The sequence below is a fragment of the Streptomyces sp. NBC_01013 genome, assembly GCF_045162765.1.
In the GTDB taxonomy this organism is placed as follows: domain Bacteria; phylum Actinomycetota; class Actinomycetes; order Streptomycetales; family Streptomycetaceae; genus Streptomyces.
In genome coordinates, this window is the sequence record NZ_CP108687.1 from 6,251,092 (window position 1) to 6,481,777 (window position 230,686).

General features: G+C 70.8%; 197 protein-coding genes and 2 tRNA genes (2 of these 199 running past the window's edge). 117 read left to right on the forward strand and 82 right to left on the reverse strand.

Annotation, left to right across the window (positions count from 1 at the left end; all coding sequences use genetic code 11):
* The 6 genes from trpC to lgt all read left to right on the forward strand — a co-directional run.
* Positions 1-407: the 3' portion of an indole-3-glycerol phosphate synthase TrpC gene (gene trpC, locus OG538_RS27230; RefSeq protein WP_406097906.1), read on the forward strand. It extends 403 nt beyond the left edge of the window; the window shows 407 of its 810 coding nt (coding positions 404-810); the start codon falls outside the window, past its left edge; it ends in the stop codon at positions 405-407.
* Between the two features lie 140 nt (positions 408-547).
* Positions 548-634: a tryptophan biosynthesis modulator TrpM gene (trpM, locus tag OG538_RS27235; RefSeq protein ID WP_406100326.1), complete on the forward strand. Its 87-nt coding sequence runs from the start codon at positions 548-550 to the stop codon at positions 632-634.
* Between the two features lie 139 nt (positions 635-773).
* Positions 774-2,060, forward strand: coding sequence for a tryptophan synthase subunit beta (gene trpB / locus OG538_RS27240; protein ID WP_406097907.1), 1,287 nt, complete (start codon positions 774-776; stop codon positions 2,058-2,060).
* Positions 2,057-2,869, forward strand: a complete 813-nt coding sequence (gene trpA / locus OG538_RS27245) for a tryptophan synthase subunit alpha (RefSeq protein WP_406097909.1) — start codon at positions 2,057-2,059, stop codon at positions 2,867-2,869. The genes trpB and trpA overlap by 4 nt, the downstream gene beginning before the upstream one ends.
* A 76-nt stretch (positions 2,870-2,945) precedes the next feature.
* Entirely contained in the window at positions 2,946-3,773 is an 828-nt protein-coding gene (locus tag OG538_RS27250; protein WP_406097911.1) for a thioredoxin domain-containing protein, read from the forward strand.
* Positions 3,774-3,872: 99 nt separating this feature from the next.
* Positions 3,873-4,844, forward strand: coding sequence for a prolipoprotein diacylglyceryl transferase (lgt, locus tag OG538_RS27255; protein WP_406097913.1), 972 nt, complete (start codon positions 3,873-3,875; stop codon positions 4,842-4,844).
* 273 nt (positions 4,845-5,117) lie between these two features.
* On the opposite strand, the gene OG538_RS27260 is transcribed toward lgt, so the two are convergent.
* The 7 genes from OG538_RS27260 to OG538_RS27290 are packed head-to-tail and all read right to left on the reverse strand — an operon-like array spanning position 5,118 to position 13,036.
* Positions 5,118-5,930 carry an HpcH/HpaI aldolase/citrate lyase family protein gene (locus OG538_RS27260; protein ID WP_406097915.1) on the reverse strand — a complete coding sequence of 271 codons (813 nt, stop codon included), beginning with the start codon at positions 5,928-5,930 and terminating at the stop codon, positions 5,118-5,120.
* Positions 5,927-7,126, reverse strand: a complete 1,200-nt coding sequence (locus tag OG538_RS27265; RefSeq protein ID WP_406097917.1) for a CaiB/BaiF CoA transferase family protein — start codon at positions 7,124-7,126, stop codon at positions 5,927-5,929. Before OG538_RS27265 ends, OG538_RS27260 begins: the two co-directional genes overlap by 4 nt.
* Complete coding sequence (gene rbsK, locus OG538_RS27270) at positions 7,123-8,007, reverse strand: ribokinase (RefSeq protein ID WP_406097919.1); 885 nt, start codon at positions 8,005-8,007, stop codon at positions 7,123-7,125. Before rbsK ends, OG538_RS27265 begins: the two co-directional genes overlap by 4 nt.
* Positions 8,004-9,386, reverse strand: a complete 1,383-nt coding sequence (locus OG538_RS27275) for an ADP-ribosylglycohydrolase family protein (RefSeq protein ID WP_406097921.1) — start codon at positions 9,384-9,386, stop codon at positions 8,004-8,006. The genes rbsK and OG538_RS27275 overlap by 4 nt, the downstream gene beginning before the upstream one ends.
* A complete protein-coding gene (locus OG538_RS27280; protein WP_406097923.1) occupies positions 9,383-10,585 on the reverse strand; it encodes an ADP-ribosylglycohydrolase family protein in 1,203 nt (400 codons plus the stop codon). The genes OG538_RS27275 and OG538_RS27280 overlap by 4 nt, the downstream gene beginning before the upstream one ends.
* Positions 10,512-11,882, reverse strand: coding sequence for an ADP-ribosylglycohydrolase family protein (locus OG538_RS27285; RefSeq protein WP_406097925.1), 1,371 nt, complete (start codon positions 11,880-11,882; stop codon positions 10,512-10,514). Before OG538_RS27285 ends, OG538_RS27280 begins: the two co-directional genes overlap by 74 nt.
* Positions 11,879-13,036 (reverse strand): ADP-ribosylglycohydrolase family protein, encoded by a 1,158-nt coding sequence (locus OG538_RS27290; RefSeq protein WP_406100328.1) that lies wholly within the window; start codon positions 13,034-13,036, stop codon positions 11,879-11,881. Before OG538_RS27290 ends, OG538_RS27285 begins: the two co-directional genes overlap by 4 nt.
* A 262-nt stretch (positions 13,037-13,298) precedes the next feature.
* Between OG538_RS27290 and OG538_RS27295 the strand changes: the two genes are divergently transcribed.
* The 3 genes from OG538_RS27295 to OG538_RS27305 all read left to right on the forward strand — a co-directional run bounded on the left by OG538_RS27295 (position 13,299) and on the right by OG538_RS27305 (position 20,460).
* Positions 13,299-14,033: a VIT1/CCC1 transporter family protein gene (locus OG538_RS27295; protein WP_406097926.1), complete on the forward strand. Its 735-nt coding sequence runs from the start codon at positions 13,299-13,301 to the stop codon at positions 14,031-14,033.
* Between the two features lie 414 nt (positions 14,034-14,447).
* A complete protein-coding gene (gene gltB / locus OG538_RS27300; protein WP_406097928.1) occupies positions 14,448-19,007 on the forward strand; it encodes a glutamate synthase large subunit in 4,560 nt (1,519 codons plus the stop codon).
* Complete coding sequence (locus OG538_RS27305; protein WP_406097930.1) at positions 19,000-20,460, forward strand: glutamate synthase subunit beta; 1,461 nt, start codon at positions 19,000-19,002, stop codon at positions 20,458-20,460. The genes gltB and OG538_RS27305 overlap by 8 nt, the downstream gene beginning before the upstream one ends.
* A 123-nt stretch (positions 20,461-20,583) precedes the next feature.
* Here the strand turns inward: OG538_RS27305 and OG538_RS27310 are convergent, their stop codons facing one another.
* On the reverse strand, positions 20,584-21,819 hold the full coding sequence (locus OG538_RS27310; protein ID WP_406097932.1) for an SLC13 family permease: 1,236 nt from the start codon (positions 21,817-21,819) through the stop codon (positions 20,584-20,586).
* A gap of 36 nt (positions 21,820-21,855) precedes the next feature.
* Positions 21,856-22,779, reverse strand: coding sequence for a rhomboid family intramembrane serine protease (locus tag OG538_RS27315; RefSeq protein WP_406097934.1), 924 nt, complete (start codon positions 22,777-22,779; stop codon positions 21,856-21,858).
* Between the two features lie 120 nt (positions 22,780-22,899).
* Between OG538_RS27315 and OG538_RS27320 the strand changes: the two genes are divergently transcribed.
* The gene (locus tag OG538_RS27320; protein WP_406097936.1) at positions 22,900-23,484 is read left to right on the forward strand and encodes a HutD family protein; all 585 of its coding nucleotides are present in this window, start codon (positions 22,900-22,902) and stop codon (positions 23,482-23,484) included.
* On the opposite strand, the gene OG538_RS27325 is transcribed toward OG538_RS27320, so the two are convergent.
* Positions 23,463-23,750, reverse strand: coding sequence for a hypothetical protein (locus OG538_RS27325; RefSeq protein WP_406097938.1), 288 nt, complete (start codon positions 23,748-23,750; stop codon positions 23,463-23,465). The two genes, OG538_RS27320 and OG538_RS27325, sit on opposite strands and share 22 nt — an antisense overlap.
* Before the next feature lie 169 nt (positions 23,751-23,919).
* Between OG538_RS27325 and OG538_RS27330 the strand changes: the two genes are divergently transcribed.
* The 4 genes from OG538_RS27330 (at position 23,920) to OG538_RS27345 (ending at position 27,561) form a co-directional block, all read left to right on the forward strand.
* Positions 23,920-24,426, forward strand: coding sequence for a pyridoxamine 5'-phosphate oxidase family protein (locus OG538_RS27330; RefSeq protein WP_406097939.1), 507 nt, complete (start codon positions 23,920-23,922; stop codon positions 24,424-24,426).
* 88 nt (positions 24,427-24,514) lie between these two features.
* Positions 24,515-25,126 (forward strand): TetR/AcrR family transcriptional regulator, encoded by a 612-nt coding sequence (locus OG538_RS27335; protein WP_406097941.1) that lies wholly within the window; start codon positions 24,515-24,517, stop codon positions 25,124-25,126.
* Between the two features lie 292 nt (positions 25,127-25,418).
* Positions 25,419-25,622, forward strand: a complete 204-nt coding sequence (locus tag OG538_RS27340) for a cold-shock protein (protein WP_015607926.1) — start codon at positions 25,419-25,421, stop codon at positions 25,620-25,622.
* A 259-nt stretch (positions 25,623-25,881) separates the two neighbouring features.
* Complete coding sequence (locus OG538_RS27345; protein ID WP_406097943.1) at positions 25,882-27,561, forward strand: DEAD/DEAH box helicase; 1,680 nt, start codon at positions 25,882-25,884, stop codon at positions 27,559-27,561.
* Between the two features lie 66 nt (positions 27,562-27,627).
* On the opposite strand, the gene OG538_RS27350 is transcribed toward OG538_RS27345, so the two are convergent.
* From OG538_RS27350 to OG538_RS27360, 3 genes are all read right to left on the reverse strand, one after another.
* Positions 27,628-28,626 (reverse strand): ankyrin repeat domain-containing protein, encoded by a 999-nt coding sequence (locus tag OG538_RS27350; RefSeq protein WP_406097945.1) that lies wholly within the window; start codon positions 28,624-28,626, stop codon positions 27,628-27,630.
* 51 nt (positions 28,627-28,677) lie between these two features.
* Positions 28,678-29,586, reverse strand: coding sequence for a hypothetical protein (locus OG538_RS27355; protein ID WP_406097947.1), 909 nt, complete (start codon positions 29,584-29,586; stop codon positions 28,678-28,680).
* Positions 29,587-29,650: 64 nt separating this feature from the next.
* On the reverse strand, positions 29,651-31,465 hold the full coding sequence (locus tag OG538_RS27360) for a glycoside hydrolase family 35 protein (RefSeq protein WP_406097949.1): 1,815 nt from the start codon (positions 31,463-31,465) through the stop codon (positions 29,651-29,653).
* Between the two features lie 269 nt (positions 31,466-31,734).
* Here OG538_RS27360 and OG538_RS27365 point away from each other — a divergent pair, with 269 nt between their 5' ends.
* On the forward strand, positions 31,735-32,613 hold the full coding sequence (locus tag OG538_RS27365) for a helix-turn-helix domain-containing protein (RefSeq protein ID WP_406097951.1): 879 nt from the start codon (positions 31,735-31,737) through the stop codon (positions 32,611-32,613).
* A 25-nt stretch (positions 32,614-32,638) separates the two neighbouring features.
* Positions 32,639-32,974: a chorismate mutase gene (locus tag OG538_RS27370; protein WP_406097953.1), complete on the forward strand. Its 336-nt coding sequence runs from the start codon at positions 32,639-32,641 to the stop codon at positions 32,972-32,974.
* A 398-nt stretch (positions 32,975-33,372) separates the two neighbouring features.
* Here OG538_RS27370 and OG538_RS27375 read toward each other — a convergent pair whose 3' ends face one another.
* Entirely contained in the window at positions 33,373-34,803 is a 1,431-nt protein-coding gene (locus tag OG538_RS27375; RefSeq protein ID WP_406097955.1) for an MFS transporter, read from the reverse strand.
* Positions 34,804-35,129: 326 nt separating this feature from the next.
* Here OG538_RS27375 and OG538_RS27380 point away from each other — a divergent pair, with 326 nt between their 5' ends.
* The 11 genes from OG538_RS27380 (at position 35,130) to OG538_RS27430 (ending at position 45,472) form a co-directional block, all read left to right on the forward strand.
* Complete coding sequence (locus OG538_RS27380) at positions 35,130-36,611, forward strand: aldehyde dehydrogenase (RefSeq protein ID WP_406097957.1); 1,482 nt, start codon at positions 35,130-35,132, stop codon at positions 36,609-36,611.
* Positions 36,612-36,640: 29 nt separating this feature from the next.
* The gene (locus OG538_RS27385) at positions 36,641-37,612 is read left to right on the forward strand and encodes a VOC family protein (protein WP_406097959.1); all 972 of its coding nucleotides are present in this window, start codon (positions 36,641-36,643) and stop codon (positions 37,610-37,612) included.
* Positions 37,609-38,448: an aspartate dehydrogenase domain-containing protein gene (locus OG538_RS27390; RefSeq protein ID WP_406097961.1), complete on the forward strand. Its 840-nt coding sequence runs from the start codon at positions 37,609-37,611 to the stop codon at positions 38,446-38,448. Before OG538_RS27385 ends, OG538_RS27390 begins: the two co-directional genes overlap by 4 nt.
* The gene (locus OG538_RS27395; RefSeq protein WP_406097963.1) at positions 38,445-39,248 is read left to right on the forward strand and encodes an alpha/beta fold hydrolase; all 804 of its coding nucleotides are present in this window, start codon (positions 38,445-38,447) and stop codon (positions 39,246-39,248) included. Before OG538_RS27390 ends, OG538_RS27395 begins: the two co-directional genes overlap by 4 nt.
* Before the next feature lie 40 nt (positions 39,249-39,288).
* Positions 39,289-39,810 (forward strand): cupin domain-containing protein, encoded by a 522-nt coding sequence (locus OG538_RS27400; protein ID WP_389134295.1) that lies wholly within the window; start codon positions 39,289-39,291, stop codon positions 39,808-39,810.
* Positions 39,810-40,568: an SDR family NAD(P)-dependent oxidoreductase gene (locus OG538_RS27405; RefSeq protein ID WP_406097965.1), complete on the forward strand. Its 759-nt coding sequence runs from the start codon at positions 39,810-39,812 to the stop codon at positions 40,566-40,568. The genes OG538_RS27400 and OG538_RS27405 overlap by 1 nt, the downstream gene beginning before the upstream one ends.
* 120 nt (positions 40,569-40,688) lie before the next feature.
* Positions 40,689-41,474, forward strand: a complete 786-nt coding sequence (locus OG538_RS27410; protein WP_406097967.1) for an SDR family oxidoreductase — start codon at positions 40,689-40,691, stop codon at positions 41,472-41,474.
* A gap of 37 nt (positions 41,475-41,511) precedes the next feature.
* Complete coding sequence (locus OG538_RS27415; RefSeq protein ID WP_406097969.1) at positions 41,512-43,182, forward strand: thiamine pyrophosphate-binding protein; 1,671 nt, start codon at positions 41,512-41,514, stop codon at positions 43,180-43,182.
* Positions 43,179-44,141, forward strand: coding sequence for a PDR/VanB family oxidoreductase (locus OG538_RS27420; protein WP_406097971.1), 963 nt, complete (start codon positions 43,179-43,181; stop codon positions 44,139-44,141). The genes OG538_RS27415 and OG538_RS27420 overlap by 4 nt, the downstream gene beginning before the upstream one ends.
* A gap of 22 nt (positions 44,142-44,163) precedes the next feature.
* Positions 44,164-44,394 carry a recombinase-like helix-turn-helix domain-containing protein gene (locus OG538_RS27425; protein ID WP_359083304.1) on the forward strand — a complete coding sequence of 77 codons (231 nt, stop codon included), beginning with the start codon at positions 44,164-44,166 and terminating at the stop codon, positions 44,392-44,394.
* A 7-nt stretch (positions 44,395-44,401) separates the two neighbouring features.
* A complete protein-coding gene (locus OG538_RS27430) occupies positions 44,402-45,472 on the forward strand; it encodes a Rieske 2Fe-2S domain-containing protein (RefSeq protein WP_406097973.1) in 1,071 nt (356 codons plus the stop codon).
* Between the two features lie 275 nt (positions 45,473-45,747).
* Here OG538_RS27430 and OG538_RS27435 read toward each other — a convergent pair whose 3' ends face one another.
* Complete coding sequence (locus OG538_RS27435) at positions 45,748-46,341, reverse strand: MarR family winged helix-turn-helix transcriptional regulator (protein ID WP_406097975.1); 594 nt, start codon at positions 46,339-46,341, stop codon at positions 45,748-45,750.
* 127 nt (positions 46,342-46,468) lie between these two features.
* Between OG538_RS27435 and pepN the strand changes: the two genes are divergently transcribed.
* The 3 genes from pepN to OG538_RS27450 all read left to right on the forward strand — a co-directional run bounded on the left by pepN (position 46,469) and on the right by OG538_RS27450 (position 52,062).
* Positions 46,469-49,003, forward strand: a complete 2,535-nt coding sequence (gene pepN, locus OG538_RS27440; protein WP_406097977.1) for an aminopeptidase N — start codon at positions 46,469-46,471, stop codon at positions 49,001-49,003.
* A 240-nt stretch (positions 49,004-49,243) separates the two neighbouring features.
* A complete protein-coding gene (locus OG538_RS27445) occupies positions 49,244-50,647 on the forward strand; it encodes a pyridoxal phosphate-dependent decarboxylase family protein (RefSeq protein WP_406097979.1) in 1,404 nt (467 codons plus the stop codon).
* Positions 50,644-52,062 carry a lysine N(6)-hydroxylase/L-ornithine N(5)-oxygenase family protein gene (locus tag OG538_RS27450; protein WP_406097981.1) on the forward strand — a complete coding sequence of 473 codons (1,419 nt, stop codon included), beginning with the start codon at positions 50,644-50,646 and terminating at the stop codon, positions 52,060-52,062. The genes OG538_RS27445 and OG538_RS27450 overlap by 4 nt, the downstream gene beginning before the upstream one ends.
* 74 nt (positions 52,063-52,136) lie before the next feature.
* Here the strand turns inward: OG538_RS27450 and OG538_RS27455 are convergent, their stop codons facing one another.
* Positions 52,137-53,936, reverse strand: coding sequence for a bifunctional metallophosphatase/5'-nucleotidase (locus tag OG538_RS27455; RefSeq protein ID WP_406100330.1), 1,800 nt, complete (start codon positions 53,934-53,936; stop codon positions 52,137-52,139).
* A gap of 358 nt (positions 53,937-54,294) precedes the next feature.
* Between OG538_RS27455 and pyk the strand changes: the two genes are divergently transcribed.
* Complete coding sequence (gene pyk / locus OG538_RS27460) at positions 54,295-55,728, forward strand: pyruvate kinase (protein ID WP_406097983.1); 1,434 nt, start codon at positions 54,295-54,297, stop codon at positions 55,726-55,728.
* A gap of 8 nt (positions 55,729-55,736) precedes the next feature.
* On the opposite strand, the gene OG538_RS27465 is transcribed toward pyk, so the two are convergent.
* The gene (locus OG538_RS27465; protein ID WP_406097985.1) at positions 55,737-56,516 is read right to left on the reverse strand and encodes a helix-turn-helix domain-containing protein; all 780 of its coding nucleotides are present in this window, start codon (positions 56,514-56,516) and stop codon (positions 55,737-55,739) included.
* A gap of 111 nt (positions 56,517-56,627) precedes the next feature.
* A tRNA-Leu gene (locus OG538_RS27470) sits at positions 56,628-56,700 on the reverse strand.
* Between the two features lie 100 nt (positions 56,701-56,800).
* Between OG538_RS27470 and OG538_RS27475 the strand changes: the two genes are divergently transcribed.
* Complete coding sequence (locus OG538_RS27475) at positions 56,801-57,451, forward strand: ANTAR domain-containing response regulator (RefSeq protein WP_148015825.1); 651 nt, start codon at positions 56,801-56,803, stop codon at positions 57,449-57,451.
* 84 nt (positions 57,452-57,535) lie between these two features.
* Here the strand turns inward: OG538_RS27475 and OG538_RS27480 are convergent, their stop codons facing one another.
* From OG538_RS27480 to OG538_RS27510, 7 genes are all read right to left on the reverse strand, one after another.
* Entirely contained in the window at positions 57,536-58,252 is a 717-nt protein-coding gene (locus OG538_RS27480; RefSeq protein WP_406097987.1) for an ABC transporter ATP-binding protein, read from the reverse strand.
* Complete coding sequence (locus OG538_RS27485; RefSeq protein WP_406097989.1) at positions 58,249-59,151, reverse strand: ABC transporter ATP-binding protein; 903 nt, start codon at positions 59,149-59,151, stop codon at positions 58,249-58,251. Before OG538_RS27485 ends, OG538_RS27480 begins: the two co-directional genes overlap by 4 nt.
* A gap of 5 nt (positions 59,152-59,156) precedes the next feature.
* Positions 59,157-60,944, reverse strand: coding sequence for a branched-chain amino acid ABC transporter permease (locus OG538_RS27490; RefSeq protein WP_406097991.1), 1,788 nt, complete (start codon positions 60,942-60,944; stop codon positions 59,157-59,159).
* 5 nt (positions 60,945-60,949) lie between these two features.
* Positions 60,950-61,879, reverse strand: a complete 930-nt coding sequence (locus OG538_RS27495) for a branched-chain amino acid ABC transporter permease (RefSeq protein ID WP_406097993.1) — start codon at positions 61,877-61,879, stop codon at positions 60,950-60,952.
* Between the two features lie 101 nt (positions 61,880-61,980).
* Positions 61,981-63,192, reverse strand: a complete 1,212-nt coding sequence (locus tag OG538_RS27500) for a branched-chain amino acid ABC transporter substrate-binding protein (protein ID WP_406100332.1) — start codon at positions 63,190-63,192, stop codon at positions 61,981-61,983.
* Positions 63,193-63,839: 647 nt separating this feature from the next.
* The gene (locus tag OG538_RS27505; protein WP_406097995.1) at positions 63,840-64,310 is read right to left on the reverse strand and encodes a PaaI family thioesterase; all 471 of its coding nucleotides are present in this window, start codon (positions 64,308-64,310) and stop codon (positions 63,840-63,842) included.
* A gap of 112 nt (positions 64,311-64,422) precedes the next feature.
* Entirely contained in the window at positions 64,423-66,696 is a 2,274-nt protein-coding gene (locus tag OG538_RS27510; RefSeq protein WP_406097997.1) for an FdhF/YdeP family oxidoreductase, read from the reverse strand.
* Positions 66,697-66,862: 166 nt separating this feature from the next.
* Between OG538_RS27510 and polA the strand changes: the two genes are divergently transcribed.
* The gene (polA, locus tag OG538_RS27515) at positions 66,863-69,574 is read left to right on the forward strand and encodes a DNA polymerase I (RefSeq protein WP_406097999.1); all 2,712 of its coding nucleotides are present in this window, start codon (positions 66,863-66,865) and stop codon (positions 69,572-69,574) included.
* A 138-nt stretch (positions 69,575-69,712) separates the two neighbouring features.
* On the opposite strand, the gene OG538_RS27520 is transcribed toward polA, so the two are convergent.
* Positions 69,713-70,582: a DUF4184 family protein gene (locus OG538_RS27520; protein ID WP_406098000.1), complete on the reverse strand. Its 870-nt coding sequence runs from the start codon at positions 70,580-70,582 to the stop codon at positions 69,713-69,715.
* Positions 70,583-70,768: 186 nt separating this feature from the next.
* On the opposite strand from OG538_RS27520, the gene OG538_RS27525 reads away from it, so the two are divergent.
* From OG538_RS27525 to OG538_RS27535, 3 genes are all read left to right on the forward strand, one after another.
* Positions 70,769-72,469, forward strand: a complete 1,701-nt coding sequence (locus tag OG538_RS27525) for a lytic transglycosylase domain-containing protein (RefSeq protein WP_406098002.1) — start codon at positions 70,769-70,771, stop codon at positions 72,467-72,469.
* A 151-nt stretch (positions 72,470-72,620) separates the two neighbouring features.
* The gene (locus OG538_RS27530; RefSeq protein ID WP_406098004.1) at positions 72,621-72,758 is read left to right on the forward strand and encodes an SPW_0924 family protein; all 138 of its coding nucleotides are present in this window, start codon (positions 72,621-72,623) and stop codon (positions 72,756-72,758) included.
* 67 nt (positions 72,759-72,825) lie between these two features.
* On the forward strand, positions 72,826-73,833 hold the full coding sequence (locus OG538_RS27535) for a DUF3068 domain-containing protein (protein ID WP_406098006.1): 1,008 nt from the start codon (positions 72,826-72,828) through the stop codon (positions 73,831-73,833).
* Here OG538_RS27535 and hrpB read toward each other — a convergent pair.
* Positions 73,820-76,321 (reverse strand): ATP-dependent helicase HrpB, encoded by a 2,502-nt coding sequence (gene hrpB / locus OG538_RS27540; RefSeq protein WP_406098008.1) that lies wholly within the window; start codon positions 76,319-76,321, stop codon positions 73,820-73,822. The genes OG538_RS27535 and hrpB overlap by 14 nt on opposite strands.
* Positions 76,322-76,369: 48 nt before the next feature.
* Positions 76,370-77,182, reverse strand: coding sequence for a class I SAM-dependent methyltransferase (locus OG538_RS27545; RefSeq protein WP_406098010.1), 813 nt, complete (start codon positions 77,180-77,182; stop codon positions 76,370-76,372).
* A 399-nt stretch (positions 77,183-77,581) separates the two neighbouring features.
* On the opposite strand from OG538_RS27545, the gene rpsA reads away from it, so the two are divergent.
* On the forward strand, positions 77,582-79,093 hold the full coding sequence (gene rpsA, locus OG538_RS27550; protein WP_406098012.1) for a 30S ribosomal protein S1: 1,512 nt from the start codon (positions 77,582-77,584) through the stop codon (positions 79,091-79,093).
* 100 nt (positions 79,094-79,193) lie between these two features.
* On the opposite strand, the gene OG538_RS27555 is transcribed toward rpsA, so the two are convergent.
* On the reverse strand, positions 79,194-80,156 hold the full coding sequence (locus OG538_RS27555; protein WP_406098014.1) for a right-handed parallel beta-helix repeat-containing protein: 963 nt from the start codon (positions 80,154-80,156) through the stop codon (positions 79,194-79,196).
* 336 nt (positions 80,157-80,492) lie between these two features.
* On the opposite strand from OG538_RS27555, the gene OG538_RS27560 reads away from it, so the two are divergent.
* The 4 genes from OG538_RS27560 (at position 80,493) to OG538_RS27575 (ending at position 84,129) form a co-directional block, all read left to right on the forward strand.
* The gene (locus OG538_RS27560) at positions 80,493-82,016 is read left to right on the forward strand and encodes a flavin monoamine oxidase family protein (RefSeq protein WP_406100334.1); all 1,524 of its coding nucleotides are present in this window, start codon (positions 80,493-80,495) and stop codon (positions 82,014-82,016) included.
* Positions 82,017-82,098: 82 nt separating this feature from the next.
* Positions 82,099-83,037: a PAC2 family protein gene (locus tag OG538_RS27565; protein ID WP_406098016.1), complete on the forward strand. Its 939-nt coding sequence runs from the start codon at positions 82,099-82,101 to the stop codon at positions 83,035-83,037.
* A 54-nt stretch (positions 83,038-83,091) separates the two neighbouring features.
* On the forward strand, positions 83,092-83,694 hold the full coding sequence (coaE, locus tag OG538_RS27570; RefSeq protein WP_406098018.1) for a dephospho-CoA kinase: 603 nt from the start codon (positions 83,092-83,094) through the stop codon (positions 83,692-83,694).
* A gap of 66 nt (positions 83,695-83,760) precedes the next feature.
* Positions 83,761-84,129 (forward strand): tetratricopeptide repeat protein, encoded by a 369-nt coding sequence (locus OG538_RS27575; RefSeq protein ID WP_406098020.1) that lies wholly within the window; start codon positions 83,761-83,763, stop codon positions 84,127-84,129.
* A 14-nt stretch (positions 84,130-84,143) separates the two neighbouring features.
* On the opposite strand, the gene OG538_RS27580 is transcribed toward OG538_RS27575, so the two are convergent.
* On the reverse strand, positions 84,144-84,422 hold the full coding sequence (locus OG538_RS27580) for a DUF6343 family protein (RefSeq protein ID WP_406098021.1): 279 nt from the start codon (positions 84,420-84,422) through the stop codon (positions 84,144-84,146).
* Between the two features lie 78 nt (positions 84,423-84,500).
* Here OG538_RS27580 and OG538_RS27585 point away from each other — a divergent pair, with 78 nt between their 5' ends.
* Complete coding sequence (locus OG538_RS27585; protein ID WP_406098023.1) at positions 84,501-85,619, forward strand: ADP-ribosylglycohydrolase family protein; 1,119 nt, start codon at positions 84,501-84,503, stop codon at positions 85,617-85,619.
* A gap of 12 nt (positions 85,620-85,631) precedes the next feature.
* On the opposite strand, the gene OG538_RS27590 is transcribed toward OG538_RS27585, so the two are convergent.
* The 3 genes from OG538_RS27590 to OG538_RS27600 are packed head-to-tail and all read right to left on the reverse strand — an operon-like array spanning position 85,632 to position 89,649.
* Positions 85,632-86,708: a tyrosine-protein phosphatase gene (locus OG538_RS27590; protein WP_406098025.1), complete on the reverse strand. Its 1,077-nt coding sequence runs from the start codon at positions 86,706-86,708 to the stop codon at positions 85,632-85,634.
* A 46-nt stretch (positions 86,709-86,754) separates the two neighbouring features.
* Positions 86,755-88,746: a hypothetical protein gene (locus tag OG538_RS27595; protein WP_406098026.1), complete on the reverse strand. Its 1,992-nt coding sequence runs from the start codon at positions 88,744-88,746 to the stop codon at positions 86,755-86,757.
* A 3-nt stretch (positions 88,747-88,749) separates the two neighbouring features.
* Positions 88,750-89,649, reverse strand: a complete 900-nt coding sequence (locus OG538_RS27600) for an SGNH/GDSL hydrolase family protein (RefSeq protein ID WP_406098028.1) — start codon at positions 89,647-89,649, stop codon at positions 88,750-88,752.
* Positions 89,650-89,834: 185 nt separating this feature from the next.
* Between OG538_RS27600 and OG538_RS27605 the strand changes: the two genes are divergently transcribed.
* The 3 genes from OG538_RS27605 (at position 89,835) to OG538_RS27615 (ending at position 92,337) form a co-directional block, all read left to right on the forward strand.
* Positions 89,835-91,046, forward strand: coding sequence for a PucR family transcriptional regulator (locus OG538_RS27605; protein WP_406100335.1), 1,212 nt, complete (start codon positions 89,835-89,837; stop codon positions 91,044-91,046).
* A 41-nt stretch (positions 91,047-91,087) separates the two neighbouring features.
* Complete coding sequence (locus OG538_RS27610; protein WP_406098030.1) at positions 91,088-91,783, forward strand: class I SAM-dependent methyltransferase; 696 nt, start codon at positions 91,088-91,090, stop codon at positions 91,781-91,783.
* A gap of 107 nt (positions 91,784-91,890) precedes the next feature.
* Positions 91,891-92,337 (forward strand): DoxX family protein, encoded by a 447-nt coding sequence (locus OG538_RS27615; RefSeq protein ID WP_406098032.1) that lies wholly within the window; start codon positions 91,891-91,893, stop codon positions 92,335-92,337.
* A gap of 73 nt (positions 92,338-92,410) precedes the next feature.
* On the opposite strand, the gene OG538_RS27620 is transcribed toward OG538_RS27615, so the two are convergent.
* Positions 92,411-92,758: a hypothetical protein gene (locus OG538_RS27620; protein ID WP_406098034.1), complete on the reverse strand. Its 348-nt coding sequence runs from the start codon at positions 92,756-92,758 to the stop codon at positions 92,411-92,413.
* Positions 92,759-93,013: 255 nt separating this feature from the next.
* Between OG538_RS27620 and OG538_RS27625 the strand changes: the two genes are divergently transcribed.
* The 3 genes from OG538_RS27625 (at position 93,014) to OG538_RS27635 (ending at position 98,488) form a co-directional block, all read left to right on the forward strand.
* The gene (locus OG538_RS27625) at positions 93,014-94,006 is read left to right on the forward strand and encodes a slipin family protein (protein ID WP_406098036.1); all 993 of its coding nucleotides are present in this window, start codon (positions 93,014-93,016) and stop codon (positions 94,004-94,006) included.
* Positions 94,007-94,214: 208 nt separating this feature from the next.
* Positions 94,215-97,172 (forward strand): DEAD/DEAH box helicase, encoded by a 2,958-nt coding sequence (locus OG538_RS27630; RefSeq protein WP_406098038.1) that lies wholly within the window; start codon positions 94,215-94,217, stop codon positions 97,170-97,172.
* On the forward strand, positions 97,169-98,488 hold the full coding sequence (locus OG538_RS27635) for an SWIM zinc finger family protein (protein WP_406098040.1): 1,320 nt from the start codon (positions 97,169-97,171) through the stop codon (positions 98,486-98,488). Before OG538_RS27630 ends, OG538_RS27635 begins: the two co-directional genes overlap by 4 nt.
* Positions 98,489-98,529: 41 nt before the next feature.
* Here OG538_RS27635 and OG538_RS27640 read toward each other — a convergent pair whose 3' ends face one another.
* Together OG538_RS27640 and OG538_RS27645 are read right to left on the reverse strand one after the other, a co-directional pair.
* Complete coding sequence (locus tag OG538_RS27640) at positions 98,530-99,087, reverse strand: hypothetical protein (protein WP_406098042.1); 558 nt, start codon at positions 99,085-99,087, stop codon at positions 98,530-98,532.
* Positions 99,088-99,182: 95 nt separating this feature from the next.
* Positions 99,183-99,731 (reverse strand): DUF3574 domain-containing protein, encoded by a 549-nt coding sequence (locus tag OG538_RS27645; protein ID WP_406098044.1) that lies wholly within the window; start codon positions 99,729-99,731, stop codon positions 99,183-99,185.
* A 213-nt stretch (positions 99,732-99,944) separates the two neighbouring features.
* Between OG538_RS27645 and OG538_RS27650 the strand changes: the two genes are divergently transcribed.
* Together OG538_RS27650 and OG538_RS27655 are read left to right on the forward strand one after the other, a co-directional pair.
* Positions 99,945-100,676: a hypothetical protein gene (locus OG538_RS27650; RefSeq protein ID WP_148015852.1), complete on the forward strand. Its 732-nt coding sequence runs from the start codon at positions 99,945-99,947 to the stop codon at positions 100,674-100,676.
* A 33-nt stretch (positions 100,677-100,709) separates the two neighbouring features.
* Positions 100,710-100,796, forward strand: a tRNA-OTHER gene (locus OG538_RS27655).
* A gap of 315 nt (positions 100,797-101,111) precedes the next feature.
* Here the strand turns inward: OG538_RS27655 and OG538_RS27660 are convergent.
* Positions 101,112-101,729: a peptidase gene (locus tag OG538_RS27660; protein WP_406098046.1), complete on the reverse strand. Its 618-nt coding sequence runs from the start codon at positions 101,727-101,729 to the stop codon at positions 101,112-101,114.
* Positions 101,730-101,759: 30 nt separating this feature from the next.
* Entirely contained in the window at positions 101,760-102,971 is a 1,212-nt protein-coding gene (locus OG538_RS27665) for a pyridoxal phosphate-dependent aminotransferase (protein WP_406098047.1), read from the reverse strand.
* An 85-nt stretch (positions 102,972-103,056) separates the two neighbouring features.
* Here OG538_RS27665 and OG538_RS27670 point away from each other — a divergent pair, with 85 nt between their 5' ends.
* Together OG538_RS27670 and OG538_RS27675 are read left to right on the forward strand one after the other, a co-directional pair.
* The gene (locus OG538_RS27670; protein ID WP_406098049.1) at positions 103,057-103,734 is read left to right on the forward strand and encodes a winged helix-turn-helix transcriptional regulator; all 678 of its coding nucleotides are present in this window, start codon (positions 103,057-103,059) and stop codon (positions 103,732-103,734) included.
* Positions 103,735-103,817: 83 nt separating this feature from the next.
* Positions 103,818-104,339: a cupin domain-containing protein gene (locus OG538_RS27675; RefSeq protein ID WP_406100336.1), complete on the forward strand. Its 522-nt coding sequence runs from the start codon at positions 103,818-103,820 to the stop codon at positions 104,337-104,339.
* Positions 104,340-104,399: 60 nt separating this feature from the next.
* On the opposite strand, the gene OG538_RS27680 is transcribed toward OG538_RS27675, so the two are convergent.
* On the reverse strand, positions 104,400-104,765 hold the full coding sequence (locus tag OG538_RS27680; protein ID WP_406098051.1) for a nuclear transport factor 2 family protein: 366 nt from the start codon (positions 104,763-104,765) through the stop codon (positions 104,400-104,402).
* Between the two features lie 70 nt (positions 104,766-104,835).
* Here OG538_RS27680 and OG538_RS27685 point away from each other — a divergent pair, with 70 nt between their 5' ends.
* Positions 104,836-105,483 carry a uridine kinase gene (locus tag OG538_RS27685; protein ID WP_406098053.1) on the forward strand — a complete coding sequence of 216 codons (648 nt, stop codon included), beginning with the start codon at positions 104,836-104,838 and terminating at the stop codon, positions 105,481-105,483.
* Positions 105,484-105,579: 96 nt separating this feature from the next.
* On the opposite strand, the gene OG538_RS27690 is transcribed toward OG538_RS27685, so the two are convergent.
* Both OG538_RS27690 and OG538_RS27695 read right to left on the reverse strand, forming a co-directional pair.
* Positions 105,580-106,524: a carbohydrate kinase family protein gene (locus OG538_RS27690; RefSeq protein WP_406098055.1), complete on the reverse strand. Its 945-nt coding sequence runs from the start codon at positions 106,522-106,524 to the stop codon at positions 105,580-105,582.
* On the reverse strand, positions 106,521-107,462 hold the full coding sequence (locus tag OG538_RS27695; RefSeq protein ID WP_406098057.1) for a pseudouridine-5'-phosphate glycosidase: 942 nt from the start codon (positions 107,460-107,462) through the stop codon (positions 106,521-106,523). Before OG538_RS27695 ends, OG538_RS27690 begins: the two co-directional genes overlap by 4 nt.
* Before the next feature lie 316 nt (positions 107,463-107,778).
* Between OG538_RS27695 and OG538_RS27700 the strand changes: the two genes are divergently transcribed.
* Entirely contained in the window at positions 107,779-108,141 is a 363-nt protein-coding gene (locus tag OG538_RS27700; protein WP_406098059.1) for a cupin domain-containing protein, read from the forward strand.
* Positions 108,142-108,186: 45 nt separating this feature from the next.
* Here the strand turns inward: OG538_RS27700 and OG538_RS27705 are convergent, their stop codons facing one another.
* The 3 genes from OG538_RS27705 to OG538_RS27715 all read right to left on the reverse strand — a co-directional run bounded on the left by OG538_RS27705 (position 108,187) and on the right by OG538_RS27715 (position 111,116).
* Positions 108,187-109,485, reverse strand: coding sequence for an MFS transporter (locus OG538_RS27705; protein ID WP_406098061.1), 1,299 nt, complete (start codon positions 109,483-109,485; stop codon positions 108,187-108,189).
* 54 nt (positions 109,486-109,539) lie between these two features.
* Positions 109,540-110,082, reverse strand: a complete 543-nt coding sequence (locus OG538_RS27710) for a methylated-DNA--[protein]-cysteine S-methyltransferase (protein ID WP_406098063.1) — start codon at positions 110,080-110,082, stop codon at positions 109,540-109,542.
* Positions 110,083-110,150: 68 nt separating this feature from the next.
* The gene (locus OG538_RS27715; protein ID WP_406098065.1) at positions 110,151-111,116 is read right to left on the reverse strand and encodes a glycerophosphodiester phosphodiesterase; all 966 of its coding nucleotides are present in this window, start codon (positions 111,114-111,116) and stop codon (positions 110,151-110,153) included.
* Between the two features lie 214 nt (positions 111,117-111,330).
* Between OG538_RS27715 and OG538_RS27720 the strand changes: the two genes are divergently transcribed.
* From OG538_RS27720 to OG538_RS27740, 5 genes are all read left to right on the forward strand, one after another.
* Positions 111,331-112,221: an MHYT domain-containing protein gene (locus OG538_RS27720; RefSeq protein WP_406098067.1), complete on the forward strand. Its 891-nt coding sequence runs from the start codon at positions 111,331-111,333 to the stop codon at positions 112,219-112,221.
* A gap of 62 nt (positions 112,222-112,283) precedes the next feature.
* Positions 112,284-114,407 carry an excinuclease ABC subunit UvrB gene (gene uvrB, locus OG538_RS27725; RefSeq protein ID WP_406098069.1) on the forward strand — a complete coding sequence of 708 codons (2,124 nt, stop codon included), beginning with the start codon at positions 112,284-112,286 and terminating at the stop codon, positions 114,405-114,407.
* 131 nt (positions 114,408-114,538) lie between these two features.
* Entirely contained in the window at positions 114,539-115,117 is a 579-nt protein-coding gene (locus OG538_RS27730) for a TerD family protein (RefSeq protein ID WP_266777464.1), read from the forward strand.
* Positions 115,118-115,362: 245 nt separating this feature from the next.
* Positions 115,363-117,354 carry a TerD family protein gene (locus tag OG538_RS27735; protein ID WP_406098071.1) on the forward strand — a complete coding sequence of 664 codons (1,992 nt, stop codon included), beginning with the start codon at positions 115,363-115,365 and terminating at the stop codon, positions 117,352-117,354.
* Positions 117,355-117,615: 261 nt separating this feature from the next.
* Complete coding sequence (locus OG538_RS27740) at positions 117,616-118,629, forward strand: TerC family protein (protein WP_406098073.1); 1,014 nt, start codon at positions 117,616-117,618, stop codon at positions 118,627-118,629.
* A gap of 54 nt (positions 118,630-118,683) precedes the next feature.
* On the opposite strand, the gene OG538_RS27745 is transcribed toward OG538_RS27740, so the two are convergent.
* Together OG538_RS27745 and OG538_RS27750 are read right to left on the reverse strand one after the other, a co-directional pair.
* The gene (locus tag OG538_RS27745; RefSeq protein ID WP_406098075.1) at positions 118,684-119,340 is read right to left on the reverse strand and encodes an MBL fold metallo-hydrolase; all 657 of its coding nucleotides are present in this window, start codon (positions 119,338-119,340) and stop codon (positions 118,684-118,686) included.
* Between the two features lie 10 nt (positions 119,341-119,350).
* A complete protein-coding gene (locus OG538_RS27750; protein WP_406098077.1) occupies positions 119,351-120,040 on the reverse strand; it encodes a maleylpyruvate isomerase family mycothiol-dependent enzyme in 690 nt (229 codons plus the stop codon).
* Positions 120,041-120,215: 175 nt separating this feature from the next.
* Here OG538_RS27750 and uvrA point away from each other — a divergent pair, with 175 nt between their 5' ends.
* Together uvrA and OG538_RS27760 are read left to right on the forward strand one after the other, a co-directional pair.
* Positions 120,216-123,263, forward strand: coding sequence for an excinuclease ABC subunit UvrA (gene uvrA, locus OG538_RS27755; protein WP_406098078.1), 3,048 nt, complete (start codon positions 120,216-120,218; stop codon positions 123,261-123,263).
* A 245-nt stretch (positions 123,264-123,508) separates the two neighbouring features.
* Positions 123,509-123,937: a Rieske (2Fe-2S) protein gene (locus OG538_RS27760; RefSeq protein WP_366797241.1), complete on the forward strand. Its 429-nt coding sequence runs from the start codon at positions 123,509-123,511 to the stop codon at positions 123,935-123,937.
* A gap of 157 nt (positions 123,938-124,094) precedes the next feature.
* On the opposite strand, the gene OG538_RS27765 is transcribed toward OG538_RS27760, so the two are convergent.
* Together OG538_RS27765 and OG538_RS27770 are read right to left on the reverse strand one after the other, a co-directional pair.
* Positions 124,095-125,111: a helix-turn-helix domain-containing protein gene (locus OG538_RS27765; RefSeq protein ID WP_406098081.1), complete on the reverse strand. Its 1,017-nt coding sequence runs from the start codon at positions 125,109-125,111 to the stop codon at positions 124,095-124,097.
* A gap of 230 nt (positions 125,112-125,341) precedes the next feature.
* Positions 125,342-129,202, reverse strand: a complete 3,861-nt coding sequence (locus OG538_RS27770; RefSeq protein WP_406098083.1) for a S8 family serine peptidase — start codon at positions 129,200-129,202, stop codon at positions 125,342-125,344.
* A 699-nt stretch (positions 129,203-129,901) separates the two neighbouring features.
* Between OG538_RS27770 and uvrC the strand changes: the two genes are divergently transcribed.
* The 12 genes from uvrC to OG538_RS27830 all read left to right on the forward strand — a co-directional run bounded on the left by uvrC (position 129,902) and on the right by OG538_RS27830 (position 143,092).
* Complete coding sequence (gene uvrC / locus OG538_RS27775) at positions 129,902-132,070, forward strand: excinuclease ABC subunit UvrC (RefSeq protein ID WP_406098085.1); 2,169 nt, start codon at positions 129,902-129,904, stop codon at positions 132,068-132,070.
* Entirely contained in the window at positions 132,067-133,032 is a 966-nt protein-coding gene (gene rapZ, locus OG538_RS27780; protein WP_406098087.1) for an RNase adapter RapZ, read from the forward strand. The genes uvrC and rapZ overlap by 4 nt, the downstream gene beginning before the upstream one ends.
* Entirely contained in the window at positions 133,029-134,060 is a 1,032-nt protein-coding gene (yvcK, locus tag OG538_RS27785) for a uridine diphosphate-N-acetylglucosamine-binding protein YvcK (protein ID WP_406098089.1), read from the forward strand. The genes rapZ and yvcK overlap by 4 nt, the downstream gene beginning before the upstream one ends.
* Positions 134,051-135,040, forward strand: coding sequence for a DNA-binding protein WhiA (gene whiA, locus OG538_RS27790; protein WP_024494235.1), 990 nt, complete (start codon positions 134,051-134,053; stop codon positions 135,038-135,040). The genes yvcK and whiA overlap by 10 nt, the downstream gene beginning before the upstream one ends.
* Before the next feature lie 257 nt (positions 135,041-135,297).
* Positions 135,298-136,308: a type I glyceraldehyde-3-phosphate dehydrogenase gene (gene gap / locus OG538_RS27795; RefSeq protein ID WP_136328654.1), complete on the forward strand. Its 1,011-nt coding sequence runs from the start codon at positions 135,298-135,300 to the stop codon at positions 136,306-136,308.
* Between the two features lie 108 nt (positions 136,309-136,416).
* Positions 136,417-137,628 carry a phosphoglycerate kinase gene (locus OG538_RS27800; RefSeq protein WP_406098092.1) on the forward strand — a complete coding sequence of 404 codons (1,212 nt, stop codon included), beginning with the start codon at positions 136,417-136,419 and terminating at the stop codon, positions 137,626-137,628.
* A 6-nt stretch (positions 137,629-137,634) separates the two neighbouring features.
* The gene (gene tpiA, locus OG538_RS27805) at positions 137,635-138,411 is read left to right on the forward strand and encodes a triose-phosphate isomerase (protein WP_406098093.1); all 777 of its coding nucleotides are present in this window, start codon (positions 137,635-137,637) and stop codon (positions 138,409-138,411) included.
* Between the two features lie 111 nt (positions 138,412-138,522).
* Positions 138,523-138,759: a preprotein translocase subunit SecG gene (secG, locus tag OG538_RS27810; protein WP_018104607.1), complete on the forward strand. Its 237-nt coding sequence runs from the start codon at positions 138,523-138,525 to the stop codon at positions 138,757-138,759.
* 108 nt (positions 138,760-138,867) lie between these two features.
* Positions 138,868-139,203 (forward strand): RNA polymerase-binding protein RbpA, encoded by a 336-nt coding sequence (locus OG538_RS27815; protein ID WP_078622699.1) that lies wholly within the window; start codon positions 138,868-138,870, stop codon positions 139,201-139,203.
* Between the two features lie 172 nt (positions 139,204-139,375).
* Positions 139,376-141,028, forward strand: coding sequence for a glucose-6-phosphate isomerase (gene pgi, locus OG538_RS27820; RefSeq protein WP_406100338.1), 1,653 nt, complete (start codon positions 139,376-139,378; stop codon positions 141,026-141,028).
* Positions 141,029-141,032: 4 nt separating this feature from the next.
* The gene (locus OG538_RS27825) at positions 141,033-141,536 is read left to right on the forward strand and encodes a PH domain-containing protein (RefSeq protein WP_406098096.1); all 504 of its coding nucleotides are present in this window, start codon (positions 141,033-141,035) and stop codon (positions 141,534-141,536) included.
* Positions 141,533-143,092 carry a PH domain-containing protein gene (locus OG538_RS27830; protein ID WP_406098098.1) on the forward strand — a complete coding sequence of 520 codons (1,560 nt, stop codon included), beginning with the start codon at positions 141,533-141,535 and terminating at the stop codon, positions 143,090-143,092. The genes OG538_RS27825 and OG538_RS27830 overlap by 4 nt, the downstream gene beginning before the upstream one ends.
* 81 nt (positions 143,093-143,173) lie before the next feature.
* Here the strand turns inward: OG538_RS27830 and pgl are convergent, their stop codons facing one another.
* The 5 genes from pgl to tkt are packed head-to-tail and all read right to left on the reverse strand — an operon-like array spanning position 143,174 to position 149,747.
* On the reverse strand, positions 143,174-143,959 hold the full coding sequence (pgl, locus tag OG538_RS27835) for a 6-phosphogluconolactonase (protein WP_406098100.1): 786 nt from the start codon (positions 143,957-143,959) through the stop codon (positions 143,174-143,176).
* Positions 143,956-144,972 (reverse strand): glucose-6-phosphate dehydrogenase assembly protein OpcA, encoded by a 1,017-nt coding sequence (gene opcA, locus OG538_RS27840; RefSeq protein ID WP_406098102.1) that lies wholly within the window; start codon positions 144,970-144,972, stop codon positions 143,956-143,958. The genes pgl and opcA overlap by 4 nt, the downstream gene beginning before the upstream one ends.
* Positions 144,969-146,501: a glucose-6-phosphate dehydrogenase gene (gene zwf / locus OG538_RS27845; protein ID WP_327711677.1), complete on the reverse strand. Its 1,533-nt coding sequence runs from the start codon at positions 146,499-146,501 to the stop codon at positions 144,969-144,971. The genes opcA and zwf overlap by 4 nt, the downstream gene beginning before the upstream one ends.
* A 5-nt stretch (positions 146,502-146,506) precedes the next feature.
* Positions 146,507-147,625 (reverse strand): transaldolase, encoded by a 1,119-nt coding sequence (gene tal / locus OG538_RS27850; RefSeq protein ID WP_406098105.1) that lies wholly within the window; start codon positions 147,623-147,625, stop codon positions 146,507-146,509.
* 34 nt (positions 147,626-147,659) lie between these two features.
* Complete coding sequence (tkt, locus tag OG538_RS27855; protein WP_406098107.1) at positions 147,660-149,747, reverse strand: transketolase; 2,088 nt, start codon at positions 149,745-149,747, stop codon at positions 147,660-147,662.
* Positions 149,748-150,220: 473 nt separating this feature from the next.
* On the opposite strand from tkt, the gene OG538_RS27860 reads away from it, so the two are divergent.
* Both OG538_RS27860 and OG538_RS27865 read left to right on the forward strand, forming a co-directional pair.
* Positions 150,221-151,168, forward strand: a complete 948-nt coding sequence (locus tag OG538_RS27860) for a heme o synthase (RefSeq protein ID WP_406098109.1) — start codon at positions 150,221-150,223, stop codon at positions 151,166-151,168.
* A 98-nt stretch (positions 151,169-151,266) separates the two neighbouring features.
* A complete protein-coding gene (locus tag OG538_RS27865; protein WP_219570174.1) occupies positions 151,267-151,623 on the forward strand; it encodes a hypothetical protein in 357 nt (118 codons plus the stop codon).
* A gap of 89 nt (positions 151,624-151,712) precedes the next feature.
* Here the strand turns inward: OG538_RS27865 and OG538_RS27870 are convergent, their stop codons facing one another.
* The 3 genes from OG538_RS27870 to OG538_RS27880 all read right to left on the reverse strand — a co-directional run bounded on the left by OG538_RS27870 (position 151,713) and on the right by OG538_RS27880 (position 154,514).
* Positions 151,713-152,726, reverse strand: coding sequence for a COX15/CtaA family protein (locus tag OG538_RS27870; RefSeq protein WP_406098111.1), 1,014 nt, complete (start codon positions 152,724-152,726; stop codon positions 151,713-151,715).
* Between the two features lie 76 nt (positions 152,727-152,802).
* A complete protein-coding gene (locus OG538_RS27875; protein WP_406098113.1) occupies positions 152,803-153,570 on the reverse strand; it encodes an ABC transporter permease in 768 nt (255 codons plus the stop codon).
* Positions 153,567-154,514 (reverse strand): ABC transporter ATP-binding protein, encoded by a 948-nt coding sequence (locus tag OG538_RS27880; protein ID WP_406098115.1) that lies wholly within the window; start codon positions 154,512-154,514, stop codon positions 153,567-153,569. Before OG538_RS27880 ends, OG538_RS27875 begins: the two co-directional genes overlap by 4 nt.
* Before the next feature lie 136 nt (positions 154,515-154,650).
* On the opposite strand from OG538_RS27880, the gene OG538_RS27885 reads away from it, so the two are divergent.
* The 9 genes from OG538_RS27885 (at position 154,651) to OG538_RS27925 (ending at position 162,739) form a co-directional block, all read left to right on the forward strand.
* The gene (locus tag OG538_RS27885; RefSeq protein WP_406098117.1) at positions 154,651-155,385 is read left to right on the forward strand and encodes a helix-turn-helix transcriptional regulator; all 735 of its coding nucleotides are present in this window, start codon (positions 154,651-154,653) and stop codon (positions 155,383-155,385) included.
* On the forward strand, positions 155,382-156,803 hold the full coding sequence (gene sufB, locus OG538_RS27890; protein ID WP_136328638.1) for a Fe-S cluster assembly protein SufB: 1,422 nt from the start codon (positions 155,382-155,384) through the stop codon (positions 156,801-156,803). Before OG538_RS27885 ends, sufB begins: the two co-directional genes overlap by 4 nt.
* A gap of 62 nt (positions 156,804-156,865) precedes the next feature.
* A complete protein-coding gene (sufD, locus tag OG538_RS27895; RefSeq protein ID WP_406098119.1) occupies positions 156,866-158,047 on the forward strand; it encodes a Fe-S cluster assembly protein SufD in 1,182 nt (393 codons plus the stop codon).
* Positions 158,047-158,364, forward strand: a complete 318-nt coding sequence (locus OG538_RS27900; protein ID WP_073720274.1) for a bifunctional 3-phenylpropionate/cinnamic acid dioxygenase ferredoxin subunit — start codon at positions 158,047-158,049, stop codon at positions 158,362-158,364. The genes sufD and OG538_RS27900 overlap by 1 nt, the downstream gene beginning before the upstream one ends.
* Positions 158,365-158,371: 7 nt before the next feature.
* A complete protein-coding gene (gene sufC, locus OG538_RS27905) occupies positions 158,372-159,136 on the forward strand; it encodes a Fe-S cluster assembly ATPase SufC (protein WP_406098121.1) in 765 nt (254 codons plus the stop codon).
* Positions 159,133-160,389: a cysteine desulfurase gene (locus OG538_RS27910; RefSeq protein WP_406098123.1), complete on the forward strand. Its 1,257-nt coding sequence runs from the start codon at positions 159,133-159,135 to the stop codon at positions 160,387-160,389. The genes sufC and OG538_RS27910 overlap by 4 nt, the downstream gene beginning before the upstream one ends.
* A 21-nt stretch (positions 160,390-160,410) precedes the next feature.
* Positions 160,411-160,866 carry a Fe-S cluster assembly sulfur transfer protein SufU gene (gene sufU / locus OG538_RS27915; protein WP_024492621.1) on the forward strand — a complete coding sequence of 152 codons (456 nt, stop codon included), beginning with the start codon at positions 160,411-160,413 and terminating at the stop codon, positions 160,864-160,866.
* Positions 160,863-161,201 (forward strand): metal-sulfur cluster assembly factor, encoded by a 339-nt coding sequence (locus OG538_RS27920; RefSeq protein ID WP_014156915.1) that lies wholly within the window; start codon positions 160,863-160,865, stop codon positions 161,199-161,201. Before sufU ends, OG538_RS27920 begins: the two co-directional genes overlap by 4 nt.
* Positions 161,202-161,344: 143 nt before the next feature.
* A complete protein-coding gene (locus OG538_RS27925; protein ID WP_406098124.1) occupies positions 161,345-162,739 on the forward strand; it encodes a hypothetical protein in 1,395 nt (464 codons plus the stop codon).
* Positions 162,740-162,943: 204 nt separating this feature from the next.
* Here the strand turns inward: OG538_RS27925 and OG538_RS27930 are convergent, their stop codons facing one another.
* A complete protein-coding gene (locus tag OG538_RS27930; protein WP_406098126.1) occupies positions 162,944-164,062 on the reverse strand; it encodes a hypothetical protein in 1,119 nt (372 codons plus the stop codon).
* Between the two features lie 117 nt (positions 164,063-164,179).
* On the opposite strand from OG538_RS27930, the gene OG538_RS27935 reads away from it, so the two are divergent.
* From OG538_RS27935 to dapD, 3 genes are all read left to right on the forward strand, one after another.
* Positions 164,180-164,500, forward strand: a complete 321-nt coding sequence (locus tag OG538_RS27935; RefSeq protein WP_406098128.1) for a DMT family transporter — start codon at positions 164,180-164,182, stop codon at positions 164,498-164,500.
* A complete protein-coding gene (locus OG538_RS27940; protein WP_406098130.1) occupies positions 164,500-165,036 on the forward strand; it encodes a TetR/AcrR family transcriptional regulator in 537 nt (178 codons plus the stop codon). Before OG538_RS27935 ends, OG538_RS27940 begins: the two co-directional genes overlap by 1 nt.
* A 72-nt stretch (positions 165,037-165,108) precedes the next feature.
* Complete coding sequence (gene dapD, locus OG538_RS27945; protein ID WP_406098131.1) at positions 165,109-166,098, forward strand: 2,3,4,5-tetrahydropyridine-2,6-dicarboxylate N-succinyltransferase; 990 nt, start codon at positions 165,109-165,111, stop codon at positions 166,096-166,098.
* Here dapD and dapA read toward each other — a convergent pair.
* From dapA to OG538_RS27965, 4 genes are all read right to left on the reverse strand, one after another.
* Complete coding sequence (gene dapA / locus OG538_RS27950) at positions 166,095-166,991, reverse strand: 4-hydroxy-tetrahydrodipicolinate synthase (protein WP_406098133.1); 897 nt, start codon at positions 166,989-166,991, stop codon at positions 166,095-166,097. The two genes, dapD and dapA, sit on opposite strands and share 4 nt — an antisense overlap.
* 346 nt (positions 166,992-167,337) lie before the next feature.
* Positions 167,338-167,778 carry a GNAT family N-acetyltransferase gene (locus tag OG538_RS27955; protein ID WP_406100339.1) on the reverse strand — a complete coding sequence of 147 codons (441 nt, stop codon included), beginning with the start codon at positions 167,776-167,778 and terminating at the stop codon, positions 167,338-167,340.
* A gap of 96 nt (positions 167,779-167,874) precedes the next feature.
* Positions 167,875-168,657 (reverse strand): phosphodiesterase, encoded by a 783-nt coding sequence (locus OG538_RS27960; protein ID WP_406098135.1) that lies wholly within the window; start codon positions 168,655-168,657, stop codon positions 167,875-167,877.
* A gap of 61 nt (positions 168,658-168,718) precedes the next feature.
* Positions 168,719-169,837, reverse strand: coding sequence for a lipid II:glycine glycyltransferase FemX (locus tag OG538_RS27965; RefSeq protein ID WP_406098137.1), 1,119 nt, complete (start codon positions 169,835-169,837; stop codon positions 168,719-168,721).
* Positions 169,838-170,012: 175 nt separating this feature from the next.
* Here OG538_RS27965 and OG538_RS27970 point away from each other — a divergent pair, with 175 nt between their 5' ends.
* The 4 genes from OG538_RS27970 (at position 170,013) to OG538_RS27985 (ending at position 174,324) form a co-directional block, all read left to right on the forward strand.
* Positions 170,013-170,651 (forward strand): antibiotic biosynthesis monooxygenase, encoded by a 639-nt coding sequence (locus OG538_RS27970; protein WP_406098139.1) that lies wholly within the window; start codon positions 170,013-170,015, stop codon positions 170,649-170,651.
* Between the two features lie 84 nt (positions 170,652-170,735).
* Positions 170,736-172,226 (forward strand): hypothetical protein, encoded by a 1,491-nt coding sequence (locus tag OG538_RS27975; protein WP_406098141.1) that lies wholly within the window; start codon positions 170,736-170,738, stop codon positions 172,224-172,226.
* Between the two features lie 156 nt (positions 172,227-172,382).
* Positions 172,383-173,861, forward strand: coding sequence for an alkaline phosphatase PhoX (locus OG538_RS27980; RefSeq protein WP_406100340.1), 1,479 nt, complete (start codon positions 172,383-172,385; stop codon positions 173,859-173,861).
* 232 nt (positions 173,862-174,093) lie between these two features.
* Positions 174,094-174,324 carry a hypothetical protein gene (locus OG538_RS27985; protein ID WP_037711258.1) on the forward strand — a complete coding sequence of 77 codons (231 nt, stop codon included), beginning with the start codon at positions 174,094-174,096 and terminating at the stop codon, positions 174,322-174,324.
* Positions 174,325-174,446: 122 nt separating this feature from the next.
* On the opposite strand, the gene OG538_RS27990 is transcribed toward OG538_RS27985, so the two are convergent.
* On the reverse strand, positions 174,447-175,670 hold the full coding sequence (locus OG538_RS27990) for a TerD family protein (protein WP_406098143.1): 1,224 nt from the start codon (positions 175,668-175,670) through the stop codon (positions 174,447-174,449).
* 126 nt (positions 175,671-175,796) lie between these two features.
* Positions 175,797-176,606 carry an NAD-dependent epimerase/dehydratase family protein gene (locus tag OG538_RS27995; RefSeq protein WP_406098145.1) on the reverse strand — a complete coding sequence of 270 codons (810 nt, stop codon included), beginning with the start codon at positions 176,604-176,606 and terminating at the stop codon, positions 175,797-175,799.
* 872 nt (positions 176,607-177,478) lie between these two features.
* On the opposite strand from OG538_RS27995, the gene OG538_RS28000 reads away from it, so the two are divergent.
* Positions 177,479-178,438 (forward strand): 5-dehydro-4-deoxyglucarate dehydratase, encoded by a 960-nt coding sequence (locus tag OG538_RS28000; RefSeq protein WP_406098147.1) that lies wholly within the window; start codon positions 177,479-177,481, stop codon positions 178,436-178,438.
* Positions 178,435-179,613, forward strand: a complete 1,179-nt coding sequence (locus OG538_RS28005; RefSeq protein ID WP_406098149.1) for a hypothetical protein — start codon at positions 178,435-178,437, stop codon at positions 179,611-179,613. The genes OG538_RS28000 and OG538_RS28005 overlap by 4 nt, the downstream gene beginning before the upstream one ends.
* Here the strand turns inward: OG538_RS28005 and OG538_RS28010 are convergent.
* Positions 179,596-180,822, reverse strand: a complete 1,227-nt coding sequence (locus tag OG538_RS28010; RefSeq protein ID WP_406098152.1) for an MFS transporter — start codon at positions 180,820-180,822, stop codon at positions 179,596-179,598. The genes OG538_RS28005 and OG538_RS28010 overlap by 18 nt on opposite strands.
* Before the next feature lie 257 nt (positions 180,823-181,079).
* Here OG538_RS28010 and OG538_RS28015 point away from each other — a divergent pair, with 257 nt between their 5' ends.
* From OG538_RS28015 to OG538_RS28070, 12 genes are all read left to right on the forward strand, one after another.
* On the forward strand, positions 181,080-181,736 hold the full coding sequence (locus OG538_RS28015; RefSeq protein ID WP_406098154.1) for a GntR family transcriptional regulator: 657 nt from the start codon (positions 181,080-181,082) through the stop codon (positions 181,734-181,736).
* Positions 181,737-181,768: 32 nt separating this feature from the next.
* On the forward strand, positions 181,769-182,671 hold the full coding sequence (locus OG538_RS28020) for a dihydrodipicolinate synthase family protein (RefSeq protein ID WP_406098156.1): 903 nt from the start codon (positions 181,769-181,771) through the stop codon (positions 182,669-182,671).
* On the forward strand, positions 182,668-184,401 hold the full coding sequence (gene araD, locus OG538_RS28025) for an L-arabinonate dehydratase (RefSeq protein WP_406098158.1): 1,734 nt from the start codon (positions 182,668-182,670) through the stop codon (positions 184,399-184,401). Before OG538_RS28020 ends, araD begins: the two co-directional genes overlap by 4 nt.
* A 167-nt stretch (positions 184,402-184,568) precedes the next feature.
* A complete protein-coding gene (locus OG538_RS28030; RefSeq protein ID WP_406098160.1) occupies positions 184,569-185,498 on the forward strand; it encodes a carbohydrate ABC transporter permease in 930 nt (309 codons plus the stop codon).
* Complete coding sequence (locus tag OG538_RS28035) at positions 185,495-186,415, forward strand: carbohydrate ABC transporter permease (protein WP_406098163.1); 921 nt, start codon at positions 185,495-185,497, stop codon at positions 186,413-186,415. The genes OG538_RS28030 and OG538_RS28035 overlap by 4 nt, the downstream gene beginning before the upstream one ends.
* 5 nt (positions 186,416-186,420) lie before the next feature.
* Positions 186,421-187,707: a Gfo/Idh/MocA family protein gene (locus OG538_RS28040; protein WP_406098165.1), complete on the forward strand. Its 1,287-nt coding sequence runs from the start codon at positions 186,421-186,423 to the stop codon at positions 187,705-187,707.
* Complete coding sequence (locus OG538_RS28045) at positions 187,704-188,531, forward strand: PmoA family protein (RefSeq protein WP_406098167.1); 828 nt, start codon at positions 187,704-187,706, stop codon at positions 188,529-188,531. The genes OG538_RS28040 and OG538_RS28045 overlap by 4 nt, the downstream gene beginning before the upstream one ends.
* Positions 188,528-190,081 (forward strand): family 43 glycosylhydrolase, encoded by a 1,554-nt coding sequence (locus OG538_RS28050; protein ID WP_406098169.1) that lies wholly within the window; start codon positions 188,528-188,530, stop codon positions 190,079-190,081. The genes OG538_RS28045 and OG538_RS28050 overlap by 4 nt, the downstream gene beginning before the upstream one ends.
* A 105-nt stretch (positions 190,082-190,186) precedes the next feature.
* Complete coding sequence (locus OG538_RS28055) at positions 190,187-191,521, forward strand: ABC transporter substrate-binding protein (protein ID WP_406098171.1); 1,335 nt, start codon at positions 190,187-190,189, stop codon at positions 191,519-191,521.
* A gap of 139 nt (positions 191,522-191,660) precedes the next feature.
* Positions 191,661-192,488, forward strand: a complete 828-nt coding sequence (locus OG538_RS28060; protein WP_406098173.1) for a rhamnogalacturonan acetylesterase — start codon at positions 191,661-191,663, stop codon at positions 192,486-192,488.
* A 75-nt stretch (positions 192,489-192,563) separates the two neighbouring features.
* Complete coding sequence (locus tag OG538_RS28065; protein WP_406098175.1) at positions 192,564-193,907, forward strand: polysaccharide lyase family 1 protein; 1,344 nt, start codon at positions 192,564-192,566, stop codon at positions 193,905-193,907.
* Between the two features lie 109 nt (positions 193,908-194,016).
* Positions 194,017-195,129, forward strand: a complete 1,113-nt coding sequence (locus OG538_RS28070) for a pectinesterase family protein (protein ID WP_406098177.1) — start codon at positions 194,017-194,019, stop codon at positions 195,127-195,129.
* Positions 195,130-195,201: 72 nt separating this feature from the next.
* Here OG538_RS28070 and OG538_RS28075 read toward each other — a convergent pair whose 3' ends face one another.
* From OG538_RS28075 to OG538_RS28120, 10 genes are all read right to left on the reverse strand, one after another.
* The gene (locus OG538_RS28075; protein WP_406098179.1) at positions 195,202-196,050 is read right to left on the reverse strand and encodes a pectate lyase; all 849 of its coding nucleotides are present in this window, start codon (positions 196,048-196,050) and stop codon (positions 195,202-195,204) included.
* 107 nt (positions 196,051-196,157) lie between these two features.
* Positions 196,158-196,877: a hypothetical protein gene (locus OG538_RS28080; RefSeq protein ID WP_406098181.1), complete on the reverse strand. Its 720-nt coding sequence runs from the start codon at positions 196,875-196,877 to the stop codon at positions 196,158-196,160.
* A complete protein-coding gene (locus OG538_RS28085) occupies positions 196,874-197,449 on the reverse strand; it encodes a SigE family RNA polymerase sigma factor (protein ID WP_406098183.1) in 576 nt (191 codons plus the stop codon). The genes OG538_RS28080 and OG538_RS28085 overlap by 4 nt, the downstream gene beginning before the upstream one ends.
* A gap of 235 nt (positions 197,450-197,684) precedes the next feature.
* Positions 197,685-199,136 carry a peptidoglycan D,D-transpeptidase FtsI family protein gene (locus OG538_RS28090; protein WP_406098185.1) on the reverse strand — a complete coding sequence of 484 codons (1,452 nt, stop codon included), beginning with the start codon at positions 199,134-199,136 and terminating at the stop codon, positions 197,685-197,687.
* A 90-nt stretch (positions 199,137-199,226) separates the two neighbouring features.
* Positions 199,227-199,886, reverse strand: a complete 660-nt coding sequence (locus OG538_RS28095) for a response regulator (RefSeq protein WP_406098187.1) — start codon at positions 199,884-199,886, stop codon at positions 199,227-199,229.
* Positions 199,883-201,136 (reverse strand): sensor histidine kinase, encoded by a 1,254-nt coding sequence (locus OG538_RS28100; RefSeq protein ID WP_406098191.1) that lies wholly within the window; start codon positions 201,134-201,136, stop codon positions 199,883-199,885. Before OG538_RS28100 ends, OG538_RS28095 begins: the two co-directional genes overlap by 4 nt.
* Complete coding sequence (locus OG538_RS28105; protein WP_406098193.1) at positions 201,133-202,155, reverse strand: hypothetical protein; 1,023 nt, start codon at positions 202,153-202,155, stop codon at positions 201,133-201,135. The genes OG538_RS28100 and OG538_RS28105 overlap by 4 nt, the downstream gene beginning before the upstream one ends.
* 92 nt (positions 202,156-202,247) lie before the next feature.
* Positions 202,248-203,564 (reverse strand): phosphatase PAP2 family protein, encoded by a 1,317-nt coding sequence (locus tag OG538_RS28110; protein ID WP_406100342.1) that lies wholly within the window; start codon positions 203,562-203,564, stop codon positions 202,248-202,250.
* Between the two features lie 255 nt (positions 203,565-203,819).
* The gene (locus OG538_RS28115; RefSeq protein WP_406098195.1) at positions 203,820-204,293 is read right to left on the reverse strand and encodes a GNAT family N-acetyltransferase; all 474 of its coding nucleotides are present in this window, start codon (positions 204,291-204,293) and stop codon (positions 203,820-203,822) included.
* A 2-nt stretch (positions 204,294-204,295) separates the two neighbouring features.
* Positions 204,296-205,066 carry an IclR family transcriptional regulator gene (locus OG538_RS28120; protein WP_219569419.1) on the reverse strand — a complete coding sequence of 257 codons (771 nt, stop codon included), beginning with the start codon at positions 205,064-205,066 and terminating at the stop codon, positions 204,296-204,298.
* A gap of 155 nt (positions 205,067-205,221) precedes the next feature.
* Between OG538_RS28120 and OG538_RS28125 the strand changes: the two genes are divergently transcribed.
* The 9 genes from OG538_RS28125 (at position 205,222) to OG538_RS28165 (ending at position 214,618) form a co-directional block, all read left to right on the forward strand.
* Positions 205,222-206,742 carry an aldehyde dehydrogenase (NADP(+)) gene (locus OG538_RS28125; RefSeq protein WP_406098197.1) on the forward strand — a complete coding sequence of 507 codons (1,521 nt, stop codon included), beginning with the start codon at positions 205,222-205,224 and terminating at the stop codon, positions 206,740-206,742.
* Positions 206,739-207,350 (forward strand): DUF1349 domain-containing protein, encoded by a 612-nt coding sequence (locus OG538_RS28130; RefSeq protein ID WP_406098199.1) that lies wholly within the window; start codon positions 206,739-206,741, stop codon positions 207,348-207,350. Before OG538_RS28125 ends, OG538_RS28130 begins: the two co-directional genes overlap by 4 nt.
* 250 nt (positions 207,351-207,600) lie before the next feature.
* The gene (locus OG538_RS28135) at positions 207,601-208,329 is read left to right on the forward strand and encodes a hypothetical protein (RefSeq protein ID WP_406098201.1); all 729 of its coding nucleotides are present in this window, start codon (positions 207,601-207,603) and stop codon (positions 208,327-208,329) included.
* Between the two features lie 225 nt (positions 208,330-208,554).
* Positions 208,555-209,040, forward strand: coding sequence for a GNAT family N-acetyltransferase (locus OG538_RS28140; protein ID WP_406098203.1), 486 nt, complete (start codon positions 208,555-208,557; stop codon positions 209,038-209,040).
* 150 nt (positions 209,041-209,190) lie between these two features.
* Entirely contained in the window at positions 209,191-210,498 is a 1,308-nt protein-coding gene (locus OG538_RS28145) for a hypothetical protein (RefSeq protein ID WP_406098205.1), read from the forward strand.
* A complete protein-coding gene (locus OG538_RS28150) occupies positions 210,495-211,790 on the forward strand; it encodes a Tox-REase-5 domain-containing protein (protein WP_406098207.1) in 1,296 nt (431 codons plus the stop codon). The genes OG538_RS28145 and OG538_RS28150 overlap by 4 nt, the downstream gene beginning before the upstream one ends.
* Before the next feature lie 71 nt (positions 211,791-211,861).
* Entirely contained in the window at positions 211,862-212,581 is a 720-nt protein-coding gene (locus OG538_RS28155) for a hypothetical protein (protein ID WP_406098209.1), read from the forward strand.
* Between the two features lie 165 nt (positions 212,582-212,746).
* The gene (locus OG538_RS28160) at positions 212,747-213,466 is read left to right on the forward strand and encodes a DsbA family oxidoreductase (protein ID WP_406098211.1); all 720 of its coding nucleotides are present in this window, start codon (positions 212,747-212,749) and stop codon (positions 213,464-213,466) included.
* 90 nt (positions 213,467-213,556) lie between these two features.
* A complete protein-coding gene (locus OG538_RS28165; protein WP_406098213.1) occupies positions 213,557-214,618 on the forward strand; it encodes an aminotransferase class V-fold PLP-dependent enzyme in 1,062 nt (353 codons plus the stop codon).
* 5 nt (positions 214,619-214,623) lie between these two features.
* On the opposite strand, the gene OG538_RS28170 is transcribed toward OG538_RS28165, so the two are convergent.
* Positions 214,624-215,109, reverse strand: a complete 486-nt coding sequence (locus OG538_RS28170) for a MarR family winged helix-turn-helix transcriptional regulator (protein ID WP_406098215.1) — start codon at positions 215,107-215,109, stop codon at positions 214,624-214,626.
* A 169-nt stretch (positions 215,110-215,278) separates the two neighbouring features.
* On the opposite strand from OG538_RS28170, the gene OG538_RS28175 reads away from it, so the two are divergent.
* Positions 215,279-216,349 (forward strand): alkene reductase, encoded by a 1,071-nt coding sequence (locus tag OG538_RS28175; RefSeq protein ID WP_406098217.1) that lies wholly within the window; start codon positions 215,279-215,281, stop codon positions 216,347-216,349.
* Between the two features lie 324 nt (positions 216,350-216,673).
* On the opposite strand, the gene OG538_RS28180 is transcribed toward OG538_RS28175, so the two are convergent.
* The 7 genes from OG538_RS28180 to OG538_RS28210 form a co-directional block, all read right to left on the reverse strand.
* Complete coding sequence (locus OG538_RS28180; RefSeq protein WP_406093517.1) at positions 216,674-218,131, reverse strand: NF041680 family putative transposase; 1,458 nt, start codon at positions 218,129-218,131, stop codon at positions 216,674-216,676.
* A gap of 140 nt (positions 218,132-218,271) precedes the next feature.
* Positions 218,272-222,354: a carboxypeptidase regulatory-like domain-containing protein gene (locus tag OG538_RS28185; RefSeq protein ID WP_406098218.1), complete on the reverse strand. Its 4,083-nt coding sequence runs from the start codon at positions 222,352-222,354 to the stop codon at positions 218,272-218,274.
* Between the two features lie 519 nt (positions 222,355-222,873).
* The gene (locus tag OG538_RS28190) at positions 222,874-223,044 is read right to left on the reverse strand and encodes a hypothetical protein (RefSeq protein WP_406098220.1); all 171 of its coding nucleotides are present in this window, start codon (positions 223,042-223,044) and stop codon (positions 222,874-222,876) included.
* 427 nt (positions 223,045-223,471) lie between these two features.
* Positions 223,472-224,506, reverse strand: a complete 1,035-nt coding sequence (locus tag OG538_RS28195) for a LacI family DNA-binding transcriptional regulator (RefSeq protein ID WP_406098222.1) — start codon at positions 224,504-224,506, stop codon at positions 223,472-223,474.
* A gap of 41 nt (positions 224,507-224,547) precedes the next feature.
* A complete protein-coding gene (locus OG538_RS28200) occupies positions 224,548-225,414 on the reverse strand; it encodes a carbohydrate ABC transporter permease (protein ID WP_406098224.1) in 867 nt (288 codons plus the stop codon).
* Positions 225,411-226,337 carry a carbohydrate ABC transporter permease gene (locus OG538_RS28205; RefSeq protein ID WP_406098226.1) on the reverse strand — a complete coding sequence of 309 codons (927 nt, stop codon included), beginning with the start codon at positions 226,335-226,337 and terminating at the stop codon, positions 225,411-225,413. Before OG538_RS28205 ends, OG538_RS28200 begins: the two co-directional genes overlap by 4 nt.
* Entirely contained in the window at positions 226,334-227,656 is a 1,323-nt protein-coding gene (locus OG538_RS28210; RefSeq protein WP_406098228.1) for an extracellular solute-binding protein, read from the reverse strand. The genes OG538_RS28205 and OG538_RS28210 overlap by 4 nt, the downstream gene beginning before the upstream one ends.
* A 180-nt stretch (positions 227,657-227,836) precedes the next feature.
* On the opposite strand from OG538_RS28210, the gene OG538_RS28215 reads away from it, so the two are divergent.
* Positions 227,837-229,882, forward strand: coding sequence for a beta-galactosidase (locus tag OG538_RS28215; RefSeq protein WP_406098230.1), 2,046 nt, complete (start codon positions 227,837-227,839; stop codon positions 229,880-229,882).
* A gap of 59 nt (positions 229,883-229,941) precedes the next feature.
* Positions 229,942-230,686: the beginning of an arabinogalactan endo-beta-1,4-galactanase gene (locus tag OG538_RS28220; RefSeq protein ID WP_406098232.1), read on the forward strand. It continues 824 nt past the right edge of the window; only the first 745 of its 1,569 coding nucleotides appear in the window; the start codon lies at positions 229,942-229,944; its stop codon lies off the right edge, out of view.

The window sequence follows — 230,686 nt, forward strand, 5'->3', positions numbered from 1 at the left end:
TCGCCCTGCTGATCGTCGCAGCCCTCGACCAGCAGGCCCTCGTCTCCCTGATCGAGCGCGCCGAGTCCATCGGCCTCACGCCGCTGGTCGAGGTGCACGACGAGGAGGAGGCGGAGCGCGCGGTGGAGGCCGGTGCGAAGATCATCGGCGTCAACGCGCGCAACCTGAAGGACCTCAAGGTCGACCGCTCCACCTTCGAGCGCGTCGCCCCCGAGATCCCCGACCACATCGTCAAGGTCGCCGAGTCCGGCGTCCGCGGCCCGCACGACCTCATCGCCTACGCCAACGCCGGCGCGGACGCCGTACTGGTCGGCGAGTCCCTGGTCACCGGCCGCGAGCCGCGGGCGGCCGTCGCCGACCTGGTCGCCGCCGGCGCCCACCCGGCGCTCCGGCACGGACGGAGCTGACCGCACCCGTGTCCGCCGACCGTTCCGCGCTCCGCCCCCGGGCGGGCCTTCGCCCCGCCGGGGCGCGGCAGTTGCGGGACCCGCACGCGCCGCTGGCGCGCGGCTGCCGCCCCCGCGGCTGCCGCGCACCCGCCCGCCGTGTGCACGGACGGCGGGTGCGGTACGTGATCGGCGACGAACCCGGTCAGGTCAACGGCATGCGATGGCGCACGGGGTCCGCGCAGTAGAGCGAGCCCCGGCCGTCACCCCCCGCCCCACCCGGCGGATCCGCACGACCGCACCGCCCGGCCGTCATGGCCGCGGCGGGGCCCGCTCACGGCGCCCTACGGTGAACCCACCCACTGCCATGCCGAGGAGCACGTCGAGATGTCGTCCGACTTCTTCATTCCGGACCCGGAGGGTCTGATCCCCAGCGCCGAGGGGTACTTCGGTGCCTACGGCGGAAAGTTCATCCCGGAGGCGCTCGTCGCCGCCGTGGACGAGGTCGCCGTCGAGTACGACAAGGCCAAGGCCGACCCTGCCTTCGCCGCCGAACTCAACGAACTGATGGTGAACTACACCGGCCGGCCCAGCGCCCTGACCGAGGTCGGGCGCTTCGCCGAGCACGCCGGCGGAGCACGGATCTTCCTCAAGCGCGAGGACCTCAACCACACCGGTTCGCACAAGATCAACAACGTGCTGGGCCAGGCGCTGCTCACCAAGCGCATGGGCAAGACCCGCGTCATCGCGGAGACCGGAGCAGGCCAGCACGGGGTCGCCACCGCGACCGCCTGTGCGCTCTTCGGCCTCGAATGCACCATCTACATGGGCGAGATCGACACCGAGCGCCAGGCGCTGAACGTGGCGCGCATGCGGATGCTGGGCGCCGAGGTCATCGCCGTGAAGTCCGGCTCCCGCACGCTCAAGGACGCCATCAACGAGGCGTTCCGCGACTGGGTCGCCAACGTGGACCGCACCCACTACCTCTTCGGTACGGTCGCGGGCCCGCACCCCTTCCCGGCGATGGTCCGGGACTTCCACCGGGTGATCGGCGTCGAGGCCAGGCGGCAGATCCTGGAGCGGGCCGGCCGGCTGCCGGACGCCGCGATCGCCTGCGTCGGCGGCGGCTCCAACGCCATCGGCCTCTTCCACGCCCTCATTCCGGATGCCGGAGTGCGTCTCATCGGCTGCGAGCCCGCCGGGCACGGAGTGGAGACCGGCGAGCACGCCGCGACCCTGACCGCGGGCGAACCGGGCATCCTGCACGGCTCGCGCAGCTACGTCCTCCAGGACGACGAGGGCCAGATCACCGAGCCCTACTCCATCTCGGCCGGTCTGGACTACCCGGGCATCGGCCCGGAGCACGCGTACCTGAAGGACACCGGCCGGGGCGAGTACCGCGCGGTCACGGACGACGCGGCCATGCAGGCGCTGCGCCTGCTCTCCCGCACCGAGGGGATCATCCCGGCCATCGAGAGCGCGCACGCGCTGGCCGGCGCCCTGGAGGTCGGCAAGGAGCTCGGCAAGGACGGCCTGATCCTGGTCAACCTGTCCGGCCGCGGCGACAAGGACATGGACACCGCAGCGCGCTACTTCGGGCTGTACGAGGCCGACGCGGCCGTCGAGGCCGACGCGGACAGCGATGGCGCCGAGATCGAGGGGGACGTCAAGTGAGCGGCAACATCGAACTGCTGAACACCAGGCTCGCCGCCGCCGGCGCCGAGAACCGGGCCGCGCTGATCGCGTACCTGCCCGCCGGCTTCCCGACCGTTGACGGCGCCATCGAGGCCATCAAGGCCGTGGCCGCCGGCGGCGCCGACATCATCGAGGTGGGGCTGCCCCACAGCGACCCCGTGCTCGACGGCCCCGTCATCCAGACCGCCGACGACATCGCACTGCGCGGCGGCGTACGGATCGCCGACGTGATGCGTACGGTCCGCGAGGCGTACGAGGCGACCGGCATCCCGATCCTCGTCATGACCTACTGGAACCCGATCGACCGGTACGGCGTCGAGCGCTTCACCGCCGAGCTCGCCGAGGCCGGCGGCGCCGGGTGCATCCTGCCCGACCTCCCGGTCCAGGAGTCCGTGCTGTGGCGGGAGCACGCCGGCAAGCACGGTCTGGCGACCGTGTTCGTCGTCGCGCCCAGCAGCAAGGACGAGCGCCTCGCCACCATCACGGCGGCCGGCTCCGGTTTCGTCTACGCGGCGTCCCTGATGGGAGTCACCGGCACCCGGGCCTCGGTCGGCGAACAGGCCGAGGACCTGGTGCGGCGCACCCGCGCCACCACCGGCATCCCGGTCTGCGTCGGTCTCGGCGTCTCCAACGCCGACCAGGCCGCCGAGGTCGCCGCGTTCGCCGACGGCGTCATCGTCGGCACCGCCTTCGTCAAGCGGATGCTCGACGCCCCGGACGAGGCGGCAGGCCTCGCCGCCGTCCGTTCGCTGGCGGCCGATCTGGCCCTGGGTGTTCGAAAGCGCTGACACCCGTCGTCATCCGAATGGGTGGATATGGGACCGGGGAGGCACGCGAGTGCCTCCCCGGTTCGTTGCTGCGGGTGTGAGCGAGAAGAACCAAGAGGGAAAAAGGGCCGCGCGTGACCGGCTGATCCAGCAGCGGGAGCAGGCGAGGGCGCTTGAGCGCCGCCGTCGCACGCTGATCGTCTCCGCGGCCGTCGTGGGGGTCCTGGGACTGGCCGCCGTCGTCGGCGTGATCGCGGCGAACACCGGCGGCAAGGGCGACAAGGGCAAGGCGTCCGGCCCCGCCGTCGCGCCGTCCGGTGCCACCGGCAAGGACAGCCTGGCCATTCCGGTGGGAGCGGACGACGCCCCGTCCACGCTCACGATCTGGGAGGACTTCCGCTGTCCGGTCTGCGCCCAGTTCGAGACCGCGTTCCGCGACACGATCCACCAGATGGAGCAGAGCGGCCAGATCAAGGTCGAGTACCACTTCGCCACGCTGATCGACGGCAACATGGGGGGCAGCGGCTCGCTCAGGGCGGCCAACGCGGCAGCCTGCGCCCAGGACGCCGGCAAGTTCCCCGCGTACCACGACGTCCTCTACAGCAACCAGCCGCAGGAGGCCGACGACGCCTTCGCCGACAACGGCAAGCTGATCGAGCTGTCCAAGAAGGTGGAGGGGCTCGACACGCCCACGTTCCGCAGTTGCGTGGAGGACGGTGCGCACGACGCCTGGGTCCAGAAGTCCAACACCGCGTTCCAGAACGGCGGATTCCAGGGGACACCGACGGCGCTCCTCAACGGCGAGTCGATCTTCCCCAAGAAGGGGGACGAGCCCATCACCGTGGCCAACCTGAAGAAGTGGGTCGCCGAGGCCAACAAGGGCAAGAAGCCGGGCACGGCCACACCTGCCCCCTCGGGCTCCTGAGCGGCGCGCAACCAGGGGAATCGATGACCTGCTCGTTACCCAGACGTTGTCGGGCGGGTTGCCGTACGTCCCGCCCGGCAGGGTAGCGTCGACGATGCCATGAACCTTGCCTACATTCCCAGCCCGTCGACCGGCGTGATCGATCTCGGACCGATCCCGCTCCGCGGCTACGCGTTCTGCATCATCATCGGTGTCTTCGTCGCCGTCTGGTTCGGCAACAAGCGCTGGGTCGCCCGAGGGGGCAGAGCCGGCACCGTTGCCGACATCGCCGTCTGGGCCGTGCCCTTCGGCCTCGTCGGAGGGAGGCTCTACCACGTCATCACCGACTACCAGCTGTACTTCAGCGACGGTGAGGACTGGGTCGACGCCTTCAAGATCTGGCAGGGCGGCCTCGGCATCTGGGGTGCGATCGCGCTCGGCGCGGTCGGTGCCTGGATCGGCTGCCGCCGCCGCGGCATCCCGCTGCCGGCCTGGGCCGACGCGCTCGCCCCCGGCATCGCCCTGGCCCAGGCCTGCGGCCGCTGGGGCAACTGGTTCAACCAGGAGCTGTACGGCCGGGCCACCGACGTCCCGTGGGCGCTGAAGATCAGCGAGGGCCCCAACCGGGTCGCCGGCACCTACCACCCGACCTTCCTGTACGAGTCGCTGTGGTGCATCGGTGTGGCGCTCCTGGTGATCTGGGCCGACCGCCGCTTCAAGCTCGGACACGGGCGGGCCTTCGCGCTGTACGTGGCCGCGTACTGCGCGGGCCGTGCCTGGATCGAGTACATGCGCGTCGACGAGGCCCACCACATCCTGGGCCTGCGCCTGAACGTGTGGACCGCGCTGATCGTGTTCGTGCTGGCCGTGACGTACATCGTGATCTCGGCGAAGGTACGGCCGGGGCGCGAGGAGATCGTCGAGCCGGAGGCGGTCGACGCCGCAGGCGTCGAGGACACGGAGTCCGGTGACACGGAGCCTTCCGCCGGTGCGACGCCGGCCGATGCCGGCGCGAAGCCGGCCGACGTCGAGGCCGAGCCCGAAGCGGACGCGCCGAAGACGAACGGTGAGGCGGAGACGGCCAAGGGCTGACGCCCACACACACGAGGACGAGGGGCCGCCGAACCATTCGGCGGCCCCTCGTCATGTGGTGCGCACGTCCACCGGGACCAGGTGCGTCCTCGATGACCGCCGGACGGGCGTGCCCCCGCTGCCCGCACGGAATCTCTGCGGGTCGTGGCGCCCCCCGGTAGCCGGCGGTTCCGGTTCCGCCGGGCAGCGCGGCATCAGGCCCGTCCGGCGACTGAGGACAAGCCGGTCAGCGGGACTCCTCCCGCTCCCCGACGCCCGGCCGCCGCGAACCGCTCACCGGCCCCGACCGGCCAGGGCCAGTGTGCGGTGGGCCTGGGCCACCACCGCCGCGTCGACGAAACGTCCGTCCGGCAGGGCCAGTGCACCCGCCTGCACCCGGGCCGCCTCGACGATCTCCTGTGCTGCTTCGACCTCCTGCGCCGTCGGCCGGAACGCCCGCTCGATCACCGGAAGCTGCCGGGGGTGGATCGCCGCCCGCCCGAGGAAGCCCAGTGCCCGCCCATGGGCGCAGGAAGCCCACAGCCCGTCCAGGTCCCGGACGTCCGGGAACACCGACTGGGTGGGCGGGGCAAGCCCGGCCGCCCGGGCCGCGACCACCACCCGGCTGCGCGACCAGTCGAGCCCCGCATCGCTCCGTACCCCCAGATCCGCCCGCAGGTCCGCCTCCCCGAGTGCGACGGAACGCACCTGCGGATGGGCGGCGGCCACCGAGTACGCGTGCTCGATGCCGAGCGCCGACTCCAGCAGCGGACAGAGCGCGACGCCCGGGGCCAGCGCCGCGATGTGATGGACGGACGCCGCGTGCGTGATCTTCGGCAGCCGTAGCTCGGCGAGGCCCGGCAGCCCGGCCAGGGCCAGGACGTCCGCCTCCGTGTGGACCCGGACATGGACGGGGGCCGCCATGGGGGAGGCCGGTTCGCGCAGCAGCTCGGCGGTTGCCGAGCGTGCGTACTCCTTGCGGTCGGGGGCGACCGCGTCCTCCAGGTCGACGATCACCACGTCCGCCCCCGAGTCACGCGCCTTGCGCACCACGTCCGGCCGGTCGCCGGGGACGTACAACCAGGTCAGCGGGGTCTGCGTGGTCACAGGACACGCTCCGTCCGGAGCGCGGCGATCTCCGCGCCGCTCAGACCGAGCCCGGTGAGGATCTCGTCCGTGTCCGCCCCGTGCGGCCGCCCGGCCCAGCGGATCGATCCCGGCGTCCCGGACAGTCGGAAGAGGACGTTCTGCATCCGCAGCGGGCCCAGCTCCGGGTCGTCGACCTCCGTGATGGAGTCCAGGGCCCGGTACTGCGGGTCCTCCATCACGTCACGGATGTCATGGATGGGCGCGATGGCCGCCTCCGCCTTCTCGAACGCCGAGAGCACCTCGTCCCGGGTGCGCCGCGCGATCCAGTGGCCGACCGCCTCGTCGAGCTCGTCGCTGTGCTCGGCCCTCGTGGTGCCGGCGGCGAACCACGGCTCGTCGATCAGTTCCGCCCGGCCCACCAGACGCATCACTCGCTCCGCGACGGACTGCGCCGAGGTGGAGACGGCCACCCACTGCCCGTCCGAGGTGCGGTAGGTGTTGCGCGGCGCGTTGTTGCGCGAACGGTTGCCGGTGCGCGGCTGGACGTACCCCAGCTGGTCGTACCAGAGCGGCTGCGGACCGAGCACCGTCAGGATCGGCTCGATGATCGCCATGTCGACGACCTGGCCCACGCCCGTGCGGTCCCGGCCGGCCAGCGCCGCCATCACGGCGAACGACGTGGCGAGCGCCGCGATCGAGTCGGCGAGACCGAACGGCGGCAGCGTCGGAGGACCGTCCGGCTCCCCGGTGATCGCCGCGAAACCACTCATCGCCTCCGCCAGCGTGCCGAAGCCGGGCCGGTGCGCGTACGGGCCGGACTGACCGAAGCCCGTGACCCGGACCAGCACCAGCCGCGGGTTGACGGCATGCAGCTCCGCGGGTCCGAGCCCCCAACGCTCCAAGGTGCCCGGCCGGAAGTTCTCGATGATCACGTCGGTGTCGGCGGCGAGCCGCAGCAACAGGTCACGGCCGCCCGGGCAGGACAGGTCGAGCGTGAGATTGCGCTTGTTGCGGCCGAGCAGTTTCCACCACAGTCCGACCCCGTCCTTCGTCGGCCCGTGCCCCCGGGACGGATCGGGCCTGCTCGGATGCTCGACCTTGATCACCTCGGCACCGAAGTCGCCCAGCACGGTGGCGCAGAGAGGGCCGGCGAAGAGGGTGGCGAGATCGATGACCCGCAGCCCGGTCAGGGGTGGTGCTCCGGGCGCGCTCACGCGGCGTCGATTTCGCTGCGGTACGGCATCGAGATCGAGGCGCCGGCCTTCTGCACACACAGCGCGGCCGCCGACGAGGCCCAGGCGACGGCCTGCGGCACCGGCCGTCCCTCCCCGAGTGCCACCACGAGCGTGCCGACGAAGGTGTCCCCGGCGCCCGTGGTGTCGACGGCGGTCACCTCGGGCGCGGGGAAGTGAACGGTCTGACCTCCCCGTGCCGCGTACAGGCAGCCCTTCGAACCGAGCGTGATGACGACCGAGGGAACCTGGCTGAGCAGGATCTCGGCCGCCGCGTGCGGTTCGGCGTGCCCCGAAAGTTCGGCCGCCTCGTGCTCATTGGCGATCAGCAGGTCGACGCAGTCCAGGAGTTCGGCGGGCAGTGGCTGTACGGGGGACGGGGTCAGGACCGTCCTCACCCCCTGGGCGTGCCCCGCCCGGGCCCCTTCGATCACGGCGGACAGCGGCAGTTCCAGCTGGAGCAGCAGCAGATCGGCCTCGGCGATGGCGGCGATCTCGCCAGGGCCGAGCGCGGTGACGGTGCCGTTGGCGCCGGGGATGACGACGATGGCGTTGGAGCCCTTGCCGTCGACCACGATGTGCGCGGTGCCGCTCGGCCCTTCCGCGGTGTGCAGGAGATCGGTGTCGACCCCCGAGTGCTCCAGGTTCTCCCGCATCCGCAGGCCGTACTCGTCGTCGCCGACCGCGCCGATCATCATCACGTCACCGCCCGCGCGGGCGGCGGCGACGGCCTGGTTGGCGCCCTTGCCGCCGGGAATGGTGCGGAACTCCCGCCCGGTGACGGTCTCCCCGAGCCCCGGGGCCCGGTCGACGTAGGCCACAAGATCCATATTGGTGCTGCCGAGCACCGCGACTTTGGTCATGGGCGGAGTGCCTCCTCGTGGGTGAGCCGGTGGGTCAGGTCGGCGAGGGTGTCGAAGCCGACCGAGTCGAAACCGGGGACGGACGTGGCGAGCCGGTTCTTCAGCGGGGTGGTCCACCGGTCGGGCAGCGCGTCCGGCCGCCCGGCCAGCAGACCGGCGAGCGAACCGGCGGTCGCCCCGTTGGAGTCGGTGTCCCAGCCGCCGGACACCGCACGGCAGACAGAGCCGGTGAAGTCACCGCCGGCATGGGTGAGGGCGGCGGAGAGCAGAGCCGCGTTGGGCAGGACATGCACCCAGTGATACCTGCCGTACGCCGCGTGCAGCCGGTCGACGACCGTATCGAAACTCTTCTCCTCAGCAGCCGTGGCGATGCCGTCCCGCACGGCCTGCGCGAACCTGGAGCGCGGGGGCACCACGCGCAGACCGGCGGCGAGGCACCCGTGCACGTCGGCCTCGCCGCCGGCCGCCTCGGCGAGCGCGGCGGCGGTGAACATCGAGCCGTACACCCCGTTCCCGGTGTGGGTGAGGACGGCGTCGCGGTGGGCCTGTTCCGCCGCCGCGGCCGGGTCGCCGGGGTGCGTCCAGCCGTGCACGTCCGCGCGGATCTGCGCCCCGATCCACTCCCGGAAGGGATTGCGGTGGCGAGCGGTGTCCGGCGGTTCGAGACCGTCGAGCAGATTGCGGTACGCGACCCGCTCTGCGGTGAACGTCCGGCCCGCCGGGAGCTCCTCCAGCCAGAGCCTGGCCAGGTCGGCGGTGGTGAAGGACCTGCCGTACCGCTGAAGCAACAGCACTGTCAGCAGCGGATAGTTGAGGTCGTCGTCCTCGGGCATCCCGTCGATGTTCTCGGCCAGCGAGGTGGACTTGGAGCGCCGGTTCCAGGGATATGTGGCCGCCAGTGCCGGGGGCAGGCCGCGGCCGGTGAACCAGGTGCTCAGCGGCCAGTTTCCGGTGGCGCGGGCCAGGGCGCGGATGCCCTCCAGCGGCAGCTTCTCGACCGGCTTGCCGAGCAGACAGCCGGCGGCGCGCCCCAGCCAGGCCGCGTGCAGCCGCTCGCGGTCCACGGCGAACCGCTCCGTGCGGGGGTGCGGCCAGTGCGGACAGGCGTCCCGGATCTCGGCGAGGCCGGTTGGTTCGTCGTCGGCCAGCGGCGAGTCCAGCAGGGTGAGTTCGTCCAGCAGGTGCCCGGCGACCGCGCGCAGCCCGGGAGGGGCCGGGGGCACCGAGGCGCCTGCTCGGTCCGGGGCGGGCGACCCGCCGGCCTCGTACCACCGGCGCGCGATGTCCCGGACGTCCCGTCCGTCCTCGGCCGCCTGCCGCAGTTCGTGCCCCACCAGGTCCTCGGGCTGGACCCAGGTGGCCCGCACCGTGTCGGTCATGGCCGGTCCGCCAGCGTGGCGAAGGCGGCCTCGTGGGCGCGGCGGCGGGCCGTGTCGTGGGCGAACACCTCGCGGGCGACCTCGGCCAGGGTGCGGGCCGGGGCGTGCAGATCGAGCCGGCTGGCCTCGCCGACCGTGCGCACCCATTCGGCCGGGATCGCCCGCTCGCCGTGCAGGGCGCCCGCGACCGCGCCGCCCATCGTGGCGATCGAGTCGCAGTCCCGCCCGTAGTTGACCGAACCGAGCACGGTCCGACGGAAGTCGCCGTCCGCCACCAGCAGCATCCCGAGGGCGACCGGGAGCTCCTCGATGGCGTGCAGCCGGGATGGGCGGCGGGCGCCGAGCGAGGGGGCACGGTAGTCGGGGCCGACCGTGTCGAAGGGGGCGACGGCCTCCCGCAGCGGGACGAGCGCCGACTCGAAGTCCCGGTGGGCGACGGCCGTTTCGCACACTGCTTCGATCGCGGCCCGGGTGCCGTCCTTGGCCAGCGACAGACACGTCTCGACGACGCTCGCGGGCGTCGCCCCCGGAGCGCAGGCCGCGGCGACGGCGGCCGCGAAGACGCCGGCCGCCTCCCTGCCGTACGAGGACTGATGGGCGCCCGCGACATCCAGCGCCTCGGCGTACGCGGCCTGCGGATGGGCTGCGTTCACCAGGCCGACCGGCGCCATGTACATCGCCGCACCGCAGTTGACGATGTTTCCGCTGCCCGCCTCGCGCGGATCGACATGGCCGTAGTGCAGCCGGGCGACGATCCACTTCTCGGCGAGGAAGATCCGCTGCACAGGCAGCGCCTCCGCCTCCAGCTCCGGAATCCAGCGCGGGTTCGAGATCAGCTCCGGTACGAGGTGGTCGGCGACGGAGTACGCGTCGAGGTGGCCGCGGACCTTCCCGTACACACGGACCAGCGCATGGGTCATCAACGTGTCGTCGGTGACGTGCCCGTCGCCCTTGTGGTACGGCGCGATGGGGCGGGCGGTGCGCCAGTCGTCGCCGTCCCACGGGCCGACGACGCCGGTGATCCGCCCGCCGTGGCGGGCCACGATCTGCTCCGGGGGCCGGCCCTCGACCGGCCCGCCGAGCGCGTCGCCGACGGCTGCGCCGACGAGCGCGCCCGCGATCCGTTCATCGAGGGTGGGCTCCGCGGGCGTCGTGGGGGGTGCGGACCTCGTGGGCGCCGTCGGCGCGGTGGATGTCATGTCCGAATTGTCCACCCAGTGGCACCGGTTCCGTGTCTGCCAGCAGCCCGGCGAGTTCGATCAGATCCGTACCCGCCAAACGGGGCAGCGCACACCCGGCCAGGGTGCGGCATGCCTCGCGCCAGCCGTCGGGCACGGCGGTGATCGAGCCGAGTGCCCCGGTGAGCGCCCCGGCCAGCGCGGGTGCCGAGTCGGCGACACGGGAGAGACAGGCCGCCGCCGGCACGGCCTGCGCGATGTCGCCGCGGGCCGCGGTGGCCAGGGCCAGGGCGACGGGAACGGTCTCGGCCGCGGCGATCCCGTAGCTGTAGACGTGGTCGACGATCTGATGCTCCAGCACCGGTACGAGGGCGAACGCTCCGGCCCGCTCACCGGCGAAGTCCCGGGCGATGCGGACCGCGTGGGCCGCGTTGCGGGCGATCTCGGTGCCCTCGGGGAGCTGGGTGAGCGCGGCGTTCACCGCGGCGTCGACGTCCGCCCCGCCGAGCGCTTCGGCGATCGCGGCGGCCATCGCCCGTGCCCCGTGCACCCCGTCACCGTCCTGGGTGTAGCGCGCGTCGAACTCCGCGAGGTCGGCCGCGGCCCCGGGGTCGCCGGGGTGCACGACGGCCAGCACGGCGGCGCGCACGCACGCGGCGTCGTCGAAGTAGTGCGGGTTGTCATGACCGGTGGCGGGCGGGCGGAGGCCGGCGGCGAGGTTGCCGAGCCCGGCCCGCACCGAGATCCGGGCGCGCAGCGGCAGGACGGCGGACTCGACCTCGGGCGCCCGGGCGGCGGCGGCGGCCACCTCGGCGGCCAGCGCGTTCCAGGCGGTGTCCACGGCGGCCCGCATCCGCCGCCCGGGGGCCAGACCCTGCAGCGCACCCGCCGCCGAGGTGAGTACGGTCCCGGCGGCGAAGGCCGCCCATTCGGCGTCGTCGGACGGGCCTAGCCGCAAGGGCTCGGGCGGCTGATTGAGCGCGATGGGGACGGGCAGCGTGGTGGTCGCGTTCTGCTCGGCGAAGGTGTCGAGCTCACGGGTCAGGCGCCTGGTCCACTCCGGCATCCGGGCCGCCCGGTGCCGCGCCGCCGGCCATCCGGCGGCGTCCCCGGCAGCCAGGCCGAGCAGCAGGCCCTCGATGCGGGCCCGGCGCGGTGCTGCCGGCCGGGCGGCTCCCGGGCCGGCTCCGCTCCGTGCGGTCTCCCGCGGCCGCTCGTCGCCGCGCTGCTCACGGGCGGCGTCGGGACGCGTCGCGGTGTCCGGGTGGCCGGCGGCCTCCGGCCGCGCGGTGCGGGAGGTGTCCCTGGCCGTCGTCATCGCCCCACCACCGCTCCGGGGGCGGTGTCCTGGCGACCCTCGCGTCCGGGCGCACCGCCCCGGCCTCGCTCGCCCGCACCCCGCTCGTCCGTCTCGTCCGGGGTGAGCAGCTCCGCGATGTCCAGGACGTGGTAGCCGCGCATCGACGGGAGGCAGCTGCCACGGACCGGGCCGATCGCCTCCGCCCAGGGGCGCGGGATGGCGGACGCGCCGTGCAGCGCTCCGGCCAGGGCGCCCGCCACCGCGGCCGTCGTGTCGGCGTCGCGGCCCATGTTGACCGCCGTCAGCACCGCCGTACGGAAGTCACCGCGCGCCGCCGCGAACGCGCCGAAGGCCAGGCCCACCGCCTCCGGCGCCAGGTCCGTCCACGGGTACCCCCCGATGACGACGGCCGAGCGCACCGCCCGCTCCCGCGTGAGGCGGTCGGGATACGGGTGCTGCGCGGCCGTCACCGCCCGCCGCAGGGAGCGTGCCGTCCACGAGTCCATCGGTACGACGGAGAGCGCGGCGGCGATCACCGAGGTGACCCCGGCCCCCGTCATCGCGGCCGCCACCCCGGCGGCCACCGCCTGACCGCCGTAGATGCCCTCGCCGTCATGGCTGACCCGGCCGTCCACCGCGACCAGCCGTGCCGCCTCCGTGGGCCGGCCCGCCGCGAAGACACCGAAGGGCGCCGCCCGCATCGCCAGACCGTCGCTCCACGCATGCCGGTGCTGCGCGGAGATCGGGGCGGCCAGGCCCCGGCGCAGGTTCTCCAGCGTGCCCCGCTCGCTGAAGCCGGCGCCGCGGAACGGCCCCTCGTCCAGGTCGGCGATCCACAGGTGCCAGGCCCGCTCGACATGGGTGACGGTGAGTGCCGATCCGTGCCGGGCCAGCAGGAGTCCGGAGAAGATCGCGTACTCCGTGTCGTCCGTGCCCGCCGGGTCGTCGCTCACGAAGCCCTCGATCCGGCCCCAGCGGCGGCGGATCTCGGAGGGCCGCATGTTCTCCGCGGGTGCGCCCAGCGCGTCGCCCACCGCGAGGCCCAGCAGCGCACCCCTGGCCCGGTCGCCGAGGCCGCCGTGGGCGGGACCGGCCGGGCCCGGGGCCCCGCGTACCGCCGCCCGCGCGCCGTTCGTCCGTGGCCCTGCCGGATTTCCTGCGGTCAGCTCCATCGCGTCGACCCTTCGCTCGTACCGAGCCAGTTCTCGCCCCTGTGGGATCTGTGCCACGCGGAGCCGAGACAGAGGCCGATTATCACCACAAAAGGGCCACTCGGATGACGGCCTTCGGACAGCAAGGCAAGGCGTACCTACCTGGTTACGGAGGGTGGTAAGTACGGCCTGCCTTGCTGGCGGGAGCCATTTTTCGTGCGTACTTTCGATGATGTCGAGCGGGCGGAGCGCACGAAATCCGCTGCCGGAGAAGGGGAGAGCTGTGTCCATCATCGAGACCGACGCCGTACTGCACGAGGCGCACCGGGACAACCACACCCACCGTGATGTCAACGGCGGATGGCTGCGGCCGGCGGTGTTCGGTGCCATGGACGGGCTCGTCTCGAACCTCGCCCTGATGACCGGTGTCGCGGGCGGTGCGGTCTCGCACCGCACGATCGTGATCACGGGCCTGGCCGGTCTCGCCGCGGGCGCCTTCTCGATGGCGGCCGGCGAATACACCTCCGTCGCCTCGCAGCGCGAGCTCGTCGAGGCGGAACTCGACATCGAGCGGCGTGAGCTGCGCAAGCACCCCAAGGACGAGGAGCGGGAGCTCGCCTCACTCTACGAGTCGCGCGGGGTCGAGGCCGGACTGGCCCGTGAGGTCGCCCGTCAGCTGTCGCGCGACCCCGAGCAGGCCCTGGAGATCCACGCCCGCGAGGAGCTGGGCATCGACCCGGGCGATCTGCCGTCGCCCCTCGTCGCCGCCGTGTCCTCGTTCGGCGCGTTCGCGCTGGGCGCGCTGCTGCCCGTGCTGCCGTTCCTGCTCGGCGCGGACGCGATGTGGCCCGCCGTGCTGCTGGCCCTGGCCGGACTCTTCGGCTGCGGCGCGGTGGTGGCCCGGGTCACGGCCCGCAGCTGGTGGTTCAGCGGGCTGCGCCAGCTGGTGCTCGGCGGTGCTGCGGCCGCGATCACCTACGGCCTGGGCGCCCTCTTCGGCGTCGCCGTCGGAGGCTGAGCCTCCGCATCCGTCCGTAAGGCCTCGCTCACCTCCCGGTGCGCGAGGCCGTAACGTATCCGCCATACGTGTGACGTACGTCCTGATCACCGCCCCTGGGCGGATCGGGCGTACGCGCCGTAAAATGAGACTCTATGCAGGACTACACATAAGTAGTCGTTACCCGGCGGTTTCGTTTCCTTTGCCGCCGGGCATGAGCCGTAGACACCGCAGGCAACGACGCCTGCTCTCTGCGGTCTCCCGGGCGCCGATCCTCCGACTGCGACCCCCTCCACCGTCACGGCGGTGTCCGTATGTTGGAACAAGCTATCCGCTTTTTGAGAAGCGTCCCATCATGTAATCTGCACGAAATTTCGCAGAGGGCCAACGTCGTCCCTCGGCACTGCATATGCCACGACGACGACGGGAGAGCCGATGCGCACCGACGCCTGGTCGCCCATGGACGGTCGCCCCGCCCAGCAGGGGATGTACGACCCCCGCAACGAGCACGACGCCTGCGGTGTCGGATTCGTAGCCACTCTGACCGGTGTGGCCGGCCACGAGCTGGTCGAGCAGGCGCTGACCGTACTGCGCAACCTCGAACACCGCGGAGCCACCGGATCCGAGCCCGACTCCGGTGACGGCGCCGGAATCCTGCTCCAGGTCCCGGACGCCTTCCTCCGCGAAGAGGTCCCCTTCGAGCTTCCCGAAGCCGGTGCCTACGCCGTCGGCATCGCGTTCCTGCCCGCGGACGACTCCACCGAGGCCGTCCGCAACCTCGAGAAGATCGCCGCCGAAGAAGGCCTCAAGGTCCTCGGCTGGCGCGAGGTCCCGGTCACCCCCGGCATCCTCGGCAACGGCGCCCGCGCCACCATGCCCGAGTTCCGCCAGCTCTTCGTCGCGGACGGCGAGAGCACCGGCATCGTCCTCGACCGCAAGGCCTTCGTGCTGCGCAAGCGCGCCGAGCGCGAGACCGGGGTCTACTTCCCGTCGCTCTCCGCCCGCACGATCGTCTACAAGGGGATGCTCACCACCGGGCAGCTGGAGCCGTTCTTCCCGGACCTCTCCGACGGCCGTTTCGCCACCACGGTCGCGCTGGTCCACTCCCGCTTCTCCACCAACACCTTCCCGAGCTGGCCGCTCGCACACCCGTACCGTTTCGTCGCGCACAACGGCGAGATCAACACGGTCAAGGGCAACCGCAACTGGATGAAGGCCCGCGAGTCCCAGCTCGCCTCCAGCCTCTTCGGTGAAGCGCAGCTCGACCGGATCTTCCCCGTCTGCACCCCGGACGCCTCCGACTCGGCCTCCTTCGACGAGGTCCTGGAGCTCCTCCACCTCGGCGGCCGCTCGCTGCCGCACTCGGTCCTGATGATGGTCCCCGAGGCGTGGGAGAACCACGACTCCATGGACCCGGCCCGGCGCGCCTTCTACCAGTACCACTCCACGATGATGGAGCCCTGGGACGGCCCGGCCTGCGTCACCTTCACCGACGGCACCCAGGTCGGCGCGGTCCTCGACCGCAACGGTCTGCGCCCCGGCCGCTACTGGGTCACCGACGACGGCCTCGTCGTGCTCTCCTCCGAGGTCGGCGTCCTGGACATCGATCCCGCCAAGGTCGTCCGCAAGGGCCGCCTCCAGCCCGGCAAGATGTTCCTCGTCGACACCGCCGAGCACCGCATCATCGAGGACGACGAGATCAAGGCGTCCCTGGCCGCCGAGAACCCGTACGAGGAGTGGCTGGAAACCGGCGAGATCGAGCTCGAGGACCTCCCCGAGCGCGAGCACATCGTCCACACCCACGCCTCCGTCACCCGCCGCCAGCAGACCTTCGGCTACACCGAGGAAGAGCTCCGCGTCCTCCTCGCCCCGATGGCCCGCACCGCCGGCGAACCGCTGGGCTCCATGGGCACGGACTCTCCGATCGCCGCGCTCTCCGAGCGCCCCCGGCTGCTCTTCGACTACTTCACCCAGCTGTTCGCCCAGGTCACCAACCCGCCCCTGGACGCCATCCGCGAGGAGCTCGTCACCTCGCTGCGCTCCACGCTCGGCCCCCAGGGGAACATCCTGGAGCCGACCGCCGCAGCGTGCCGCGCAGTCACGCTGCCCTTCCCGGTGATCGACAACGACGAGCTGGCCAAGCTCATACACATCAACGCCGACGGCGACATGCCGGGCATGAAGGCCGCGACGCTTTCCGGCCTCTACCGGGTCAGCGGCGGCGGCGAGGCACTGGCCGCGCGGATCGAGCAGATCTGCACCGAGGTCGACGCCGCCATAGAGGACGGCGCCCGCCTGATCGTCCTGTCCGACCGGCACTCCGACGCCGAGCACGCGCCGATCCCCTCGCTGCTGCTCACCTCGGCCGTCCACCACCACCTCATCCGCACCAAGCAGCGCACCCAGGTGGGCCTGCTGGTCGAGGCCGGTGACGTCCGCGAGGTCCACCACGTCGCGCTGCTGATCGGCTACGGCGCCGCCGCGGTCAACCCGTACCTGGCCATGGAGTCCGTGGAGGACCTCGTCCGGGCCGGCACCTTCATCGAGGGCATCGACGCCGAACAGGCCATCCGCAACCTCATCTACGCGCTGGGCAAGGGCGTCCTGAAGGTCATGTCCAAGATGGGCATCTCCACCGTCGCCTCCTACCGCGGCGCCCAGGTCTTCGAGGCCGTCGGCCTCGACGAGGACTTCGTCGCGCAGTACTTCAACGGCACCGCCACCAAGATCGGCGGCGCCGGACTCGACGTCGTCGCCAAGGAGGTCGCCGCCCGGCACGCCAAGGGCTACCCCGCCTCCGGCATCTCCGCCTCGCACCGCGCGCTGGAGATCGGCGGCGAGTACCAGTGGCGCCGCGAGGGCGAGCCGCACCTGTTCGACCCGGAGACGGTCTTCCGCCTCCAGCACGCCACCCGCAACCGCCGGTACGACATCTTCAAGAAGTACACGGACCGGGTGAACGAGCAGTCCGAGCGCCTGATGACGCTCCGCGGCCTCTTCGGCTTCACCTCGGACCGCGAGGCCATCGACATCGACGAGGTCGAGTCCGTCTCCGACATCGTCAAGCGCTTCTCCACCGGCGCCATGTCGTACGGCTCGATCTCCCGCGAGGCGCACGAGACCCTCGCCATCGCCATGAACCAGCTGGGCGGCAAGTCCAACACCGGTGAGGGCGGCGAGGACGCCGACCGGCTCTACGACCCGGCCCGCCGCTCGTCCATCAAGCAGGTCGCCTCCGGCCGCTTCGGTGTCACCAGCGAGTACCTGGTCAACGCGGACGACATCCAGATCAAGATGGCGCAGGGCGCCAAGCCCGGCGAGGGCGGCCAGCTGCCCGGCCACAAGGTCTACCCGTGGGTCGCCAAGACCCGGCACTCCACCCCGGGTGTCGGTCTGATCTCCCCGCCGCCGCACCACGACATCTACTCCATCGAGGACCTGGCTCAGCTGATCCACGACCTCAAGAACGCCAACCCGGCGGCCCGCATCCACGTGAAGCTGGTCTCCGAGGTCGGTGTCGGCACGGTTGCCGCCGGTGTCTCCAAGGCCCACGCGGACGTCGTCCTCATCTCCGGCCACGACGGCGGAACGGGCGCCTCCCCGCTCACCTCCCTGAAGCACGCGGGCGGCCCCTGGGAGCTCGGCCTCGCCGAGACCCAGCAGACCCTGCTGCTCAACGGCCTGCGCGACCGCATCGTCGTGCAGACCGACGGCCAGCTCAAGACCGGCCGCGACGTCGTCATCGCCGCGCTGCTGGGCGCCGAGGAGTTCGGTTTCGCGACCGCGCCGCTCGTCGTCTCCGGCTGCGTCATGATGCGTGTCTGCCACCTCGACACCTGCCCGGTCGGCATCGCCACCCAGAACCCGGTCCTGCGCGACCGGTTCTCCGGCAAGGCCGAGTACATCGTCAACTTCTTCGAGTTCATCGCCCAGGAAGTCCGCGAGATCCTCGCCGAGCTCGGCTTCCGTACGATCGAAGAGGCAGTCGGCCACGCCGAGCTCCTGGACACCGACCGTGCGATCACGCACTGGAAGGCACAGGGCCTCGACCTCAAGCCGCTGTTCCACGTCCCGGAGCTGCCCGAGGGCGCCGTCCGCCACCGGATCAACGAGCAGGACCACGGTCTCGCCAAGGCCCTCGACAACGAGCTCATCAAGCTCGCCGCCGACGCCCTGAACGCCGACAGCGCCGAGTCCGCCCTGCCGGTCCGCGCGCAGATCGCGATCCGCAACATCAACCGGACCGTCGGCACGATGCTCGGTCACGAGGTCACGAAGAAGTTCGGCGGTGCGGGCCTGCCCGAGGACACCATCGACATCACCTTCACCGGCTCCGCGGGCCAGTCCTTCGGCGCCTTCCTCCCCAGCGGCGTGACGCTGCGCCTGGAGGGCGACGCCAACGACTACGTCGGCAAGGGCCTCTCCGGCGGCCGCGTCGTCGTCCGCCCGGACCGCGGCGCCGACCACCTCGCCGAGTACTCCACCATCGCGGGCAACACCATCGCCTACGGCGCCACCGGCGGCGAACTGTTCCTGCGCGGCCGCACCGGCGAGCGGTTCTGCGTCCGCAACTCCGGCGCCACGGTCGTCTCGGAGGGCGTGGGCGACCACGGCTGCGAGTACATGACCGGCGGACACGCCGTCGTCCTCGGCGAGACCGGACGCAACTTCGCGGCCGGCATGTCGGGCGGTGTCGCGTACGTCATCGACCTGAACCGCGACAACGTCAACGTCGGGAACCTCGGCGCGGTCGAGGAGCTCTCCGACACCGACGAGCAGTGGCTGCACGACGTCGTGCGCCGCCACCACGAGGAGACCGCCTCCACGGTCGCCGAGAAGCTCCTCGCCGAGTGGGACACCGCGGTGACCCGCTTCAGCAAGATCATCCCGTCCACCTACAAGGCAGTGCTCGCCGCCAAGGACGCCGCTGAGCTCGCCGGTCTCTCCGAGCAGGAGACCACCGAGAAGATGATGGAGGCGGCGACCAATGGCTGACCCCAAGGGCTTCCTGACCACCGGCCGCGAGGTCGCCAAGACCCGCCCCGTCGGTGAGCGCGTCAAGGACTGGAACGAGGTCTACGTTCCGGGCTCGCTGCTGCCGATCATCAGCAAGCAGGCCGGCCGCTGCATGGACTGCGGCATCCCGTTCTGCCACAACGGCTGTCCCCTCGGAAACCTCATCCCCGAGTGGAACGACTACGCCTACCGCGAGGACTGGACCGCCGCGTCCGAGCGTCTGCACGCCACGAACAACTTCCCGGAGTTCACCGGGCGGCTCTGCCCGGCCCCGTGCGAGTCGGCGTGTGTGCTCGGCATCAACCAGCCGGCCGTCACCATCAAGAACGTCGAAGTCTCCATCATCGACCAGGCGTGGGACCGCGGCGACGTCACCCCGCAGCCGCCCGAGCGCCTCTCCGGCAAGACCGTGGCCGTCATCGGCTCCGGCCCGGCCGGACTCGCCGCCGCCCAGCAGCTGACCCGGGCCGGCCACACGGTCGCCGTCTACGAGCGCGCGGACCGCATCGGGGGACTCCTCCGGTACGGCATCCCCGAGTTCAAGATGGAGAAGTCGCACATCAACCGCCGCATCGAGCAGATGCGCGCGGAGGGAACCAAGTTCCGCACCGAGGTCGAGGTCGGCAAGGACGTCGACGCCGCGAAGCTGCGGCGCCGCTACGACGCCGTCGTCATCGCCGCCGGCGCCACCGTCTCCCGCGATCTGCCCGTCCCGGGCCGTGAGCTGAACGGCGTGCACTTCGCGATGGAGTACCTGCCGCTCGCCAACAAGGTGCAGGAGGGCGACCTGACGGTCTCCCCGATCACCGCCGAGGGCAAGCACGTCGTCGTCATCGGCGGCGGCGACACGGGCGCCGACTGCGTCGGCACCGCCCACCGCCAGGGCGCGCTCTCCGTCACCCAGCTGGAGATCATGCCGCAGCCGGGCGAGGACCGGAACGCCAACCAGCCCTGGCCGACCTTCCCCATGCTCTACAAGGTCACCTCCGCGCACGAGGAGGGCGGCGAGCGCGTCTACTCCGTCTCGACGACCCACTTCGAGGGCGACGACGAGGGCAACGTCCAGGCCCTCCACCTCGTCGAGGTGGAGTTCAAGGACGGTAAGCTGGAGCAGAAGCCCGGCACCGAGCGGAAGATCCCCGCACAGCTGGTCACCCTCGCGATGGGCTTCACCGGCACGGACCAGGCCAACGGGCTGGTCCAGCAGTTCGGTCTGGAGCTCGACGCGCGGGGCAACGTGGCCCGTGACGACGACTACGCGACCAACGTCGACGGCGTGTTCGTCGCCGGAGACGCCGGCCGCGGCCAGTCCCTCATCGTGTGGGCCATCGCCGAGGGCCGCTCCGCGGCACGCGGCGTGGACCGCTTCCTGACCGGAGCCAGCGCACTGCCGGCCCCGATCCGCCCGACGGACCGTTCCCTGACGGTCTGACCACGGCACACAGACGTCCCGTACAACGGCGTACGGAACTGAACGCGGCGCCTGCCCGTCCCCGACCGGACGATTCGGCAGGCGCCGTGGCGCATCCCGGGGCAGATCGCCGAACGCGGTGACTCAGGTGACCAGAGCCAGCGCGCAGGTGGCGGCGGCCACCGCCGTCACCGACAGCACCAGACCGGTCAGCATGAAGCGCCGCACGGCGATCCGCGTCCCCTGCCAACGGCACCGCTCGAACCACAGCAGCGTCGCCAGCGACCCCCACGGTGTGACGACGGATCCCGCGTTGACCCCGATCAGCAGGGCCAGCAGCTGGTTGTGGTTGCCCGCCGGGATCACCGCCTCGCCCGCCACGTACGCCGGCAGGTTGTTCAACACGTTGGACAGCCCCGCGCCCACCCCGGCCGACCGCAGCATGCCCACGAAGCCGTTGTCCGAGCCGAGTGCGCGCACCAGCAGCTCATGCAGTCCGTGCGCGTTGACGGTCTCCACGACCAGGAACATCCCGGGGACCAGCACCAGCAGCCGCCACGGGACCAGCGACACCCGCAGCTCCTCCCGGCGGCGCACCGCGTAGGCCGTCACCACGACCAGCATCGCGACCAGCGAGGCGGACCACAGCGGGACGTCCACCAGCAGGATCGCCAGCAGGAAGCCGCCGCACGCCACCGAACAGATCCGCAGCAGCACCGGATCACCGGGCACCGGCACCGCGGGCGGGGTGTAGCGGTCGGCCCCGCGACGACCGCGGCGCCAGTAGAACACCCACAGACACAGGGCCGTCACCCCGATCGCGGCCAGCTGGGGCAGCCACATCACGGCGGCCAGACCGGCCGGGGACAGCGCCACCCGGTCCGCCGCCAGCAGATTGGTCAGATTCGACACCGGCAGCAGCAGACTCGCCGTGTTGGCCAGCCACACCGTCGTCATCGCCAACGGCAGGGCGGCGATGCCCACCCGGGTACCGAGCGCCAGCATCACCGGGGTCAACAGGACCGCGGTGGTGTCCAGATTCAAAGTGATCGTGGTCAGCGACGCGAACACCACGCACAGCCCGAAGAGCAGGGGATAGCGGCCTCTCCCCGCCCGCGCCACCCAGGCCGCCACCACATCGAACACCTGGGCCCGGCCCGCCAGCTCCGCCAGCACGATCACGGTGGCCAGGAACACCAGCAGCGGCCCGATGCGCCGCATCTGATCCGCCGCGGGATCCGCCGGCAGCAGCCCGGTCACCACCGCCGCGAGCCCCAGGACGAGCAGTCCGCCCGCCAGCCAGTCCAGTGGATGCAGTCGACGCATCAGGGAGACCGCACCGGAACGCACGGCTCCCGGCGCGGAGTGATCATTGGGCATGCGGTCATCGTGTCAGACCGGCCACCCGGCAGCCTCTCACCCCGTCAGCGCCGAGGTCTTCAGGACCACCAGCAGCACCAGCACGGCGAGCAGCACCACACACCCTGCCGCCTGGACCGGCGTACGCCGCTGCGCCGGGGCGTACGCGTAGACGACCGTGACCAACGCGCCGGTCAGCAGCCCGCCCAGATGAGCCTCCCACGAGGTGAATGCCGCCGAGATCACCATCCAGATCAGGAAGCCGGCCAGGAACCGGTTCACCGCCTGCATGTCCCGGCCCAGTCGTCGGTTGATCACGTAGAACGACGCCGCGAGACCGAAGACCGCACCCGAGGCGCCCACCGTGGAGTCGAGCGGCGCGATCAGATAGACCAGCACCGAACCGCCCAGCGCGGACAGCAGGTACAGCGCGAGATACCGGACCCGCCCCAACTGCTCCTCGACGACCCGGCCCAGATTCCACAGCGCGTACATGTTGAAGACGATGTGCAGGACCCCGAACGGCAGCGCGCCGAAGGAGGACTCGCCCGGCGGCAGGTGCAGGAAGGCCCCGGTCAGCAGGCGGTACCACTCACCGTCCAGCACGCCCGTCACGTCGAAGCCGGGAAGGCCCCCGTCCACGTAGAGGTACTGGCCGCCGTCCGGGCCGACCAGCCCGCCACCCAGCATGGCGAACCGGTCGACGACCCCCGGGCGGACCAGCTCGGCCAGGTAGGCCAGGACGTTGAGGCCCATCAGCACGTAGGTGACGACCGGCACCGCACTGCGGGGCACCGCACCGCCGAACACCGTCCGCGCCTGCCGTATCGAGCGCTGTCCCTCCTTCACGCAGTCCACGCAGTGATGGCCGACGGCTGCCTCGCGCATGCACGTGGGGCAGATGAAGCGCTCGCACCGGGTGCAGCTCACATAGGTCTCGTACGAGGGATGGCGGTAGCAGGTGGTGACGGCGGCCTCCATGGCCGGCTCCTTCATCGGTGTGTGGACACGAGGCCGGTGGGGCGGCGGCGATCAAGATAGCGAACCGTGGGTGCCGGTTTAGGCTCGGGGCCCCTCACCACCGACGATCGGAGCCCGCTGATGACCGCCGAGGCGTTCAGGATCCTGCGTGCGGCCGGCCGCACCCAGGTGGCATGGAAGAACGGCGCGGGCACCACCCGCGAGATCGCCGCGTCCCCCGCCGCCACCACGGAGGACTTCGACTGGCGGGTCAGCCTGGCGGCCGTGGCCGAGGACGGGCCGTTCTCCGTGTTCCCGGGCGTCGACCGCACCCTGACCGTGGTGGAGGGAGCCGGGATGGACCTGATGGTCGGCGGCGAGCACCACATCGTCGACGAGCCGTACTGGCCCCACGACTTCCCGGGCGACGTGGAGACCGACGGACGGCTGCTGGGGGGCCCGGTCGTGAATCTCAACGTGATGTACCGCCGGGACCGCACCCGGGCCGAGACGGCGGTGGTACGCGGCACCCTCCGGCTGATGGCTCCGGAGGGCGGGGCGGTGCTGGCCGTGGCGCTGGAGGACGGTGCCGTCATCGACGGCACGGACACCGGGCTCGGGTGCTACGACGCGGTGCTGCTGCGCGGCGCGGCGTCCTGCGTGCTGCGGACGCAGGGATACGCGGCGCTGGTCACGCTGTCGCGCTACGAGCCCGGCAGCCAGTAACGGTGCACCTGCGAGACGGCCGGGCGCCCGCCCGCGGCCGACAGGCCCTGCTTCTCGGCGACGGGCATCATCACCGCGCCGAACTTGTCCATGGCCTCCTCGGACTCCCAGAGGTCGTACACCTCGATGCCGGCGTCAGTGGGGACGCAGACGTGCGCCAGGCAGCCGGCGAACGTGTCGCCCGGCATGGACTGGAGTTCCGCGTTGAGCGCCTCGTACTGGTCCGTCGTCACACCCGGCAGCGACGCCTTCATGAAGATCGCCATCTGAACTCACCTCGGAGCGGGGAGTGGCCCTCCCCGCCGCCCGGACGGCGGCCTCCACCTCTTCCAGCACACCACGGAGGCGCCCGTACGGCATCCGTCCGGGTGGTCCGCGTGGTGTGCTCGGAGAAACCGGACAGAGGATGTCGGGATTCCCGGGTTCGATGGAGCGATGACCTCACATTCCTGGGCAGATTTCCGGTCGGCTGAGCCGGACTTCGCCGACACCGTGCGACAGCGCTTCGAGCAGTACAAGCACCACGTCCTGGCGACGGTCCGCAAGGACGGCTCCCCCCGGGTGACCGGACTCGAAGTGGAGTTCCGGCTGGACGAGCCGCTCCTCGGCATGATGCCGAACTCACGCAAGGCGCTGGACCTGCGCCGCGACCCCCGCTTCGCGGTGCAGGCCAATCCGGGCCCCGACGCCGAGATGGCCGACGGGGACGTACGGATCTCGGGACGCGCGGTGGAGGTGACCGACCCCGGCCTGCTGGCCCGCTTCATCGGCGAGGTGAAGCCGCCGGAACCCTTCCACCTCTTCCGGGTGGAGCTGACCGAGGTGGTACGCACCGGCCTCGAGGGTGGCGACACCCTGGTCATCCAGGTCTGGCGCCCCGGCCACCCGCTGCACACGGTCCGCAGGGGCAACGACGACGGCTCGGCGGCCGGCACGCCCTGACCGCTCCGGCCGGGCGGGTGGCGGCCCGTCGGCGGGCCGTGGGCGACGGGGCGTCCGCGGCCGCTCCCGCGGAGCGGAGAATGGGGGGGTGCCTACCAAGAAGAAGCCCCAGGGGACCCCCTCGCCCGAGCGCCGCGGCGAGTTGCTCGCCACCGCCGCCGAGGTGTTCGCGGCCCAGGGATACAACGCCACGACCGTCCGCAGGATCGCGGACGAGGCCGGCATGCTCGCGGGCAGCCTCTACTACCACTTCGATTCCAAGGAATCGATGCTCGACGAGATCCTCTCCACCTTCCTGGGCGAGCTCTGGGAGGGGTACGACGCCGTCCTCGACGCCCGGCTCGGCCCCCGCGAGACCATCGAGGCACTCGTGACCGAGTCCTTCCGCGAGATCGACCGGCACCGCGCCGCCGTCGCCATCTACCAGAAGGAGGCCCGGCACCTGGCGGCCCAGCCCCGGTTCCAGTACCTCGTCGACTCGCAGGAGAAGTTCGAGAAGGCCTGGCTCGGCACCCTGGAACGCGGCGTCGCCGGGGGGACGTTCCGCGCCGATCTGGACATCCGCCTCACCTACCGGTTCGTCCGCGACACCGTCTGGGTCGCCGCCTCCTGGTACCGGCCGGGCGGACAGCACAGCCCGGAGGAGATCGCCCGCCAGTACCTCTCGATGGTCCTGGACGGCATCGCCCTGCGTGGCTGAACCCGCCGGGGGACCGGTTCCAGCGATTTCGACACGGCTCCAGGCCGGACGCCCCAAGGGTTCGCCCGAAAATTCGCCGCTCGCGGCGCGGCGTGTCCCACCGCTGGTCGGCAGATCGTGCTACGGTGATCCGGTTGCAGTTTTGGTACCCATGAACTTTATGTGCGCCTGACGGGAATGCTTCCTCAGGCGCTTTAATGTTTTCCGGCTTTCTCCGGGTGGGGCTCAATGCGGCGACTTGGAATTCGTAAAGTGCGGATTTCCGGCACTGCACCTGTTTTAGGAGAATGACATGGCTACTGGAACCGTGAAGTGGTTCAACTCGGAAAAGGGCTTCGGCTTCATCGAGCAGGACGGCGGCGGCGCCGACGTCTTCGCCCACTACTCCAACATCGCCACCCAGGGCTTCCGTGAGCTCCAGGAGGGCCAGAAGGTCTCCTTCGACGTCACGCAGGGCCAGAAGGGCCCGCAGGCGGAGAACATCGTCCCGGCCTAATTGCCGGACGCGTACCTCGCAGCCGGGGCCCGCACCGTGAAGGTGCGGGTCCCGGCTTGTGCTGTCCCTGGGAAGTGACGCAAAGACCGGGCGCCGTTCGGCGCCCAGCACCGGGTGCGACGAAGCACCCCGGGTGTCCAGAGAGTTCCACGCGCCGCGCACAGCGGTTCATCCGCATGCCCATGCGGCCCCCGGAACCCTCCGCAGTCCCCAGCAGTCCCACGTAGTTCCCAGGAATCCCCCAGGAGGGCAATTCCGTATGACCCGCTCCGAACGTCAGGACCGTCCCGCCCGCAATCGCCCGTCGAGGGGGCGTGGCACGGCCCAGGCACAGGCAACCGCACAGGGTTCCGGCAAGGGATCCGGCAAGGCGTCACCCCGTCGCAGGGCCACGCCGCCGCAGGGTGAGTTCGCCCTGCCCGAAACCATGACCCCCGCACTGCCCGCCGTCGACGCGTTCGCCGAGCTGGACATGCCCGCCGCCCTGCTGAAAACCCTTGCCGCGCAGGGCGTCACCGACCCGTTCCCGATCCAGGGCGCCACCCTGCCGAACTCGCTCGCCGGCCGGGACATCCTCGGCCGCGGCCGCACCGGCTCCGGCAAGACCCTGGCCTTCGGCCTCGCGCTGCTGGCCCGCACCGCCGGACGCCGCTCCGAGCCGAAGGCGCCGCTGGCGCTCGTCCTCGTCCCGACCCGCGAGCTCGCCCAGCAGGTCACCGACGCGCTGACGCCGTACGCCACCGCCGTCAACCTGCGGATGGCCACCGTCGTCGGCGGCATGTCGATCAGCAAGCAGTCCGGCACCCTGCGCCGCGGCGCCGAGGTGGTCGTGGCCACGCCGGGCCGGCTCAAGGACCTCATCGAGCGCGGCGACTGCCGTCTGGACGAGGTCGCCATCACCGTCCTCGACGAGGCCGACCAGATGGCCGACATGGGCTTCATGCCGCAGGTCGTCGCCCTGCTCAAGCAGGTCGAGGAAGGCGGACAGCGCATGCTGTTCTCCGCGACCCTGGACAAGAACATCGACCGGCTGGTCAAGATGTTCCTGACCGACCCCGTCGTGCACTCGGTCGACCCCTCCGCCGGTGCCGTCACCACCATGGAGCACCACGTGCTCCACGTGCTCGACGAGACCGACAAGAAGGTCGTCGCCACGAAGATCGCCGCCCGCGAGGGCCGGGTGATCATGTTCGTCGACACCAAGCGTGCTGCCGACCGCTTCGCCAAGCGGCTGCTCGCCAGCGGTGTACGGGCTGCCGCTCTGCACGGCGGGCGTTCCCAGCCGCAGCGCAACCGGACCCTGGACCAGTTCAAGAACGGCCAGGTCACCGCCCTGGTCGCGACGAACGTGGCGGCCCGTGGCATCCACGTCGACGACCTCGATCTGGTCGTCAACGTGGACCCGCCCACCGACCACAAGGACTACCTGCACCGCGGCGGACGCACGGCACGCGCCGGGGAGTCCGGCAGCGTCGTCACGCTGGTGCTGCCCGAGGAGAAGCGGGAGATGACCCGGCTGATGCAGGACGCGGGCATCGCGCCCCGCACCACCCGGATCAAGTCCAGCGACGAGGAGCTCACCCGGATCACCGGGGCGCGCGAACCGTCCGGTGTCGCGATCGTGGTCGAGGTTCCGCAGCCCACCCAGCCGAAGCCGCGCACGCGGTCCGGCGGGGGCACGGGCACCGGCTCCGGCACGGGCGGCGGATTCCGCTCCGGCAGCCGGGGCCGGGGCCGACGCGGCGGCGCGGGTGGCGCGGCTGCTGCCGGAGGCAGCGGAGCGCAGGGCTCGGGCGCGTCCCGTGGCTCAGGGGCCGGGAGCTCCTCGCGCGGCTCCTCCGCCGGCACGGGCGGCGCCTCGCGCGGTACCGGTGGCGCGGGTCGCTCCGGCGGCTCCGGCCGGGGTGGCGCCCCGGCACGCGGTCGTCGCGCGGCCTGACTGAGACGGAGGGGCCCACGTCGTGCTCGGCACGACGTGGGCCCCTCCGTCGATTCAGCAGCGCGGTCACGGGGGCAGCGCCCCCGTACCGGGCGGCGCCGGCGTTCCCAGCCGCGCCAGCACCTCCGCGCCGAACGCCCGCAGCAGCGGGTCATCCGCCGCGCACCACGCGGCGGCCGCCTGCCGGGTCTCCTCGTCGCCGCGCGCGCACAGCGCCTCGGCCGAAGCCCGCCAGTTGTCCAGCTCCGGACTCGCGGTCCGCAGAGCCCGTCGCGCCAGTTCCTCGAAGGGGGCGACGAGTCCCAGCTCCCTCTCCAGGACCGTGGCGATCGCACCGTGCCCCGTCTGCTGGTCCCGGCCCGCGGCCGGCCGGCCGTCGCGGACGAGTTCGGCGGTCAGCGTCTCCCCGCCGTCGACAACGGTCCGGCGCACCACGATCTCGTGTGCCCCCGTGTCCCCGTACAACTCCCGCAGACCAGAGCGCAACTCCTGCTCCAGGTCGGTGTCCAGCATGCGCCGCGCCTCGCCCAGCGCCTCCTCGACCGCGCCCTCCGGCGCCCCCGCACCGTGCCGCAGCAGCGCGCGCACGGTCGGCGAGGAGCCCCTGCGGGCCGCGAGCAGCAGGGGCGACTCGCCCTCCGGTCCCGGCAGACACGGGTCGGCGCCGTACGCCAGCAGCACCTCCGCGGTCCGCGCGTGACCGAGCCCCACCGCCCACCGCAGCGCCGTGAACCCGAACTGCTCGCGCAGATCCGGCCGTGCCCCGGCCGCCAGCAGCGCCTCGACCACCTCCGTGTGCCCGCCGCACGCCGCGCCGCACAGCGGAAGGTCACCGGACTCCGGACCACAGGCCCGGTCGGGGTCGGCGCCCGCCGCGAGCAGCAGCCGTACCACCCCCGGCCGGTCCGACACCGCGGCCAGATACAGCGCGCTCGCACCGTCCTCGTCCACCGACTCCGCGGACACGCCGGCGCGGAGCATCCGTACGACGGCGTTCTCGCCCTCGTACAACGCATCGAACAGGCTCGGCCCGCCCGCAGCCGCCGCCCTCGGATCATCTGTCACATTTCGACTGTAATACGCCGCGTGCCAGGGCCACTTGCCCGCAGCGGCGCCTCAGGTGGTGCAGTCCAGCACCGTCCGGCAGAGCGCGCACCGCGCCCGCACCCGGCCGCGGACCGGAACCCTGTTGCGCTGATGACAGGTCGGGCACGGGAACGCGACCCGCAGCCCGTCCCCTCCCGCCTCGAACGCGTACGGGACCTCGGGGCCCTGGACCGAAGCCGCGCCGGGGTGGTCCTGGGCGTAGCGCCGGTCCTTGGCGTACCGGCGCCGGCCCGCCCAGCCCGCGGCCGTCAGCGGTGGCTGCGCGCTCTCGCGCAGGGCCTGCGCCCGGCCCTTGGTGTACGCGGTGTACGCCTGCGGGCTGGTGAACCACGGCGAGGGATCCTCGCCGAACGCGAGCGCCCGCTTGGCCAGCACGTACCCGAACTCCTCCGGGGTGAGGTAGCCGAGCTTCTGGCTGGAGGTGGCGTCCTCCCGGAACGCGTCCAGCAGCAGCCAGCCCGCCCCCAGATAGGCCGCCGCGGTGTCGGTGAGGATCTCGTTGTCGCGGGTCCCCGTGAACTCCAGGCCGAGCCGGTGCAGCAGCACATGCATGACCTCGTGCGACAACGCGGCGCCGATGTCCCTGCGATGCGTACGGAAGCGGTCGTTCAGCTCGACGAAGTACTCCGGGCCCGCCGCGAGTTCGACACTGCCCGCGTGCTCCATCGCCCGGAACGCCACGATCACCCGGGCGTCCGGCAGCCGCAGATGCTGCACCATCGCCCGCGCCACCCGCTGCGCACCCAGATGCAGGTCGTCCGCATCGGCGAACGCCGCGTCGCCGGGGGCGAGGCTGGGGGCGAAGCGGTGGACCCCGTCGTACGACAGCCGCCGGTAGAGCGCGGTGATCGCCGAGCGGACGGTGGCCAGATGAGGGAAACCGTGCACCACCGGGCTGCCGTGGGGACTGTCCGACACGTGCTCACCCCCACGTCGCGACGCTCAACTCCTCACCACTGTAGACCGCGGCGGCCGCGGACCGTCAGGCATCCGCATCCGCATCCGCGTCCGCCGGCCCGCCCGCCCGCACGGGCACGCCCGGCCCCAGCAGCGCGTACGGCGCCGCCGCACCCTCCAGCTCCAGCACCCATACCTCGTTCACCCCGTCCCGCAGCACCGGGCCCGGCACGTACAGCGTCCGCTGCGGGCCCGCAGCCCAGTACCGGCCGAGGCAGAACCCGTTCACCCAGACGAATCCACGCGTCCAGCCCGGCAGTTCGAACCCCGCATGCCCGGTGCCGGACACGTCCCCGACCTCGAACGTGCCCCGGTACAGGCCGCTGCGCCCCGATCCGTCGACCGGTACGAACGGGACGTCCGCCACCGCGGCCGGCCCGTCGAACGCATCGAGCCGGAGCGCCCGCGCCCGTACGCCGTGCAGGAACTGGCGCTCGTGCAGCACACCACCGGTGATTCCCTTCGGCTCGCCCAGCCGCGGCCCGTAGTTGACCCGGCCCAGCGACTCGACCCACAGCTCCACCTCGGCGGGCCCGCCCACCGGCTCCGCGAGACAGTCGTCCTCCTCGCTCAACACGCCCTTGCGGACCCCGTCCACGTACACCACCGCCCGGTCCCGAAGGCCCGAAACCCCCAGGGTGTACGGGCCGCGCGGACCCGGCACCGCGACGCGGTACCGCACCAGGCCACGATCCACCCCCAACTCCTCGAACGTGGGCGGCACACCGGATTCCGGCGCCTCCGCATCACCCAGCGCCTCCATGACGTCGGGCAGCGGCGCCCACCGGGTCAGTTCGGCCCGCACCGGCGCCAGGCCGGTGGGCTCGGGCGGCAGCGGAGGGATCGGCCCGTCCGCGTACGGGGCGAGGGCCTCCCGGAACAGGTGGAACTTCTCCGTGGGCCGCCCGTACTCGTCGACCGGCGCGTCGTAGTCGTACGACGTCACCGTCGGCAGCAGATCCTGGTCCTGGAGCGGCCCGGAACGGTTGGCGCCCGCCCAGCCGGCGAAGTTCGTCCCCCCGTGCGCCATGTAGATGTTCACCGAAGCCCCGCACTCCAGGATCTCCCGCAACGCGTCGGCGGCCTGCGCCGGATCCCGCTGGACCGGCGGCGCACCCCAGTGCTCGAACCAGCCGCACCAGAACTCCATGCACATCAGCGGACCACCGGGCTGATGGCGCCGCAGCACGCGGAACGCCTCACGCGCCCCCGAACCGAAGTTCGCCGTGGCGAGCAGGCCGGGCACCGAACCGCCGGTGAGCATGTGGTCCTCGGGCCCGTCGGAGGTGAACAGCGGAACGCTCACCCCGCACTCACGGAGCATCGCCGCGAGCCGCCGGAGATGGACCGCGTCGGTGCCGTAACTGCCGTACTCGTTCTCCGCCTGCACCATGATCACCGGACCGCCGCGGTCGGTCTGCCGTGCCGCCACCTGAGGCAGCAACTCGGCGAACCATCGCTCCACCGCCTCCAGATACTCCGCGTCCCGGGTCCGCACCCGCCGGCCGAACCGCCCGGTCACCCAGGCGGGCAGCCCGCCGTTCTCCCACTCCGCGCAGATGTACGGCCCAGGGCGGACGATCGCCCACAGGCCGGCCCGCTGCGCGGCGTCCAGGAAGCGGCCGAGCGCCCCGACGTCGCGGAACTCGCCCGGACGCGGCTCGTGGAGGTTCCACGGCACATACGTCTCGACACAGTTCAGGCCCATCGCCCGCAGCATCGACAGCCGGTGCTCCCACTGCGCCTCGTGCACCCGGAAGTAGTGCAGGGCCCCCGACAGCAGCCGTACGGGCTTCCCGTCGAGCCGGAAGTGGCCGTCCGCCACGGTGAAGTCAGCCATCGTGCTCGTTCTCTCCTGTGCGCGCGGTCCCGTGAACGCCGCGCTGCGCGGCCCCGTACGAGCGGAACGCGGTACGTGTGACGGAGCGGGCGAACCCGGGAGGAATGTCACGGCCCAGCCTCACCCTCTGGCGTGCGGCCGGTCCATGGACAAAGATCACTGCTGATTGGACGCAGCACGCATTGCCGCGGCACCCACGGCTTCAGCAGACATCGCCGCAGCCCACAGGCCCGCGGGGCACGACACAGGAACCGGAGGAGCGAAGGCCGATGTACCACACCTGGATGCGCTTCTTCACGCCGAGCCCGCTCCACCATCGCCTCGGTCTGGTCTGTCTGGGGGTGGGCCTGCAACACGGCACGCTGCCGACCGTCGGCCCCCGCACCCTGGACCACCACGTGGCCGTGGTCATCAACGGGGGCAGCGGGTGGTTCGCGGGACCGGACGGGCGGCGGATCCCCGTCACCGCGCCCAGCTTGATCTGGCTGACCCCGGGCACCCCGCACCACTACGGCGCGGACCCGGTCACCGGCTGGGACGAGAGCTTCGTCGACTTCACCGGACCCGCCACCACCACGTACACCGAGCTCGGCTACATCGAACCCGAACGCCCCCTCGTCCCGCTCGCCGACACCGCGGCGCCGCGTGCGGCCGTGGGCCGGATGGTCCGGGCGGCCCGGCGCGGCAATCCGCTGCTGGAGGTGGAGACGGGGGCGGCCGTCCACGAACTCCTCGTCGCGCTCCGCCGGGCCCGCGCGGACGTCAGCCCGGACGGCGACCCCGTGCTGCAGGCCCTGGCCCGGGACGCCTTCCAGCCGCTGTCCGTCGCCGAGCACGCCGCCCGGCACGGCATGACACCGGCCGAACTGCGCACGGCGGTGCGGCGGGGGGCCGGCTGCAGCCCGAAGGACTACCTCCTCGGGATCCGGCTCGGCCGCGCCAAGGAGCTCCTGGCCACCGGCGACCTGCCCGTCGCCGCAGTCGCCCGGCGCGTGGGGTACGACGACCCGGCGTACTTCTCCCGCTTGTTCGCCCGCCGAGTGGGTATGGCCCCGGTCCGCTTCCGCGAACAGCAGGGACGCAGCGTGCCGGGCGGCTGGAGCGACCGGGTCCCGGACCCGGAACACCCTCCGACGATCATCCCGTAGCCGGGTCCCTCTAAGCTCACTGACCATGACCACGAGCGACATCGACGATTCCGTAGGCGCCGAGCTGAACCGGCTGCGCGAGAGCATCGACAACATCGACGCGGCTGTTGTCCACATGCTCGCCGAGCGCTTCAAGTGCACCCAGCAGGTGGGCCACCTCAAGGCCGCCCATCACCTTCCCCCGGCCGACCCGGCCCGCGAGTCCCGCCAGATCGCCCGGCTGCGCCAGCTGGCGGAGAGTGCCCACCTGGACCCGGCGTTCGCCGAGAAGCTGCTGAACTTCATCGTGGCCGAGGTCATCCGGCACCATGAGCGCATCGCTGACGAATCCGCGAACGCGGGAAGCGGTCCGGCCGTCTGAGAGGGCGCGGACCGGGTCTGCCCGGGCGACCCCGCCGGGTGCCCGGGCAGACCTGAGAGTGATCGGTTCAGTGGTACGGCGTGCAGGTCGTGGCGCCGTTCGACTTCACGATGCAGGCCCGGGCCCTGGAGGTCGACGGGTTGTAGTACATCGGGGTGCGGGTCACGTACGTGTGGGAAGTGCCGGCGACCTTGGCGGTCCAGCCGGAGGCGCCCGCCTTCGTGTAACCGAGATATGTGGTGCACGGGGTCCGCTCGAGTTACAGCGCTCAATCATGATGTGGCAATCCGGTGCAAGGCTGAAGTATGCGAGGCGGGCCCAGCTGTACGGGTCGCCGTCAGTCCTTCCCCAGCGCAGTTCCAGGAATTCGGAGCCCCCGACCTGGACAGCCCGGCCCGTCAGGGCGAGATCTCCTCCAGCGAGCGGTTCGCGGTCTCCTCCGCCAGGGTGCCCGCCACCGCCGCGCCCGCCAGGGCCACCGCTCCCAGCATCACGAACACGGCGGTGACGCTGTCGTTCGCCGCGTAGACCACGCCCACCAGGATCGGGCCGAGGATCACGCCCAGCCTGTTGACGGCTCCGCCGACGCTGCAGCCCAGGGCGCGCATCCGGGTCGGGTAGAGCTCGGGCGTGTACAGGTACAGGCAGATGTTGGAGCCGAAGAAGCCGACCGCCGAGAGCGAGGTCCAGATCAGGACCTGTACGGGGGTGCCGGCGCCCAGCGAGGCCAGGGTGAGCAGGAGCGCGGCCGAGGCGCCGAGGCCGAGGGCGAAGATCCGGCGGCGCCCCAGGACGTCGACCGTGAGGGCGGCGATCAGACAGCCGAGCAGACCGGCGACCGAGGTCACCGTGGAGTAGAGCAGGGCGTCGGAGAGGGGGAGGCCGTACTCGTCCCTGTAGATGCTGGGCAGCCAGGACGTCACGCCGTAGTTGACGAAGTAGCCGGTGAACCAGATCGCGCCGACGACGAGGGTGCGGCGCCGGTAGCGGCCGGTGAACAGGCCGCGCAGGCCGGTCGCGGCGCGTTCCGCCGGGGTGGCGGCCGCTGCCGTGGGTTCCGGGGTGGAGGTGGGGGCGGCCGGCCGGGGGAGTGGTTCGCCCGTCGCCGCCGACACCTTCGCCTCGATGGCGGTCATCACCGCTTCGGCCTCCGCCGTCCGGCCCCGCTCCGCGAGCCAGCGCGGAGACTCGGGGACCTTGCGCTGGACCAGGAAGGCCAGCAGGCCGGGCACGGCGGCGACCGCGAACATCACACGCCAGCCGGCCGCCGGGACCACCCAGGCCGCGACCAGTGCGCCGATGGTGAGACCGGCCGGGAAGACGAGCTCGTACAGCAGGACGAAGCGGCCCCGCTTGAAGCTCCGGGTGATCTCGCTGATGAAGGCCGCGGCCACCGGCACCTCGCCCCCGATCGCGAGCCCCTGGAGGAAACGCAGCGCCATGAAGGGGGTGAGCGAGGTGCAGGCGGTCAGGGCCAGGCTTGCTACACCGGACGCGGCCACGCAGTACGCGATCACCTTCACCCGGCCGTAGCGGTCGGCGAGTCGTCCCGACAGCAGGGCGCCGACGAGCATGCCGGCCGAACCGACCGTGAGGACCGCTGTGGCGTCGCCCGTGGACAGCTGCCACTCGTCGCGGAGCTCCGGCAGCGCGTAGGCGATCAGCAGCTGGTCGAAGGCCTCGAAGAAGGTGACGACACCCACGATCAGGCGGACGGTGACATGCCAGCGGGAGAGCGGCAGTCGCTCGAAGCGGGCGGCGATGGTGGCGCGGGTGGTGCCGGCCGGCGACGAGCCCGGTGCGGCGTCCTTCGAGATGTCGGTGCTCATCCAGGGTTCCTCCTGCTCCGCGTGGGGGCGGAGCGGTTGGGGAGCCAGGTGTGTACGAGGTTGCAGAGGGGAGGTGTGAGTCAGCCGAGCGTACGTGTGGGGAGCCGTCGCGCGGCGCTCGTGAGCTTGTGAAATCTCCCACTGCCCTCGGAGAACTTCTGTAGGTGCCTAGCTTCTAAGTGCTTAAGTTTTACCCGCCCGGGGGTGGTGGCCGTCAAGACCTCCGGAGGCAAAGGGAGATTTTGCCGAGGGGGCTTGCGCCCAATTACTTAAGCCCTTAGATTTTTAGCTCTGAGGTAACCGATTCGATCGCAGGAGGCCAACTGATGCTTGCCGACGAGGTGTTGGTAGCGGGGCAGTGGCGGCAGGGCCGTGGCGCCCTCATCGAGACGGTCGACCCGGCCACCGGCCAGGTCATCGCCGGAGTGCACGCCGCATCCCTCGACGACGTCGAGGAGGCCGCCGAAGCCGCCGCCCGGGCCGCGCACGACCCCGCCTGGCGCGAGCTCCCCGCCCACCTCCGCAGCCGGCTGCTCCACCGCATCGCCGACCTCGTCGAGCAGAGCGCCGACCGGCTCTCCGCCCTGCAGACCGCCGACACCGGCAAATGCCGCACCGAGACCCGCGCCCTCGTCCTCAGCGCCGCCGGCACCTTCCGCTACACCGCCGCCGCCCTGGAGACCGCCGAGGACGCCCTCACCCCCTCCCGCGGCCCGTACGTCACGATGAGCGTCCACGAACCCGTCGGCGTCGTCGCCGCGATCACCCCCTGGAACTCGCCGATCGCCAGCGACGCCCAGAAGCTCGCCCCCGCACTCGCCGCGGGCAACGCCGTTCTCCTCAAGCCCGCCGAGTGGACCCCCCTCGTCGCACTCGCCCTGGGCCGCCTCGTCCACCAGGCACTCACCGAGGCCGGACTGCCCACCGCCCTGCTCTCCGTCCTGCCCGGCCGCGGCAGCGTCATCGGCGACGCGATCGTCCGCCACCGGGCCGTGGAGAAGATCACCTTCACCGGCGGCACGGCCACCGGCCGCGCCCTCGCCCACGCCGCCGCCGACAAGCTCATCCCCATATCGCTCGAACTCGGCGGCAAGTCCCCGACGATCGTGCTGGAGGACGCCGACCTGGAGCAGGCCCTCGCCGGCGTCATGTACGGCGTCTTCTCCTCCAGCGGACAGAGCTGCATCGCGGGCTCCCGCCTCTTCATCGCCCGCTCACGCTACGAGGAGTTCCTCGGCGAACTCGTCTCCCGTACCGAGAAGCTCCGCGTCGGACCCGGCACCGACCCCGACACCCAGGTCGCCCCGCTCGTCCACCACCGCCACCGCGACAGCGTGGCCGCCTACGTCGACCTGGCCCGCGAGGAGGGCGCCACCGTCCGGTGCGGGGGAGCGGCACCCGAGGGCGACCACTACCGCGACGGCGCCTACTACCTCCCCACCGTCCTGGACGGCCTGCCCAACACCGCCCGCGTCTGCCAGGAGGAGATCTTCGGCCCGGTCCTCGTCGCCCTGCCCTTCGACGACGAGGACGACCTCGTCGCCCAGGCCAACGACAGCGTGTACGGACTGGCCTGCGGCATCTGGACCCGCGACCACGCCCGAGCCTGGCGCCTCGCCCGCCGCATCGACGCGGGCACCGTCTGGATCAACACGTACAAGCAGTTCAGCATCTCCACCCCGTTCGGCGGGCTGAAGGACAGCGGCATCGGCACCGAGAAGGGCCGCGACCTCATCCGCGGCTACCAGCGGCAGAAGTCCCTCTACTGGGCCACCGACACCACCCCCCTGCCCTGGGCCACCCAGTGAAGCCGAGCGAAAAGAAGCCGGAGCCCCCCATGCCGCACGAAAACCTGCACACCCGACGCCCGAACGAACCCGTCGCCCGGCTGCGCGCCCTGCGCTCCGTCGAGCTCCGCACCCCCGCCTTCACCGAGTCCGCCGACTTCTACCGTGAGGTCTGGGGCCTGGAACCCGTCGAACGGGAAGCGGACGCCACCTGGCTGCGCGGCACCGGCGAGGAACACCACGTCCTCCACCTCAGCCGCGGCGAACGCAACGGCCTCGGCCGCATCACGTTCGCCGTCGCCACCCCCGCCGAGATCGACGACGCCGCCCGCCGGCTCCTCGCCCGCGGCATCACCCCCGTGGCCGGCCCCGGCCCCCTCGACCAGGTCGGCGGCGGCTACGGGCTCCGCTTCACCGACCCCGAGGGCCGGCTGATCGAACTCAGCGCCCAGACCCACGCCGTCACCCCCCGCGGCCGGGACGCCGCCGTCCCCGTCGGCGTCACCCACACCGTCCTCAACACCACGGACATCGACGCCGCCGTCGCCTTTTACACCTCGGTCCTCGGCCTGCGCGTCTCCGACTGGTCCGAGCACCAGATGGCGTTCCTGCGCTGCAACGCCGACCACCACTGCATCGCGTTCAACCAGGCCGAGTGGACCTCCCTCAACCACGTCGCCTACGAGATGACCGACGTCGACCACTTCATGCGCGGCCTCGGCCGGCTCCGCCACCACGGCACCAACCCCCAGTGGGGACCCGGCCGGCACGGCCCCGGCAACAACACCTTCTCGTACTTCACCGACCCCGCCGGACTCGTCTGCGAATACACCTCCGAGGTCGCCCAGATCGTCGAGGACGCCTGGATCGCCAAGGTCTGGCGCCGCACCCCCGACCTCTCCGACCTCTGGGGAACCGCAGGCCCGCCCTCACCCGCAATCCGCAGCCACATGGCCGGCACACCCGACCCCGGCCCCCTCGCCACCACCCCCTCCGACACCACCGAAGAGGTGACCGCATGACCGCCACCCTCACTCCCCGGCCGGACACCACCGCCCGCCCCGCCCGCCCCGTGCGCCGCATCGGCCTCGTCGGCTGGGGAGCCATCGGACGCGTCGTCGGCACCGCACTCGCCGAAGGCCACATCCCCGGCGCCGAACTCACCTGCATCATCGACAACCGCCCCCTCGTCGACGCCCCCGCACCCCAGCTGTCCTTCGAGGACGCCCTCGCCGTCTGCGACCTCATCGTCGAAGCAGCGGGCCAGGCAGTCGTACGGGAATGGGCCGAGCGCGTCCTCGACAGCGGCGCCGACCTGCTGATCGCCTCCACCGGCGCCCTCGTCGACCCCGCCCTCACCGACCGGCTGCGCGCCGCCGGACCCGGCCGCGTCTACTTCACCGGCGGAGCCGTCGGCGGCCTCGACCTCCTCCAGGCCGTCCGCGGGCTCGGGCCCCTCACCTCCGTCACCCTCACCACCACCAAACTCCCCACCACCCTCCACCAGCCCTGGATGGACGCGGAACTGACCGAACGCCTGCGCACCACCACCGAACCCGTCGAGGTGATGCGCGGCACCGCGATCGACGTCCCGGTCAAGTTCCCCAAGTCGACCAACGTCGCCGCATCCGTCGCGCTGGCCACCGGCGACCCCGCCCTCGTCGAAGTCGTCGTCGTCGCCGACCCGGCCGCCACCCTCACCCGGCACGTCATCGAGGCAGCCGGACCGCACGGCACCTACCGCTTCGAGGTCGCCCACCGCCCCGACGAAGCGAACCCCGCCACCAGCCAGGTCGTCCCGCACGCCGTGCTCCGCAGCCTCGGCGCAGTTGTCGGCCGGGCGGGACAGATCCTGTGACCGCCCCCACCCTCGACGCCGGGGCCGTCCACACCCAGGAGGCAGGCGACCCCGACGCCCCGCTGCTGCTCTGCCTCCACGGCATCGGCTCCTCCTCCGCCGCGTTCGCCCCACAGCTCGACCAACTCGCCGACCAGGTGCGAGTCGTGGCCTGGGACGCCCCCGGCTACGCGGCCTCCGCCGACCCCGAACACGCCCCCGGCCTCGACGGCTACGCGGACACCGCCGCCGCCCTCATCCGCGAACACGGCGGCCCCGCCCACGTCCTCGGCGTCTCCTGGGGCGGCGTCATCGCGCTGCGCCTCGCCACCCGCCACCCGGACCTCGTCGCCTCCCTGATCGTCGCCGACTCCAGCCGCGGCTCCGGCACCCACCCCGACAAGGCCCGCGCCATGCGCGAACGCGCCGGACAACTCGCGGACCAGGGACCCGAAGCCTTCGCCGCCACCCGCGGACCACGCCTCGTCTCCGCCGCCGCACCCCCCGCCCTCGTCGAACGCGTCGTCGCCACCATGGCCTCCTCCGTCCGCAACCCCGGGTACGGATACGCAGCCGCGTCCATGGCCGAAGCCGACCTCACCGACGACCTCGCAGCCATCACCGCACCCGCCCTCGTCCTGTGCGGCGAACAGGACACCGTCACCGGCACCGACGAGTCACAGGCCATCGCCGGCGGACTCACCAAGTCCGTCTACGTCACCCTCTCCGGCGCCGGACACCTCTCCAACCAGGAACGCCCCGAGGCCTTCAACGCCTGGGTCCGCGCCCACCTCCACGTCGTCGCCCGCGTCCCCGCGTAACGACGCACCCCACCCCCACCACCGCACCGAGGAGCATCCCGTGCCCATCGACAACACCCCCTACGAGACCGACGGCGACCTCGCCAAGTTCACCGACTCCCTCATCGCCACCAAGGACTCCCGCGAACCCGACTGGAACACCCTCTCCTTCCAGGAGAAGGCCGGCGCCCAGTACCGCCGCGCCCAGATCCGCTACGTCGGCTCCGGTGCCACCGGCAACCACGAGAACGACAACCGCATCCTGCCCTCCGGCGGCTTCACCCTCTCCAACATGCTGCTCCCGCCGGGCGCCGAAGGCCCCGAGCACACCCACCACGACGTCGAGGAAGCCTTCTTCGTCCTGGAGGGCCAGGTCAAGGTCGGCATCCACCGCGGCGCCGACGAGGCCGAATACCGCACCCTCGGCTACCGCGACATGATCGTCGTCCCGGCCGGAGTCGCCCGCTCGCTGAAGAACGAGGGCGACACCGACGCCCTGTTCTGCGTCATCATCGGCACCCAGAAGCCGCAGGTCCCCACCTACCCCGAGCACTCCCCGATGCACGGCATCACCCGCGACTGATGACCACCGACCACACCCCCCGCACGGTCGTCGTCACCGGCGCCGGCCGCGGCCTCGGACTGGCCGCGGCCCGCCGGATCGGCAACGACGGCCACCGCGTGGTCATCGCCGAACTCGACGAGACCACCGGCCGGCACGCCGCCGACGAACTGCGCGCCGACGGCATCACCGCCGACTACCACCCGCTCGACGTCGCCGACCCCGGCTCCGTCGCCGCCCTCGCCACCACCCTCGCCGATGACGGCAGCCGGCTGTACGGACTGGTCAACAACGCCGGACTCGCCAACGCCGTGGGCGGCAAACCCTTCCACGAGATCGACGTCGAGGCCTGGGACCGCATCATGACGGTCAACGCCCGCGGCCCCTGGCTCGTCGCCCGCGCCCTCCTCCCGCTCATGCGGGCCCACGGCAGCGGACGCATCGTCAACCTCGCCTCCGACGCCGCCCTGTACGGCTCGCCCCGCCTCGCCCACTACATCGCATCCAAAGGCGCGGTCATCTCCCTGACCCGGGCCATGGCACGCGAGACCGGCGACTTCGGCATCACCGTCAACGCCGTCGCACCCGGCCTCACCGAAGGGGAGTCCGCAGTGGACATCCCCGCCGAACGCCACGAGCTGTACCGGCTCAACCGGGCGATCTCCCGGCCCCAGCAGCCCGCCGACCTCGTCGGACTGATCGCCTTCCTCATCGGCGACGAATCCGGCTACATCACCGGCCAGACCTTCGCCGTCAACGGCGGCTTCACGATGAACTGACCCGCCCGGGCCGACCGCGGGCCAAGGCCGCCCGGGCGGCCGCTCAGGCCCGCCGGCGAGCGAGGACAGCCGCCTCCCCGCACCACCCACCCGCACCCCCGACCCGCAAGGAACCCCCCCATGGACCTCCGCCTGAAAGGCCGCCGCATCCTCGTCACCGGCGGCAGCTCCGGCGTCGGCCTCGCCACGGTCCGCATGCTGCTCGCCGAAGGCGCCCTCGTCGCCACCTGCGGTCGCCGCGCAGACGCCCTCACCAAGGCGCTGGACGGACTCGCCGACCCGGACACGCTGTACCACGCACCCTGCGACGTACGCGACGAAGCCGCAGTACAGGCCTTCACCGAGAACGCGGCCACCCGCCTCGGCGGCCTCGACGGCCTCGTCAACAACGCCGGCGCCTCCCGGATGAAACCCTTCGCCGAGACCACCGCCGACGACTGGCGCGACGAACTCGAACTCAAATTCTTCGGCGTCCTCAACCCCCTCAACGCCGCACTGCCCCACCTGCGCGCCTGTGGCAACGCCTCCGTCGTCAACATCAACGCCGTCCTCGCCAAACAGCCCGAGACCGCACTGATGACCACCAGCGCCGCCCGCGCCGGCATCCTCAACCTCTCCACCTCCCTGTCCAAAGAACTCGCCCCCGACGGCATCCGCGTCAACTCCGTCTGCCTGGGCCTCGTCGACACCGGACAGTGGGAACGCCGCTACGCCGCCTCCGGCAGCCCCCTCGACTACACCGCCTGGCAGAGCGAACTCGCCGCCGACCGCGGCATCGCACTCGGCCGCCTCGGCAACGCCGACGAAGTCGCGTACGCCGTCACCGCACTCCTGTCACCCAGGGCCTCGTACATCACCGGCACCACCGTCGACGTCTGCGGCGGAGTCAACCGCGCCATCGCATAACCCCTCACACCCCCACCACCCCTCAGGAGCACCCGACATGACCCGACCCAACGGCGGCGACCTGCTCGTCGAGACGCTGCGCGGACTCGGCGTCGACACGGTGTTCGGCATCGTCAGCGTGCACAACCTGCCGCTCGTCGAAGCCGTCGACCGCGACCTCCGCTTCGTCCCCGTCCGCCACGAAGCCGCCGCCGTCAACGCCGCCGACGGCTACGCCCGCGCCACCGGCAACCTCGGCTGCGCCCTCACCAGCACCGGTACCGGAGCGGGCAACGCGGCAGGCTCCCTCATCGAGTCCCTCAGCTCCGGCACCCCCGTCCTCCACATCACCGGACAGATCGACAGCGCATACCTCGGCTCCGGACGCGGCTTCATCCACGAGACCAAGGACCAGCTCGGCATGCTCCGCGCGGTCTCCACCCACGCCGTCACCGTCACCGACGCCGAAAGCGCCGGCGACATCCTCCGCGACGCCGCAGCCCGCGCACTCACCGCCCCGCACGGCCCCGTCAGCGTCGAATGGCCCATCGACCTGCAGTTCGCCCCCCAGCAACTCACCGCCACCCCCGTGCCGAAGCCGGCCACCCCCGCCCTGCCCGACCCGGCACTCCTCGACGAAGCGGCCGCCCTGCTCTCCGCAGCCCGCCGCCCCCTCGTGTGGGCAGGCGGCGGAGCCAACGACGCACGCCCCGAACTCGCCGCACTCCTCGACGCCCTGAACGCCGGACTCGTCACCTCCAACTCCGGCCGCGGCTCCGTCCCCGAGTCCGACGACCGCGTCCTCGGCAACTACGCCACCGCACCCGCGGGCCGCGCCCTGCTCGCCGAAGCCGACGTCCTGCTCTCCATCGGCACCCACTTCCGCTCCAACGAGACCGCCGACTACAGCCTCGAACTCCCGGCCGTCCACATCCAACTGGACCTGGACCCGGCCGCCCCCGGCCGCGTGTACCCCGCCACCGTCGCCCTCCACGGCGACGCGACCGCGGTCCTCGCCGCACTCCTGGGACGCGTCACCAGCGGAGTCACCGAAACGACCTGGCCCGCGCGCGTACACAAGGCCCGCACCGACGCCCGCAGCGCACAACGCCACGCCATCGGACCCCAGGCCGCGATCAACGACGCCATCCGCGACGCCTGCCCGCCCCGGTCCGTCATCGCCCGCGACGTCACCATCCCCTCCTCCACCTGGGGAAACCGACTCCTGGAGATCACCGACCCGGCCACCAACGTCTTCCCCCGCGGCGGCGGAATCGGACAGGGCCTCGCCATGGGCATCGGCGCCGCACTCGGCCGCCCCGACACCCCGACCGTCGTCATCGCCGGCGACGGAGGCCTCGCCGTCCACCTCGGCGAACTCCTCACCCTCGCCCAGGAGAAGCCCGACCTCACCCTCCTCGTCTTCAACGACGGCGGCTACGGCGTCCTGCGCAACATGCAGGACACCCACTTCCCCCGCCGCTCCGGAGTCGACCTCACCACCCCCGACTTCGGGCTCCTCGCCGCAGCCATCGGCCTCCCCTACGCGAGGATCGCCGCCGAAGCCGACGCCGGACCCGTCATCAAGGAGGCCATCACCTCCCCGGGCCCCACCCTCGTCGAGATCGACCTCACCGCACTCGGCCCGATGAACACCCCGTTCACCCCGCCGGTCAAGCTCCCCGCCACCGCGACCGATACCCCTGGACAGGGAGGCAACCCGTCATGACCACCGCCGAAGAACCCCGGTTCGACCTGCTCGTCCACCGCATGACGTGGGAGGCCGACGGCGTCCTGAGCATCGAACTCACCCACCCCGCGGGCGACCCCCTCCCCGCCTGGCAGCCCGGGGCCCACATCGACGTACACACCGGCGGGCACATCCGCCAGTACTCCCTGTGCTCCGACCCCGCCGACACCACCCGCTGGCGCATCGGCGTGCTGCGCGAACCCGCCTCCCGCGGCGGCTCCGCCCACCTCCACACCCAGATCCGCCCCGGCCAGACCCTCCACGTCCAGGGCCCCCGCAACCACTTCGAACTCGACACCACGGGCGACGCCGCCGGCTACCTCCTCATCGCGGGCGGCATCGGCATCACCCCGCTCCTCGCCATGGCCCGCGAGGCCACCCGCACCGGCACGCCATGGCGCCTCGTCCACGGCGGCCGCACCCGTACCTCCATGGCCTTCGGCACCGAACTCACCGCACTCGCCGAACACTCCGGCGGAACCGTCGAATTCGTTCCCCAGGACGAACACGGCCACATCGACCTCGACACCCTCCTCCGCGACCTGACACCAGGCACCCAGGTCTACTGCTGCGGCCCCGAACCCCTCCTCACCGCCGTCGAGGAACGCCACCCCGACGCCCGTACGGAACGCTTCGCCGCCCCCGCCGCCGCACCCCGGGACGGCGAGGACACCGGCTTCGACATCGTCTGCTCCCGCACCGGACGCACCGTCGAGGTCGGCCCCACCACCTCCGCACTCGACGCGCTGGAGAACGCCGGCATCCCCGTCACCTCCTCCTGCCGCGACGGCATCTGCGGCACCTGCGAGACCAAAGTCCTCGAAGGCACCCCCGACCACCGCGACTTCCTCCTCACCGAGACCGAACGCGAAGCCGCCGCCTCGATGATGCTCTGCGTCTCCCGCTCCCGCACCCCACGCCTCGTACTCGACCTCTGACACGCCTCCGAAAGGAGCCGACATGACCAGCCCGACCACCCCGCAGTACCTCGAACCCCACCAGGCACGCACCGCCGAGCCCACCCCGTACGAGAAGAAGCTCGCCGCAGTGATCGAAGAGGTCTTCGGCAGCGGAGCCCACGACCTGCCCGGCCTCGTCGCCGGACTCAACGCCCGCGACCTGCCCGCCCCCGACGGCAGCCCGTGGACCGAGGACACCTTCCGCAACGAGATGCGACGCCTGGGAGCGTGAGACAACCATGACCACCGACACCCCCACCCCCGTACAGCCGGGCACCCCCACCCGCCCCTCCGAAGTCGCCCGCCCCGGCAACCGCACCGCCCAGCAGCTCTTCGACACCGGCATCCGCAACCAGTGGTACGCCGTCTGCCCCTCCGACTTCGTCCCCGCCGGCGGCATGAAGCGCCTCACCCTCCTCGGCGAGGAATGGCTCCTCTTCCGCCGCGCCGACGGCACCCTCCACATGCTCGAGGACCGCTGCCCCCACCGCGGCGCCCGCCTCTCCCTCGGCAAACACCTCGGCGACCGCATCGCCTGCTGGTACCACGGCGTCCAGGTCGACGGCACCGGCACCGTCGCCGCCGTACCCGGCCTCCCTGGCTGCAACCTCGAAGGCAAACAACTCGTCGCAGCCCCCCACGTCATCGAGACCGCCGGCGGCATCCTCGCCTACTTCGGCGACAACGAACACCCCGAACCGGCACCACTCGTACTCCCCGAACACCTCACCGACCCCGGCACCTCCGCGTTCCTCTGCTACGCCGAGTGGAACGTCAACTGGCGCTACGCCGTCGAGAACCTCCTCGACCCCATGCACGGCTCGTTCCTCCACCGCGACTCGCACAGCATGGCCGAAGGACAGACCACCGCCCGCTTCCGCATCCGCGAAACAGAGCGCGGCTTCTTCTTCGAGAAGACCGACCAGAGCGGCATCAACTTCGACTGGGTCGAACTCTGCCGCACCGGCATCGACTGGGTCGACCTCACCATCCCCTACCCGCCGACCGCCGGCCCCGGCGGACCCTTCGGCATCGTCGGCATGGCCACCCCCATCGACGAGAACCGCTGCGCCGTCTTCTTCTGGCGCTACCGCAAGGTCACCGACTGGCAGCGCGACACCTGGCGCTTCCTCTACAAGACACTCCTGGAGGACCGCCACTGGGACGTCCTCGAACAGGACCGCATCATGCTCGAGGACCTGCGCAGCGACGCAGACCAGGCGGAAAACCTCTACCAGCACGACCTGGGAGTGGTCCGCGTCCGCCGCATGTACCGCACGGAAGCGGAAGCCCAGGCAGCGGCGAACTGAACGACGTCCTCAATCGCCGGCACCGGCAACCAGCCACCAGCGCCACCAATCCGACCCCCGGCACCAGGACCCGGCCCGGCGACCGAGAACGTGCCACGCCACGGAAGCCGACGCCACCCACTCCGCGCCGCCACCGGCGGACCCGAGCGGTACGGCGATTGAGGACATCCCCACCCCTGGGCGACGGCGCCCCACGCCACGCCCGCCGGGCAATCGAGGACACCCACGCCGGAGCGACCCCGCGCCCGCGCAGCCGCCCCCGCACCAGCGAACCGCTACGCGCCCGCCTCCGCCGCCAACACCGAGCGCTCCAGCTTCTCCAGCAGCCCCGCCAACTGCGCACACTCCTCAGCCGACAACCCGGCCAGCATCCGCCGCTCATTGTCCAGATGCTCCGAGAACAACTCGTCGATCACCGACAGACCCTCGTCCGTCAACCGCGAATGCACCACCCGACGGTCCTGCGGATCCCGCTCCCGCCGAATCAGCCCGTCCTTCTCCAGACGGTCTATCCGCAACGTCACACCCGCCGAACTGATCAGCCCCGAATCAGCCAGCTCACCCGCCGTACGCCGAAACGGCGCCCCCGCCCGCCGCAGCGCCGTCAGCACATCGAAGCCCGCCATCGAGAGCCCCTTGCGCTCCACCGGCCGCGAGATCGCCGCGCTGTACCGCAGGAACGCCCGGTGCAGCCGGCCGAACACCTCCAACGGAGCCGTATCCAGCTCGGGCCGCTCCCGCCGCCAGTCCGCCACGATCGACGCCACCGCGTCCGGACGCCTCACGGAACCGGCAGCAGCGCCCGAATCCCCGGACCCCCCGGAGCCTGCCCCCACGCCGGAACTCGCGGAAGCCTGGTTCTTCGCCATCCCGGGCACTCCTCCGTACAGGTACACGTCATCAAGAATCTTAGCCCTCAAAGGACCCCGACGGACCTCGTCAGCCCTGCGAGAACCCACCTGCACACCGCCCACCGCGTACGGCAGCATGGCATCCATGTCCGTACTGACGCGCGATGAAGCGCAGGCCCGAGCCCAGTTCCTCGACGTACAGCAGTACACGATCGACCTCGATCTGACCGCGGGGGAGGAGACCTTCGACTCCCGTACCGTCATCCAGTTCACCGCCCTCGCCGCCGGTGACACCTTCGTCGAGCTCAAGCCCGCCACCTTGCGCTCCATCAGCCTCGACGGACACCCCCTGAACCCCTCGGACCTCACCGAGAACCGCTTCCCCCTCACCTCCCTCACCGCAGGCCCCCACGAACTACGCGTCGACGCCGCCATGCGCTACTCCCGCACCGGCGAAGGCATGCACCGCTTCACCGACCCCACCGACAACGAGACCTACGTCTACACCCAGCTCTTCATGGAAGACGTCCAGCGCGTCTTCGCCGCGTTCGACCAGCCCGACCTCAAATCCGTCTTCGCCCTCACCGTCACCGCCCCCGAAGACTGGACCGTCCTCGGCAACGGCATCGCCCAGCACACCGGCGACGGCCACTGGACCATCGCCCCCACACCCCCCGTCTCCACCTACCTCGTCGCCGTCGCCGCAGGCCCCTGGCACTCCATGACCACCGAACACGCCGGACTGCCCTTCGGCATCCACTGCCGACGCTCGCTGGCCCCCCACCTCGACGCCGACGCCGACGAAATCCTCGGCATCACCCGCGCCTGCTTCGACCGGTTCCAGGAAAAGTTCGACGAGCCCTACCCCTTCGACTCCTACGACCAGGCCTTCGTCCCCGAATTCAACGCGGGCGCCATGGAGAACCCCGGCCTCGTCACCTTCCGCGACGAATTCATCTACCGCTCCGCCGTCACCGACACCGAACGCCAGACCCGCGGCATGGTCATCGCCCACGAAATGGCCCACATGTGGTTCGGCGACCTCGTCACCCTCGCCTGGTGGGACGACATCTGGCTCAACGAGTCCTTCGCCGAATACATGGGCTACCAGACCCTCGCCGAAGCCACCCGCTTCACCGACACCTGGGTCGACTTCGGCGTCTCCCGCAAGGGCTGGGGGTACGACGCCGACCAGCGCCCGTCCACCCACCCCGTCGCCCCCGACCCCGCAGCCGTCCCCGACACCGCCTCCGCGATGCTCAACTTCGACGGCATCTCCTACGCCAAGGGCGCATCCGCGCTCCGCCAACTCGTCGCCTGGCTCGGCGAGAAGGACTTCCTGGCCGGCATCAACACCCACTTCGCCCGCCACAAATTCGGCAACGCCACCCTCGCCGACTTCATCGACAACCTCGCCTCCGCCACCGACCGCGACGTCCACGCCTGGGCCGACCAGTGGCTGCGCACCACCGGGGTCGACACCCTCACCCCCCACCTCACCGAAGCCGACACCACCTGGTCCCTCACCGTCGACCACCACGGCACCCGCCCCCACCGCATCACCGTCGGCGCCTACGACCACGCCATCGACACCCAGGGCGGCCCCGACCGGCTCGTCCTGCGCGAGCGCTTCGAGATCGGCATCCCCCAGGAACGCACCACCCAGGACGGCCCCCGCGAAGGCGACGGCACCACCACCCGCCCCGGCCGCCGCCCCGCCCTCGTCGTCCTCAACGACAACGACCTCACCTACGCCAAGGTCCGCCTCGACCCCGACTCCTGGCACACCGCCCAGGACAGCCTCTCCGGCATCCCCGACGCCCTCACCCGCGCCGTCATCTGGAACGCCGCCCGCGACATGGTCCGCGACGGCGAACTCGCCCCCACCACCTACCTCGAAGCCGCCCGCAACCACCTCCCGCACGAAACCGACCTGGCCCTCCTCCGAGGCGTCCTCACCTTCGCCGACACCCAGATCGCCGCCCGCTACATCACCCCCCAGGACCGGCCCGCCGCCCTCGCCACCCTCACCGCCCTCACCCGCGACCTCATCCGCCGCACCGAGGACAGCACCAACCCCGGCCTCCGCCTCACCGCCGTACGCCACTTCATCGACGCCGCCACCCAGCCCGACACCATCCACGGCTGGCTCACCGACGGCACCGTCCCCGGCGGCCCCGAACTCGACCCCGAACTGCGCTGGCGCATCCTCACCCGCCTCGCCGTCCTCGGCGCCACCGACGAAACAGCCATCGCAGCCGAACTCGAAGCCGACCCCAGCGCCACCGGCCAGGAAGGCGCCGCCCGCTGCCGGGCCGCCCTGCCCACCCCCGAAGCCAAGGCCGCCGCCTGGCACGCCATGTTCACCGACGACACCCTCTCCAACTACCTGTTCATCGCCACCGCCCAAGGCTTCTGGCAACCCGAACAGACCGACCTCGTCAGCGCATACGTGCCCCGCTACTACCCCGACGCCACCGCACTCGCCGTCCGCCGCGGCCCCGCCATCGCCGAAGCGGCCGGACGCCACGCCTTCCCCGTCTGCGCCATCGACGCCGACAGCGTCCACCTCGGCGAACAAGCCCTCACCGACCAGGCCCTCATCCCCGCCCTGCGCCGCAAACTCACCGACCAGATCGACGACCTGCGCCGCGCCCTCGCCGTCCGCAACGCCCACTGACCCCCACCCCGCACCCCGCACCACCCGTGCCCGGCCCGCCCTCACCCCGAGGACAGGCCGGGCACACCCACATCCGGACCCACAACCCCACGCACCACTACCACCCGAAGCCCACCCCAACGCCCCCAAGCCCCCACCCCTCCCCCTTTCGAGTTCACATCACCAGGCTCCCCGGCAACGCCCACCGAAACCCGGACAAGCTGGCATGTCCAAACGTGCGCACCCGAAGGGCCACCACCCATGCCCACCCCACCCCTCGCCGGATCCACCAACGGCCCCACCGCCCTACGCCCCCTCATCGACACCGTCCTCACCGCCCTCCAAGAAGGCGCCCGCCGCCGCGACGGCCCCCTCCCCGCCGGCGGACCCCACACCGTCACCACCCACACCCGCAACGCCCTCGACCCCCTCATCCCCGAACACGGAACCGGCCCCCACCACGCCCTCGCCACCCTCATCGGCGCCCTCACCGAAGGAGCCGCCGACCCCGCAGACCCCCTCTGCGCAGCCCACCTCCACACCCCACCCCTCGCCCTCGCCACCGCCGCCGACCTCGCCGCCTCCGCCCTCAACCCCTCCATGGACTCCTGGGACCAAGCCCCCGCCGCCTCCACCCTCGAAGCCGACACCACCGCAGCACTCGCCGCCGAGATCTACCCCCGACACCCCCACCCCGACGCCCTCATCACCACCGGCGGCACGGAAGCAAACCAACTCGCCCTCCTCCTCGCCCGCGAACGCCACGGCACCATCCAGACCATCTGCGGCACCAACGCCCACCACAGCATCACCCGCGCCGCCTGGCTCCTCGGCCTCCCCACACCCCTCACCGTCCCCGCCCCCGACGGCACCATCGACCTCACCGCACTCAACGACACCCTCACCCACCACCACGGACCCCACCCCCTCCTCGTCACCGCCACCGCAGGCACGACCGACACCGGCCAGATCGACCCCCTCACCGCCATCGCCGACCTCTGCCACACCCACAACGCCGAACTCCACATCGACGCCGCCTACGGCGGCCCCCTCCTCCTCAGCCCCACCCACCGCCACAAAGTCAACGGCCTCGACCGTGCCCACAGCGTCACCCTCGACCTGCACAAACTCGGCTGGCAACCCGCATCAGCCGGCATCCTCGCCGTCCCCGACCACCACCACCTCCACCCACTCCACCACCACGCCCCCTACCTCAACGCCGACGACGACACCCAAGCCGGAATCCCCGACCTCCTCGGCCGCTCCCTGCGCACCACCCGCCGCCCCGACGCACTCAAAATCGCCGTCACCCTCCAAGCACTCGGCCGCACCGGCCTCGCCGACCTCATCGACCGCACCTGCACCGCCGCCCACCACCTCGCCGACCTCATCACCAAAACCCCCACCCTCGACCTCTACGACCGCCCCACCATCACCACCGTCCTCTTCCGCCCCACCAACGCCGACGACCACACCGTCGCCACCATCCGCCGCGCCCTCCTCACCCGAGGCCACGCCGTACTCGGCCGCACCCGCACCCACGGCCACCTCTGGCTCAAAGCCACCCTGCTCAACCCCCACACCACCCCCCACGACCTCCAAAAACTCATCGACCTCGTCACCCACCTCACCACCGAGCTCACAGAAAGCAACACAAACCGATGACAGCCCGGACCGACCGGCCCACCCCCCAGACCAACCAGCCCCACGACCTCGTCGGCATCGGCATCGGCCCCTTCAACCTCTCCCTCGCCGCCCTCGCCCACGGCCTCCCCACCCCCCTCACCACCACCTTCTACGACCAACGCCCCGCCTTCCACTGGCACCCCGGCCTCCTCATCGACGGCGCCAGCCTCCAAGTCCCCTTCCTCGCCGACCTCGTCACCCTCGCCGACCCCACCAGCCCCTGGACCCTCCTCAACTACCTACGCACCCGCGACCGGCTCTTCCCCTTCTACTTCGCCGAGCGCTTCCACATCCAACGCGCCGAATACGACGCCTACTGCCGCTGGGTCAGCCAACAACTCCCCGCACTCCACTTCAGCCACCACATCGACGCCATCCGCTGGAACCCCCAACACGAACTCTTCGAAGTCGACTTCACCCAACTCGACCCCCACGGCGAAGCCGAAGCCCTCGGCCGCACCCACACCCGCCACATCGCCCTCGGCATCGGCACCGAACCCCACATCCCCGAACCCCTCAAACCCCTCACCCACGCCGGAACCGCCCCCGTCATCCACTCCGCCGACTACCTCCACCACCGCCAACAACTCCTCGAAGCCGAACACATCACCGTCATCGGCTCAGGACAATCAGGCGCCGAAATCTTCCTCGACCTCCTCCGCGCCCGCCCCACCGGCCACGAAAAACTCCACTGGCTCGCCCGCACCCCCGCCTTCGCACCCATGGAGTACTCCAAACTCGGCCTCGAACACTTCACCCCCGACTACACCCGCTACTTCCACGCCCTCCCCGAACCCGTACGCGACCAACTCGTCCCCCACCAATGGCAACTCCACAAAGGCATCGACCACGACACCATCACCGCCATCCACGACGAGCTCTACCGCCGCACCCTCCACGGCGGCTGGCCCGACGCCACCCTCACCCCCGGCGTCTTCGTACGCACCGCAGGCCGCGTCGCCACCACCCGCATCGAACTCCACCTCGAACACACCCAACAAGGCACCCGCACCCGCCTCACCACCGACGCCGTCGTCCTCGCCACCGGCTACCGCGAACGCCCCCTCGACCACATCCTCGGCAACCTCACCACCCACCTACGCCGCGACACAGCCGGACGCCCCCGCATCGACGCCCACTACCGCCTCGACCTCGACCCCACCATCACCGGCAACATCTACGTACAGAACGCCGAACGCCACACCCACGGAGTCGGCGCCCCCGACCTCGGCCTCGCCGCCTGGCGCAGCGCCACCATCCTCAACAACCTCACCGGCACCACCCCCTACCCCCTCCCACAACGCACCGCCTTCACCACCTTCGGCCTCACCCCCCACACCACCGAGATCCCCGCACAACCCCCCACCCTCGTCCCCCTCGCCCAAGGGAACTGACCACGCACCGACACAACAAAGGCGGCCGCCCACTCCCCGCAAAGGGAAAAGAGCGGCCGCCCCGACCACAGCCCTCAGAACACCGGAGAACCATCCCGCGTCAGACGCCAGTCCACCGAAGCGAACTCCGCACCATCCACCGAACCCTTCGCCTGCACCCACGAAATAATCGTGTTCCGGATCTCCTCCGAATTCGCCCACAACTGCTTAGCAGCCGGCACATGCGGGAAGTTACCCCCACCACTCGCCCGGTAGTTGTTCACCGCCAGAACAAACTGCGCCGCCGGATCGATCGCCTTCCCCTCGAACGACAGACCCACGATCCGCGAACCATTCGGCTTAGCAATGTCGATGTCATACGTCAGGCCGGACACCGCATCGTAGTTGTAATCAGGAATACTGTCCGCATTCGTCAGCTTCGCCGTATCCACCGGCGCACCCGCCGCCGTCTGCACGTAATACCGCGCCGAGAACTCCAGATAATCCTTGATCTGCGCCCCCGTCAGCAACCGCGCCTCAAGCGTGTTCTCGAACGGATAAAGACCCGCCGCATCCTTGATCGTCACATTGCCCGCAGGAATCTGCGCCGTACGCGAGAAACACGACGCCTGAGACAACACCGGCAGCGCCGCATACTCGCCGCCCGCCAGCGCCGCCTTCACCGTCTCCGCCTGGACGACATTGATCAGATCAATGATCGGCTCGTCCTTCCACGCCGCCTCGGCCGTCGTCATCGCCGCAGTCGACGTACCGATCACCTGATTGACGTACGCAACCACCTTCGTGTGCTCATCCGCCAGCATCTTCGTGATCTTCGGATCCTCAGCCACCGTGTTCGAGTTCAACACCTGCGAACCGGCCCTCTCGACCACCCAGCGACCCTTCTCCCACACCAGGTCGAAGTCGAACAACGTCAACCGCTGCCCCCACTTCAACGGCTCCGACAACACGACCTTCTTGCCCGTCTCCTTGTTCTCCACGAAGTACTCGGGGACCTCCGCATGCGCATGACCCACCAGAATCGCATCGATCCCCGGAACCTGCTCCGCCACCAGACCCGCAGCATTCTCCACATACGGAATCTGATCACCGTACGAAGACGTCCCACTGCTCCCTGAATGCGCCGACACGATCACCACATCCGCACCCATCGAACGAAGCCGCGGCACATACTTCGCCGCCTGCTCCTCAAGACCCGGGAACACCATCTTCCCGCCGACATTCGCCTTGTCCCAGATCGCGATCCCCGGATTCGTCAACCCCAGGATCGCCACCTTCACGTCCCGGCCGTGCGGCGTACGCAACTTCTTGATCACATACGGGGCAAACGCCGGCCGCAACGTCTTCGCATCCAGCGCGTTCGCACCCAGCAGCGGGAAATCACACTGCTCCTCGAACTTCCGCAGCACCGGAATACCGTAATTGAACTCGTGGTTGCCCAGCGCCGCCGCGTCATACCCGATCGCGTTCATCGCCTGCGCCATCGGATGCACCGGCCCGCGCTTCGCCGTGATCGGATCGATCTTCGCGTAGTAGTACGACAACTGCGTACCCTGAATCGTGTCACCCGCATCGATCATCAGGGTGTTGTGGCGGCCCTTCTCCCGGCGCACCTGATCCACCAGCGTCGAGATCTTCGCCAGACCGACGTCGTTGTGCGCCTTGTCGTCGAACTCCTTGTCCGTGAAGTAGTCCCAGTTGAAGACGTTCCCGTGCAGGTCCGTCGTCCCCATCACGGTGAACGAGTACCGCTTCGGCGGACGCCCGTGCCCCCGGCCATGCGCCTCGGCCGGCACCGCGGTACCACCCGCGATCGCCACACCGGCACCGGCCGCGGCCGATGTGCCCAGGAACGTCCTTCGGTTCAGCGGCATCTCGTCTCCCACATCTCTGTTCTCTCCGTGCACAGTTCTGTCCGTACACAACGCGCGTAGACCCCACGCACGCGTGGACAACGCGCGTAGATAATCACCCACACACCACCCCCGGCAACACCCCCGGCAGGTTGCTGTTCGATGACCATCCACCACCCCATCCACCACCACACCCCGTTGCCACAGCGAACTCGGAGCCCACACCGCCCGATCCCACACCACCCGAACCCCCCACCGAATGCTCATCCGAGCACCCCGCCGCACAATTCAACACTTGTCAAAAACCCTTCACCCAAAGGACGTTGACCAGTCATACGCAGCCAATTAACTACCCGTAGGTAAGGTTTAGGCTCGCCCTATGCGCCGAGCCAAAATCGTTTGCACCCTGGGACCCGCCACCGACACATACGACCAGATCAAAGCCCTGGTCGACGCGGGAATGGACATCGCCCGCCTCAACCTCAGCCACGGCACCTACGCCGAACACGAAGACCGCTACCACCACGTACGCAAGGCATCCGACGAATCCGGCCGCAGCGTCGGCATCCTCGCCGACCTTCAAGGCCCGAAGATCCGCCTCGGACGCTTTCGCGAAGGCCCCGTACTCCTTGAACGCGGCGACGACTTCACCATCACCGTCGAACCCATGGAAGGCGACCGCCACACCTGCGGCACCACCTACACCGGCCTCAACGCCGACGTCACCGCCGGCGAACGCATCCTCATCGACGACGGCCGCGTCACCCTCGAAGTCACCCAAGTCGACGGCCCCCGCGTCCACACCACCGTCATCGAAGGCGGCATGGTCTCCGACCACAAAGGCCTCAACCTCCCCGGCGTCGCCGTCTCCGTACCCGCCCTCTCCGAAAAAGACATCGAAGACCTCCGCTGGGCCCTGCGCACCGGCGCCGACGTCATCGCCCTCTCCTTCGTCCGCAGCGGACGCGACATCGAAGACGTCCACCGCATCATGGACGAGGAAGGCCGCCGCCTCCCCGTCATCGCCAAGGTCGAAAAACCCCAGGCCGTCGACAACATCGACGACATCGTCGCCGCCTTCGACGGCATCATGGTCGCCCGCGGCGACCTCGGCGTCGAAATGCCCCTGGAACAGGTCCCGATCGTCCAGAAGCGCGCCATCAAACTCGCCAGGCGCAACGCCAAGCCGGTCATCGTCGCCACCCAGATGCTCGACTCGATGATCGACAACTCCCGCCCCACCCGCGCCGAAGCCTCCGACGTCGCCAACGCCGTCATCGACGGCACGGACGCCGTGATGCTCTCCGGCGAGACCAGCGTCGGCAAGTACCCCATCGAGACGGTCCGCACGATGTCCCGCATCGTGGAGGCCGCCGAGGAGGACGTCCTCGCCAAGGGCCTGCCCCCACTCACCGACCGCAACAAGCCCCGCACCCAGGGCGGTGCGGTCGCCCGGGCGGCGGCGGAGATGGGCGACTTCCTCGGCGCGAAGTTCCTGGTCGCCTTCACCCAGAGCGGCGACACGGTCAAGCGCCTCTCCCGCTACCGCTCACCCATCCCGCTCCTGGCCTTCACGCCGGACCCGGCCACCCGCTCCCAACTGAACCTCACGTGGGGCGTGGAGACGTTCCTGGGGCCGCACGTGGACTCGACCGACGCGATGATGGCACAGGTCGACGAGGAGCTCCTGAGGATCGGCCGCTGCCGGAAGGGCGACGTCGTGGTCATCACGGCCGGCTCGCCTCCGGGCGTCGCGGGCTCGACGAACCTGGTGCGCGTGCACCACATCGGCGAGGACGACAGCCCGAAGTAGGGGCTCGCTCAGTATTTCGGCCCGACGTGTGCATCCATGAGCGCTACGGACGCGCGTCGGGCTACGGAGACGTTGTACTCCTTGCCCGCGCGGGTGCAGTGCGTCCACTCGATGCCGAGCTTGTCGAGAGTGTCGGTGTAGAGCCGCCGGATGTCGTCCGAGACATTGGTGAACCAGTACCGCGGATACTCGTACCGTTTCCGCACACCGCCCACCATCCTGGTGGTCCAGTTGATGTTCCGGCAACCGTCGGAGTGGATGAGGCCGCGGACAAAGTCCCAGGGGTGGACGTCGATGATTTCCTGCTGCCATGGCTCGAGGGCGATGGAGCGGTCGTGCTTCTTGCCGGGACCGTGCTGGGGGAAGAGGCACGTCCAGTGCTTGCTGAAGGACTTGACCTCGACGCAGCCGTTTCTCTCGCGTCGGCCCGTGCGTGGCATTGGCATTACTTGGAGGATCGCCCACTCGGCTTCATCGATCAGGCCTGGGTATACCTCACCACAGAAGATCGACAGGTGATGTTGCTTCCGCTTGGAGGTGATGTGGCCGTCGCCCAGATAGAGGCCCAGCAAGTAGGCGTAGGCGCTGCGATCGAAGTCACGGCCAGTGCAGATCGGGCAGTCAGTTGGTTGCACGTATGGAATTCCGCGCCGCTTGCGGTCCTCGTGCAGCCACCACCCGATGGTTCCGCGGGGCACATTGAGGAGCTCTGCAACCGCTCGGTTTGTTCTTCCGCTCCTCAGGAGGGCAAGCGCTTCGTCACGTATCGACGGATTGTGCTGTTCCATGCACTGGAGTCTTGTGCGACTCTCGCTGGCGTGTGCCCATCAGCGGGGTGCGTTCACCAGCAAGGGTGAAGATCGCCAAAATGTGCATCGGCCTTGGAATCGAAGGAGAAGTGCCCCGAGTCGGATTCGAACCGACGCTGGATGGGTTTTGAATCCATGGCCTCTACCGCTGGGCTACCGGGGCCCCTTCGAAACGAAGGATGTGTGAGACCCTCCGTGCCTCAAACATACCGTAACTAGGTAGGCTCTTGGGAGCAGCACCCCTGTCTTGATCAAGGAGCCCCGTGACCACCCCCGAGTCGCCCCAGCCCGTCGCCGACGACGACAAGTCGCACGTCCCGCCGCTGACGACCCGCGTCGTCATCGCCGAGGACGAGGCACTCATCCGTCTCGACCTCAAAGAGATGCTCGAAGAAGAGGGGTACTCGGTCGTCGGTGAGGCCGGGGACGGGCAGCAGGCTGTCGAGCTCGCCCGGGAGCACAAGCCGGACCTGGTCATCCTCGATGTGAAGATGCCGGTCCTCGACGGCATCTCCGCCGCCGAGAAGATCGCCGAGGAGTCCATCGCGCCCGTCCTGATGCTCACCGCGTTCTCGCAGCGCGACCTCGTGGAGCGGGCCCGGGACGCGGGGGCGATGGCGTACCTGGTGAAGCCGTTCAGCAAGAGCGACGTGGTGCCGGCCATCGAGATGGCGGTGTCGCGGTTCGCGGAGCTGAAGGCGCTGGAGGGCGAGGTCGCGGACCTGTCGCAGCGGCTGGAGACGCGGAAGCTCGTGGACCGGGCGAAGAGCATCCTGCAGACGGACTACGGGCTCTCGGAGCCGGCCGCGTTCCGGTGGATCCAGAAGACGTCGATGGACCGGCGGCTGTCGATGCAGCAGCTGGCGGAGGCGTTGATCGAGGACGCCGAGGAGAAGAAGCGGGCGGCCGAGTAGGCGTACCCGACGCGTACGCGTACACGAAGAAGGCCCGCGTCCCGGAGCAGATCGTCCGGGGCGCGGGCCTTCTTCGTGTGAACGTCAGTCCTCGCCGAGGTACGCCTTGCGGACGGACTCGTCGTGGAGGAGGTCTGCTCCGGTGCCGGAGAGGACGATCTTGCCGATCTCCATGACGTGGCCCTGGTCCGCGAGGGAGAGGGCGGCCTGGGCGTTCTGCTCGACGAGCAGGATCGTGGTGCCCGAGGCCTTGAGTTCGACGATGGTCTCCATGATCTTCTGCATCATGATCGGGGAGAGGCCCATGGAGGGCTCGTCGAGCATGAGCAGTTTGGGCTGGGACATGAGGGCGCGTCCCATGGCGAGCATCTGCTGTTCGCCGCCCGAGAGGGTTCCGGCGGCCTGTTTCCGGCGTTCCCCGAGGATGGGGAAGAGGTCGTAGGCGCGCTGGATGTCCTTCTCGATGCCTGCCTTGTCGTTGCGGAGGTAGGCGCCGAGGAGGAGGTTCTCGGTGATCGTCAGCCGGGGGAAGATGTGGCGGCCTTCGGGGGAGTGGGCGAGGCCCAGGGAGACGATCTTGTGTGCGGGGATGTTGGCGAGTGGTTTGCCCTCGAAGAGGACGCGTCCGCCGATGGGCTTGAGCAGTCCGGAGAGGGTGCGCAAGGTGGTGGTTTTGCCGGCGCCGTTGGTGCCGATGAGGGTGACCACCTGGCCGGCGTCGACGGTGAAGGAGATGCCTTTGACGGCTTCGATCTTGCCGTAGGCGACGCGGAGGTCCTCGACCTCGAGCAGTGCGGTCATCGGGTGTCCTCCTCCTCGGTGGTGGTGTTCTTGGTGCTGGTGGGTGCTGAGGCTTCTGCCTCCGCCACTGCCTCCGCCGCTTCGACTTCGGCGACTTCTTCGGCGCCGGGGGCGCCTTCGAAGGGGGTGCCGAGGTAGGCGGCGATGACGCGTTCGTCGCTCTGGACGACTTCGGCGGTGCCTTCGACGAGTTTTTCGCCCTGGACGAGGCAGGCGACGCGGTCGCTGAGGTTGAAGATGAAGCGCATGTCGTGCTCGATGACGAGGACGGCGATGCCTTGGTCCCGGATGGCGAAGATGAGTTCTTCGGTGACGCGGGTTTCCTGGGGGTTCATGCCGGCGGTGGGCTCGTCCAGGAGGAGGAGTCCGGGGTCGCTGGCGAGTGCGCGGGCGATTTCCAGCTTGCGCTGGTCTCCGTAGGGGAGGTTGCGCGCGAGGTGGTCGGCCTTGTCCTGGAGGCCGATGAACTCCAGGAGTTCCATGGCGCGCTCGTGGCTGGCCTGTTCGGCTTTGGTGAAGCCGGGGAGGCGCAGGAGTGCGGACCAGAGGCCTTCTTTGGTCCTGGTGTGGCGTCCGACGAGGACGTTTTCCAGGACGGTCATGTTGGCGAAGAGTCTGATGTTCTGGAAGGTGCGGGCGATGCCTGCCTTGGTGACGAGGTGGGGCTTGGGGGGCAGGATGGTGCCTTTGTAGCTGACCTTGCCCTCGGTGGGGACGTAGAGGCCGGTGAGGCAGTTGAAGAAGGTGGTTTTGCCGGCGCCGTTGGGGCCGATGAGTCCGACGATTTCGCCCGCGTTGACGGTGAGGTCGACGTTGCGTACGGCGGTGAGGCCGCCGAAGCGCATGGTGACGCCGCTGGCGTCGAGGACGGTGGTTGCGGTTTTTGTGGTGGTGGTCATGGTGTTCACGCCCCCGCCTTGGTGATGCCGGCGTCGGCTTCTTCGGGTTGCCGTGGTTCGGGTACGACGATGGTTTCGTCGTTTTCGTGGAATTCGAGTTGTTTCCGGCGGTCGGCGACCAGGCCTTCGGGGCGGAAGCGCATCAGGAGGATGAGTGCGATGCCGAAGAGGAAGAGCTGGTAGTCCTGCATGAACTGCAGTTTGGCCGGGATGAGGTAGAGCAGTGCGGCGCCGACGAAGGGTCCGCTGAGGGTTCCCATGCCGCCGAGGATGACGGCGGCGAGGAGGAAGGCGGAGTTCGGGGGTACGGAGCCGGCGAACTGGTACTGCTCGGGTGTCACGGTGTAGTTGACGTGGGCCTGGACGGTTCCGGCGAGTCCGGCGAGTGTGGCGCCGAGGGCGAAGGCGAGGAGCTTGAGCCGGAAGGCGTTGATGCCCATGGCGGTGGCTGCGGTTTCGTCTTCGCGGATGGCGACCCAGGCGCGGCCGATGCGGGAGTCTCCGGAGCGGCGGAAGACGAGGACGACGACGGCGGTGACGACGAGCATCAGCAGGTAGTAGTTGGCCGGCCTGCTGAGGGTGAAGGGGCCGATGCCGTGGCTGAGTCCGAAGTCGAATCCGAAGAGGTCGAGGTCGGGGATGCTGGGGATGCCTTGGGAGCCGTTGGTGAGGTCGGGTCCGCTGTTGCCGTTGAGGTTGTTGACGGTGACGCGGAAGATCTCTCCGAAGCCGAGGGTGACGATGGCGAGGTAGTCGCCGCGCAGCCGCAGGGTCGGGGCGCCGATGAGGACGCCGAAGATCAGTGAGACGAGGGCTCCGGTGAGGACGGCGGCCCAGAAGGGGAACTGGACGCCGATGGCGGAGAGTGGTGCGCCGGAGACGAGGGCGGCGGTGTAGGCGCCGACGCCGAGGAAGGCGACGTAGCCGAGGTCGAGGAGGCCTGCGAGGCCGACGACGACGTTGAGGCCGAGTGCGACGGTGGCGAAGATGAGGATGTTCGCACCGATGAGGGCGTATTCCGCGGTGTCCTGGGTGAAGGGGAAGCAGAAGGCTGCGGCCAGGGCTGCGGTGAGGGTGACGTTGCGGTGTTTCGTGGTCAGCGCGGTGAGGCGGGCGATGAGTCCGGCCCGGGTGAGTGCGGTGAACGCGAAGCCTGCGGTGATGAGGAAGCCGATGAACTGTTCGGATTCTTCGGTGGGGATGTCGACGCCGAAGGTGAAGATGTACAGCGCGATGCCGAAGGCGCCGGTGATGATCAGGATTTCGGCCCAGGAGGGGAGGGCTTTGGCGCGGCCGACGGAGGATGCGGCGAGGCTGTTGCGGAAGAGTTTCCAGGCGCCGGGCCGGGGTTCGTCGGCGGGGAGTGGCTGGTCGCTGGGGAGTCCGAGTGCGGCGAGGAGGGCGATGAGTGCGCCGATGCCGCTGACCCAGGCTCCGGGTTCGAGGTTGACCACGCCGCCGAGTTCGTAGGCGATGGCGCCGATGGTGTAGCCGGTGGTGCCGAGGGTGGCGAGGGCGAGGAGGCGGACGGGGCTGTTGGTGCCGCCGGGGGTGAGCCAGCGCAGGCCTCGGATGCCGTATCCGCAGAGGGTGAAGAGGAGGGTGAGGATCGCGGCGGTGAGGGTGAGGATCTGGAGGCCGCCGGGGTAGCCGGTGACGGTGAGGTCGCCGGGGAATTCGGAGGTCCAGGTCCAGGGGAGGAAGGTGCCGGCGAGGGCGATGGCCGCGCCTGTGGCGGTGGCGATGCGGGCGAGCGGTGCGGGCAGGGGGATGAGTGCGTTCTGGGTGGTCATCCGTATCACGCCCTGTCCGCGACGCGTTCGCCGAGCAGGCCTTGTGGCCGGAGCAGCAGGACGACGATGAGGAGGACGAAGGCCCATACGTCCTTCCAGGCGCCGCCGCCGAAGAGGTCCATGCCGGGGACGTCGCTCATGTAGCCGGTGGCGAGGGATTCGGCGACGCCGAGTACGACGCCGCCGAGCATGGCGCCGTAGATGTTGCCGATGCCGCCGAGTACGGCTGCGGTGAAGGCCTTGAGGCCCATGATGAAGCCCATTTTGAAGCCGATCTGGCCGTTCTTGAGCCCGTAGGCGACGGCGGCGACGGCTGCGAACGCGGCACCGATGGCGAAGGCCATGACGATGATGCGGTCGGTGTTGATGCCCATGAGCTTGGCGGTGTCGGGGTCCTGGCTGGTGGCTTGCATGCCGCGGCCGGAGCGGGTCTTGGAGACGAAGAGCCCGAGGGCGATCATGCAGATGGGGGCGGCGATGAGGACGAAGAGGTCACCGCGCTGGATGTGGGCGCCGAGGATGTCGAACGCTTCGCCCTTGAACTGGGGGAAGGGGCGGTCCTTCGTGGCGTTGGGGTACCACTTCCAGATGGCCTGCTGGAGTGCGAGGGAGAGTCCGATCGCGGTGATCAGCGGGGCGAGCCGGGGGGCGGTGCGCAGCGGCCGGTAGGCGAAGCGTTCGGCTGCGACGCTGATGGCGACGGAGCATATGACGCCGCCGATGATCATGAGGGGGACGATTGCGAGGAGGTTGGAGCCGGCCGGCATCCAGAGGTACACGGTGAGAGCTCCGAAGCCTCCGATCATGAAGATCTCGCCGTGGGCGAAGTTGATGAGCTGGATGATTCCGTAGACCATCGTGTAACCGATCGCGATGAGTCCGTACATCGCGCCGAGGATGAGTCCGTTGGCCAGCTGTTGCGGCAGTTCGTGCACCGCAGGGCCTCCGTGGAGTGGTTCGGATATGGCACCGCGCGGGAGCGCTCGTAGCGCTCCCGCGCGGTCTGGTGTCAGTCGTTACGTGACCGGGGAGCTTGTTACGGCTTGTAGGCCTCGCTGAGCTTGGACGCCCACTTGCCGCCGTCGACCTGGTAGGCGGTCATCATGGTGTTGGTGGTGTCGCCGAACTCGTCGAAGGCGACGGGGCCGGTGACGCCTTCGAAGCTGACCTTGCTGACGGCTTCGAGGACCTTGGCGCGGGCGTCGTCGGGGAGCTTGCCGTCGTTGGCTGCGACGACGGCCTTGACGGCCTCGATGATCGCCCAGGTGGCGTCGTAGGTGCCGCCGCCGTAGGCCTCGTAGGCGTCCTTGTATCCGGCGGTCTTGTAGTCCGCGATGAACTTCTTGGCGGATTCGAGTTCCTCGACGGGCTTGCCGACGGAGGTGGCGATGTCGCCCTGGGCCTTCTTGTTGAGCTTGATGAAGTCGGCGCTGTACATGCCGTCGCCGCCCATGAGGGGGATCTGGACGCTGTCCTTGAGCTGCTGGCTCAGGGGTGCGCCGGCGGGGTACTCACCGCCGTAGTAGACGGCCTTGGCGCCGGACTTCTTGACCTTGGTGACGACGGCGTTGAAGTCGCGGTCGTCGGGGTTGACGTGGTCGGAGCCGGCGATCTTGCCGCCGAGGCCGGTGAACGTCGCCTTGAAGGAGGCTGCGAGACCGGCGCCGTAGGGCTTCTGGTCGTCGATGAGGTAGACCTGCTTGATCTTCGCGTTGTTGTACAGGTACTTCGCGGCGAAGGCGCCCTGGATCTGGTCCGTGGTGGCGGTGCGGAAGTAGGTCTTGAAGGGGCGCTTCTTGTCGCCGGTCTTCCAGTTGTCGCCCTGGGTGAGCTCGGTGCCCGTGTTGGCGGGGGAGATCTGGGTGAGGCCGGCGTCGTTGAGCGGCTTCTGCATCGACTGGGAGACGCCGGAGTTCAGCGGGCCGACGACGCCGACGACCTTTTTGTTGTCGATGAACTTGGTGGCGTTCTGCTGGCCGACGGAGGGCTGGGCCTGGTCGTCGAGGGGCTGGACCTCGAAGGTGATGCCCGGGACCGTCTTGTTCTTGTTGGCCGTTTTGGCGGCGAGGTCGGCGCTGTTCTTGATGCCGAGGCCGAGGGCGGAGAGGTCGCCGGTCAGGGGCGCGTCGACGCCGATGACGACGGTCTGGGTGCCGCTGCTGTCGCTGCTCTTCTTGTCGTCGTCGCGCGACCCGCAGGCGGTGAGTGTCAGTGCTCCTGTGGTGAGCACTGTGGTGAGGATGAGCAAAGAACGGTGTCGCACGAAAGGTCCTTTCCCTGGCGCGGCCTCCTCTGCTTGAGGTGCCGTGTCGTTCGCCGGGCCGTACTGGTTGGTACAGGGGCCGTGCTGCAGACGCGCCCGGCGGCGCGGTGACTGGCGGTGACTCTAAGGGCAGGGGCGGGGGTCGGGGATGGGGGTGGAGCAGGATGTGACTGTCTTGTTATGCCCTTGAGCAAGGCTTGAGGTGGCTGTGTGGACATGTACGGCTTTTTACCGGACGGCGAAGTGACCGCATGCTGAGAACGCGCAGCTCTGTTAAGGGGCTTGGATGGATCTTGGTGCTGTCGCGTGAAGGGGGTGTGTGAGGGCGGGGGAGGGCGCGCCTGAGTGCCCGGTGCCTGCGGGGCCGGGTTCTTTGTGTGGCGTCGGGCGGGCGCACATTGCGTGTTTGTTACGCAGTGTTACGTCCGGGGTGGTGTGGTCGACGCGGTGTGGTGGGGGCGCAGGCGGGGTGTGGCAGATGAGTGGGCCATGGAACGGGGTGGGTGGTCAAGGGCGTTGGCTGTCGGTGTTGTGCAAGTTCGGTGTGTGCGGCTGTGGTTGTGTCCGGGTATGGGACTGCCCGGCCGGATTCGGGATCCGGCCGGGCAGGGGTGGTGCGGGGTGGTGGGGGGTCAGGGGGCTTCGGGCTTGGGGAGGTCGCGCAGGAGGCAGGTGAGGCGGGCGGTGCAGACCCGCTTGTCCTGTTCGTCGGTGATGACGATCTCGTACGTGGCGGTGGTGCGGCCGCGGTGTACGGGGGTGGCGACGCCGGTGACGAGGCCGCTTCGTGCCCCTCGGTGATGGGTGCAGTTCAGGTCGACGCCGACGGCGAGCTTGGTGGTGCCGCCGTGCAGCATGGAGCCGACGGAGCCGAGGGTTTCGGCGAGGACGGCGGAGGCGCCGCCGTGGAGGAGTCCGTAGGGCTGGGTGTTGCCTTCGACGGGCATGGTGCCGACGACGCGGTCCGCGGAGGCTTCGGTGATCCGGACGCCCATGCGTTCGCCGAGGTGGCCTGCGGAGAAGAGGGCGGGGAGGTCGACGCCGAGGGTGGCGTATTCGTCGATGATCTCCTGGGGGAACTTGGGTGTGGTGTGCTCGCCCATGGGTCCGGCTCCGATCGTCTGCGGTGGCTGGTTGCTGTGTGCACGTTGTCGCGTGTGTGCACTGTTCTTATCAGACGACTGAGCGGGCGCTTAGTGCGCCCGCCCCGGGGTGTCAGCGCGCGTTCTCGAAGCGCACCACGACGGACTTGCTGGCCGGGGTGTTGCTGGTGTCGGCGGTGGAGTCCAGGGGGACCAGGACGTTGGTCTCGGGGTAGTACGCGGCGGCGCAGCCGCGGGCGGTGGGGTAGTGGACGACGCGGAAGCCGGGGGCGCGTCGTTCCGTTCCGTCCTTCCATTCGCTGACGAGGTCGGTGTAGGTGCCGTCGGGGAGGCCGAGTGCGGTGGCGTCGTCGGGGTTGACGAGGACGACGCGGCGGCCGCCCTTGATGCCGCGGTAGCGGTCGTCGAGGCCGTAGATGGTGGTGTTGTACTGGTCGTGGGAGCGCAGTGTCTGCAACAGGAGGCGGCCTTCGGGGAGTTCGGGGTACTCGACGGGTGCGGCGGTGAAGTTCGCCTTTCCGGTGGCGGTGGGGAAGCGGCGGGAGTCGCGGGGGCCGTGCGGGAGGGTGAATCCGCCGGGGTGGGCGACGCGTTGGTTGAAGTTCTCGAAGCCGGGGACGACGCGGGAGATGCGGTCGCGGATCGTCGCGTAGTCCTTCTCGAACTCCTCCCAGGGGGTGGTGGAGGCGGGTCCGAGTACGGCGCGGGCGAGGCGGGCGACGATGGCGGGTTCGGAGAGCAGGTGGGGGCTCGCGGGGGTGAGGTTGCCGCGGGAGGCGTGGACCATGCTCATGGAGTCCTCGACGGTGACGAACTGCTTGCCGCCGGCCTGGACGTCCTTGTCGGTGCGGCCCAGGGTGGGCAGGATGAGGGCGCGGGTGCCGGTGACGGCGTGGGAGCGGTTGAGCTTGGTCGAGACGTGGACGGTGAGGCGTGCGGTGCGCATCGCGGCCTCGGTGACGTCGGTGTCGGGGGAGGCGGAGACGAAGTTGCCGCCCATGGCGAAGAAGACCTTGGCGTCGCCGTCGCGCAGGGCCTGGATGGAGCGGACGACGTCGTAGCCGTGGTGCCGCGGTGAGGTGATGGAGAATTCCTTGTCGAGGGCGTCGAGGAATGCGGGTGCGGGCCGCTCGAAGATGCCCATGGTGCGGTCGCCCTGGACGTTGGAGTGGCCGCGGACGGGGCAGACTCCGGCGCCGGGCCGGCCGATGTTGCCGCGCAGCAGGAGGAAGTTGACGACTTCGCGGATGGTCGGCACCGAGTGCTTGTGCTGGGTGAGGCCCATGGCCCAGCACACGATGGTGCGCTTCGACGCGAGAACCATGGTGAGGGCCTCTTCGATGGCGCCGCGGTCGAGGCCGGTCGCGGCGAGGGTCTGTTCCCAGTCGGCTTCGGCGGCCGCGGCGGCGAAATCCTCGTAGCCGTGGGTGTGTCCGGCGACGAAGGTCTCGTCGACGGCGCCCTCGGTCTCGAGGATCATCTTGTTGAGCAGCCGGAAGAGGGCCTGGTCGCCGCCGATGCGGATCTGGAGGAACAGGTCGTTGAGCGCGGCGCCCTTGACCATGCCGAGGGGGGTCTGCGGGTTCTTGAAGCGTTCGAGTCCGGCCTCGGGCAGCGGGTTGACCGAGATGATCTTCGCCCCGGCGGACTTGGCCTTCTCCAGGGCGGAGAGCATCCGGGGGTGGTTGGTGCCGGGGTTCTGTCCGGCGACGATGATCAGGTCGGCGTGGTGCAGGTCCTCCAGGGAGACGGAGCCCTTGCCGACGCCGATGGTCTCGGTGAGTGCCGAGCCGGAGGACTCGTGGCACATGTTGGAGCAGTCGGGCAGGTTGTTGGTGCCGAATTCGCGGGCGAACAGCTGGAGGAGGAACGCGGCCTCGTTGCTGGTGCGGCCCGAGGTGTAGAAGAGCGCTTCGTCGGGGGAGGCGAGCGCGCCGAGCTCCTCGGCGATGACGGCGAAGGCGCGCTCCCAGGTCACGGCCTCGTACCGGTCGGCGCCCTCGGGCAGATACATGGGTTGCGTGATGCGTCCCTGCTGGCCGAGCCAGTAGCCGCTGCGGGTGGCGAGGTCGGCGAGCGGGTGCGCGGCGAAGAAGTCCGGGGTGACGCGGCGCAGGGTCGCTTCTTCGGCGACGGCCTTGGCGCCGTTCTCGCAGAATTCGGCGGTGTGCCGCTTGTCGCCCTCGGGCCAGGCGCAGCCGGGGCAGTCGAAGCCGTCCTTCTGGTTGACCTTGAGGAGGGTCTGCGCGGTGCGGCGGAGTCCCATCTGCTGCTGGGCGACGCGCAGGCTGTGGGCGACGGCGGGCAGCCCGGCGGCGGCGTGCTGGGCCGGTTCGACCCGGGGGGCGTCCTGGACCGGGTCTCCTGCGGGCGGCTTGGTGGCCATCGTGCTCCCCTTCGAGCCTGCTGCGGGCCCCGTGCGGTCCGCTGCGTGTGATTCCTTCTCCTCGATCCTGGCACGCGGTGCGGGCGGGCCGCCCGGCGAGCGGCCCCCGGACGGCGGCGGGCGGTCGCCGGTCCGGATTGTCAGTGGTACGTGGCAGGATCGGGGTGTGGCTGAGACGGCATCGAAGAAGACGGCAGACAACCGACCGCGCCTGCTCCTGATGGACGGGCACTCCCTGGCGTACCGGGCGTTCTTTGCGCTGCCTGCGGAGAATTTCACGACGGGGGCGGGACAGCCGACGAACGCGGTGTACGGCTTCGCGTCGATGCTCGCGAACACGTTGCGTGACGAGGCGCCGACGCATTTCGCGGTGGCGTTCGACGTGTCGCGCAAGACGTGGCGCTCGCAGGAGTTCCCCGAGTACAAGGCGAACCGTTCGAAGACGCCGGACGAGTTCAGGGGCCAGGTCGAGCTGATCGGTGAGCTGCTGGACGCGATGCACGCCGACCGTTTCGCGGTCGACGGCTTCGAGGCGGACGACGTCATCGCGACGCTGGCGACCCAGGCGGAGGCGGCCGGGTTCGAGGTGCTGATCGTCACCGGTGACCGGGACTCGTTCCAGCTGATCACGGACAATGTGACGGTGCTCTACCCGACCAAGGGCGTTTCGGAGCTGACGCGCTTCACCCCCGCGAAGGTCGAGGAGAAGTACGGGCTCACTCCGCAGCAGTACCCGGACTTCGCGGCGCTGCGCGGTGACCCGTCGGACAATCTTCCGGGCATTCCGGGAGTGGGCGAGAAGACGGCCGCGAAGTGGATCAACCAGTTCGGTTCGTTCGACGAGCTGGTGGCGCGGGCCGAGGAGGTCAAGGGGAAGGCCGGGCAGAATTTCCGCGACCACTTGGACGCGGTGCGGCTGAACCGGCGGCTGACCGAGATGGTCCGCGACGTGGAGCTGCCCAAGACCCCGTCCGACCTGGAGCGCGCTCCGTACGACCGCACGGCGGTCACCGGGGTGCTCGATGTGCTGGAGATCCGTAACCCGAGCCTGCGTGAGCGGCTGCTCGCGGTGGACCCGGGCAAGGCCGAGGACGAGGCACCTGCGCCCGCCGCGGGCATCGCGCTGGACGGTTCGGTGCTGGGCGCGGGCGAGCTCGCCCCGTGGCTGGCCGAGCACGGCGCGCAGCCGCTCGGCGTCGCCACGGTCGACACGTGGGCGCTCGGCAGCGGCACGGTCACGGAGATCGCGCTCGCCGCGGCCGGCGGGGCGGCGGCCTGGTTCGACCCGGCGCTGCTCGACGCGGCGGACGAGCAGGCGTTCGCGGCGTGGATCGCGGACGCGGACCGGCCGAAGGTCATGCACAACGCGAAGAGCGTGATGCGGGTCTTCCCGGAGCACGGCTGGCGGACCGAAGGCGTCTCGATGGACACGGCGCTCGCCGCCTACCTGGTCAAGCCGGGCCGGCGCTCCTTCGCGCTGGACGCCCTCGCCGTGGAGTACCTGGGCCGTGAGCTGGCTCCGGCCGCGTCGTCCGACGGGCAGCTGGCGTTCGGTGCGGACGACCAGGCGGAGGCCGACGCCCTGATGGCGCAGGCCCGTGCGGTCCTCGATCTCGGTGACGCGTTCACGACGCGGCTGAAGGAGGTCGGCGCGGCCGAGCTGCTGCACGACATGGAGCTGCCGACGTCGATCCTGCTGGCCCGGCTGGAGCGGCACGGCATCGCGGCGGACCGGGCCCATCTGGAGGGCATGGAGCAGCAGTTCGCGGGCGCCGTGCAGCAGGCGGTGAAGGAGGCGCACGCAGCGGTGGGCCGTGAGTTCAACCTCGGTTCGCCCAAGCAGCTCCAGGAGGTCCTGTTCGGCGAGCTGGGCCTGCCGAAGACGAAGAAGACGAAGACCGGGTTCACCACGGACGCGGACGCGCTGGCGTGGCTGGCCGCGCAGACCGAGCACGAGCTGCCGGTCATCATGCTGCGCCACCGCGAGCAGGCGAAGCTGCGGGTCACGGTCGAGGGCCTGGTCAAGACGATCGCGGCGGACGGCCGTATCCACACCACGTTCAACCAGACCGTGGCGGCGACCGGCCGGCTGTCCTCCACCGATCCCAATCTGCAGAACATCCCCGTCCGTACGGACGAGGGCCGGGCGATCCGCCGGGGCTTCGTCGTCGGCGAGGGCTTCGAGACGCTGATGACCGCGGACTACAGCCAGATCGAGCTGCGCGTGATGGCCCACCTCTCCGAGGACGCGGGCCTGATCGAGGCGTTCACATCCGGTGAGGACCTGCACACCACGGTCGCCTCGCAGGTCTTCGGCGTCGACAAGTCCGCGGTCGACCCGGAGATGCGGCGCAAGATCAAGGCCATGAGCTACGGGCTGGCGTACGGGCTGTCCGCGTTCGGTCTGTCCCAGCAGCTGAACATCGAGGCGGGCGAGGCCCGGGGCTTGATGGACACCTACTTCGAGCGGTTCGGCGGGGTGCGTGACTATCTCCACCGGGTGGTGGAGGAGGCCAGGTCCACCGGTTACACGGAGACGATCTACGGCCGCCGCCGCTACCTCCCCGACCTCAACAGCGACAACCGCCAGCGCCGCGAGACGGCCGAGCGGATGGCGCTCAACGCACCGATCCAGGGCACGGCCGCGGACATCGTCAAGGTCGCCATGCTGCACGTCGACCGGGCGCTGACCGAGGCGAAGCTGACGTCACGGATGCTGCTCCAGGTGCATGACGAAATCGTGCTGGAGATCGCCGCGGGCGAGCGGGAGCAGGTGGAGAAGATCCTGCGCCACGAGATGGCGACGGCGGTGCAGCTGCGGGCGCCGCTGGACGTGTCGGTCGGGGTGGGCCGGGACTGGGAATCCGCAGCGCACTGACGCGGGTTCCCGCCGGAAGCCGGAAGCCGGAAGCCGGAAGCCGGAAGCCGGAAGCCGGAAGCCGGAAGCCGGAAGCCGGAAGCCGGAAGCCGGAAGCAGGAAGCCGGAAGCCGCCGCGCCCACCGGGGCGCTGTGCCCTCAGTCGCCGGTCCGGGTCGTGTCCCGGGCCGGACCGGCGGCGGGGAACCCCGGTGTGCCGGTGTCCCGGCCCCGCAGCCGCATCCACGTCCCGTACAGCACGAGCCCGACCGCGAGCCCGGCGCCGGCGCCGAAGCAGGCGGTCGGGATGATGTCGAGCGGTGTGTCGATGTGTCCGAAGTAGGCGTACCAGCGCGCACAGCGGTGCACGATGCCCAGCAGTACGCACAGTCCGATGGCTGCCCCGGCCCACCACCGCGCCCGGCGGTCCAGGGCCGGTACGGACGCCGGCGCCGGCCGGGCTCCGGCACGGCGCAGCCCCGACACGGTGAACCACCCGAGCACCGCCAGCGCCAGGGCCGAACTGCCGTACTGCACCAGCTGGAACACCGGATACCCGGCCGTGTCCCGCCCGAGCACCGGTACCAGCCGGACTCCCCACCGGTCGTGGTGGGTGAAGGCGTCCCAGACGACATGCGTAGCGGCCCCGATGACGGCCGACAGCACGAACCACGCACCGTCCCGCAGGCCCCGCGGCCCCTGTTCCGGTGCGCGCCCAGGTCCGCGGACCCACGCGTGCACGCGCCCCTGCCAGGGCGTGGGCAGCAGCGCCACGAGGGGTTCGCGCAGCAGCAGCCACACCGCCACGGTCGCCGCGGTGATCAGGACATCGACGGTGAACACTCCCCACCACGCGTGGGTGACCTGCCCGAACTCCATGGCGCCGGGGATCGCGGTGTCCGCGTAGTACGTCATGTCGGGGGCGAACGAGCCGGCGACGAGAGCCGAGGCGAGGAGCGGTCCGCGGCCTGTTCCGTCGCGGCGGACCCCGGGGAGGACGGCTGCGGCGTGGCTGAGCGTGAACGGCATGGAGGAAGTATGCGGGAGGCGCCGTCACGGACTTTTCACGGACCGGACAACGTGCAGACCGGAAGGTGAGAAACCGGTAAGAAGCGGTCCGGCGGCTGTGTTGGGACGGCACAAGTTGCCGTAGGGTCGCCTGAGTCCAGGCGCAGGGGAGCGCGGACGGTCGACGAGGGGGAGGGCCCACACGTTATGGCAGCGCAATTCGGACGCCGGCTGCGCAGAGGTGCGACCACGACTGCCGTGGCCGCCGCGGCTGTGGCGGCACTCACGGCTTCGCAGGGCCCCGGCGGGTCGCCCCTGGTGGCGTCCGGCACCGGCCGACCCGCCGCGGGTTCGACGACGCCCCCGGGTGACAGCGGCGCCTCCGGCGACTCGCCCTACTTCACGGACCTGCCACCACTGAACACGCCCAACAAGCCGGGCACTTCGGTCAATCTGCCGGTGACGGGCAGCGCGGAATCGGGCATTCCGGCGTCGATCCTGGCGGCGTACACGAAAGCCCAGCAGGCCATCGCGAGCACGGACGCGGCCTGCCGGCTGCCGTGGCAGCTCCTGGCCGCGATCGGCAAGGTCGAGTCGGGTCAGGCCCGCGGCGGGCGCGTCGACGCGCAGGGCACCACGTTCTCCCCGATTCTGGGCCCGGCCCTCAACGGCCAGGGCTTCGCCCTGATCAAGGACACCGACAACGGTGCCTATGACGGGGACCGGGAGCACGACCGGGCGGTCGGCCCGATGCAGTTCATTCCGTCGACCTGGGCGACCTGGGGTCAGGACGGCAACGCCGACGGCCGCAAGGACCCCAACAACATCTACGACGCGGCGCTCGCGGCCGGGCACTACCTCTGCGCCGGCTCCCGCAACCTGTCGCTGACCGCCGACCTGGACCGGGCGGTCCTGAGCTACAACCACTCGGACGAGTACCTGCGTACCGTCCGCACCTGGTTCGAGTACTACAACCGCGGCACCCACGAGGTGCCGGACGGCACCGGCGTCCTGCCGGTCGATACGAGTACGGGAACGCACCACGACGCCGGCCCCCGCACTCCGGGCACCACCACCCCGTCGACGTCGCCGACACCCCGGCCGACGCCCACGCCGACGCCGACCCCGACTCCGACCCCGAAGCCTCCGGTGAAGCCCAGCCCCGGGCCCACGGATCCGGGCACACCGACGACGCCGCCCCCGACGCCCGACCCCACCCCGTCCCCGGTTCTGGCCGGCGTGCAGAACGCGGGTACCGGCAGGCTGACCGCCACGGCGGGCGACGCCTTCGCCGAGCCGGTCAAGGTCCTCGCCAAGAGCAACCTCGGTACTCCGCTCGCCAAGGTGTCCGTGACGTTCACCGTCGTCGGTGACACGGACGCCGTGTTCGACGGAGCGAAGAGCACCGTCACCGTCGTCACCGGGGCCGACGGCACGGCCACCGCACCGGTGTTGAGGGCCGGTGAGAAGACGGGCGGGTTCAGTGTGCGCGCGACGGCCACCGGCACGTCGCTGCCCCCTGTCACGTACCCGGCGACCGTCACCGCCCGGCAGGCCGACGCCATCGCCAGGACGGGCACCGCCGAGCTGACCGCCGTGGCCGGCCAGACGTTCGCCGACGTGACGGCCAAGGCCACGTACAAGGGCGCCGCAGCTGCCCGCGTCGCCGTCACCGCCACCATGATCACCGACGGTGACGAGCCGGTCGAGAGCGACAAGGGCCCGTACTTCACGGACGACGAAGGCGACCCGGTCCGCACGCTCGTGTTCACCACGGAGGCCGACGGCACGCTCACCCTGCCGAAGATCTACGCCGACGGCGCCGCGGGCACGTACAAGCTGCGCCTGACCACCGAGGGCGGCGCCACCGTCGTCATCGAGCTCACGGTCGAGGCCCCTGCCGCCTGACCCACGCACCCCAGGGCCGGTACCGGCCCCCGACAGCCCCTTGGCCGGACCCGGCCAAGGGGCTGTTGTACGTGTTCTCATCTCGCCCCCCGGTTGCTACGGTGCCCCAGCCCTGACGACCCATCAGTTGACTGCTCCCGGGAGGCCGACCATGCGTGCCCTAGCCGCCGCTGCCATCGGACTGGCCGTCGCCCTCGCCCTCGTGCTCACCGTCAGCGCGATCGGCGCGCCACCGGGCGGGACTTCGCCCAAACCCCTGCTGACCACCGTCCCGGGCCCCAAGAAGTAGCCGTCCGCACCGAGAAGTCACCGTCCGCACCACGGAACCCGGACGGAATGCAGAGGGAGGACACCCCATGCGCCGCCGAGCCAGCCTCGTACTCCTGGCCTTCGCCGTCTTCTTCGCCGCGCTGTCACCGCTGTTGCGCTGGTACGCGTTCCCGCGGCTCGCGAAGATCCCGCCGAACCAGTACCAGGAGACGGTGCTGGAGGCGAAGCCCGCGACCCTGCTCGACTACAGCACCCTCACGGCCAGGAAGGTCGACAGGATCACCATCGTGCAGACCCTCAAGGGCAACGTCGAGGAGTCCGAGAAGATCGAGCGCAGCGCCGGCCGCGACGTCGTCGTGTGGGACGCCCTCTCCTATGTGCAGGGCCCCGACGGCAAGATGGTCTCCAAGATCCCCGAGCGCTACATCTTCGACGCGCACAGTCAGGACCCGGTCCACGCCACCGGGGAAATGGTCGACGGCGACCCGGTGAACCGCGAGGGCATCGAGTTCAAGTGGCCCTTCCTCACCGAGAAGCGTGACTACGAGTACTTCGACGCCCAGACCCGCACCAGCTCGCCCATCCATTACGGGGGCACCCGGAACTTCCGGGGCATGGAGGTCTACTACTTCGAGCAGACCATCCCGTGGACCAAGGTCCCCATGCCGAAGACCATGCCGATCAAGGGCATCACCCCGCAGCAGATCGCCAGGACCGGCATGACCCGCTGGTACACCACCAAGCGGATGTTCTGGGTCGACCCCGTCACCGGGGCGCCGGTCAACGGCGAGGAGATCCACAAGGAGGAGATGCGGAACGCGAAGGCGATGGGCATGCCCCAGGACACCGTCACCGTGTTCGCCGGGCACGTGAAGATGCGCGAGGACTACATCGTCTCGATCGTCGGCCTGGTCAAGTCCCAGCGGATGCTGGTCCTGCTGCTGACCTCGTACCTGCCGTGGGGCTTCCTCGTCCTGGGCGGTGTGCTGCTGACGCTGTCGCTGTGGCTGGAGGCCCGTTCCCGGCGGCCGGGCGAGGCGCAGTCGCCGCCCTCGCCCGACCGGCTTCCGGACCCGGCGCCTACTCCCGCCTGAGCCGCGCCTTCGTGAACCGGGTCGCCTCCACCGTCGTCGGGTCCTCGGGCCACGGGTGCCTCGGATAGCGGCCGCGCAGCTCCGCGCGCACCGCCCTGTAGCCCTCCCGCCAGAACGACGCCAGATCCGCTGTCACGGCCGCGGGACGCCCCGCGGGGGAGAGCAGGTGCACCAGAACCGGTACACCGGCCACCCGCGGCGTCTCCAGGAGACCGAACAGTTCCTGGAGCTTCACCGCCAGCACGGGCTGGGCCCCGCCGTACTCCACCCTGATCCGTGAACCGCTCGGCACCTCGATCCGCTCCGGGGCCAGCTCGTCGAGCCGGGCGGCCTCACCCGTCGCCCACGGCAGCAGCCTGCGCAGCGCCTGACCTGCGTCGATCCCGGCCAGGTCCGCGCGGCGCCGGGCCCGCGACAGCTCGGGCTCCAGCCACTGCTCGGTACGGTCCAGCAGTGCCCCGTCCGACACGTCCGGCCACGGTGTGCCGAGTTCCCGGTGGAGAAAGGCCAGCCGTTCCCGCAGTTGCCCGGTGTCGCGGCTCCAGCGCAGCAGGCCCAGGCCCTCCCGCCGCAGACCCTCCACCAGGGCCTCACGGACCAGCGTGGGGTCCGGCCGCTTCAGGGGGTGCGCCGCCAGCTCGATGGCGCCCAGGCGCTCCACCCGGCGGGCCACCACGTCCCGGCCGTCCCAGCGGACCTCCTCGCCCGCGAACCGCAGATGCCCGGCCGCGACGCGGGCCGTGTCCTCGTCGATGACCGCGGCGAGCCGGACCTGCGCCGACGCCGCGTGTGCCGGACGGTCCGCGACCGCGACCGCCAGCCACGGCGCACTGCGCAGCCGCGAACCGTCCCGCAGCTCGGCGCCCGTGCCGGACGCCATCAGGAACGCCCCCTCGCCCCGGGCCCGCGCCACCCGTTCGGGGAAGGCCAGGGCGGCGACCAGGCCGACGGCTGCGTCGTCCGTGCCGCCACTCCCGGCCGCGGTACTCGGGGCGGCGGAGGACAGCCGCCGCACCTCCTGGCGCCAGCGGGCCGCGTAGCCGTCCTTGCCCTGCCGCGCGGTGCGCAACGCGGCGGCCAGATCGTCCCCGTAGTCCCTCGGTGGTTCCTCGCTGAGCAGGGCCACCACCTCCGCGGCCCGGCGCCCGCCGACCTCGGCCGCCCCGTCCAGCAGTGCTCTGGCCAGCCGTGGATGCAGCCCCAGCCGGGACATCCGTACACCGCGGTCGCTCACCCGCCCGTCGGCCTCCACCGCTCCGACCGCCGTCAGCACCTCGCGGGCCGCGGCCATCGCCCCGGCCGGCGGCGGATCCAGCAACGCCAGTCCCGCGGCGTCCGGATCGCCCCAGCAGGCCGCCTGGAGGGCGAAGGCCGCCAGATCGGCCACCTTGATCTCGGGGGAGGGGAACCGGGCGAGCCGCCCGTCCTCGGCCTGTTCCCAGCAGCGGTAGACGGTCCCGGGAGCCTCACGGCCGGCCCGGCCCGCCCGCTGGCGACCCGCCGCCTGCGAGGCCCGCACCGTCGTCAGGGCGCTCAGTCCCCGGGCATGGTCGGTGCGCGGTTCCCGGGCGAGCCCCGAGTCGACGACGGTCCGCACCCCCGGGACGGTCAGGGACGACTCCGCCACCGACGTCGCCAGCACCACCCGCCGCCCCTCGGGCGAACCCGCCAGCACCGCGTCCTGCACCGCGGCCGGAGCCCGCCCGTGCACCTGGAGCACCTCCGCGGCCACGCCGGACAGCTGCCCCGCCACCCGGGCGATCTCGCCGACGCCGGGCAGGAAGCACAGCACGTCGCCGTCCCGCTCGGCCAGTGCCCGCCGCACCACGGCGGCGACGTGGGTCAGCAGCGCCGGATCGACCCGCATCCCGTGCGGCGGACGTACCGGCCGGGCGGGCGGGGCCCACACCACCTCCACCGGGTACGACACCCCCTGTGCCTCGATGACCGGTGCGTCGCCGAGCAGCCGGGCCCAGCCCTGCGCGTCCGTGGTCGCCGATGCGGCGAGCAGGCGCAGGTCGGGGCGGATCGCCTCCCGTACGTCCAGCAGGAACGCGGCCACCGTGTCGGCGTCCAGATGCCGCTCATGGCACTCGTCGATGATCACCGCGTCGACGCCCGCGAGTTCCTGGTCGCGCTGGAGCCGCTGGAGCAGCACGCCGGTGGTGACGACCTCCACCACGGTGTCCGGCCCCATCACCCGCTCCCCGCGCACGGTGAACCCGACCCGTTCGCCCGCCCGCTCGCCCAGCAGCCACGCCATGCGCCGGGCCGCCGCCCGCGCGGCGATCCGCCGCGGTTCGGCGACCACGACCCTGCGCACCGGTCCGTAGCCGGTCAGTCCGGCCAGGACCAGGGGAACGAGAGTCGTCTTGCCCGTGCCGGGTGGTGCGCACAGCACCGCGACCCCGCGGTCGTCGAGCGCCTGCCGCAGCGCGGGCACGGCGGAGCGGACGGGCAGCTGGTCCAGGGCGTCGGTACGGATCACGCCCCCAGTCTCGTACGGAGGGCGCGCCAGGTGGTCACCGGACGGTGATCAGTCCCGTACGCAGACGAAGATCGCGGTCCCCGGGATCAGGTTGCCCCGAAGCGGCGACCAGCCGCCCCACTCCTGGTTGTTCCACGCCGGCCACTCCGGCTCGACCAGGTCGACGAGGCGGAAGCCGCCCGCCACCACGTCCCGGACCCGGTCGCCGAGCGTGCGGTGGTGCTCCACGTACACCGCGTCGCCCCGCTCGTCCTGCTCGACGTAGGGGGTCCGGTCGAAGTACGAGGCGGCGACGGACAGGCCCTCGGGCCCCGGCTCGTCCGGGAAGGCCCAGCGGACCGGGTGCGTGACGGAGAAGACCCAGCGGCCGCCGGGCCGCAGCACCCGGTGGACCTCGCGGAACACCTGGACCGGGTCGGCGACGAAGGGCACCGCGCCGTACGCGGAGCAGGCCAGATCGAAGGAGCCGTCGCGAAAGGGCAGCACCCCGGCGTCCGCCTCGACCAGGGGGATGCCCCCGCCGATCCGCAACGCGTGCTGGAGCTGGCGGTGGGAGAGGTCCAGGGCGACCGGCCGGGCACCCTGCACGGCGAGCCAGCGCGAACACTGTGCGGCGCCCGCGCCGATCTCCAGGATGTCGAGGCCCTTCAACGCCTCGGCGGGGCCGAGCAGGCCCGCCTCGGCTTCGTCGAGCCCCTCCGGGCCCCAGACGAAGCGGTCGTCACCGAGGAAGCCGCCGTGGTCGTTCTGGTACTCGTCCGCGTTGCGGTCCCACCAGCCGCGGCTGGCCCGGCTGCTCTCGGCCTCGCCGGCGGTGCGGCGTGTCGCCTCGGGTTCGACCGCGTAGATCTCTTGGCTCATCGTGTCCGTCGTTGTAGTTTGCCTTCACCCCGTCGTACGCGGTACGTACCAGGGGGACTGTGAGTGCGGAACCCGCGTGTCCGGAACATCTCCGGGGCCGATGTGGCCTCGGTGAACCCGAGTTGTGCCGGGTATGGGCCGTTCCGCCCCTGGTGTGCGCCTTCGCGCATTGACCGTGCCCTGCTGCCCCCGTATGCTACAAGTTGCGCTGCGAGCCTGCGCGCCTCAGACCTAGCAGGCCGCGCTCGCATCTGTATGTATGTCCCCTCGGTTCACGAGAGGCGCCTCCCGGTTCACGGGATCGGCGCTTCCCAGGCTGTCCGGCTTCTGCAGAGGCGATACGGGCTCACGGCGTAGCAGTAACTTCGACTCACTGTCCGTACCGGAGCCCTTTCCCACATGACGAGCAGCACCGAGACCACCGCCACCACTCCGCAGGTTGCGGTCAACGACATCGGCGACGCGGACGCGTTCCTCGCGGCGATCGACGAGACGATCAAGTACTTCAACGACGGCGACATCGTTGACGGTGTCATCGTCAAGGTTGACCGGGACGAGGTTCTCCTCGACATCGGTTACAAGACCGAAGGCGTCATCCCGAGCCGCGAGCTCTCGATCAAGCACGACGTCGACCCGAACGAGGTCGTCAAGGTCGGCGACGAGATCGAGGCCCTGGTCCTCCAGAAGGAGGACAAGGAAGGCCGCCTGATCCTCTCGAAGAAGCGCGCTCAGTACGAGCGTGCCTGGGGCACCATCGAGAAGATCAAGGAAGAAGACGGCATCGTCACCGGTACCGTCATCGAGGTCGTCAAGGGTGGTCTCATCCTCGACATCGGCCTCCGTGGCTTCCTGCCGGCGTCGCTCGTCGAGATGCGCCGCGTCCGCGACCTCCAGCCTTACGTGGGCAAGGAGCTCGAGGCCAAGATCATCGAGCTGGACAAGAACCGCAACAACGTGGTCCTGTCCCGCCGTGCCTGGCTCGAGCAGACCCAGTCCGAGGTCCGCCAGACGTTCCTCACGACCCTCCAGAAGGGTCAGGTCCGCTCCGGCGTCGTCTCCTCGATCGTCAACTTCGGTGCCTTCGTGGACCTGGGTGGCGTCGACGGTCTCGTGCACGTCTCCGAGCTGTCCTGGAAGCACATCGACCACCCCTCCGAGGTTGTCGAGGTCGGCCAGGAAGTCACCGTCGAGGTTCTCGACGTGGACATGGACCGCGAGCGCGTGTCCCTGTCGCTCAAGGCGACGCAGGAAGACCCGTGGCAGCAGTTCGCCCGTACGCACCAGATCGGGCAGGTTGTTCCCGGTAAGGTCACCAAGCTCGTTCCGTTCGGTGCGTTCGTGCGCGTCGACGAGGGCATCGAGGGCCTGGTCCACATCTCCGAGCTGGCCGAGCGCCACGTGGAGATCCCGGAGCAGGTCGTCCAGGTCAACGACGAGATCTTCGTCAAGGTCATCGACATCGACCTCGAGCGTCGTCGCATCAGCCTCTCGCTGAAGCAGGCCAACGAGTCCTTCGGTGGCGACCCGGCCTCGGTCGAGTTCGACCCGACGCTGTACGGCATGGCCGCGTCGTACGACGACCAGGGCAACTACATCTACCCCGAGGGCTTCGACCCCGAGACCAACGACTGGCTCGAGGGCTTCGAGGCTCAGCGCGAGGTCTGGGAGACCCAGTACGCCGAGGCGCAGACGCGCTTCGAGCAGCACCAGGCCCAGGTCATCAAGTCCCGCGAGGCCGACGAGGCCGCTGCTGCCGAGGGCGCTGCTGCCCCGGCCGGCAGCGCTCCGGCTGCCTCGGGCGGCAGCGGTGGCGGCTCGTACTCCTCGGAGTCCGCGGACAACTCCGGCGCCCTGGCGTCGGACGAGGCCCTGGCTGCCCTGCGCGAGAAGCTGGCGGGCGGCCAGAGCTGACGCTCCGACCTTCCGGCCGGTCATCGGCTGAGCTGAGTAGATGACGGTGAGGCCCGCTCCCTTCGGGGGGCGGGCCTCACTCGTTCTCCGCGTCGGGCTGTTACGGAGTGACGGTGATGTTGGTCAGCCCCTTGCCGCCCGTCACGGTGTTGCTCGCGCGGACGGTCGTGGGGCAGCTCGCGCTGTAGTTCGTGACGTTGACGGCCAGTTGCTTGTCGCCCGTCGAGCCGGACAGGTCCGAGGCGTTGTCCTTGAAGACGGTCCCGCAGCCCCATCCGGTCTGCTGGGTATGGGTCTCGTAGCCGTTGTTGGTCGTCCGGGAGCCGTGGTTGCCCTCGACCAGGACGCCGTTGCCCTTCACGTCGACCCAGGAGTCGTCGTAGTTGGCGCCCGTCAGTCCACTGCCGTCGAAGGTGTTCCCGATGACGCGCGCCCCGGTGGTGCCCTCCTTGATGTCGACGTTCTCGCCGCCGACGCCCGGCCCGATGGTGTTGTCCAGGATCTGCACCCGGTCGCTCCGGTCGGAGAGATCACCGGCCGTGCCCACGTAGACGCCCTCGCCCATGCCGCGGCCGTCGTGCCCCGTGTCGTAGATCCGTGAGTTGCGGATGACGCCGTCGCTGCTGGACTTGCGGAAGTGGACGCCCTCCATGTCCAGGTCGTGCACGGTCACCGAGTCGATGACCACGCCGATGGCGGCGTCGGTCATGATGCCTTTCTGGCCGCCCATGACGGTGATGCCCTGCACCGTCCAGTACGAGGCGCCGTTGAGGTGCAGCCCGTAGCCGCCGCCGGCCGTGAGCACCGCCCCCGCCGAGCCGGTCAGGGTGATGCGTGCGGAGACCGTGCCGGGCACGAGTGCCTTGAAGTTGCCGGTGTACGTGCCGTCCGCGAGGTGGATCGTGTCGCCGGGGGCGGCCGCGGTGAGTGCCGACTTGAGCTGGGCGGCGGTGCTCACCTCGATGACCGTCGCGGCCCCTGCCGTACCGGCGCAGGCGAGGGCGAGCGTGCCGGTGGTGAGAGCGGTGGCCAGCAGGGCGGGGAGCAGCGTGCGGGTGCGCATGGGGGTGCCTTCCCGTGAAGGGTTCAGGACGTTCTCGTATATGAATGGGGGGCGAGTGTCTGAACTTGCTGCCCAGTGACGGTAGGGATGGCGTGGCGGCATGTCAAGGTCTGGACCATTGATCGCGACTGCGGTGAACGGGGTGAACACAGAGAAACGTGCGGGATACACGAGTACCTGACGGCCCGAAACACCCCCTTGCCAGGATCCCGGCAACCTCAAGATCCGAAAGCGAGCCGGGACATGACACACACTTCGCAGCAGTCGTCCGCGACGCCGGGCGCGAGCCGCCGCACCTTTCTCCGCAACGTCGGGCTGTCCGGCGGGGCGGGCGCCATGTTCGCCACCATGGGGGCGCTCGGCCTCGCCCCCACCGCCCGGGCGGAAGGCCGCGAACCCGCCTTCCGCGCTCCCAGCAAGGGCGACTTCAACCTGAAGGGGAAGGCCGCCGCCAAGGTGGTCGTCGTGGGCGGCGGCATCGCGGGTCTCGCCACCGCCTACGAACTCGGCAAGGCGGGCTACGACTGCACGGTCCTGGAGGCCCGCGGCCGTACGGGCGGCCGCAACTTCACCGTACGCGGCGGGGATTCCACCACCGACATCCACGGCGTCACGCAGACCGCGCGGTTCTCCGACGGGCAGTACATGAATGCCGGGCCGGGCCGGATCCCGCAGTGGATGGTCACCCTGGACTACTGCCGTGAACTCGGCGTTCCCATCGAGGTGTTCACCAACGTGAACGCCAACGCCTACCTCTTCAACGAGCGCTCGGGCATGAAGGCGCCGGTGCGCTACCGCACCGCCAAGGCCGATGTGTACGGCTACGTGGCCGAACTGCTCTCCAAGGCAACCGACAAGGGCGCGCTCGACCGGCAGATCACCGCCGACGACCAGGAGCGCTTGCTCGACTTCCTCAAGGACTTCGGCGACATCGGCGACAGCCTCGACTACACCGGCAGCCCCCGGCGCGGCTACCGCGTCGACCCCGCTGCCGCCGGCACCCCGGGAGAGGAACTCGGTTCCGTTCCCACCGCGTCCGAGGTCTTCGCCAGCGGTGTGGGACGCTACTTCGCCTTCGAATTCGAGTACGACCAGGCGATGCTGATGTTCCAGCCGGTCGGGGGCATGGACCGGATACCCGCCGCGCTCACCCGGGCCATAGGGGAGCGCAGGATCCGCACCGGCGCGGCCGTCACGGAGATCACCGACACCGCCCACGGTGTCACCGTCACCTATACGCAGTCCGGGCACACCCGCCGGATCGAGGCGGACTACTGCGTAGCGGCCCTGCCCCCCAACATCCTCGCCAGGACCACCCACAACCTGGGCCCGGCCGTCCAGACCGCCCTGGAGTCCTGCAAGCCGTCGTCGGCCGGCAAGATCGGGCTGGAGTACCGGAGCCGCTGGTGGGAGAGCGACCACCAGATCTACGGCGGCATCACGGAGACGGACATGGACCTGTCCCACATCTGGTACCCGTCGTACGGCCACCAGGGCCGGCGCGGCACCCTCATCGGGTACTACAACACCGGCTCCAACGCCGACTCGTACGCGGCCCTGAGCCCGCGCGAGCGGGAGGCGCGGGCCGTCGCGCAGGGCGTGAAGATCCACGGGGAGAAGTACCGTACGGAACTCGCCACGTCCTTCTCCCACCACTGGCGTCAGACCCCGTACCTGGAGGCCTCGTGGCACTCCCTGGCCGGCGGCCCCGACGCCCCGGTCTTCGCACCGCTCAACCAGGCGGCGGGGCGGGTGTACTTCGCCGGTGACTACCTGAGCTACGCGGACGCCTGGCAGCACGGAGCCTTCACTTCCGCCCGGAAGGCGGTCACGGCACTGCACTCGCGGGTACTTGGGTAAACACCGTGTGAAAGGGCACGGGTGGGAATGCCCGTGCCCTCCGGGGCGTTCTTCTTCAGGAACACAAGGAGGAGCGGTAACCGTGCTTGATCCGCAGAGTTTGTACGAATGGGAGCCGAAGGGCCTGGCTGTCGTCGACATGGCGCTCGCCCAGGAGTCGGCCGGCCTGGTCATGCTCTACCACTTCGAGGGATACATCGACGCGGGTGAGACCGGTGAGCAGATCGTCGACGGACTGCTCGAATCGCTGCCCCATCAGGTCGTGGCCCGCTTCGACCACGACCGCCTCGTCGACTACCGCGCACGGCGGCCCCTGCTGACGTTCAAGCGTGACCGCTGGGCGGCCTACGAGACCCCGACGCTCGACCTCCGGGTGGTCCAGGACGCGACCGGCGCCCCCTTCCTCCTGCTGTCCGGCCCGGAGCCCGACGTGGAGTGGGAGCGCTTCGCCGCCGCGGTCGAGCAGATCGTCGAGCGGCTCGGCGTCCGTCTCGCCGTCACCTTCCACGGCATTCCGATGGGCGTTCCGCACACCCGCCCGGTCGGCGTCACCCCGCACGGCAACCGCACCGACCTCATGCCCGGCCACCGCAGCCCCTTCGACGAGGCGCAGGTGCCCGGCTCGGCCGCGGCCCTCGTCGAGTACCGGCTGATGGAGGCGGGCCACGACGTCCTCGGTGTCGCCGCACACGTGCCGCACTATGTCGCCCGCTCCGCCTACCCCGACGCCGCGCTCACCGCGCTGGAGTCGATCACGGCCGCGACCGGGCTCGTCCTGCCCGCCGTCGCCCACTCCCTGCGCACCGAGGCGCACCGCACCCAGACGGAGATCGACCGCCAGATCGACCAGGGAGACGAGGAGCTCGTCTCGCTCGTCGAGGGCCTTGAGCATCAGTACGACGCGGTCGCGGGTTCCGAGACCCGCGGCAATCTGGTCGCCGAGCCGGTGGACCTGCCCTCCGCCGACGAGATCGGCCTCGAATTCGAGCGCTTCCTGGCCGAGCGCGAAGGCGACGGCTGACCCCGGCCGGGCCCACCCCGGCAATGGCGGAGACGGGGCACTAGGCTGCCGCCCATGCTGAAAGTGGGCCTGACCGGTGGTATCGGCGCCGGCAAGAGCGAAGTCTCCCGGATGCTCGCCGGCTACGGAGCCGTCCTCATCGACGCCGACAGGATCGCCCGAGAGGTCGTCGAACCCGGCACCCCCGGGCTCGCAGCCGTCGTCGAGGAGTTCGGCACCGGCATCCTCACTCCCGAGGGGACTCTGGACCGGCCGAAGCTCGGCTCGATCGTCTTCGGCGACAGCGAACGCCTCGCCGTCCTCAACACGATCGTCCACCCGCTGGTCGGCGCCCGCTCCGCCGAGCTGGAACGCGCCGCGGGCCCCGACTCCGTGGTCATCCACGACGTGCCCCTCCTCACCGAGAACGGCCTCGCCCCGCTCTACGACCTGGTCATCGTCATCGACGCCGCGCCGGAGACCCAGCTGGACCGCCTCGTACGCCTGCGCGGGATGAGGGAAGAGGAGGCGCGCGCCAGGATGGCCGCTCAGGCCACCCGGGAGCAGCGGCGCGCGGTGGCCGATCTGATCATCGACAACGACGGGCCGCTCGCGGCCCTGGAACCGCAGGTCCGCTCGGTCTGGGCGGAGCTGACCCGGCGGGCCGCGGCCGGCTGACCCGGGCCGGAACACCGGCAGCCGGGCGGACGTTCACCTGACGGTGGACAAGGGAAGGATGCGACTGTGCCCGAGAGGAACCCCGAAACAGACGTCATCGACTTCCGCGCGGCCGAGCAGCTGCTGGCGGCCCGCGACCCCCGGGGCGCGGTCCAGCTGCTCGACTCGGTGATCGCCTCCCACCCGGAGAACACCGCGGCCCGGCTGCTGCGCGCCCGCGCCTTCTTCGCCGCGGCTCAACTGCGTCCGGCCGAGCTTGAGTTCGAGCTGGTTCTGGAGCGGGAGCCGGACAACGCGTTCGCGCACTTCGCCCTCGCCCGTACCTTCGAGCGCTCCGGCCATCCGGAGCGGGCCACGCGCCACTTCAGGCTGGCGGCGGCGCTCGACCCGAACCCGGAGTACCTGAGGGCGGCCCGCTTCGAAGCGGAGGGATGAGGCGGGTTCCGCGCTCAGTGCCCGTACCGCCGGTGTCCCCCGTGATCGGGTTCGTACGGTGGGACGGTGCGGCCCGGCTGGTAGTGCGGACCCTGATGCAGGCGGTGGACGACCACGACCAGGTCGATCAGCACCAGCACGAGGAGCACCCCGCAGGCCGCCGCCCACCCGGCTCTGCCGGTGAGCGTGAATGCCGTCAGGCCGAAGACGGCCCAGGCCAGGCCCCATAGACTCAGCCAGAGCCGCATCCGCAGAGGACTGCGGGCAGTCGTCGGTTCATTACCGGTACGCATGGCGATCGCCTCACCTACCAGCATGGACCCTCGACGGCGCTCGTGCGGTGACCGGACGGAGAGGAGTGGGGGCGGCCCGTGAACGGCACAGCATGGGGGGACACCGCAGTCCGCAGGGCCCGGGTCCGCGGGTGTCTGCTGGGCGGGGCGATCGGGGACGCACTGGGAAACCCGGTGGAGTTCCTGTCGCTCGCCGGGATCCGCCGGGCGCACGGGGAACAGGGTGTGCGGGGGCTGACCCCCGACGAGGACGGGGTCGTCGGCCGCGTCACGGACGACACCCAGATGACCCTCTTCACGGCCGAGGGTCTGATCCGGGCGAGCTCCCGGGCAGCGGCCGAGGGCAACGGCGGGGCCGAGACGGCGATCATCAAGCACGCCTATCTGCGCTGGCTGGACACCCAGAACCACCCCGCGCCCCCGGCCCGTGGCGGGGACGACCTGATCCGGACCGGATGGCTCAGGCAGCAGCCCTGGCTGTACGCACGCCGGGCCCCGGGAAATGCCTGCCTGACGGGCTTGGCTGCCGGATACACCCCCGATCCGAGGGGTGCGGTCGGCGAGCCGGGCCCCGTCAATACCGGCTCCAAGGGCTGCGGAACGGTCATGCGCTCCGCGCCCTTCGGTCTTACCGGCCCGTCCGCGGCCGACTGCTTCGCACTGGCCGCCCGGTGCGCGCAGATCACCCACGGTCACCCCACCGGCGCCTACGCCGCCGGTGCGCTCGCGGCGATCGTCGCCCATCTGCTGGAGGGCGACTCCCTGCCGGGATCCGTCCTGCGGGCCATGGACCTGCTGGCTCGCCACCCCGGGCACGCGGAGACAACCGCCGCCCTGCGCGGCGCCGTCGAGCTGGCCGCGCAAGGCGCGCCGAGCGCCGGGAAGGTCGAGTCGCTCGGCGCCGGGTGGGTGGCCGAGGAGGCCCTGGCCATCGCCGTGTACTGCGCCCTGGTCCTGCCGGAAGCCGGCCAGGTCGGCGAGTCGCTGCTGCTCTCGGTCAACCACTCGGGCGACAGCGACTCCACCGGAGCGGTCTGCGGCAATCTGCTCGGGGCCCGTCACGGCGACATGCACCTCCCGCCCTCCTGGCTGGTACTCACCGAGGGCCGCGCGGTGATCACCGAGGTGGCCGACGACCTGTCCCTGGAGTTCGAGCACCCGGTCGCGTGGCCAAAGGGCCGCTACCCGCGCTGCTGACCGGGCGGCCGGTCAGCCGGTCAGCAGCCTGGTGCGCAGCGTCTCCACGGTCGCCGCGTCGAGCTTCAGCCCTTCGCGCACGTACGTGTCGAAGTCGCCGTAGATGTGGTCGACCTCGGCGAAGGCCGCGCGCAGCCAGCCGAGTTCGACGGCCTCCGGATCACCGGTGTACTGGTTGCTGGCGAGGAAGTCGGCCTCGACCGTGGCCCGCGGGACGCCGAGCAAGGTGAGCAGGACGGCGGTGCCCCAGCCCGTGCGGTCCTTGCCGGCGCTGCAGTGGAAGACCGTGGCACCCGAGGTGTTCGTGGCGACGGCGGTGACCAGGTCGTGGAACGCGTAGTCGGCGCCGACGAAGTTGACCATGAACGGGTAGCCGATGGACTGGCCCAGGTCGGACGAGCCGGAGAAGAGGCCGGCCGCGATCGCCTGGGTCAGTGTCATCAGGGCCGAGTCGTGGAAAAGGATGCCGTGGCTGAGCGAGACGACGTCGGCGACCTGGTACGCGACGCCGGCGGGCAGCCGGTCCGGGGCGTCGTGGCGCTCCTGGACGTTGCGCAGGTCCACGTCGAGGGTGAGGCGCTGGGAGACCAGCCGCTGCTGCTCGGCGTCGGTGAGGCCGCTCAGCTTGTTGGACCGGTAGACCAGGCCGGAGCGTACCCATCGCCCGTCCGTGGTGCGGTAGCCGCCGATGTCGCGGAAGTTGCGCGCGGAGGCCAGAGACAGGGAGCGGTCGGCGACGACCAGAGGACTGCCGCCGTCCGGGACCAGGCGGAAATACCAGCGCCCGGCGTCCGGGAGAGTCCCGGCGGGGACGGCCAGCGAGCCGCTGCCGGGGGCCGTGCCGAGGGCGATGCCGGTGGTGGCGTCGGGGGAGGTGACGGCGGTGACGGTCACGGTGGTGGAGGGCGAGGTCCAGGAGAGGGTGTGACCGCCGTCGGCCGCGCGGACGGCCCCGGCTGAGGTGAACGGGACGGCGGACTGCGCGGTGGCCACGGCGGCGGGCGGTGCGGCGAGGGCGGACGGGGCCAGGGCCGTACCGGCGAGGAGGGCGGCCGCTACGGCGGCTCCGGCGATGCGGTGTGTACGCATGGTGCTCCTTGTCTGTTCCCTGTCTGTTCCCCGAGGGGAAGGGGTGTCAGGAGGTGGGCGTTGCGGTACACGCAGTGGTGCCGCAGACATCGATGACACGGCCGGTGGTCAGGAAGGTGGCCTTCTGCTGACGGGCGGCGGGCGAGTTGCGGGGATCCTCGTGCGGGTCGTGCCCGTACTGGGGTCCTGCGGGCGGGGTGTTGGTGAGCGGAGGCGTGGGGGTGCCGCTGTCCCAGACGGTCATGGCCGAGCCGCGGTAGGGGAGTTGACCGGCATGGATGCGGCGGATGCCCCAGTACGGGACGGTGTCGGGGCTCCGGCCTGTGGCGAGTGCAGGGGACAGCAGGCGGGCACCGATCGTGCGCGCCTCCACATCGGCCGCCGCGTTCGCGACCTGATGGTCTCCGTACGCGATGTGCATGAGCACCCGGTGGTGGTCGGTGAGGTGTTCCGCGTACGCGTTCGTCTCGCCGCGGTCCCACACCATCTGGAACAGCTGGAGGACGAGTTGCTGGCGCAGTTTGTCCGGGTAGGCGGCGTCCAGGACCTGCTGGAACGGTGCGAAGTCGGCGCTGCGGTTGAGGAGCAGCCCGTAGTTCATGGCGGTGACGCCCAGCACCCCACGCCGGATGTCGGGCGAGGCGGCGATCAGGGCGCCGCCGAGGATGCCGCCCTGGCTGTTCCCGTCGTACGCGAGACCGTGGCGGATGTCGACGAGCGGACGGCCGTCGGCGGTGCGGAACGCCGCGTTTCTGCTCAGCCCCTCGGGGTGCATCAGCGCGCGGCCGAGGAACAGGGCGTTCAGCATGCCCTGTTCGCTGCGTTCGGGGATGGCCGGGAAGAGGTTCGGGTCGGTGAGCGCGCCGAGGACGACGGGGATGTCCTCCGCGGCCATTCCGGCCCAGTCCGTCGCGCAGAAGGTGAAGCCGTGCTCGGCCGCCATGTCCTTGACGTTGCCCGCGCCGACCTCGGAGCGGGAGCCCAGCAGCCCGTGCCCGTACAGGGACGGACGGGAGGGGGCGCGGAAGGCCGAGCGGGGGATCTCACAGCGGAAGGCGGCGAGCTGGGTGCGGTCGGGGAGTCGGCGCGGGACCCCGTCGTGGTCGCGGTTCAAGGCGGAGCCGGGCGGGCCGCCCGGCAGGTTGAGATAGCTCGGTACGGTGATCTCCCCGGTGACCTCGCGGGCGATACGGGGGTCCTGGCCGGCGGTGAAGTCGGTGACGCCGGTGACGGCGAAGCCGGGCGAGCGGTTGCCGAGACGTCGGAACGCGTCGTCGCGGATGGTGAAGAGGTCTCCGGTGAGGCTGCGGGTGGACGCGATGGTGAAGTCCCAGGCCAGATTCAGCCCTTCGTCGGTGACCCCCGCTCCGCGCAGGGCGGCGAGGGACGGGTGGAGCTGGTCCTGGCGGGCGCGCAGCGGGTCGTGGGCGGGCAGCCGCTCGCCGGCGACGGCGGCGAACGGGGCGCCCGCCGGGATCGTACGACCGGCGGTGTCCTTCAGACGGCGCAGGGCCACGGCGTAGTGGTGGCCGTCCCGGAAGTTGCGGGCGGGGTGGATCAGCAGCGCCCGGCGTGCGGGGTCCGTGGCGTTGGCGTCGAGCTCGGCCCAGTACGGCCACCGCTGACCGGTGGTGGTGTCCAGGAGGACGACCGGGGCGTCCCGGTCGAGGGAGCGGCCGATGTCGGTGAGGGGGGCCGCGCCGGTCGACGTCAGGTCCAGGCCGGGCACCTGGGCGATCAGGGCGGAGCCGGGGGAGAAGCCGTCGGACCGGTTCCAGGCGGCCGGGTCGACGGGCAGGCCGGTCATGGCGCGGGGCAGCAGGGCGGAACCGAAGTCCACCCGGCGGCCCGTGTCGGTGTCCGGGGCCGGCCGGGTGTACCAGTCGTTGGGGAACGGCAGCAGACACTCGACGGGTGCCAACGGGTCGCAGCCCCCCTCCGCCGGGTGGTTCGCCGACTCCGCGTGCGCGGGCGGGGCGAGGAGGGCCGCGGCGCCGAGCGTCGCCGCGAGCAGTCCGTGGAGCAGCCGCTGCCGCACGGGTCAGCTCCCCTGGAGGTGTGCGCCGATGATGCGGGCGTAGTTCGCCTCGCCCTGCCGGTTGGGGTGCAGGGGGGCGGCCGCGGCCGTCGGCACGTACCCCTCGACCCACTTGTCCGACGGGGCCCGGCACGAGTCGTGGCCCTGGCTCGGGGTGGCGAGGTCGATGTACTCGGCGCCGTGCGCGGCGCTCTGCTCGGCGATCACCGTGTTCATCCGGTCGACGCTGCCCTGGAGGAAGTCGGCGTCCACCGGGAGCACGGGCTGCAGCGGCCAGCAGCCGCCGGGCTTGATGTAGAGCCCGTAGCCCGTGACGATCACCCGGGCCTGCGGCGACCGCTGGTGGATGCCGTCCAGCACGGCTGCCAGCCGGGGCGCGAACTCCGCGATGCGCTGGGCCACCTGGTCCACCCCGCCGGCCGTCAGCTTGTCCTTGCACGGAGTGGCGGTCGGATCCAGTGTCATGCAGTCCTGGGCGATGCCGACCAGCCCGGCGTCGTTTCCGCCGATCGTCAGGGTTACCAGGTCGGTGTCCGGACGCAGGGCGTCGAACTGGGGTGCCGCCGAGCCCATCGGGATGTCGAGCAGGGACAGTGACTGCTTCTCCGTCATGTGCTGGGACTTGGCCCCGCTGCAGGTGACGTCGCGCAGCGAGGCGCCGATGCTCGCGGCCAGCTCGTGCGGGTAGTTGTGTGTGGAGCGGCCGCAGGCGACCGGGCCCGTGATGTCCGGGATGAGGGGGCCGGAGGCCATCGAGTCATCGAGCGCGACGTAGGACGGCGTGTCGTCGTCTGCCGCCCAGGCACCGGACGCGCCGGTACCGACGGCCAGTCCGGCCAGGGCGAGTGCGGCGACCGATGTCCTGACGGTCCGACAGAATGCTTTGTGGCGCGATGAGTTCACGACGACCTCCAGCGGTGGGGCGAGGCGGGGCATGGTGGGTGACGCCGGTCATCATGCAGACTCGGACGCCGTCGTTTAACTGGTGGGTAACGCAGACTTCCGCGGGGGCTTTTGTGACGTATGACAAAGAGCGGACCGCTCCGAGGGCCGGGCACGGGGGCCGGAACGCCGGTGGGCGGCGGCCGCTGTGCATCGGCGAACGCCCCGTGGCGGCCCAGCTGAGGGCCCGCGCCCCGGCCCTGACCGCCCGCGTCGTCGCCCGGCTGCTCAGCGATCTGCCGGTCTACGCGGAGCTGCCGCACGAGGAGATCGCGGGCGACATCGCGGACATCGTCCAGCACAATCTGCGGCTCTTCGCCGATGTCGTCGAACACCGCAGACCCGCCACCGATGCCGAACTGGCCCAGCAGCGCGACTCCGCGGCCCAGCGCGCCGAGGAGGGCGTGCCCCTGGACGCCATCCTCACCGCGTACCAGGTGGGGATCGCGATGTGCTGGGAGGAGACCGCCCAGGACGCCGGCCCCGGTGACCTGCCCGCCGTCCTGGAGATCATGGACCGCATCATGGTCCTCCAGCAGCAGTTGACCTCCGCGGTGAGCGGGGCGTATCTGGAGGCCCGGCAGATCCTGGACAGCCAGGAACACGGCGGCCGGCACGCCCTGATGGCGGCCCTGCTGACGGGCGAGGACCTGGAACGCTTCACCCGGCGCACCGGACTGCGCCCGGCCGCCCGGTATCTGACGATGACGCTCGCTCTCGGCCCGCACGACGACGAGGTGAGCCAGGCCCCGGGCCCCGGCACAGGGGTGGCTGCCCGCCGCAAGATCCGCCGGATCCGCACGGCCCTGGACCGGTTCGCGGGTACGCCCGCGCTGACCGCCCTCGACGAGACCGGCGGCACGGTCCTGCTGCCCGTGACCGAGCCGCCGCCGTGGAGCGGGCCGCGCGGGCTGTGCGATCTGATCGCCGAAGCCGCCCGGGCCGCGGGGGTTCCGGTCATCGCGGCGGCGGAGACCACGGAACCGGCTACGGTGCCGGCCGCTGTGGCCCGCAACGCCGAGATCGTCGACCTCGTCACCCGGACCGGGCGGCCCGCCGGGCTGTACCGGCTGGCCGATGTCCTGCTGGAGTACCAGCTGAGCAGGCCGAGCGAGGCACTGAACGGGCTCGCGCGGCTCCTGCACCCGCTGGAGGCGAAACCGGAGCTGCTGCACACGCTGGAGACGTACCTGGCGCACGGACTGGACCGCAGGGCTGCCGCGGCCGCCCTGCACGTTCATCCGAACACCGTCGACTACCGCATCCGCCGCATCGGCCGGCTGACCGGCCTCTCCCCGGCCCGCCCCACGGACCTCCAGCACCTCAGCGCGGCGCTGGTCGCCCGCCGTTCGGTGTGAGGCAGGGGAACGCCGGAAGCCGACCGTTCGTTCGGCCGAGTATGAGTGAACGAGTGGTGCGTGAGGGGTATTCAGGGACGGGTCCCGGCGCGATCACCCCGGACGGCTGCGCGGTCGAGCTGTACACGCGACTGGCCGTCGGTGACGAACCGGACGTGATCGCCGCCGCCGTCCCTGCCGGATCGAGCATTCTGGAACTGGGCAGCGGGGCCGGGCGGGTGACGCATCCGCTGGTCGCGCGCGGCTTCGACGTCACGGCGGTCGACGAGTCGCCGCAGATGCTTGAGCAGGTGCGCGGCGCGCGCACGGTGTGCAGTCCCATCGAGACGCTGGACCTCGGTGACGAGACCTTCGACGTGGTCATGCTCGCGTCCTTCCTGGTGCACTCGGGGGACCACCGGGTGCGGGACGGGCTGCTGCGCACCTGTCGGAAGCACGTGCGCGACGGCGGGGTCGTCCTCATCCAGCGCGAGGGGGAGGGGTACCACACGGAACTGCCGCGCGAGCGCGTCCATCCGGCCGGATACACGATCCGGATCGTCTCCTCCGAGCCGGTCGGCGACGGCGTGCACTCGGTGCGCGCCGAGTACGACTTCGAGGACGCGCGGTGGTCGCAGACGTTCCTCGCGCGCCCGCTGTCGAAGGACCAGTTCGAGGGCTACCTGGAGTCGGCCGGACTGCGGGTGGACCGCTACCTCACGGACGACGGTGTCTGGGTGCGGGCCGTGCCCGCGTAACGTGGAAGCCCGGCGAATTCATGGGCCGTGGAGCGATGAGTGGGAGGCGGGAAACCGGTCTGACCTTGTGTGAGCGACACCGCGCACGCTTCCCCGAGGAGACCCTCATGTCCGAGATCACGACGGCCGCGTCCACTTCCACCACCCCCGCTCCCGGCTCCGCCGCAGGCCGCCGAAGCCGAGGTGCCGTCGCGCTGAACGTGGCGCGGTACGTCCTGGCCCTGTTCCTGGGCTTCAGCGGAATCGCCAAGCTGATCGCCCATGAGTCCGCCGTCGAGTCCTTCGACCGGATGGGCTGGAGCCACGGTGCGATGTACGCCATCGGCGGGCTGGAGACGGCCGGGGCGATCGCGCTGCTGATTCCGCTGCTCGCGGGGGTGGCGGCCCTCGCCTTCTGCGGGCTGCTGGCAGGGGCGTCGGTCGTTCAGCTGACGCTGCTCGACCCGCCGAACGCGGTCATGCCCGCCGTGCTCATCGGGGTGATGGCCCTCATCGCCCGGGACCGCCGGGCCGCGACCGCGGCACTGATCGCCCTGGCCCGCCGCCGCGCGTGAGAGCGCACGCGGGCCCGCGCCGGGCGGGTGGCCCGTCGGGGCCACCCGCCCGGCGCCCGTGCGCACGGGCGGATCAGTGGACGGTGGTGAAGCTCCGCCACGGCAGCGCGCTCGCCGCGTTGACGTCGGTGAGCGTGGTCGCGACGTACGTCGTGCCCCGGCCGGTGCAGTTCGGCGTGGTGTACAGGATGATGTCGATCAGCGTCTCGTTGGACACTTCCTTCGCTCCCGCGGGGGCGAGCCGGTGGCACCCCTTCACCGAGGGACTGTTCACCATGATCACGGCGTCCCGCTCGGTCGTGTAGATCACGGGGCCGACAGCGGTCCGGCCCAGGCCCGAACAGCCCGCGACGGTGAGGGTCAGGAGCGCGGTCCCGGCGGCGATGCCGAGACGGCGGCGTCGGTGGTCGATCACGGGCATGGGCAGGTCCTCGTCTGTCTCGTCCGGCTCATCCGTACGCACTCCGTCACGCCACCCCCGTACACCACGGAGGGACGTGCTGACGCTGGTCACCCTGCCCGGTCCCGACAGGCCCGGCATCCGGGAGGCGGCCGGGCGGGGGACAGGGGCGACGGCGGAGGTTCGCCCACTGTCCAAAGGGGGCATACCGTGGTAATAGCGCATGTTTCGGCGTGAAGTCGATGTTCCGGTGCTTCCGGATGGCAGGGGGCCGTCATGGTCCAGGAGTTGTTGATCGCAGCGGTTGCGGCAGTATCCGCAGGTGCCGTCTACACGGCGGCGGCCGCCCGAGTCGTCAAGCAGTACGAGCGGGGCGTGGTGCTCAGGCTCGGCCGGCTCCGCAACGATGTGCGCGGACCGGGATTCACGATGGTGCTCCCCGGTGTCGAGCGGCTGCGCAAGGTCAACATGCAGATCGTGACCATGCCCGTGCCGGCGCAGGACGGCATCACCCGGGACAACGTCACGGTGCGCGTGGACGCGGTCATCTATTTCAAGGTGGTCGACGCGGCGAGCGCGGTCGTCGAGGTGGAGGACTACCGGTTCGCCGTCTCGCAGATGGCGCAGACGTCGTTGCGTTCGATCATCGGCAAGAGCGATCTGGACGATCTGCTCTCCAACCGGGAGAAACTCAATCAGGGTCTGGAGCTGATGATCGACAGCCCCGCGGTCGGGTGGGGCGTGCAGATCGACCGGGTCGAGATCAAGGACGTCTCGCTGCCGGAGACGATGAAACGCTCCATGGCCCGGCAGGCGGAGGCCGACCGTGAGCGGCGTGCCCGGGTCATCAACGCGGACGCGGAACTCCAGGCGTCCAAGAAGCTGGCCGAGGCGGCCTCGGAAATGTCCGCCCAGCCTGCCGCGTTGCAGCTCAGGCTGCTGCAGACCGTGGTGGCGGTGGCGGCGGAGAAGAACTCCACCCTGGTGCTGCCGTTCCCGGTGGAGCTCCTCCGCTTCCTGGAACGGGCCCAGCAGGGGCCGCCGCAGCAGCCGGCCGTGCAGCAGCCGGCGCCGCAGCAGACCGCTCAGCCGGCGCCGCCGTCCGCGGACGACCCTGCGCCGCAGGCGCGGAGCGGATCCGCGGAGCCCGCCCCCTTCGATCCCTCACCGTCGGACCCCGGGCGCCTGCGTCCCGCCACGCCGAAGACCGCCACCCCGGCCTCCGGGCAGCCGCGCCCCACCGGCCCCAAGCCGCTCGCCAGGCACTGACCGGGCGGTCTGCCGGACAGTGTCCCGGTCCCGCTCCGGCCGCCGCCGGACCCCGTACGAGCTGCGGGAACGGCGGCGGCCGGTCCGTTGTCGGACCCCCCGCCTAGACTCGCGAGTCGAAGGGTTTCCGCGCCCGGCCAGGCTGACCAGGCACGGAGGACCGAGGACACACGGCTCATGCGCGGGCCCGGACGGGAAGGGGAGGCCGGTGGGTATCGCACCGCCACCGCAGGACGCGGCCGTCGGCCGCCTGCTGCGCTGCGCTGCGGTCTTCCTGCCCGCCGCGCTCCCCCGCGAGGGGCGGATCGCGTTCTGGGACCCGGAAGGGCTCCCGTTGCCCGGCCCGGGCGACCTGTGGGGACCCGGGGCCGGCGCCCCGGCGAGCCCCGGCGGACCCGCCGAGGCGGACGGCTCCGGCGTGCGCACCTGCGAGATCACCGTCGTCCGGCGCCCCGACGGACGGGGGGACGTCCGCCCGGGCACCGTGCCCGCCCTGCTGCTCCCGTTGACCGAAGCCGTACCCCTGCTGGCCCGCGCCCGCCACCTGCGCTCCGCCCACCCCGCCACCCGCTGCTGGGGCGCCGCCACCCTGCACGCGCTCCACCTCGTCTCCCGCGGCCGGATGCTCCCCGGGCTGACCGCCGACGACCATGACGCCTGGCGGGCCGGCCCGCGTGACGCCGGGGACATCGCCCACCTGCGCGCCGTCGCCGCGGCCATGCCCGCCGAGGGGTACGCGATCCCCTTCCCCGACCGCACGCCCCTCCAGGTTCCCGACCCCGGGCCGCTCATCAGCTCCTTCCTCGACGCGGTGGCCGACACCCTGCCCCGGACCCCCGCGGCCGCCTTCGCCATGGGCGCGCCCTTCGCGGCCCGCGAGGGCCGGCACCTGCCCGGCGCCCGGGAGTGGGCCGTGGAGGTCGCGGCCGGACTGGACGCGGGCGTACGGGTGTCGCTGCGCCTGGACCTCTCGGCGTACGAGCTCTTCGACGCGGCCGGCACCACCGGAGACGTGGCGGACGACGACCCGGGAGACGGCTACGAACCGGCCGCCGCACGGCACGCCGGCGCCGCCGTCGCCCAGGTGCACAGCCTCGCCGACCCCACCTACGTCGTCGACGCGGCCGCCCTGTGGGACGGCACGGCGGGCGAGCCCTTCGGCCCGCGGTCCCGGATCGACGCCGTGCTCGCCCTGCGCCGCGCAGCCCGGGTCTGGCCCCCACTGGAACGACTGCTCGACCAGCCCGTCCCCGACGTGCTGGCTCTCGGCGAGGACGAGCTGTACGAGCTGCTGGGTGCCGGAGGAGCACGGCTGGCGGCCGCCGGGGTCAGCGTGCACTGGCCCAGAGAGCTCGCCCGTTCCCTCACCGCGACGGCGGTCGTGCGGCCCGCACCCGGCTCGGCCACCGACGGCACCTCGTTCTTCGACGCCGAACAGCTCTTCGCGTTCAACTGGCAGCTCTCCCTGGGGGACCAGAAGCTGACCGAGGCGGAGATGGACGTGCTCGCCGAGGCTCACCGGCCCGTCGTGCGGCTGCGCGACCAGTGGGTCGTCGTCGACCCCTCCCTCGTGCGCAAGGCACGCAAGCGGGAGCTGGGGCTCCTCGATCCGGTGGACGCACTGGCCGTCGCCCTGACCGGCAGCACCGAGGTGGACGGCGAGCAGGTCGAGGCGGTGCCGGTCGGGGCGCTGGCCGCCCTGCGCGCCCGCATCGTCGAGGACGACACCGTCATCGCACCTCCGCCCGGTCTCGACGCCACCCTTCGCGACTACCAGCTGCGCGGTCTGGCATGGCTCGACCGGATGACGTCGCTGGGTCTCGGCGGCTGCCTCGCGGACGACATGGGGCTCGGCAAGACGATCACCCTCATCGCCCTCCATCTGCACCGCGCGCACCCCGCGCCCACGCTGGTGATCTGCCCCGCCTCGCTACTGGGCAACTGGCACCGCGAGATCAACCGCTTCGCCCCGGGCGTGCCCGTACGGCGGTTCCACGGCACCGGCCGCAGCCTTGCGGAGCCCGACGGCGGCTTCGTCCTCACGACGTACGGCACGATGCGCTCCAGCGCCGCCGAACTGGCAGCCCACAGCTGGGGGCTGGTCGTCGCGGACGAGGCGCAGCACGTGAAGAACCCGCACTCCTCCACGGCGAAGGCGCTGCGCACCATTCCGTCCCCGGCGCGGGTGGCCCTGACCGGCACCCCCGTCGAGAACAACCTCTCCGAGCTCTGGGCACTGCTCGACTGGACCACTCCCGGACTGCTCGGCCCCCTCAAGGCGTTCCGGGCCCGCCACGCCCGCATCGTGGAGAACACCGGAACAGCCGCCGGGATCGCCAACGACGAAGCGGTGGAGCGGCTGTCCCGGCTGGTCCGGCCCTTCCTGCTGCGCCGCAAGAAGTCCGACCCGGGCATCGCCCCCGAGCTCCCGCCCAAGACGGAGACCGACCATCCGGTCTTCCTCACCCGTGAACAGGCCACGCTGTACGAGGCCACGGTGCGCGAGACCATGGCGTACATCGAGGCCTCGGAGGGCATCGCCCGGCGCGGCCTGATCATGAAGCTGCTCGCCTCGCTCAAGCAGATCTGCAACCATCCCGCGCAGTATCTGAAGGAGGAACCGACCCGGCTCACCGGCCGCTCGGGGAAGCTCGCCCTGCTCGACGAACTCCTCGAAACGATCCTCGCCGAGGACGGCTCCGTGCTCGTCTTCACCCAGTACGTGACGATGGCCCGGCTGCTCTCCGCGCACCTCACCTCGCGCGCGATCCCCTCCCAGCTCCTGCACGGCGGTACGCCGGTGCCCGAGCGGGAACGGATGGTGGACCGCTTCCAGTCCGGCGAGGTGCCGGTCTTCCTGCTCTCCCTCAAGGCCGCCGGTACCGGCCTGAACCTCACCAGGGCCGCGCACGTCATCCACTACGACCGCTGGTGGAATCCGGCCGTCGAGGAGCAGGCCACTGACCGCGCCTACCGCATCGGGCAGACACAGCCGGTCCAGGTGCACCGGCTGATCGCCGAGGGGACCGTGGAGGACCGGATCGGCGAGATGCTGCTGGCCAAGCGGGCGCTGGCCGACGCCGTGCTCGGCACCGGGGAGACGGCGCTGACCGAGCTCAGCGACCGTGACCTCGCCGATCTCGTCTCGCTCCGGAGACCCTCATGAGCCCCCGCCCGCACACTTCCGGCTCGCGCCCGCCGGCGGCCGGGCGGCCCGTCGCCCGGTCCCGCCCGGGCCCCGACGACCTGCGCCGGACCTTCGAGGCCGTGCCGGCGCGCACGTCCGGCGGCGACGAGCCGTTCGCGGACAGCTGGTGGGGCCGGGCCTGGGTGGCGGCGCTGGAGGACCTCTCGATGGACGGCGCGCGACTGGCCCGCGGACGCGCGTACGCGGACAGCGGGAACGTCGCCGCGATCACCGTCACCCCCGGACGCGTGGTCGCGTATGTCCACGGCAGCCGCCCCCGCCCCTACCGCGCCGAGCTCCGGCTGCGCTCGCTCACGGATCCCGACTGGGACACCTTCCTCGACGCGGTCGCGGCCCGGCCCGGCCATCTCGCCGCACTCCTCGCCAAGGAGATGCCGCACTCCCTCGCCGACACGGCGGCCGCCGCAGGCGTCACCCTGCTCCCCGCGGCGGACGACCTCGACCCCGACTGCTCATGCCCCGACCGCGGCTGGCCGTGCAAGCACGTGGCGGCGCTCTGCTACCAGATGGGCCGCCTCCTGGACGCCGACCCGTTCGTCCTCCTGCTGCTGCGCGGCCGGGGCGAGCGCGAACTCCTGGACGACCTGGGCCGGCGCAACGCCGCACACTCCGCGCGCGAGCGGCCCGCGGCACCGGCCACCCCTTCCGTGCCGGCGCAGGAGGCGCTCGCCGACCGCTTCCTGCCGCCACTGCCCGCGCCGTTCGCCGTGGAGCCGCATCCGGGCCGACCGCCCTCGTACCCGGAGTTCCCCGGCGCCCGGGATCCGCTCGCCCTCGACGAGCTCGCCACCGACGCGGCCGCCCGCGCGCACGCGCTGCTGACCACCGGTGCCGACCCGCTGGCCGGGCTCACCGCCTGGCAGGACGCGGTCCGGCTGGCAGCCGCTCGCCCCACGGCCGGCCTCACCGCGACCACCCGGGCCCTCTACCGTGAACTGGCGTCCGCCACCGGCCGCAACACCACCGATCTGGCCCGGGCAGTGGCCGCGTGGCGCCAGGGGGGTGCCGAGGGGCTCGCCGTCCTGGAAACGCCGTGGGATCCTCCGGCGGGCCCCTTCGACCGTGCCCGCCCGGCCCTCGCGGCGGCCGGGTTCCCGCGCTTCCAGCCGTGGCGCAACCACCTCACCCACCCCGGCGGCGCGCTCCAGCTCCGTTTCGGCCACGACGGCCGGTGGTACGGCTACGAGTCCGACCCGGGCGAGGACGAGTGGTGGCCCCGGGCCGCTCCGGACTCCGACCCGGTGGGCGCCCTGCTGGAACTCAGCGGCGGCTGACCGGCGTCGGGCGGTCGGCCGGTGGCGATGCTGTCCTGCCGTCAGCTGTTCAGGAGGATCAGCAGGCCGATCAGCAGTACGGCGACGACGGGCAGCATGATCAGCCCCGCCTTGCGGAACGACTCGTTGTCCTGCTGGGCCAGCCCCCGGCCGGCTCCGTGAGCGGAGGCCAGGTGCTCACCCGCCATGTCGATGAGCCGCCGGGTCGTGAGGAGCGACGGCGACCAGTCGCAGTGCGTACAGACGAGGAAGTCGCGGTACGGGTCGTACCGGAAGTCCCGCTCGATGTTGACCGTGAAGACCTGCCCCTGCACGGTCGTCGCGGTGAAGTGACGTACGGGCGTGCCCATCTGGCTTGCTCCCTGCTGGTCGACGTCCGGTACCCCGGCATCCGGCCGCGGAACAGTACCCGACGGCTCAGGAACCGTTCCGGGCGGGCTGCGCGGCGTCCACGGCGGCAGCGGCGAAACCGGCTTGCTCCGCAGCGGTGCCCGCATCGACACGGCTCCGGCGATCAGGTCGGGCAACAGCATGGGGTCGACACCCTGGGGAAGTGCGCCGTGCGCGGCGGCCCGGGCGAACACCGGCTGCTCGCGCAAGAACCGGTCGGCTCCGCGTCAGGGTTCAGAAGCCGGCCCTCGTGCGCTCCGGGTCAGGGTTCACAAGCCGGCCCTCGTGCGCTCGGCGTCAGGGTTCAGAAGTCGGCCGTCGTGCGCTCCTCCAGCCGCGCCACCGAGTCCTGCGCGTACGCCTTCTCGTAGGCGTTGCGGATGCGCTCGATCTGCGGATCGCGGATCCGGGCCTCGGACGCCGGGTAGAGCAGGGTCAGCTCGTAGCTGCGCTCCCGCTCGATGACCCCGTGGGAGTCCCGCCACTGCCCTCGGCCGTCCTGGATGGTCAGCCCGTTCGGGAAGCGTGGAGTGACCTCGGTGTCGATGAAGCCCAGGAACTGCTGGTCGGTCACATCCGGTCCGCCGTCCGGGCGTTCGGTTCCGAAGAACAGCCGTGTCTCGACGTAGTCCCTGCCCCGCGTGACGGCCACCGCCGCCGGGGCGGCGGCCGCGGTGGAGTCGGTGCCCAGCGTGGCGTACACGACGGGGGTGCCGACTGCCAGGAGCGCGAGGCCGGCGGTGGCGGCGGCGAGCGCGGCCCGACGTCGCGGGCGGTGACCGGCCTCCGCGGATCGGGTGCTGGGCGGGGCGCTCGGGTTGCGGGCACCGGTGAAACGGGGAAGGCGAGACATGGCGAGCCCTTCGTGCCAGGTACGGGGGAGGGGCGCGAATGCGCGGGGCTCACTGTGGCAAGCCGCCCCCACCGGACGCCGACGGAACGGGGGCGTCGCGCGGAAACCACCCGAACGGGCGGGAGCGCACCGGCGCATCGCCCCCCGCCGAGCGCCTCCCGTGCGACAAAAACCGCTGGTGCGGCCCGTGTTGCTCTTGGTAGCTTCCTGGACGTGGCGAAACTCAATCAGATCATCGCAGTGGAGAAGGGCGTCAAGTCCAAGGCTCATCAGGACCTGACGGCGGCGCATCACGGCCTCCAGAAGGCCGGACTGCTGGCCGGGATCTCCCGGACGTACCAGCCGAAGGACGAGGAGGGTGAGCAGCTGCCGCCCGAGTCGACCCTGGTGCAGATCAAGGCCGAGGACGTGCTGCGGGAGACCGCAGCGACCCTCACCCGCCTCTTCGACGTGACCGCCACGAAGGACTGGGCGAACTGCGCGGCCCGCGCCGACGTCTCCGTCGACGGGCGCGTGCTGGTGAGCGACGTGCCGGTGTCGTATCTGCTCTTCCTGGAGAAGCAGCTCACGGACATCAACACCTTCGTCCGCAAGCTCCCGGTGCTCGACGCCTCGGAGGCCTGGTCCCAGGACCCGTCGACGGACTCCTGGAAGACCGAGCCGGTACGGACCCTGCGTACGAAGAAGGTGCCCCGCAACCACGTGAAGGCGGAGGCGACCGAGAAGCACCCGGCGCAGGTCGAGGTGTACTACGAGGACATCCCGATCGGCTACTGGACGACCGTGAAGTTCTCCGGGGCACTGCCCGCGCGGCGGATCAACGAACTGCTCGACCGGGTGGAGAAGCTCCAGCAGGCCGTCAAGTTCGCCCGTGAGGAGGCCAACGGCGTGGACGTCACGGACCAGCGGGTGGGTGATGCAGTCTTCGGTTACCTCTTCGGGTGACCGACCATGGAATCCCCGGCGGCGGTCGACGCGGCCGGGGTGCGCGAGGAGCGCAAAGCTGATACTGAAGTTTGTCGTGACGACGCGGTACAGGTGGAGGTTCGAGTCCTCCCCCCGGCACTTTCGTACCTCCCGTACGGATGCGGGCCGGGGTGGCCCAACTGGCAGAGGCGGCCGCGATCAATCTCAGACTCTTGCTCCAGACTCAGCATGCGCCGCCTATCGCCGGATCAACCGGGCCCGTGCCCGTGCGCGTCGAGATGCCGGTTCGACTCCGGCCCGCGGAGCTTCGGTCTGCGGTCGTCTAAAGGCAGGACGCGGCGACATAAAACTGACACGGGACCTTTAAAAGTGCCGGCGTGCCGTACAGGCGGCAATCACAGGGCTCGGGGGCCGGCTACGCCCCCGGGCCCGCTCCCGTTCCCGGACCCCGCGTCACACCGCCGCGCGCAGGGACACCCCGCGGCCGGCGAAGAAGCGCTCGAACTCGGTCAGGGGAAGCTCCGCCGCCCGGGTCGCGGCCGACGTGCCGGACGGGTTGTGGAAGTGCACGCCCGTCCCGTCGGAGGTGCGGGACGTCAGGAGCACCAGATGACCGCCGCGTCCCGGTGCGGGCCTCTGCGGGTGGCGGATCGCGTAGTGGACCGACGCCATGACCGACCGGCCCTCGTCCAGCAGGTCCAGGATCTCCTCAGGTGCGAGGCGCCGGTGGACCGCGGCGTCCAGGCCGTGCTTCTCGCGTACGTACGAGGCGAAGGGGGCGTACACCAGGCCCCGGATCGCGCCGTCGCCGTCCTCCGTGTACGCGCCGTACCCCAGCGCTCCGTCCCGCAGCGCGAAGAGTGACGGGGCGCCGGCGCCGAGTGCCATGCGCAGGCAGGTCATACCGCACAGATGTCCTGCCCAGCGCGCGTACTCCGCCGGTGAGCTCGCGCCCGAGTCCGCCCAGGCGGGGTCGGACGCCGGGTCGAGCCCCTCCTCGACGATCGGCCCGACGAGCTCGAACGAGGCGAACTGGGTGTGCACGGGGAACTGGCAGGCGGAACAGTCCATGATCCGTCTCCGTTCATCGCCGACAGGCGCTCATTGCCGGTAGCCGGCCAGGAAACGGCCGATGCGGCTGATCGCCGCGTCAAGATCGTCAGCGTACGGGAGGGTCAGGATCCGGAAGTGGTCGGGCCGCGGCCAGTTGAAACCGGTGCCCTGCACGACCTGGATCTTCTCGCGCAGCAACAGGTCCAGGACGAACCTCTCGTCGTCGACGATCGGATGCACCTTCGGGTCGATGCGCGGGAAGGCGTACAGCGCGCCCTTCGGCTTCACGCACGACACCCCGGGGATCTCGTTCAGCTTCTCCCAGGCACGATTGCGCTGCTCGTGCAGCCTGCCCCCGGGCATCACGAGTTCCCGGATGGACTGACGGCCTCCGAGGGCGGCCTGGATCGCGTACTGCGCCGGGGCGTTGGGGCACAGCCGCATGGAGGCGAGCATGGTCAGCCCCTCCAGGTAGCTGCGGGCGTGCTGCTTGGGCCCCGACACCACCATCCAGCCCGAGCGGAACCCGGCCACGCGGTACGTCTTGGAGAGCCCGCTGAAGGTGAGGCAGACCAGGTCCGGGGCGAGGACCGCCACGCTGTGGTGCTCGGCGTCGTCGTACAGGATCTGGTCGTAGATCTCGTCGGCGAACACCATCAGGCCGTGCCGACGGGCCAGGTCGAGGATGCCTTCCAGCACCTCGCGGGGGTAGACGGCTCCGGTCGGGTTGTTCGGGTTGATGATCACGACGGCCCTGGTGCGGTCGGTGATCTTCGAGGCCATGTCGGCGAGGTCGGGGTTCCAGTCCGAGGCTTCGTCGCACACGTAGTGCACGGCCTTCCCGCCGGCGAGCGTGGTCACCGCGGTCCACAGCGGATAGTCGGGGGACGGGATGAGCACCTCGTCGCCGTCCTCCAACAGCCCCTGGACCGCCATCGAGATCAGCTCGGAGACGCCGTTGCCGAGAAAGACGTCGTCGACGCCGATCTCCGTGAGTCCCATCGCCTGATAGCGCTGAGCGACGGCCCGGCGGGCGGACAGGATGCCGCGCGAATCCGTGTAGCCGTGGGCCTGCGGGAGCATCCTGATCATGTCCTGGACGATCTCCTCCGGCGCCTCGAAGCCGAACAGCGCCGGATTGCCCGTGTTGAGCCGCAGCACGCTGTGGCCCGCCTCCTCCAGGGCGTTGGCGTGCTCGATGACCGGGCCCCGGATCTCGTAACAGACCTCGTTGAGCTTGCTGGACTGGCGGAATTCCATGCGGTGCCTCCCCGACCCGATTGCGATACTTGGTTTTACCAAGCTCGGGCTTGGAAAGTCCAACAACATGTCTAGACTGCGTCGCATGCCACGTCAGCAACAGCCCCCGACCCGCCCGGTCCGCCGCCGGAGTTACGACCAGTTCTGTGCCGGCGCCCGGGCCCTGGACGCCGTCGGTGACCGGTGGACCCTGCTGATCGTCCGTGAACTGCTGGCCGGTCCCCGCCGCTACACCGACCTGCATGCCGATCTACCCGGTGTCAGCACGGATGTCCTCGCCTCCCGGCTCAAGGACATGGAGCAGGGTGGGCTGGTCACCCGCCGCAGACTGCCGCCACCGGCTGCTGCCTCGGTGTACGAGCTCACTGAGCGCGGATACGGGCTGCTGCCGGTACTCGCGGCCCTGGCCGAGTGGGGGGCGCCCGCCCTCGGGGAGCGGCGCCCCACGGACGCTGTCCGGGCGCACTGGTTCGCCCTTCCGCTGCTGCGCGCGCTGAACCGCTTCGGGGCGGGGGCTGCTGGCGGTGTGGTCGACGTGCACCTGGACGAGGGCGAGTTCCACGTACGCACGGGGGAGCCGGTGGCGGGGCAGTCGGTCTACGGGGACGGCCCCGCCGCGCGCGCCGATGCGCGGATCGCTCTCGATGCCGAACTCTGTCTCGCGCTGGGGCGCGGCGAGTTGACGTTCGCCGAAGCCGTGCGGGGCGGGCGGATCGAGGTGACCGGCGACGGGCCGCTGGCCGTGGAGCTGCGCCGGGTGTGAGGGGTGCGATGGCGGGATTCGATCGGTCAACTTCTGGGTAGCGTCGGGGCATTTGGGATGTCCGGGACACCGACAGGGAGGAGCTGCCCGTGAGAATCGGCAGACAGCAGGAGCAGCGGAAGCAGCAGGGAGTGCGGGGTCGCCAGGGGCGGCTGGGCAAGGCGCTCGTCATCGGGGGCTGCGTGGCCGCGCTCGGCTTCGTACCTGCGGCGGCCGTCGCCACGCCCGGCAGCGGGGTGAGCGGGACCGTGGTCGCGGAAGGCACATCGGCGGGCAAGCTGAAGGTGAAGACGCCGAAGGGGCGCACCGACGTCACCTTCCGGACGATCACCGTCGAACCGGGTGGCTCCACCGGCTGGCACACCCACCGCGGCCAGCTGATCGCCGTCGTCAAGTCCGGGACGCTGACCCGCACCCTGGACGACTGTACGGTCGAGGTGACCCCTGCGGGCACGTCCTTCATCGAGCCGTCCGGCACCAAGCACCGCCACATCGGGCGCAACCTGGGCAGCGAGCCCGTCGTCCTCTGGGTGACCTACCTGCTGCCCGAGGGCAGCCCGCTCTCCGATGACGCCGATGCCGTGGACTGCGGCAAGGGGAAGTGACCCCGGGGCACCCGCCCTCTGGCGTCCCGGCCGGCCATCGAGCCGCCCGGGCGCCGACCGTCAGCGGGCGAGTGTCTCCCCGTACGCGCCGAGACCGGCGCTCACCAGGCCGTCGCGGAAGGTCAGCACCTCGTACACCCGGCCCCCGATCTGGTTGCGGTAGTCGATCACCACGGTGTCGACACTCACCCGCACGTCCATCACCTCGAACGCGAGGTCGGGGATCAGTTCCAGGCCACGGGTCCAGTACGCGCGCAGCTCGCTCTTGCCGTGGACCGTGCCGGAGGCGTCGCCGGTGAACCGCGCGATCATGGGGGAGCTGAACGTCACGTCCTCGTGATAGTGCGCCAGGACGCGTTCCAGATCGTGGGAGTTCCAGTCGTCCTGCCACTGGGCGGCGAACCTGCGGGCGTATTCGAGATCCATGGGTAGGACCGTAGTGGGCGGTAACGATGGGCGTCGCAGAATTCCGGCGACGGGGGAGCACCATGGACAGGTGCGATTCGAAGCGATCACCTGGGAACGGCTGGCGGACGCGCTGGCCGCGCACGCCGACGCGCTGAAGCCGGCCGACGGAGGGCCCTGGCTCAAGATCGCCGTCGACGGTGCCCCGGCCGCCCGCACGGGCGAGCTGGCCGAGTCGGTGGCCCAGGGACTGCGACTGCGCGGCCGGGCCGTGCTCCCGGTGTCCACCGAGGGATTCCTGCGGCCGGCCAGCCTGCGGTACGAGTACGGCAGGCGCGACCCCGACTCGTACTACGGCAGCTGGTTCGACACCGGAGCGCTGTGGCGCGAGGTCTTCGGTCCGCTGGAGCCGGGTGGCAGCGGGCGGGTGCTGCCCGATCTGTGGGACCCGGCGACGGACCGGGCCACGCGGAGCCCGTACCGGACCCTGCCGGAGGGCGGAGTACTGGTCCTGCACGGACCGTTGCTGCTGGGGCACTGGTTCCCGTTCGACCTGAGCGTCCATCTGCGACTGTCGGCGGGCGCGCTGCGACGGCGCACGGAGGAGGACGAGCAGTGGACCCTGCCCGCCTTCGCCCGGTACGAGGACGAGGCCGCACCCGCGGGGAGCGCGGACGCGGTCGTCAGGGCGGATGACCCGCACCATCCGGCCTGGACCGGACTACGAAAGGACGGGTAGACAGTGCGGCCCCCCTGCTCGGCCGTCGGTGCGGTGTCCGCGCCTGACTGTGCTGTGCTCGGCCGTCGGTGCGGCGCCGGTCCTCTCCGGCCGTCCCTACGGTGCCCGATCCTCCCCGGGCGTCCGTCCGGCGCAGGTCCTACGTGGGGGGCAGGGCGGCCTGCCCCCCACGGTCATGACGGCTTCCGCGCCCGCGCGGCACCCCACCGCCGCGGCCGTCGCATCGTCGGCGCCCGCCAGCCGGGCGGCCAGGAAGCCCCCGTTGAACGCGTCGCCGGCACCGGTCGAGTCCACTGCCGCGGTGACCGGTTCGGCAGGGACGCGGGCGGTGACCGCCCCCTCGGTGGCCAGCATGACGCCGTCCTCGCCGAGGGTGACGACGACCTGACGGACCAGCAGGCTCAACTTCGCTGCCGCGTCCGCCGGGTCCGGGAGACCGGTCAGCAGCCGAGCCTCGTCCGCGTTGGGCAGCAGCAGATCCGCCCCCTCGGTCAGGGTCAGGAACCGGTCCACGCCCAGCTCGGCGAGGAACCCGGTCGAAGCGGGGTCGATGCTCACCGGGATGTTCCGCCGCCGGGCCTCCCGCAGCGCGAGCAGGGCCGTTGCGCGGCTGGTCGCGGCGAAGAGGAGGTAGCCGGACAGATGGAGATGGGCGATGCCGTCGAGCATCGAAGGCGACCAGTCGTCGGGGGAGAGCCGCAGTACCGCCCCGCTGTCGGTGAGGAAGGTGCGCTCGGCGGACGGATCGACGAGCGCGACGACGGTGCCTGTCGGCGCCCCCTCGTCCACCGCCAGCAGCCCGCGCACCCCGGCGCGTTGGAGCAGGTCCCGGTGCCAGTCCGCCGATTCGGAGCCGACGCGGGCCACCAGCCGCACGTCCCGGCAACCCGCACGCGCCGCCCAGCAGGCCGCATTCGCTCCCGCGCCGCCCGCCCGGGTCCTGATTCTGGCCGCCGTGTCCGTGCCGTGGGCAAGCGTTCCGCCGTGCCGTGCCACCACGTCCGTGACCACGTCCCCGACGACGAGAAGGCCGCCGGTCACCGGGCGGCCCAGGCGGTGGCGATCCGCGAGGCGAGCGCCACGTTGCCGCGGACGGCCGCCAGGTTGGCCTCCAGCGAGGCGCCTTCGGTACCCCGCATCAGGTGGTCGAGCAGATACGGGGTGACGGCCTGTCCGGCGATGCCGCGCTCCCGGCACGCGTCCAGCGCCTCGGCCAGCACCCTGTCGTGCAGGACGGGGTCCAGCTGCTCGTCCCGCGGTACGGGGTTGGCCACGATCAGCGCGGCCGCCGGGCCGCCGAGCGCGTCCTGCGCCCCCATCACCTCGGCCACCTCCTCGGGTGACCGCACGGTCCAGTCGACCGGCTCGCCCGAACTGCTCAGATAGAAGCCGGGGAACAGGTCGGTGCCGTAACCGAGCACCCCGACCCCGAGCGTCTCCAGACGCTGGAGCGTGGCGGGTACGTCCAGGATCGACTTCACTCCCGCGCAGACCACGGTGATGCCCGTGCGTGCCAGCAGCCGCAGATCCGCGGACTCGTCCTGCGTCTCGGTCCAGTCGCGGTGTACGCCCCCGAGCCCTCCGGTGGCGAAGACGCGCAGGCCCGCCCGTGCGGCGAGGAACGCGGTCGCCGAGACCGTCGTGGCCCCGCTCGCGCCCGTCGCCACCGCCGGTGCGAGGTCCCGGTGCCCCAGCTTGCGCATCGCCGGGTCCTCGGCGACCCGTTCCAGCTGGGCCTTGTCCAGGCCGACCCGGGCGCTGCCGTCCAGCACGGCGACCGTGGCGGGTACGGCACCGGCTGCCCGCACGATCCCCTCCAACTCCTCGGCGACCCGCAGATTGCGGGGGCGGGGCAGGCCGTGGGCGATGATCGTCGACTCCAGGGCGACGACGGGCCGGTGCTCTGCGAGGGCGTCCCGTACCTCCGCGGAGAGGACGGGCGCACGGGGGCCGGCGGCGAAGGGCTCAGTCAGTGACATGTCCACATCTCTGTCGCGCCCGGGTCGCACTCAAACGTATGCCGTCCGGGCAGCCGGGGATCGCGACGGGCCGCGCCGACGTCGGGCCGTGAAGCCGTCGACTGATCGTGGGCCGCCCGCGGTTCGGCATGTCTACGAGGGGCTGGTTCGTCGGCTACGACCTCATGCAAGCGGCCGGGAGCCGGCATCGGGTGGCAGGTGGCGGCGCGTTCGGCGCTGAATGGGGCGGCCGGAGTGGTACGAGTCCGACGCGTCGGACTCCGGCAGCCCGTCCTGGTGGCGAGGGGTGCGCAGGCGGTGGCTAAGGTGACCGGCCATGACCACATTTGATCAAGCTCCCGCCTCTTTTGCCGTGCACATTCCTGATGCCGTACTCGAACCGGAGCCGCTCGAACCCGGACAGATCGTCTCGGGTGAACCCGAGGTCACCGGCAAGGTGCTGTGGGAGTCGTCCGACGGCAAGCAGGTGCGCGGGATCTGGCAGATCACGCCCGGAGTGGTCACGGACACCGAGGCCAATGAGCTGTTCGTCGTCGTCAGCGGGCGTGCGACCGTGGCGGTCGAGGGCGGCGCCGCGCTGGAGATCGGCCCCGGCGACGCCTGTGTGCTGCGCGAGGGCGACCGCACGACGTGGACCGTGCACGAGACGCTGCGCAAGGCGTACCACATCACCCTCTGAACCGGCCGGGACGGCAGTCCGGCCCCGGGGGGTGACCCCCGGGGCTCAGGCAGTGGCGGGGCGGGCGAGGGTCCGGCGCAGTGTCAGCGCCGCCATCGGCAGCAGCAGGCATGCCCCGGTCAGGTTGAGCCAGCCGTAGCCCGCCTGGGCCACGATCACTCCGGCGACCGCCCCGCCGATGCCCGCCGACGCGTTCATGGCGAGGTCCGACAGCCCTTGCACGGCGGCGCGAGCGGCCTGCGGCACGGAGTCGGTGAGCAGCGCCGAACCCGCGACCAGGCCCGCTGACCAGCCGAGACCGAGCACGAAGAGGCCGGCCGCGGTCCTGCCGTGCGCGGCACCCGCGGTGCCTGCCAGCAGTGCGGCGAGGGCGAGCAGCCCGGCCGCGAGCCCGATGACGGTGAGACGGCCGAAGCGGTCCGCCAGCCAGCCCATCACCGGAGAGAACGCGTACATCCCGGCGATGTGGCCACTGATCACCAGGCCGATCAGCTGGAGGTCCGCGCCGTGGTGCCCGAGGTCGACCGGCGTCATCACCATGATCGAGACCATCGCGGTGTGCGAGACCGTCACGGTCACCAGGGCGAGCCGGGCCATGGGTGAGGCCCGCACGGCCGCGACACCGGCACGCAGCGAACGGCCCCCGGCCGGCCGGCTCTCCTTCGGGGCCAGGGCGCGCGCGGTGAGGAGCGGGTCGGGCCGCAGCAGCGCGGCGACCACGAGGGCGGCGAGCAGGAAGATGCCGGCCGCCCAGACGAACGGGCCGGCCGTCTCCGAGACGGCGGTGCCGCGAAAGACACGGCCTGCGGGGGCCGCGATGTTGGGCCCGAGCACCGAGCCGATGGTGGTGGCCCAGATGACGGTCGAGATCGCCCGGCCGCGCCGGTCGGGCTCGGCCAGGTCGGCGGCGGCGAACCTGGCCTGAAGGTTGGCCGAGGAACCCGCGCCGAACCCTGCCATGCCGAGCAGCAGCAGCGGGAAGCTCTCCACCACGGTCGCCAGCACCACGAGCCCCGCGCCGAGCGCGCCGATCAGATACGCCAGCACGAGCCCGGGGCGGCGGCCCCGCGAGGTCATCAGCGCGGCCAACGGCAGCGACAGCAGGGCCGTGCCGGTGACCGACGCCGTGGGCGCGAGGCCCGAGAGTGCCTCCGAGCCGCTGACGCGTGTCGCCAGCACAGGGGCCAGGGCGATGCCGATGGGCACGCCGAGGCCGCCGAGTATCTGGCTGGCGATGAGCACCGCGGTCGTCCTGCGCCGGAGCCCGGGCACATCGGCTGCGGTGACCGGCCCGCCAGGAATCGGCTCGCCGGGGGCGTCGGAAGCGTCGAGGGTGTTGGTCACCGAGGCAGTGTGCCAGGCGTTCTGCCGGGTCAGAACCCCGCACTCCGTGCGGGATCAGAACAACGGCTGGGGGAGCACACCCTCCAGGGCCAGCAGGTGCCGCTTGGTCTCCAGCCCTCCGCCGAAGCCGCCGAGCCCTCCATCGCTCTCCACCACCCGGTGGCAGGGCACCACCACGGGCAGCGGGTTGGACCCCATGGCGGCGCCGACTGCCTGGGCCGCCCCCGGCTGTCCCACCCGGTCGGCGAGATCCCCGTACCCGGCGACCGCGCCGTACGGCACGCCCGCCTCCAGCTCGCGCAGCACCTGGCGGTTGAAGCCGCTTGTCAGCGACCAGTCCAGGTCGAGCGAGAACTCCCTCAGCGTGCCCGAGAAGTACGCCGCGAGCTGGCGTATCGGCTCGGCGAGCCGGGCGGAGCCCGGGGACTCCACGAGTTCGGCGCCCAACCGGGTGCGCAAGCGGTCCAGCACCCTGTCCCGCACCGCCGGCCGGGCGTGGAAGACCACGGTCACCAACCCGGCCTCGGTCGCGGCCAGCAGGAGCGGGCCGATGTCGCTGTCGACCACGGCCCACTCGACAACCCCGTCGTTGTTCATGGGAACCACCGTACGGCCGCCCACTGACAACGGACGGGGGGCGACGGCCATGGCCGTCGCCGAGCGGTTCAGCCGGTGGCCTCACGCACCACATCGGGGGCGTTGGTGATGATGCCGTCCACGCCGTATGCGGCCACCCGGAGGGCGTGCGCCGCGTCGTTGACCGTCCAGGTGCTGACCCGCAGCGGCTTGTCGTGGGGGCCCTTCAGCGCGTGCACCGTCGCCACGTACTCGCTCGACAGCGAGGTGTGCGCCGGGTTGATCTGGTCGGTGAACTGCGCGTACGCGGGCAGGTCGTCGACGGCCGGGGTGCCGAGGAAGCCCGTGATGACGTCCGGACGCAGCTCGTGCACCGTGCGCACGCTGTCGGCGCCGAAGCTCTGGATCACCAGACGGCCGCGGACATGCCCGCGGTCGAGCCATCCTTCCTGCCGCAGGAGCCGCAGGGTCGCCTGCTCGATTCCGGGATAGACCTCGGGGCTCTTGATCTCCAGGAGCAGGTTCTGGTGGTTGCGCCCGATCCGGTGCAGGTACTGCCGGAGCGTGGGCACCCGGACCCCCTCGTACTCCGGACCGAACCAGCTGCCCGCGTCCAGCCGGGCGATCTCGGCGGCCGTGAAGTCCTTGACCGCCCACGGAGCACGGTCCGGGAAGACCTCCTCGGCATTCGTGGTCCGCCGCAGACCGGTGTCGTGGATGACCACCGGCACACCGTCCCGGGTGAGCTGGACGTCGTTCTCCACCCAGTCGAAGCCCAGGTCTGCGGCCTTGTCCACGGCCGCCAGAGTGTTCTCGGGCGCGTATGCGGAAGCGCCCCGGTGCGCGATGACGAGCGGGTTCCCCGTCCCGCCCCCGGTCACGTCGCTCACGGTCCGGGCACCGGGGGCGGCAAGGGCGTGGGCCGCCACCGCGGGCCGGCCGGCCGTGGCGGCGGCCGTTCGCGGTCCGTCGGTGGTCGGGCCGGCCATCAGTAACGTGCCGGCGCCCAGCAGGGCGGCGGCAGCGACGGAAGCAGTGGCGGTGCCTGCGTACACAGGGACTCCTTGCGTCAGGGGCACGGGCGGTCCGAGGCTCCCGGCCCCGTCTCCGAACGGGGGACAGGTGAAGGACGGCCATGACCTGAACCCGCTCCGGGGACCGGGCAACGGGCCGCTGCCCCGGTCGTTAAAATGCAGCTCTTCTGTTTGTCTGCCGGGCCTTGCGCCTTAGGGTCATCCGAACCCGGGCTTCCGCGAAGGGCGTACGAGCATGCAGGGCACAATCGACGGTTTCGGCTATGGGGCGGTCACTCCCGTGGTCGCTTTCCTCATGGCCTGTCTCGGTGCGGCCCTGGGCCTGCGCTGCACCACCCGGTCCTTGCGCACCGAGCGTTCCTTCAAGGCCGGCTGGCTGGCTCTGGGGGCGACCTCCATAGGCTCCGGCATCTGGACGATGCACTTCATCGCGATGGTGGGTTTCACCGTCGAGGAGGTGCCGGTCGGCTATGACAGGCCGATCACCTTCGCCAGCCTCGCCGTCGCGATCGTCATGGTCGGTGTCGGGATCTTCCTGGTCGGTTATCGCGGCGCCACCCGCATGGCGCTGGTGACGGGAGGAACGATCACCGGACTCGGCGTGGCCTCCATGCATTACCTCGGCATGGCCGGTATGAGACTTGATGGGCAGTTCGAGTACGACACGATCACCGTGTCGCTCTCCGTCGTCATCGCCGTGGTGGCCTCGACCGCCGCGCTCTGGGCGGCCGTCTCCATCCACGGTTTCCTGCCCAGCCTCGGTGCCAGTGTCGTGATGGGAGTCGCGGTGAGCGGCATGCACTACACCGGCATGGCCGCCCTCCGGGTCCACCTCCACCCGGCCGCCCTCCCCGGCGCCTCCTCGGGCTCCGGCGACAGCGCGACCGCACTGCTCGTCCCCATGCTGATCGGACCGGCCTGCTTCCTGGTGCTCGCAGCGGTCGTCGTGATGTTCGACCCCCTGGTGGTCATGGGCACCCCGGACTGGAACGACCCGGCGGCCATCCGTGGGGCCCGGGTCCCGGGGATCCCGGCGCAGCGCCAGGTGCCGCGGTTCGGCACGCATGCGGACCCGGCGTCGTTCCACTCGCACCGCCAGGACTCCGCGCAGCCCCAGGAGTGGTGACCGGGGGCCGCCGCGGGCGCTGACCCGGCCCCGTTGTCAGTGGGGGGTCGTACGGTGGTTGCATGCGGCCCGTTTCGAAGATCGAACGTTCGGTGGCGCCTTTCGAGGTCGTCAGTCCCTACCAGCCCAGTGGCGACCAGCCCGCGGCCATCGCCGAGCTGGAGCGGCGCGTCCGGGCAGGTGAGAAGGACGTCGTGCTCCTCGGCGCGACCGGCACCGGCAAGTCGGCGACCACCGCCTGGATGATCGAGAAGCTCCAGCGCCCCACCCTGGTGATGGCGCCGAACAAGACCCTCGCCGCCCAGCTGGCCAACGAGTTCCGAGAGCTCCTGCCCAACAACGCCGTCGAATACTTCGTCTCGTACTACGACTACTACCAGCCCGAGGCGTACGTCCCGCAGTCGGACACCTACATCGAGAAGGACTCCTCGATCAACGAGGAGGTCGAGCGGCTCCGCCACTCCGCCACGAATTCGCTGCTCACCCGGCGGGACGTCGTCGTGGTCGCCTCCGTGTCCTGCATCTACGGCCTCGGTACCCCGCAGGAGTACGTGGACCGGATGGTCCAGCTCAAGGTGGGCGACGAGTTCGACCGCGACCAGCTGCTGCGCCGCTTCGTCGAGATGCAGTACACCCGCAACGACCTCGCGTTCACCCGGGGCACGTTCCGGGTGCGCGGCGACACCATCGAGATCTTCCCGGTCTACGAGGAGCTCGCCGTCCGCATCGAGATGTTCGGTGACGAGATCGAAGCCCTCTCCACGCTCCACCCACTCACCGGCGAGATCATCAGCGAGGACCAGTCGCTCCACGTCTTCCCCGCCAGCCACTACGTCGCGGGCCCGGAGCGCATGGAGAGGGCGGTCGGCCGCATCGAGAGGGAGCTGGAGCAGCGCCTCGCCGAGCTGGAGAAGCAGGGCAAGATGCTGGAGGCCCAGCGGCTCCGCATGCGTACGACGTACGACATCGAGATGCTCCGCCAGATCGGTACCTGCTCCGGCGTCGAGAACTACTCGATGCATTTCGACGACCGCGACCCCGGCACCGCACCCCACACCCTCCTCGACTACTTCCCCGAGGACTTCCTCCTCGTCCTGGACGAGTCGCATGTCACCGTTCCGCAGATCGGCGCGATGTACGAGGGTGACGCCTCCCGCAAGCGGACCCTCGTCGACCACGGCTTCCGGCTGCCCTCCGCCCTGGACAACCGCCCGCTGAAGTGGGAGGAGTTCCTCGGACGGATCAACCAGACGGTCTACCTCTCGGCCACCCCCGGCAAGTACGAGCTCTCCCGGGGCGACGGCTTCGTGGAGCAGATCATCCGGCCCACCGGCCTCGTGGACCCGGAGATCGTCGTCAAGCCCACCGAGGGCCAGATCGACGACCTGGTGCACGAGATCCGCAAGCGCACCGAGAAGGACGAGCGGGTCCTGGTCACCACCCTCACCAAGAAGATGTCGGAGGACCTCACCGACTACTTCCTGGAGCTGGGCATCCAGGTCCGCTACCTGCACAGCGACGTGGACACCCTGCGCCGTATCGAGCTGCTGCGTGAGCTGCGATCGGGCGAGTACGACGTCCTGGTCGGGATCAACCTCCTGCGTGAGGGACTCGACCTCCCCGAGGTCTCGCTCGTGGCCATCCTCGACGCCGACAAGCAGGGCTTCCTGCGCTCGGCCACGTCACTGATCCAGACCGTCGGACGTGCGGCTCGTAACGTGTCGGGCCAGGTCCACATGTACGCGGACAAGGTCACCCCGGCCATGGCGCAGGCCATCGACGAGACCAACCGCCGCCGCGAGAAGCAGATCGCGTACAACACCGAGCGCGGACTCGACCCGCAGCCGCTGCGCAAGAAGATCAACGACATCGTCGCGACGATCGCCCGCGAGGAGGTCGACACCGAGCAGCTGCTCGGCACCGGGTACCGCCAGACCAAGGGGGCCAAGGCGCCCGTGCCCACGCTGGGCATCAAGGCCGGTGCCGCGAAGGGGAAGGCCGCAGGGGACAAGGCGGCGGTCACCGACCGCCCGGCCACCGAGCTCGCCGGGATCATCGAGGAGATGACCGACCGGATGCGTGCGGCCGCCGCGGATCTGCAGTTCGAGGTGGCCGCCCGACTGCGTGACGAGGTGGGGGAGTTGAAGAAGGAGTTGCGCCAGATGCGGGAGGCGGGTCTGGCCTGATCCTGCCGCACGGCGTGTGTTGCAGGACCGACACAAAACGGCCCTCAGCGGCTGCGTCCGTGGTGTGACTGCGTAGGGTGCTGGAAAACCGCGCAAGGACGGTTGCGGGGACAGCGGAGAGGGGACAGCGCGTGACGGTCAATATGACCAAGGGTCAGGCCATCAGCCTGCAGAAGAGCGACGGGGGGACCCTGACCGCGGTACGGATGGGGCTCGGCTGGCAGGCGGCTCCGCGCCGCGGTCTGTTCGGCTCACGCACCCGGGAGATCGACCTGGACGCGTCGGCGGTCCTGTTCGCCGACAAGCAGCCGGTTGACGTCGTGTTCTTCCGGCACCTCGTCAGCGATGACGGCTCGGTCAAGCACACCGGGGACAACCTGGTCGGCGGCGCAGGTTCGGGGGGCGACGACGAGGCGATCCTGGTCGACCTCCAGCGGGTCCCGGTCCACATCGACCAGATCGTCTTCACGGTGAACTCCTTCACCGGCCAGACGTTCCAGGAGGTGCAGAACGCCTTCTGCCGCATCGTGGACGAGACCAACGGCCAGGAGCTCGCCCGCTACACGCTGGACGGCGGCGGGCAGTACACCGCGCAGATCATGGCGAAGGTGCACCGCTCGGGGAGCGGGTGGCAGATGACCGCCATCGGTACCCCGGCCAACGGCCGCACCTTCCAGGACCTCATGCCGGCGATCCTGCCGCACCTGTAGGCGGAGCCGGGCCCTCTGGGTCCGCATCACGACGCGCAGCTCCCGGCGGCATCGGCCGCCGGGAGCTGCACCGCATCGCAGCACGTCAAAGCGCCCGGTGCCGCTGCAGGACGGCACCACAGCAGGCACCGCACCGCACCGGGCGGTTCACGCGCCACGAACGACACCGGCACCGCACCAGGCGGTTCACCGCGCCACGAACGACACCGCACCGCGCAGAAGCAACTCGTCGAGGGGACAGGGCAATGACGGCCGAGCTGGTCCGGGGGCAGAACCACGGCTTGCCCCAGACCCGTCTGGAGATCCGGGTTTCGGCCGGCGCACCCGTCGTGGCCGGTGCCACGCTCGGGGACGAGCGCGGCACGGTGCACGGCGTCGAGTGGATAGCCCATCCCGGGTCGCCGCAGTTGCCGGGGTTGGAGGTGTCCAGGCAGGCCGCGGCCGAGCACCGGCTCGCGGTCGACCTCAACGCCCTTCCCGACGCGGTCCACCGCGTCACGGTGCTGCTGGCGCTGCCGCTGGAGGCGGGCGGCCCGACCCGTTTCGGGGCCGTGGCCTCGCCCTTCGTCGCCGTCACCGGCCTCGACGGCACGGAGATCGCCACCTTCACGCTGACCGGTCTGGACACCGAGTCCGCGGTCGCCGCACTGGAGCTCTACCGCCGGCAGGGGGCCTGGAAGGTCCGGGCGGTCGGACAGGGCTACGCGGGCGGTCTCGCCGCGATGCTCGCCGACCAGGGAGTCGCCGAGGCGGCCGGACTGGCGAGGTCGATCCAGGAAGCGGTCGCTCGCGGTCTGGCCCGCTCGGTGGCCCCGCCCCCACCCCGCACCCCGGAGGGCGACCGGGTCAGACACACCGGGAGCGCGTCGACCCAGGACGGCGGCCGGCCCCAGGCGGCGCCGCTCCCCGGCCCCCAGGACGAGCCACCCGCGCCGACCGCCACTCCGGTCGTCCCCGCCTCACCACCCGAGCCGGCCGCCACCCCGGGTGCCCCTTCCTCACCCTCCGCGGGCAGTCCCATCGACTACGCGCACCCTCGCCGCCAGTCGACGGCTCCCCCGCCTCCGCCGCCCGCCGCGCCTCCCGCTCAGCCCGGCCGGCCCGCCACACCCGTGGCGGGGGACGCGACGGGCTGGTCCATGGACGAGCGCCTCTACAACCAGGTCTGGGGCATGTTCGAGGACCTGGCCCGGGCCACCGCCGCGTACCGCAGCGCCGTCGACTTCGCCGAGTCCCGAATGGACCAGGAGCTGGAGCGGACCCTGTCCGACCCGCGCAGCCGGATCGGCGGCGCGGGCGACCGGGCCCGTGAGCAGGCCCGGGCCAAGCGCGACGAGCTGACCGGCCGGGCCCGCGAGGCACTGGACCGCGACCTCGCCCAGCTCACCGCCGAGGCCGCCGTGGTGGAACCCGCGCTCCCCGCCGCGTACGCGGGCTGGGACAACCCCGTCTGGCACGCCTATCGCGTCCCGATGGAGATCCCCATGGCCCTGCGGATCGGCGACCTCCATCTGCCGGAGAGCAGCGGGATACGCATCCCGCTGCTCGTCCGGCTGCCGCTGGAGCGCGGCATGTGGATCGACAGCGGGCGCACGGCGTCCGAGGCCGCCGCCCTGACCGATTCGGACCAGCTGCGTCGGCTCGCCATGGACAGCGCGGTCCTGCACGCGGCGCGGATGCTCGCCGTCTACCCGCCGAACGAGTTCTCGGTCCATGTCATCGACCCGGCAGGCTCCGCCGCAGCGGCACTGGCCCCGCTGGTCGACGCCGGGGTGCTCGCGAGCCCGCCCGCGTCCGGGCCCGGGGGAGTGTCCTCGGTCCTCGCCCACCTCACCCGGCGCGTGGACCTGGTGCAGATGGCGATCAGGGCAGGCGCCGCCGATTCGCTGCCGCCCGATCTCGACCCGGCCGAGCAACTGCTGATCGTCAATGACTTCCCCCACGGCTTCGACGACCGCGCCGTCACCCAGTTGCGCTATCTCGCCGACGAGGGGCCGTCCGTGGGCGTGCATCTCCTGATGGTCGCGGACCGGGAGGACGCCTCCGCGTACGGTCCGGTGCTCGACCCGCTGTGGCGGTCCCTGCTCCGCATCACCCCGGTCGCCGACGACCATCTGGCCGATCCCTGGGTCGGTCACGCCTGGACGTACGAGCCGCTCCGGACCCCGGCCGGCAGCCGCGTGCTGGAGCAGGTGCTCGACCGTGTGGCGGCGGCGCGGCGCACCGGACACCGCTGAGCCACCGGCTCCTCGATCCGTGCACACCTACTCCGACCTGGCGGTTTGAAGGAGTTTTACCTTCCCCTTTACCTTTTCTTGGTACTCCCTGTACTGTTCTTTGGGCGGAGGGGAGTACTCCCGAACGCGGCGTTCCCGTCAGTACGGACCGTGACCGGTCCCGGGGCGCCGGCCCAGGCGCGCATCCCGTGCGCCCGGGTGGAAGAGACCTCCGGCAGCGACGACGCTGATCAGTAGCCGTAGCGAACTGCCGGAGGCGCAGTGGACGTTTCATGGACCCTCTGGGCGCTGACCATTCTTGGTCTGAGCGCCCTCATCGCCGTCGACTTCTTCATCGGGCGCAAGCCTCATGACGTGTCGACCAAGGAAGCCGGAATCTGGACGATCATCTGGATCGCGCTGGCGGCCCTCTTCGGGCTCGGCCTGCTCGTTTTCGGTGAGAGTCAGGCCTCGGGCGAGTTCTTCGCCGGCTTCATCACCGAGAAATCGCTGAGCGTCGACAACCTCTTCGTCTTCGTGCTGATCATGGCGAAGTTCTCGGTGCCTTCCCACCTGCAGCAGCGGGTGCTGCTCGTCGGCGTGCTGATCGCGCTGGTGCTGAGGGCGATCTTCATCGCCGCCGGCGCCGCGGTCATCGCCAACTTCTCGTGGGTCTTCTACATCTTCGGCGCGTTCCTGATCTACACCGCCTGGAAGCTGATCCAGGAGGCGCGGGCCGACGAGGAGGAAGAGGAGTTCGAGGAGAACCGTCTCCTCAAGAACATCGAGCGCCGCTTCGGTGTCGCCGACCGGTACCACGGCACCAAGCTCTTCATCCGCAACAACGGCAAGCGTGTCCTGACCCCTCTGATGGTCGTCATGCTCGCCATCGGCACCACCGATGTGCTGTTCGCGCTGGACTCCATCCCGGCGATCTTCGGTCTGACCCAGGACCCGTACATCGTGTTCACCGCCAACGCCTTCGCCCTGATGGGGCTGCGGCAGTTGTACTTCCTGATCGGTGGCCTGCTCAAGAAGCTGGTCCACCTCAGCTACGGGCTCTCGGTCATCCTCGGCTTCATCGGCGTCAAGCTGGTGTTGCACGCGCTGCACGAGTCCGGGGTGCACGTTCCCGAGATCTCCATCCCGGTGTCCCTCGGCGTCATCTGCGGGGTGCTCGTGATCACCACGATCACCAGCCTGATCGCCAACAAGAAGACGGCCGAGGCCGAGGCCGCAGCGGAGGCCGGGAAGGCCCAGACTCCCGCAGGCAAGGGCGCCGGCATGGACGCCTGAGCGGAGGCGGGGGGTGTGGGGGCGCGATCCGCGCCCCCACACCCCCCGCCGTCGTCACCAGCCTCGCGCGCGCCACTCGGGCAGTCGCGGCCGCTCGTCGCCCAGAGTGGTGTCGTGCCCGTGGCCCGGGTACACCCACGTCTCGTCCGGCAGTGGGGCGAAGAGCTTGGTCTCCACATCGTGCAGCAGGCTGTCGAACGCCCCGGGGACCTCGAATGTGTTGCCGACCCCGCCGGGGAAGAGGCAGTCCCCGGTGAACAGGTGCGGAGCGCCGTGCGGGTCGTCGTACAGGAGGGCGATCGAGCCCGGCGTGTGGCCGGTGAGGTGGCGGGCGGTCAGGGCGACCTGCCCGACCCGGATCGTGTCGCCGTCCTCGACGAGCACGTCCGTCGGCACCGGAATCCCCTCGGCGTCGAACCGCCCGGCGTAGGTGCGCGCACCGGTGGCCGCGACCACCTCGCCCAGCGCCTGCCAGTGGTCGCCGTGCCGGTGCGTGGTGACGACCGAGGCGATCGAGTCGTCACCGATCAGGCGCAGAAGGGTCCCGGCCTCGCTCGCCGCGTCGATCAGCAACTGCCCTCCGGTCGCCCGGCAGCGCAGCAGATAGGCGTTGTTGTTCATCGGGCCGACCGCGACCTTGGAGATCATCAGGTCCGTCAACTCGTGTACGTCCGCACGTCCGCCGACCTTGACCGTTCCGCTGTACGTCATGCCTCTCAGCCTATAGCGGGGGCAGGACGGGGAGGGTTCCGCCCTCGACGGTCAGGGCGGCCCCGTCGCGCCGCCCGCTGAGCCACCCGAGCAGCTCGGCCGCCGTGCCGCGGACCACGACTGACCCGCCCACCGCGCCGCCGCCGGTCGTCCAGAAGCGGCCGGTGTCGTCCGCTACGCCCGTCGAGACGATCGCGGGGTGCCCGGCGAAGCGCTCGGCCAGAAAGTCGATCCCCCGCGCGGTGTATTCGTCCGGCAGGTCCTCCAGCTCGTAGCCGATCCCCAGGTCCACGTGGTGCAGCTCCACCTCGTTGCGGCGGCGGAAGGGGATCCGGGAGGCCGAGTCCGTCACGCCGTTGCGCAGCGTGACGATGCGCGACCAGTCGGCGGGGGCCGCGGCGGCGCCCGCGAAGCCGGCTGCGCTCGTGGCCAGGTCGGCCAGCTGTTCCGCCTGCGGACGTGGCGCGTCGCGCTCGATGTCGCGGTCGCGGGTTTCGCTGTCTGCGTACATGGGCCGGCCCTGGAGAACATTTACGAGCGCGTCGGCGTTACGTGAGAGGTGCGCGACGACATGGCCCCGGCTCCAGCCCGGGAGGCGCGACGGTGCGGCGAGTGCCGCGTCGTCCAGTTTCTCCGTGGCGCTGAGCAGCCGGTCGGTCGCTTCTCGCAGTGCGTCCAGGTCGTGCGCATGATCAGTCATGGGGCCGAGCCTAGCCTCGCCACTCATTTGGGTGAAGGAGTCATCAGCCGTCCGTAAATCGAATGCGCGTGCTATACGCTCGGAGTCGAAAGCTTCGTACATCGCTGTGGCACCCCCCATACCCTGGGGCAGGGGCTCAGTTCCCCCGCTTCTCTCTAGAAAGGTGCGGACCGGCGTGACCGACCGTCTCATCGTCCGTGGCGCTCGCGAGCACAACCTCAAGAACGTCTCGCTCGACCTCCCCCGCGACTCCCTCATCGTCTTCACCGGGCTCTCCGGGTCGGGCAAGTCGTCGCTCGCGTTCGACACGATCTTCGCCGAGGGCCAGCGGCGCTACGTGGAGTCACTCTCCTCGTACGCCAGGCAGTTCCTCGGCCAGATGGACAAGCCGGACGTCGACTTCATCGAGGGCCTGTCGCCCGCCGTCTCCATCGACCAGAAGTCGACCTCGCGCAACCCGCGCTCGACGGTCGGCACCATCACCGAGGTCTACGACTACCTCCGGCTCCTGTTCGCCAGGATCGGCAAGCCGCACTGTCCGCAGTGCCACCGGCCCATCTCGCGCCAGTCGCCCCAGGCCATCGTGGACAAGGTCCTCGGCCTGCCCGAGGGCAGCCGCTTCCAGGTGCTCTCGCCGCTGGTGCGCGAGCGCAAGGGCGAGTTCGTCGACCTCTTCGCCGACCTGCAGACCAAGGGGTACAGCAGGGCCAGGGTCGACGGCGCGACCATCCAGCTCTCCGAGCCGCCCACGCTCAAGAAGCAGGAGAAGCACACCATCGAGGTGGTCATCGACCGCCTCACGGTGAAGGACACCGCCAAGCGCCGGCTGACCGATTCGGTCGAGACCGCGCTGGGCCTTTCCGGCGGCATGGTCGTGCTCGACTTCGTCGACCTCCCGGAGGACGACCCCGAGCGTGAGCGGATGTACTCCGAGCACCTCTACTGCCCGTACGACGACCTCTCCTTCGAGGAGCTGGAGCCGCGCTCCTTCTCCTTCAACTCCCCCTTCGGCGCCTGCCCCGACTGCACCGGCATCGGTACGCGCATGGAGGTCGACCCGGAGCTGATCGTCCCGGACGAGGACAAGTCGCTCGACGAGGGCGCGATCCACCCCTGGTCGCACGGCCACACCAAGGAGTACTTCGGCCGCCAGATCAACGCCCTGGCCGAAGCCCTCGGATTCCGTACGGACATTCCCTGGGCCGGGCTTCCGCAGCGCGCCAAGAAGGCCCTGCTGCACGGCCACAAGATTCAGACCGAGGTCCGCTACCGCAACCGCTACGGGCGCGAGCGCGCCTACACCACGCCCTCCTTCGAAGGCGCGGTGCAGTTCGTCAAGCGGCGCCACACGGAGGCCGAGAGCGACTCCAGCAGGGAGCGCTTCGAGGGCTACATGCGCGAGGTGCCCTGCCCGACCTGCGAGGGCACCCGGCTCAAGCCGATCGTCCTCGCGGTCACGGTGATGGAGAAGTCCATCGCCCAGGTCGCGGCGATGTCGATCAGCGAGTGCGCCGAGTTCCTCGGCCGGCTGAAGCTGAACGCCCGCGACAAGAAGATCGCCGAGCGGGTGCTCAAGGAGGTCAACGAGCGGCTGAAGTTCCTGGTCGACGTCGGCCTGGACTACCTCTCGCTGAACCGCGCCGCGGGCACCCTGTCCGGCGGCGAGGCACAGCGCATCCGGCTCGCCACCCAGATCGGCTCCGGCCTGGTCGGCGTGCTTTACGTGCTGGACGAGCCGTCGATCGGCCTGCACCAGCGCGACAACCACCGGCTGATCGAGACCCTGGTCCGGCTCCGCGACATGGGCAACACGCTCATCGTCGTCGAGCACGACGAGGACACCATCAAGGTCGCCGACTGGGTCGTCGACATCGGCCCCGGCGCCGGCGAGCACGGCGGCAAGGTGGTCCACTCCGGATCGCTCAAGGAGCTGCTGGCCAACGACAAGTCGATCACCGGGCAGTACCTGACCGGCAAGAGGTCGATCGCGATGCCCGAGATCCGGCGTCCCGTGGACCCCTCGCGTCTGCTCACGGTCCACGGCGCCCGGGAGAACAACCTCCAGGACATCGACGTCTCCTTCCCGCTCGGCGTGCTGACCGCCGTGACCGGTGTGTCCGGTTCCGGAAAGTCGACACTGGTCAACGACATCCTCTACACCCACCTGGCCCGCGAGCTGAACGGCGCGAAGTCGGTGCCCGGCCGCCACACCCGGGTCGACGGGGACGACCTCGTCGACAAGGTGGTGCACGTCGACCAGTCGCCCATCGGCCGGACGCCCCGGTCCAACCCGGCGACGTACACCGGCGTCTTCGACCACGTCCGCCGACTGTTCGCGGAGACGATGGAGGCCAAGGTCCGCGGCTATCTGCCGGGCCGGTTCTCCTTCAACGTCAAGGGCGGCCGCTGCGAGAACTGCTCGGGCGACGGCACGATCAAGATCGAGATGAACTTCCTGCCGGACGTGTACGTCCCGTGCGAGGTCTGCCACGGAGCGCGCTACAACCGGGAGACCCTGGAGGTCCACTACAAGGGCAAGTCCATCGCCGAGGTGCTGGACATGCCGATCGAGGAGGGCCTGGAGTTCTTCGAGGCCGTCCCGACCATCGCTCGTCACCTGCGAACGCTCAGCGAGGTCGGTCTCGGATACGTCAGGCTCGGCCAGTCCGCGCCGACGCTCTCGGGCGGTGAGGCCCAGCGGGTGAAGCTGGCCAGCGAGCTCCAGAAGCGTTCGACCGGGCGTACGGTCTACGTCCTCGACGAGCCGACCACCGGTCTGCACTTCGAGGACATCTCCAAGCTGATCAAGGTGCTTTCGGGCCTGGTCGACAAGGGCAACTCGGTGATCGTCATCGAGCACAACCTCGATGTCATCAAGACCGCCGACTGGGTCATCGACATGGGCCCCGAGGGGGGCAACGGCGGCGGCCTGGTCATTGCCGAGGGCACTCCGGAGTTCGTGGCGGGTGTCCCCGCCAGTCACACCGGGAAGTTCCTCCAGGGCATTCTGGACGCGGACCGGGTGAGCGAGGCGTCCGTACCCGCGGCGCGCAAGCCGGTACGGAAGACGGCCGCGAAGAAGGCGGTGGCCGCGAAGTCCGTGCCCGCGCGGAAGACAGCGACCGCGAAGACCACGGCGAAGAAGGCCACGGCGAAGTCCACCGGGACGGCAGCGGCGAAGAAGCCCGCGGCCAAGAAGCCGGCCCGCGCGCGCAAGGCCTGACACCGGGAATCACGCGGTGCGAGGTGGCGGTCCTCCTGAGGAGGCCGCCACCTCGCCGCGTCCCGCCCCTTGCGAGCTTCGCAGCACCCCGGATAGGCCCTGACCAGGCACGACCGCGCTCGACCGGCCCGCGCGCGGACGCGTCCGTCTCCGCCGGTATCGTCGGTTACGTCACCGCTGTCCTGCCGCCCCGGGCGTGCCGGGCCGCCCTGGCGCCCTCTGCCCCTCTGACCCGTGGAGACCGCATGTCCGGCCAGCCCACCGCCCGCCGCACTGTACTCAAGGGCGCCGCTCTCGCAGGCGTCGCCGGGCTGGGAGTGGCCGCCTGCTCGACCGACTCGAAGCTGGGGCACGCCCAGACGCCGACCCCCACCGCGCCCGTCGAGCTCGGGGCTCCCGACGAGATCCCTGTCGGTGAGTCCAAGCTCTACCGTGAGCAGCGCGTCATCGTCAGCTGCCCGGCCAAGGGCCAGTACAAGGCGTTCAGCGCCCAGTGCACCCACGCGGGCTGCCTGCTGGACAAGGTCGAGAAGAACGAGGGGCACTGCCCCTGCCACGGCAGCCTCTTCGACACCACGACCGGCAAGGCCGTGCACGGTCCCGCGACCGTGCCGCTGCCCTCTGTCCCGGTCAAGGTCGAAGGCGGAAAGCTGATCGCGGGTCCCGACGCCTGACCCGGCCGCCCCTGAGGTGTCCGCCTCATGCCCGGCCCCCGTCGATGCCGACCGGACCAGGGCGCCCTGCTCCACCGGATCGCCGGGCCGGCGAGCGTGAGAGCGGCCCGCAGCGGCGCTGTTTCGCGACGGGGTCGCAGCGGTGCGGTCGGCGTGACTACCCGCGCGTGTGTGTCTCCGGCAGTGACTCCGGCGGCGTGACCTGATCCCCCGGCCCGACGATCCACCCCAGGCGGGCAGCCCGCCAGCCCAGCTCGATCCGGCTGGAGGCGGCGGCCCGGTCCATCAGCTCCCTCACCCGGCGCTGCACGGTCCGTCGTCCGATCCGCAGCTGTCGGGCGATGCCGAGGTCGGTGAGTCCGGCGAGCAGCAGGGTCAGCAGCTCGATGTCCTCGTCGGCGAGGTCGCACCGCGACTGATCGGCCGTGGGGTGCAGTGGCAGCGCGGACTCCCACGCCATCTCGAACAGAGCGACCAACGCGTCCAGGAGCGGGCCCGCGTAGATGTGAACGACCGTCTGTCTTCGCGACGCGCCGGTGCGAACGGCGAGGAGAGCCGTGGACCCGTCGACGATGATCATCTTGACCGGCACATGGTGAAGGACCCGGGCGCGCTCTCCCGCTTCGGTGTACTGGCGGATCTCCTTCTGTGCCCCGTCGCGCTCCAGGGCCATCCGGTCGTAGACCGTCCGGTACGTCACCCCCGCGGCCAGCCGCTCGAGCTCGACCCCGTTGACGGGCTCGGACACCAGGTACGGCGGGGCGTCGAACCGCACGACCTCCCGGCGCGCCGTGCGCTGGATCTGCTGGTAGCGCAGAGCCACCTCCGCCTCGGAGGTGACCTCGGCCATGCCCTCCGTGCCCTCGGTGCGGGGTGCTCTGTGGTACTCCCCGGCGAGCCGGTCCAGGGCACCCCGGGCTGTCTTCAGCTCATTCATACGCGCCATCAGCAACACCTCCCCCGCTATGTCCGGCGGGGACGGAATCAGCTGTGCCGGCAACTCGTCGGTGACGGTCACCAGCCCCTTCTCGACGAGTCCGTCAACGGCCTCGGCCGCATGCCCGGCGCTGAGGCTGAGGTGGTAGTGGATCCGGTCCGCATCAGCCCGTCCGGCGCGGACGAGCAGTTGGTACACCTGCGACTCGGCGTTGCTCAACCCGAGCGTCTCCAGCATCTGCGCATCTCCCTCAAAGGCTCCGGAAAGGCCCGTCCGCCCGGATCACCTGGCGTCGTAGCGTGTTCGGGACACCTTGTTCCACCCGGGCCGGCGGCATGGCCGCGGGTTCGTGCATCCGTGAACGCGATGACAGTACGGCCCGTTTACGCAGGCAGGGCGCCCGGCGCAGGGAATTCTCCCCGCACCGGGCGCCAGGTTTCCGCCCGACGGACTGATCGTTCAGGACCTCACTTGAGGGCGTAGGCCCGGGTGACGGTCTGGACCGTTCGGCTGCCCGCGGAGTCCCAGACCTCGGTCTTGAGGGTCACGAAGCCGTTGGTGTCGGCCAGCTCGGGGTGCCACAGCAGTGCCTGGAAGGAGTTGTCGTCCTTGCGCAGCATCGCGGCGGACTTCCAGGTGGCGCCGTCGTCGTAGGAGACCGAGACCTTGGCGCCGGCGATCGCGGTGGAGCCGGCCCAGCCCTTGGGGCGTCCCGCGTTCACGGTGAAGGTGTACGGCAGTCCGGCCCGCGCCTGGTTGAGCACGTTCAGCGGCAGGTCGTAGTCGAGCAGGATCACCGGCATGGACTCACAGAACTTGGGCGCGGGGACGAACTCTGTGTCGCAGCCCTTGATGGCCATGGTGGTCGGTGCCGCCTGGCTGAAGTTCCACTCGGTGTGGATCTGCTTGCCGAGCTCGACGCCCGGGAGGTCGGTGGCCAGCTTCTGGTCGAAGACGTACCGGTAGTCCGCCTTCTCCTGCGCCAGCTCGCCGAAACCGGTGATCGGCTCGCCGTTGCGGTAGTAGCTCCAGGTGCCGGTCAGGCCCGACAGGGTGTGGGTGGGATCGTTGTCGGCACCGTTCCAGCCGGGGAGTTTCTGCCAGACGTCGGAGCGGCAGAACAGACACGGCCCGAACTCGTACGGGGACACGCGCATCGGCGCGTCGAACCAGCTCCCGGTGTAGGACTTGCCCGGGGTGAGGTAGGTGGCGCGCTGGCCGTTCATCGTCCAGGTGGAGGAGTTGAAGGTAGCCGACACGCTCGGCTGGTACGTCACCCCGGTGCCTGCGAGGAAGTAGTCGTCGCGGGTCGTGCCCTGGTAGAGGGGCTGGCCGACGGAGCCCGTGGTCGCCTGCAGGGCACCCCAGATGTTCATGTTCTCGGCGCCCAGGCGCCGGGCGCCGTCGGAGTGGAACGTATGGGTGACCTTGGCGAAGTCCTTGACGTCGACGGTCATGGCCAAGTCGGCGGGGATCCGGTCGTCGGTGAAGTGCGGGTTGTAGGTGTAGCCCGACTCCAGGACGCCCTTCAGGTCGATCCGGACCTTGTCCTTGGCCAGCAGAGCCTTGAGGGTTGCGGCGTTGTCGTACGTGGCATGGGCGACCGGGATGGCCTGTCCGGCGAGGACGCCGCTTCCGCTCGGCCCGGGGTTTGCAGGGGCCACGATCACCGCGACGGCTCCGGCAGCCGTGGCCCTGGCCGCCTGGTCGTCCGCCTTGGTGACGTCGGCCACGGAGACCAGAACGGTCTTGCCCTTTACGTCGGTACCGGCGAAGTCCTGCTCGGTGCCGGCGCCCAGGTCGACCAGCTCGGTGCGCTTGGTTCCCTCGAAGCGCTTCGCGTACACCGAGGACTTCAGCGGGACGGTCACGTGCCCGGGGCCCGTCACCTCCAGTTGGACCAGCGGTTCGCGCTGGGCCAGGGCGGTCTCCAGGCGCAGCGCGCCGGTGGTGGCGGCGGCGCTGGGGATGGCACCTTGCCTGAGGTCGGTGAGGTTGAGCAGGTTGGCGATGCCGCTAAAGCTGGAGTAGCCGCCGGCGGTGCCGGGGTCACGGACGATGAACGTGGACACCTGGCCGTTCTCCAGCGGCCGCTTCTCCCCCTTGATCTTCACGCTGAGGTCGGTGGCGGTGGTGCCGTCGACGGTGAGGATCTGGTCCCGGTCACTCACCTCGATGTTCGGCACGCTGAACAGGTCGGCCGCGTAGGAGATCGCTCCCCCGGCAGGGTCCGCCGAGTAGAGCGAGCCCTCGATGGAGTACTTGCCGAGCGGCACCGACAGGGTGGCCGTGCCATTGGCGTACATGGTCTGGCTCTGCCAGAAGTGGTTGTCCATCCCGTGCAGGGTGAACCTGAGCGCACTGGGGGCTTTCCCGAAGCGGTCCGTGACCTTGAGCGTGACGTCGTGCTGCTCGACCGAGGTGACGAAGCCGAGCGCGGCGTGCACCGACTCGCCGCTGTCGGAGGTGGCGGTGACCGATCCGCCGTACTGGCCGGCCTTCAGGCCGTTGTTGTCGAGCGTGACGACGACCTCGGCGGTGCCGCCGGCCGGTACGGTGACCCGGCCGTCGGAGAGGCCCGCTCCCGACAGCGACAGTGTGCCGGACGGGACCGCGGTTCCGCTCGCGTCCTTGGCGTCGGCCGCCACGGTCACCACGGTGTCGGTGGCGGCGTCGTTGTGCAGCGTCAGGGTGCGGCTGCGCGTGGGGTAGGTGCCCTTCTGCCACGGTATGACGCGGAAGTCGGCGGTGCCGGACAGCTCCAGCGTCGGGTCGAGGGCGGCGGGGATGTCGACCCGGCCGTAACCCTGCTGGTAGACGGTCTGGTCGGCAGCGGACTTGGCGTGCGCGGTCAGTGCTTCCTTGATGCGCTGCCCGGTCCAGTCGGGGTGGCGCTGCTTGAGGATCGCGGCGGAGCCGGCCACATGCGGGGTGGCCATCGAGGTGCCGCTGAGCGTGGTGTAGTCGGTACCGACCGGAGTGCCCAGGTTGGTGCCGGCCGCACGAGCGGCGACGATGTCCACGCCCGGGGCGGTGATCTCCGGCTTGATCGCCATGTCGCCGAGGCGCGGGCCCCGGCTGGAGAAGTCGGCGAGCGCGTCGGACTTGTCGACGGCGCCGACGGTGAGGGCCGCGTCGGCGGCGCCGGGGGTGCCGAGGGTGCTCTCACCGGGGCCTGAGTTGCCGGCGGCGATGACGAACAGGGTGTTCGAGGAGGCGCTGAGCGAGTTGACCGCGTTGGTCAGCGCGTCCTCACCCGGTGTGTCGGTCCCGCCGAGGCTCATGCTGACGACATCGGCACCCTGCTCGACCGCCCACTCCATACCGGCCAGGATGCTGGAGTCCGGGCCGTGCCCGCTGTTGTCGAGCACCTTGCCGATCAGCAGGTCGGCGCCGGGGGCGACGCCCTTGTACTTGCCGCCCGAGTCGGCGCCGCTGCCCGCGATGGTGGACGCGACGTGGGTGCCGTGACCGTGACCGTCCTGGACCGTCTGGCCGCTGATGAAGCTCTGGCTCTGGACGATCTCGGACTTGATGTCGGCGTTGTTCAGGTCGGCACCGGTGTCCAGCACGGCCACCTTCACGTCCTTGCCGTCGTACCCCTTGGCCCATGCCTCCGGGGCGCCGATCTGCGGCACGCTCTTGTCCAGTGAGACCTGCGCCTTGCCGTCGTACCACAGCTTGCTCACCCCGGCGGTGCCTGGCGTGACCGCCGGACCGGCGCCCCTGGCAAGCGAGCGGGTGGGCTTGACGGCCTGCCAGAAGCCCTTCGCAAGGCGCTTGTCGACGCGCACCGCGGACAGCCCCAGCCGGGGCATGACCCGCTCGCTGTCGCTGCCCGGTAGGTCCTCGGTCTTCTGCTTCAGGGCAGCGGCGGTCTGCTTCCCCTGGAAGTCGACGATGGCGGGGACCTCGTCGGTCTTCGCGTCGCCGTAGCCGTCCCTGATCATCCGGGTGACGTTGAACAACTCGCCGTCCACCGTGCTGGAGGCGAGGGCGGCCATGGCGTCCTCGGGGTAGACGTACAGGTCGCCGTTCTTTCCGCCGGAGGTCTGGAACGTCTTGGACGTTCCGGTACCGGAGAGGATGTTCACCGACTGCTTGCCGTCCGGCCCGGTAGTCAGCGCGACCTTGTCCCCGGTGACCAGGGTCACCGTGGAGGTGGTGGACCCCTTCTGCTGGGTGGACGGTGCGCCCGAGGCGCTCGGGCCGGCCGACTGCGGCACGGCTGCTGCCGCGCCGGGCAGGCTCGTCAGAGACAGGACGACCGCCGTCGCCACCGCACCGACGGCAGCGCTACGCCGTCGTCTCTCGCGGGTTGTACGCATCAGGACTCCTTACACAGGCTCAACAGGCGTGCGCGTCAGGGGAACTGGTGCTCGGTCACACCACAGTGAACCAACCGAACGTCCGGACGATGCCGCGCACGCCGGAACCTAGTTGCCCGCAGCGCACGAGAACCAGATGCGCCGTGGCGGCTGTGCGTCAGATGGCGCCTTGTCGCCACGCGCGTTCGTTCGCATGCCGGACCCCGCTACGTGAAGGGCCGCCACCCTGCACGGCGGAGGCGTGCCGACACGTGGACCGTGCACCGGCACCGGGGGGCGCCGAGCGTGTCCGGGTCCGGCCGGGAGGACAGCGCCGGTGCCTGGCCGGTCAGGGACCGTCGGAGACGGTTCGAAGGAGAGGAAGTGCGACAGGTGCACTCCGCGTCACGAGCCGCCCGGATCCCGTCACCCGGGCGGAGCGCGCCGGCGGCCGCCGGCGCTCCGGAGAGGAGCAGGCCGAAGGACGGTCCGGGTCCGTCCCCGCGCGGTCCGGACCGGCCATCGCGTCGGCCGTCACCGGGGCACTCCCGGAGCGTGGGCTCCGGCAGCGCAACCGCGGGCCCACTCACCCTCCGCGGTGCCACGATCCTGCGCAGCCGCCGCGGGGCGCGGCGGCCGCCCGGCAACCCGTGCACGCGGCTGACCAGGAGAGCCACGCGCGACAGCGTGCTGTCACTGGGCGCCAGTAGGGTGGGAGACATGGCAGACCCCTCCAGCTACCGCCCCAAGCCGGGACAGATCCCCGACTCCCCGGGGGTCTACAAATTCCGCGACGAACACCGCCGGGTGATCTACGTCGGGAAGGCGAAGAGCCTGCGCCAGCGCCTGGCCAACTACTTCCAGGACCTGGCCGGCCTCCATCCCCGCACGCGCTCGATGGTGACCACCGCCGCGTCCGTGGAGTGGACCGTCGTCTCCACGGAGGTCGAGGCCCTCCAGCTCGAATACTCCTGGATCAAGGAGTTCGACCCCCGGTTCAACGTCAAGTACCGCGATGACAAGAGCTATCCCTACCTCGCGGTCACGCTCAACGAGGAGTTCCCCCGCGTCCAGGTGATGCGCGGCGCCAAGAAGAAGGGCGTGCGCTACTTCGGTCCGTACGGGCACGCCTGGGCGATCCGCGAGACGGTCGACCTGATGCTCCGGGTCTTCCCCGTCCGTACCTGCTCCGCCGGTGTCTTCAAGAACGCCGCCAGGACCGGCCGCCCCTGCCTCCTCGGCTACATCGGCAAGTGCTCGGCCCCCTGTGTCGGCCGCGTCACCCCCGAGGAGCACCGCGAACTGGCCGACGACTTCTGCGACTTCATGGCGGGTCGCACGGGCGCGTACATCCGCCGCCTGGAGAAGGAGATGACGGCGGCGGCCGAGGAGATGGAGTACGAACGCGCGGCCCGCCTGCGCGACGACGTGGGGGCGCTCAAGCGCGCCATGGAGAAGAGCGCGGTCGTGCTCGCCGACGCCACCGACGCCGACCTGATCGCGGTCGCGGAGGACGAGCTGGAGGCGGCGGTCCAGATCTTCCACGTCCGGGGCGGCCGGGTCCGCGGCCAGCGCGGCTGGGTCACCGACAAGGTGGAGAACGTCGACACCGCGGGCCTCGTCGAGCACGCCCTCCAGCAGCTGTACGGCGAGGAGACCGGCGACTCCGTCCCCAAGGAGGTCCTCGTCCCGGCCCTCCCCGAGGACCCCGAGGCGGTCTCCCAGTGGCTGGCCGGCCGCCGGGGCTCCCAGGTCAGCCTGCGCATCCCGCAGCGCGGCGACAAGAAGGACCTGATGGCCACGGTCCAGCGCAACGCCCAGCAGGCCCTGGGGCTGCACAAGACCAAGCGGGCCTCCGACCTGACCACCCGGTCCCGGGCCCTGGAGGAGATCGCCGAGGCGCTCGGCCTCGACACGGCCCCGCTGCGCATCGAGTGCTTCGACATCTCCCACCTCCAGGGCGACGACGTGGTGGCGTCGATGGTGGTCTTCGAGGACGGCCTCGCCCGCAAGGGGGAGTACCGCCGCTTCCAGATCAAGGGCTTCGAGGGGCAGGACGACGTCCGCTCGATGCACGAGGTGATCAGCAGGCGGTTCCGGCGCTACCTCCAGGAGAAGGAACGGACGGGGGAGTGGGAGGAGGGAGCCGCCGCCACGGGCGCCGTCCCGGGCCCCACTGCGGCCGCCCCGCCCGGGGCCGCCGACCCCGCTGTCGTGGGAGCCGTCCCGCCCGGTCCCGAGGCCATCACCGCACCCGGCGCCGAAGCCGTCGGTGTGCGGGAAGCCGCCGCGCCCGCATCCGCCGGCCCCGCACCGGCCGGCCCCGTGGACGCCGAACCCGCCGAGCCGCGTGAGGACGACGGCCGGCCCAAGCGCTTCGCCTACCCGCCGCAGCTCCTCGTGGTCGACGGTGGGCAGCCCCAGGTCGCCGCGGCCAAGCGCGCCCTGGACGAGCTGGGGATCGACGACATCGCCGTCTGCGGCCTGGCCAAGCGCCTGGAAGAGGTCTGGCTGCCCGATGACGACGACCCGGTCGTCCTGCCCCGTTCCAGTGAGGGCCTCTACCTCCTCCAGCGCGTCCGGGACGAGGCACACCGTTTCGCCATCACCTATCAGCGCGCCAAGCGGGCCAAACGCATCCGCTCCAGCCCCCTGGACGCGGTCGCCGGTCTCGGGGAGACCCGGAAGCAGGCGCTGATCAAGCATTTCGGCTCCGTCAAGAAGCTGAAGCAGGCGACAATCGACGAGATCTGCGCGGTTCCGGGGATAGGCCGCAGGACGGCGGAATCAGTGGCTGTCGCCCTCGCCGCGGCCGCCCCGGCCACGCCCGCCGTGAACACGGCGACAGGAGAGATCATTGAAGAGGACGACGGGGGCAGCACGACATGACCGAGAACGAGAATGAACACGGGCACGACCGCACAGACCGAGCAGACGGAGCAGCACACGTGAGTACGGGCACCTCGATCGAGACGGGCGACAGCACGGTGGCCATCCCGGAGCTGGTGATCATCTCCGGAATGTCGGGCGCCGGCCGCAGCACGGCGGCCAAGTGTCTGGAGGACCTCGGCTGGTTCGTCGTGGACAACCTGCCGCCCGCGCTGATCCCCACCATGGTGGAGCTCGGTGCCCGCTCGCAGGGCAATGTGGCGCGGATCGCCGTCGTCGTCGACGTCCGGGGCCGCCGCTTCTTCGACAACCTGCGGGAGTCCCTCTCCGACCTGGAGGCCAAGGGCGTCACCCGGCGGATCGTCTTCCTCGAGTCCTCCGACGACGCACTGGTCCGCCGCTTCGAATCGGTCCGCCGCCCGCACCCCCTCCAGGGCGACGGCCGCATCGTCGACGGAATCGCCGCCGAGCGCGATCTGCTGCGCGAGCTGCGCGGCGACGCCGACCTGGTGATCGACACCTCCAGCCTCAACGTGCACGAACTCCGCGCCAAGATGGACGCCCAGTTCGCCGGTGACGAGGAGCCGGAGCTCCGCGCCACCGTGATGTCCTTCGGGTACAAGTACGGGCTGCCCGTCGACGCCGACCTGGTGGTGGACTGCCGCTTCCTGCCCAACCCGCACTGGGTCCCCGAGCTGCGCCCCTTCACCGGGCTCAACGAGGAGGTGTCCGCGTACGTCTTCGACCAGCCGGGCGCCAAGGAGTTCCTCAACCAGTACACGGAGCTGCTCCAGCTCGTCGCCGCGGGCTACCGTCGCGAGGGCAAGCGTTACGTGACCATCGCCGTCGGCTGTACGGGCGGCAAGCACCGCTCCGTGGCCATGTCGGAGAAGCTGGCCGCCCGGCTCGCCACCGAGGGGATCGAGACCGTGCTCGTACACCGGGACATGGGGCGCGAGTGACCAGTCGCAACATGCGTCTGCGCAGGCTGCGCAGGGGCGCCCCCCTGTCCGGCCGCAAGCGCGGCGCACAGCCCAAGGTCGTCGCGCTCGGCGGCGGCATGGGCCTCTCCGCCTCGCTCACCGCGCTGCGGCGGATCACCGGAGATCTGACCGCCGTGGTCACCGTCGCCGACGACGGCGGATCCAGCGGCAGGCTCCGTGAGGAGCTGGGTGTCCTGCCGCCCGGCGACCTGCGCAAAGCGCTGGCCGCCCTGTGCGGCGACGACGAATGGGGCCAGACCTGGGCCCGGGTCATCCAGCACCGCTTCCAGTCCAAGGGCGACCTGCACGAACACGCGGTCGGCAATCTGCTGATCGTCGCCCTCTGGGAGCAGCTCGGCGACCACGTGCAGGCGCTGGACCTGGTCGGCAAGCTCCTGGGGGCGCACGGGCGGGTGCTGCCGATGTCCGCCGTGCCGCTGGAGCTCCAGGCGCTCGTGAAGGGGCACGACCCGGAGCGCCCGGAGGACGTGGACACGGTGCGCGGCCAGGCCACCGTGGCGCTCACCCCGGGCGAGGTCCAGTCCGTGCACGTCGTCCCCCACAACCCGCCGGCCGTCCCCGAGGCGGTCGCCGCGGTCCTGGACGCGGACTGGGTGGTGCTCGGCCCCGGGTCCTGGTTCTCCTCGGTCATTCCGCATCTGCTCGTGCCCGATCTGCTGGACGCACTGATCGAAACGAAGGCCCGGAAGGTCCTCTCGCTGAACCTCGCACCGCAACCCGGTGAAACAGATGGCTTCTCTCCGCAGCGTCATTTGGAGGTTTTGGGACGACACGCCCCTAAACTCGCCCTGGACGTGGTGCTGGCCGACGAGGCCGCCGTGCCCGACCGCGAGTCCCTCGCCGACGCCGCAAAACGGCTCGGCGCCGCGGTCGAGCTGGCGCCCGTGGCCTCACCCGACGGCGATCCGATTCACGACCCGGAGCTGTTGGCCGCCGCGTACGACCGTATTTTTCGGATGCATGGAAGGATCGGCCCATGGCGATGACGCCAGCGGTGAAGGACGAAATCTCTCGGCTTCCCGTCACCCGGACCTGCTGCAGGAAGGCAGAGGTCTCGGCGATTCTTCGGTTCGCGGGTGGGCTGCACCTGGTGAGCGGCCGGATTGTGATCGAGGCTGAGCTGGACACCGCGATGGCGGCGCGCCGGCTGAAGCGGGACATTCTCGAAATCTTCGGGCACAGCTCGGAGCTGATCGTGATGGCTCCCGGCGGATTGCGGCGCGGTTCCCGCTACGTAGTGCGGGTGGTGGCGGGCGGCGACCAGCTGGCCCGGCAGACGGGCCTGGTGGACGGTCGAGGCCGACCCATCCGCGGACTCCCCCCGCAGGTGGTCTCGGGGGCCACCTGCGACGCCGAGGCCGCCTGGCGCGGGGCTTTCCTGGCCCACGGCTCGCTCACGGAGCCGGGCCGCTCGTCCTCGCTGGAGGTGACCTGCCCGGGCCCGGAGGCGGCGCTCGCGCTGGTCGGTGCCGCCCGCAGGCTCTCCATCGCGGCGAAGGCCCGTGAGGTGCGCGGCGTGGACCGGGTCGTCGTCCGGGACGGCGACGCGATCGGTGCCCTGCTCACCAGGCTCGGCGCCCATGAGTCGGTGCTGGCCTGGGAGGAGCGGCGGATGCGGCGCGAGGTCCGCGCCACTGCCAACCGGCTGGCCAACTTCGACGACGCGAACCTGCGCCGGTCCGCCAGGGCGGCGGTCGCCGCGGGAGCCCGCGTCGGGCGCGCGCTGGAGATCCTCGGCGAGGAGGTCCCCGAGCACCTCGCGGCGGCCGGCCGGCTGCGCATGGAGCACAAGCAGGCCTCGCTGGAGGAGCTGGGCGCCCTCGCGGACCCGCCGCTGACCAAGGACGCTGTCGCCGGACGGATCCGCCGCCTTCTGGCGATGGCCGACAAGCGGGCCCAGGACCTCGGGATCCCCAGCACGGAATCCACCCTCAGCGAAGAGCTGGCCGACGGCCTGGTCGGCTGATTCGCGCACGTGCCGGCGAGCTGCGCCGGGAACGCGCCGCGCACCCGCGGCTGTTGACACTGCGTAGTCGTCGCGGCGGGCGGGCCGGACAACCGGAGGCCCGTACTCCTACTGGGGAGTACGGGCCTCCGCCGGTCCTGCGGCCCTGCTCGATGTCACCCCGAGGGCTTCGGAGAGGTAGGGTCGGAGGCGGTCGGGGACATCCCATACAACTCGCCGGCGTCGAAAACCGGCGTACCTAACGAGGAGATCGGTTCGTGACGATCCGCGTAGGCATCAACGGCTTTGGCCGCATCGGTCGTAACTACTTCCGCGCGCTGCTGGAGCAGGGTGCGGACATCGAGATCGTGGCTGTCAACGACCTGGGTGACACTGCGACCACGGCCCACCTGCTGAAGTACGACACCATTCTGGGTCGTCTCAAGGCAGAGGTGAGCCACACCGCCGACACCATCACCGTCGACGGCCACACCATCAAGGTGCTCTCCGAGCGCAACCCGGCGGACATCCCGTGGGGCGAGCTGGGCGTCGACATCGTCATCGAGTCGACCGGCATCTTCACCAAGAAGGCCGACGCCGCCAAGCACATCGCGGGCGGCGCCAAGAAGGTCCTCATCTCGGCTCCGGCCAAGGACGAGGACATCACCATCGTGATGGGCGTCAACCAGGACAAGTACGACGCGGCCAACCACCACGTCATCTCCAACGCCTCCTGCACCACCAACTGTGTGGCGCCGATGGCCAAGGTTCTCGACGAGAACTTCGGCATCGTCAAGGGCCTGATGACGACGGTCCACGCGTACACGAACGACCAGCGCATCCTGGACTTCCCGCACTCCGACCTGCGTCGCGCCCGCGCCGCCGCGGAGAACATCATCCCGACCACGACGGGTGCCGCCAAGGCCACCGCCCTGGTCCTGCCGCAGCTCAAGGGCAAGCTCGACGGCATCGCGATGCGTGTTCCGGTCCCGACCGGTTCCGCCACCGACCTCGTCGTGACCCTGCAGCGCGAGGTCACCAAGGACGAGGTCAACGCCGCGTTCAAGAAGGCCTCCGACGACGGCGACCTCAAGGGCTTCCTCACGTACACCGAGGACCCGATCGTGTCCTCGGACATCGTCGGCGACCCGTCGTCCTGCACCTTCGACTCCTCCCTGACCATGGTCCAGGAGGGCAACACGGTGAAGATCCTCGGCTGGTACGACAACGAGTGGGGTTACTCCAACCGTCTCGTCGACCTGACCGTCTTCGTCGGCGGCCAGCTCTGATCCTCGGATCGGCAGGCACCTCGATGTGAGCACGGGGCTCGAACAGCGCAACGCAGCGCCGTTCGGGCCCCGTCGCATGCTCCCTCGTACTCCAAGGAGTCCAGACAGATGAAGACGATCGACGAACTTCTCGCCGAAGGGGTCACCGGCAAGCGCGTATTCGTCCGCGCCGACCTCAACGTGCCGCTCAGCGGCACCACCATCACCGACGACGGACGCATCCGTGCCGTCCAGCCGACCATCGAGAAGCTGGCAGCGGCCGGCGCCCGGGTCGTCGTCGCCTCGCACCTGGGCCGCCCCAAGGGCGCCCCGGACCCGGCGTTCTCGCTGGCTCCCGCGGCCGCCCGCCTCGGCGAGCTGCTGGGGACCGACGTGGCCTTCGCGACCGACACGGTCGGCGAGTCCGCCCGTGCCACCGTTGCCGCGCTCACCGACGGCCAGGTCGCCGTCGTCGAGAACCTCCGCTTCAACGCCGGTGAGACGTCCAAGGACGACGCCGAGCGCGGAGCGTTCGCCGACCAGCTGGCCGAGCTCGCCGATCTGTACGTGGGCGACGGCTTCGGAGCCGTCCACCGCAAGCACGCCTCGGTCTTCGACCTCCCGGCCCGGCTCCCGCACGCCGCCGGCGACCTGATCGCCACCGAGGTCGGCGTCCTGAAGAAGCTCACCGACGACGTGCAGCGCCCCTACGCGGTCGTGCTCGGCGGCGCCAAGGTCTCCGACAAGCTCGGTGTCATCGACCACCTCCTGGAGCGCGCCGACCGCATCCTCATCGGCGGCGGCATGGCGTACACCTTCCTCAAGGCCCAGGGCCACGAGGTCGGCAGCTCGCTGCTGCAGGAGGACCAGATCCCGGTCGTTCTGGAGTACCTCAAGCGTGCCGAGGAGAAGGGCGTGGAGTTCGTGCTCCCCGTCGACGTCGTGGTCGCCCCGGCGTTCCCGGACCTCAAGACCAAGGCCCCGGCCCACCCCGACACCGTCGCCGCCGACGCCATGCCGGCCGGCCAGATGGGTCTGGACAACGGTCCGGAGACCAACAAGCTCTACGCCTCGAAGCTCGCCGACGCGGCCACCGTGTTCTGGAACGGCCCGATGGGCGTCTTCGAGCACCCCGATTTCGCCGAGGGCACCCGGGCAGTCGCCCAGGCCCTCGTCGACTCCTCGGGCTTCAGCGTGGTCGGCGGTGGCGACTCCGCCGCCGCGGTCCGCACCCTGGGCTTCGACGAGAACGCGTTCGGACACATCTCGACCGGTGGCGGCGCCAGCCTCGAATACCTCGAGGGCAAGACGCTTCCCGGCCTCGCCGCACTGGAGGACTGACCTTTCATGACCACCCGTACCCCGCTGATGGCGGGCAACTGGAAGATGAACCTCAACCACCTCGAGGCCATCGCCCACGTCCAGAAGCTCGCCTTCGCGCTGGCCGACAAGGACTACGACGCCGTAGAGGTCGCCGTCCTGCCGCCCTTCACCGACCTGCGCTCGGTGCAGACGCTGGTCGACGGCGACAAGCTGAAGATCAAGTACGGCGCCCAGGACATCTCGGCGCACGACTCCGGTGCGTACACCGGTGAGATCTCCGGCCCGATGCTCGCCAAGCTGAAGTGCACCTACGTCGCCGTCGGCCACAGCGAGCGCCGCCAGTACCACGCGGAGACCGACGAGGTCTGCAACGCCAAGGTGAAGGCCGCGTACAAGCACGGCCTGACCCCGATCCTCTGCGTCGGTGAGGGCCTGGACATCCGCAAGGCCGGTGACCAGGTCGCGTACACGCTCGCGCAGCTCGACGGCGCGCTGAAGGACATCCCGGCCGAGCAGGCCGAGACCATCGTGGTCGCCTACGAGCCGGTCTGGGCCATCGGCACCGGCGAGGTCGCCACCCCCGAGGACGCGCAGGAGGTCTGCGGTGCGATCCGCGGCCGCCTCGCCGAGCTGTACTCGCAGGAGCTGGCCGACGCGGTCCGCATCCAGTACGGCGGCTCGGTGAAGTCCGGCAACGTGGCCGCGATCATGGCGCAGCCCGATGTGGACGGTGCGCTGATCGGCGGCGCCGCCCTGGACGCCGACGAGTTCGTCAAGATCGTCCGCTTCCGCGACCAGTGAGTATGCGCTAGCGCGGATCCGTCGTACCCTTGCGGGGGCCGAGGAGGGTAGCCTCCCGGCCCCCGTTGTTCGCACATGCAGTCAGGAATTTTCGGAAAGTAGGGACCAGCCGTGATTTTGGGGTTCGAGATCGCCCTGATCGTCTTCAGCCTGCTGCTGATGCTGCTGGTGCTGATGCACAAGGGGAAGGGCGGCGGTCTTTCCGACATGTTCGGTGGCGGCATGCAGTCCTCCGTCGGCGGTTCCTCGGTCGCCGAGCGCAACCTCGACCGGATCACCGTGGTGGTCGGTCTGGGCTGGTTCGCGTGCATCGTGGTGCTTGGTCTGCTCATCAAGCTGGACAACTGACCCGTCGTACGCGATTCCGGTGAGGGTGTAACTCCAACCACTGGACGCGCGTTGGGCCTTACGTAGACTGGGGCATCTTCGAGCACCATCACGCAGGGAGTTACGACCGTGGCAAGTGGCAACGCGATCCGGGGAAGCCGGGTCGGAGCGGGGCCGATGGGGGAGGCCGAGCGCGGCGAGTCCGCGCCCCGGGCCCGCATCTCCTTCTGGTGCTCGAACGGGCACGAGACGCAGCCGAGCTTCGCCCATGACGCGCAGGTACCGGAGACCTGGGACTGCCCGCGCTGCGGATTCCCGGCAGGCCAGGACCGGGACAGCCCGCCCGACCCGCCGCGCACCGAGCCGTACAAGACGCATCTGGCGTACGTGCGCGAGCGGCGCAGCGACGCGGACGGCGAGGCCATCCTCGCCGAGGCGCTTGCCAAACTCCGCGGCGAGATCTGACACCTCTCGTGCCTCAGTAGAAGCTGTTCACCGGCCGGACACCCCCTGGGTGCCCGGCCGGAGCGCTTCTGCCGTGCCTCAGCCCGCCGTTGTCCCGTCCGCCGCCCTGATCAATTAAGTTGGTGGGGCAGCGGGGAACTGCGGTAACGAGAGAAGTGGGCTGATGTCCGGGATGAACGCACAAAGTCGAACCAGGCTCAACCAGACGCCGGAATGGACCGCGCTGGGAGAGCACCGTGAGCAGCTCGGGACGACCCATCTGCGACAGCTGTTCGCGGACGATCCGGAGCGCGGCACGGGATACACCCTGCGCGTCGGCGACCTGTACGTCGACTACTCCAAGCAGCTGGTCACCGACGAGACACTCCGGTTGCTCCGTGAGCTCGCCGCGGCCACCGGGGTCGCCGAGCTGCGCGACGCGATGTTCCGCGGCGACAAGATCAACACCACCGAGGACCGCGCCGTCCTGCACACCGCGCTCCGCGCCCCGCGGGACGCCGTGATCGAGGTCGACGGCGAGAACGTGGTGCCCGCCGTGCACGCGGTGCTCGACAAGATGGCGGCCTTCTCCGAGCGCGTCAGGTCCGGCGAGTGGACCGGCCACACGGGCCGGCCCATCAAGAACATCGTCAACATCGGCATCGGCGGCTCCGACCTCGGCCCCGCCATGGCGTACGAGGTGCTGCGTTCCTTCACCGACCGCTCGCTCACCGTCCGCTTCGTCTCCAACGTCGACGGTGCCGACCTGCACGAGGCCGTGCACGACCTCGACCCGGCCGAGACGCTCTTCGTCATCGCGTCGAAGACCTTCACCACGATCGAGACGATCACCAACGCCACCTCGGCCCGCGACTGGCTGCTGACCGGCCTGAGGGCGGGTCAGGACGCCGTGGCCAAGCACTTCGTGGCCCTGTCGACCAACGCCGAGAAGGTCGCCGACTTCGGCATCGACACCGCCAACATGTTCGAGTTCTGGGACTGGGTCGGCGGCCGCTACTCGTACGACTCCGCCATCGGCCTCTCGCTGATGATCGCGATCGGGCCGGACCGGTTCCGCGAGATGCTCGACGGCTTCCACCTCGTCGACGAGCACTTCCGGACCGCCCCGGCCGAGGAGAACGCCCCGCTGCTGCTGGGCCTGCTGGGCGTCTGGTACGGCGCTTTCTTCGACGCCCAGTCGCATGCCGTACTGCCCTACAGCCACTATCTGTCCAAGTTCACGGCGTACTTGCAGCAGCTCGACATGGAGTCCAACGGCAAGTCCGTGGACCGGGACGGCAATCCGGTCGACTGGCAGACCGGCCCCGTCGTCTGGGGCACCCCCGGCACCAATGGTCAGCACGCCTACTACCAGCTGATCCACCAGGGCACCAAGGTCATCCCGGCCGACTTCATCGGTTTCGCCGAGCCGGTCGAGGCGCTTCTGCCCGGCCTGGTCGCCCAGCACGACCTGCTGATGGCCAACTTCTTCGCCCAGACCCAGGCCCTGGCCTTCGGCAGGACACCGGACGAGGTGCGTGCCGAGGGAGTCCCCGAGGAACTGGTTCCGCACAAGACGTTCCTCGGTAACCACCCCACGACGACGATCCTCACGGCCCGGCTGACCCCGTCCGTGCTCGGCCAGTTGATCGCGCTCTACGAGCACAAGGTCTTCGTCCAGGGCGCCGTCTGGAACATCGACTCCTTCGACCAGTGGGGCGTGGAGCTCGGCAAGGTCCTCGCCAAGCGGATCGAACCGGTGCTGACGGAGGGCAAGGGCGCCGAGGAGCTGGACAGTTCGACCGCCACGCTCGTCTCCGCGTACCGCGAGCTGCGGGGGCGCTGAGCCCATGGCCACGGGGGAGGGGGCGGTACGGCTGCGCACGCCGGCCCACACGCCGGCCCCGCGGGCCGTCGGCTGGTGGCGGGCGCAGTGGCTGCTGCTGACGGCGTTGCCGGTGGTGGTGCTGGTGGGGCTGGGTACGTTCATCGCACCGGCCCGGTTCTGGCTGCTGCTGCCCGCCGCGGTGCTCGCGGGCCTCGGCATCGGCTGTGCCGTCCTCGTCCCCCTCTGGTGGTTCCGAACCCACCGCTGGGAGGTCACGGACGAGGCGGTGTACGTGCGGACCGGGGTGCTGTGGCAGGAGTGGCGGATCGCGCCGATGTCCCGGATCCAGACCGTGGACACCGTGCGCGGGCCGCTCGAACAGCTCTTCCGGCTTGCCACGGTCACCGTCACCACCGCCTCCTCCAAGGGCGCGGTCCGGATCGAGGGCCTCGACCACGAACTGGCGGCCGAGCTCGCCGAGCGGCTGACCCGCATCACCCAGGACACACCCGGTGACGCCACATGACCACGGCGGACACCGTCCCTGACGGCACCGTCGCGGACGACGGGGGCGGGTCCACGGCGGGGGACTGGCGTCGCCTCGACCGGCGTACGGTCCTGGCCACGGCCCTCGTGACAGCGGGCGTGGCGGCCGGAGCCGCCGTACCGACGACGCTCGGGCTCTCCGGACGGTTCGGGTTCGCCGCCGCCGTCGCCTGGGTGCTGGCCGGCGCCCTCCTGCTGATCGCGGGCAGTGCCGGCGCCGACTACGTACGCCGGCGCCGCACCCGCTACCGCGTCGGTGCCGACCGGGTCGAGCTCCACACCGGCCTCCTGACAGTCAGGAAGCGCTCCCTGGCCCGCGAACGCATCCGCAGCGTCGACCTCACCGCCCACCTGCTCCAGCGCGTCCTCGGCCTGGTCACCGTCCGGATCGGCACCGGTGAGCACACCGGCGACGACTCCACCCTCGAACTCGACCCGGTCCTGCGCGCCGAGGGCGAGCGGCTGCGCCGCACGCTGCTGGAACGCGGTCCCACCGGGTCGTCCGGCAGCCACCGCGAGGGCGAGCTCGTCACGCTCGACCCGCGCTGGATCCGCTACGCACCGGTCTCGTTCGTCGCACCCGCCCTCGGCGGCGCCGCGGCCGGGGCCGTGCTGCAGGTCAGCGACTGGTTCGGGGCACAGGCCCAGGTGATCGAGTGGGTCAGCGACCGGTTCCGGGACTCCTCCCTGCTGTCCGTCATCGTGCTCCTGGCCCTCGCCGCGACACTCGCCGGCGTCGTCGGGGCCCTGGCGCTCTGGATCGAGATGTGGTGGGACTACCGCCTCGAACGCGAACCGGGCGGCACCCTGCGCATCCGGCGCGGCCTGCTCACCTCCCGGTCCGTCTCCATCGAGGAGCGGCGGCTGCGGGGCGTCGACCTCGTCGAGCCACTTGGCGTCCGGCTGCTGGGCGCCGCCCGGGTCGACGCCATCACCACCGGACTGGCCAAGGACGACGAGGAGCAGCGCGGCGACCACAACACCCTGCTGCCCGCCGCTCCCCGTCCGGTCGCCGACGCGGCCGCCGCCGCCGTGCTGCGCGAGACGGTGTCCCCGACCGGGGTCGCCCTGACGGCTCATCCGCCCGCCGCACGCGGCCGGCGACTGCGTCGGGCCTACTGGGCGGTCCTGGTGCCCGTCCTGGTGCTGGCTCTGCCCGGCGCCCTGCTGGAGCCCGTCCTGCTCTGGATCGCGCTCGGCTGCGCGCTCACCGGGCTGCCCGTGGGGGTGCTCCTCGCACGTGACGCGTACCGCGGTCTCGGTCACGCCCTCAGCGGCGGCTACCTGGTGACCCGCTCGGGCTCCCTGCGCCGCTCCACGGCCGCGCTGGAGCGGGCCGGGGTGATCGGCTGGACGGTCCGGCAGTCGTACTTCCAGCGACGGGCCGGGGTGGTGAACGTGACCGCCACGACAGCCGCGGGAGCGGGGGCGTACACGGTGTACGACGCGGACGCCTCCGAGGGGCTCGCCTTCGCCTCCGAAGCCGTCCCGGGACTGCTGGGGCCCTTCCTGGAGCGGGTCCGGCCGGACGAGTGAGCCGGGAGGGCTCGTGCACGCGCAGGCCCGGTCCGCTCCGAGGAGCGAACCGGGCCGGTGGGCAGTACCGCTGACGACAGGTCAGGCGGAGGCCGGCGGGTACAGGGCGCGCGGCAGCTGCGAGGCCGCCGCCGCGTCCAGCAACCACAGCGTGCGGCTGCGACCGTACGCACCCGCCGCCGGGGCCTGGATCTCCCCGGCCCCCGACAGGGCGATGGCCGCGGCCTCCGCCTTGTCCTCGCCCGCGGCGAGCAGCCACACCTCGCGCGCCGCCCGGATGGCGGGCAGCGTGAGCGAGACGCGGACGGGCGGCGGCTTGGGCGCCCCGTGCACACCCACCACGGTGCGCTCGGTCTCCCGGACCGCGGGCAGCTCGGGGAAGAGCGAGGCGACATGGGTGTCGGGACCGACGCCCAGCATCAGGACGTCGAACTCCGGCACCGGCCCGTGGTCCTCCGGACCGGCCGCGGCGGCCAGTTCGGCGGCGTACGCGGCCGCCGCCGCGTCGACGTCCTGACCGTGGGGCCCGTCCGACGCGGGCATCGCGTGCACCCGGGACGGGTCCAGCGGCACCGAGTCCAGCAGGGCCTTGCGGGCCTGCGTGACATTGCGCTCCGGATCACCCTCCGGCAGGAACCGCTCGTCGCCCCACCACAGGTCGAGCCGCGACCAGTCGACCGCGTCCCGGGCGGGCGCTTCGGCGAGTGCGGCCAGCAGGCCGTTGCCGTTGCGACCGCCGGTGAGCACCACCGAGGCGTAACCGCGTGCGGCCTGGGCGTCCACGATCTTCGTGATCAGCCGGGCCGCCGCGGCCTGCGCCATCAGCTCCTTGTCGCGGTGTACGACCAGCTGCGGGACGACGCTCACTTCGACGCCGCCTTCTTGGCCGGCGCGGCCGTCTTCCTGGCAGCCGGCGCGGCCGGTGACGAGGACGCGGCGGCCTTGGGCTTCGCCGCCTCCCCGAGCCGCTCCACGCCGAACTTCACCGACGACTCATAGGTGTTGTCCGGGTCGAGCCGGCGCAGCTCCTCGGCGAGCAGCTCCGCGGTCTCCCGGCGCTTGAGCGCCACCGCACGGTCCGGCTGCCCCACCATGGAGAGCGTGGCCAGCGAACCGTCGGCCCGGTCCAGCACGATCGTGCCGGACTTGGTCTCCATCCGGACGGCGGTCAGACCGGGGCCGCCGGACATGGTGCGCTCGACCGGGACCTGGAGCCGGTCCGCGAGCCACATGGCCAGCAGCTCGCAGCTCGGGTTCTCGGACTCGCCCTCGACCGTCGCCGAGACGACCTCCACGGCCTGCTGGTCGAGTGCGGCTGCCAGCATCGAGCGCCACGGCGTGATCCGGGTCCAGGACAGATCCGTGTCCCCGGGGGTGTACGACTTCGCGCGCACCGCGAGCTCGTCGCTCGGGTGCTCAGCCGAGTACGCGTCCGTGATCCGGCGCTGCGCGAGCGCGCCCAGCGGATCCTTCGCCGGATCGGCGGGCGCCCCCTCGGGCCACCACACCACGACCGGGGCATCCGGCAGCAGCAGCGGCAGGACCACCGACTGGGCGTGGTTGGCGAGTTCGCCGTGGAGCCGCAGCACCACGGTCTCACCGGTACCCGCGTCGGAGCCGACCCGGACCTCGGCGTCCAGCCGTGCGTCGCGCCGGCTGCGCGGCGAACGGCTGACCCGCTTGATCACCGCGATGATCCGCGAGGGGTGCTCGCGCGAGGCGTCACCGGCCGACTTGAGGGCGTCGTAGGCGTTCTCCTCGTCGGTGACGATGACCAGCGTGAGCACCATGCCGATCGCCGGGGTGCCGATGGCACGACGGGCCGACACCAGCGCCTGGTTGATCTTGCTGGAAGTGGTTTCCGTGAGATCGATCTTCATGGCCGGCGCCAGCTCCGTCCGTCTCGTGCGAGCATCTCGTCCGCCTCGGCCGGGCCCCAGGTGCCCGCCGGGTACTGCGCGGGCTTGCCGTGCTTGTCCCAGTACTCCTCGATCGGGTCGAGGATGTTCCAGGAGAGTTCGACCTCCTGGTGGCGGGGGAAGAGGTTGGCGTCGCCGAGCAGCACATCGAGGATGAGCCGCTCGTAGGCCTCCGGGCTGGACTCGGTGAAGGACTCGCCGTAGGCGAAGTCCATCGTGACGTCCCGGACCTCCATCGAGGTGCCGGGCACCTTCGAGCCGAACCGTACGGTCACGCCCTCGTCCGGCTGAACCCGGATGACCAGGGCGTTGCCGCCGAGCTCCTCCGTCGCGCCGGACTCGAAGGGGAGGTACGGGGCGCGCTTGAAGACGACCGCGATCTCCGTGACCCTGCGGCCGAGCCGCTTTCCGGTGCGGAGGTAGAACGGTACGTCCGCCCAGCGGCGGTTGTTGATCGTCAGCTTGATCGCGGCGAAGGTGTCGGTCTTCGACTTGGGGTCGATGCCGTCTTCCTCCAGGTAGCCGAGGACTTCCTCGCCGCCCTGCCACGCGTGCGCGTACTGACCGCGCACGGTGTGCTTGCCGAGGTCGTCGGGGAGCTCCACGGCGGTGAGCACCTTGAGCTTCTCGGCGACCAGGGCCTTCGGGTGGAAGGAGCCGGGCTCCTCCATCGCGGTCAGCGCCAGCAGCTGGAGCAGGTGGTTCTGGATGACGTCACGGGCGGCGCCGATGCCGTCGTAGTAGCCGGCCCGGCCACCGATGCCGATGTCCTCGGCCATCGTGATCTGGACGTGGTCCACGTACGAACGATTCCAGATCGGCTCGAACATCGTGTTGGCGAACCGCAGCGCCAGGATGTTCTGGACCGTCTCCTTGCCCAGGTAGTGGTCGATCCGGAAGACCTCGTTGGGCGGGAAGACGTCGTGCACGAGCTGGTTGAGCTCCTGCGCGCTCTTCAGGTCGTGACCGAAGGGCTTCTCGATGACGGCACGCCGCCAGGAACCCTCCTTCTGGTCGGCGAGCCCGTGCTTCTTGAGCTGCTGGACGACCTTGGGGAAGAACTTCGGCGGCACGGAGAGGTAGAAGGCGAAGTTGCCGCCCGTCCCCTGCGCCTGATCGAGCTCCTGGATGGTCGCCTTCAGGGTCTCGAAGGCATCGTCGTCGTCGAAGTTGCCCTGGACGAAGCGCATCCCCTGGATGAGCTGCTGCCAGACCTCCTCGCGGAACTCCGTGCGGGCATGCTGTTTGACGGCGTCGTGGACCTCCTGTGCGAAGTCCTCGTCCTGCCACTCGCGGCGCGCGAAACCGATGAGCGAGAAGCCCGGCGGCAGCAGGCCGCGATTGGCCAGATCGTAGACGGCGGGCATCAGCTTTTTACGGGACAAATCGCCCGTGACGCCAAAGATGACCAGGCCCGACGGCCCCGCGATACGCGGGAGCCGTCGGTCCTGGGCGTCACGGAGCGGGTTGGCTCCGGGAACACCAGACAAAGTGGTCAGCCCTCCGAAGGGGCGAGGCGCTTGAGCTCTGCCTCGGTCGAGTTGAGCAGGTCGATCCAGGCGGCTTCGAACTTCTCGACGCCCTCGTCCTCAAGGAGCTGGACGACGTCGTCGTAGCTGACCCCGAGCTTCTTGATCGCTTCGAGATCGGCACGGCCCTGGTCGTAGGCACCGGCGACGGTGTTGCCGGTGATCTCGCCGTGGTCGGCCACCGCGTCCAGAGTCGCCTCCGGCATGGTGTTGACCGTGTTCGGGGCGACGAGGTCGACGACGTACAGGGTGTCCTTGAGGGACGGGTCCTTCACGCCGGTGGAGGCCCACAGCGGACGCTGCTTGTTGGCGTGCGCCTTGTCGAGGGCGGCCCAGCGCTCACCGGCGAAGACCTCCTCGTACGCCTCGTAGGCCAGGCGCGCGTTGGCGAGCGCGGACTTGCCCTTCGCGGCCTTGGCCTCGTCGCTGCCGATCGCGTCGAGCCGCTTGTCGATCTCGGTGTCCACGCGGGACACGAAGAACGACGCCACCGAGTGGATCTTGGACAGGTCCAGGCCCGCGGCCTTCGCCTTCTCCAGACCTGCCAGGTAGGCGTCCATGACCTCGCGGTAGCGCTCCAGCGAGAAGATCAGCGTGACGTTGACGCTGATGCCCTTGCCGATGACCTCGGTGATCGCCGGCAGGCCGGCCTTCGTCGCCGGGATCTTGATGAGTGTGTTCGGCCGGTCCACCAGCCAGGCCAGCTGCTTGGCCTCGGCGACCGTGGCCGCCGTGTGGTGGGCCAGACGCGGGTCGACCTCGATGGAGACCCGGCCGTCCTGACCGTCGGTGGCGTCGAAGACGGGACGCAGGATGTCAGCGGCGTCACGCACGTCCGCCGTGGTGATCATCCGGATGGCCTCGTCCACGGTGACCTTGCGCGTGGCGAGGTCGGTGAGCTGCGGCTCGTAACCGTCGCCGTGCGAGATCGCCTTCTGGAAGATCGAGGGGTTGGTGGTGACACCCACGACGTGGCTCTGGTCGATCAGCTCGGCCAGGTTGCCCGAGGTGATCCGCTTGCGCGAAAGGTCGTCGAGCCAGATCGCCACGCCCTCGTCGGAGAGGCGCTTGAGTGCGTCTGTCATGAGAATTGCATCTCCTACTAGTCGTATAACGGCGTCAGCGCGTGACGGCGGCGAGAGATTCCCGGGCGGCGGCCGCGACGGCCTCGCCGGTGAAGCCGAACTCGCGGAAGAGGACCTTGGCGTCGGCCGAGGCACCGAAGTGCTCCAGCGAGACGATCCGCCCGGCGTCCCCGACGAACCGGTACCAGGTCAGGCCGATGCCCGCCTCGACCGCGACACGGGCCTTCACGGACGGCGGCAGGACGCTGTCCTTGTACGCCTGGTCCTGCTCCTCGAACCACTCGACACACGGCATCGACACCACACGGGTCGGGATGCCGGCGGCCTGGAGTTCCTCGCGCGCCTCGACGGCGAGGTGCACCTCGGAGCCGGTCCCGATCAGCAGGACCTGGGCCTCGCCGCCCTCGGCCTCGAAGAGCACGTAGCCGCCCTTGGCCGCTTCGTCGTTCGCCTCGTACGTGGGCACGCCCTGCCGCGTCAGCGCCAGACCGTGCGGAGCGCCCTTGCCGAACACCTTGGTGTAGCGGCGCAGGATCTCGCGCCAGGCGATGGAGGTCTCGTTGGCGTCGGCCGGGCGGACCACGTTCAGGCCCGGGATGGCGCGCAGCGAGGCCAGGTGCTCCACCGGCTGGTGGGTCGGGCCGTCCTCGCCGAGACCGATCGAGTCGTGCGTCCACACGTAGGTCACCGGCAGGTGCATCAGGGCGGACAGCCGCACGGCGTTGCGCATGTAGTCGGAGAACACCAGGAAGGTGCCGCCGTAGATGCGGGTGTTGCCGTGGAGCGCGATGCCGTTCATGGCCGCGGCCATGGCGTGCTCGCGGATGCCGAAGTGGATCGTGCGCCCGTACGGGTCCGCGCCGGGCAGCTGGTTGCCGACCGGGAGGAACGAGGACGTCTTGTCGATCGTGGTGTTGTTCGAGCCCGCGAGGTCGGCGGAGCCGCCCCACAGCTCGGGGACGATCTCACCGAGTGCCTGGAGCACCTTGCCCGAGGCGGCACGGGTGGCGACACCCTTGCCGGGCTCGAAGACCGGGAGCTGGTCCTCCCAGCCCGCGGGCAGCTCGCCCGCGGAGATCCGGTCGAACTCGGCAGCGCGCTCCGGGTTGGCGGTGCGCCAGGCGGCGAACGTCTTCTCCCACTCGGCCTTGGCCTCGCGGCCGCGGTCCAGCGCCTCGCGGGTGTGCGCGATGACCTCGTCGGCGACCTCGAAGGACTTCTCCGGGTCGAAGCCCAGCACGCGCTTGGTCGCGGCGACCTCGTCGTCGCCGAGCGCGGAGCCGTGGGCGGCCTCGGTGTTCTGGGCGTGCGGCGCCGGCCAGGCGATGATCGAGCGGGCCGCGATGAACGACGGACGCTCCGTCTCGGCCTTGGCGGCCAGCAGGGCCTTGTACAGGCCCGCCGGGTCCAGGTCACCGCTGGGCAGCTGGTCGACGCGCTGGACGTGCCAGCCGTACGCCTCGTAGCGCTTCAGGGTGTCCTCGGAGACCGCGGTCTCCGTGTCGCCCTCGATGGAGATGTGGTTGTCGTCCCACAGCAGGACCAGGTTGCCCAGCTTCTGGTGCCCGGCCAGCGAGGACGCCTCCGCGGAGATGCCCTCCTGGAGGCAGCCGTCGCCGGCGATGGCCCACACCATGTGGTCGAACGGGGAGGTGCCGGGGGCCGCCTCCGGGTCGAACAGGCCACGCTCGTAGCGGGCGGCCATGGCCATGCCCACCGCGTTGGCGACGCCCTGGCCCAGCGGGCCGGTCGTCGTCTCGACACCGGTGGTGTGGCCGTACTCCGGGTGCCCCGGGGTCTTGGAACCCCAGGTGCGGAAGGCCTTCAGGTCATCGAGCTCCAGGCCGTAGCCGGCCAGGTAGAGCTGGATGTAGAGGGTCAGGCTGGTGTGGCCCGCCGAGAGTACGAACCGGTCGCGACCGGTCCACTCCGCGTCCGCGGGGTCGTGCCGCATCACCTTCTGGAAGATGGTGTACGCGGCGGGAGCCAGGCTCATGGCCGTACCCGGGTGGCCGTTTCCGACCTTCTGTACGGCGTCCGCGGCCAGGACGCGGACGGTGTCCACGGCCCGCTGGTCCAATTCGGTCCACTGGAGGTCTGTGGTGGTCGGCTTGGTGCTCACCCTGAGTCAGGGCTCCTCTCCACTGTCGTAAACCGGTGACTTTGACCGCACCGGGCATTGTCGAGCCTACCCCCGTCAGGACCCGTGATTTCCGGCTCCTTCCAGGGTGCGGGCGGCCCGTCGAATCCGCCTCCCGTATGAGCGGGGAGGCTCACCGATGGGCTCACTCCGATGAGCGAGCGGGCTCTCCCCTGAGGCCTCCGATGAGCGTCCGGGGTCACTCCTGAGGGCTCCGGTGAGTGCACTGGAGCACACCTGTGCGAGCGGTGCGCGCGCCGCTGCGGGCCGGTCCTTTCCCGGGACTCGCGCGGGCGTTCGCACGTGTGCCGGGGCAACGCCCGGCGCCACATCAACACGACCCCACCCCCGCGAAGGGCGGCCTGTCCCCAACGTCTACAGTGGTCTGGTTCGCGCAAGTCTCTACCGGGCCTTCACTCCCGGAGCTTGCTGGGATTTCTCTGTCAGGGGTGTGCGTGACGGCCGTCGAGTCCCGACCCGCAGGGGTCGCCTTGACTCCGAGCCCGGGGGGCCATCGCCCGTTCGGGGCCCGTGTCAAGGCATTCGTGGCGCTGACCAAGCCTCGGATCATCGAGCTGTTGCTGATCACCACTGTTCCGGTGATGTTCCTGGCCGCTCAGGGTGTACCCGACCTGTGGCTCGTGCTCACGACCACGATCGGCGGATACCTCTCCGCCGGCGGTGCCAACGCACTGAACATGTACATCGACCGCGACATCGACGCGTTGATGGACCGTACGTCGCAGCGCCCGCTGGTCACCGGCATGGTGAGCCCGCGTGAGTGCCTGGCCTTCGGTATCGCCCTCGCGGTGATCTCGACGGTCTGGTTCGGTCTGCTGGTGAACTGGCTGTCGGCGGCCCTGTCGCTCGGCGCTCTGCTCTTCTACGTCGTCGTGTACACGATGATCCTGAAGCGCCGTACCTCGCAGAACATCGTCTGGGGCGGCATCGCCGGCTGCATGCCGGTGCTCATCGGCTGGTCGGCCGTGACCAACTCGATGTCCTGGGCCGCGGTGATCCTCTTCGCCGTCATCTTCTTCTGGACGCCGCCGCACTACTGGCCGCTGTCCATGAAGGTGAAGGACGACTACGCACGGGTCGGCGTCCCCATGCTTCCGGTCATTGCCTCCAACCGGGTGGTGGCCCGCCAGATCGTCCTCTACAGCTGGGTGATGGTGGCCGTCTCGCTGCTGCTGACCCCGCTGGGCTACACCGGCTGGTTCTACACGGCGGTGGCTGTGCTGACCGGCGGCTTCTGGCTCTGGGAGGCGCACGCCCTGCTGAGCCGGGCCAAGTCCGGGGTGACCGGCGGGAAGCTCAAGGAGATGCGGCTGTTCCACTGGTCGATCACCTATGTGTCCCTGCTGTTCGTCGCCGTGGCGGTGGACCCCTTCCTGAGGTAGCGCCGATCCCGTACGACCTGCCGACGGGCGGGGACCGTGGCCCACGCCACGCTCCCCGCCCGTCGCACGTCGACCTACCCATCGGTAGCATCCAGTGCATGGCAGAGACGGCTGAGACCCAGCAGGTGGACGGCAAGCAGGCGGCGCGCGCGGAGCGCAGGGCGGCCAGGCTGGCCAAGCAGATCGGTGCTTTCGCGAAGGCGCACGGCGGAGCCGAGGGGCAGCTCGCCTACATCGGGCAGATGGGCACCCGCATCGTCCTCGTCGGCGAGGACGGCGGCTGGGGCGATCTCGTCGCCCCCTCGTACGCGGTCGCCGAGAGCGCCGCACAGAAGTCCGGGATCACGATGCACGAGTCCTTCGACGGCGAGTTCGCGGCGAAGGTCCACACGGGCCCGTACGAGTGGACCCGTATGGCAGGCATCCAGATCGGCGGCCCGGCGAACAAGGCCTGACAACGGCCCACCACGCATCAGGGGCTCCCCCGCAAGGCGGCGTACAAGCCGTGCGGGGGAGCCCCTGACGCGTGGTGAGGGGTGAGGCCTCAGCCCGCCGCAGCGGGCTCCGGCTGCTCGGCCACCGGGCCGGGCAGCGGGGCGGTGGCCGCCGGCCGCTCGCGCAGCGACAGCAGGACGCGGACCACACCGATCCAGACCAGGCACGAGCCGAACATGTGAGCCCCGACCAGGATCTCGGGGGTGTCGTTGAAGTACTGCACGTACCCGATCACGCCCTGCGCCATCAGGATCGCGAACAGGTCCCGGGCGCGGTGCAGCGGCCCCACGGGCGCGTCGACGGCCTTCAGGACGAACCAGAGCGCGACGGTCAGCGCCACCACGACCCAGGCCAGATCGGCGTGCAGCTGGCTGATCATCTTCCAGTCGATCGGGATGCGGTGGACGTCGCTGGAGTCACCGGCGTGCCGCCCGGCCCCCGTGACCACCGTGCCGACCGCGATCAGCAGACCCGCCGCGACCGCCAGCAGCCAGGTGAGCTGCGAGACGGCCTTGCCCACCAGCGGGCGCGGAGCCGTGTCGCCCTCACCGACCCGCTGCCACGTCACCAGGGCGATCGTGAGCAACGCGGTGGAGAGCAGGAAGTGCGCCGCGACGGTGTACGGGTTGAGCCCAACGAGCACCACGACGCCGCCGAGCACGGCGTTGCCCATGACCACCCAGAACTGCGTCCAGCCGAGCCGCGTGACGCTGCGGCGCCACGGCTTGGCGGACCGGGCGGCGATGATCGCCCACCCGACCGCCGCGCACAGGACGTACGTGAGCATCCGGTTGCCGAACTCGATGGCGCCGTGGAAGCCCATCGCGCTGGTCGCCGTCAGGCTGTCGTCGGTGCACTTGGGCCAGGTCGGGCAGCCGAGGCCGGAACCGGTCAGCCGCACGGCACCGCCGGTGACGACGATGACGACGGACATGACGACGGCCGACATCGCCGCACGGCGGACGGTCCGGGGGGACGGCGTCCAGCGCTCGGCGATGTAGAGGAGCGGGTTCCGCACGGCTTGAGCGACATCGGCTCGGGTCAGCTTGGGCACGCGCACCATGGTAGGCGGCCGCTTGTGCAAGCTTTCACGAGGGGGACGAGTTACCCCGAACCGCCTACGGAGCGCACTCGCCGGCTCACTCCCAGCGGAAGAACTTCGCCGCCGCGCCCAGCCCCAGCACCGTCCACACCGCGAGGATCCCCAGATCGCCCCAGGGCATCGTGGCGCCGTGCTGCAGCACGTCCCTGAGGCCGTCCGAGAGGGCGGCGATCGGCAGCAGACCCAGCACCGACTGCGCCGCGTCCGGGAACTTCTCCAGCGGCACGATGACCCCGCCGCCGACCAGCAGCAGCAGGAAGACCAGATTGGCGGCGGCCAGCGTCGCCTCCGCCTTCAGTGTCCCGGCCATCAGCAGGCCGAGCCCCGAGAAGGCGGCGGTTCCCAGGACGAGGAGCAGCACCACGGCGAACGGGTTGCCGTGCGGTGACCAGCCCAGCGCGAAGGCGATCACGGTCAGCAGCACGACCTGAAGCACCTCGGTGACCAGGACCGCGAGCGTCTTGGCGGTCATCAGTGCCCAGCGGGGGAGCGGCGACGCCGCCAGCCGCTTGAGCACGCCGTAGCGCCGCTCGAACCCGGTCGCGATGGCCTGGCCGGTGAAGGCCGTGGACATCACGGCGAGGGCGAGGATGCCCGGGGTCAGGAAGTCGACCGACTCGCCCGACCCGGTGTCGACGATGTCGACCGCGCTGAACAGCACGAGCAGCAGCGTCGGGATGATCACCGTCAACAGCAGCTGCTCGCCGTTGCGCAGCAGCATCCGGGTCTCCAGCGCGGTCTGCGCGGCGATCATGCGCGGCAGTGGGGCCGCGCCCGGCCGGGGGGCGTACGTACCGGCGCTCATGCGCGCAGCTCCTTGCCGGTCAGTTCGAGGAAGACGTCCTCCAGGGTGTGGCGCTCGACGGAGATGCCGGAGGGCATCACACCGTGCTGCGCGCACCAGGAGGTGACGGTGGCCAGCAGCTGCGGGTCGACGTCGCCGGTGATGCGGTACGCGCCGGTGGCGAGCTCGGCCGCCTCCGTGCCGTCGGGCAGCGCCTTCAGCAGGGAGCCGAGGTCGAGCCCCGGGCGGCCGGTGAAACGCAGGGTGTTCTCGGCGCCGCCCCGGCACAGGGCCTCGGGACTGCCCTGGGCGAGGAGCCGCCCGGCGTCGATGATGGCGACGTCGTCGGCGAGCTCCTCGGCCTCGTCCATGAAGTGCGTGGTGAGGACGACGGACACGCCGTCGGCGCGCAGCTCCCGGACGAGGTCCCAGGTGGAGCGGCGGGCCTGCGGATCGAGGCCCGCGGTCGGCTCGTCCAGGAAGACCAGCTCAGGGCGGCCCACGACGGCCATCGCCAGGGCGAGCCGCTGCTGCTGGCCGCCGGAGAGCCGGCGGTAGGTGGTGCGGCCGCAGCCGCCCAGGCCCAGGCGCTCGATGAGGACGTCCACGTCCAGGGGGTGGGCGTGCAGTTTCGCCATGTGGCGCAGCATCTCGTCGGCGCGCGCGCCGGAGTAGACGCCGCCGGACTGGAGCATGACGCCGATGCGGGGGCGCAGGCGTGCCGCGTCCGCGACCGGGTCGAGGCCCAGGACCCGGACCGTCCCGTCATCAGGGCGGCGGTATCCCTCACAGGTTTCGATCGTGGTGGTCTTGCCCGCGCCGTTGGGTCCGAGGACCGCGGTGACCGCGCCGGCCCGGACGTCCAGGTCGAGGCCGTCCACCGCGGTTCTGCTGCCGTACCGCTTCACCAGGCCGCGGACCTGGACAGCAGGGCCGGAGGGGGGTGGGGCGGGCTCGCTCTTCATGGGCGGTAAGTCTAGGCAGCCGCCCGCGCCACCCCGGGCCGGGGGCTTGATTAGGTGACCCTAAGTGATGGATTCCACCCGTGATCATTCCGGACCGTGGTTGTCAGGGCCGGATGAATTACGCAACAATGGCGTTGTGAAATACGTGGGCGAGACTCCGCAGGAGGAACTCGCGACCGGTGAGCGCTCGACGCGCAACCGGGTCGCGCGCTCCATCCTGGACCACGGTCCGTCCACCGTCGCCGACCTGGCGAAGCGCCTGGGCCTCACCCAGGCCGCCGTCCGCCGCCACCTCGACGCGCTCGTCACCGACGACGTCGTCGAGGCCCGCGAGCAGCGGGTGTACGGGGCACGGACCCGTGGCCGCCCGGCCAAGGTGTTCGCCCTGACGGACTGCGGCCGCGACGCCTTCGACCAGTCCTACGACAAGCTCGCCGCGGATGCCCTGCGCTGGATCGCCGAGACCTCGGGCGATGAAGCGGTCATGGCGTTCGCCCGGGCCAGGGTCGCCGACCAGTCGGCCGCCTACCGCTCGGCGATCGACGCCGCCGAGCCCGAATCCCGCACGGAGGCACTGGCCAAGGCCTTGTCCGCCGACGGGTACGCTGCTACGGCGCGCAGCGCGCCGGGCCCGCAGCAGGGCGAGCAGCTGTGTCAGCACCACTGCCCGGTCGCGCATGTCGCCGAGCAGTACCCGCAGCTGTGCGAGGCGGAGACGGAGATCTTCTCCAGCCTCCTGGGGACCCATGTGCAGCGTCTGGCCACCATCGCCCACGGCGACGGGGTGTGCACGACGTACATTCCGCGCAGTGGCCACCCCACCCCACAGACCACCGATTCAGCAAGCACGGCCGGGAGGAACCCCGCATGACGCTCCCTACGGAGACTGCCCACCCTGAGCTCGATGGCCTGGGCACGTACGAATTCGGCTGGGCCGACTCCGACGCGGCAGGCGCAGCGGCCAAGCGCGGCCTCTCCGAGGCCGTCGTCCGCGACATCTCGGAGAAGAAGAACGAGCCCGAGTGGATGCTGAAGCTGCGGCTCAAGGGCCTCAAGCTCTTCGGCAAGAAGCCCATGCCGAACTGGGGCTCGGACCTGTCGGGCATCGACTTCGACAACATCAAGTACTTCGTGCGGTCGACGGAGAAGCAGGCGGAGTCCTGGGAGGACCTGCCCGAGGACATCAAGAACACGTACGACAAGCTCGGCATCCCGGAGGCGGAGAAGCAGCGCCTCGTCGCCGGTGTCGCCGCGCAGTACGAGTCCGAGGTCGTCTACCACCAGATCAACGAGGAGCTGGAGGCGCAGGGTGTCATCTTCATGGACACCGACACCGCGCTGAAGGAGCACCCGGAGCTCTTCAAGGAGTACTTCGGCACCGTCATCCCCGTCGGTGACAACAAGTTCGCCTCGCTGAACTCGGCCGTGTGGTCCGGTGGCTCGTTCATCTACGTGCCGAAGGGCGTGCACGTGGAGATCCCGCTCCAGGCCTACTTCCGTATCAACACGGAGAACATGGGCCAGTTCGAGCGGACGCTGATCATCGTCGACGAGGACGCCTACGTCCACTACGTCGAAGGCTGCACCGCGCCGATCTACTCCTCGGACTCCCTGCACTCCGCGGTCGTGGAGATCATCGTGAAGAAGGGCGGCCGCTGCCGCTACACGACGATCCAGAACTGGTCGAACAACGTCTACAACCTGGTGACCAAGCGCGCCGTCGCCTACGAGGGCGCGACGATGGAGTGGGTCGACGGCAACATCGGCTCCAAGGTCACCATGAAGTACCCGGCCGTCTACCTGATGGGCGAGCACGCCAAGGGCGAGACCCTGTCCATCGCCTTCGCGGGCGAGGGCCAGCACCAGGACGCCGGCGCCAAGATGGTCCACATGGCTCCGAACACCTCGTCCAACATCGTCTCCAAGTCGGTGGCACGAGGCGGCGGCCGCACCTCCTACCGCGGTCTCATCGAGATCGGCGAGGGCGCGCCCGGCTCGAAGTCCAACGTGCTCTGTGACGCGCTGCTGGTCGACACGATCTCGCGCTCCGACACCTACCCCTACGTCGACGTCCGCGAGGACGACGTGTCGATGGGTCACGAGGCGACCGTCTCCAAGGTCTCCGAGGACCAGCTCTTCTACCTGATGAGCCGCGGCATGACCGAGTTCGAGGCGATGGCGATGATCGTGCGCGGCTTCGTCGAGCCGATCGCGAAGGAGCTCCCGATGGAGTACGCCCTCGAGCTCAACCGGCTGATCGAGCTCCAGATGGAGGGTTCGGTCGGTTAGTACACCGACGACCGGATCCCCCCGACATCTGTCCGACTGAGAAAGCGAGCACTACGACAGCCATGGCTGAGGCTCAGAACATTCCGGCCGGTTCGACGACCGCCGGCTCCATCGCGGTGGCCGCCGAGTCGACCGTCGCCACGCGCATGAGCGCCCCCCCGTCCTTCGACGTCGCGGACTTCCCCGTCCCGCACGGCCGCGAGGAGGAGTGGCGGTTCACGCCGCTGGAGCGGCTGCGCGGGCTGCACGACGGCACGGCCGTCGCCAACGGAGGCGGCGTGAAGGTCGCCGTCGAGGCGCCCGCCGGCGTCACGGTCGAGACCGTCGGCCGCGACGACGCCCGCCTCGGCAGGGCCGGTACGCCGGTGGACCGGGTCGCCGCGCAGGCGTACTCGTCCTTCGAGCAGGCCTCCGTCGTGACCGTCGCCAAGGAGGCCGTGCTCACCGAGCCGATCCGGATCGCCGTGCACGGCGAGGGCGGTGTGGCCTACGGCCACCAGGTCATCGAGCTGGGCGCCTTCGCCGAGGCCGTCGTCGTCATCGACCACACCGGTGACACGGTGCTCGCCGCCAACATCGACTACGTGCTGGGCGACGGTGCGAAGCTGACCGTCGTCTCCGTCCAGGACTGGGACGAGCAGGCCGTGCACGTCGGTCAGCACAACGCCCTGGTCGGCCGCGACGCCTCCTTCAAGTCCATCGTCGTCACCTTCGGCGGCGACCTCGTCCGGCTGCACCCGCGGATCGCCTACGCGGGCCCGGGCGGCGAGGCGGAGCTCTTCGGTCTCTACTTCACCGACAAGGGCCAGCACCAGGAGCACCGCCTCCTGGTCGACCACAACGCCCCGCACTGCAAGTCCAACGTGGCCTACAAGGGCGCGCTGCAGGGCGACGGCGCCCACGCCGTATGGATCGGCGACGTGCTCATCCAGGCCAGGGCCGAGGGCACCGACACGTACGAGATGAACCGCAACCTGGTCCTCACGGACGGTGCGCGGGTCGACTCGGTGCCGAACCTGGAGATCGAGACCGGCGAGATCGTCGGTGCCGGCCACGCTTCGGCGACCGGCCGCTTCGACGACGAGCAGCTGTTCTACCTCCAGTCCCGCGGCATCCCGGCCGAGGAGGCCCGCCGCCTCGTCGTGCGCGGCTTCTTCGCCGAGCTGGTCCAGCAGATCGGCCTGCCTGACGTCGAAGCCCGTCTCCTCGACAAGATCGAGACCGAGCTGAAGGCGTCGGTCTGATGGCCTTCGTCAAGGCGTGCGCGCTGAGCGAGCTGGAGGACGACACCCCGAAGCGGGTGGAGCTCGACGGCACGCCGGTGTCCGTCGTCCGCACCGAGGGCGAGGTGTTCGCGATCAACGACATCTGCTCGCACGCGAACGTCTCGTTGTCCGAGGGCGAGGTCGAGGACTGCATGATCGAGTGCTGGCTGCACGGATCGAGTTTCGATCTGCGTACCGGCAAGCCGTCCGGCCTTCCCGCGACGCGCCCCGTCCCCGTATACCCCGTCAAGATCGAAGGGGACGATGTGCTCGTCTCCGTCACCCAGGAGTCCTGAGTCACCCATGGCAACGCTTGAAATCCGCGACCTGCACGTCACCGTCGAGGCCGACAACGCCACGAAGGAGATCCTCAAGGGCGTCGACCTGACCGTGAAGCAGGGCGAGACCCACGCCATCATGGGCCCCAACGGGTCCGGCAAGTCCACCCTCGCGTACTCCCTCGCAGGCCACCCCAAGTACACGATCACCAGCGGCACGGTGACCCTGGACGGCGAGAACGTCCTGGACATGACCGTCGACGAGCGCGCCCGTGCCGGCCTGTTCCTCGCCATGCAGTACCCGGTCGAGATCCCCGGTGTCTCGGTCTCCAACTTCCTGCGTACCTCCGCCACCGCCGTCCGCGGCGAGGCGCCCAAGCTGCGTACCTGGGTGAAGGAGGTCAAGGAGACGATGGCCGGCCTCCAGATGGACCCGTCCTTCGCCGAGCGCAACGTCAACGAGGGCTTCTCCGGCGGCGAGAAGAAGCGCCACGAGATCCTCCAGCTGGAGCTCCTCAAGCCGAAGGTCGCGATCCTCGACGAGACCGACTCCGGCCTGGACGTCGACGCCCTGCGCGTCGTCTCCGAAGGCGTCAACCGGGTCCGTGAGTCCGGCGAGGTCGGCACCCTGCTGATCACGCACTACACCCGGATCCTCCGGTACATCAAGCCCGACTTCGTGCACGTGTTCGCCAACGGCCGGATCGCCGAGTCCGGCGGCGCCGAGCTCGCCGACAAGCTGGAGAACGAGGGCTACGAGGCATATGTGAAGGGTGGCGCTTCCGCGTGACACAGCTGCCGGGCCTCCTCGACACCGAGGCGATCCGCAAGGACTTCCCCCTGCTGGATCGTACGGTCCACGACGGGAAGAAGATCGTTTATCTGGACAGCGCTGCGACCTCGCAGAAGCCGCGCCAGGTGCTCGATGCCCTCAACGAGTACTACGAGCGGCACAACGCCAATGTGCACCGCGGCGTGTACACGATCGCGGAGGAGGCCACGGCGCTGTACGAGGGCGCCCGTGACAAGGTCGCCGCGTTCATCAACGCGCCCAGCCGCAACGAGGTGATCTTCACCAAGAACGCCTCGGAGTCGCTCAACCTCGTGGCCAACATGCTCGGCTGGGCCGACGAGCCCTACCGCGTGGACCACGAGACCGAGATCGTCACCACGGAGATGGAGCACCACTCCAACATCGTGCCGTGGCAGCTGCTCTCGCAGCGCACGGGTGCGAAGCTGAAGTGGTTCGGCATCACGGACGACGGCCGCCTCGACCTGTCCAACATCAACGAGATCATCACCGAGAAGACGAAGATCGTCTCGTTCACGCTGGTCTCGAACATCATGGGCACGATCAACCCGGTCGAGCAGATCGTCCGGCGCGCCCAGGAAGTCGGCGCCCTGGTCTGCATCGACGCCTCGCAGGCCGCCCCGCACATGGTGCTCGACGTGCAGGCCCTGCAGGCCGACTTCGTGGCCTTCACCGGTCACAAGATGGTCGGCCCGACCGGCATCGGCGTGCTCTGGGGACGGCAGGAGCTCCTGGAGGACCTGCCGCCGTTCCTCGGCGGCGGCGAGATGATCGAGACCGTGTCGATGCACTCGTCGACGTACGCCCCCGCGCCGCACAAGTTCGAGGCCGGTACACCCCCGATCGCCCAGGCCGTGGGCCTCGGCGCGGCCGTGGACTACCTCGCGGCGATCGGCATGGAGAACATCCACCGCCACGAGCAGGCGATCACCGAGTACGCGGTGAAGCGACTGCTGGAGGTCCCGGACCTCAGGATCATCGGTCCGGCCACCGCGGAGGACCGCGGCGCCACGATCTCCTTCACGCTCGGCGACATCCACCCGCACGACGTGGGTCAGGTGCTCGACGAGCAGGGCATCGCCGTCCGGGTCGGACACCACTGCGCACGGCCGGTCTGCCTGCGGTACGGAATTCCTGCGACGACGCGAGCGTCGTTCTATCTGTACTCCACGCCCGCCGAGGTCGATGCCCTGGTGGACGGTCTGGAACACGTCCGGAACTTTTTCGGTTAGACAGCGGCTGAGGGTTGACTGGTGAAGCTTGATTCCATGTACCAGGAAGTGATCCTGGACCACTACAAGCACCCCCACGGGCGCGGCCTGCGGGACGGCGATGCCGAGGTGCACCACGTCAATCCGACGTGCGGTGACGAGATCACGCTGCGGGTGCGCTACGACGGCGAGACGATCGCCGATGTGAGCTACGAAGGCCAGGGCTGCTCCATCAGCCAGGCCAGCGCCTCCGTGCTGAACGAGCTGCTGGTCGGCAAGGAGCTGGGCGAGGCCCAGAAGATCCAGGCCGCGTTCCTGGAGCTGATGCAGTCCAAGGGCCAGCTGGAGCCGGACGACGCGATGGAGGAGGTGCTGGAGGACGCGGTCGCGTTCGCCGGTGTCTCGAAGTACCCGGCCCGGGTCAAGTGCGCGCTGCTGAGCTGGATGGCGTGGAAGGACGCGACGGCGAAGGCGCTGTCCGAAGGGAAGACCGCATGAGCGAGAACGAGACTCTCACCACCAAGCCGGCCTCCGAGGAGGAGGTCCGCGAGGCGCTGTACGACGTCGTCGACCCCGAGCTGGGCATCGACGTCGTCAACCTGGGCCTGATCTACGGCATCCACATCGACGACGCCAACATCGCCACCCTCGACATGACCCTGACGTCCGCGGCCTGCCCGCTGACCGATGTCATCGAGGACCAGGCGAAGTCCGCCACCGACGGCATCGTCAACGAACTCCGGATCAACTGGGTCTGGATGCCGCCGTGGGGCCCGGACAAGATCACGGACGACGGGCGCGAGCAGCTTCGCGCGCTGGGCTTCAACGTCTGAGCACCCCCATACGCGCGTGAACGGCCCCTGGCGCCAGCCGGGGGCCGTTCCGCGTTGTTCGTCCGGCGGCCCCCTGGTGTGCGCCTCCCGTTGGCACGGGAACCGGAACCTACTCCTCGACACCCGCCGACGAGAGGTTCACCGTGCCGCATCTCCCTGTCCTCCGCCACCGCCGGACCGTCGCCGCCGCGGGAGGCGCCCTGACCCTGGCCGCCCTGGGCCTCGGCACCCCTGCCCACGCCGCGAGCTACGGAACGCCGACGATCGCGTTCTCGGCCGGTTATCTCTCCGGCGCCGTCGGCGCCACCGCCGATCCCGTGGTGACGGTCACCGTCGCCCAGAGCGGCGCCGACGCCGGTGCACTCGGCGTGGCCGCATCCGCCAGCTCCAAGGCGTCCGTGGCTGCCACCGGGGACGTCACGGTGACCGGCACCGGCGCCACCCGGCAGCTCCGCGTCGTCGCGCACGCCCGCGGCTACACCGACCTCACGATCAAGGTCACCGGCCTCGGCGGCAAGACCGTCACCAAGACACTGCACTTCGCCGCCTCCGCCGCCGTGCAGAACGCCTCCGACACCCGCTACCTCACCGGATCGTCCGACGCCTCGGCCGCCGTCGACGTCGGGGACGGCTACGCGGTGGTCGCCGACGACGAGTCCAACACCCTGCGCCTCTTCGACCGTTCCTCCTCCGGCGGGCCGGTACGGACATGGGACGTGGCCTCGAAGCTCGGTGTCTCCAAGGAGATCGACATCGAGGGCGCGGCCCGGGTCGGCAACACGGTCTACTGGACGGGGTCGCTGGGGAACAACAAGGACGGCGCGTACAAGTCCGACCGCAACACCGTCTTCACGACCACGGTGAGCGGCTCCGGCGCCGCGACCCAGCTGACCGTCGGCGGCTCCTACAAGAGGCTCCGGGGCGACCTCGTCGCCTGGGACCAGGCCAACGGCAACCGCTACGGCTTCGCCGCCGGGACGGCGGAAGGCGAAGCCCCCAAGCAGATCGACGGGTTCAACATCGAGGGGCTGGAATTCGCACCGGGTTCCACGACGACCGCCTACCTCGGCTTCCGCGCACCGCTCGTCCCGCCGAAGGCGGGCGGCAAGGCGCTGCTCGTGCCCGTCACCAACTTCGACAAGGTGGCCGGCTCCGGAGCGAAGGCGACGATCGGCACCCCGATCGAGCTGGATCTCGGCGGCCTGAGTGTGCGCGACATCCGGAAGAACGCCGCAGACCAGTATCTGATCGTGGCCGGTTCCTGGGCCGCGGACGACAACTCCGACCCGTACGCCCTCTACTCCTGGGACGGCGTCGCGGGACACGCGCCGGTGAAGCGGCTCGACCTGCCCACCGCGGACCCGGGCGGCTGGGAGGCCGTCGTGGACGTGCCGGACATGAACGCGGCCGGTGCGCGGGCCCAGCTGATCACGGACGCCGGGTCGGCCGATCTGTACGGGGACGGTACGGAGGCCAAGGACCTCGACCACGACGAGTGGAAGAAGTCGCGCGCCACCTGGTTCACCGTCAACGGCTGATCGCCCGCGCGGGGAGGGTTCCGGGCGAGGGCGAGGACCCCAAGCCCACCCCCACTCCCACGAAGCCCGGTCCCGAGCCGAACGAACCGGGTGACGGCCCGTCGGCCCCCGTCCCCGAAGAGAGGGGCTCACCCCCCGAAGGCGTGGGTGAGCCCCTCTCGTATCCGCAGGGCGCCTCTTGGCCCGAGTCCTGCGGATGCCGGGTCAGGCCGAGTACTGCGGCGGCACGGCGGCGGCCTCGGCGAGGACCGGGCCGAGGTTCTCGGTGCGGATGCGACGGTCCACGTACAGCAGTCCGGCCACCAGGGGCGGGAAGGTGGCGACGATCAGCTGGGCGACCAGCTGGCCGACCAGCATCGACACCACATAGCCGCTCATCGCGACGATGACCGAGGCCGGATTCGGGTCAGCGCCCAGATTCACCGAACCGAGCATCCCGGAGAACATGCCGAGGAACGAGAACGGCATCTGGATCAGATAGCTCGCGATCCCCGCCATGGCGCCGGCCAGCAGGTTGACCCCGAAGATCCGCCACCAGTCCCCGCGCACCAGGCGGGACGAACGGCGCATCGCCGAGATCGGTCCCTGGTTCTCGAAGACGACAGCCGAGGGGGCCAGGCTGAACTTCACCCAGAGCCAGGTCGCCAGCGGGGCCGTCGCCAGGGCGCCCAGGACGCCGATCAGGATCACGGCGAGCTGCCCGCCGTCGCTGTCCGCGGTGACCGCGGCGATCACGATGGCGAGGAACGCGACCCAGGCGAGCAGCATCGGCACCAGCACGATCAACCAGGTCAGCAGGACCGTCCCGATCACGGCGGGCATCCGGCTCCAGGCCCGTCGCCAGACGGCGGAGAACGTGGTCGGGCGGCCCAGCACCGCCTCCTGGAGGACCGCGGGCACGGCCGTGTACATCATGGCCGTGGAGATCGCCACGGCGATCAGGCCCACCACCGCCACCGAGCCGAAGGCGATGACCAGGGGTACCCAGTCCTCCGTGCGGGGGTTCTCATCGGAGCCGAGCGCCAGCATCCGGTCCAGATGGTCCGAGACGGCCGAGTACGCGATCGCGGCGGCGGCCAGCACCAGGGCCAGTGCCCCGCCGTAAGCGGCAGCGCCGACACCGAACAACTGCTTGCCGTAACGGCCCACGGTGGTGAACGCGCCGCCCAGCAGATCCCCGAGCCGCAGCGGGCCCAGCGGTATCACCCCGGGTTTCGGCGGCATCCAGCCGCCGCCCCAGCCGCCCCAGCCGGGCTGCGCCCCGGGCCCCCCGTTCGGCGCACCCCCGTACGCACCGCCACCCCACCCTGCGTCCTGCGCCACTGCTGCTCCGTCGGGTCAGTCGATCACGAACTGGCATGTACTGGACGGACACGGTAGCGCCCCCGGAGGCCTCCTGGCCCCGGGGACCCCGCGACGGCGATGCGTACACTCGTACACATGGGATACGGACTGCTGGCCGCGGCCATCGCCGCAGAGGTCGCCGGGACCACCGCCATGAAGTACAGCCAGGGATTCACCCGCCTGTGGCCCTCCCTGATCACCGTGGCCGGATACCTGCTGGCCTTCTCGCTGCTCGCCCAGACCCTCAGGACCATGGCGATGGGTACGGCGTACGCGATCTGGGCCGGGACCGGAACCGCCGCGGTCGCCGTCATCGGCATGCTGTTCATGGGTGAGTCCGGCAGCCCGGTCAAGGCGGCGGGCATCGTCCTGGTCATCGCCGGCGTGGTGGTCCTCAATCTGGGCGGAGCCCACTGATGGTGCGCCGGTACGATCCGGAACGGCGCGAGCGGATCATCGACGCGGCGATCCGGGTGGTCGGTGCCAAGGGGATCGCCGGGCTCAGCCACCGCTCCGTCGCCGCCGAGGCCGATGTGCCGCTGGGCTCGACGACCTACCACTTCGCCACGCTGGACGAACTGCTGGTCGCCGCCCTGCGCCGGTCGAACGAGAGCTTCGCCACGCTCATGCGGGGCAGTCGGGCCCTGGACGACCCGGCCGCCGACCTGGCCACCGAACTGGCGCGGCTGCTCGGGGAGTTCTTCGGCGCCGGCCGCGGCCGGGCGGAGCTGGAGTACGAGCTCTACCTCGCCGCCCTGCGCCGGCCGGCCCTGCGTCCGGTCGCCGCCGAGTGGACCGAAGGCACCGCCGCACTCCTGGCACCGCGCACCGGCCCGGCGACGGCGCGCGCACTGGTCGCCCTGATGGACGGGATCTGTCTGCAGGTGCTCCTCACCGGCGGGGACTACGACGAGGCGTACGCCCGGGAGATGCTGGGCCGCATCAGCCAGTGACCCCGTCCTCCGCGACGCCCGGACGCTGAGACCGGTTGGCCCGGGCGGCCTCCGGCTGGTTAGGTTCTGGTCATGACCGACACGACTTCCACCCGCACCACCGGCGCCGTCGCCGCCGGCCTCGCCACCATCGCCGGTGACGGTTCCGTCCTCGACACGTGGTTCCCCGCCCCCGAGCTCACCGCCGAGCCCGGCCCGGCCGGAACCGAGCGGCTCACCCCCGACCGCGCGGTCAACCTCCTCGGTGAGGGCGCCGCCAAGGCCATCGGCGTGGACGCCCGCCGAGGGGTCGAGATCGTCGCCGTCCGCACGGTCATCGGCTCGCTCGACGACAAGCCGCTCGACGCGCACGACACGTACCTGCGTCTGCACCTGCTCTCGCACCGCCTCGTCCAGCCGCACGGGCAGAACCTGGACGGCATCTTCGGCTTCCTCGCCAACGTGGCCTGGACCTCCCTCGGTCCGGTCGCCGTCGACGACCTGGAGAAGGTCCGGCTCAACGCCCGCGCGGAGGGTCTGCACCTGCAGGTCACCTCCGTCGACAAGTTCCCCCGCATGACGGACTACGTCGCACCGAAGGGTGTCCGCATCGCCGACGCCGACCGGGTGCGGCTCGGCGCGCACCTTGCCGCCGGCACCACCGTCATGCACGAGGGCTTCGTCAACTTCAACGCCGGCACCCTCGGCACCTCCATGGTCGAGGGCCGGATCTCCGCCGGTGTGGTCGTCGGGGACGGCTCCGACATCGGTGGCGGCGCCTCCACCATGGGCACGCTCTCCGGCGGCGGCAAGGAGCGCATCGTCATCGGCGAGCGCTGCCTGGTCGGCGCCGAGGCAGGCGTCGGGATCGCGCTCGGAGACGAGTGCGTCGTGGAGGCCGGTCTCTACGTCACCGCGGGCACCCGCGTCACCCTGCCGGACGGTCAGGTCGTCAAGGCGCGCGAGCTCTCCGGCGCCTCGAACATCCTCTTCCGCCGCAACTCGGTGAGCGGCGCCGTCGAGGCCCGCCCGAACAACGCGGTCTGGGGCGGGCTCAACGAGGTCCTCCACAGCAACGACTAGGAGGCGGCGAGCAGCAGTTCCTCGTACGCCCTTCGCAGCCCGTCGGCCGCCTCGCGCCCGGCGGGCTGCAGCGGTTCGCGGACCGGGCCCGACTCCAGCAGGGACTTCGCCGTCACCGTGCCGGGCAACCCGGAGGCCATCATCAGTTCCGTGAGCGGGGCCAGGAGCCCGTTCAGCCGCGCTGCCCCGGCCGTGTCCCCGGCGTCGAACGCGTCCAGGACGGCCCGCAGCGGGCCGGGCGCCACATTGGCCACCGTGCTGACGTATCCGGCACCGCCCACCGCGTACAGCGGAAGATTCAGTTCCTCGCAGCCCGAGTAGTACGCGAGCGAGGTGGCGGCGATCACCTTGGTCACTCCCAGCAGGTCGTACGAACAGTCCTTCACCGCCACGATGCGCGGGTGGTCCGCAAGCCGCAGCAGCGTCTCCGGTTCGATGCGGGTGCCGGTGCGGGCGGGGATGTCGTACAGCATCAGTGGCAGGCCGGTCGACTCGGCGACGCGCAGGAAGTGTGCCTCCACCGCGGCCTGCGGGGGGCGGCTGTAGTACGGGGTGACGACCAACAGGCCGTCGGCGCCCGCCTCTTCCGCCTGCCGTGCCAGTTCCACGGTGTGCCGGGTGTCGGCGGTGCCGACGCCCGCGACCAGCGACGCGTCCGGGCCGACCGCGCCCCGCACCGCGCGCACCAGGGCCGCCTTCTCGGCGTCGGAGGTGGTGGGGGACTCGCCGGTGGTTCCACTGAGCACCAGACCGTCACAGCCCTCAGCCACCAGCCGTGCCGCGTGTGCGGCGGCGGCGTCCGGATCGAGCGCGCCGGTGGCGGTGAACGGCGTGATCATGGCGCAGAGCGTGCGGCCGAAGGGGCGGGGGCGGGAGGATGCGGGCAGCGTCATGTCCGAAGTGTCGACCGCCGAACCGTGAAGGTCCACTTAGTTCTTCTCCGGGTGAAGGTGAAGCAATACTCAACTGACGCGGTGCTCTGCGGTGATCGGCCACACATGCGGGCAGGGCGACGCGGGGCGGGGTGCATGGAGATGCGGACGACGAGGGGCACGGGTATACGCGAGCCGGTCTCGGCGGCGGCCCTGGTCCTCGCAGGGACACTCGGCCTGACCGGGTGTGCGGGATTTCCTCGTGCCGACCGGTGAGGGGGAGGGCAGCGACGTGCGGCTGCTCGACGAGCTCAGCGTGACGGCCTGGCGGACCGTGGCTCCCGAGTGACCGGCGTCAAGGAGCTGTTCAGAGGGCGAGCTTGAAGCCTTCGTGGCTCGCGGCGAAGCCCAGCGAAGCGTAGAACCGGTGGGCATCCACCCGGTCCCTGTTGCTGGTCAGCTGGACCAGCGCGCACCCCCGCCGACGCGCCCGCTCGACGGCTTGCTTCATCAGGTCCCGCCCGAGGCCGCCGCCGCGCCGGTCGGGTCTGATCCGCACGGCCTCGATCAGCGCCCGCTCGGCGCCGTGCTTGCCGAGCCCGGGGATGTACGTCGCCTGCAGGCACCCCACCACCATGTCGCCGTCCGCCAGCACCAGGATCTCGTTGCGCGGATCTCCGGTGATGTCGGCGAACGCCTTCTCGTACGCAGCGTCGACGACCAGCGAGGCGGGGTCGACGACCTTCTCCTCGTCGGCGAGGAGAGCGAGCACGGCAGGCAGGTCCCGGCGGGTGGCGGTACGCAGCATCACGACCCGGATTCTGGCACGAGGCCACTCCGGGCAGCGGCAGCGCCCGGACGAGCACCGCGGCGGCGACGGCCACGCCGCCGACCGCCCGGGGCGTCAGTACCCCGCCGGTACCCCGGCCGCGTGGTTGACCGGCACGGTGTGGGTGACCCAGGCATCGCCCGCGCGCAGATGGAGCAGGAACGATGTCGGCTCGGACAGATAGCCGGGCACCGCGTCCCGCAGCGCCAGGCCGCTCTGCCGGTAGGTGCTCGGCGCCACGGCCAGCACGCTGCCCGCGAAGGCGGTGGTGACCGGACGGTGGAGATGACCGGCCAGGACCCGGGCGACGTTCGGACGGGCGGCGACCACCTCGGCCAGCGCCCCGCCGTCCGCCAGCCGCATCCCGTCCAGAAACGGGATCCCGACCGGCACCGGCGGATGGTGCAGACACACGAAGGCCGGTACACCGGGCCTGCGGGAGAGCACCTCGTCCAGCCACTGCAGCTGCTCCGCCCCCAGCAGCCCCCCGGGGGACCCGGGCACCGCCGAGTCCAGGACGGCGACCGTGAGCGCCGGATGGTCCACGGCGTAGTACGTCTCCTTGCCCCCGCCCACGAACGCCGTGCCCTCGAACACGTCCAGCAGAGCCACCGGGTCGTCGTGATTGCCCGTCACCAGGTGCAGCGGCAGGGGGAACCGCCCGATCACCTCGCGCAGCTGCGCATACACCGCGGGCGTGCCCCGGTCGGCGAGGTCACCGGTGATCACCACACAGGCGGGCAGCGGGTCGAGCGCGAGCACCCGGCGCAGCGCCCGGTCGAGCCCGGCCGCCGGTTCGGCGGCCAGGGCGCCGGTCGTGAGATGGGGGTCGCTGAGGTGCGCCACGGAAAGGGTCATCCCGGCAGCCTGCCCCGCCTCGGGGGCCCGCAACACCGGTCCCGGCCGCCGTATGCAGCGCTCAGCGACGGGCCATGTACAAGCCGAACGCCTTGTGCAGCAGCTTGCTGACCGGATAGTCCCATTCGCCCACGTACTCGGCGGCCAGCCCTCCGGTGCCCGCCTTGAACCGCAGCAGACCCAGCAGGTGGTTGCCCTCGTCGAGGGTGTCGGTGATGCCACGCAGGTCGTAGACCGCGGCACCCCGCTCGTGCGCGTCGCTCATCATCCGCCACTGGATCGCGTTGTTGGGCTGTACCTCGCGCCGACGGCTCGTCGACGCGCCGTACGAGTACCAGACATGGGTCCCGACGGTCAGCATCGTCGCCGCGGAGAGCACCTCCCCGTCGTGGTGGGCGAGATAGAGCCGCATCCGGTCCGGGTCCTCGGCCCGCAGCGCAGTCCACATGCGCTCGAAGTAGCGGAGCGGCCGGGGGATGAAGCGGTCCCGCTCGGCGGTTTCGCGGTACAGCTCGTAGAAGACCGGAAGGTCGTCCCGGCCCCCCTCGACGACCTTCACGCCCGCCTTCTCCGCCTTCTTGATGTTGCGCCGCCACTGCTGGTTCAGGCCGCCCCGGATCTCCTCCAGCGACCGCCCGGCGAACGGCACCTGGAACACGTACCGGGGCTGCCCCGCGCTGAAGCCGTCGGCGTCGTCCGCACCCTGCCGCCAGCCCAGCCGGCGCAGCTGCTCCACCACCTCTGCGGCCCGGGGCTCGGTCACATCCGCCTCGACGTCGCGCAGCCGGCCCGCTGCCGGGTCCGCGATGGCGTCCTTGACCGTCGAAGCCTCCCAGCGGCGGGCGATCACCGGCGGTCCCATCCGTACCGTGAACGCCCCCCGGGCCCTGGCGTGGGCCACCAGCGGATCCAGCCAGGGACGCAGATCGCCCTCGTGCCACGGGATGACCGGGCCCTCCGGCAGATAGGCCAGGTACCGCTTCAACCGGGGGACCGGGCGGTACAGCACCAGCCCGGCACCGGCGATCAGGCCGTCCTCGTCCAGCCAGCCGATGCTCTCCGCGCGCCAGTCGGGCTTCACCTCTCCCCACGACGGGACCTGCATATGACTTGCCGAGCCCCGGCCTGCGACGAAGGCCAGGTGCTGCTCGCGCGTGATCTCCTCGACCCGCAGCGTCATGCGGTACTCCGTTCGTTGTCCGATCCGTCAGCCCAGTGAAGAGTAGGAGGCACCCGGCCGAGCCGGGACGCCCCGTTCGCCGGCCGTGTCGGCGCGGTTGACCTCAAGTGCGCTTGACGTATCAGGGTGGCTGTCACGGGGGCACCGCAAGGGTGCGCCGGTGAGGGGAGCAGTCGTGACAGTGGAGTTCGTGTCCCGGCCCGATATCACCCGTGCGGATGCGGGGCTCGTCAAGGCCAGTACCTGGGACGCCGGTACGCCGGAGCGGCGGCGGCAGGTCGTCGAGGCCATCGGCTCCGCCTGGGGGGCCGGGCCGTGGCCGCACCCGGGGCTGCTCTCGTACAGCGTGTATACGGGGGAGGACGGCGGAACGCTCTTCCACTACGCGCAGTGGACCGGTGAGGAGAGCTACCAGCACTTCGTCCGGGACGGCCAGGACGAGCGGAACGCCGAGATCGACGCGGCCGTACCGGGCATCAGGCGGCGCGGACCGCATACCTACGAGCTCTACCGGTCCACCTCGCCGGGCGGCAGCGAGCCCGGCTGTGTCGTGGTGGTCGACATCGAGTTCGACGGGGCGGACAAGGCCCGCCAACGCGACTGGGTGGACGGCGTGTTCGAAGCGCTGGGTACGGACCCGGCCCCGGCGCCCGGCGGGCTCGCCGGCCACTTCCATGTGAGCACCGACGGGACCCAGGTGCTCAACTACGCGGAGTGGGTGAGTGCCCGGGCCCACATCGAGGCACGGAGGCCGTCCGTCGGACGGTCGCCATCTGTCCCGAGCACCGGGCGGCACCGGGTGAAATGCGTCTAGGCTTGGCAGGCCTGACCCCGTACGCGCCCGGAGCAGTGGCCCCGGCGACGCGTACGCCCCGCACGTTTCGAGGAGAACCCCCTGATGTCCGCAGAGCGCCCCACCCTGCCGCCGGTACGGCTGCACACCGAGGCCGAGCTGGCACGGGACGCGCTCGCCGCGCCGCTGCTCGCCCGCGCTGTCCGGCTCGCCCGCTGGGCCGGCCCCGACACCCGGGTCGGCGCCGGTGGTGAGCTCGTCGAGGCGCAGCTGCCCGCCGCGGCCGGGCACCTGGGACTCGCCGCCGACGAGGACGGGACTGCGGAGGCCAGCGAAGCCTGGCGGCTCGCAGTGGACACCGGGCTCGTCGAGGTCGAGGACCCGGCGCTGGAAGGTGCGGACACCGGTCCTGAGGAGCACGCCGAGGACGCGGAGGGGACCGTCACCGCGGGGGAGAATCTGGCCCTGCTGACCGGCGGTTCACCCCGGGAGGTCCTGGCGATCTGGCTCGACGGCCTGGAGACCGCCCACGCCGACGCCACCGCCCCGGTTTTCGAGGACTTCGCCGACCTCGTCGGCGAGGACGGGTCGATCGACTTCGACGCGCTGGACTGGGATCCGGAGACCGAGGCGGAGTTCCTCGACGGAGTGCTCGGCAACCTCTATCTGCTCACGGCCGGCGAGGGCGCGGGAGAGGAGTTCGTGCCGCTGCCCGCACTGGCCGCCTCGATGATCGTCCCCGACGACATGGGCGAGCCGACCAACGACATCCTGGAACAGGTCTCGGACGCGATGATGCGCCTCGATGACCAGTTCCGGGTCCTCGAACCGATCGGCATCGTCGAATACCGGCCGGTGGACGAGTCGTTGCTGGTCGAGGAGGGCGAGGAGTCCGTGCCGCCGGCCGATGACGACGACGTCACCCGCTACGGCATGGTGAAGCTGACACCGCTGGGCGTCTACGGCATCCGGGCCCGGATGCTGGACGCCGGTGTGGACGCCCCGGCCATCGGCGACCTGGCCGACAAGGGCGCCGATGTACTGCTCGGCCGCATCGCGTACTACCCCGAGGCGGCGGCCCGCGGCGAGATCGAGCTGTGGCTCGCGCGACACGGCGCCGACGGGGCGGCCGGCGAACTCCTGGACGCCGCACGCGGCGAGGACCCGCAGGCACCCCTGCGCCGGCTGCACTGTCAGCAGGCGCTCGCCCTGGTCGGCGCGGACGCCGAACCCGCGGTGCGCGCGGTGCTGGGTGAACCGGAGCTGGGCGGACTCGCCCGGGTCTGGCTCGCCGAGCGGGGCGCCGCCGACGTGCCGGCACCCTCAGAAGCGATGATCTTCTGGCTCGCCATCGACACGATCGCGGCGCAACTGGAGGCGGACGGCGACCTGGACGAGCTCCAGGGCCTGGTCGAGGGCCTGTCCGGCCAGCACAGCGGCTTCTTCGACGAGGCGTGGCGGGTGGAGCACCCGGCTACGGCGGACGTGCTGGAAGCGATGGGGCGGCTGCACAGCGACAAGAAGCAGGCGAAGCACGCCCGCAAGGCCGCCTTCAAGGCCCGCTCCCGGTCCGGCTCCGGCGGTTCCGGTCGCTGAGGACGCGTAGCCGGGCGGAGGCGGAGCCGCAGTGCGCCGCCGAGGATGTTCATGGAAGGGGTTCCCCCGAAGTCGTCCTCAGTTCAACTGATGTTGGCGCAGGGGCGGGACGGTGATCGGGCCAACAACCCGCCCCAGCTGCACCAGGAGTACGTGATGGCCTTCACGCGCAGGGAATTCACCAGACAGTCCGCCCTCACCGGTGCCGGCATCGCCCTCACCGGAACCGTCGCCGCGCTGGCCACCGCACCCGGCGCCCTCGCCGCCGGGGACTCGCAGCACGGCCACGACGACCACGACCACGGCCACGGTCACGACGGGCACGGGCACAGCCACGAGCCCGGTTACGGGCCGCTGCTGCCCGACCCCAAGGGCATACTCGCGCTGCCCGCCGGCTTCTCGTACAAGGTCATCACCCACAGCGGCGTCACCAAGCTGGAGACCGGCGAGTACACCCCCTCCAACCACGACGGCACGGCTGCCTTCGAGGGCGCGCGTGGTGTGACCCTGCTGGTGAACAACCACGAGCTGAGCGGCACCCGGGCCGGCTGGGAGCACCCCGTCCCGCTCACCGACGGCCTGGTCTACGACCCGGTCGCGGCCGGCGGCTGCACCGTCGTGGAGACCCGCCGCGACGGCCGCACCGCCGAATGGGTCGGCATCGCCGGCACCTCCACCAACTGCGCCGGCGGCTCCACCCCCTGGGGCACCTGGCTGACCTGCGAGGAGACCGAGGACAAGGCCGGCAAGAACGGCCTGCTCAAGGACCACGGCTACGTCTTCGAGGTCGACCCGTACGACAAGCGCGCCAACCGCGCCCCGCGACCCATCAAGGCGTTCGGCCGCTACGCCCACGAGGCCGTGGTCATCGACCCCAAGCAGGGCCACGCCTACCTCACCGAGGACGCGTCCGGCCCCAACGGGCTGCTCTACCGCTGGGTGCCGCCGCACGGCTTCAAGCACGGCCGCGGCAAGCTCCGTACGCTCGCCGACGACGCCGGTGTCCTGCAGGCCACCAAGTGCTTCGACAAGAGCGGAAAGTTCGTCGACGACCTCTCGCGTGCCACGCAGATCGGCACCGTGTACGGCGTGGACTGGGTCGACGTGCCCGACCGCGACGCGAAGAGCGTCTCGGTGCGCAAGCAGTTCGGGGACCAGGAGGTCACCCGCGCCCGCAAGCTCGAAGGCATGTGGTGGGGCGACGGTGGCGCCTACATCGTCTCCTCGTTCGCCCGTGCTGAGAGCCCTGTCCAGCACGACGGCCAGGTCTGGTTCTACGACCCGAAGCGCCGCACGCTGACCCTGAAGGTGCTCCTCGGCGTCAATGCCGACCCCTCCAAGGACGGCGCCTTCGACGGCCCGGACAACATCACCGTCTCGCCGTACGGCGGTCTGGTCATCTCCGAGGACGGCGAGGGCGTGCAGCACCTCTTCGGGGCGACCGAGAGCGGCCGCACGTACCCGATCGCGCGCAACGAGCTGAACGCCGGCACGGAGGCCGAGCCCGAGTACAGCGAGTTCACCGGGGTGACCTTCTCGCCCGACGGCAAGACGCTCTTCGCCAACATCCAGACGCCCGGCATCATGCTGGCCATCACCGGTCCGTGGAAGCGCAACCCGCACAAGGGGCAGTAGCCCCCGGCCGGGAGCGGTAGCCGCAGATGCCGTCCACCACGCCCCGCGGGGAAGCGATAACCGCCACATCCGTGGTGGTCCCGCGGGCGCCGTGGGAGGGCCGGTGCCCTTGCCCGAAGCGGGGAGGGACGGCGCACGGCCCCGGAACCTCTGATTACGAATCCGGCATCAGTGCGGCCCCAGGAGCGGTCGGGCATGGCGTCGGGCGTTTCCAGGGCGCATACTCAATGTAATGAAACAGTCAGCCGGATCCCGGCGTCACCTGCCTTCCAGTCCCTTCAACCGCCCGGCCCAGGCGGCCCCACCGGTCGAATTGTTCGATGTGGGCGACAGGGTGTCGCATGACCAGTTCGGACTCGGTCGAGTCCTTGCTGTCGAGGGCGACAACGACGCAGTGCTCATCGACTTCTCGGGGCGACAGGGGAGGATCCTGAGCCCGTACTCCAAGCTGACCAAGCTCTGAGAGAAGCGACGAGCACGCGCCGCGTACGCCGTAGTTCTCTCGCCGACCGCCTTCAGGGGCACCCGCAGCCAGCCGGGTGCCCCTGAAGACGTTTGCCTCCGCTCCTGCGGGGCCTGGGGCCCTTACAAGGCCTGGGCGGCGGGCTTGACCATGCCGCGGACGGTGCGTGACTTCACGAAGTCGCCCATCGCGGTCATCTCCCACTCGCCCGAGAACTGCTTGATCAGCTTCGCCATCATGACGCCGGTCTGCGGCTCGGCGCCGGTCAGGTCGAAGCGGACCAGCTCCTCGCCGGTGGCCGCGTCGATCAGCCGGCAGTAGGCCTTGGCCACCTCGGTGAACTTCTGCCCGGTGAAGGAGTTGACCGTGAACACCAGACCGGTCGCCTCCGGGGGGATCCGCCCCAGGTCGACGACGATCACCTCGTCGTCGCCCGCGCCCTCACCGGTGAGGTTGTCCCCCGAGTGCTTGATGGCGCCGTTCAGGATGGAGAGCTTGCCGAAGTAGCAACTGTCCAGGTGGTTGCGGTTGGGGCCGTAGGCGATCACCGAGGCGTCGAGGTCGATGTCCTTGCCGCGGAAGGCGGGCTCCCATCCGAGGCCCATCTTGACCTGGGAGAGCAGCGGACGGCCACCCTTGACCAATGACACCGTCTGGTTCTTCTGCAGGCTGACGCGGCCCTTGTCGAGGTTGATCTTTCCGGAGGCCGGAGCCGCCGCGGGTGCCGGGGGTGCGACGGGCGGGGCCGGCGGGGCGGCGGCCACCGGGGGAGCGGCGATCCGCGGGTCCACCGGCGCGGCGACGGGGGCAGGGGGCGCGACCGGGGCGGGTGCGGGGGCGGCGGGTTCCTCCACCGAGACGCCGAAATCGGTGGCGATGCCCGCCAGCCCGTTGGCATAGCCCTGGCCGACCGCGCGGGCCTTCCAGGCGCCGCCCCGGCGGTAGACCTCGATGACCACGAGCGCGGTCTCGGTGCCCAGCTGGGGCGGGGTGAACGTGGCGAGCGCGCTGCCGTCGTCCGCGTTGCGCACGGTGGCGGTGGGCTCGATGCCCTGGAAGGTCTGACCCGCTCCGTCCGGGCTCGCCGTGACGACGATCTTCTCGATGCCGGCCGGCACCGCCGCGGTGTCCACCACGATCGCATCGGGTGCGGTGCCGCCGCCGGAACGGTAGGTCACGCCAGGGCCCGCGGGCTGGTTGTAGAAGATGAAGTCGTCGTCGGAGCGCACCTTGCCGTCGGCGGTGAGCAGCAGGCCCGATACGTCGAGCCGCACGGGAGCGGCGACGTCCACCGTCACGCGGGCGGCGGAGAGGGGGATGTTCGAGCCGGGTGTCATAGCGGTCATGCACGGGGTAACGAATGACCCGGCTTTGCCGTTCCCTTACCTTCGGGCGGCTTCGCCCGTACGGCGGCAGAGGGGGCCCGGGCCGAGTGCGCGGAGGCCCCGTCTCCGGGCGGCCGCCGTATCCGCTCAGTACGGCCAGATCGGCGGGTTGGTGCAGAAGTGACCGCCGAGGTGGGCGTGATCCGGGTTGTCCGGGTCGAGCTCGCCCTGTTCGGCGATCAGCTTCGCCGCGTACTCCTCCGAGTCGTCCTGCGGCGCGTAGCCGAGGGAGCGGGCCGTCGTCAGGTCCCACCACAGGCGGGTGTTGTCCGAGGAGCCGTGGACGACGGTGTGGCCCACGTTCTCGGCGGTCAGCGCGGCGTCGAACAGCCGGGCGCCGTCGGCGGGGCTCATCCAGACGGACAGCATCCGTACGGACGTCGGCTCGGGGAAGCAGGAGCCGATGCGTACGGAGACGGTCTCCAGACCGTGCCGGTCCCAGTACAGCTGGGCGAGGTCCTCGCCGAAGGACTTGGACAGGCCGTAGAAGGTGTCCGGCCGGCGCGGAGTGCCGATGGGGATGAGCGGGTCGCCGGGGAGTGGCCGGGGGGTGAAGCCGACGGCGTGATTCGAGGACGCGAAGACGATCCGCCGCACGCCTTCCGCGAGGGCGGCCTCGTAGAGGTTGTAGGTGCCCTCGATGTTCGCCCGCAGGATCTTGTCGAAAGAGGCTTCCAGAGAGATGCCCGCAAGGTGGATGATCGCGTCGACGCCCCGCACGGCCTCGCGCAGCGCCTCCTTGTCGCCGAGGTCTGCGGTGATCGCGTCCGGCTCGCCCTCGACGGGGCACATGTCGAACAGGCGGAGCGCGTAGCCGTGGGCGGGCAGCAGTCCGCGCATCAGGGTGCCGAGACCGCCGGCGGCGCCGGTGAGCAGGACGGTGCGGGGAGCGGACACGTGGATCTCCTCGGTACGGGGGCGGCTGCGCGTGCCGGGTCCATGGACGGCATTCACATGCGTGGACAAGTTACGGAGCGGTGGGGTTTTGCGTCAAGGGCCCTGGGGTGGGGTGCGCCGTTGTCCGGGGTGCGGGTCCCTGCGGGGTGTGCCGTTGTCCGGGGTGCGGGTTCCCTGCGGGGTGCGCCCCGTCCGGGGCTCGGGGTTCCGTCCTCAATCGCCGGACGGGCTTGAGTGGTGCGGGTCGCTCCGCGGGGTGCGCCACGTTGGGTGGGTGGGGGTGGTGCCCCTCCGGGCACACTCCTCAAAAATGGCGTGTGCACCCGGCCACGCGGGGGACCCCGGTCGTACGCCATTTTCTGCGGGGACTGCCCTGCACGGCCCCACCCTGCATCACTCGCGAGTGCACACCGGCCGTACGACTGCCGCAGACGCAGGGCGGCCGGTCCGGGGCCGTGCAGGGGAGTCCCCGCAGAACGACGAACAGATACCCGGGTCCGCTGCGTACCCGCCGAACGTTCGTCGTCTGAGGAGACGCCCCGGAGGGGCCACGGACCCCCACCACCAGGCCAAAGCGCCCCTACGGGGCACCCGCACCCCACCAAGCCCGTCCGGCGATTGAGGACGGAACCCCCCGCCCCGGACCGGGGCGCAGCCAAAGCCCGGCGCAACGCCCCGCAGACGCACCCGCCCGTCCGGCGATTGAGGACGGAACCCCGGAGCGCGACGGCGGCGCAGCCGAAGGGCCCCCGTTGCCGCCCGCCCAAGGGCCACGCCTTGACCGGGGTCAGCCACTGCTCTAGCGTGAAGGCGTTCATGAATATGGACGTTAATCAGAATTGTGCACGCCTGAAACCGCTCAGGGAGCGCCCGTGACCTCAGCCCCACTTGCCGCCCGACTCACCGCTGTCGCCGGGCCGCTCTTCTTCCCCGTCACCGCCTACGGGCCGGACGGCTCCGTCGACCTCGATGCCTTCCGCGCACACGTGCGCCAGGGCGTGGACGCCGGTGCCGCGGCCGTCTTCGCCTGCTGCGGAACGGGGGAGTTCCACGCCCTGACACCTGAGGAGTTCCGCCTCGTCGTCGCCGCGGCCGTCGAGGAGACCGCCGGTGTGGTGCCCGTCGTGGCGGGCGCCGGATACGGCACCGCCCTGGCGGTCCAGTTCGCGAAGCTCGCCGAGGAGGCGGGTGCTGACGGGCTCCTGGCCATGCCGCCGTACCTGGTCTTCGCCGATCAGGAGGGGCTGCTGGCCCACTACACGGCGCTGGCGGCCGCCACCGCACTGGAGACGATCGTCTACCAGCGCGACAACGCCGTCTTCACCCCCGAGACCGTGGTCGCGCTGGCGCAGACGCCGGGCATCATCGGCCTCAAGGACGGCTACGGCGACCTGGACCTGATGCAGCGCATCGTCAGCGCCGTCCGCACCGGGCTGCCCGGGCAGGACTTCCTGTACTTCAACGGGCTGCCCACCGCCGAGCTCACCGGCCTCGCCTACCGGGGCATCGGCGTCACGCTCTACTCCTCCGCCGTGTTCGCCTTCGCGCCCGACATCGCGCTGGCCTTCTACCGCGCCCTGGAGTCCGGCGACGACGGCCTCGTCAACGCGCTGCTCGACACGTTCTACCGACCGCTCGTCGAACTGCGCGCCAAGGGCCGCGGCTATGCCGTCTCGCTGGTCAAGGCGGCCGTCCGCCTCCAGGGCCTGGAGGTCGGCGAGGTGCGCAGCCCGCTCACCGAGCCGCCGGCCGCGCACATCAAGGAGCTGACGGAGATCATCGGGGCAGGCCGTGCGCTGCTGGAGAGCAGGGGCGCGGAGGAGCACGGGTGAAGACCTCCGCGTTCCTGTATCCCTGGGACATCGTCGGGGACCCCGGCGCGGCTGCCCGCGTCGCGGACCTCGGCGTCCAGCAGGTGACGCTCGCCGCCGCCTACCACTCCACCCGGGCACTGACCCCGCGCCATCCCTCGCGCCGCATCGTCACGGCCGAGCACGCCGCGGTGCTCTACCCGCCGGACGCCGACCGGTGGGCGGGGCGCGAGCTGCACCCGTACGCCCAGTCCTGGGTGGACTCCGGCGACGCCTACGCGGAGGCCGCCGAGGCATTGGCCGGTGCCGGACTCGACGTGCACAGCTGGGTCGTGCTCGCGCACAACTCCCGGCTGGGCGCGGATCATCCGGAGACCTCCGTGGTCAACGCCTACGGGGACCGCTACCCCTGGGCCCCCTGCATCGCCCGGCCCGCGGTACGGGCGTATCTGGTGGACCTGGCCGCGGAGGCGGCGGTACGGGGCGGGGCGGGCGGCACGGAGCTGGAGTCGTGCGGCTGGTACGGCTTCGCGCATCTGCACGCCCACGACAAGATCGCGGGCGTCGGCCTCGGCGACGCGGCGCAGTACCTGATGTCGCTGTGCTTCTGCTCCGACTGCCGGGCCGGATACGGCCGGCAGGGGCTGGACCCCGAGGACCTGCGCCTCGCGGTGCGGGGCGCGCTGGACCCGGTGTGGTCCGGCCCCGGTGCTCCGGAAGCGGGATGGGGCGGCGTCGAGAAGCTGCTGGGCGCGGATCTCGCAGCCGCCACCCTCCGGTGGCGCGCCGAGGTGGCCCGCGGGCTCCAGGAGTCGGTGGTCGCCGCGGTGCGCGCGGCCGCGGATCCCGGATTCCAGGTGCTGCTGCACGCCGACCCCGCGTCGTACCGCTCCGGTGCCAACGTGGGTGTCGACCCGGAGCACATCCTGTCCGTGGCGGACGGTGTGGTGGTGCCCTGTACCGGAGGTGACGCGGCGCGCGAGGCCGTGCTCGGCCCGTTCGCCGGCCGCGAGGGCGTCCTCGCGGCCAACCTCACCGTGGTGCGGGGGATGGGCGGCAGCCCGGACACACTGGAGCGTGACGCCGCCCACGCGGCCTCGCTCGGCGCGAACCAACTGCGCCTGTATCACGCGGGGCTGGCCTCCGGCCCGGACCTGGTGGCGGTCACCGAGGCGCTCTCACGTCTCGGCCGCTGACACCCGCGGGCCGGTGGGGGCCTTCCCCCGCCGGCCCGTGATCAGCGATGCCGCCGTGAACAGCGCCACCGCGCCCACCAGGGGCAGCAGCACCCGTACGTCCACCAGCGCGACCAGCCCCGCGCCGAGCGCCAGCGCCACCGCGTTGGGTGCCATCATCAGCGTGCCCGCTGCCGCCGCCGTCCGGCCCAGGACCGCGTCCGGTGTCTCCCGCTGCACCGCTGTCATCGCGGCGATCAGCACACACGGCAGCCCCGCTCCGATCAGGCCGCACGCCACCAGGGCCACCGTGTCGTACGGCAGCGCCCGCAGGCTCACCGCCAGGGCGAACACGGCGATGCCCGACGCCGTGAAGACCCGTTCCGGCAACCGCCGCAGCAGCGGCCCGGCCAGCAGGCCGATCGTGATGGACCCGATCCCCTGGGCGGCGGAGAGCACTCCGGCGAACGCGGGTGAGCGGTCGAGCACCCTGTCCACGACGGCGTACAGCGTCGCTCCGTTGACGCCCGCACACAGCATCGTGACCGATCCGGCGAGCACCAGCGGCCGCAGCACCGGCGACCCCCACACCTGCCACATCCCGGAGGGCCGCCCGCCCTCGCGGCCCCCTGCCGCCTGCGGCCCGCGCACCGGCAACAGGGCGTAGAGCCCTGCGGCCAGGGCGAAGGAGGCCGCGTCCAGCAGGGCCACCGCGCCGCCCCCGAAGCGGGTGTAGAGCGCCGCACCGGTGAGCGGGGCCACCAGCTTCATCCCCTCGTTCGCCGTCATCCTCAAGCCGTTGAAGTCGCCCACCAGCCCGGCGTCCACGGCCTGGGCGACCACGGCCGACTCGGCGGCGTCCGTCACCACGTAGGCGGTCCCGTACACCAGCAGCACCGCGAACAGGATCCAGATCCGCCCCGCCGAGTCCACCGCCGTCAGCGTGGTCAGCAGCAGGGCCATGACGACGTTCGCGCCGACCAGCAGCGGCTTCCTCGGCAGCCGGTCGGCCACCGCCCCGAGGGGCGGTCCGAAGAGCACCGGCAGCCAGACGGCGAAGAGCGCGAGCGCAGCCAGACTGTCCGAGCCCGTCAGCGACTTGACCCAGATGCCGGCGGCCAGCGACATCGCGGAGCTGCCGAATCCGGACACCACGACCGCCGCGAGGAACAGCCCGGCCGTGCGGTCCCGCAGCACCCGCCCGGTCGCCGACCCTGTCACCGTGCCCATCGAACCTCCCTGACCTGCATGCTCGTTACGCAAACAGGCTGGCCGGTAAGGCCGTTGCGGGGCATCGGGAGGATGGCGTAGGCCGCGCGGCGGGAGTGACCGGGACCCGAGATCGGTGTATGGCACACGTCGTAGTCCGGTGAAGTTCTTCCGTCAGAAGCGTTGACGAAACATTCGTGGCACCTCTAGCTTCATCGCGTCGTACTTCGTACGTCATATATGAGACGCGATACGCGAGATGCGAGAGCCCTTCACTCATGACCTTTGCGCCCACCCCGATTCCGTCCCGCACCCAGTACGTGCTGGAGGCGATCAAGCACGCGATCCTCACGGCGCAGCTGAGACCAGGGCAGGCGCTCGTCGAGACCGAACTCGCCGCACAGTTCGGGGTGTCCAAGACCCCCGTCCGTGAGGCGCTCAAGACGCTCGCCGGAACGGGTCTGGTCGTCATGAGCCAGTACAAGGGCGCCATCGTGCGGCTGGTCGACGCGTCCATGGCCCGGGAGGTGTACGACGTGCGGCTGCTGCTCGAACCGGAGGCGCTGCGCCGCTCCATCACCCGCAAGGCCTCGCTCGACGCGGCGCAGGAAGCCCTGGAGCGCGCCGACTCGGCCGGCGACAAGGCCGACAGGTCGCTCGCCAACCGGGACTTCCACCGGGCGCTCTACCTCCCCTGCGGCAACCCGCTGCTGGCCCGGATGCTCGACGAGGTCCGCGACCAGGCGGCACTCGTGTCGACGGTCGCGTGGTCGGCCATCCCGTCCTGGGAGCGGGAGGCGGCCGAGCACCGGGAGATTCTGCGGCTGGCGCTCGCCGACGACGCCGACGCGGCGGCCGGGGCTCTGCACGACCACATCGCGTCGTTCGTGCGCCGCGCGTTCCCCGACGACGAAGACGGGGGCGGGGCGGCGTGAACCAGCAGCACACCGACGAAAGGCCTGTCCGCATGGACCTCACACCGCTGAAGGCGGCCCTCGCAGATGTCGTGGCCATCCCGGTGACCCCGTTCGCCGAGGACGGCACCATCGACACGGTGGTGCACCGCGCCCTGCTGCGAAGGCTGTTGGACGGCGGCGTACGCATCCTCACCCCGAACGGCAACACCGGGGAGTTCTACGCGCTCAGCCCCGAGGAGCGGCGCGCCGTCACCGAGCTGACGATCGAGGAGGCCGGCGGCCGCGCCACCATCCTGGTGGGCGTCGGACACGACGTGCCGACCGCCGTCGCCGCCGCCGAGCACGCCCGTGACGCCGGGGCCGAGATGGTGATGGTGCACCAGCCCGTCCACCCCTACGTCTCGCAGGACGGCTGGATCGACTACCACCGGGCCATCGCCGAGGCCGTCCCCGCCCTGGGTGTCGTCCCCTACATTCGCAACCCGCACCTCGACGGTGAGTGCCTGGCGGCCCTCGCCGACAGCTGTCCCAACGTCATCGGCGTCAAGTACGCCGTCCCGGACGCCGCGCGCTTCGCCGCGTTCGCCCGGGACGCGGGCCTGGACCGTTTCGTCTGGGTCGCGGGCCTCGCCGAGCTGTACGCCCCGGCCTACTTCTCCGCGGGAGCCACCGGATTCACCTCCGGGCTCGTCAACGTCGCCCCCGGCGTCTCGATCGCCATGCTGGAGGCGCTGCGGGCCGGCGACCATCCAGCCGCCATGAAGGTCTGGGAGCAGATCCGTCGCTTCGAGGAGCTGCGCGCCGACCGGCAGTCCGCCAACAACGTGACGGTGGTCAAGGAGGCCCTGGCCTCGCTCGGCCTGTGCCGCCGCGACGTGCGCCCGCCCAGCCGGGTGCTGCCCGAGGCGCAGCGCGGCGAGGTCGCCGACCAGGTCGCGGGGTGGTCCATATGACCCCCACCGGCCGCATCGCCCCGGAGGAACTGCGCAGCCACCAGTGGTACGGCACCGATGGGCTGCGCTCCTTCAGCCACCGTGCCCGCACCCGTCAGCTCGGCTACCTCCCCGAGGAGCACCTCGGCAAGCCGGTCATCGCGATCCTCAACACCTGGTCCGACATCAATCCGTGCCACGTCCATCTGCGCGAGCGGGCGCAGGCGGTCAAGCGCGGGGTCTGGCAGGCAGGAGGCTTCCCGCTCGAATTCCCGGTCTCCACCCTCTCGGAGACGTTCCAGAAGCCGACTCCGATGCTCTACCGGAACATGCTGGCGATGGAGACGGAGGAGCTGCTGCGCTCCTACCCCGTCGATGGCGCGGTGCTGCTGGGCGGCTGCGACAAGTCGACGCCCGCACTGCTGATGGGCGCCGCCTCCGTCGACCTTCCCGCGGTCTTCGTGCCGGCCGGGCCGATGCTGCCGGGGCACTGGCGCGACGAGGTCCTCGGCTCCGGCACCGACATGTGGAAGTACTGGGACGACAAGCGGGCCGGCCTCATCGGCGACTGCGAGATGGGCGAACTGGAGAACGGGCTCGCCCGCTCACCCGGCCACTGCATGACGATGGGCACCGCCTCGACCCTCACCGCCGCCGCCGAGGCGCTCGGTGTCACCGTCCCCGGCGCCTCGTCCATCCCGGCCGTCGACTCCGGCCACGACCGGATGGCCGCGCAGTCGGGCCTCCGGATCGTCGAACTGGTGTGGCAGCAGCGGAAGCTGTCGTCGATCCTCACCGCGGAGGCGTACGAGGACGCCGTCGCCACCGTCCTCGCGCTCGGCGGCTCCACCAACGCCGTCATCCACCTGATCGCCATGGCGGGCCGCTCCGGCATCAAGCTCACCCTGGACGACTTCGACCGCATCGCCCGCACCGTCCCGGTGCTGGCCAATCTGCGCCCCGGAGGGAAGTACCTCATGGAGGACTTCCACTTCGCCGGCGGGCTGCCCGGGTTCCTGGCCCGGCTGACCGACGTACTGCACCTGGACCGGCCCACGGTCGCGCACGACACCCTGCGCGAACAGCTCGACGGCGCACTCGTGCACAACAGTGACGTCATCCGCGAACGCGACAACCCGCTCGCCGAGGAGGGCGGCGTGGCGGTGCTGCGCGGCAACCTCTGTCCGGACGGGGCGGTCATCAAGCACATCGCCGCCGAGCCCCATCTGCTGCGCCACACCGGTCCCGCGGTCGTCTTCGACGACTACAAGGAGATGCAGCGCACGATCAACGACCCGGCCCTGGCCCTCACCCCGGACCATGTGCTGGTGCTCCGCAACGCCGGACCCAAGGGCGGGCCGGGTATGCCCGAGTACGGCATGCTGCCGATCCCCGACTATCTGCTGAAGCAGGGTGTACGGGACATGGTGCGGATCTCCGACGCCCGGATGAGCGGCACCAGTTATGGGGCCTGCGTCCTGCACATCGCTCCCGAGTCGTACGTCGGCGGGCCCCTCGCGCTCGTGCGCACCGGGGACCCGATCACCCTGGACGTCGAGTCGCGTCTGCTCCATCTCGACGTCCCCGAAGAGGAGTTGACGCGGCGCAGGGCCGAGTGGACCCCGCCGGCCACCCGGTACGAGCGCGGTTACGGAGCGCTGTACCACGACCAGATCACCCAGGCCGACACCGGCTGCGACTTCGCCTTCCTGGCGCGGCCGGGCGAAGTCCCCGACCCGTACGCCGGCTGAACGGCCCCACGGAATTCGGGCGCCCCGCTCTGTTCGGTATGCCGAACCTCATGCGGTAAGCGCTTGCGTACTACACGCATCACCGCGCACAGCTCGGAACGCAGCACCTCCCAGCACCCTCACGCACCACCGTGCACCCCGTACCTGAGAGAGAACGGAGACGTGTCATGGCCCAAGCCGCCGCTGTGGCCACACCGCCCAAGGTGCCCAGGCGCCGCTCCGCGAGTCCCCGCCGACTGCCGTATCTGCTGATCGCCCCCGCGGGGCTGCTGATGCTGGGCTTCATCGCCTACCCGGTGGTCAGCGTCTTCTACTACAGCCTGCAGAACTACAACGTCACCAAGCCGTGGCGGAACGGCTTCGCGGGCTTCGACAACTTCACCCGGATCTTCACCGACGACGACCAGTTCTGGACGACGCTGGGCTTCAGCGCCCAGTGGGTGGTCGTCCAGGTCGCCCTCCAGCTCACCCTCGGGCTCGCCCTCGCGCTGATCGTCAACCAGAGCTTCATCGGCCGCGGCATCTCCCGCGCCATGGTCTTCTCTCCGTGGGCCGTCTCCGGTGTGCTGACCAGCACCATCTGGATCCTGCTCTACAACTCCTCGACCGGATTCAGCCGCTACCTCGCGGACGCCGGGATCGGCGACTACGGCACCTCCGTGCTCTCCGACACCGGAACCGTCTTCTGGGCCGCGACGGTCGCCGAACTCTGGCGCGGAGTCCCCTTCTTCGCCATCCTCATCCTCGCCGACCTGCAGTCCGTCTCCAAGGAGCTGTACGAGGCGGCGTCCGTCGACGGCGCCGGGCGGATGCGCCAGTTCTTCCACATCACCCTGCCCCACCTGCGGGACGCGATCATCCTGTCGACGCTGCTGCGCGGTGTCTGGGAGTTCAACAACGTCGACCTGCTCTACACCCTCACCGGTGGCGGGCCGGCCGGCGAGACCACCACCCTGCCGCTCTATGTCGCCAACACCGGCATCGAGGGCCACGACTTCGGATACGCCTCCGCGCTCACCACCGTCGCCTTCGTGATCCTCCTCTTCTGCTCGATCGTCTATCTGCGCCTGAGCAAGTTCGGAGGCGACCACAAGTGACTGCCGCACTGGCCGAGAAGAACGGCACCGACGCCGCGCGACCGTCCGCCCAGGACAGCGGCCCCCCGGCCGCCCACCGGCGCGCCAAGCCCGGCCGAGAACGCGCCTTCGACGACGTACCGCGCTGGCAGATCTACGTGCCGCTCGGCATCTACCTCGTCTTCACCCTCATCCCGTTCTACTGGATGTTCCTGTTCGCCGTGCGCCCCGCGGGCTCGACGTTGCTGGTGCCCTGGCCGATGACGGGGGAGCACTTCTCCAAGGTCTGGAACGAGCGCAGCTTCGCGGTCTTCTTCCAGAACAGCATGATCGTCGGGGTCTGCACCCTGATCAGCACGACGCTCGTCGCGCTGGCCGGCGGCTACGCCCTCGCCCGCTTCAACTTCAAGATCAAGAACGCCTTCATGCTGGCGCTGCTCTGCTCGCAGTTCATCCCGGGCGCGCTGATGCTCGTACCGCTGTTCGAGATCTTCAAGAACCTCCAGATGATCAACTCCCTGGGGAGCGTGGTCATCGCCGAGACGGTGTTCCAGCTGCCCCTCTCCATCATCCTGATCAGCGGGTTCATCAAGAACGTGCCCACCTCTCTGGAGGAGGCGGCCTGGGTGGACGGCTGCTCGCGCTTCCGGGCCTTCTGTGCGGTGGTGCTGCCGCTGCTGCGCCCGGGACTCATCGCGGTCGGCTCCTTCGCCTTCGTGCACAGCTGGAACCACTTCCTGTTCGCGCTCATGTTCCTCAGCGAGCAGGACAAGCAGACGATCCCGGTCGGCCTGAACACCCTCATCGGCGCGGACAGCGTCGACCTGGGCGCGCTCGCCGCGGGCGGTGTGATCGCCGCGGTCCCCGTGGTGATCGTCTTCGCCTTCATCCAGAAGTGGCTCATCACCGGCTTCAGCGCCGGCGCAGTGAAGGGGTGACGGACATGCCGTCCCTGCCCACCACACCCGTCCCCATCGTCCTCGCAGGCGCCCGCGGCCACGGCCGCTGGCACCTCGCCAACATCCGCCGCCTCCAGCACCAGGGCCTCGTCCGGCTCGCCGGAGTCTGCGAGCTGATGCCCCTCGACGCCGGTGAACTCGACGCCTTCGCCGGTGAACTCCCCGAGCAGTCGGCCGATTTCGGTGCCCTCCTGGACTCCACCGGCGCCCGCGCAGCCGTCATCTGCACCCCGATCCAGACCCACGCCGAACTGGCGCTCACCGCAGCCGGCCGAGGCGTCCACCTCCTGCTGGAGAAGCCGACCGCCGCGACCCGGGCCGACTTCGAACGGATCCTGGCCGGAGTGCAGCACGCCGGGATCGCCTGCCAGGTGGGTTTCCAGTCCTTCGGCTCGCACGCCGTGCCCGCCATCCGTCAGCTCGTGCGCACCGGTGCCATCGGCACCGTCCGGGGCTACGGGGCCGCCGGTGCCTGGGTCCGGGACGAGGCCTACTACCGGCGCGCCCCCTGGGCCGGGCGGCGCCGCATCGGTGACACCGACGTCGTCGACGGGGTCCTGACCAACCCCCTCGCGCACGCCGTGGCCACCGCCCTCGAACTCGCCGGCAGCGGCACGGCCCAGGACGTCGCCGGAGTCGAGACCGAGCTCTTCCGCGCCCACGACATCGAGGCCGACGACACCTCCTGCGTACGCATCACCACCACGGCGGGGGTCCCCGTCACCGCCGCTGTCACCCTCTGCGCGGAACAGGCCGGTGAGCCCTACGTGATCGTCCACGGCGACCGCGGCCGGATCACCTTCTGGTACAAGCAGGACCGGGTCCTCGTCCAGCGCGCCGGACACGGCCCCGAGGAGGCGGTGCACGGGAGGACCGACCTCCTGGAGAACCTCGTCGACCACCTGGTGCGGGATGCCGCGCTCCTCGTCCCGCCGCACCGCACCGGGGCGTTCATGGAGGTCGTCGAGGCCGTGCGGACCGCCGCCGAGCCCCGCGCGCTGCCGGCCGACGCCTGGTACACCGTGCCCGCGACCGACTCCACCGCCCCCCGCCGGGTGGTACGTGGCATCGACGCACTGGTCGAGGCGGGCGCCGACAACCTCACGCTCTTCTCCGAACTCGGCGCCCCCTGGGCGCGCGGGTCCTGTCCAGGGGAGGCCCCATCCGTCCGCCCTCCCACCTCCGCCCCGGACCCGACGGCACCGGACGTCGCTCCTTCTCCCGCGCTGGAATCCCGCACAGGACCTACCACCGAGGTGAGTTCATCGTGACGACCACCGCACTGCTGAGCTGCGCCGGCCGCCCGGTCGGCCGCTACACCTATCTCCCCGCCACCGACGGCCGTCCCTATCTCCATCCGGTCACCACCCTCGCCGGAACGCCCGTCACCGAGGAGCGTCCGGCCGACCACCTCCACCACCTGGGCACCTCGGTCGCCGTCCCGGACGTCGCCGGGCACAACTTCTGGGGCGGCCGTACCTTCGTCCGCGACCAGGGCCCCACCGCGCTCGACAACCACGGGATCCAGCGCCACCTCGGCTGGAAGCTCCGGGACCCGGACGGGTTCGTCGAGGAGCTCAGCTGGGAGGCCGGCGACACCGAACTGCTGCGGGAGCACCGCACGGTCGCCACCGCCGAACTCTCCCGAGCCGCCTGGGCGCTGGACTTCTCCTTCTCGCTCACCAACCGGGGCACCTCGGACCTGTCGATCGGCAGCCCCGCCACCAACGGGCGGCCCGGCGCCGGATACGGCGGCTTCTTCTGGCGGGCGCCCAAGGAGTCCGCGGCACCGATCGTGTTCAGCGAGAGCGGGGAGGGCGAGGAGGCGGTGCACGGGCGGGCCGCCGACTGGGTGGCGATGAGCGGCGACGGCTGGACCCTGGTCTTCGCCGGGGCGACGGAGGAGACCCGCCGGGACCCGTGGTTCGTGCGGACCGCCGAGTACCCGGGCGTCGGTTCCTCCCTCGCCGCCGCCCGTCGGCTCCCCGTCCCCGCGGGTGCGACGATCGTGCGCCGGGTCGTCACCGTCGTCGCGGACGGCCGGCTCGACCGGGACGGGGCCGCCGCGTACGTCCGCCGGGCGGTGACCGCGTGAGCGCCGTCGGAGAGCGCCCCTGGACCGCCGACCTGGGCGACGGCACCTACCGCAACCCGGTGCTGAACGCGGACTGGTCCGACCCCGACGTGGTGCGGGTCGGTGACGACTTCTACCTCACCGCCTCCAGCTTCGGCCGGGTCCCCGGACTGCCGCTCCTGCACTCGCGCGACCTCGTCAACTGGACCCTCATCGGCCACGCCCTGGACCGGCTGGAGCCGGCCGCGGACTTCGCCGTGCCCCGGCACGACTGCGGGGTGTGGGCGCCGTCGCTGCGGCACCACGCCGGGCGGTTCTGGATCTTCTGGGGCGACCCCGACCACGGCATCCAGCAGATCAACGCCGAGGACATCCGCGGCCCGTGGAGCGCGCCCCATCTGGTCAAGGCGGGCAAGGGGCTGATCGACGCCTGCCCGCTGTGGGACGAGGAGACCGGCGACGCCTACCTGGTGCACGCCTGGGCCAAGTCGCGCTCCGGTATCAAGAACCGGCTCACCGGCCACCGGATGAGCCCCGACGGACGGGAGCTCCTCGACGAGGGCAAGACCCTGATCGACGCCGACACGATCCCCGGCTGGTTCACCCTGGAGGGGCCCAAGCTCTACCGGCGTGACGGCGAGTTCTGGATCCTCGCCCCGGCCGGCGGGGTGAGCACCGGCTGGCAGGGCGCCTTCCGCTCCCGGGAGTTCTTCGGGCCGTACGAGGAGCGCGTCGTCCTCTCCCAGGGCCGGACCGAGGTCAACGGGCCGCACCAGGGCGGCTGGGTCACGACCGCGGCGGGCGAGGACTGGTTCCTGCACTTTCAGGAACGCGGGGCGTACGGGCGGGTGGTCCACCTGCAGCCGATGCGATGGGACGCCGAGGACGGCGGCTGGCCCGTGATCGGCGACGGGGGCGAGCCCGTCCCCGTGCACGCCAAACCGGCGGCGCCCGAGCAGTCCGCCGCGGCCCCGGCCAGTGCGGACAGCTTCCCCGGCGGCCGGTACGGCAGGCAGTGGCAGTGGACCGCCAACCCCCGCCCCGGCTGGACGGTCGAGCACGGCGGGGACGGGCTGCGGCTCAGCTGCGTACGGACGGCGTACGCGCACGATCTGCGGGCGCTGCCCAACGTGCTGGTCCAGCGGCTGCCCGCCGAGACGTTCACCGTCGAGGCCGGGCTCGCGCTCGGCAGCGAGGTGGCGGGGGCCAAGGCCGGTCTCGCGGTGCTCGGGGATGCGTTCAGCTGGATCGGCCTGGAGCGGTCGGCGGACGGCGGTGTACGCCTCGTGCACCGGTACGCCGAGACGGTCGCCGAACACGAACGCGACGCCGAACACAGCAGGGCGGCCCCTGACGGCACGGCCCGGCTCCGGATCGAGGTCGCCGCCGGTGCCCGCTGCCGCTTCTTCGCCGACACCGGGGACGGGTCCGGATTCCGGCCCTCGGGCCAGGTCTTCGCCGCGACGCCGTGGCGCTGGGTCGGCGCCCTGCTCGGCCTGTTCGCCACCGCACCACCCGGGACGGGGCCGGCCGGGACGGCCTGCTTCACCGGATTCCGCACCACCCCCTGACCCGTACCGGCCGGGCCGTCCGAGAGCGACGGCCGGCCGGTACCGGAACCACCGAACCCTCACTCATGCGCACGGACCGAGAGAACCGAGAGAGAAGAGCCGATCATGAACATCTCGAAGACGCAGCGGGGGCGTGCCACGGCCGCTGTCTGCCTTGCCGCGGTGCTCGCACTGACCGCGACCGCCTGCGGTGACGACGGCAGCGACAGCGGCACCGAGGGCAGCGGCAAGGGCGAGATCACCTTCTGGGACAACAACGGTGGTCCGCGCACCGCCATCTGGACCGAGATCATCAAGGACTTCGAGAAGAAGTACCCGGACATCAAGGTCAAGTACGTGCCGATCCCGATCGCGGACGTGCAGTCCAAGTACGACACGGCCATCGCGGGCGGCGGCCTGCCCGACGTCGGTGGCGTCGGCACCGCCTACCTCGCCAACATGGTCTCCCAGGAGGCCCTCGAACCGCTCAACGACCGGATCAAGGGCTCCCCCCTCAACGGCAAGCTCGTCGAGGGCATGGTCGCGAGCGTCAAGGACGCCGGCGGCCGGGGCGACGACATGTACTCCGTGCCGACCTCCGCCAACAACGGCGCCCTCTGGTACCGCACCGACCTGTTCAAGGCCGCGGGCCTCGAAGCCCCCACCACCTGGGCCAACTTCTACAAGGCGGCCGAGAAGCTCACAGCCGCCAAGGACAACAAGTTCGGCTACACGATCCGTGGCGGCGCCGGCTCCATCGCCCAGGCGATCGACGCCTCGTACGGCCAGTCCGGCATCACGGAGTTCTGGAGCGGCGACAAGACGACGCTCAACGACCCGAAGAACGTCGCCGCGCTGGAGAAGTACGTGGCGCTGTACAAGAAGACGACGCCCGCCGCCGACGTCAACAACGACTTCACCAAGATGGTCGCCCAGTTCGACACCGGCACCATCGGCATGCTGAGCCACAACCTGGGCTCCTACCAGGACCACCTGAAGGCGCTGGGCAAGGAGAAGTTCGCCGGCATACCGAACCCGGTCGGTGACAGCGGCACCCGGGTCCAGGTCTCCAATCCGGTCGACGGGCTCGGCCTGTTCCGGTCGAGCAGGAACAAGACGGCGGCCTGGAAGTTCATCGAGTTCGCCGCATCGCACGAGTCGAACAGCAAGTGGAACGAGTCCGCGGGCGCCATCCCGGCGAACACCGAGGCCGCCAAGGACCCGTGGATCAGCGCCACCGAGCCCACCGAGCTCGCCGCGAAGTCCCTCACCGACGGCTCCACCAAGATCGTGCAGCTGCCGTACTACCTGCCGGACTGGAACAACATCAGCAAGGCGGACAACGAGCCGGAGTTCCAGAAGCTGCTGCTCGGCAAGGTCACGGCCAAGGCCTTCCTGGACAAGGTGGCGGACGAGCTGAACAAGGCACAGAAGGAGTGGAAGGAGATCGGCAACGGCTGATCCGGTCCCACACCCCGGTGACCGGGGGCCGGCGGCGGATGGGTCGCGTCCCGCCGCCGGCTCCCTCTCCTCCTGCACCACGTACCGCCGTACGCCCGCGTACGCACCGTTGCGCATCCAAGAGAGAGGCAGCTTCACCGTGTCACTCACCCGCAGGCAGACCGCGGCCGCCCTCGCCGCGCTCCCCCTCGTGCTCGCCACCGGCACCGCCGCGGCGGCGCACGGGCCGGGCGGACGCCCCCGCCCCCGCACCCTGCACATCGCCGGCGACTCGACGGCCGCGCAGAAGTACGCCGACGCGGCACCCGAGACCGGCTGGGGCATGGCCCTGCCGTACTTCCTGGGAAGCACCCTGACGGTCGCCAACCATGCGATGAACGGCCGCAGTTCGAAGAGCTTCATCGACGAGGGCCTGCTCGCCGCGCTGCTGGAGGAGGTCCGCGAGGGCGACCTCCTGCTGATCCAGTTCGGGCACAACGACGAGAAGACCGAGGACCCGGCCCGCGGCACCGACCCGTACACCACCTACCAGGACCACCTGTGCCAGTACGTACACGGCGCACGGTCGCGCCGGGCGCGGCCGGTCCTGCTCACCCCGGTGGAGCGCCGCCGCTTCGCCGCCGACGGTACGGCGAAGCCCAGCCACGGCGAGTACCCGGCCGCGATGCGCGCGCTGGCCGCCGAGGAGCGCGTACCCCTGCTCGACCTCCAGGCGCTCACGCTGGCGCTCTGGCAGGAGCTCGGACCCGACGGCACGCTCGGGTACTTCGACTGGCTGGAGCCGGGCGAGTCGCCCAACTACCCCGACGGCCGGCAGGACAACACGCACTTCCGGCCCCGGGGCGCCGTCGAGGTCGCGCGGCTCGTCGCCCGGTCCCTCGTGGCCGGGAAGGTACTCGCCCCGCGCGACGTACGGCGCACCGATTCCGCGATCCCGCTCGAATGGATCACCTGGCCGCAGGCCTGACCCCGGCCGCCCCACCCGTTCCTTCTCGCCTCACCGCACCTCACCTCACCTCATCTCTCCACCGAAGGATCCGCCATGCCCGCACGCATCTGTCATGCCCGCGCCATTGCCTTGGTGATGGGCTGCGCCTCCCTGGCGCTCGCCGTCTCCGTCCCCGCCCAGGCCACCGGGCACCCGGGCGGCCCCGTCCACCACAAGGGCATCGACCGTGCCGTCCTCGCCGAGAACGACGGCTGGGCCGCCGCCGAGGGCTCCACCACCGGCGGTGCCGCCGCCACCCCCGACCACGTCTACACCGTGAGCAACCGGGCCGAACTCATCGCCGCCTTCGAGGACGCGGGCGACGCGCCGAAGATCATCAAGATCGACGGTACCGTCCACGGGAACTCCGACGCCGCGGGCACCCCGATCGACTGCGAGGCGTACCGGACCGACGGCTACACGCTGGACAAGTACCTCGCCGCCTACGACCCCGCCACCTGGGGCCGCGACGAGGTGCCGTCGGGCCCCCTGGAGGAGGCCCGGCTCGCCTCCGCCAAACTGCAGAAGGCCGCGGTGAACGTCTACGTCCCGTCCAACACCACGCTCGTCGGCGTCGGCAAGGACGCGACGGTCATCGGCGCCAGCCTCCAGATCCAGGGCGTCTCCAACGTCATCGTCCGCAACATCTCGTTCGAGGACACCTACGACTGCTTCCCCCAGTGGGACCCGACGGACGGCGACACCGGCCACTGGAACTCCGAGTACGACAACCTCGTCGTCTACGGCTCCGACCACGTCTGGGTGGACCACAACACCTTCAGCGACGGGGACCGCCCCGACGCCGACCAGCCCCGCTACTTCGACGAGCTGTACCAGCAGCACGACGGGCTCTTCGACATCGTCAAGGGCGCCGACCTCGTCACCGTCTCGTACAACGTCCTCAAGGACCACGACAAGACGATGCTCATCGGCAACAGCGACGGCGCCGGCGCGACCGACAACGGCAAGCTCCGCGTCACCCTGCACCACAACCTCTTCAAGGACGTGAACGAGCGCGCGCCCCGAGTCCGCTTCGGGCAGGTCGACTCGTACAACAACCACTTCGTCGCCACCAAGGGCAGCGTCTACGGCTACACGTACGGCATCGGCGCCAAGTCCCAGCTCGTCGCCGAGCACAACGCGTTCAGCCTCGGCGCCGGGTTCGACCAGGCGAAGATCCTCAAGAAGTGGTCCGAGTCCTCGCTCACCGCCGCGGACAACTACGTCAACGGCCGCAGGACGGACCTCGTCGCGGTCCACAACGCCGGCGTCCCCGCGGAGCAGCTCACCACGGGCGCCGGCTGGACGCCGGTCCTGCGCACCAGGGTCGACCACCCGCTGCTCGTGCCCCTGCTCGTCGGTCTCCAGGCAGGTGCCGGCCGGATCCCCGGCGCCTGACGGCCGACCGCCCCGAACCAATGGCTCCCCGTCGGTGCCCGCCCGGCACCGGCGGGGGCCCGCCGGCCCCGTCGCGCACCCCGCGTGAGGAAGTAAGGAAGTACCGCCCATGCCCAGCAGACGCAGTGCCCTGATCCTGCTCGCGGGCGGCAGCGCCGCCCTCGCACTCGGCGCGCCCACCACCGCGCACGCCCACGGCCGGCCCGGCGCACACCGCCCCTTCGGACGCTACGGCTCACCGTCCCACCGCATCGACGCCTCGACGCTGTACGTCGACGCCGGCGGCAGGGGTGACCACACCACCGTCCAGGCCGCCGTGGACGCCGCGACCGGCACGGGCCGCACCCTGGTGATCGCCCCGGGCACCTACCGCGAGACGGTCGACATCCCGGCCGACCGGACCGGACTCACCCTCATCGGCGCGAGCGACGACCCGCACGACACCGTCATCGTGTACTCCAACGCCAACGGCACCCCCCGGCCCGACGGTTCGGGGACGTACGGCACGAGCGGATCCGCCACCGTCACCGCCCGGCCCGCCGGTCTCACCGCCCGCGGCCTGACCTTCGCCAACGACTGGCTCCGCGCCGACCACCCCGAATACACGGGAACCCAGGCCGTCGCCATCAAGGTGCAGGGCGACCGCTCGGCGTTCTACGGCTGCCGCTTCCTGGGACACCAGGACACCCTGTACGCCGACTCCCTCGCCCTCACCGCCTTCGCCCGCCAGTACTACCGCGACTGCTACGTCGAGGGCGACGTCGACTTCGTCTTCGGCCGGGCCACCGCCGTCCTCGACCGCTGTCACTTCCGCACCCTGACCCGCGCCGACCTGGCGGCCGCGCCGTACGGCTTCGTCTTCGCACCCAGCACCGCCGGAGCCAACCCGCACGGCTACCTGGTGCTGCGCTCCCGCATCACCAGCACCGCGCCGGACGGGTACTTCAAGCTGGCCCGACCCTGGGTGCCCTCCTCCGACCTCACCGCACACCCGATGCTGACCGTGCGCGACAGCCGCCTCGACGCCGGGACCGACACGGACGAGCCCTACGGGACCATGTCCGCGGGCTACCCCTGGCAGGAGCAGCGCTTCGCCGAGTACCGCAACACGGGCCCCGGCGCCCGCGTCACCGTCCCCGCCAACCGCCCCCGGCTGACAGCGTCCGAGGCACGCCTGCACACCCCGGCCGGCTGGCTCGGGGACTGGCGTCCCTACGTGTGAGCGGACACCACCTCATGACGGGAGCCCCGCCGAAACGATCCGGCGGGGCTCTCGTCCTTGCGTGTCCGCTGCTCAGCCGTAGGTGATGTCCGAGCTGCTGTACTTGCAGTACGTCCCGTCCGGCCCGCTGCCGGTCTCCGTCGGCTCGTCACCGTCGTCGTTGCCCGTGTAGCGGACGCACGGCTTGATCTTCTTGCTGCTGTCGCCGTGGATCCGGACCGACTTCAGCGTCGCGGTGTCCCCGTAGTTGGTGTTGATCCCGACCAGTGCCTTGCCCGGCGCCGTCACATCGACGTCGCTGACCGCGATCGTGCGCTTGTACTGCTTGGAACAGTTCCCGCAGGACCGGACGAGCTTGCCGAAGTCCGAGACCTGGAACCCGCTGACGGTCAGCGTGCCCGCGCCGTTGAACTGGAAGACCTTGTCGTCGGCCTTCCTGGCACCGCCGCCGGTCACCTTGTACGTGGCGCCGGAGGAGGTGCCCTTGAAGGACGCCGCGTCCTCACCGACGTCCTCCCACCACACGTTCTGGATCGTGCAGCTGCCCTTGCAGTGGATGCCGTCGGCGGCGGGCGAGCCCACGACGACGTTCTTCAGGACCGCCCCGTCGGCCAGTTCGAAGATCGGGTCCTGACCCTCGTCCTGACCGCCGTCGCCCAGGTCCCCGCTTCCGTAGAAGCGCTTCAGCTTGCCGTCGTACGTCCCCGAGACCTTGATGGTCGCCGAGACGGCCTGCGAACCCGAGGGCGTCGGCCACGCGGCGGCCGCGGCAGCGGTGGGGGCCGCGTCGGCCGACTGGACCAGGAGGCCGGTGGTGAGCGCGGCGCCGGTGAGGGAGAGCGCGGTGGCCGAAGCGGCGATCATGCGACGGCGGCCGGTGCGCCGTGCACGGCTGCCGTGCAGTGCGGCTCGTTTCTTCATGTCGTTGTCCCGTTCCTTGGTGGTGGGGGGAGCGTTCGCTTCCTGGTCGCCACCGTGGGGACAAGGGTTGCCGGGTTCCGCCGTCTTCTTCCGGCCGGCTCGGACGGTCAGTGGTTTGGGCCGAAGTAGTCACCCACAGAGGCCCGTTCGCCGGTGGTGCGGACCGCGTGCGCGGTCAGGTAGTCGCCTGCGGCGTCCCGGGCGCCCTCCGCGTGGTTGTACTGCCCGGCGAACATGTGCGTACCGGCGGGCACGGTCCGGCCCGCCCGCAGCGCCCACCGGTAGACGAGGTAGCCGCCGTCCTCCGTCACCGACACGGTGAAGTCCTCCGCGGGCAGCGAGCGCCAGGAGCCGGTGCTGTTCACCCCGCCGGTGAGGGCGATCCGCAGCTCCACGGTGAGCGAGGACAGCGGCTCGGCCGTCCGCAGCGTCACATCGCTCTGCGCCCAGTAGGCGTTGGAGTGCGGGTCCACGGCGCCGTCGGTCCACAACGGCCCGTCCTCCGTGCGCAACGGGCCGAGGGCCGGGGGCGGGGTCACGGACGGGGTGGGGGAGGCCGTCGGCGGCGCGGCCACCCGCTCCCCGTGCGCGCCGCCCTCTCCGGTGGAGGTGACGGCGAACGCGCCGAACGCCAGCACCCCGCAGACCGCGGCCGTCGCCCCCGCGACCCGCAGCCACGACGGCGCGGCGCGCCGCGGACGCACCACCCGGGCCGGCGGCCCGCCCTCGGCCATGCCGCGCTCGACGCGCGCCAGCATCCGCTCCCGGTCGGGGCGGTGCGCCCCGGCGGCCTCCCGCAGCCGCACGGACAGCTCCTCGTCCTTCACCGGTCTCCTCCGCTGGGCTGCGCCGCGACGGCCGCCTGCACACGCGCGGCGGTGGACGTCTCCGGACCCAGCATCCGCTGCAGTTCCGCGACGGCACGCGAGGTCTGGCTCTTCACGGTACCCACCGAGATCCCGAGCACCAGAGAGGTGTCCCGCTCCGAGAGGTCGAAGGCGTGGCGCAGCACCACGCAGGCACGCTTGCGGAACGGCAGTCTGCGCAGGGCCCCCTGGACATCGACGACCGCCGACACATCCGGATCGTCGACCGTGTCCCCGCCGCCGCGGGGTGCCCAGAACAGCGCGACCCGGCGCCGCTCACGCACCGCGCTGCGGATCCGGCTCCGCGCCATGTTGGCGACGACGCCGCGGGCGTACGCCACCGGATGGTCCGCGTTCCTGACCCGGTCCCAGCGGTGCCAGAGCGCCAGCAGGGCGTCGGCCGCCAGATCGTCGGCGGCGTCGGGCTCACCGGTCAGCAGATGGGCCAGCCGCGCGAGTTCGGCATAGTGGGCCTCGAAGAACTCGTGGAACTCGGCGGCAGCGGCATCCGCTCGGTCGATGGATGTGCCCACAGCTACCTCATCTCTGCGCTCGGACCCCGGTGCCTGCGTGGGTCGGGCTGTGTACGTTCCCAGCCGCCGGCCGCGGCGGGCGGGCGGGGCGAGAGCGTACCAGCGCGTCACGGAAGCGCTTCGACTCGGGTACGTACCCCAGTAAGACGTAACACGGCGAAAACCTGAAGGGCCCCGAAGCGACGAACGTCCCGGCGCCCCCGGGAACGGGGTGCCGGGACGTACCTCGCGCCGCCTATCGCCGGAGCGCGGCCTTCATCATCTTCTGGGCGATCGGGGCCGCGAGGCCGTTGCCGCTGACCTCCGCGTCCGCCGAACCCGAGTCCTCCACGATCACCGCGACCGCGACCTCCTGGCCGCTGGAATCCTCCTTCGCGTACGAGGTGAACCACGCGTACGGGGTGTTGCTGTTGCCCACGCCGTTCTCCGCGGTGCCGGTCTTGCCGCCCACCTCGGCCCCGCCGATCCGGGCGTTGGTGCCCGTGCCCTCCTCGACGACGGTCACCATCGCGCTGCGCAACTGCTCGGCCGTGGACGAGGACACGATCCGCTTCATGTCGCCGTCCTCGAAGTCCTCCAGCGTGCTGCCGTTCGCGTCCGTCACCTTGGAGACCATGTGCGGTGCGGCCAGCTCGCCGTCGTTGGCGAGAGCAGCCGAGACCATCGCGATCTGGAGCGGAGTCGCGGTGACCTCGAACTGGCCGATCCCGCTCAGCGCCGTCTGCGCCTTGTCCATCCCGGACGGGTAGATGCTCTTCGAGGCCCGGACCGGCACATCGAGCTTCTCGGTGTTGAAGCCGAACTTCTCCGCCATCGCCCGCACCTTGTCCTGGCCGAGATCGGCGGCGACCTTGCCGAAGACGTTGTTGCACGAGTACTGGAGTGCCACGCGCAGCGTCGCGTTCTCGCAGGGCGCCGAGGCGCTCTCGTTCCTGAGGACCTTGCTGCTCCCGGGCAGCGTGTACGGGACCGGGCTCTTCGTGGGCTCGTCGACCGAGTGGTACAGACCGTTCTCCAGCGCCGCCGACGCCACCACCAGCTTGAACGTGGAACCCGGCGCCAGCGGCTGTCGCAGCGCGCGGTTGACCAGCGGCTTGTCCGGGTCGGCGAGCAGCTTCTGCCAGGTGTCGCCGTCCGTCGTCCCGCTGATGTCGGACGGGTCGTAGGACGGGGAGGAGACCATCCCCAGGATCTGGCCGCTCTTCGGGTCGATCGCGACGGCCGCGCCCTTGTCGTCGCCGAGCGCGTCCTGCGCCGCCTTCTGGACATCCGGGTCGATCGTCGTCACTACATTGCCGGGCGCGTTCCGTCTGCCGGTCAGCGAGTCCAGCGGATTCTTCAGCCGGGTGTCGGTTCCGTCCAGCACCTGACTGTAGATGCCTTCGAGCTGGGTGGATCCGTAGGCCTGCGAGCTGTAGCCCGTGACGGCCGCGTAGAGGTCACCCTTCTTGTAGGTGCGTTTGTACGCGAGGTCGCTGCCCTCCGTCTTCTTCGATCCGGTGACCGGGGAACCGGCCACGATGATGTCCCCGAGCGGCTGCGCGTACTGCGCGATGGTCTTCCGCCGGTTGTGGTCGTCGTCTGCGAGCGCCCGGGCCTGGTACGCCTGCACCCAGGTGGCCCGCCCCAGCAGGGCGAGGACCAGCAGCAGGCAGAAGACCGAGGCGCGCCTGATCGTCTTGTTCATCCCGCTGGAGGGACGAGCGGGAGGCCGCACTCCGTTCCCTGCTGTGCCGCTTCTCACCCATTCCTCATCGAAGCCGTCGATTCCCTCCGGTCAGCCGGGCGTGATGAAACCCGACTCGTAAGCCGCGATGACCGCCTGCGTGCGGTCCCGGGCGCCGGTCTTCGCGAGGACGCCCGCCACATGGCTCTTCGCCGTCGCCGGGCCCACCCGCAGCCGGGCGGCGATCTCCGCGTTGGTGAGCCCGCTCGCCATCAGCCGCAGCACATCCGCCTCCCGGTCGGTGAGCCTGGCCGCCCAGGGCGGCGCGGCGGACGGCTGCCGCTTCCCGTACGCGGCCGCCAGACCCCGTACCGCGGAGGGGAAGAGCAGCGAGTCGCTGCGGGCGACCAGCCGCACCGCCTGGACCAGGTCCTCGGCCGCCGCCCGCTTGAGCAGGAAGCCCGCCGCCCCGGCGCGCAGCGCCTCGTACACATAGGAGTCGTTCTCGAAGGTGGTGACAACGACGATGCGCGGGGCCGGGTCGAGCGTGGCGAGGATCTGCTCCGTCGCCCGGATCCCGTCGATCTCCGGCATCCGCACATCCATCAGCACCACATCGGGGCGCAGTTCGCGCACCACGGAGACGGCCTCGGCGCCCGTCGCCGCCTCGCCGACGACCGTCAGGCCGCTCTCGGCGTCCAGGATGACCCGCAGGGCGGTGCGGACCATGCGTTCGTCGTCCGCGAGGACGATCCGGACCGGTGTGCTCATCGCTGCTCCTGTACGGGGGTGTGCAGGGGGAGGCGGGCGGTCAGCCGCCACCCGCCGTCGTGCGGTCCGGCCTCGGTACGGCCACCGAGCAGCACGGCCCGTTCGGCGATGCCGCGCAGCCCGTGGCCGCCGCCGGGGCGTACCACCGGCGGCCGTTCGGGCAGCGGACTGTCCAGGACGATGCCCAGCTCCCCGGTGCCCACCGTGACGCGCAGCCGCACCGGTTCCCCGCGCCCGCCGTGCCGCAGCGCGTTGCTCAGTCCCTCCTGCACGATCCGGTACGCCTCGCGGGACACCGCCCCGGGGACGGCCCCCGGGTCGCCGTCGGTGGTGTGGGCGACGGGCAGCCCGCAGTGTGCGAGCAGCCCGTCCAGCGCGTCGAGTCCCGGGCCGGACGGTGCGTCCGGCGCTCCGTCGTCCTCCTTGCGCAACAGCCCCAGCACGGTGTCGAGTTCGCCCACCGTGCGTCGGGTCGTCTCCTCGATCGCGGTCAGCGCGGCCCGGACGAACTCCGGGTCGCTGTCCAGGACCCTGCGGGCCGCGCCCGCCTGGAGGGTGACCGCGCTGAGCGCGTGGCCGACGGAGTCGTGCAGTTCGCGGGCCAACCGGTTGCGGACCGCCAGTTCGGCCGCGCGCCGTTCGGCGGCGGCGAGCCGGTCGTCCGGGGTCGGGCCGAGCAGCACCGGCGCCCGGTTCGCCAGGAGCGCCCCGGCCGCCGCCGCGCAGCCGGCCAGGGCGACCAGCATCGCGATCCCGGCGAGCGGTGCCAGGGCCAGGACCCACGTGCGATCCAGCGCCTCGGGCAGGTCCAGCACGGGGGAGTCCCGCTCGGCCGCGAAGAACGGCAGCCCCATGACGCCCACGGAGAACGGCACCAGTGACAGCGTCATGCCGCTGATGACAGCGCCGAGCCCCACGTGCAGGGTGAACCAGGCCGCCGACCGGACCCGTGCCTGCCGGGTCCTTGCGGGCCCGTCCGCGAGCGGCCGGTCCGCCGGCAGACCGCACAGGGCGCGGGCGACGGCCACCGAGAGCGGCCGGGCGAGCGGCACGAGTGCGGTGACCGCGGCCATCGGCAGGGCGTAGGCGAACGCGATCAGTTGGTTGGCCGGCGAGCTGAAGACATTGGCGTCGGGGCGGTACATGCCGACGATCACGGTGCCGACCAGGAAGTACGGCATCAGCAGCGCGCCGCCGATGATCAGGTGCAGCCAGCGCTGCCGGGCCCGTCGGCCGAGCAGCGGCGTCACGCCCGGCGGCCCGCCCGTCCGGTCGCGGCCGAGCGCTCCACCAGGAAGTACGCGCCCAGCGTCATCACCAGCGTCCCGACCAGCATCTGCACAGCGTAGATCAGCACCATGGTGGCAGTGGGCTGATCGGCGAGGTCGTCGACGTCGCTCAGTGAGGCGATGCTCATCCAGCCGCCCCAGCAGGCCGTTGCTCCGGAGCCACCCCAGGCCAGGGTGAGCGGCACCCACAGGGGCAGCGCGGAACTGCGACGGAAGGCCAGGAGCAGGATTCCGGCTGCGGTGACGACGACGAAGAGGGCGAAGACGGCTTCGAGCACCGCGGAGCCGCTCGTGCGCTCCGCGATCCGGCCCTGGTTGAGACCGGCCGTCGAGCCGGCGGCCCAGAGCACATGCAGGGTGCCGGGCACCAGGGCGATCAGCGAGGCAGCGACGGCGGCGGCGCGCAGCGCGGGAGCGGTGGGACTGTCCGGAAGTTCGCGCAGCGTGCCCTGCCAGAGGTGGCCCCAGCGGTCCCGGGCGTACAGCGCGAACAGGGTGCCGAGGGCCAGTCCCTGGATGATGAAACCGGTGTAGACGACGCCGAAGACCCACTCGTCCAGGAAGGGGCGGCCCGCGTCGCCCTTGTTGACGGTCCTCCCGCCCAGGACCTTGACCAGCAGTTGCAGCGGATAGCCGGTCATGATCGGCAGCAGCAGACCGGTCGCCACCCACATCGGCAGGGCGAGCAGCCAGGCGGGTACCCGCCGGCCCCAGCCCTGGGTGAGCAGCAGGGCGATGACCACGACGGCGCTGTCCATCAGGACCGAGGCGCCGTTCGCGACAGCCATCGTGGTGCGGTGGTCGAGGAGCGGGCTGCCGGCCGGGATCCCGAGGCGACTGCCCGTGATCCAGGCGACCTTGAGGACGATGTAGGGCAGGCAGGAGGCGATCGCGAGGGTGCGCAGCGTGGTGCGGAGACGGTCCGTGACCGGGGCGGCGGCTTCCGGCGCGGGGGCGGGTGCGAGAGGTGTCCGTGTCATGGCACCCACGCTGCCGCGCGGCCGGCCCGGGCACGTCCTGCCCGGTGACGATCCGTCTCCGCCATCCGGCGGAGACGGAACGCCGCAGCGGCTCAGACCAGTTCGGGCTGCAGCTCCGGCTGCCGCACCGGCGCGGGCTTCGGGTCCCACTGCCTGGTGGTGCGCACATACGCGTAGATCACCGAGGCCATCGCCAGGATGAGCAGGGGGCCGAACAGCCACGGATGGGCGGCCATCTGCGTCGGCAGGTAGCGGGCGGCCACCAGGATCGCGGCGAAGACCGTCGAGCCGTAAGCGACCAGCTGGGTACCGGAGCGGTCCCAGCCGCGTTCGAGCGAGCGCAGGGCGGTCTCGATCGTGAGGGTGAAGATCACGCCGGTGATGATGTCGATGCCGTAGTGGTAGCCGAAGCCCAGTGTCGCGGCGAGTGTGGCGACCAGCCAGAACGCGCCCGCGAACTGCAGGAACCGGGGGCCCTTGCGGGAATGGATGAAGATCGTGGTGGCCCACGCCGTGTGCAGGCTGGGCATGCAGTTGCGCGGGGTGAAGTCGTCGAACGGCATGTGGTGCGGGCCGCTGCTCGGCGGCATCGTGTCGGGCCACAGATTGGCCGCGGCCCAGTGCCCGCCCTCGGCGCCGTAGGCGAAGACCGGTCCGACGACCGGGTAGATCATGTAGATGGCCGGCCCCAGGAGGCCGATGACCAGGAAGGTGCGCACCAGATGGTGGGACGGGAAGCGGCGGTCGGCCGCCACGTTGCGCAGCTGGTACAGCGCGACGACGACCGCGGCCACCGCGAGCTGGGTGTAGACGGAGTCGAGGAAGAGCTCGCCGCCCGAGCCGGTGGCCCTGACCAGGCGGCCGACCAGCCACGAGGGGTTGCCCAGCGCGTGGTCGGCGGTCGCCACGTACTGGTCGAGCACCAGCGGGCGGGTCTTCGAGGTGATGAGCAACCAGGTGTCGCCGGTCTTGCGGCCGGTCACCAGCAGCAGGCCCAGCCCGACGCCCTTCAGCAGCAGGACGCGTTCCGCGCCGGTCCGGCGGAAGACGGCGAAGGCCGCGCAGCCCAGGATGACCCACAGTGCGCCGTTGCCGAAGGGGTGGCCGTGGGTCACCGGCGCGTCGGCCACCCATCGCACCAGCAGGACGACGAGGTCGATACCGACGGCGATCCCGGTCGCGATGAACCGCTGGCGCCAGGTGAGCACCACCATCATCAGGCCCATGCTGGCGTACAGCAGGAACCCGGAGGCGGGGGCGGATATCGCCTCTCGCGCCTGGCTGGCGATCGGCCCCGGCAGACCGTAGTGACGTGCGGCGATCTCCAGAGCGACGAGGAATCCCAGGCCCACCACCCCCGCCGCGGCCCACAGTGCCGTCTTCGGCCGACGCCAACTACCGGACGTGATGCTGCTGGTTATTCGCGAAAACACCCGCGGTGCTATAGGTATCAAGAGTTTGGCCGATTTGTTAGATGGTGGTGGAGTACGTCACGTCGTGGGTCATTTGTCGTGCCAGAAGGCACGGTTCGCCCGTGCGGTGCGGACGATGAGGTCAATCGCCATGAATTCGAGCATGTTATCGGAGTGGTGTTCGAGGGCCCGATAGTCATGCGGATTCCGCGGCAGGCCGGGGGCCTGTCGCGTGGCACCGGTCGGCGGTTCCTAGCCGGGCAGGGTGAACAGCAGCCCGTCCGTCTCCTCGCCGCGCGCGTGCGCGTAGCCGCGGTCCTCGCCCGTCACCATGAACCCGCACTTCTCCAGCACCCGCCGCGAGCCCGCGTTGTCGGCCGCGGCGCGTGCGTACAACGGGCGTTCGGGTACGACGTCGAGCAGGGCGCCCAGAGCCGCGGTGGCCAGACCGCGGCCCCAGCACGCCCGGTCGATCCAGTACATGACCTGCCGGTCGCCCGGCGTCCCGTACACCCCGGCGCTGCCGACCACCGCCCCGTCGGCGAGCACCGTGCGCATCACGACGGAGGGGTCCGCGAGGATCCGCGCCCAGTGCGCGTCGAACGCGTGCCGGTCGCTCGGGTCCTCACTGGTGAAGGCGGCCGTACGGACCGACTCGGGGTCGGACATCCAGGCGAAGAAGCACGGCAGGTCACTGTCCCGCACCTCGCGCAGCCGGACGTCCACGGTCAGAGCCTCCGGGTGGCGAGAGTCAGCCGGTCCCGCGCGTCGAACAGGGCGTCCTTGACCATCTGCTCGTGCGCCGGCGTGAGCCTGGCGACCGGCACGGAGCAACTGATGGCATCCCGGGCCGGGGTGCGGTACGGGACGGCGACGCCGAAGCAGCGCAGCCCCAGGGTGTTCTCCTCGCGGTCCACCGCGTAACCCTGTTCGCGGATCAGGTGCAGCTCCTCGATGAGCTTCTCCCGGTCCGTCAGGGTGTGCTCGGTCAGCGCGGGCAGCGTCTCGGGCAGCATCTTGCGGACCTGCTCGTCACTGTGGGTGGCCAGCAGCGCCTTGCCGAGCGAGGTCGAGTGCGCGGGCAGCCGGCGGCCGACGCGGGTGAAGGGGCGCAGGTAGTGCTGGGACTGGCGGGTGGCGAGGTAGACCACGTTCGTCCCGTCGAGCCGGGCGAGGTGGATGGTCTCCGTGGTGTCGTCGGAGAGCCGGTCCAGGGTGGGGCGGGCGGCCGCGACCACCTCGTCCCCGTCGATGTACGAGGTGCCGACCAGCAGCGCGCGCACACCGATGCCGTAGCGCGTCCCCGTCGCGTCCGTCTCCACCCAGCCCAGCTCGACCAGTGTGCGCAGCAGCATGTAGAGGCTGGACTTGGGGTATCCGACGGCCTCCTGCACCGCGGCGAGGGAGTGCATGCCGGGCCGCCCGGCGAAGTACTCCAGCAGCTCCACCGTCCTTACCGCGGACTTGACCTGTGCCCCACCAGACTCGGCAACCGACATCGCCCTACGCCCCTTCCAGCCCACTTACGAAACCCTGCGACTTCTTGCCAACACCGAACGCCCGGAAATAGAGTCGCTTCATATTCACGATCAGGAACTCTGTTCAGAATACCGAACAACTTCTGATGTGTGGCAGTGGAGCGGAAGGAAACACGGTGGCAGCAGCACCAGTCTGGAGCGTCGACCCCCGCACCGGGAACCCGCGTGAGCAGGTTGCGGTGGAGGCTACAGCGGAGGAGGTCGACCGCGTGGTCCGGGCCGCGCACGCCGTACGCGCCTCCCTGGCCGACCGCACCGTGCGCGCCGCGTTCCTGCGCACGGCGGCCGATCTGCTCGCCGAGGCCCGTGAGCACGTCATCGAGGCGGCCGACGCCGAGACGGCGCTCGGCCCTGCGCGGCTGACCGGTGAACTCGCCCGCACCGCGGCCCAGCTGCGCGCGTTCGCGGAGGTCGTCGACGAGGGCGCGTACCTCGACATCCACATCGACCACGAGGACGCCACCCGCACCCCGCCGTGGCCCGACCTGCGCCGCTACAAGATCCCGCTCGGCGTCGTCGCCGTCTACGCGGCCAGCAACTTCCCGCTCGCCTTCTCCGTACCCGGCGGCGACACCGCCAGCGCCCTCGCGGCCGGCTGCCCGGTCGTCGTCAAGGCGCACCCCGATCACCCCGCGACCTCCGAACTGTGCGCGTCCATCCTGCGCCGGGCCGCGGCGCAGCACGGACTGCCCGAGGACGTCGTCACCGTCGTGCACGGCTTCGAGGCGGGCGTCGAACTGGTCAAGCACCCCCTCGTCAGCGCCGCGGGCTTCACCGGCTCCATCCGCGGTGGACGCGCCCTGTTCGACGCGGCGGCCGCGCGCCCGGCCCCCATCCCCTTCCACGGCGAGCTCGGCTCGCTCAACCCCGTCGTCGTCACCGAAGCCGCCGCCGCCGAGCGCGGCGAGCAGATCGGCACCGGACTCGCGGGTTCGATGACCATGGGCGCGGGCCAGTTCTGCACCAAGCCCGGTTTCGTCCTGGCCCCCGCGGGCGAGAACGGCGACCGGCTGCTGAAGTCGCTCACCGGAGCGGTCAGCGACACCGAGGCCGGAGTCCTGCTCGACCACCGCATGCGCGACGCCTTCCTCGCCGGAGTGAAGGAGCGGACCGCACTGCCGGAGGTGGAGGCCCCGGTCACCCCCGGCGCGGGCGGTGAACACACCGTCGCGGCCGGCTTCCTGACCGTACCGGCGCAGCTGCTCGCCACCGAAGGACCGCACGACGCGCTCCTGGAGGAGTGCTTCGGCCCGGTCACCGTCGTCGCCCGCTACACCTCCGAGGACGAGATCACCGCGGTCCTGTCCCGGCTGCCCGGCAACCTCACCGCCACCCTCCAGATCGCCACCGAGGAGGCCGACGCCAGCGCCCCGGCACTCCTGGACGCGCTCACCCCGCTTGCCGGACGCGTCCTGGTCAACGGCTGGCCGACCGGCGTCGCCGTAGCCCCCGCCCAGCACCACGGCGGCCCCTACCCGGCCACCACCTCCACCTTCACCTCGGTCGGTGCCACCGCGATCGAGCGCTGGCTGCGCCCGGTCAGCTACCAGACCACCCCGGACGCGCTGCTCCCGCCGGAGCTGCGCGAGGACAACCCGCAGGGCCTGCCCCGCCGTGTGAACGGACGACCCGCATGACCCTGCGACTTCCCGAACTCCCCTTCGGACTGGAGCCGTTCGGTCCCGCCACGGGATGGAACTACGAGGACGGGGTGCTCACCGGCCGCGCGGGAGCCCGGCAGGACCGCTTCGTCCCGCCGGGCAGCGAAGTCCTCGACCCGGTCAGTGACGCGCCCCGGCTGCTGGGCACCGCCCCGGCGGGCGACTTCCAGCTGATCGCCCGGGTGAGGGCCGGCTTCGCCGCCGCCTTCGACGCGGGGGTCCTCTACCTCCACGTCAGCGACCGGGAGTGGGCCAAGGTCTGCTTGGAACTCTCCCCCGACCGCCCCACCATCTGCACCGTCGTCACCCGCGGACACTCCGACGACGTCAACTCCTTCGTCGTGGACGGCGACACCTACTGGCTGCGCCTGAGCCGCACCGGCAACGCTTTCGCCTGCCATGCCTCGCCCGACGGCGAGAAGTGGACCTTCGTCCGCGTCTTCGCCCTGGGAGACCCGGAACGGGCCGCCACCGCGTCCGTCGGCTTCCTCGCCCAGTCACCCACGGGGGAGGGCTGCGAGGTCTCCTTCGACCGGATCGAGTTCAGGCCGACGGGGATCGCCGACCTGCGCGACGGCAGCTGACCGAGTCCGCGTCGATGCCCCGCCCCCGGACACGGGGGCGGGGCATCGACGCGTGTGGACGCACCCCGGCCGAGAGCGCACCGGCCGATCACGGCCGGCCGGTGCCGGCGAAGCGCGGCGGTGCGGCGGGGGCCGACGCCGATCGGAGCGTCGGGCCCGCCGGCGGGCGCGGAAAATGCCTGCCCGCATTCCGCCACCCGTGAGACTCTGCCGACGGTCGACTGCCGAACTGCTGGGGGAGAGACACACCATGGCTGTGCATCTGATCGGGGGTGGCTGGGACGGGGGAGCCGCGTCGCTCGTGTACGGGCCGTTCCTCGCCGAGGCGGGGCACGAGGGCGTGGTGGGGTGCCTGCTGGTCGACGAGGGGGACGGCGACCAGCAGTTCGCGCGCTACGACGCCGCGCTGCGCGGGGTGGCGCCGCAGTGCAGGCCGGTGCCGCTGCTCGTACCCGTGGGCGGGGTGTTCGAGCCCGGGACGCTCGCCGGTCTGGACGGGCTGCTGGTCGGCGGGGGGCTGACGCCCGCCTACCAGGACGTGCTCCGCCCGGTTGCGGCCGCGGTGTCACAGGTACTCGCCGAACGCCCGCTGCCGTACGCGGGTTTCTCCGCAGGTGCCGTTGTCGCCGCGCGCCGGGCCCTGATCGGCGGGTGGCTGGACCGTGGCGTTCCGGTGTGCCCGGACGACGCCGCCGAGGACCTCGACGAGATCGAGGTGCGCGACGGCCTCGGGCTCGTCCCGTACACCGTCGAGGTGCACGCCGCCCAGTGGGGGACGCTCGCGCGCCTGGTCGCCGCCGTCGCCCGCGGTGACACGGACCGCGGTGTCGCCCTCGGTGAGAACACGCTGCTGACCGTGGAGAGCGACGGCCGCGCGGTGGTGGCCGGGGCGGGGCAGGTGCATCTCGTACGGGGCGCGGAGCCGGCCGGTTCGGTCACGGTGCGCGCCTTCCGTGCGGGGGAGGTGCTCACCGCCTGAGAGCAGGGGCCGGGCCCGTTCCGGCGCCGGCCCGTGGGCACGACCTCGCCGGTGTGCGGGGCGGACTCCCTTGACCACGGCCGGACTCTGGCGCGTGCGCGGCGGCGCCCCGCTGCGCAGGGTCGGGCAACGGAGCATCCGCCCACCGCCGTGCGGGCAGGACCGGCCCCTCCCGCCCGCACGGCGGGGGCAACCGCCGACCGGCCGGGGCGCGTCCTCCTCACCATGATCCGAACCGCGACCCCCGCCGATCTCGATGCCATAGTCCGCCTGCACACCGAGGCCCGGGCCACGTACTACAGCGGACACCTCCCCGAGGAGGAGTACGCGGGCGAGGCCGAGGTCGGCCGCAGCCGGGACGGCTGGGCCCGCGCCATCGACCGGGAGGGTGCCACCGTGCTCTGCGCCGAACCGGACACCATCCTCGCCGGCGTCGCGGCCTACGCTCCGCGCGACGGCGTCATGCACCTCTCCCAGCTCCATGTGTCACCCGCCCACTGGCGCAGGGGAGTCGGGACCGCCCTGCACACCGCGTGCGTGGCCGGCTGGCAGCGGGACGGGGTGGCGGACGCCTTCCTGGAGGTGTTCGTCCACAACGTGCGCGCCCAGTCCTTCTATGCCGCGCACGGCTGGACGGCCGACCCGGACCACCCACGGGCGGGCAGCCATCTGGTACTGCGCCTCTCGGTGCCGGCCGCCGCGCAGCCGTAGCGGCGGCCCTGCGCTCCCGCGCCGGCGGAGGCCCGCCCCGAGACGCTGGGACCCGGGTTGGGTCCTGGGGCCCATGACGGAGGGCCCGCGGGTCCGTAGCCTGAGAAGCCGTCATTCTGCCTGCGGGCAGTGCTTGTTGGGGAGCGAAGCATGTCTGCGACAGGTGGCATATCCGCGTACGGAGGTGTAGGGCCCGCTCCCGGGGCGGAGGGCCGGGGGCTGCCGCGCGCCATGGGTGCGGCACGGCTGCTGGTGCACGTCCTCTTCGGCGCGACCCTGCTGGGCGGTGTGGGACTGCTCGGTTCCGCGCTCGCCGCCGACGCGCTGGATGGCGTCGTGGTCGGCCTGCTTCTGTACGGGGCCCTCCCCGGTGTCGTGGGCTGGCTGCTCTCGCGGCGGGTGTGGACCGGCGGCCGGGGCGTATGGGGCGGACTCGTCGCCGTACAGGTGTGGTTGATCGTCGGCGGCGCGGCGAATGCAGCCGACGGGTCGTTGCACGGCTTCACGCAGGTGTTCCTGCCGGTGCTGATCCTGGTGTTCCTGGCCCGGTCGGAGAGCCGTGAGTGGTTCCGGCGGCCGGTGCGCGACCGGGAGGACAAGCCGGACTTCTCGCTCCCTCACATGATCACGTGGCGCCGCGACCGGGGCCAGTCGGCCCTGGAGTACGTGGGGCTGGTCATGCTCGTCGCGGCCATCGTCGTGGCGTTGCTGCTGAGCGGTGTGGGCGGCCCGATGGCGGACCGCTTCCAGGCCGCGGTCTGCTCCGTCACGGGCACGTCCTGTCCTGCGACGGGCGACGGCAGCGGCACGGTGAACGCGGGAGACAGCGCGGGCGGCGCGGACACGGGTGGGGCCGACGAGGGCGCCACCGTGGTCGGCGGCGCTGACGGGGGCGGTGCCTCCGCCGGTACGGGAGGGGCCTCCGCCGGTACGGGCGGAGCCGGTGCGGCCGGCGGTGCGGGCGGTTCTGCCGCCGGTGGCGCGGGCGGCGCCGGCGCGGGGGGTGCCGACGGAACTACGGGTAGTACCGGTGGTGCCGGTGGTGCGGGGGGTGCCGACGGAAGTACGGGTAGTACCGGTGGCGCCGACGGAAACGCGGGCAGCTCGAACGGCGGGACCACGAGGGCGGCTCCCCCGGAGGGCCGGCCGGGTCGGACACCACCGGCGGGCCGGACACGGCGGGCGGCGCGGACTCGGCCGGAGGAGCCGACGCCACCGGCGGTACGGGCGGCCCCGACGGTCCCGGCAGCGACACCTACCCGGAGGACGCGGCCGAACCCGAGGCCGGGTACGACGACATCCCCGCGTCCGGGGAGGACGAGTCGGGGGACTCCGGCGACTCCGACGGCGGTGAGGACAAGGAGGACTGCGGCGGCTGGGGCTTCTTCGGCTGCGCCTGGGACCGGGGCACGCAGGTCGTCCAGGGCGTCTTCGTCGACGGCGTCTGGGGCGATGTGACCGGGGTCATCGACCTCTTCAAGCCCTCGACCTGGTCCGGCATCGCCGACTACGGCAAGCAGCTCGGCAGCCAGTGGATGGACGACTCGAAGGACGCCGCGAGCAAGTGGGGCAAGGGCGACTACCTCGGGGCGATCGGCGACTGGGGCAAGGCGTCGTTCAACACCGTGGTCAAGGTCGGCGACGACATGTTCGTCGGCGACGACGTGCGCGAGCGGTGGAACAACGGGCAGAAGACCCGCGCCGTCACCGACGTCGTGTGGAACGTCGGCTCCCTCTTCATCCCCGGGTACGACGTCGCGAAGGTGATCGGCAAGACCAGCAGGCTCGGCAAGATCGGGAAGATCGCCGCCGATGTGGCGGAGGCCGCCGAGGACGCGGGGGCGGCTTCGCGCCGGGCCCGCAAGGCCGCCGAGGCCGGGGACGTCGACGGCGCCCGCAGGGCCGCGAAGGAAGCCGACGAGGCCGCCGACAAGGCCGAGGACTCGGCCCGGAAGACCGGCTGCTCCCTCGCTTCCGGCCCCGTCAGGACCCGCTACGCAGGCACCGGCGTCGCCGGGGCCGGGACCGGGGTGCTCGCCGCAGGCCCGCCGGACCACGTGATCCTCGCCGACGACGGCTGCGACAAGGCGGCCGAGGCCAAGGCGAAGGAGGCCCGGGACCAGGAACGCGCCGCCTGGACGGACAAGAAGCGCGCCGAGGAGAAGGACCGTGCGGCCAAGGCGCTGGAGAAGAAGAAGCCGTGGCCGGACGCCGAGCGCAATGACACCTCCGACCCGCGGAACTACAACTCGCCCGACTGGGCCAAGGACCTGAAGGACCCGGAGCTCGGTTCGGCCGACGCGGGCGACGGGTTCTGGGGGAGCCGAGACCGCAACCCCAAACCCAACTGGAAGAACGAGTCCTGGCTGCGCTACCAGGAACAGATCACCGGCACCAAGCGCGGCAAGGAGTACATAGTCGCCAACCCCAAGGAGGGCAAGCCTCCGGTGGAGTACGACGGCTGGGACTCCGGCCGGCAGACGTTCCTGGAGGCGAAGAACGGTTACAAGAGCTACCTGTCGAAGGGCGACGGGGGAACGCTCACCCCGTCCGGCCGGGAGAAGTTCGTCAAGGAGGCGACGGAGCAGGTCAACGCCTCCGGAGGGCGTCCGGTCGAATGGCACTTCTCCGACCCGGACGTCGCCAAGGCGGCCCGCAAGGCCTTCCGTGACGAGGGTCTGCCGATCAAGGTCGTCTACAGCAAGCCGAACCCGGAGATGAGCACGAGGAAGCCGGGCGCCTTCGATTAGCCTGGGGCGCGCGCCGATCCGCGCGGGGCGCGGGCGGGACCTACGACGGCTCACGACGGTGGAGGCAGGACATGCGACGTGTGGTGCGGGGCTTCTGGGGACCCCGGAAGGAGTCGCCCCTGGCGCTCGCGGGACGCTGGAAGGCGATGCTGGACGCGCTGCCCGCACTGCTTCCGGAGGCCGGCGCCGCCCCGGCAGGGCAGCCGTGGACCTGGACCCAGCACCACGCGTCCGGCCGCCCCACGGAACTCCGGCCCGACGAGGCGCAGCTGGCAGCCGCGCTGCAGGCCGACCACGACTCCCCGCAGACCTCGGACGGGGCGGGGCTGAGCCTGGCGAGCACGGGCGGGCCGGGCTGGGAGATCAGCGTCTCCGGGCGGGCCGGCGGGGAGTCGGAGTACGTGACGCAGGCCGTCGTGCTGACCGTGCTCTCCCCGGATGACGCCGAGGTGCCCGAGGCCGCACTGCTCGCACTGATCGCGGACGTCTGGCAGCCGGACATCGGTGATGTGACCGACGACGACCTGCTCGACGCCCTGGAGGACGACGCCGGCTACGACTACACCCTCTCCCAGCTGTGCGTCGGACGGCTCGGCTACCTCTCCCCGGGCCGGGCTGCGCTGGCTCCTGACGGGGTGGGCGTGGCCCGCAAGGAGCTGCGGGGCGAGGGAGTGCTCCTCGACATCGCGCCCCCCGGCGACGCCGAGGCAGTCGTGGAGGCCTATGTGCGCCTGCGCGACGCCGGCGCGCTGGAACCCCTTCCCCGTCCGATGAACCGCACCTTCCTGTAGCGGGCGGCGCCTGCGCGTGCGACTGGGCTCGCACGAGCGGGGCCGCTCCTCGGCCGAGGGCGCCGCCGGGGAATGGCGGGCACCCCGATGTGCGTTCCCCCGTGAGCGGAGGGTCCCTCCGTGCTGCGGGAGCAGCCGCACGAGAGCCTGGAGAGAAGAAGAGTCATGCGCGTCGAGATCTGGAGCGACATCGCCTGCCCGTGGTGCTACATCGGCAAGGCCCGGTTCGAGAAGGGTCTGGCCGGGTTCGCCCACCGCGACGAGGTAGAGGTGGTGCACCGCTCCTTCGAGCTCGACCCCGGGCGCGCCAAGGGCGACACGGCGCAGGTCATCGACATGCTGGCGCAGAAGTACGGGCGCACCCGCGAGGAAGCACAGTCGATGGAGGCGAACGTCGCGGCCAACGCGCAGGCCGAAGGGCTCGGCTACCGCACCGAGGGCCGTGACCACGGCAGTACCTTCGACATCCACCGGCTGCTGCATCTGGCCAAGGCCCGCGGCCGTCAGGACGAGCTGCTGAGCCTGGCCTACCGCGCGAACTTCGCCGAAGAGCGTTCCGTCTACGACGACCAGGTGCTGGTCGAGCTGGCCGTCGAGGCCGGTCTCGACGAGGAAGAGGCGCGCGCGGTGCTCGCCGATCCGCAGGCGTACGCGGCCGAGGTGCGGGCCGATGAGCAGGAGGCATCCGAACTGGGCGCCAACGCGGTGCCGTTCTTCGTCCTCGACCGGCGCTACGGGATCTCCGGCGGCCAGCCCTCCGAGGTCTTCGCCCAGGCACTGGAGCAGGCGTGGAAGGACCGCCCGCTGACCGCGATCGGCGGGGACGCGGCGGCCTGTGACGCCGACGGGGCGTGCGAGGTTCCCCAGGCCGGAAGCAACGTCTGAGCCGCTCAGCTGCACACATAAGCATCGCTTGGGTATCCCCCTTAACTCCTGGTGATTGACTATGAGTTAAGGGGGCTTCAGGCTGGGCTCATGATGATCTCTTCGCTCAGTCGCGCGGTGGCCGCCGAGTTCGCGCCGGAGACCGCCTACCTCAACACGTCCTCCTGCGGTCTGCTGCCCCGCCGGACCGTCGACGCCGTGAAGTCGCTCGCCGAGGCGAACGCCACCGGCCGCAGGTCCGGTGCGGGCGACTTCGAGGCGGTGGACCGGGCCAGGGACGGTTTCGCGCGGCTCGCCGGTGTCGACGCCGGCCGGGTCGCGGTCGGCAGCTCCGTCGCCGTGCATGTGGGCCTGATCGCCTGTTCGCTGCCCGCCGGAGCCGAAGTTCTCGCCCCCGAAGGGGAGTTCAGCTCGGTCACCAGCCCGTTCGCGGTCCGCGGCGACCTCAGGATGCGGTACGTGCCGCTGGCGGACCTCGCCGACGCGGTGCACGCCGGTACCGCACTCGTCGCCCTCTCCTCCGTGCAGTCCGCCGACGGCCGGCTCGCCGACCTGGACGCGGTGCGCGCGGCGGCCGCCGCCCACGGCGCCCGTACGCTGCTGGACGCCACCCAGTCGGCGGGCTGGTTGCCGCTGGACGCGGGGGCGTACGACTACACGGTCACCGGCGGCTTCAAGTTCCTGCTGTGTCCTCGGGGTACGTCGTTCCTCACCGTCACCGAGGAGGCGCAGCGGTCGCTCCCGCCGGTCTTCGCGGGCTGGGTCGCCGCCGCGGACTCATGGAACAGCCTGTACGAACCGGTCGGGAAGCTCGCCCCGGACGCCCGTCGCTACGACGAACCGCCCGCGTTCCTTCCGTACCACGGGGCCGAGCACTCTCTCGCGCTGCTGAACGAGGTCGGCATCGACGCCCTCCACGCGCACGCCACCGGACTCGCGGCCCGGTTCCGGGAAGGGCTGGAAGGGCTGGGGCACAAGCCTGTTCCCGGCAGGACGGCCGTCGTCGGGGCGCCCGGACTCGGCGACCGGGCCTCGGAGCTGGAGCGCGCCGGGGTGATGGTCTCCAGCCGGGCCGGGAATCTTCGGGCGGCCTTCCACCTCTACAACACCGACGCCGACGTGGACCGTGCGCTGGATGTGCTCGGGGGCTGAGGCCGTCAGCGGTTCTCCGGGCAGTCCGACGACTCCCGGCAGAGGTTCTCCTCGACCCTGGCCAACAGCCGGGCCAGCTCCTCGCGCTCTCCCGCGTCCAGTCCCGCCAGGGTGTGCTCCTCCAGGTCCGTCCAGGCCCTTTCCACGTCGGAGAGCAGGGCGCAGCTGTTGTCGGTGGCCTCGACCAGGACGGCCCGGCGGTCGGCCGGGTCGGGGCTGCGGCGGACGTGCCCGGACTGCTCCAGGCGCTGGAGCATCTTGGTGACCGTGGAGGGGTCCAGGTCGACCGCCTTGATCACTTCGGACTGACGGACCGCACCGGCGTCCCAGAGGTACATCATCAGGAACTCCTGGCCGGGATAGAGACCCGCGCACTTGAGCAGTCTGCCCGCCGCGATCCGGTGCAGCCGCGCGACCCGTGACACGGCGTGGCTGACCGGACCGCCGCGGGCGGCGCTGGGGAGCTCGGTACAGGCGGGATCGGAGGTCATCGGGGGCTCCTCGGGTGGTGCGGGGGCGGCGGTGCGGCTGCCGGGCGCGGCGTCTCGGCAACTTTACCTTGGTCGGCCAAGTAATGGGCTACAGTGGCACACGTCGCAGATGCTTGGCCGGCCATATAGTTTTGGTTGGCCGACCACATATTCTTCCCAGGGGGCTCCCATGACCACCGCATTCGACGCGTTCGACCTGGCCGGCACACAGCTCGCCAACCGCATCGCGCTGGCGCCGATGACGCGCAGCCGGGCGGGCGGGGGAGGGGTGCCGACGGAGCTGACCGCCGAGTACTACGCCCAGCGCGCCTCGGCCGGGCTCGTCATCACCGAGGGCATCCAGCCGTCGGTCGTCGGCCAGGGCTACCCCGGCACCCCGGGGCTGCACAGCGACGAGCAGATCGCCGCCTGGCGCAAGGTGACCGATGCCGTGCACGACAAGGGCGGCACGATCTTCGCCCAGATCATGCACGCCGGCCGCATCGGCCACCCGGTCCTGCTGCCCGACGGACTGACCCCCGTCGGCGCCTCCGCTGTCGCGGCCACCGGACAGGTCTTCACCCATGTGGGCCCGAAGGACCTCGTCACCCCGCGGGAGCTGACCGACGCCGAGATCCGGGGGACGATCGCCGACTTCGCCACCGCGGCGCGGGCCGCGGTGGACGCCGGCTTCGACGGAGTGGAACTGCACGGCGCCAACGGATACCTGATCCACCAGTTCCTGGCGCCCAACTCCAATCTGCGCACCGACGAGTGGGGCGGATCGGTGGAGGGCCGGATCCGCTTCGCCCTGGAGACGGTGCGTGCCGTCGTCGCCGAGATAGGTGGCGACCGCACCGCGATCCGTCTCTCGCCCGGAAACCCGTACAACGACATCGACGAGCCCGCGCCGGAGCCCACGTACAGCGCGCTGGTGCAGGCGATCGAGCCCCTCGGGCTCGCCTATCTGCACCTCGTCGAGAGCGTGGCCGACGACCGGGCGCTGACCGAGTCCCTGCGCAAGCAGTTCAACGGGACCCTCGTGCTCAACCCGGCGAGCGAGGGCCCGACCGCACCCGGGGCGCTCGCCCTGATCGAGGAGGGCGTGGCCGACCTCATCGCCTACGGGGCGCTGTTCCTGGCCAACCCGGACCTGCCGGAGCGGCTGAGGGCGGGCGGGCCCTACAACACCCCGGACAGCGCCACCTTCTTCGGGGGCGACCACCGCGGCTACACGGACTACCCGGTGCTGGGGGCCTGACATCCGGCGACAGGGCGCCCGGGAGAGATGGTCTCCCGTGGCGCCCTGTCCTCGGACTCCGGCCCGCTGCCGCGCGGGCAGCCCGGACACCGGCGTGCGGCGGGCCCGCCCCCGGGGCGGACACCGCCGCTTCCTCCAGGGCGTGTTTCGAAAGTCCCGCCTGCTCGGCGACGCCTGGCACGCACGCTCGCCGCGTTGTCGGGGTCGCCTCGATACCCCCAGTACCGGGGCGACCCTCCGCCTTGCGATCGCACGCACCGGACGCCGCCGAGCCCGCCCTCCGGGCGGACGGCGCTACTTTCGAAACAGGCCCTAGCTTGATCTTTAACCTGTGCGGCGTGGACGTGGAGTCGTTGACTTTTTCGTTCGTCGCTTGGCGGAACCTGGTTTGCCGACTGTGTGCACGTCATAGCGGGCAGTGGGCTGGTCGTTCTTGCGGCCGGGTGGGCGTCCTGGACCGGGCCGGGCGGTTTTCGGTGCTCCGGCTGGGCAGGCGGCCTTCGTGCGGAGGTGCCGAAAGTCGCGGCGGACTCGGGCGGGGGTGAGTCTGTCGGGCGGGGCCGGCTTCTCCCACGGCCGTCGGAGGTCTGCCGCCAGTGGGCGTGCGAGCCGGAGCTGAGTGAACGCGGCGACGATCAGCCAGGTCCAGCGATCGGCGGCTTCGGGGCTGCGGATCTTCGGGCAGGTCCAGCCCAGGGTCTGTTTGAAGAGCCGGAAGGTGTGTTCGATGTCGAAGCGTCGCAGGAATGCCTGCCAGAGCAGGTCGACGTCGGCCGTTGTGGCGTCGGTGCCTGACCACCACAGCCAGACCGGCTTCGGTGTCGCGCCGCTGGGCAGGTGCTCGACCCGCAGCCGGATCACGGTGCCCTCGATGACCGGCAGGGCACCCAGCTCGGCGGTCCAGGCCGAGCGGTGGGTCAGTCTCGGGTGGAGCCGGTCCCAGGCCCGTGCGACGGCAGTGCCGTAAAGGCGTGTCGCAGTCACCGTCTGCGCGTCGGGGGCGCCCCAGGTGGCCGGGTCACCGAACACGAACTCGCCGCCGTGACGGGGCGGCCGCCCTCGGAGACGGGGCTCACGGGGTGGTACCGCGCGTCGAAGTACGCGGTCCGAGCGCATCCGGCCCAGCACCTGCACCGGCAGGTCCTTCAGCAGGAAGGCCAGACGTGGCACGTCGTATCCGGCGTCCACCACGATCAGGATCTCCGGGTCGCCGTCTTTCCACTGCCCGGCTGTGATGAGCCGTTCGATGAGCTCGCGCATCTGCCTGGCGGTGACGGTGGCAGCGTCGTCGCCCGGTGCCAGACGTAGTGCGTCCAGTGGTGCGGTCCAGGAACTGCGGCCCGTCTCAAGCGCGCAGATCACCGAGTACGGCCAGCCGGGAACTGGGATGTGCTGGTCCTTGCCCCGGCCGTAGGTATGGCACAGGATTCGCTGCGGTGAGGTGTGGGCGCTGGGCCGCAGCCAGCAGGTGAGGTCGGCGGCAAGGACGAGGCGGCCGTCCGACGCGCGCGGCAGCGGCATCGTGGCGAGGGCCCGTCGCAGCCGGGTGACATCGACCCGGCCTGCGGCCAGGGCGTCGTAGAGCCCGCCGTGTCCCCGCCGGTGTTCGCCGACCAATGACAGTTCCACCAGGGAACGGACCGGCCCGTCCGCGCACAACACCGCGTCCACGAGTTCGAACAGTCCATCCGCACGCCTGGTCAGACAGGAGTAGAACTCACCCCGGAAGCGTGACAGTCCCGCAATCGGATCCTGTCGGACGACGTGATGCGACAGACTCATCCCCACGGCCTTCGTGCTGAGCGTTGTGTGTTCCTTGGTCGGATCACATGCTCAGCCGAAGGCCGCCCGCATGTACCGCAGTTACCAGTCCGAGTGATCAAGTACGAGGACTCGTTCGGGCCCCGAGGTTAAAGATCAAGCTAGGCCTTCTTCAAGGTGAAGTCGGTGGTCACGGTTCCCTTCTTGACGACCTTGACGGTGGCCACGGTCGGGGCGTAACCGTCCTTGGCGACGATCACGGTGAGGGGGTTGTTGCGGGCGTCCAGCCAGAGCGCGTAGTGGCCGTCCTTGTCCGTGATCAGGGTGTACGAGGACGCCCATGAGTCGATCTGGACGGTCGCCCCCTTGAGGGGTGCCGTGGTGCCGGTGGCCGACTTGCCGAGCACCGTTCCGGTGATCTTGCCCCAGGTGTTCGGCGGGGCCACCGTCATGGTGACGGGGACCGGTGCCACCGGGTACGGAGTGGTGGCGGAGATGCCGACCTGGGCCGTGAACTCACCCGGCTGGGTGATCTCCTCGACCGAGGACTTCACCGTCACCGCGACCGAGATGCTGTCCCCCGGAGCGAGTTTGAACTCCGAGTGGTCCAGCGACAGCCAGCTGACGTCCGAACCGCCGGTCTGGTCGTAGCCGGCCAGCAGTTCGACGGCGGTGGCGGGGGTGCTGGGAGCATTGGCGCCACCGACCTTGTAGAAGCCCGGGGCGCCGCCCCCGCGGTAGGTCGCCACGTCCGCGTTGGGCAGGGACGACCAGGACCCGGCTTCCGGGTCGTAGGCGTAACCCGCGTTGGTGAGAGCGCCACCACTGACACCGGACGAGATCAGCAGCAGACCGTTGGCCGCCGTGGAGGACGACGCCCACTGGGTCTTGGGCATGTCCGGCAGGGCCGACCAGGAGTCGGCGGCCGGATCGTAGACGTATGCGGACTTCAGCTCGCCCGCGCTGGTGGTACCGCCGGAGCAGTACAGCAGCCCGCCGATGGCGCCGCACGACTCCCAGGCGACGCTCTGCGGGTAGCTTGCCGCGGTGGACCACGAGTTGGCGGACGGGTCGTAGACCGTCACCGATGTGGAGCCGCAGGCGGTGGTGCAGCCGCCGACGGAGTAGAGCTTGCCGTTCAGGACCGCGGAGCCGGAGCCCGCCAGCGGAGCCGGCGAGGAGGCACCGGTCGTCCAGGTGTTGGAGGCGGGGTCGTAGATCTCCAGCTTGGCGTCCGGGGCCCCACTGGCTCCCCAGCCGCCGGCGATGTACAGCTTCCCGTTGATGAAGCCGCGGGCCGGAGCCTCCCTGGTGTCGGCCGCGTCGGCCAGCTTCGTCCAGCCTTCCGCCGCGTCGTAGGAGTACAGCGACCTGGTGTCGTCCGTACCGTCGAAGCCGAACGCCGAGTAGATCTTGCCGTTGTCGGCGGCGACCGCGTTGTCCATGACGGCTTCGGGCAGATCGGCCACGGTCTGCCAGGCGTCCCCACCCTCGGCCGGAGCGACCGCCGGACCGGCCGACTTGCCGGCCTGGCTCTTCGCCGACAGAGGTGAGTAGTCCCCCTTCGTGCGGATCAGCGGGGCACCCGAGGCGGCGGGCGTGAAGGCGCCGGCCTTCTCGGCCAGCTTGACCGTGGTGTCCGCACCACCGGTGTTCTTGATCGTGACGGTCCTGGTCGCCGAACCGCCCCAAGCCACCGGGGCGTCGACCGCGGCGGGGGTGACCTTGAGGCGCCCGGCCTTGAGGGAGAAGTTCTTGGTCACGGTCGAGTCGGCGGCGAGGGTGACGGCCTTGGAGGCGCTGGTGTACTTCGGCTTCGCAGCGGTCACGGTCTGCTTGCCGACCGGTGCGAAGGCCCAGTAGAAGCCGTCGCCGAGTGCCGCGTCGGCCGGGGTGGCGACCGAGGTCGTGCTCACGGCGCCGTCGCCGGTGCCGTCGAGCGTGCTCCCCGCGATGCCGTCACCCGTGTTGGCGTCGGTGACCTGCCCGACCACCAGACCGCCGGGGACGGCCGACAGACTGCGGGAGCCGACGAACACGTCGTCGACCTGCCACCACCAGCTGAACTTGCCGGTGAAGTGGAACCGCACCCGGACGTCGGACTTGCCCGCGTAGTCGGTGAGCGCAAGGGTGACCTTGGATCCGGTGACGGCGGTGGTGTGCGAGGAGACCGTGGACCAGGTGGTGCCACCGTCCGAGCTCACCTCGACGTCGGCCTTCTGACCGGAGTACGGCTTGTAGCTGGTCCGGTAGCTCAGCTCGGGCAGCTCCGTGCCCGAGAAGTCGTAGGACGGGCTGGTCAGCGTGGAGTTCTGGACCTTCCCGCTGCCGGCCTTGTCGCTGTCCACGATGGCGAAGGCGCCCTTGCCGCCGGTGGTGTTCTTCCGGCCGCCCGGGTCGTCGAACTGCCAGCCTCCCGTGGTGCCTTCGGCGTTGACGACGCTCCAGCCCTCGGGCGCGGAGGTGGTCGAGTCGAAGGGCTCGGTGGTGCCCGTGTCCGCCACCGTGTATCCGGCTGCGGTGCCCGCCCAGGCGTCCACCGGCAGGCTCACGTTGGCGGAGACCGCCGAGTCGCCCACGGTGATGTCCTTGGTGACGCTGCGGTAACCCGGGTAGTTGCTGGTGACCTTCAGGGTGTACGACGTGTCGGACGGGAGGTCTACCGAGTAGGTGCCGGTGCTCGGGTCGGTCTCGACGGGTGCGCCGGGCATCCCGTCGACGGTGACCGCTGCGTAGAGCGGCCAGCCGTGGCCGGAACCGTCGGTGATCTTGCCCGAGACCGTCCGGGTCTCGACCGGGGCGAGCGCGAGGCTCTTGGCCACCGATCCGCCGTCTGTGATCTCGACGCCGGGGAAGGTGGCCGTCCGGTAGCCGTAGGCGGTGACCTTCACGTCGTAGGTGCCGGGCGGCAGGGTCAGCGAATAGGTGCCGTCCGCCTCGGACGTGGCCTGGGAGTCACCCGCGGTGATCTCCGCATCCGCGACCGGGTCACCGGTGGCGCTGCTGGTGACGGAGCCGCTCAGCACGCCGTGCGGACCGTTACGGAACGCCTGCACGCCGTTGGGCGTGCCGAGCCCGGTCGGACCGTCGTATCCCGTACCCGCGGTGCACAGCCTGGCCGGGGTGCAGGTGCCGTTGCCGCCGTCCACGACGTCGTTCAGGCCGCTGCCGCCGGCCGCGTACGGGTACGCGGCCGGGTAGGAGCCCGCCGACGGGGTGCCGGCCGCCGCGTACACACCGGCGATGATCGGTGAGGAGGCGCTGGTGCCGCCGTAGACGGCCCAGCCGTCCCCGCCGTAGGTCTGGTAGACCGAGACACCGGTCAACGGGTCGGCGACCGCGGCGACGTCGGAGACCGCGCGCTTGTCGCAGTCGGTGCTGACGCTCGCCTGCCAGGCGGGCTTGTCCTCGTAGAGCGAGCAGCCCGAGCCAGGGCCGCCGTAGCTGTTGAACCAGACCGATTCGGACCAGCCGCGCGTGGTGGAGGAGTCCTGCTCCAGGGCTGTGCCGCCCACGGAGGTCACGTACTGCGAGGCTGCGGGGTACGAGACGCCGTAGGCGCTGTCGCCCGAGGAGGCGACCACAGCGACACCCGGGTGGTTGTAGTGGGCGTCGAATTCGGTGGTCTCCGCCGGGTCCTCACCACTGCCCGGGTCGCTGGAGTAGCCGGTGCCGTACGAGTTGGAGACGTACTTGGCGCCCTGCGCGACCGCTTGGTCGACCGAGGCGCCCATGTCCTCGAAGCTGGCGGAGTCGGCTTCCACCAGGACGATCTTCGCGTACGGCGCGGCGGCCGAGACCATGTCCAGGTCGAGCGAGATCTCACCGGCCCAGCCGCTGTTGGCCGCCGGGTAGTCGGTGCCGCCGCGCTGGTCGACCTTCTTGAAGCAGCCGTTGTCCGTGGTGCAGGCGGGCAGCCCGTACTGCGCCCGGTAGACGGCGAGGTCCTCCTCGGCGGTCGGGTCGTCGTAGGCATCGACGATGGCGATCGTCCGGCCCGCCCCACCATCGGCCGGCAGGTTGTACGCGCCCTGGAGCGCGGTGGCGCCCCATCCGCTCGGGGTGGCGGCGTCGGGCTGGACGCCCTCCTTGGCGGTCACGTCGGTGCGGCGCAGCGCGAAGCAGCGGACCTCACCCGGCCCGGGTTCGGCACAGGACGCCTCGACGGACGGTTTGGTGTGCACGTCAGCGTTCGCAGAAGCCGCCGCGGTCGCCGCCGGGGCGGTGAGTCCCAGTAAGGCCATGGCTGAGGCGCTGGCGAGGGCGGTCAGCCCAGTCCAGGCCGATCTTCCGCGTCTGGCAGCCGGTCTGGATATGCCGGTGACAGTCAATTGCGTGTCTCCCATGTGATGCACGGGTCGACCACACGCTTTACAGGTCGACGGCGAATTACTTTCGCCGTCCACCACTTAGTCGGTATTCGAGAGGCATATGTCAATGACGCTGTCGTTAAGGATTTATTTCCCTGCGGCCTGAAGGGGGCATTTTCCGGCGAACCGAGAGAAAAGGAATCCCGGTCGCGTTCAGTGGTCTAGGCAACCGGCTGCTCGCCTCCGGTCTCCCTGCGTCGAGGCCGGCTGGGGCGTCGTACGCCTTTCACGCCATTTGGGATGGATTCACCACATGGTGAGGAACGAAAACCCTCGTGGTGGGCGGCCGTGCGCCGCTTGCGGATGAGCGGTGCGTGGCCGGAGGGGGTCCGGAAGCGGCCAGGGCGCCGAGTCCAATTCCAGCCACTTGAGTAGGTCCGTTGATTTCGCCGGTCAGGCGAGACGGCCGCGACCGGCACTTTCGCCGAAGGTGGATGCAAGGAGGCGATCGGTTTTGGACATGATCTGTGCAAGTTGCACGAAAGTGGAGAGTTTCTGCTTGGAAGGTTTATTGGAATAGCGGACTCCGGTCTGATGCTTCGGCGGGGCGATGCGTCGGCCCATGGGAATCTGCTAAACAATAGGGGGTGCGGAGAGGTTTATCCGCGGTGATTCGGTGAAAATACCGGCAGCGCCCGAAGGGTAAACCTGCGCAGTGGCTTCCCGGTCAGCGGGAGCGGGCGCCCGGGTGTTGCGGGGGCTAGGTGCCTGGTAGGCCCGCTGTGCCGGATTTTCCCCACCGTTGCCGCGGCGGCCTGTCCGGGCGTGGGCGTGGGGCCCCCACACCGCTTACAGGTCTAGACCGCATCGGTGAGCGCTCGGGCCTCGAACGGTCCGGCCGCGGACATCGGGAAGTCCGGGGTCCCCTGGTCCGGGCCCCGCGCACCCGGAGGGGTGTGGGGCGATGAGGTGAGCGGAGCCGACGGGCGGCCCGAGCCGCCCCTGAGGGCTGTCCGCAGTTCCTGGGCCCGCCAGGAACTGCGGACAGCCCTCAGGCCGAGTCCCGCCGGACGAGCTCGGTGGGCAGTATCACCGCGGCCGGGTCCTCCCCGCCGATCTGGGCCAGCAGCACCCGTACCATCTCGGTGCTGATCCGGTCCCACGGCTGACGGATCGTCGTCAGTGCGGGCCGGGAGGCGAGCGCCGCGGGGGAGTCGTCGAAGCCGCCCACCGCGACATCCTGCGGCACCCTGCGCCCGGCCCTCTCCAGCGCCACGAGCACACCCTGCGCCATCAGGTCCGAGGCGACGAACACCGCGTCCAGGTCCGGCGCGCGCTTCAGCAGCAGAGCGGCGGCCGTCTCGCCGCCCGCCCGGCTGTAGTCGCCCGGCACGATCAGCGCGTCGTCGGCGGGCAGCCCGCAGTCGGCGAGCATCTCGCGGTAGCCGGCCAGCCGCTCCACACCGCCCGGGGTGTCCAGCGGGCCGCTGACCGTACCGATCCGGCGGCGCCCCGACTCGTACAGGAAACGCACCATGTCCCGGGCGCCGTCGCGGTCGTCGGCCGCCACATAGCTGACCTTCGAGCCCTGCCCGAGCGGCTTCCCGCAGGCGACCAGGGGGACCCCGGCCTCGTGCAGCTGGGCGGCGACCGGGTCGCCCGAGTGGCTGGAGACCAGCAGGACCCCGTCCACGTGGCCGGCGATGTACCGCATGTTCCGGCGGCGCTCCGCCTCCGTACCCGCGATCATCAGCAGCAGCGGGATGTCGTGCGCGGCGAGCGCGCTGGTGCAGCCGCGCAACAGCACATTGAAGTTCGGGTCCTCGAAGAACCGCTCCTGTGGCTCGGTGAGCAGGAACGCCACCGAGTCGGAGCGGCCCGTGATCAGCGACCTGGCGTGCCGGTTCACCGTGTAACCGGTCTTGCGGATGGCGGAGTTGACCGCGTCCAGTGCGGCCGGGCTGACGTTGTGACCGCCGTTCAGCACCCGGGAGACCGTGCCGCGCGAGACTCCTGCCTCGCGTGCCACGTCATGGATCGTCGGCGGCCGGCGGCGTCCCGTACCGGTCTGTTCTGTGCGGCTCATGGTGCGTGATCTCTCATCAAGTAGCTTCCTGGCGGGGCCCGTCAGGACTTTACGGCCCCGGAGAGCAGGTCGAGGCTCCAGAAACGCTGGATGACCAGGAACAGGGCGATCAGGGGAACGATCGCCAGCAGCGCTCCCGTGATCACCAGCGTATAGAGGGCCGGGGTGGTGGAGCCCTGCTGGAGCAGGGTGAACAGCCCCAGCGTGACCGGGAACTTCTCGTCGTCGCCGAGCATGATGTAGGGCAGCAGGAAGTTGTTCCAGATCGCGACGAACTGGAAGAGGAAGACGGTCACCAGACCCGGCAGCATCATCGGCAGCGCGATGGTCCCAAAGATCCGCCACTCGCCACCGCCGTCCATCCGGCCCGCCTCGATCACATCGCCGGGCACGGCGGCGGCCGCGTAGATCCGGGCGAGGTACACCCCGTACGGCGAGAGGATCACCGGCAGCATCACCGACAGGTAGGAGTCGGTCAGGTCGGCCTTCGCCATCAGCAGGTACTGCGGCACGGCGAGGATCACCGGCGGCATCAGCACCCCGGCCAGCAGGATGTTGAAGATGCTCTCCCTGCCGCGGAAGCGGTATACCGCCAGCGCGTATCCGGAGACCGCGGAGACGCCCGTGGACAACAGCGCACCCACACCGGCGTAGAGGGCCGAGTTGGCCATCCACTTCCAGTACACGCCGTCCCGGTAAGCCGAGAGGTCGGCGACGTTGTCCGCGAAGCCGGAGCCGGGCAGGAAGGTGAAGGTGGAGAACAGCTCGCTGCCGGACTTGGTCGAGGCGACCAGGATCCAGGCGACGGGCAGCAGGCAGTAGAGCGCGCCGATCAGCAGGGCGGCGGTGGGCACGAGGGCGAACCGGCGCGGGGCTGCGGGCAGCTGCTTCAGGTGCGGCGTGGTCACGGGGATTCTCCCTGCTTCGTACGGGAGTTGGCTGCCTTGAGGAAGCCGAAGGACAGGGCCAGGGTGACGACGGCGATGATGACCGCCTGGGCGGCCGCCGTGTAGATGTCGTTGTTGACGAAGGCGTCCTGGTAGACCTTCATCAACGGACTCCAGGTGGTGGAGAGGGAGTTGGTGAGCGGCTTCAGCGTCGTCGGCTCGTTGAAGACCTGCAGCGTCGCGATGATCGAGAAGAAGAAGGTGAGCACCAGTGACGGCGCCACCATCGGGATCTTGATCCGGAGCGCGATCTGCCACTGCGAGCAGCCGTCGAGGCGGGCCGCCTCGAAGATCTCGGCGGGGATGGCCCGCAGCGAGGTGTAGATCACGATCATGTTGAAGCCGGTGCCGCCCCAGACGGCGATGTTGGCCAGGGCGAGGTAGAGCGGTCCGCCGTCGAGCAGATCCGGCTGCGGCAACCCCGCCTTGTCCAGCAGGAAGTAGAACGGGCTGACGTCGGGCAGGTAGAGGAAGCCCCACATCAGGGCGGCGACGACGCCCGGGATCGCGTACGGGAGGAAGATCGCCAGCCGGGTGAAACCGCGCACCCGGAGCCGTTCGGTGTCCAGGAGCAGGGCGAAGAGCAGGGCCAGGCCGAGCATCACCGGGACGACGATCGCGCCGTAGCCGAGGATGCGCAGCGCCCCGTGGAGCAGTTCCGAGTCGGAGAGCGCGTCGGTGTAGTTGGCGAACCCGGCCCAGATCTCCTGACGGGCGCCCTTGCCGAGGCCGAGGCCACTGACCTCGGTCCGGCGGAAGCTGAGATAGAGCGCGTAACCGATGGGCAGGGCGAAGAAGAGCAGGAACAGCACGGTGGCGGGGATCAGGAAGGCGTACGGGGCGCTCTTGACCCCGTACGGCTTCCGGCGGCGTGCGCGTGTCACTCGGAGACTCCGAAGCCCTGCTTCTTCAGGTCGGCGACGGTGGCGTCCTGCATCGCGGTGAGGGCCGGCGTGAAGTCCGACTTGTTCTTGGCGGCCTTGGCGAAGTTGTCCTTGAACGCCGTGTACGCGACGTTCACGTTCGGGCCCCAGGCGGCCGGGGCGGTGCCCTTGGCGATCTTCGCGGCCTCGGTGTAGAACTCCGGCTGGTTGGAGAAGTAGGCCGGCGGCTCGGCGAGGGCGCCCCCGGTCTGGGCGGCCGTGGCGGCGGGGTAGATGCCGCTCTCCTTGACCAGTGCGGCGAGCGCGGTGGGGTCGGTGTTCAGCCACTTCGCGAAGGTGGCCGCGGCCCCCTTGTGCTTCGAGTCGTTGGTGACGGCGGTGGAGGACCCGCCCCAGCTGCCGGTGACGCTTTCGCCGGACTTCCACTGGGGGAGCGGGGCCATGGCCCACTTGCCCGCGGTGTCGGGCGCCGCGGTGGTCAGGGTGCCGGGAGCCCAGACCGCGCTGACCCACGCGATCTGCTTGCCCGTGTTGAGCGCCTTGTTCCAGGCCGGGGTGTACATCGGCTGGTTGTCGATGGCGCCCTCCTTGACCAGTCCGCCCCAGAAGCTCGCGACCTTCTGGGTGGCCGGGTCGTCGATCGCGACCTTCCACTTGTCGCCGGAGGTGGTCCACCACTGGGCGCCGGCCTGCTGGGCGAGGCCCGAGAAGAGGCCGGAGTCGTTGGAGGAGAAGGTGGTGAGGTCCTTGTCCGGCGCCTTCTTCTTCAGCGCCCGGGCGGTCTCGGCGAACTCGTCCCAGGTGGTGGGCACGGACAGCCCGTACTGCTTGAACAGGTCCTGGCGGTAGTAGAACATCAGCGGGCCGGAGTCCTGCGGCAGCGCGTACAGGGCGTCCGAGCCCAGCGTCGCCTGCTGCCAGACGCCGTCGGCGAACTCGCCCTTGGCGTCGCCCGCCTCCTTGGATATGTCGGCCAGCACATCGTTGGAGACCAGGGTGGGGAGCGCCTGGTACTCCGCCTGCACCAGGTCGGGGGCCTTGTGCGCCTTCGCCGCGGTGATGATCTTGGTGACCAGGTCGTCGCCCGACGCCTGCTTCTTCACCGTGACCGTGATCCCGGCCTTCTTGCCCTCGCCCTTGTTCCAGATGTCCGCGACCTTGTCCAGGCCGGGGGCCCAGGCCCAGTAGGTGAGCGAGGCGGGGCCGGAGGCGGCCGGGCCGTCACCGCTGTTGTCGTCGTCCGACGAGCCGCAGCCCGTGAGCAGTGCGGTGGCGGCGAGCACGGCGGCCGTGGACGCCGCGACGATGCGGTACTTCATGGATGTCTCCCCTGACGAGAAGCGAGGGTGCAGCGCTGATGTGCGCTGTGAGCGTTCACAGTAGAGAAACGAAACCGACACTTGTCAATGGTTGTTGCTGTGCGGTTATGTTGGCTCTGCGCCACCGAGAGTGTGTGTGCACGTTCCCAGAAGTTGTACCAAAGAGCCCAGGAGACGCCCATGCCGCACACCCCTCGCGCGACTGCCCCGCAGGGTCTGCACCAGCTGGCCTTCGGCGGCGACTACAACCCCGAGCAGTGGCCCGAGGAGGTCTGGCACGAGGACGTGCGCCTCATGCGGGAGGCCGGCGTCACCATGGTCAGCGTCGGGATCTTCTCCTGGGTGCTGCTGGAGCCCGAGCCGGGCCGTCACGACTTCGGCTGGCTCGACCGGCTCCTGGACCTGCTGCACGTCAACGGCATTCGCGCCGACCTCGGCACCCCCACCGTCGCTCCGCCCGCCTGGTTCTACCGTCAGCACCCCGAGGCCCTGCCGGTCAGCAGGGACGGCGTCCGGTACGCCTTCGGATCACGCGGCGCCATCTGCCACAGCAACCCCGACTACCGGGCCGCCGCGGCCGGCATCACCGAACAGCTCGCCCGCCGGTACGGCAGCCACCCGGCCCTCGCCCTGTGGCACGTCCACAACGAGTACGGTGTGCCGGTCAGCGCCTGCTACTGCGACAACTGCGCCGCCCATTTCCGCCGCTGGCTGGCCGGGCGCCACGGGAGCGTCCAGGCCGTCAACGAGGCCTGGGGCACCGCCTTCTGGGGCCAGCGTTACCGCGGTCTCGACGAGATCGACCCGCCACGCACCACCCCCACCGTCGGCAACCCGGCCCAGCAGCTCGACTACGCCCGCTTCGCCGACACCACCATGCGTGAGAACTTCTGCGCGGAGCGCGACATCCTGCACCGGCTCGCCCCCGGCATCCCCGTCACCACCAACTTCATGACCGCGCTCAGCCAGTGCGACTCGGTGGACTACTGGGCCTGGGGACGGGAGGTCGACCTCGTCACCAACGACCACTACCTGATCACCGACGGCCGCCGCACCCACGTCAACCTCGCCATGGCTGCCGACCTCACCCGCTCGGTCGCGGGCGGCGCCCCCTGGCTGCTCCTGGAGCACTCCGCCGGAGGCGTCAACTGGCAGCCCCGCAACCCCGCCAAGCGCCCGGGCGAGATGGCCCGCAACAGCCTCGCCCATGTCGCCCGCGGCTCCGACGGCGCGATGTTCTTCCAGTGGCGGCAGTCCTTGCGGGGCGCGGAGAAGTTCCACTCGGCGATGCTCCCGCACGCCGGCACGGACTCCCGGATCTGGCGCGAGGTCTCCCGGCTGGGAGCCGACCTCGGCCTGCTGAACGAGATCCGCACCACCCGGACCGTCGCCGACGTCGCCATGGTCTGGGACTGGCAGTCCTGGTGGGCGCAGTCCCTGGAGTGGCGCCCGAGCCAGGACCACGACGCCCGTGAGCGCGCCGACACCTTCTACGCCTCGCTCTTCGACCGGCACCTCACCGTCGACTTCGCCCACCCCGACGCCGACCTGTCCGGCTACCCCCTGGTCGTCGTCCCGGCCCTCTACCTAGCGACCGAGGAGACGGGCCGCAACCTCCGCCGCTACGTGGAGGGCGGCGGCACACTCGTCGTCTCGTACTTCTCCGGCATCGTCGACGCCGACGACGCCGTGCACCCCGGGCCGTACCCGGGCGCACTCAGGGACGTACTGGGGCTGACGGTCGAGGAGTTCTCTCCGCTCGCCGAGGGAGGCACCGTCCGCCTGATCACCCCCGAGGGCGCACCCGAGGGCCCCGAGCTGACCGGTGACCTCTGGTCGGACGTGGTGATCCCGCGCGGCGCCGAGACCATGTGGTCCTACGCCGACGGCATCCCGGCGGGCCGGCCCGCCGTCACCCGCAACCGCCTCGGTGAGGGCACCGCCTGGTACGTCTCCACCCGGCTGACCGGCGCCGACCTGGACGCCGTGCTCGACCGGGCCTGCGAGGACGCCCGCATCGCACCCCGCACCGGCCTCCCGTACGACGTCGAGGCCGTCACCCGCACCGGCGACAGCGGCACGTACCTCTTCGTCATCAACCACACCGGGGGTGAGGCCAAGGTGCCGCTCGACGCCCCCGGCACCGAACTCCTCACCGGAGAACCGGCCACGGGCCACCTCGCCGTCCCGGCGGGTTCCGTCCGTGTGGTCCGCCTCGACGGCTGAGGACGCACGACCCCGCTTCCCCCTGCACTTCCCGCGCAACGGTCGAAGGGACATCGACGATGTACGGAACGACGCACGGCAAGAAGAGAGCGGCGGTGCTGGCAGCCTCGCTCTCGGGCCTCCTGCTGGCCGCACTCCCCGCACTCCCCGCCCACGCGGCCAGAGCCGCCGCCGCCCCCGCCAACACCGGTTTCGAGTCCGGCAGCACCGGCTGGTCGACCTACTCGGCCGGCGGCCAGAACGCCGCGTCCTTCACCGAGGCGGGCGGCCACAGCGGTGGCACCCGGCTCAGCCACTGGTCGGCCTCCGCCTACAAGGTCGAGACGTACCAGTACCTCACCGGCCTCACCAACGGCACCTACACCCTGAGCGCCTGGGTCAGGTCGGGCGGCGGCCAGAACTCCGCCTACATCGCCCTGCGCAACTGCGGCAGCGCCGAACAGCGCACCGATCTGCCGCCCACCGCGAACGGCGCCTGGATCCGTCTCGTCACCTCGGTGAAGGTCACCGGCGGCTCCTGCACGATCAGCCTGAACTCGGACGCCCACGCGGGGGAGTGGGCCAACTTCGACGACATCGCCTTCACCCCGGGCGCCACCGGGCTCACCGTGAAGGGCGGTGACCTCTCCACCCTGCCGAAGAACGAGGCGCACGGCGCCGTCTACCGCAGTGCGAGCGGCACCGCCGGCGATGCGATGGGCCTCCTGAAGTCCGCCGGGATGAACTACGTCCGCCTCAAGGTCTGGGTGAACCCGGCCGACGGCTACAACGACAAGGCGCATGTCCTGGCCATGGCCAAACGCG

Bases quoted from the DNA above. Each gene is read 5' to 3' on its own strand.
- OG538_RS27435 (WP_406097975.1), bottom strand. From the start codon at position 46,341: ATGGCGAAGAACCAGGCTTCCGCGAGTTCCGGCGTGGGGGCAGGCTCC.
- OG538_RS28010 (WP_406098152.1), bottom strand. From the start codon at position 180,822: ATGGGCACGGTGACAGGGTCGGCGACCGGGCGGGTGCTGCGGGACCGC.
- OG538_RS28095 (WP_406098187.1), bottom strand. From the start codon at position 199,886: ATGAGCACACCGGTCCGGATCGTCCTCGCGGACGACGAACGCATGGTC.
- OG538_RS28170 (WP_406098215.1), bottom strand. From the start codon at position 215,109: ATGACCTCCGATCCCGCCTGTACCGAGCTCCCCAGCGCCGCCCGCGGC.
- OG538_RS27900 (WP_073720274.1), top strand. From the start codon at position 158,047: ATGGCCTTCGTCAAGGCGTGCGCGCTGAGCGAGCTGGAGGACGACACC.
- OG538_RS27415 (WP_406097969.1), top strand. From the start codon at position 41,512: ATGACCCGACCCAACGGCGGCGACCTGCTCGTCGAGACGCTGCGCGGA.
- OG538_RS27580 (WP_406098021.1), bottom strand. From the start codon at position 84,422: ATGCGTACCGGTAATGAACCGACGACTGCCCGCAGTCCTCTGCGGATG.
- OG538_RS27420 (WP_406097971.1), top strand. From the start codon at position 43,179: ATGACCACCGCCGAAGAACCCCGGTTCGACCTGCTCGTCCACCGCATG.
- opcA (WP_406098102.1), bottom strand. From the start codon at position 144,972: ATGAAGATCGATCTCACGGAAACCACTTCCAGCAAGATCAACCAGGCG.
- OG538_RS27275 (WP_406097921.1), bottom strand. From the start codon at position 9,386: ATGACCGACACGGTGCGGGCCACCTGGGTCCAGCCCGAGGACCTGGTG.
- OG538_RS27285 (WP_406097925.1), bottom strand. From the start codon at position 11,882: ATGACGACGGCCAGGGACACCTCCCGCACCGCGCGGCCGGAGGCCGCC.
- OG538_RS28105 (WP_406098193.1), bottom strand. From the start codon at position 202,155: ATGACACGGACACCTCTCGCACCCGCCCCCGCGCCGGAAGCCGCCGCC.
- OG538_RS27330 (WP_406097939.1), top strand. From the start codon at position 23,920: ATGACCTCACATTCCTGGGCAGATTTCCGGTCGGCTGAGCCGGACTTC.
- OG538_RS28215 (WP_406098230.1), top strand. From the start codon at position 227,837: ATGCCGCACACCCCTCGCGCGACTGCCCCGCAGGGTCTGCACCAGCTG.
- OG538_RS27665 (WP_406098047.1), bottom strand. From the start codon at position 102,971: ATGGAATTCCGCCAGTCCAGCAAGCTCAACGAGGTCTGTTACGAGATC.
- tpiA (WP_406098093.1), top strand. From the start codon at position 137,635: ATGACCACCCGTACCCCGCTGATGGCGGGCAACTGGAAGATGAACCTC.
- rapZ (WP_406098087.1), top strand. From the start codon at position 132,067: ATGACCGAGAACGAGAATGAACACGGGCACGACCGCACAGACCGAGCA.
- sufC (WP_406098121.1), top strand. From the start codon at position 158,372: ATGGCAACGCTTGAAATCCGCGACCTGCACGTCACCGTCGAGGCCGAC.
- OG538_RS27555 (WP_406098014.1), bottom strand. From the start codon at position 80,156: ATGCGCACCCGCACGCTGCTCCCCGCCCTGCTGGCCACCGCTCTCACC.
- OG538_RS28040 (WP_406098165.1), top strand. From the start codon at position 186,421: ATGCCGTCCCTGCCCACCACACCCGTCCCCATCGTCCTCGCAGGCGCC.
- OG538_RS27625 (WP_406098036.1), top strand. From the start codon at position 93,014: ATGGTCCAGGAGTTGTTGATCGCAGCGGTTGCGGCAGTATCCGCAGGT.
- OG538_RS27385 (WP_406097959.1), top strand. From the start codon at position 36,641: ATGCCGCACGAAAACCTGCACACCCGACGCCCGAACGAACCCGTCGCC.
- OG538_RS27825 (WP_406098096.1), top strand. From the start codon at position 141,033: ATGGCCACGGGGGAGGGGGCGGTACGGCTGCGCACGCCGGCCCACACG.
- OG538_RS27615 (WP_406098032.1), top strand. From the start codon at position 91,891: ATGTCCGAGATCACGACGGCCGCGTCCACTTCCACCACCCCCGCTCCC.
- uvrB (WP_406098069.1), top strand. From the start codon at position 112,284: ATGCGGCCCGTTTCGAAGATCGAACGTTCGGTGGCGCCTTTCGAGGTC.
- OG538_RS27735 (WP_406098071.1), top strand. From the start codon at position 115,363: ATGACGGCCGAGCTGGTCCGGGGGCAGAACCACGGCTTGCCCCAGACC.
- OG538_RS28165 (WP_406098213.1), top strand. From the start codon at position 213,557: ATGATGATCTCTTCGCTCAGTCGCGCGGTGGCCGCCGAGTTCGCGCCG.
- OG538_RS28055 (WP_406098171.1), top strand. From the start codon at position 190,187: ATGAACATCTCGAAGACGCAGCGGGGGCGTGCCACGGCCGCTGTCTGC.
- OG538_RS27405 (WP_406097965.1), top strand. From the start codon at position 39,810: ATGACCACCGACCACACCCCCCGCACGGTCGTCGTCACCGGCGCCGGC.
- OG538_RS28020 (WP_406098156.1), top strand. From the start codon at position 181,769: ATGGACCTCACACCGCTGAAGGCGGCCCTCGCAGATGTCGTGGCCATC.
- OG538_RS27830 (WP_406098098.1), top strand. From the start codon at position 141,533: ATGACCACGGCGGACACCGTCCCTGACGGCACCGTCGCGGACGACGGG.
- OG538_RS27490 (WP_406097991.1), bottom strand. From the start codon at position 60,944: ATGACCACCCAGAACGCACTCATCCCCCTGCCCGCACCGCTCGCCCGC.
- dapD (WP_406098131.1), top strand. From the start codon at position 165,109: ATGACCGACACGACTTCCACCCGCACCACCGGCGCCGTCGCCGCCGGC.
- OG538_RS27375 (WP_406097955.1), bottom strand. From the start codon at position 34,803: ATGAGCACCGACATCTCGAAGGACGCCGCACCGGGCTCGTCGCCGGCC.
- OG538_RS27410 (WP_406097967.1), top strand. From the start codon at position 40,689: ATGGACCTCCGCCTGAAAGGCCGCCGCATCCTCGTCACCGGCGGCAGC.
- OG538_RS27485 (WP_406097989.1), bottom strand. From the start codon at position 59,151: ATGACCACCACCACAAAAACCGCAACCACCGTCCTCGACGCCAGCGGC.
- sufD (WP_406098119.1), top strand. From the start codon at position 156,866: ATGGCTGAGGCTCAGAACATTCCGGCCGGTTCGACGACCGCCGGCTCC.
- OG538_RS27865 (WP_219570174.1), top strand. From the start codon at position 151,267: ATGGCAGAGACGGCTGAGACCCAGCAGGTGGACGGCAAGCAGGCGGCG.
- OG538_RS27510 (WP_406097997.1), bottom strand. From the start codon at position 66,696: ATGGCCACCAAGCCGCCCGCAGGAGACCCGGTCCAGGACGCCCCCCGG.
- araD (WP_406098158.1), top strand. From the start codon at position 182,668: ATGACCCCCACCGGCCGCATCGCCCCGGAGGAACTGCGCAGCCACCAG.
- OG538_RS27880 (WP_406098115.1), bottom strand. From the start codon at position 154,514: ATGAAGAGCGAGCCCGCCCCACCCCCCTCCGGCCCTGCTGTCCAGGTC.
- OG538_RS27645 (WP_406098044.1), bottom strand. From the start codon at position 99,731: ATGTCTCGCCTTCCCCGTTTCACCGGTGCCCGCAACCCGAGCGCCCCG.
- OG538_RS27480 (WP_406097987.1), bottom strand. From the start codon at position 58,252: ATGACCGCACTGCTCGAGGTCGAGGACCTCCGCGTCGCCTACGGCAAG.
- OG538_RS27445 (WP_406097979.1), top strand. From the start codon at position 49,244: ATGCCCACCCCACCCCTCGCCGGATCCACCAACGGCCCCACCGCCCTA.
- tal (WP_406098105.1), bottom strand. From the start codon at position 147,625: ATGACAGACGCACTCAAGCGCCTCTCCGACGAGGGCGTGGCGATCTGG.
- OG538_RS28135 (WP_406098201.1), top strand. From the start codon at position 207,601: ATGGCTGTGCATCTGATCGGGGGTGGCTGGGACGGGGGAGCCGCGTCG.
- OG538_RS27505 (WP_406097995.1), bottom strand. From the start codon at position 64,310: ATGGGCGAGCACACCACACCCAAGTTCCCCCAGGAGATCATCGACGAA.
- OG538_RS28030 (WP_406098160.1), top strand. From the start codon at position 184,569: ATGGCCCAAGCCGCCGCTGTGGCCACACCGCCCAAGGTGCCCAGGCGC.
- dapA (WP_406098133.1), bottom strand. From the start codon at position 166,991: ATGACGCTGCCCGCATCCTCCCGCCCCCGCCCCTTCGGCCGCACGCTC.
- OG538_RS27520 (WP_406098000.1), bottom strand. From the start codon at position 70,582: ATGCCGTTCACGCTCAGCCACGCCGCAGCCGTCCTCCCCGGGGTCCGC.
- OG538_RS27465 (WP_406097985.1), bottom strand. From the start codon at position 56,516: ATGGAACAGCACAATCCGTCGATACGTGACGAAGCGCTTGCCCTCCTG.
- OG538_RS28015 (WP_406098154.1), top strand. From the start codon at position 181,080: ATGACCTTTGCGCCCACCCCGATTCCGTCCCGCACCCAGTACGTGCTG.
- lgt (WP_406097913.1), top strand. From the start codon at position 3,873: ATGAACCTTGCCTACATTCCCAGCCCGTCGACCGGCGTGATCGATCTC.
- OG538_RS27310 (WP_406097932.1), bottom strand. From the start codon at position 21,819: ATGCCCAATGATCACTCCGCGCCGGGAGCCGTGCGTTCCGGTGCGGTC.
- sufB (WP_136328638.1), top strand. From the start codon at position 155,382: ATGACGCTCCCTACGGAGACTGCCCACCCTGAGCTCGATGGCCTGGGC.
- OG538_RS27990 (WP_406098143.1), bottom strand. From the start codon at position 175,670: ATGACCGCTATGACACCCGGCTCGAACATCCCCCTCTCCGCCGCCCGC.
- OG538_RS28155 (WP_406098209.1), top strand. From the start codon at position 211,862: ATGCGACGTGTGGTGCGGGGCTTCTGGGGACCCCGGAAGGAGTCGCCC.
- OG538_RS27325 (WP_406097938.1), bottom strand. From the start codon at position 23,750: ATGGCGATCTTCATGAAGGCGTCGCTGCCGGGTGTGACGACGGACCAG.
- OG538_RS27315 (WP_406097934.1), bottom strand. From the start codon at position 22,779: ATGGAGGCCGCCGTCACCACCTGCTACCGCCATCCCTCGTACGAGACC.
- OG538_RS27590 (WP_406098025.1), bottom strand. From the start codon at position 86,708: ATGCGTACACACCGCATCGCCGGAGCCGCCGTAGCGGCCGCCCTCCTC.
- gltB (WP_406097928.1), top strand. From the start codon at position 14,448: ATGCGCACCGACGCCTGGTCGCCCATGGACGGTCGCCCCGCCCAGCAG.
- pyk (WP_406097983.1), top strand. From the start codon at position 54,295: ATGCGCCGAGCCAAAATCGTTTGCACCCTGGGACCCGCCACCGACACA.
- OG538_RS27955 (WP_406100339.1), bottom strand. From the start codon at position 167,778: ATGCTGCGTACCGCCACCCGCCGGGACCTGCCTGCCGTGCTCGCTCTC.
- OG538_RS27560 (WP_406100334.1), top strand. From the start codon at position 80,493: ATGTTCGCCACCATGGGGGCGCTCGGCCTCGCCCCCACCGCCCGGGCG.
- OG538_RS28180 (WP_406093517.1), bottom strand. From the start codon at position 218,131: ATGAGTCTGTCGCATCACGTCGTCCGACAGGATCCGATTGCGGGACTG.
- OG538_RS28145 (WP_406098205.1), top strand. From the start codon at position 209,191: ATGTCTGCGACAGGTGGCATATCCGCGTACGGAGGTGTAGGGCCCGCT.
- OG538_RS27360 (WP_406097949.1), bottom strand. From the start codon at position 31,465: ATGGCTGACTTCACCGTGGCGGACGGCCACTTCCGGCTCGACGGGAAG.
- OG538_RS27370 (WP_406097953.1), top strand. From the start codon at position 32,639: ATGACCACGAGCGACATCGACGATTCCGTAGGCGCCGAGCTGAACCGG.
- OG538_RS27450 (WP_406097981.1), top strand. From the start codon at position 50,644: ATGACAGCCCGGACCGACCGGCCCACCCCCCAGACCAACCAGCCCCAC.
- rpsA (WP_406098012.1), top strand. From the start codon at position 77,582: ATGACGAGCAGCACCGAGACCACCGCCACCACTCCGCAGGTTGCGGTC.
- OG538_RS27750 (WP_406098077.1), bottom strand. From the start codon at position 120,040: ATGACTGATCATGCGCACGACCTGGACGCACTGCGAGAAGCGACCGAC.
- OG538_RS27525 (WP_406098002.1), top strand. From the start codon at position 70,769: ATGGCAGCGCAATTCGGACGCCGGCTGCGCAGAGGTGCGACCACGACT.
- OG538_RS27680 (WP_406098051.1), bottom strand. From the start codon at position 104,765: ATGGATCTCGAATACGCCCGCAGGTTCGCCGCCCAGTGGCAGGACGAC.
- OG538_RS27660 (WP_406098046.1), bottom strand. From the start codon at position 101,729: ATGGACTGTTCCGCCTGCCAGTTCCCCGTGCACACCCAGTTCGCCTCG.
- OG538_RS27380 (WP_406097957.1), top strand. From the start codon at position 35,130: ATGCTTGCCGACGAGGTGTTGGTAGCGGGGCAGTGGCGGCAGGGCCGT.
- OG538_RS28075 (WP_406098179.1), bottom strand. From the start codon at position 196,050: ATGAAGAAACGAGCCGCACTGCACGGCAGCCGTGCACGGCGCACCGGC.
- OG538_RS27365 (WP_406097951.1), top strand. From the start codon at position 31,735: ATGTACCACACCTGGATGCGCTTCTTCACGCCGAGCCCGCTCCACCAT.
- OG538_RS27340 (WP_015607926.1), top strand. From the start codon at position 25,419: ATGGCTACTGGAACCGTGAAGTGGTTCAACTCGGAAAAGGGCTTCGGC.
- trpB (WP_406097907.1), top strand. From the start codon at position 774: ATGTCGTCCGACTTCTTCATTCCGGACCCGGAGGGTCTGATCCCCAGC.
- OG538_RS27940 (WP_406098130.1), top strand. From the start codon at position 164,500: ATGGTGCGCCGGTACGATCCGGAACGGCGCGAGCGGATCATCGACGCG.
- OG538_RS27610 (WP_406098030.1), top strand. From the start codon at position 91,088: ATGAGTGAACGAGTGGTGCGTGAGGGGTATTCAGGGACGGGTCCCGGC.
- OG538_RS27720 (WP_406098067.1), top strand. From the start codon at position 111,331: ATGCAGGGCACAATCGACGGTTTCGGCTATGGGGCGGTCACTCCCGTG.
- OG538_RS27960 (WP_406098135.1), bottom strand. From the start codon at position 168,657: ATGACCCTTTCCGTGGCGCACCTCAGCGACCCCCATCTCACGACCGGC.
- OG538_RS28140 (WP_406098203.1), top strand. From the start codon at position 208,555: ATGATCCGAACCGCGACCCCCGCCGATCTCGATGCCATAGTCCGCCTG.
- OG538_RS27290 (WP_406100328.1), bottom strand. From the start codon at position 13,036: ATGGAGCTGACCGCAGGAAATCCGGCAGGGCCACGGACGAACGGCGCG.
- pgi (WP_406100338.1), top strand. From the start codon at position 139,376: ATGAACGCACAAAGTCGAACCAGGCTCAACCAGACGCCGGAATGGACC.
- uvrC (WP_406098085.1), top strand. From the start codon at position 129,902: ATGGCAGACCCCTCCAGCTACCGCCCCAAGCCGGGACAGATCCCCGAC.
- OG538_RS27425 (WP_359083304.1), top strand. From the start codon at position 44,164: ATGACCAGCCCGACCACCCCGCAGTACCTCGAACCCCACCAGGCACGC.
- OG538_RS27745 (WP_406098075.1), bottom strand. From the start codon at position 119,340: ATGACGTACAGCGGAACGGTCAAGGTCGGCGGACGTGCGGACGTACAC.
- OG538_RS27870 (WP_406098111.1), bottom strand. From the start codon at position 152,726: ATGGTGCGCGTGCCCAAGCTGACCCGAGCCGATGTCGCTCAAGCCGTG.
- OG538_RS27985 (WP_037711258.1), top strand. From the start codon at position 174,094: ATGAAACAGTCAGCCGGATCCCGGCGTCACCTGCCTTCCAGTCCCTTC.
- OG538_RS27700 (WP_406098059.1), top strand. From the start codon at position 107,779: ATGACCACATTTGATCAAGCTCCCGCCTCTTTTGCCGTGCACATTCCT.
- OG538_RS27935 (WP_406098128.1), top strand. From the start codon at position 164,180: ATGGGATACGGACTGCTGGCCGCGGCCATCGCCGCAGAGGTCGCCGGG.
- OG538_RS27320 (WP_406097936.1), top strand. From the start codon at position 22,900: ATGACCGCCGAGGCGTTCAGGATCCTGCGTGCGGCCGGCCGCACCCAG.
- OG538_RS28065 (WP_406098175.1), top strand. From the start codon at position 192,564: ATGCCCGCACGCATCTGTCATGCCCGCGCCATTGCCTTGGTGATGGGC.
- OG538_RS27760 (WP_366797241.1), top strand. From the start codon at position 123,509: ATGTCCGGCCAGCCCACCGCCCGCCGCACTGTACTCAAGGGCGCCGCT.
- OG538_RS28175 (WP_406098217.1), top strand. From the start codon at position 215,279: ATGACCACCGCATTCGACGCGTTCGACCTGGCCGGCACACAGCTCGCC.
- OG538_RS27770 (WP_406098083.1), bottom strand. From the start codon at position 129,202: ATGCGTACAACCCGCGAGAGACGACGGCGTAGCGCTGCCGTCGGTGCG.
- OG538_RS27345 (WP_406097943.1), top strand. From the start codon at position 25,882: ATGACCCGCTCCGAACGTCAGGACCGTCCCGCCCGCAATCGCCCGTCG.
- OG538_RS28120 (WP_219569419.1), bottom strand. From the start codon at position 205,066: ATGTCGGTTGCCGAGTCTGGTGGGGCACAGGTCAAGTCCGCGGTAAGG.
- pepN (WP_406097977.1), top strand. From the start codon at position 46,469: ATGTCCGTACTGACGCGCGATGAAGCGCAGGCCCGAGCCCAGTTCCTC.
- OG538_RS28195 (WP_406098222.1), bottom strand. From the start codon at position 224,506: ATGAGCCGCACAGAACAGACCGGTACGGGACGCCGCCGGCCGCCGACG.
- OG538_RS27455 (WP_406100330.1), bottom strand. From the start codon at position 53,936: ATGCCGCTGAACCGAAGGACGTTCCTGGGCACATCGGCCGCGGCCGGT.
- OG538_RS27430 (WP_406097973.1), top strand. From the start codon at position 44,402: ATGACCACCGACACCCCCACCCCCGTACAGCCGGGCACCCCCACCCGC.
- OG538_RS27530 (WP_406098004.1), top strand. From the start codon at position 72,621: ATGCGTGCCCTAGCCGCCGCTGCCATCGGACTGGCCGTCGCCCTCGCC.
- OG538_RS28070 (WP_406098177.1), top strand. From the start codon at position 194,017: ATGCCCAGCAGACGCAGTGCCCTGATCCTGCTCGCGGGCGGCAGCGCC.
- OG538_RS27620 (WP_406098034.1), bottom strand. From the start codon at position 92,758: ATGCCCGTGATCGACCACCGACGCCGCCGTCTCGGCATCGCCGCCGGG.
- OG538_RS27535 (WP_406098006.1), top strand. From the start codon at position 72,826: ATGCGCCGCCGAGCCAGCCTCGTACTCCTGGCCTTCGCCGTCTTCTTC.
- OG538_RS28130 (WP_406098199.1), top strand. From the start codon at position 206,739: ATGACCCTGCGACTTCCCGAACTCCCCTTCGGACTGGAGCCGTTCGGT.
- OG538_RS28210 (WP_406098228.1), bottom strand. From the start codon at position 227,656: ATGAAGTACCGCATCGTCGCGGCGTCCACGGCCGCCGTGCTCGCCGCC.
- OG538_RS27975 (WP_406098141.1), top strand. From the start codon at position 170,736: ATGTCCGCAGAGCGCCCCACCCTGCCGCCGGTACGGCTGCACACCGAG.
- coaE (WP_406098018.1), top strand. From the start codon at position 83,092: ATGCTGAAAGTGGGCCTGACCGGTGGTATCGGCGCCGGCAAGAGCGAA.
- OG538_RS28090 (WP_406098185.1), bottom strand. From the start codon at position 199,136: ATGAACAAGACGATCAGGCGCGCCTCGGTCTTCTGCCTGCTGCTGGTC.
- OG538_RS28185 (WP_406098218.1), bottom strand. From the start codon at position 222,354: ATGGCCTTACTGGGACTCACCGCCCCGGCGGCGACCGCGGCGGCTTCT.
- OG538_RS27670 (WP_406098049.1), top strand. From the start codon at position 103,057: ATGCCACGTCAGCAACAGCCCCCGACCCGCCCGGTCCGCCGCCGGAGT.
- OG538_RS27545 (WP_406098010.1), bottom strand. From the start codon at position 77,182: ATGAGCCAAGAGATCTACGCGGTCGAACCCGAGGCGACACGCCGCACC.
- OG538_RS27390 (WP_406097961.1), top strand. From the start codon at position 37,609: ATGACCGCCACCCTCACTCCCCGGCCGGACACCACCGCCCGCCCCGCC.
- OG538_RS27695 (WP_406098057.1), bottom strand. From the start codon at position 107,462: ATGTCACTGACTGAGCCCTTCGCCGCCGGCCCCCGTGCGCCCGTCCTC.
- OG538_RS28160 (WP_406098211.1), top strand. From the start codon at position 212,747: ATGCGCGTCGAGATCTGGAGCGACATCGCCTGCCCGTGGTGCTACATC.
- whiA (WP_024494235.1), top strand. From the start codon at position 134,051: ATGGCGATGACGCCAGCGGTGAAGGACGAAATCTCTCGGCTTCCCGTC.
- OG538_RS27710 (WP_406098063.1), bottom strand. From the start codon at position 110,082: ATGAACAACGACGGGGTTGTCGAGTGGGCCGTGGTCGACAGCGACATC.
- OG538_RS27305 (WP_406097930.1), top strand. From the start codon at position 19,000: ATGGCTGACCCCAAGGGCTTCCTGACCACCGGCCGCGAGGTCGCCAAG.
- OG538_RS27920 (WP_014156915.1), top strand. From the start codon at position 160,863: ATGAGCGAGAACGAGACTCTCACCACCAAGCCGGCCTCCGAGGAGGAG.
- OG538_RS27800 (WP_406098092.1), top strand. From the start codon at position 136,417: ATGAAGACGATCGACGAACTTCTCGCCGAAGGGGTCACCGGCAAGCGC.
- OG538_RS27965 (WP_406098137.1), bottom strand. From the start codon at position 169,837: ATGACGCTGCGGGTCGAGGAGATCACGCGCGAGCAGCACCTGGCCTTC.
- OG538_RS27875 (WP_406098113.1), bottom strand. From the start codon at position 153,570: ATGAGCGCCGGTACGTACGCCCCCCGGCCGGGCGCGGCCCCACTGCCG.
- OG538_RS28190 (WP_406098220.1), bottom strand. From the start codon at position 223,044: ATGGGCCGACGCATCGCCCCGCCGAAGCATCAGACCGGAGTCCGCTAT.
- OG538_RS27765 (WP_406098081.1), bottom strand. From the start codon at position 125,111: ATGCTGGAGACGCTCGGGTTGAGCAACGCCGAGTCGCAGGTGTACCAA.
- rbsK (WP_406097919.1), bottom strand. From the start codon at position 8,007: ATGACCAAAGTCGCGGTGCTCGGCAGCACCAATATGGATCTTGTGGCC.
- OG538_RS27280 (WP_406097923.1), bottom strand. From the start codon at position 10,585: ATGACATCCACCGCGCCGACGGCGCCCACGAGGTCCGCACCCCCCACG.
- OG538_RS27635 (WP_406098040.1), top strand. From the start codon at position 97,169: ATGAGCCCCCGCCCGCACACTTCCGGCTCGCGCCCGCCGGCGGCCGGG.
- OG538_RS27980 (WP_406100340.1), top strand. From the start codon at position 172,383: ATGGCCTTCACGCGCAGGGAATTCACCAGACAGTCCGCCCTCACCGGT.